Below are 230686 nucleotides of genomic sequence, written 5' to 3' on the forward strand. Positions count from 1 at the left end.
AGCAGCCCCCCAATCGTGGCCAACGATTATCGCCGACTCTTCACCAAGTGCTTGCACCAAACCAACAGCGTCATCCACCAATTGGTGAATGCGATACGCATCGGGATTTGCATATTTAGACGACAGGCCATATCCACGCTGGTCATAGGCTACAACTCGATAACCTGCCTTCGCCAATGCCGGCAACTGGTGCCGCCATGAATAACTAATTTCAGGAAATCCATGAACCAGCAATACTAGTGGCCCCGTACCCTGTTCAAAGTAATGCAGCCGAGTGCCATTCACATATGCAAATTTCGAAGCCAAGCCATCCATATAATTTTCCCATCGTGTTATTAGCGTGCTTTAGATAATTAATATAGGCACGAAATACTACACTATTTCAATTTACAGAAGCGAACTGCAATCTAGCGTGGGACAGGTTTACGGCATGAAGTAAGGCATAAAGCATTAATATACTAGTCATTGACGCAAGCCGTATTAACAGTACGGACGCTCTCTCCCGCCACTTAATACGGCCTACAATAATTATTTATTGCTAAGGTACCCCCGCCACCCGCCAAAATGACTAATGTCTTCAGCACCGGCCAAGCCCGATGCTTCGCAGATAAACCCACTGACCTGACTGCCATCTTGCAGATTGACTTTACCAATCCCTAAGGGCGCGGGGATACCGGCAACAAAGCTACCGAATTCACTTGCAGGCACCGACCACACCTCAAGTTCTATAGCGCAACCTTCCCCCTCTGGCGCAATGACCATACCCGGTCTAAATGGCGGGCCACCCGCTAGGGCGTAGAGCTTATAATCTGCTGAGGACTGGGTTTTAGACAGCAAATAGCCGCCGCGCTCTGTGAGCTGCCAGTTCAAGGGTTGCCCCTGCAAGTGCGCACCGCACACCGCAACGGCAATACGCTGCTGATTTTTAATCGGCGCGGTGCTCAATGCTTGATAAGCAGATTGATCCTTGCCCAGTGGTAATTTAAAAAGTTGCTGTAGGTAATTCGCCACCGACAGCAAACGTCGATCAGTGAAGGCTTCGCCAACCAAGGTTAGGCCAAAAGGAAAACCGCTTTCTGTAAACCCCGTTGGCACCGCCACCCCAGCCAAATCGAATAGGTTCATATAGTTGGTGTAGTAGCCCAAATTACTATTCAAGGTAATCGGATCGTTATTGACTTCGTCTATGGCGTACGGTCGGCCCGCCGTAGGGCTTAGTAAACAATCAACACTTTCCAATACTTTTGCTGCCGCTTTGCGTAGCGCTTTTAATCGATACTGCGCTGTAAAAGCATCAACGGCAGAACCTTTGTCGCCGGCCGAAATGATAGTGCGGGTAACATCCAGTAATGCCTCTGGCCGCTTTTGAATAAGCGGCGACGTTGCGATGTATCGCTCAGCCACCCACGGACCTTCATACAATAAACGTGCAGCTTCAATGAAGGGCGCAAAGTCCACCGCCACTAACTCAACACCACTTTCTGCGATGGTTGTCAAAGACTGCCGATAACACTGCGCATAATCCTCATGACCGAAGAAAGATAATTGCTCTGCGGGCAATACCCCCATTCGCAATGGCCCCTGCCACTGACCATAGTGCCGTGCGCTGTTCGCAAAAGAATTGGTTCGGCTATAGGCATCACTTGCGTCTTCACCCTCGGCGATGGCCAAGATCGCATTAGCGTCGTCGCATTGCAGGGCAAAAATAGTGATGCAATCCAAAGATCGGCAAGCCGGTAGCATGCCGCTGGCAGACAGTAGTCCGATGCTGGGTTTCACACCGACTAAATTATTAAAACAGGCCGGTACACGGCCAGAACCTGCGGTATCAGTGCCCAGTGAAAAGCTCGCCATGCCCAATGCCACCGACACTGCCGAGCCCGCACTGGAACCGCCGCTAATCATGCTCGGGTCAAAACTGTTTTTACACGCTCCCCACGGTGAACGCGTGCCAACCAAGCCCGTCGCAAATTGATCAAGATTGGTTTTACCAACCGGAATCGCGCCCGCATCAATTAAGCGCTGCACAACAAAGGCAGAACGCTCTGGTGTATAGGCAAAAGCTTCACAGGCCGCCGTTGTAGGTACGCCAGCCAAATCAATATTATCTTTTATCGCAAAGGGAATACCGTATAGGGGCAAAGCATCTGCCGAGCTAGATTCCAAGCGCTGTAAATAGGGTTCCAATTCAGCCGCCGTAAGTTGATGAATCCAAATATTATGGTCGTGATATTGCTCACAACGCTCGCTGATAATCGCCATCACTTCGCGCGGTGTCACTTTATTTTCAGCGTAAGCCCCACGTAATTCAGTCAATGAAAGGTTCATACTAAGTCCTCCAGAATAAGCACCGACTGGCCAGCACTTACCCGTGCGCCCTCACGTAATAATTGTTTTTTAACCCGTCCCGCTTGTGGCGCAAAAACAGCAATTTCCATTTTCATGGACTCCAACAACAACAGCGGCTGTCCAATCTCTACCACATCACCCTCTTTAACGAGCAATTGCCACACGCTCCCCGCCACCGAGCTATCCACGGGAATCTCACCCTCTTGCAAGCTCACCACATCGGCGGCGTCATCAATCTCTGGCGCCTCATAATGGAATTGGCCATCGGCATGCCAGCGCGCCAATTCTTCGGCAAAGGCCTGTTCACGCTTTTCAGTGTGAGTAGCAATTTCTGAAGAATTCTCAGCCAGCATTTGTTGATAATCCGCCAGCGAAAATTCGCCCTCTTCAATTCGCAAAGAGTATTTACCCAAGGGAAAATCATTACGGATTTGCAGCAGTTCGTCCTGACTGACTTCGTAAAAACGAATCTGGTCAAAGAAGCGCAGCAAATACGGCTCGGTAAACTCCTTAGTGCGCCGGTAGCGGTTCCACATTTGCAGGGTTCTACCAATAAATTGATAGCCGCCAGGCCCTTCCATGCCATACACACAGAGATAGGAACCGCCAATACCCACCGAGTTTTCCGCCGTCCACGTTCGCGCTGGATTGTATTTTGTGGTCACCAAGCGATGACGCGGATCAACCGGTGTAGCCACCGGCGCGCCCAAATACACATCGCCCAAGCCCATCACCAAATAAGAGGCATCGAACACAATGTCTTTCACGGCCTCGATACTTTCAAGACCGTTGATACGACGAATAAATTCAAGATTACTTGGACACCAAGGCGCATTTTCCCGCACCGACTGCTGGTATTTTAAAATGGCTTGGCGACAAGCTTCGTCGTCCCAACTTAGCGGTAAATACACGGTGCGCGACGGCACATTCAGCTGCTCCAGCTGGGTAGACAGATGCTTCTCCGCCTCTGCTAATACCGCAAGTAAATCTGCCAACGAAATAGTTTGAGAATCATAATGCAATTGCAAAGAGCGAATACCCGGCGTCATTTCACGCACACCGACCACCGGGTTTTGCTGCAAGTGCTGCATTAAGGCGTGGGCCCTAAAGCGCAGGCGAATATCCAATTCCTGCGGGCCATATTCAACCAATAAGAAATGATCTCCCGCAACGCGATATACCACGTCATCGCCCACTTCGTCGGCACTCAGGCGCTGAACAATCGGTGATGGCAATTCACTTAAGACCGCCACTACAGGCACGTCTACTGTCAGATTTTGAATGCTCGCCCGCTGTGCGCGTTCCGCTTCTACCGCATCATCCACCGTCACCGCCACAAAGCGCAGCTTATCTCCGGCGCGTAACTGGCCCAACTTCCAAAGGTCGGCGGTAATTACAGTTGCTGGGCAAACAAAGCCGCCCAAAGATGGACCGTCGGGTCCAAGAATCACCGGCATGTCGCCAGTGAAATCCACCGTGCCAAAAGCGTAGGCATTGTCGTGAATATTCGATGGGTGCATACCCGCTTCGCCGCCGCTGTCCCGCGCCCAAGTGGGCTTAGGGCCGATTAAGCGCACACCGGTGCGGCTGGAGTTATAGTGCACCTCCCAGCTCGCGGAAAAAAACGCCTCAATATCTGCGTTAGTAAAAAAGTCCGGCGCGCCATGCGGGCCGTAAATCACCCGCAGACTCCATTCGTGATTAATTTCAGGCTTTAGCTGATCAGGTAAATTATGCGGCCTAGCAACGGCATCTTTGAGTACCAGCACATCGCCAACTCGCAAAGCACGACCACTGTGACCACCAAACTGGCCAAGTGTGAAGGTCGAGCGCGAACCTAAGTACTCAGGACATTGAATACCACCCGCCACCGCCAAATACGCTCTCGCGCCCGCAGAGATACGGCCAAGTTGCAAAGTCTGCCCCGCCTCAATATGAACAACCTGCCACGGCAAAAGCGTTTTCCCGCCTTGCCCAGCAGAGCCCCCCACCAGTGTTGCCGGCAACGCTGCGCCGCCGATCACTACGTCGGTCGCCTCACTAAATTGCAGGCTTGGGCCTTGTAGGGTTATCTCCAAACCCGCAGCGTCATCATCATTACCCAGCAGACGATTCGCCAAACGAAAAGAGTAGTTATCGAAGGGCCCAGACGGCGGCACACCAACATCCCAATAGCCGCTGCGTCCGGGATAATCTTGTATCGTGGTTTGAGTACCCGCCTGCAACACATCTATGCGGCGTGGCTCCCAGGTAAAATCATTTAGGTAACGGGTAGTGATCAAACCCTCTTTTAATAAGGGATCACTGAGCAAGGCACGCAAATAATCGCGATTACTTACAATGCCGTAAAGCTCGGTTTTATCCAGCGCGGTGGCTACCCCCTTGAGCGCCGCCGCACGCTCCGGCGCATGAAAAATCACCTTCGCCAACATAGGATCAAAATACGGCGACACCTCAATGCCGCTGTCCAACCAGTGATCTATGCGCAAACCCTCGGCCTGTGGAAACGACACCTTGCTGAGCAAACCTGCACAGGGCTGAAACTGTTGATAGGGATCTTCGGCGTAAACCCGCACTTGTACTGCGTGACCTTTTGGAACCAGCTTTTTGCGCAAATCGGCAAGGTCAGGTAAATCACCGCTGGCGAGCATTAGCATCCACGCCACCAGATCAATACCCCACACCGCTTCGGTCACGCCGTGTTCAACTTGCAGGCGGGTGTTGACCTCTAAGAAATAAAATTCGCGGCTGTCTTGATCGTAAATAAATTCAACGGTACCGGCGTTGCGATAATTCACCGCCGCCAATAAATCTTCAGACTGGGTATACAGTAAGTGGCGAACCGAATCGGGTAGGTTTGGTGCGGGGCACTCCTCCACTACCTTTTGATTACGACGCTGAGCAGAGCAATCACGCTCACCGATTGCAACCACTTGGCCGTAGCCATCGCCAAACACCTGCACCTCAATATGCCGAGCGCGGGCGATAAATTTCTCTAAAAATACGCCGTCGTTTGAAAAATTATTGCCGCCTAATTTTTTAACTTTATCAAAACCGCTACGCAGATCTTCCTCGTTGTGACAGACCTGCATACCAATACCGCCACCGCCAGCGGTGCTCTTTAACATCACCGGATAACCAATATTTTTCGCATGACCCACGGCGCTTTCTAGGTCACTTAACAGACCTGTTCCCGGCGGCAGTGGCACACCAACAGATTCAGCAATTTCACGAGCTTTATGCTTTAAGCCAAAGTCCAGCATGTGCTGCGCGGTAGGCCCTATAAAGGCAATACCGTCTGCTTCGCACTGCCGGACAAAATCCGCATTTTCACTAAGAAAACCGTAGCCTGGGTGGATTGCCTCTGCACCGCAGCGCTTGGCAATATCGAGAATTTTCTCAATATTAAGATAGGTATCCGCAGCACCGCCGTCGCCTAAGCTATAAGCTTCGTCAGCATTGCGCACATGTAAGCTGCGAGCGTCGGCTTCGGCGTAGACAGAGACGGCGGTAATATTAAACTGTTTAAGGGTGCGAATAATCCGCGTGGCGATGGCGCCGCGATTGGCAATCAATACTTTCTGGAACATAGTCATCCGGTAACGGGCCGTCCCGCTATGTCATACGACAGTGGCCGTCCACTGAAGATGGTTTATAACAAGTCAGACGTCGGATGTCGGGCGTCTGACGTGGTGCTTAAGCATTCCAAACTAGGTATTCAATTGGCGTTGGGTTATAGGCATTGCAGGGATTGTTTAACTGCGGGCAGTTAGAGATTAAAACGTATACTTCCACCAAGGCCTTTAATTCCACGTATTTTCCCGGCGCCGAAATACCGTCAGCAAAACTTAGGCCGCCTTCGTCGGTAACGGGTACGTTCATGAAAAAATTTATATTGTGGGTGATATCCCGCTTACTTAGGCCGTATTCGGGTTTTTCGGCTATTGCTAACATCCAGCTATCACGACAGGCATGCATACAGCGCTTCTCTAAATCGTAGCGCACGGTATTACTTTCCGTGGCACAGGCTCCGCCGAGGGTATCGTGGCGACCGCAGGTGTCGGCAACGATTTCTAACATGGCGCGATTTTGATTAGTGCGCAGCACCGAGCCGGTAGTTAAATACACATTGTGTTGCTCACGAATGGTGTCCGTCGCACTGTATCGCTCACTCGGATCATCAACACAGAAGAACAAGGTATCGGCGGCTTGATTACCTTCTAAATCAAGAATTCTAAATGTTTGCCCTGCGCTGACCTTACCAAGGTAATAATCCCCCGCCCACACCACTTCGCGGAATACCGCATCGTCTATCGATAAACTACTTTCTCTAATCATGTTACGGCCCTCCTCAGCTGCCTAAATGGTACAGTGCGTTATTTTTAAAACCACGGCGGTTTTCGTCACAGTGATTCAAGCACACATCATCCTCGCTCATCGGCGCTGCCACGCTAAGCTCCACACCAATACGATGACGTGGGTAGTCTTCAGATTTTCGTAAGGGATGCGGACAGGCGTGAATTAAAACTAAAGTATCCATTTCTAATCTCAGGCTAACGCTATTACCTGCCGCGCTCGCATTCGACGCCAGCGTCATATTGCCATCTGCATCGGCAACCACTTTGCTAAACCAATTGATATTGGCCGCCATGTCTGCAGCGCCTAGGCCGTACTTTGCCAGCTCAGTTAAAAAGGCATCGTAACCGTTTTGATGCCAGTCATTGCGGTCATTTTGGTAGTCCCGCGCTCCCCAGCGATCTGCAACTTGGCTAGCATGGATATTGCCGCACACCGTGTCGTGCCAACCCATATCATCAGCGATAACAGAGGCAAAAATGCGCCCCATATCGGAATACAGGCAATGACCCTTGGTTAATTTAAATGTGTGTTGACACTTGAGGGTGTCTGGCGCGTTATAGCGTTCCAACAGATTGCGCGGGTTATAAAACAACATGCCGGCGTTACCGTTACCATCTAAATCACGCAGCGTAATTTGCGTGCCACGCCGCAGCTCAATAGACCAATGTCCACCTGCGGGAATTTCAGTTTGATAGTTTTCCATTCTTAAACTTGCTCCGCCTGATTTTTAGTTGCCAGACTTTCATCAATTTCATCTAGTATTTCCTGCTCGCACACACCCACCGGCAAGTCATAGGTAATGCTAGCGCCATAGGCATTTGGGGCCTGGGCGTCTACCCGCCGCTTGTCGAAGACCCACAGACGCGTGCCCAGGTGAAAGCCTTCTTTTAAGTCGTGAGTAACCATAAATACGGTAAGCTTATGTTTACGCCATAAATCCAAAACCAGCTCATGCATATCGGCGCGAATGCCTGGATCTAATGCACCAAAGGGTTCATCTAATAATAAAATTCTCGGTTTTAAGATGAGCGCCTGAGCGATGGCGAGACGCTGGCGCATACCGCCGGAAAGCTCATCGGGATAGCGATTTTGCATATGCGCTAGACCAACAACATTCAAGAGTTCCGCCGCCTCTGTGCGCGCTGCCTTTTTTTCCGCGCCCAACAAAAATCCCAGCTTCGTTTTTTCAAATTCGCGGGCAATGACCACGTTGTCTAAAACACTTAAATGGGGAAACACTGAATACTGCTGAAACACAACGCCACGCTCCGCATCGGGTTCGGAGGGAATGGGCTTGCCGTCTATCAATATACTGCCCTGAGATGCCGAATCAGTACCTAAAAGCATTTTCAAAAAGGTACTTTTGCCACAGCCAGAGGCGCCTACCAGGGTGACAAATTCGCCTTCTTTTACGGTGGCAGAAATGTTTTCTAAAATGACGTTATCGCCAAAGCGCTTCCAGACATTTTTAATTTCAATCATGACTTACCCTCCTGCTGCGCATGCCAAGGGAAGGCAAAGCGACTCAGCTGAGCAAGCAAATAGTCGATGATAAAAGCCAGTAAGGTTATCCATGCCACATAGGGCAGAATCACATCCATAGAAAGATAGCGGCGAACCAAAAATACGCGATAACCCAAACCATCTGTTGATGCAATTGCCTCGGCGGCTATTAAGAACAACCACGCAGAACCTAAGGAAAGCCGCACAGCGTCAATCAGGCGCGGCATCAACTGGGGAATAAGCACGCGCAAAATAATTTGGCCGCTATTGGCACCCAAGGTCTGCGCCTTCACTATTTGCTCACGGGGAATTTCTAAAGTGCGCTTTTGAATGTCTCTGGCGATAAAAGGCGTTACACCAATCGCAATCAATGCCACCTTGGACACCTCGCCCAAACCAAACACAATAAACAATACCGGCAACAAGGCCATTGGCGGCACTAAAGACACCACTGTAAGTAAAGGTGCAAAGCTGGCGTTTAGCACTGGCAGTGCGCCGGTCATCAGACCAAATAGCATCCCAAGTGAGGCTGCGATCACCATACCCAAGCCCAAGCGACGCAAGCTGCTCAAAGTGTCTTGCCAGAACAAATAGTCACCACTGCGCTTACTGGGCTCGAAGGCAAGGCGCTGAATAGCGTCGCCCATCTGAGTAAAGCTAGGCAATAATTTATCCTGTGGGTTTTCTGCAAGCCGAGCGTCAGACGCAGAAATATAAATCAAAATAATAACCGCGAATGGCAGCAGAGCCAGACCGATTCGCCATATACGCGCAGGTGTAAAATTAATAAGTCGTTTCATAAAGACCTTGTTTTGCTACTACTTTTACGGCGTGTTTCGCAATATCTATTGCTACTTAGCGCCACGCTAGGCCTTTGTATACAGCTTCGCGCGGCGCCACCTCCTTACAATTTTCCGTCTGCAGCCATTTGCATATAACTCGGGTCAAAGCGGAATTTAATGTTGCGGCTGTCTCCATACACACCGGCAGGTGTTTCTATGCCGATAAAGCCTGCATCAGGTGCACCTTCACCCAATAGGCCGTGGGCAAAGGAAAACTCTGCAACGTTTTTCATCGTTGTTTTAAGCGCCGCACTCTTGGTAAATTCCACTGCTTTTTCGGCACTGTAGAACATTTTAGTACTTGCCAATTGCGCCTCATAACCCGCGAGATCAGTGCCCGACGCGCTACCCATTGCGGTACGCGCCGCTATACCGGCCTGTCCAGCATCGCTCATGGTTGCCATAATTTCATACCATGCGCCGGTAAGTGCCTTACCCAAATTTGGGTTGGCTTTTAGTACGTCGGTATTGATTACAAGAAGGTCAATAATCTCGCCGGGGATTTGCGAGGAATCGAATACTTTATTTGCGCCGGGCATGCTTACTATTTCGCTAAGCAGCGGATTCCATGTCGCAACTGAGGTCACCCCTGCCGTTGGAAATACCGCAACCATGTCTGCATCAGATGTATTGACCACGGTCACATCAGACTCGCTCATACCCACACTTTCTAAACCACGCGCAAGCAAGTAATGAGACACGCTGAGCTCAACCAGATTGACTTTCTGACCCTTGATATCTTTAAGATCTTTATAGCCCTTCAATACCACGCCGTCGTTGCCGTTAGAGAAATCGCCAACAATCAGCGCAGTACTATCCACCCCGCCCGCAGCAGGAATAGTAAGCGCATCCATATTAGTCATGGCACAGGCGGCGAACTCGCCAGTGGTGTATTGGTTTATCGATTCGATATAGTCGTTGATTTGTACAACCTCTATGTCGAGGTCATATTTTTTGGCCCACTTATCAACGATCTTTTGCTCGGCGCCGTAGCCCCAAGGCATCCAACCCACGTAGATAGACCAGCAGATTTTGAAGCTGTCGGTAGCGGCAGCAGAGAATGACGAGAATGTCAGGGTAAGAAGTAAAGCGGCTAATCGCTTCATGGGTAAACCTCCAGCGGTTTTACACGGATTCATTGAGCACTCCTGGCGAATATCGCCGATCGTCTCCCGGGCTTTTGTCCCGCCGTGTAACCTTGTGATTTAGCCTGTCTGCTAAATGCGCCGAAGGTCGAAAGCTCTCGGACCAGTCATCTCAAATCGATTTTGAGATCGGAACCCTAGCTTTCCATTTTCAAATTGTAGTCGTCCAATATCACCAAGAGTGCGGACAGTATCACTAATACAGGTTTCGTGCCAAGCCTGCCTAATACCTGCCGCATGGGCTTTTACAAGGGTTATCTGCCAAGATCACAAAACCTCACACCCCACATTTGCACCAATACAGGACATCCGGCGCACCACAAAAAAGCACAAATCTCGTTTTGAAGACGACAAATTATTGTCGTTCTCATTGCCTAAAATCGACGTATTACGAAATAAAAACGGAACTTGTACTCAAAAATTAAAAGTTTAATTTTACAATCTAATTATGTTAGATTAAGTTTATAACGATGATAATTAGCGTCCAAAATAACGGAGTTCAATATGAAAAAGATATCTACCAAACCGCTTCTCGCTGCAGCCGCCATTGCACTTAGCTCGTCACTATCTCAGGCGCAGCTATTAGGCTTGCCAATACCATCAATTGGTAGCATCGCCCCATCCGGTCTTGTTACTTCAATCACAGAAATCGCTGTTGGCGAAGGGCTTCCAATAGTTACGAATTTACTATTTAGCAGCCCCCTGACTCCTCTTATTGTTGGACTTGCACCTCAAGCAGCGCCCCTAACTAGCATTCTGCTCGGCAATCCAGTAGATGAGGTCTTGGCCTTAATCTCGCTCGACGGCAGCAGCCCCTTGGGTGCCCTAGGCACGCTTCCCGGACTGTAAAGCGACACTTTCAAGTGTTTATATGTTTGCCCTGCTTTTGCAGGGCTTTTTTTGAATAAATTTTATGTCCCAACCACGTTGACAAAAAATATTTCCTAGCTGATATCATCATGAGACCTTTGCACGATGTTATTTTGCCCTCAACCTTCGTCGCCTATAGCACCGACTGTTGGCAAAATCGTAGCCAAAGCACTCGCTCCACTGCGCGCAGCCACAAGACATAACGGGCTGGCTTTACTCAATCGGTCATTTATAACGACAAACTCCCTCATTTACCGTAGCCGCTGGTCACTTGCACAAGTGCGTGACCTTCGCTGCGTTTTCCCTTGCTAGTGAACAAAATTTCGGCTTGTGCAAAGCGCTCATCGTATTTTTAAGCACAAAAAAAAGCGCCCCAAAGGGCGCAAAAGTACTCTTGTTAGCCTGACAAAAATTAATATTCCCAGTTCAATCTCAAGCCATACGTTCTAGGTGGCGCCAAGTAATCTGAACGCCCCGCATCAGTATGAAATTGCGAGTAAGTATAGCGGTCATCACTTAAGTTTTTACCAAAGGCGGTTATCCGAATATTTGTGTCGTAATGCAGAAAGCCTAATGCTGCATCCACAACGTAATATTCATCTTCCCACGACACTGGCGAATTTTGCGCTAGATAATAGAAACCTTGGTTGTAATAAACGCTGGTGGAAAACTCCAGCTCGCCAAGGTCAGACACTTCAACAACCTGGTTTAAACCGAAGCTACCGCTGAATTTGGGTGTACGGGTTACTCGGTTGCCGGTAAAGTCGCCCTGACGGCTATTATAAAAGCCATCGCCTTCGTTATAACCGCTGCCATTTTCATAAGAGGTGTATTCAGAGTCTAAGTACGAGCCAGTTAATGCGAGCACAAGGCCCGGATTCATATCTGGCATGGGCACCCATTGGGAGTCGAAATCAATACCGCGAATTCTCGCGCCACCGGCGTTTTCAAGCGATACCGCACCACCGCTCAACAAGGAAATAAACTGAACTTGTAAATCTTCAATTTCATTTTCGAAGATTGCAAAGTTCATTGTTAAACCTTGATCAAAGAATTGGGATTTAAGACCAATCTCCATGGTGGTCACTGTTTCTGGGCGAACATATTCGGGCTCATCGTATACGTTTACGGTATTGAACGTACCACTCTTATAACCTTGGGTATAAGTTGCGTACGCCAATATGTCATCGTTAAAGTTATAGCCCACCGATACTTTGGGTGAGAAGTTATTGGTGTCCGACACTGGGCGACTAAACTGCAGCAAGCTGCTATTGCTGCCATCTAAACCCACTAAGCCCACACTAGATTCGATAACACCACGAGTCTCTTCTTGATATCGACCACCCAAGGTTAGGTATAAATCGTCGGTGAAGTGCAAAGTAGACTGCGCAAAATATGCGGTTGATTTAGTACCGAGCAAGGACACTAATCCAAGCGACACACCGTCTGGCACAGAAATCCCCAAACCACTGGTTAAGCCCGTAACAACGTTAATTAAACCTTGCGGTACGGGGATACCCAGCAATGCGCCGTCACTTAGATCTAAGCCCAGAACTGACAGGCGGTTAAGTGGGAAGCCTGACTCCTGCTCCAAGTGGAAAGCACCAACAATCCACTCTATCCACTCCGGGCCATTTTCGTTCGACAGGAACTGGATCTCTTGGGTTTTTACATCGGCAAACTGACCCTTAGCGTCGAAGGTGATGAAGGGGGTATCGGAGCCGTCAAAGTCATAGACGTTGTCAGTTGCGATATCTTGCTTGCTGGCCAAAATCTTCATATCGAACCAATCGGTGCGCCACTCAAATTGCCCGTAATACACGTCGTTGTCTAAGGAGAAATAACTTGGTAAATCAACATCAACATAATATTCGCGGGTCTCTGCACGAGTCCCCAAAGTTTGTGCCAATACGCTCGGCGCTACATTTGGCATCGCCGTTGAGCTAACACCGTACTGATCGAATTTAATGTAGGCGAGGTTTAAGTCCATATTCTCGGTTGGCGAGAAGCGGATTTTCATCCGATAGCCTTCACTTTCCTCTTTAGGAAATGCTTCGCTACCGCCGTTGCCATCCCCACGTGTACCCTTGTAGTAATTATCTGATTCTGCTTTGGTATACGACACACTCGCCGCCAACCAGTCAGTAACGGGTAAGCTGCCATGTAAACGAAAGTTGGTATTATCAAAACTCTCTTTACTCGCCAAGACCGACACCTCAGGCTCCACGCCTGGCGATTTGGTGATGATGTTAATGGCACCACCGGTAGAGTTCCGACCAAACAAGGTACCCTGCGGCCCTTTTAATACCTCAACCCGCTCGACCGCGCCAAATGCCTGCGACTGTCCGTTTGCAAAGGGGTAGTAAATACCATCAATATAGGTCGCAACACTGGGGTCGGAATCTGGCAAGAATGCATCACTACCCACACCGCGAATATAAATAACCGCGAAGTTTACGGTCTGACCGTAGTACATGCCTGGGGTAAACTGGGCTAAATCTTTGGGGTCATCAATACCCATCGCATCTAGCTTTTGCTCTGAAAACGCTGCAAGAGAAATAGGGACGTCCTGCGCATCTTCGGCGCGTTTCTGCGCCATAACCACAACTTCTTCGATCAGACGGTTTTTACCGCGAGTTTCTGTGCCCGCCTCTTTCTGTGCCCACGCCGGTGAACCAGCAAGAACGACGGCGCCAAGAGAGGCTAGCGAGATCGCTCTTGCCAAACGTAAACGTTTAAACACTGAGGGCTTTTCCTGCAGATTTGCCACGCGTCCTACCGGACTTTCTAAACTGGCCATTTATTGCCTACCTTCCATTTGCTAGTAATTATTGTCGGCGATCGCTAAACAACCGCTTTGTTACAAATATTTATAATACGTATCATTTGATCTGTCAAGATTTAGCTAATCGATTAAATTAATTTTGATCGTGGTGTCACACTATCCACACTACACACACTACACACAAATTAGCCCGCAACAGCCAAACTCGCCACTCACCCCAGTAAGTCCGCGCCGTCAAATTGCTATTTTGCTGAAATATCGATTAACATTTCGACTTTGTGCTCAGCCTCACAATGCGCAGGCCGCCGCCCACACAGGAATCTCGACAAAACCTAAATATGCAAACTCCCTCGAAAAGCATGCAAAAAACAAGAAATACCGCCGAAAATAAGCGGAAAGTGCTTATGGAAGCTGTCACCAGCTGCATTAAGATGTATGGTCTAGAAAAGACCACAATGGAGAATATTGCGGAACAGGCCGGCTTAAGCCGAATCACCATTTACCGCAAGTACAGCAATCGTAACAACCTAATCAGTAATTTTCTGGCCTACCGCGCTGAACAATTCAACGCCAAGATCAAGGCTAAAATTAGCGACTGCAGTAGTATGGAACAAGCTCTGGAAGTGTACTTTATATCAAGTGCAGAGCAGGCGTTTAAAGATGAGAGCGTAAGGGTACTTGTAGAAACCGCTCACGTGTTTAAAACCATATTGAACGGGGAGGAGTCTCCAATAAAAGACGCCATTATGGAGACATGGCAGCCCCTGCTGAAAAAATTGAGCGCTGATGACGCTCAAATTCTCAACATTGACGACTCCGAAATCGTCAACTGGATCATCATCATGCAGCACAATTTCTCGCGCATGGCGATTGAAGCCGAGTGCTCGGCCGAGCAAATTCGGCAATACATTAAAGACTTTGTTATTCCTGCCTTTGTTATTAAAACCTCAGCCTAGGGCGGCGCAAAGCTAGGCGCGATTAAATTCGCGCCAAAAACATCGCCACCCTCTCTGTTGCTAACCCTTCTTCGGCGCGCCAAACTCCCCTGGCCAGCGAGAACCACCTATGGTATCTGCAAACGGCTGGAAGCCCTCTGGGTCTAATGGCCCTTCGAGGGTGATTTGACGATCTAAAAATATCGGCGTCCATAAATGTGCTTCAGGCTCGCTGCGCACGGGCAACTTACTCGCCACTGGGTCCCAAGGGCTGTCGTTAAGGGTCAGTTTTCCGCTTAACTTCTCCACATAAGCTGTGCCGTACTTGCTATACACCCGCACCACATGGGGTGGAAAATCATAATCCGTCGATGTCATATCGACACCGCGCAAACATTTAATCCACCACTCATTGGTTTCAAACTCCGGCGGTATGTCGCCCGGCCCAGTCACTTGGCCGCTGTATTCAAGAAAGGTATAACCGCGATGCGTGACGCTCGCACTAATGTAATCCATTAACCGAAAATACTTGGTCTCGGCATAATATTTTGGCTGCCCCCAGCGCTCATGACTGCCGTAGATGGCCGCCTCCTGATCTATTGCTATGCCTAAGGTATATTCCCCCTCAATGCCATTGTAGACAGCATCCACATTCACCACGCAGCCGTACTCAGGCTCATTTAATACCGGAAAATTATAGATCGTCAGGGTAACCTTCGATGTTTTTGCCGGCGTGATCCCCGGCGGCAATAAATCGGCAATTTTTTCTGGATCGGTAAGGTAACTAATTTTCAACATCGGCCAGTTTAAAATATCACCTGGCTTACCAATGGGTGCAGTGGAATTAGTCATAGTATTTTCCCCATTATTATTAATAATTTAATTCTGATTTATCGACAGCTAAAAGCTGCCCTTACGCGGCGTAAAACTGTTGGAACCATTTACGGTATTTGGCAATTGGCCCATCACCATCACAGAGGGTCGGCTCGTCTAAATACACCTTGTTTTCCCAGATCGGAATGTCTTGCTGAACTTGATGCACAATCTCGTCACGGAAGGCATTGGCATACAATTTATGCTCATCTGATTGCTGCTTTGGCATGCTGAAGCTAAAGCGCATATGCAAACTCTGCTCATCAATAGGCGTTACCGTACCCATCATCACAATTTCGAAAAGTCGCGAAAATTTCTGGTAGGTTTGCCCTGGGCCATAGGACGAGGTCACCAATCGCCCCATATCAAAATTTTCACCACTGCGGTCGATATTGCCAAACTCATCAATCGCCTCGGTTAAGCTATCCATGACCGTACTGCGCTGATAGCCCTCAATCGTTACTTCACCCACTGGCATTTCTGGTGATGCATGAACCGTCACAAAATGCGCGATATCAACCGCATTCTCACCGGTTTCCTGAATAATCGAATTGATTCTCCAGTCGTAAACATCCATCTCTGTCCATTCTTGCGAATGCAATTCAGGATGAGACTCTACCTCCCATAATGGCTCAGCATCCTGTGGGTGATACCAAGCCCAGATCATTTGATTGCACTCTTTTACGGGGTAACGACGCAGTGCTTGCTTGCCGTCAATTTTGGGCGGCATATTCTTGGCATAAGGTACCTTGGTACAAAATCCGTCGCCGTTGTACTCCCAGGCATGGAATGGGCAGCTGATATTCTCGCCCTTAACAATCCCACCGTGGCCCAAATGCGCACCTAAATGCGGGCAGTGGGCGTCGAGCAATGCAGCCTCCCCTGATTCTGTGCGGAACAGCACCAAGTCACGGCCAAAATACCGCAGCGGCTTCACATCACTCGGGGTTAATTCCTTTGTGTATTCAATCGCAAACCAGCCGAACGGAATGGGCTTGTCATAACGCGTACTCATACTTTTCTCCCACACTGGCATGCCGAGTAGCAACGCCGAAAAAGGTAACTATAGTGTAAAAAAAGTATATGGTTTACATTTTAAGGTCAAGCGGAGATTTTAAATATGCACATTAATATTCATTCACCCGGTTCATGAGTTGCATATTTAGGCAGAAGGGATAGATCNCGAATGTGGCATTTCAGACGAAAGAGACGTGAGCCACGTCGAATCACTACCGCCCTTACCACCAGATAAATACGCTGTTTGCGGCTTGTTGATCGAGCGGTGATTTTATTTGGTCTTAATCATCAATAAATTGATGTGAATGCTAAGTGTCTAGAGAGCCATTATACTAATCGTTAAATTTAATCAGGCCGAGCTTTTGAACAACGCATATAAATCCGATCTGCTATTGGTGCTTGTGACTCTATTAGCGTCAATCAGTTGGATGTTCTCAAAAGAGGCTGTATTGCAGATGCCACCTCTGCTTTTTATGTCTATTCGTTTTTTTCTGGCGGGTTTACTTCTTAGCTGTGTGTCTTACAACGCACTGGGAAAACTTGCCGGCTGTGCGTGGCTGCATTCTGTGCGAGTTGGATTAGTATTTGGCTTCGCCATGTGCTTTTGGGTTACAGGGCTGGCCAAAGCAAGTCATGTAGGGGAAGCGGCTTTTTTAGCTAGTCTCGGCGTCGTTATGGTTCCGATCATTGGGCGCGTGTTGTTTAAGGAAGCAATCCCTCCCAGCACGTGGTTCGCGTTGCCGGTAGCACTTATCGGCCTTGGCTTTCTTTCACTTAGCGAACCAATGGACCACGCGTTAAAAGCAGAGACGTCACATATTTTGCTACTGGCATCAGCGGCTTTTTTCGCACTGTATTTCAATATGAATGCGCGAGTCACCAATATTCAATCGTTCGTGCGTGAAAATGGTGAGGGTAGCAAAGCAAGCAAGATTCCAGTGCTAGCCTTAACGACGATAGTGCTAGCAACGACAGGTGTCATAACTGGAATAGCCTCAGCAATACTTGAGCCTTGGCAACCCACGTTCACAAACATTCAAGCTGAACTAGTCGGTTGGATTGTTCTATCTGCGACTATCGGTACCGCCCTACGCTTCTTGGTTCAGACCTATGCACAAAGCCTGACAGCAAATAGCCACAGCGTAGTTATCATGGTTTTAGAACCACTGTGGACGACACTGATAGCAATGGTATGGTTTAGTGAAAGTATGAACGGCAGCCAGTTAGTCGGCTGCCTTCTGATTTTATTATCACTCGTCATCAATCGCTTAAAGGCAATTACCCAGCTTATGCGCATACGATAAGAATTGGTGATATACCCTCAACGCTGGCGGTAAAAAATGGACTAGCAGCTACGCAAAGCCACCGCGTGCAGCCACCCTTCCTTAGCCCCAAACACAGAAAGAAGAGTTACTTTAGCATGCTACTTTTCAAATACCCTTGCAGCGACTGAAACCGCGCCAAGGTATCGTAGTTATCATCATGCAACCAATTCAGTGTAATGATGTTAGTCATACCCACCGTCATTTCTGCACAAAACTGTGGGCTAAGCCCTTCTTTCAATTGCGCCTTACTGTGGCTAAACAAACGCTGGTAGCAGTTGCTCATGAACTGCAGCTGGCTAGCGCCTTGACTCATATTGGTAGACAAAGACCCCACCAAGTAGCCAATGAGCTCGCGCTCTAATTTGCTGGCGGTGCTATTTCGTGTGGCGAGCACACCTAGAACAAATTCTAGCTGCGTAGCCAGATCATCGCTTTGCTCTATGGCTTCGGTGATCAGGTCGTCGGTGCGTTGCAGCAGTTCCGACTGACAAATATCGACTAGCAGGTCGTGCTTTGAGCCGTAGTAGTTGTAAAAGGTTTTTTTAGCGATATCAACGCAATCACAAATGGCGTCTATGGTGATGCCATCCACGCCGTATCGACTGATGAGGAGTAGGGTTTGCTCGCTAATATTTTCACGAACGGCCTTCTTTTTTCGCTCTCTACGCCCTAGCTGTACAACTGGCAAAATATTCACCTCTAAACCCTATTGAAGGATGGGATAGTAACGTAAGCATCAGCGGAGAACCACGCTGGAGCTGTCACCCGACGACAGCTCCCACCTTGCTAGATCACAATATACCCGTCACTACAAAACGTCTGGCACAGTTGGGGTTGTTCTATTTAAGATGCTATCTACCCTTGCCACAAAGCCTGCGCGCGCCTTGTCTGACATTGGCGATATCCAAAAGCTCTCGTCACGAATACCTTGTATCGCAAAGGCCGCGACCTCTTCTGGCTCGGTGGTCTGCAACTGCATATCGTACTGAGCCATAATCGCCTTCATATCTTCTACAGAGTGAATCCCTGAGTCTGGCTTGTCGGGATTGCCCGGTAAAGACTCTGGGCGATTTCGCTCAGAATTAAATATGCCGGTGTTAACAACATGCGGACCGGGGAATAAGGCATTGACCTTAACCGGCGACTGGGTAGCTTGCAGCTGATAATGCAGATTCTCGGTTATCGCTTGCACCGCCGCCTTGCTAGCAGTGTAGATTGGGGTATTGGGCAGCATGAGAAACGCGCCATTACCAGAGCCCGTCACCACAAAATGTGCCTCCTCATTCTGGGCGACCAATTTGGGTAAAAATGCGTTAATGGAATGAATTAAGCCCCAGGTGTTTACCCGAAAGCCCCACTCCCAGTCATTTAGCTCGTAGTCCCACATATTGCCTGCTTCACCAGTGCCAACCCCGGCATTGGCAAACACGAGGTGCATAGCGCCAAAGCGAGCCATCACGGCATCTACCAAGGCATTCATCGAGTTAGCGTCGGTCACATCCGCGCGCTGCCCCATACATTCACAGCCCAGTGCCTCTAGCTCTTTTACCGTGCGATCTAGCGCCGTTGCCTCGATATCAGCCACGACCACCTTGGCACCTTCTTTGGCCAGTAAAAGCGCTATTGCCCGCCCGACACCACTAGCGCCACCGGTAATAACAGCCACTTTATTTGTAAAGTCTTTCATACCTTAAATCTCCAGATGCCAATTTTAATTATTAAGTAACTTGAGAATAAAATTACACTGGAGTATATTTTTTTGCAAGCAGCGATAAATTATCGGCAACAATAACAATCTGCAACGCCCAGCGCGTCACCAGAGAGGACCTACCATGTCAGAAAGTGCCACCCTTGCGCCCATCGAATCCTTATTCGACCCCAACTCACAGTCATACGCTGACAACCCGGCGCCGCAGTGCCTAGCCATGGCCGCGCGCGGCCCCTTGGTGTGGTATGCACCATGGCAGGCGTGGATCATGACCCAAATGCCGGACATCATGGATTGCTGGAAGCGCGAATACCTCTCCTCTGACTTCTACGACTGGGAGTTTGCCCCACCGCGCCCCACCGAGGAAAACTGGAACAAGTTTGAAAAAGCCTTGGTCGGTCACAGCCTGCTAGCGGATCCCGATCATCACCGCTTAGTTCGTCGTATCACCTCACCGGCGTTTTCGCGCAATGTGGTCGAAAACATCCAGCGCCAAATAGAGCCACACGTTAAACGCCTTTTTGACGACATAGGCACGCCAGAGTCCTTTGATTACATTACCGAGGTTGCCCAGCACATCCCCTTTATTTCGATAACCGCAATGGTTGGCGTACCAGAAAAATACTGGCCGGAAATGAAGCGTGTTACCCAAACCTTTACCGAAACATGGAACCCGACCATATCGGACGAACGCCGACTTCGCGCCCAAGAAGACAGCAACAAAGCCATCGATATACTGCAAGTAGTGATTGCCGAGCGCCGCGAAAACCCTCAGGAAGGTGACTTTCTCAGCGCCTTGCTAAAAATTGAAGCGGCAAATGAAAAATTTAACGAATGGGACATCATCACCCTCATCCTCGCCTTGATTGGCGCAGGCGCAGACACCACATTAATAGCCCAGCAATGGTCGGTGTACGCCCTGTTAAAAAGTCCTGACCAAGTGCCTTACGCATTAGAATCTGCCGATGCCTTCTCTAATGCATTCAGTGAAATTATGCGCTGGTCAGGCAACTCTAAAATGGGCTTTGCGCGCTATGCACCAAGCGATATGCAGCTACTGGGTCAAGACGTGAAAAAAGGTCAAATGGTGCTGATGATGCCGCACCTAAAAGACCATGACCCTGCCCACTTCAGTAATCCTGAAAAACTAGACGTAAGACGTAAATTTGAACCCGATGTACTATTTGGCTACGGCCCGCGCTTTTGTATTGGCGCCGCGCTGGCTAAGCGCCAACTGTATTTAACGATGGGGGAAATGTTTAAACGCTTTCCGAACATATCACTCGCCGAAGAACCCGAGCGCGATTTAGAAGACCACAATGCGGTGGTGTTTAAGCGTTTGATTCTGAATACCAATATAAATTGAATATTCGCCAAATAGAAAGCCAATCCGTAGGGGTTTAACCCATAAACCCCAAATAAAAAATCAGCCCCGTGAAGGGGCTGATTCAAAAAGCCAAAAAACCCAACAACTTTATTTAACTTCCAGCATTCCCACTGCAAGCACAATCTGTACTGACTCAGCGCAGCAAGAATTCAGTTTATACCAAAGTTAGTTAAACTAAACTGCCACGAGATAGCGATTAAATTCAATATTCAGAAATAAAATATATAGACAATATACTTTTACCTAGGGCTCTATTAAAGCCCTAAAATCGTTATCCATAATGAGTTAAAGCTAGCCGACCCAGGCATTAACACATCACTAAACATCACGCCCGCTGCAACGCCTTCAGCGACAAGAGTACCAATAGGAAGATCAGTTACTGCCAGGCCAAGAATGGGCGCTGCAGGCACAATTAACTGGCTTACTGGCAATAGCTCTAATAACGGAGCGATACTTTGCGACCCTGCTAACAAGGGAGCGGCGGCATCAGTTAGCCCACCCAGAGGCAAGGCGTCTAAACCAACTGAACCACCGCCTAATATCGGTATTGACGATAGCAAGCCCGCGCCTTGGTTTAAATTCAAGGCGCCTAGAATTTCGCCTTGCGCATAGGCTGGCGATTGGAAAGACATTGCTAATGTGAATACCGCAGTTATTATTTTAATTCTCATATCAAGAACCCTAATTTATTAGATAGCCATAATTTTAAAATAGTCAGCCGCCAATTACCTTCCGTACATCATATATTCGGGTAAAGTAATGAGATTATCTGAAAACATCGCGAATAAATTAAAACCGCCAAAATACACGCCGGTGCACAGCATAGAAAACGCACATGCAGCAAAGAAACGTAGCGGGAATTTAGCGCCGAAACTGAAGCGATCTAAACCTCGCTCGATAATGGTCAAACCATTGGCGTCTCGGTAATGCATCAACATGCTGTACATACTCACGTAGATACCTACCATAAAGGATTCGTATAGCGGGAATTGGAATTGACTTCCTTTCCACACTGTCAGCGCACCAATTGTGTTTGGAAACGAGTACGCGCCGGTTCTAATAATGGTAGATTCCGCCACTAGGTCAAACAAGAACACCACAGGAAAGGAACACAGCAAGGCAACCATAAAACCGCAATTAAACACATTGCGCAGATGCTTCACAACAAACAGCTGAATACTCGCCAGCGCGACACCAAAATACAAGTACATCGGCACGCCCCAAAATAGCGATTCCGCATAGTTTGTTGGCCCAGTGTGACCAGGGAAAAATGCCCCCCATGTTCCCCAGTTAATACCGTGTTTATTCCACGCCATGTAATAGTCAAAATAGTTAATCGACGTATCTAGGACATAACTTACAATTGCACCAAACAACAGTAAGCCTTCCATCGGAATACTCTTCCCTTGCAGCACTGGACGAAGGCAGTAAAATCCAAGCGCAGCAAGAGCAACTAACGACGACAATACTTCTACAATACGTATTCTTAAAATCTGAGCATCGCTAACTTCGTCAGCAGCAGTAATTGGCACAGTAGAGAAATGTATATCAGACAATATCCATTGACCAAAGACACTAGCCGAGAAAACACAGCACACAAGACCGGCCAAAGCCCAATACACAATTGCGTTCGACCGCTCTTCCTCCAAACTATTACTTTGAGCAATACCATCATTAACGAGATAAGACATTATTTACTCTCCAATAAATATTCCTCAGCATCCAAACCAAGGAATATCATTCCGAAATTATTATTTAATTATTGGTACGTCCACTTCAATCTCAGCCCGTACAAACGCACATTATCATTTGCAAGCAATGCCGAACCGAAGTCAGTTACGAAGGAATTATCAACGTAGGTTTTATCTTCAATATTGTTAATGAATGCCGTGACCTCTATGTCCCACGGCGTATAAAAGTAGGACATTCTGGCATTCGCTAGATAAAGCTCATCACGCTTCGACAGTTCCGNCTCCTGTGTTAAGAAGTAAAAACCGCTGCTGTATGACATATCAGCACCGATTTCTAGCGCATGATCCATATTAAAGTCTAAACGCTGACTCACGCCGAGGTTGTATTCAAATTTTGGCACGCGGGGAATGCGCTTACCGCTAAGGTCACGGGCAGGCAAATTAGCACCGCCGTTACCAAAGCCTAGGCCAGTGTCATCATCATAGCCGCGACCATTTTTAAAATCGGTGTAATGCGCATCGATGTAGGCAAATGCACCGGTGATGACAAATCCTGGATTCCACTCTTGGAAAGGTAGCAATAAGAAATCGCCATCGACACCGGTAATACGAGCGCCACCCGCATTCGTGAAGTTAGCAACGCCACCGGATGGGATAGATACGTTACTAGACAGGGGATTTTTTTGCTCGGTATAGAACACTGCTGTATTTAAAGTCAGCATATCGTCGAACAGTTTGGTTTTTACGCCAAGCTCGGTGGTATCTACTCGCTCCGCTTTCAAAGGCACCATGGTGCCAAAAATGTCACCCAGCAGGTTTACTGTATTGTAGGTTGGATTTTTCCACCCGCGAGCCCATGACACATAAAACTGAGTGTCATCATCAAATGGCCGCCATTGCAGTGCCAGCCGAACAGATACTTGCTCCGGCGTAAGCTGCGGTAACTCGCCTTGGGGCAGAGGTAAAACAACTTCACTGCCATCCTCTAAAAGAAAACTAGTATGAGAATCGTCAAGGTCGCGATCCTCCGCCTGATATCGAACACCCGTTGTTAGATCCAATGCATCACTCAAATGAAACGTAGGCTGTGCGTATACAGAAAATGACTCACTCCGTATAAGACCAGAATTAGCCAGCTGAATACCTGTCTGCCCCAAAATTGGAGGCAAATTCAAGCTCGCCAAAATATCGTTCAACGGATTAGTTAAAACATTACCGACGGATGAGGGGAGTAATTCATTGAGAATGTCTGGCGCCACGTTAAAGACAATAGGGTCAAAGCCGCCCTTGGACCTTAGATAAAACAATCCCACTGCCCATTCCATATACTGTGAGTAAGGCGTGTTTTCATTTGACAAAAATTGCAGTTCTGCCGTGTCCTGATTGATAGAATTCCTACTTCCAAACTCAGACTGTGTACCACCATGTGCGTCCGCTACCGGAAGGGCCGTGCCATCGAACGGGCCGTCGACCCGATGTGCGATAGCTCTTTGACGGGCAGTTATCAGCTTACTGGTGAAATATTCCGCCTCCCACTCAAGAGTGCCGCCCCAGATATAACTTTCGTTTTCACACCCAGCATCCCCATCCAAGGTCACCGTGCGATCAAACTTTTCGTCTTTGCCTACGGCCGCATCACCGCCCAGAATTATTGCAGGTTTAACATTCTGAAAGGCCAAGGCACAGTTAGACGTCACGAATTGCTTAGACCCATGCATGGTAAAGGAAAGCTTATCTGTGAAGTCGAAGCGCACTTTCAATCGCTGACCTTTAGATTCTAGGTATGGCGGCAGTCGGCCTGTACTGGCGTTCGTTAAATACTGATCCCGCCGATTGTGAAATACCGCAAGATTAAACGCGATAGCATCGGTAACAGGCACGTTCACAAAGCCTGTGCCACCGTACATATCATAGTTCCCGCCCTCTAGCTTCAGATCACCGTAAAACTCCTGATCTGGGTCAGGAGTGACGATGCTTATGGCACCACCCGTTGCATTGCGACCAAACAAGGTTCCCTGAGGCCCCTTCAATACCTCAATGCGCTCAACACGGCCAAGAGTATCTGAAGTGCCTTGTGCCGCTAGCAGCGGAACGCTATCAACGTAAAATGGCACACTAGAATCAACACCAGGTAAGAAGGCATCAGATCCTACCCCGCGCAGAAAAGTAATGTTAAATCCTGCGGCGTTGGTAACGGTGAAGCCGGGAGTTGCTAGCTGGATATCTTGAATGGACTGAATTCCCATTGCCTCCATTTTTTCCTGACTAAAGGCTTGAATGGAAATAGGCACATCTTGAATTCTTTCTTGACGCTTTTGAGCGGTAACCACAACCTCTTCTAGCATTCGGTTAGCACTCTTTTTAACAACTTCGCCGGTTTCTTGAGAATTAACCACAGTCGAAGTTGCCAGCGCCAATACCGTCACTGGCAACCAATTTCTAAACTTCATCTCTCACCCCTACTTATTTTTATAATTAGATAACTATTTTAGTTGCGACCAACTCTCAGATAAAGTTATCCGGCGTTGGAAATCGCTACAATTTACTACGCGACGTATCACTCCATCTCGTCGTTTACGACGAGATGGAGTGATACGTCGTCACATTCATAAATCATCAAAATGCCACACAAAAAATATTATTCTCCTCCACACAAAACCTATATAAAATTGATTTCGCGCCGTGATAAGTCATTTTCTGACCATCTTAGAAAGGCGCTAAAGACAAAGGAAATAATAGTAATTGATCGACTGGTAACGCCATCAAAACCTGACTAAACGCAGGTACCAACACTTGCGCGGGCTCCGTCTCTAAAAGACTACCCAGCACCGGCACGCCGCCAGCAATGGCATCATTAACTAAACCACTACCCAATATAGTGCCAACCAACGGTAGCTCTCCACCGCCGAATACGTCGGTGAGGGTAATTAATCGAAGCTCACCATTAATTATAGGGGTGAGCAGTGGCAAACCACCTTGACCACCTACGTCCGTAAGTGACGCTAGACCACTACCTAATAACTCATTAACCACGGGTTCAAACTGTATCGTAGTGAGTGCGGGTAGACCGCTAAGTACTAACTCCTGCCCCAAGGGCAGCAATCCACCAACGATGGGTATGTTTTGCGCGTTAACGTTAACAGTAATAAGGAGAGACGCCCCCAATAGCATTTTCTTTAGATTCTTCATTTTTATACCTCTAGCCAACTAGCTCATACGGTTAATAACTAGCTGTGTTATGGATAATTCAAAATTCGTAAATACAATAGATGGCGCTAAAACGTCAGCGCCATCCATAGCCATTAGAAATCCCAGTTCACACGCGCGCCTACAACGCGGGGAGAGTTCAATACTTGGTTACGTCCAAAGTCATCAACAAATACAACTTCGTTGTAAACTTCATCCAAAACATTCTCGCCAAAAACAGTCAGCTGTAAGCCCCATGGGTTGTAAAAGTAGCTCAGACGAGCGTTATACAAATGATAGGATTCACGTGCGTAAAGATCGGAGTTCTGTGGCAAAAAGTAAAAGCCATCGTTGTAATAGGTATCTACGCCAATCTCAATCGCTCCGTCGCCAACAGTAATGCTTTGGTTAACACCAAAGGTGTAAGTTAGCTCGGGGGTTCTTACAATGCGATTACCGCTGAAGTCACGCGCCGGTAACGGGAACGTACCGCCCTCACCAAACGCCAAACCTGTATCCTCATCATAACCACGGCCATCTGGGTAAGAGGTGTATTCAGAGTCTAATACGCTGACCGCACCAAACATCGCTAGGCCAGGGTTCCAATTAGGCATGGGGGTCCACACAAAGTCTGCTTCAGCCCCAGAGATTTCTGAATCGCCCGCATTGTCGTAACTCACCACACCGCCAGAGGCTAATGCCACAAATCCGGTGAGCAGATTTTGCTGTTCGATATAAAATACCGCTGCGTTTAATCGTAAATTGCCATCTAGCAAGTCAGTTTTAATACCCAATTCATACGATTCAACCTGTTCTTCTTCTACGCTTTCAGGTGCATCGAGCAAATTGACAGTGTTATAGGTGGGGCTCTTAAACGCGCGACCCCAAGATGCGTAAATTTGGGTCTCGTCGTCAAAAGGACGCCACTGAAATGCAATTTTTGGTGACAGCTGATGAGATGTTAGTGTTGGTACATCGTCAGAGCGCAGCAGTATCTCGTCGCCATCGCCGTCAACCGTAGCTAAGCGGGATTTTAAGAGATTCCGCTCTTCTTCCTGATAGCGCAAACCAAATGTTAAATCCATTGATTCAGATAAAAAGAAAGTACTTTGCGCATAGACCGAATAAGACTCACTGTCTAACACGCCACCAGACAATAAACGCACACCCTCACTAACGTTAGGCAAACCAACTACATTGAGCAAGCCACCCAATACGCCCGTTAATGAATCTGCCAATGGGATCGGCAATGTTGTTAAGGCATTAGGCGCCACATCAAAGGCAATTGGATCAAAACCGCCGCTAGACGAAAGGTAATATATACCGGCAACCCACTCCATATTCTCACTCAAGAAGCTGTCTTCGTTCGACAAAAATTGCAACTCAAGTGTTTGCTGTTCGGCTAGCTGTACGATGGAGCGAATATTGATAATGGGTAATTCGCTTTTATCAAAGTCTGCCTGTACAAAAGGTGCATCTACTTCTTGGTCAGATCCAATCATTTTTATGTCGACGCCAGGCAGTTGCCAATCGACAATAAATGACACTAGATAGGACTCTGAGGTAGCTCCCGCCAATGAATCAAAGCGCACATGGCGATCTGCTTTAGGGTCTTGTGGAAAAGCGGCGCCTAATACTGGTGCTGTGCGCGTATTCTCAAACGCTAGGCCTGAATTACCACTGCCCTCAGACACGGAACCGGACAAGGTTAGTGCGAGGGTATCTGAAATATCCCAACGAATTTTTGCACGGCCGCCACGTGAATACACATCTATAATAGGACCAACATCATTGGTGTAGTAATTGTCGTGCTCAGTCGAGAATAAAGACACGCTCGCAGCCAAGCCATCAACAATAGGTAGGTTTAAAAATATTAAACCATTCTGCTCACCGTAATCGCCGACCTCTAGCTTCATGCTACCGAAAAACTCATCCGAAGGCGCCGGCGTAATGATATTGACCGCACCGCCCGTTGCGTTACGACCAAACAAGGTGCCCTGTGGCCCCTTCAACACCTCTACGCGCTCAACCTTACCCAAGGTATCTGAGCTACCTTGGGCACCGAGCAACGCAACGCCGTCGAGATAAAATGGCACACTGGGATCGGCACCCGGCAAAAATGCATCGGTACCCACACCACGCAAATAGGCAACATTGAAGCCCACCGCATTGGTTACGGTTAAGCCTGGGGTAATTCGCTCTAAGTCTTGCGCACTTTCAATACCAAAAGCGTCAAGCTTTTCACCACTGAACGCGGTGATGGCAATAGGAACATCCTGAGCGTTCTCTTCTCGCTTCTGGGCGGTAACCACCACCTCTTCGATTAGGCGATTGCTGCGTTTTACTGGCTCGTTGTTCGCGCCTGCCTGAGCAGCCGCTAACGACGACGCTGAGACACCTGCCGCCAAAACAGATACCGTGAACATATTAAGTTTAATCGACATTTAAAAGCCTCTAGCCCTAAATTGAATTTTTATATATGGCATTTACTAACATTTCAGCCCAATCACCCCACTGGGCCCATCATCGAAAAGGCTGATACATCTTTAGCCTCTATGTAACGATCGATATATGATGACGCCAAGTATAGGCTCACCAAAAATAGTCTGATCGTCGGTTCCGACGATTTTTTTCTAATAACAAGGCGCCATCCTGCGATCTGCTTGCAGGGTGTGACGCGATTCTCGTTGCTACATGCTGGCGCAGTACTTGAATTTAACTAATAGCTTAAAAAAACGAATTGACAGTATTGGCTCTAGCTAGATAAACTTCGAAACATTACTATAACGAACGCTATATAGAATTCGACAATTTCTAGCTTTAGACCCAAACCAATGGCTCGAATATGTCTTTTTAGCCTACTGAATAGTTCGCCTACGTCACAACGTGGTTGAAATAATTAACAGCGCACTGAAGCTGAATTGCGAAGAGGAAGTAATTAGATATGCAAGATCAACAGAACCCACCTACAAACTACAAAGATATCGACGTTATCGTCGCTGGCGCCGGCCACAACGGTCTAGTCGCCTCCTGTTATCTCGCTAAAGCCGGCCTAAAAACCTTGGTTTTAGAGGCTCACGAAACCGCCGGCGGCATGACCGCAACCAATCCAATGACGCCAGAAGCACCCGGCCACATGATCAACGAGGCCTCTATTCACGCCTCCCTGTTTCGCCTCTCGCCCATTGCCCAAGAATTAGAGCTGGAAACCAAATACGGTCTGCGCCAACGCCGTATCGACCCCTGCCATGTACAGTTAAGCCAAGATGGCGACGAGTCCATTGGCATGTGGAACGACCCACGCAAGACCGCCGAGGAGATCAAATACTTCTCTAAGAAAGACGCTGCAGCGTGGCTAGACCTATCTAACACCATAGACCGCGCAATGAAAATTGGTCTGCCGCTGATGAACACCAATGCGCATCGCCCCAGCCCTGCGGCGGTATTGCGCACTATGGGCGGCGCCATTCGTCATGCCCGCCACATCCCTGCCATTGTTAAGTTGATGACTAACTCCCACGCCGCGGCGCTGGAAGAAATGTTTGAAAGCGATATGGTGCGCGCCTGCCTACTGACCGGCCTGCCATTTATGGAGTTCCGTTCGGATTTAAGCTCCTTCTGCATGATTTACTTGGCGGCACTGCAAAGCACCGGTATCACCATGTTTGAAGGCGGCACAGGTGCCTTCCCGAAAGCATTGATTCGCTGCCTTGAAGACCATAAAGGCTCTGTGCGGACCAGCGCTAAAATCGAAGAAATTATTATCAAAGATGGTCGCGCGGCCGGGGTAAGACTGGTTGGCGGTGAAGAAATATTTGCCAAGAAAGGCGTCGTCACCGCTTTCAGCCCCAAAATGGTACTTAACCACCTTCTACCAGAAGGCACCCTAGATCACAAAACCGCTGTTACCGCCAAGCACATCCCAACTGCTAGCCGTGGCATCGCCGACTTCAAATTGAATATCGCGCTAAAAGGCCGCATTGAGCCCCGCCGCCATTCAGAGTGGCGTAGAAAACGTGGCTGGGACGCCGACTTGCGACTGCCAACCCTACAGTGGGCAACCTATGAACAAGGTCTAAAGGCATACGACGACTGTATCCGTGGTGAAATTCCAGAAATCATTCCCGGTCTCGGTCAAGTTACCACCGCCTTCGACCCAAGCATGGCGCCAGAAGGCCACGATACTTATTGGTTCTGGTCTGGTCTTGTGCCCTTCAACCCAAACATTGGCTGGGAAAAAGCCCGTGAGCAAATCAGCGACATGATCACCAAAGATTCTGCCAAGTACTACGACGGCATTGAGTCTTTGGAAATTGCTCGCCGCCCGCTCGCACCACCAGATATCGAGAAGCGTTTCCACGCCATCGACGGCAGTGTTTACCACGTCGACCCCTATGTGACCCGCTTTGGGCCAGGTCGTCCTGCGTTTTCCTTAGGCGGTTACAAAACCCCCGTACCAGGCTTGTTCCTAAGCGGATCAGGAACACACCCCAGCGCCGGAATTTGCGGTATGCCTGGGCGCAACTCAGCTATGACAGCAATAAAGAACATGAAGTGAAAACTTCATTTATTCAAAATAAGTACACAAGAGGATTAGGACTATGTCTTTAATGGATAAACTAATGCAGCCAATGATCGGAGGGGCGCTACCCGTGCCCGCCGATTACGCCGCGAACGAACTAGTAGGTAACCTTTTTACTGTGTGGGCCGGTGGTTTTGGTCTCGCTGTTATACCTTGGGCACTTTACTGCTTCTTTAAGAAAGGGAACGATATTCCTTTACTCATGATTTTCGGCGGTCTAGTTTGCTCGCTAATTGAGCCCATGCTCGACCACCTAGGTCACCTTTGGTACCCCACCAATCTGCCTGGGCCAGCTTTTGTTGGTTATGACTTAAACGTGCCGTATTTAATTCCACCCTGTTATGTCTTCTTCATCTCTATGACCGGCTACTGGGCTTACACCCGTATGAAAGCAGGCCTTACCGTGAAGGGCGTATTCATTACTTGGTTCTTGATTGCGATGACTGACGTCATCATGGAGATGCCAGGCACTGCAACACAAGCCTATATTTACTATGGCGATGCCTCGTTCAAAGTATTCGGCTTCCCACTTGCTTGGGGCTGGTTGAACGGAACATCTATGTTGTTAGTTGGCTTCCTGCTGTACTTAGTTGAACCTTATCTGCGTGGCTGGAACCGTCTGTTTATCATTCCGGTTTCCGTTGTTGCAATGGGCGCATCTTACGGCATGACCGCGTGGCCATACTTCATGTCACTTAACCATGACATGCCTTGGATCGCGACTCGCCTTCTCACTCTGCTGTCTTTGGCACTATGCCTAATGATTGTTCGTTTTACCGCGGCAATCGTAGCCAGCGGTCACGAAGCGAAAAATCCAATCGAAAAATTGAACGGCAACCCCGTTCCGGCGTAACACCCTTTAGGCTAGATTCTCCTCATTTTGCTAGCCTGAAATTTCAACCCGTCAATACACATGCGGTATTTGACGGGTCTTTTTAAACTTCACACACTTTAGTTTTATTCAAAATTAGATAACTATAATGTCGACTTACGAAGATAATATACCCACTGTGAAAGATAATAAGGCAGCAGATAAAGCTCAAGAAAAGCACATGCCAGGTGATGAAATGATCTGGTTGTTCTTGCTGGGCGATATGGCGTGTTTCTCGCTATTCTTTTGCATGTTCGCCTACTATCGCCTAGACGAAATCGAACTATTTCGTCAGTCTCAAGCACAGTTAGACGTCAATATCGGGTCTATCAATACCTTATTCTTACTGTGTAGCTCGTGGCTGGTTGTCATGGCCCTTAAAGCTGCACGCAAAGGTTTAGCAAAGTATGCCTCCTTTTCTATGGCAGGAGCTGCACTCTTTGGCACCGGCTTTGTCATTCTTAAAACCATCGAATACCAACACAAAGCAGCGCTAGACATCGATTATCTCAGCAATAATTTCTATGTCTTTTACTACATACTCACCGGCATGCACTATTTCCATGTTGTTATTGGAGTACCGTTGCTCATTTATTACGCCGTTTCTCTTTACCGTAGTAAAAACATAAGTCAAACCGACGTAGACAATTTAGAAAGCGGTGCACTGTATTGGCATATGGTCGACTTACTTTGGATTATTATTTTCCCTCTCGTTTATTTGATTCCTTAAATTATGCGTAACTTAATATTCTCAAAAGAAACTGCAATCTGGATTGTGCTGATGTTGATCAGTATTTTCTCTTGGGTGGTAGGTATCAACCACGGCATGCTTTTTGAAAAAGCCTTTTTAGAGTCTGCCGCTATTTTGATACTCGCCTTCTTCAAAGTCCGCTTAGTCATCATGCATTTTATGGAAGTAGGACACGCACCAACGACCTTAAAGCTGTCCTGCGAAGCGTGGGTCTTTGTAAGCTGTATCGGTTTAATCATTATGACCGGAGGGCAATTTCAGGCATAAACGCGATCACGGGAAAATCGAATAACATCATAAAAAATATTAAGCACACCAACAATACTAATATATAAAGCGCTGCAAATTTCGCAGGCTTAAAAAATCACCTAGGGTCGCGACTATGACAGCCAGCCACGCCAGCAGATTATGCCTACTGCTGGCATCATCACTATTACCCCAATTCTCATTCGCCGCTAACGGCCTGTACTTAACCGCCTATGGCGCCGAACAAACCGGCGTAGGTGGCGCAGATATCGCACACATTAACGACACCGGCTCGCTAATTGCGAACCCTGCCGGGCTAGCCAACATCAAACACTCTCGCGCTGACTACACCGCCACCGGATTTTCTATTGCGCGTGTGGCGCATCGCGATGAATACAATGACGATGTACGTGTTAGTAATGAATGGGGTGGCGTTGTCGGCGGGGCTTACGCACAAAGACTGGACGATACCAATATAGTACTTGGAGGCGGCGTTAACGTTGCCGGCGGACTTGGCTATGTTTACGACAACATCAACACAGCCTTCGGCACGGTCGATGATGTAAGCGCCATGTTTTCCTTATTTCGATTTTCCGGCGGCGCAGCATGGAATATCACTGACAACTTGCGACTTGGTATCGTTATCGCCACAACTTACGCCACTATCGAACAATCGTTATTTGAAGACACCTCGGTTGCGAATGCCAGCCAAACTTTTTTTGGCGTAAAAATTCGAGATCTAAGCGGCTGGGGTGGCGACGCAAAAATTGGTGTGCAATACGATTTAAGCCCGTCACTTACCATTGGCATAAATTACACCAGCGCTTCAAAAATTGACCTCGATGGTGGCAGCATGACCGTCAACTACAGCGCCCTCGGTAACGGCCGAGTGACCTATCGTGACGTTTCAATGGCTGGGCTAGAAACGCCACAAGAATTCGGTGTTGGTGCGCACTGGCAAGCAAAACCAGACTTAGCGATTGCCATTGAAGCCAATTGGTTTGATTGGGCTGGCGCCACTAGGCAACTCAAAATTAATGCCAGCAATCCCGATGCAGCAGCACCAGTAAACACGCTCAGCCAATCCAGCTCCCTCAAAATGCACAGCCGTATTGTTTACAGCCTAGGCATAGAAAAAGCATTAGCGTCGGGTGATGTTGTACGGGCAGGATATTCTTATCACAGCTTAATTATCGACAAAGGCAGCCTATCGCCCACCTTTGCCCTTACGCCACAGCACGACTACGCCTTGGGCTACGGCACCAAACTCAACGCAAACTGGCTAATGAATATTGCATTCGCTTACCAGCCGAGAAAATCCGTACAGTACAACAATACTGAGCTTCCTTTTGGGGACTCCGTCGAAACCAATGAATCCTTCTCTGTGCATTTCACCTTTAGCAAATTGCCCTAGGCATAAATAGGTAACAACGATGAACGAAATTGATCTAGTATATACCCAAGCACCGGCGGGCTTAATTATGCCCGCCATGCCACAATTGGTAACAACCGCTGTCTACGGCTTTGCCGCTTTTATCTTTGTTATTTTCGCGATTCGTCTTGCAATAAAACAGCGAAGCGCCGTCCCACTTTATCTTCTCATCGGCTCAATGCTAACCCTGTACTTAGAACCCGTCGTCGACTTACTCGGCAATGCAGTACACCCGCAAATCGGCCAATTTAATGTGCTCACCACCAATGGCCACCCTGTACCCGTCGCGGTATTAATTGGCTACATCTGGTACTTCGCCGCACTGCCGCTGCTGTGTTATCAAAAGATGTTAGATCAAAGCCTGAGTCAAAATTTTGTATGGAAAAGCTTTGCCGGCGTGATTATAAGCGCCGCACTTGTAGAGCAAATTCCGCTGTATTTCGGGGTATGGGTTTATTACGGCTACCAGCCGTTTAAAATTGGCTTTATGCCTTCATGGTGGTTTTTCGCAAACACCGCCGCCGTTATTATCCCCTTCCTTAGCGTCTATGCCTTAATACCCAAGCTGCGCGGTGCTAAACAAATTATTATTTGCTTTATCATGCCCTGCGCTGCGTTTATGGGTCACGCCGGTGCAGGTTGGCCGATGTATAACGCACTGGGGACCGATACAGAAACCGCGTCTCCCGCGCTAATTCAATTTGCCAGCATTGCCAGCTCACTGTTTGCCATTTTAGTGGTGTGGACGTATATGCAAATCATCAATCTGCCTAAATCTTCAAAAAGCTAGCGAGCACAAAAAAGCCGCGCATCAAATATTATTGATACGCGGCTTTGGTGTATTTTATAACTATAAACCTAGTGCCACCTCTAACTCATTCATCGCCTCGCCACTGTACACGGCAATACGCTGCATTGACGGCAAACTATCTCGGCACGCGGTATAGCCAATATTAATTTCATCGGCGTAACTCGACATAGTGATATTCAAGGCTTGGCCATGAAATAGCACTGATGGCCCGTAGATATGCTCAATCCTCGCGCCATTAAAATACATGCGCTGCCTTGGTCCCATGACATTTGAAATAACCAAATTAGATGCTGGCCTTAAATAGCCACCTAAGCCCAAAATAGTTTCGGTAATATATGGCGCCAATACAATTGAGGTATACGCTTCAATGGCATCCACCGTAAGTGTACTTTGCAATGATTTTGCAGACTCTGTTGACTGACTCACCGCCTGCAGCCGTGCCAAAGGATCATCAAGATCAGTACCCAAGGTTGCATAAACAAAACTCAAAGCATTACCGATAGCGTCATCGCCCGCCGGACGAATACTCACAGGAATCTGGCCGACTAGGGATTTCTTGGGCAATAAATCCTGCTCACTCAAATAGCGACGCAGGGCAGCACCGGTAACAGCCAGAAACACATCGTTAATTTTCACCCCCGCCTTGTCGGCAATACGCTTTAATTGCGCCAACTCAAAACGCTGAGTTGCATAACGGCGATGCGGAGAAATTCTGCCATTTAATACGGATTTCGGCCCCTGATAAGGCGCAAAGAGAGAGGAACTCGAATTTAAATAAGCTTCTTTGCCGAGGGTCGACAGTGCGCGGCGAATATTAGACAACCTCGCCCAACTAGATACTTGGGCGCTAGCTGTTTGTTTCTTTAATTTTGCCGCCGCAATTTTCTCTGGCGACGACGTTAAACCAATCGTCCACGGCGCTTTCATATTACGGGCATCTGGATCTGCACTAAAGCATTTCGCCATCAGCGCCGACGCAGCCATACCATCCATTTGCGCATGGTGCAGCTTTAAATAAATTGCAAAGCGGCCACCACCAATACCTTCAATAACATAGCACTGCCAGAGTGGCTTTTTCCTATCGAGTTTATGCGAGTGCAGCCGCGACACCATTATACCCAACTCGGCCTCACCGCCCGGCGCTGGCAGTGCGCTATGGCGTAAATGGTATTCCATGTCTAATTGGTCATCGGGTGTAATTTCCCAGCGAGGAATTAAGCCCTTGGCCAAGCGATAGTTAAACGGCGGCGCGAACCTTAGGGATTTTCGCCACTCGGCAACCAAACGCTGCACAAAGCCTTCATCACCCTCCGGGCAGCTCATAAAGATTAAGGGGCCAAAATGCGCAGGCGCCTGTTCTTTTTCTACATACAGCCAAGCAGCATCCATTGGGTTAATAGGAACACGTTCCATAATCATATCCTTTTGTTCTTTTTAGCCGTCTTACAGAAGCCAATATTGGCCAGGTTTCCACAAGCTTATAATGTATCAATAATGCTAAATAAGTATCGTCGTATTTGACGATATTCCGCCGCCATCGGTGACTATTCCGCACAATGCCAGAATTGGCGCTGCAGCCCGAACGGCCATCGCTTAGAAGACCAAAAATGGTAACATTTCTACCTAAATCAGCGTCATTTAAGGTAAAATGTCCGCACTCAAAGTTAATAACAGCAGAACGTATTGGCAAGCCCCAATAAGCATTCTTACCGTGCTTATATTGTGCACTCAATACCAGCTAGGAAAACGCTATTGTCTACCCGCAAAACAAACACTAAAAATGCCAGAAACATCATCCTTGAGGTGTCAACGCAGCTCTTTGCTAAACATGGCTTTGATGGTGTAACTATGCGTCAAATCGCGACTGAATCTGGATTTTCAATGCCCTCAATTTACCATCACTTTGGTAACAAAGAGGACCTGTTCAAAGCCGTTGAAGAAGAAATGTATAGCGCGCATGCTGCGAACTTACTACACCAAATTAATGCTGACGCCAGCCCCGAAGATCGTTTAAACAAATTCCTCTTTGCCATGTTTGAACGCTTAGACTCAAATCCCGACTACCTGAAACTGCTGCAGCGAAACCTCGTTGACGGCTGGGAAGAGAACCAAGCCTTCCTCGTCGAAATGTCGCTTCAAAATGTTGTGAACGAGCTTAGATTACTACTAAATCAATACTCACCAGGTAAGGGTGACGGCATTACACCTGTCGCTATTTTCTCGATGATTCTTGGTTTCGTTACCATGACCCCCGTTATCCGACACCTTAAAAATAGCATCCCCGTGAGCCAAGATGACCCCCTTCAACGCAGCATTTTTGTAGCTGCGGTGATGGACTTCATCAAATCCAGTCGGCATTAAACCGGCATAGCAACAGTTATATAAAACGAATTCAACATACAGCTTCCACAAAATCCGCCCCGCAAGAACCCAAATCGTCGCATCCGACGAGACACTATCTCCCTGAATTTCTTATTATCGCGAGTCATATTTTCATACTAAAAATAGCGCATTCAGGAGATATCGATGGCCGGCCAAGTTTTGTTTATCACAGGTGCAGGAAGCGGCATCGGTCAACTCTCTGCAAAACGGGCATTAGCAAGCGGTTGGAAAGTCGCCGCTGTCGACGTCAATCAGCAAGGCCTAGATGCGTTGGGTGAAAACTCACCAACGCTTATAAAAATCCCCTGCGACATTACCGACCCCGCCGCCGTTGAAAACGCAGTAGAACAATGCGAAAACATACTTGGCCCCATCGACAGATTAACCAACGCCGCTGCGATCATGCCTCTGAGTGAAATAATGGATCAGGGCCGCGACATGATCCATCGCATTATGAATATCAACTACGGCGGCATGGTCAATGTCAGCCAAGCGGCGCTGCCGCGTATGCTGGCCCGTGGCCACGGCGAGTTTATCAATTACGCATCTATGGCGGGTCACTGGCCAATTTTGTATATGGGTGCTTATAACGCATCTAAACACGCAGTTGCCGCCTATACCGAAGTACTGTTCCACGAAACCCGCAACAGCGGCGTGCGCATTGTCTGTGTTTGCCCGCCTATCGTTGCAACGCCATTACTGAATCAAGCCAAAAGCTGCTGGCCAAAAATCTTCGACGTCTTTCCCCCTATCACGCCAGAAACAGTGCTGGACGAGATTGAGCGTAAATTGCCGGGTAAATCACTATGGATATTCCCCGGCCCCATGACCCGAATGAGCTGGGTGCTGCGACGCTGGATCCCAAGCACCGTCTGGCGGCTAGTACATCGCATTGAAAAACGCTGAACGCGTTGACCCCGAGTATTGATTCTGCAAAACTCTCATCACTATTATAATGATGAGAGCCTCAAAGCCTCGGCCTTAAACGCTACGCTGCGATCACCAAAATGAGCCTAAAGCAAGCTAATCACGCCTCAGACAAAAAACAATCCACCCCGGCCGAAAGCACCCTAGCGCCGGGTAGCAATAAACTCGAATCCAACAGCCACTCCCGCATCGCCAAAGCCAAAACCATCCCCCCCCGCCGCGCTGCGAACAATTTAGCGCGGCAATGTATCTCCAATTACGAACAAGACTTAGATGCCAGCCGCCTCGTGGTCATTCAGGCACCGGCGGGATTCGGCAAAACCACCGCGATGATGCAGTTGGTTGAAGCAGACCGCCGCATGGGCAACGCAATTGCCTGGCTGACCTTAGACGATAGTGACAACGACGTCTCTCGGTTTTTACGCGGCTTTACACTGGCAATGGCAAATGCCAATCCCGACACCCCATTACCCGGCACCAGCACCTCTCGCAATGCTGAGCTAGCCAATTGGATTATCGACAGCATTGAGTCCGCAGAGAACCCAACCAGTATTTATTTCGATAATTTTGAAGTTCTGCAAAACCCCGTTGTAATCGGTTTAATACTGCGCGGCACCAACTCGCTGCCACCGGGATCGAGAAGCATTATTGGCAGTAGGCGCAGCCCAGATTTAGGCTTAGCCAAATTACGAGCTAAAGGCCAACTTATAGAATTTAATGCCAATGACCTGCGTTTTTCCCAAGAAGAAGCAGCCGCGTATTTGAGTACCCAACGCGGCCTTAATCTCAGCCCCCAACAGCTTAGCCACTTATATAGCAGCACCGAAGGCTGGGCAGTCGCACTGTGGCTAGCATCAATGGCACTTCAAGGTCGCAGCAATACCGATGAATTTATCAATTCATTTTCTGGTTCTAACGCTGCTGTTGCGTCGTATCTCGCTGAAGATGTACTGAGTGCATTACCCAGCGATGTGCAGAAGTTTCTATTACAAATTAGCATTCTCAACGAAATCAAAGAAGATCTGTGTAATGCAGTCTGCCAGCGCGAAGACAGCCTTGCTTTACTACAACAGCTCTATGAACAAAATCTCTTTGTGACACTGGCCGATGAACAAAACCAAGTTTACAGTTTCCATGCGCTGTTCCATGACTTCCTAAGCAACCAACTTCACAAAGACTATCCTCAAGAAGTACTTGCCTTACACGCTCGAGCAACTGATGCCTATCTCGCTAGCGAACGCCCTATTCCAGCAATACGCCATTGTTTAAAGTCAGAACAATACCCCAAATCAATAGACCTCATTCGCAGCAATGCAAGACGCTTTTTTAACGATGGTCGACTGCGTTTAATGGCAGGCTTTCTGGAGCATTTACCGACGAGTGAAATTGAAAACAATCCCGACCTTAAATTAATTAAAGCGTGGAGCGTGGCGTTTACACGCAGCCCGCGAGAAGCCTTAAACATTATCGGTGAGCTCAACCCCAATGCGCTCACCGACGACGACACCGCCAACCTCATGGTATTACGCCCCATGCTGCTTGGCATGATGGACAATATCGACGAAGGCCATCAACTAGGCTTAGACGCACTACCCATCGTAAATAAAGACAATCACTTTGCCCGTGCCATGCTGTCACAAGCGCTCACCCAAACCAGCATTATCGTGGGTGAGCACGATGCCGCACGCGGCTATGTCGACCAAGCCAGAGGCAGCGAATCTGGCGGCGCGGGCACCTTTGGCGCCGTGCTTGCCGAATCAGCCGAAGGCCTCTTAGATTTAATGAAAGGCCATTTAAAGCAGGCCACCCAGCGCATGCGTCACGCGATGGATACCTTTGCAGCATCGCGTAAGGGAGACCGCAGAGGCATAACACTCGCCGCCATTCAATTAGGCGAAGCGCTTTACGAAGCCGACGAACTAGACGAAGCCCGTAAACTCTTCGACGCCTATGCGCCGCTGGTGCAAGACATCGGCCCTGCAGATGCCCTGATTAGCGCACATGTATTCCACGCCAAAATTCTCTTCGAGACCGACACCGATCGCGCCTTAGAACTACTAACCGAACTTGAAAATCGCGGCCATGCCTTACAACTCCCCAGAGTTGTCGCCTCAGCCCGTTTACAGCGTGCTAATTTCTGGCTCAACAATGGCGATGTAGACGGTGCCGACGAACAGCTACGGCTGGCCGAACAAGGCTTTAACTGGCCAGACCTAAACACCAGATGGTATATCGCCAACGATTGCCTAACGCCCGAAATATGCCGACTGCGCTGGACTTTACGCAGCGGTAAAGTCAATCAGGCGCTGCCAAAACTCAGGGATGCCTTAAAAGAAGCGGAACGCACCCAGCACGTGCGGCGGGCCTTGAAACTAAGAATATTACTAGCTGAAGCCCAACACGAAGACGGCCAGCGCAATATGGCACTGCGCACCATGGGGCGCGCCGTGCGCATGGCCAATGAAGAAGGCTTTATTCGCACCTTTTTAGAAGAAGGCCCCAAGGTCACATCACTGCTTCGAGACATGCAACAACAGGGCTCTGAAGCAGATTTTTCGCTGGGAGAAACCCTTGAACAACGCCTTTCTCAAATCACACAAACCAACACTGCTATAGGCAATATGCCCAGCGACCCGCTAACTCCCAAAGAATTACAAGTGTTAGCGCTACTCGCCGAGGGCTTATCCAATATTGCCATGTCAGAACGATTATTTGTTTCTGAATCTACCGCGCGCACACACTTGCGCAGCATCAACCTTAAATTAAATGCTGGCAATCGTACCGAGGCAGTAGTGATTGCGCGCAGAATGGGGTTAATCACCTAAGCACGCAGTGGCGGTTAGAAAAATCTAATACAGTGCGGCTTAAATAAACGTGGGGAATTATTCGCTAAGGCACCACTTATGAAATACGGCATTTGGGAGCAGTGTGAAAGGCTCTAGCGTCACAATAGCGGTCTGTCACTGAAGTTTTTAAATCATAAACTTGGATAGTCAAAAATAGACTTTTATTACTAAAGCTCGATACGCCTAACTCGCCACTAAAGTCATATGATTCCAATTCATCCCCAATATTCGCTATTAACGCGTCGTCAAGGAATGTGGATAATAGCGTTCGCCCTGCGTTAGGTATCAATAAACTTGGAGTAAGTGCGTGCTAGTAGATTCGCAGTTAACCTAGGCAGTGCAGTGCTAGCGAACTTCAAAAGTTTCGCATCTACACCGATTGTCATACTGCGTGTATTGCGTTTTATTCCACGTACAATCTGCTTAGCCGCAGCCTGTGGTGAAATTCCAAAGCGTTGCGCCAAGACCATATTTTTATGTGCTTGCGCCATATCATCTGATTCATCTAACGTAGCCATAATCATATTGGTCTGTATAGCGCCTGGATGAATACAGCTAACGCCAATGCCATCGCCACTGAGCTCTGCGCGTAGTGATTCGCTATAAGCTTGTAGTGCCGCCTTACTACTACTATAAGAACATTGGCTTGGTAAGCCGTGAAACGCTGCCATGCTGGAAAGATTTACGATATGCGCGCTATTTTGTTGGCGTAGAAATGGAAGCAGCGTTTGACACATCGATACCGCAGCCCAAAAATTCAGGCTAAATACCCGCTGCCAATCATCCATGCTGTGACTTTCTACGCTCTTCTGTAAGGTCATTCCGGCGTTATTAATAATGACATCAATCGACGGGTGAACGAGCATTAACTCAGCGGGTAAATTATCTATTTCCGTTTTTTCACACAAATTGACAACATGATAACTAATCCGTAGCGCCGGTGTTTGCAGCTTTTCAGTCAATTCCGTCAACGCTTGCTGATTGATATCGATGAGGGCAAGGTGGCAACCTTCCTTTGCTAAGGCCTTCGCCAATGCACTGCCCAACCCACCTGCGGCACCGGTAATCACTACCGTTTTTCCACATAAGTGTTTCATAATAATACTCAGATAAAATAAGGTGGCCCTCAAGATGGGAGCGATAGGCTACCTAAAAGTAGTAGGAATTTTCTAGAAGGTCTTACGTAACTCAACACCATAGGTACGTGGATCGCCAAGTACGCTAGTGAAGGTGCCAATGCTGTCGCCGGCGGATACGGCGCCAATATCGTAACGCTCATCGGTAAGGTTTTTCACATAGGCTGAAAGAGTTAAGCTTTCGTCATCGCCGGTCCAGCTCACCCGCGCATCATACAAAATGTAAGCATCTGCATAAGCCAGCGACTTGTCCTTTCTTGAGGCTTCCCACGCACCGCGATCAAGGCCGAGATAAATATCACTTTTATAACTAGCATCTAAACGTGGTACAAAGCGGCCGAATTCCGTCTCTAGCGTGTGCTGAATACCTAGCGCCGCTGTTACTTCTGGGGAGACAGCAAATTCCTCATCTGATCGGTCAATTGGCACAAACTCACCACGCAGTGCTAGTGACTTTAGGTCGTTATCCATAAATTCTTCGTAACGATAATTATTGTTGCTGTAAGTCAGATTGACCATCGTGTTCATCGATGGGAACCACATCAATTCCAGCTCTACGCCCTCAATCGCAGAGGCACCAGCATTCTGCGCACCGACCACTAAGGCGTTATTTGAATCCACATTTACGGTGATTAAGTGCATATTCTTAAACGTCATCGAATAGGCCGCAATGTTCACTCGCAGCGAGCGATCGAGAGCATCTATTTTTATTCCAATCTCGCGGTTTTCAAGCTCTTCTGGTTCCACCACGGTAAGGCCATCTAGGCCAAACGGTTCTTGAAAACCAGACTTAAAACCATTACTCCATGTTGCATAAACCATTGCCGAATCTATTAGGCTGTCATACAGCATGTCTTCTGGGATGATGTATGCGGCTGAGGCCATAGGAGTAAACTGGCGAAATGTATCGCTGCGGCGGTCAATGCGAGCTTCACCAAGGGGGGCATGAATCTCACCCGGAAAATGCGCTTTCAAAATATTATTGGCAATAGTGAGGGGATCCTGTGACCACCTTCCCAAGAATGCTAGCGCTGCCATATCTGGGAGTACGGGCACAAAGCGAGGGTCGGCACCGCTTATGATCGAGGTTACCTCAGCGAGGTCGGCACCACGTGTTTCTAAGTATGATGTACGCGTCTCCTCGGTATAGCGCCCACCCAAGGTCAATTCAAAATTATCAGTGATATGCCAAGTAGCTTGTGAGAAGGCAGCGAAGGTTTCACCGTCGATGTCAAAATCTTGAACCGTGGCCAATGGCGCAGCAGCGGCGACAAGCGGTACCGTTCCTCCCGGGACTAAGCTAGTAATACTGCTCAGTAAATCGGTGACCGCGGCAAGATCAAACCCTGCTTGACCTGAAGCCAAACCGAGGAAGGCTATAGGCTCTGCACCCACTAAGGGGTTACTGGTATTAAAACGCTCTGATTTATATTCGTCCTGCCAAAATATCCCTGCCGCATAATCAACGCTGTCGAATAATACTCCGTTAAATTGCAGCTCAAACGTCAGCGATTCTTGAAGGGCATCACCTAAAAGATCTGCGCGTAAAAACTCTGCCGGGCCGCCATCGTCTGCGGTTGTTTGCGGGTTATATTTTGTGGCATCACGATAACCAATAATTGACTTTACGCTGTGATCTTCGTTGAACTGATAATCTAATGTTAGACCAAGCATAAGCTCGTCTTGATCTTTGCTTTGCCGCTGGCTATCGCCCTGATTGGTATGGAGGTCACCTTGCGATTCACGCGAATTAGCTTCGCAGTTATCGCGGTAGGCACTCGGATTATTGGGATCGGTGTCCCCCGGCCAAAGTATGCCTAAGCCATTAACGAATAGAGCGTCATCACTAACGATACGGCAATGGTAGGAAGGGAAATTTTCGCGGGTACGGCCAACAAAGGCAAAGCCATCAACGACTAAGTCATCACTCGCTAGCCATCGGGTTTGGAATATTGCTGACAGCCTATCAATAGACTGATTCTCCCGACCAGTCGCGTCTTTTAAAAATCCATCGCGGCGGCGAGTGTTAAATGAAACTCGCGTTAATAGCTCATCATTGACTGGTAAATCGATGGCTGCTTGTAAACGTTGTTCATTGTAGTTGCCAAGACTGCTTTCGATATAACCGCCATACTCTTCACCAGGCTTAGTAAGAGTAAAAACTAACGCCCCGCCTGTATTGTTTTTGCCAAATAAGGTTCCTTGAGGGCCACGTAATACCTGTACGCTATCAACATCAATAGTGTCCAATAACTGGCCATCGGGGCGCGGAATAAAAATACCATCCAAGTACACACTTACTGAGGGGTCAAAGCGCGCAAAGGGTGCACGCTGACCAATCCCCCTAATAAAAATTTGTGGCGAGGTGCTGTTATTTATTTGCAGGCTTGGCACTGATTTACTCAGCTCCTGCGCACTCAAAATACCTTGTTCACGCAAGGAATCCCCGGTGATAGCAGTGATAGCTACTGGCGTTTCTTGAATGTTTTCAGCGCGCTTACGGGCGGTGACAATCACCTCTTCTATCTGACCTCGTGCCCGTTCTTTTTCAGCACCACTACTGTCCTGTGCGTAGCCAGGATTCACGATTGCGGCAAGTGATAACGGGAGTAGTAGTGTTTTATAGATATTCATTTTTCACCAGTCTATTTTGCGATTTATTATATTTTTGCCAATGCGTAAGGCAGTAGGCGGTTTAAAAGTGGACGTAGCGGCCAGATTCCAATCCGAATAAGGCGCATTTTTTGCGCCATTTCCTGCTCGTAATCTTCAAAAGTGTGATGCTGAAATTCAAGTAGTTCCTGTGCTTCTGTCGAATCCATCCAGTGGGTGTAATAGCGTTCCTTGCTCGTAGCGTTATAAGGTAATGTTAAAGAAAGAGCGGTAAATGCTGTTTTAAGAAAACGGTAATGATTAATCTGACAACCTTTTCCGCCGCCAATTAATAGTGTTCTATGATTTGCTGGCACTGATTTCACGGCGTTACACATAGCTAATGCAACATCTTTAGGGTGAACAAACTCCAGTGGCGACTCTGGATGTATATTGAGAAGTTGCCGCAGTGTCGCTCGATCAGTTTTCAAGGTGCGAGCATCTACAGCGACCCCTACTCGTAAAATTACCCATGACAAGCTTGAACCCTTTAACGTCTGCTCAATTGCTAGTTTGTGGCGGGTGTAGTTATCGCTAGATGAAACGCTATCTGAAAGTGTCTTAACGCTTTCGCCGGGAAAAGATTTACCAAACACCGTTACCGATGATGGGAATACTAATCTGGGTGATTGCGAACAGGCCTCCATGCTCCGAATCAGCGCGCGAGTCGCATCTACGTTAATCGCTTCGGCCAACTCTGCTTGAGTTTCTGATAATGGCGGTAGCAGCGAGGCGTTATGAATAACTGCGTCGATACCTTCTAGTAATTCAGAATGCAGTTGAGTATTGCGGATATCACCAAGAAACACTTCGCAGCGACTGCTATATCGACGTTTTAGTTTTTGATTTTGAGTGCTGTCTAAATCGAAGCAGCGCACTCGGTAGCCCTGTTTTAGCGCGCTGTCGACACACATCTGGCCAAGATTGCCAAACGCACCCGTAATCAAAATATTCACGACTGCGCACCACCAAAAAATACTGGGCAATGGATACCTTGCGGGCTTTCGATGGTACCGACGCATTGATTACAGTGAGTGCAACGACTTTTATAATCCGGTTTTTCAGCGAGTATCTGTGGCAAGTCAGGGTCGGCCAAAAGCGTTCTACCTAACTGGATAAAATCAAATCCAGCGTCTAGTATTTGTGTGAAATTTTCCGCACTGGCTGCCCCGCCAATATAAACCATCTTGCACTTAACGACTTCGCGAATACGTTTAGCTTGCTCCAGCAAATACAGTTCATAGAAAGGCAGAGTTGGGAACATTGCCCGCCCCATTAGTTTTAATATTATTCGCATTAGGCGATTTTTTTCATACCGTAGTAAGGCCGGCAAAATGCTTTCACCGCGAAACATTAGCATCGGGCTCATGGTGCTGGTGCCATTACTAGGGATGATCGCGTCGATGCCAGCCTCATCAAGTGCTTTACAAATTTTGATGGAGTCCTCATAGCGGATGCCCCCACGCGGCCCCTCTGACATGCTTATTTTGCCAAGAATAGGGAAGTCACTGCCGACGGCCTCTCTCACAGCCGCAAGCACTCGAAGTGGGAGACGAAGCCGGTTCGCTAAACTGCCGCCATAATTATCCTTGCGTTTATTGGTAAGTGGACTCAAAAATTGGCACAAGCCGTAGCCGTGCCCAAAATGAATCTCTAACGCGTCGAAGCCCACTGACTTCATGAATGTCGCAGCTTCGCTATATGCATTTACTAAATGATCTATATCGCTCAGCGTCATAGCGTCGCAAAACCACATTCCCTCGGCAAAGCCCAGAATATTCAGCCCGCCACGAGGCCCCTTGGGGCGTCCTTTCAATGTATGGTTTTTGGAAAAGGCGCCGCAATGCCCCATTTGGCCTGATACTTTACAACCTTGATCTTGAATCCCCTGCACAAGAAGACGCAAATCCTCTCGGTAATCCTCATGCATAGTGAGCATATTTGCATTTAAGCGGCCTGCATTTTCTACCGCGCAGTAACCGATTGTCGTCATGGCGATACCACCACGGGCAAATTTCTTGTGGAAATTCAGTAGCTCCGTACCTGGAATACCATTGGGACTCAGGTTTTCAAACGTACCGGCCTTGATGAGCCTATTCTTCAGCGTGAGGCCGTTCAAATTACCTGTGGTCAGCGCGGGATTGCTAATGCTTTGCATAAGCCCTCTGTCATTATTATTGATCTAGGTCTATTGGTTTTCTAGGCCAGCACTAGATTGGGCGCAGCCAAAAACATAAGTATCAATGTTATATAGTAAGATTATATAAGTCAATTACATGGAATGACTTGATACCGATAGGTATACTTAAGAATTGGTTAAAATGAAGTGAGAGTGGCCTTGGGTAACGACGTATCAAGTTCAAAAAAGACAAATGTCCGCACGGCTGTTACTAAGCCAAAACGACAAACTCAAGCAGAACGCCGAGAAACCACTCAAACAAAGGTGCTAGAAAGTGCTTGCCNAATTTTTGGCTCGAAAGGCTATGCAGATACATCTCTCAAGGATATTGCCGAAGACCTCGGGCTTACGATCACACCGATCTATCATTACTTTGGAAATAAGCAGTCGCTCTTTCTGGCGGTTACCGAGGCAATGGAGCTGGAGTTTAGCAAGCAGATTGAAGTAATTGGCTTTAAAGCAGAACAAGTCAATCTCATTGAGATTTGGGACATTTTGATTGAAATCACTCAGCAACCTTATTTTGCACGAATAGTGCTAAGCGATGCGCCCATTATTTTGGGTCGCGCGCGCTGGGAAGATACTAGTGTTGTTAAAGCCGTTTCGAGAATATTTCGTGATCAGCTATCTTTATTTTTTAACAATGGTAACTCAGCTTCTCTATTGTCAGAACATGATGTTGTTCTCTTGCAAAGAATGCTGATGGGATGCTTTACGGAGGCGGCATTAATGCTGGCAGCCAATCCAAATTACGATAGCCGACCATTGATATTGAAGATACTCACAATTCTTAGCCCCGACCAATAGTACCGGGGATACGATAGAATATTTTCCTCGCGGGAATTTAATCAAAAATTACGAGTAATGTTTAAAGTAATTGCACAGATGTCTGGATACTAAGGCGGTGATGTTGCAGAAAAACCTACCAGCCTCCATCTGACTCGGAATTTCTGACCGTCCGCTTTTTACCAGCACCGGCTATTTATGTCGCAGCCTCAGAGCTGCGATACCATAAGGTTATTAGTGCCAATTGCTATACAGCCTCCCGCTCGCTACCTCCCTTCAGCACCGCTGAGCACTGCAGCAAGTAACGGGTTAAGCGGGAAACTGTTTGAGCCGAAGGCGAGTTTTTCCCGCGCCGTTACTTGTGAAGCGCGGAGGGGATCGATGGCGCTTTTTGCCATCGACGGTGATGTAGGGTGCCATTTTTCTTTGCTTACTTTCTTTTTGGGCAGGCAAAAAGAAAGTGAGTCGCCCAGTGAGGGCGAAACCAAGGCTAGCAGTAAGCTGAAAAAATTAGTCCACAATCAGGTATCTAAACAAAGGCATTCGCTACGCTCACCTGGATACCCGATCGGGGTCGGGTATGACGAGGTACTAAAGAATACTACCCTTACGAAATTGGGCATTGTTACCAAAACTATAGCAATCTACACCTCCTTTCAGCGCCGCTGAGCACTGCAGCAAGTAACGGGTTAAGCGGGAAATTGTTTGAGCCGAAGGCGAGTTTTTCCCGCGCCGTTACTTGCGAAGCGCGCAAGACAAAACGGCAGAATAGCCATTTTGAACGCCCGCAGGGGCGGCCTTTAGGCCGAGGGGCAGGACGCCCCGAGTTATATCGATGGCGCTTTTTTGCCATCGACGGTAATGCAGTGTGCCTTTTTTCTTTGCTTACTTTATTTTTGGGCCAAGCAAAAAGACAAAGTTTTCTATTTGATCGCCGCTTTTCGCGACCTGTAGGGTGAGGCACGTAGTGCCGAATAACGTAGTCGCCCAGCGAGGGCGAAACCGAGGCTAGCAGTAAACTGAAAAAACTAGTCCAGAATCAGGTATCCAAACAACGGCAATCGCTCCGCTCACCAAGATACCCGATCGGGGTCGGGTATGACGCAACACTAAAGAATTCCCAGCCTTACGAGCGACATAGTCTTTAGCAAAAGTATCGCAGCTTACGCCAACCTCCCTTCAGCACAGCTCGGCATTTTTCATAATAGTTGTCGCCTCAGATTAATTTTTACCACTATTGCGCCAGCTTGCGATATTCCTCAATCAATAAACGCTTTAGCAATTTGCCATTCGGCTCACGTGGCAGCTCAGCGCGAAAATCAATTACCCGTGGGCACTTGATCGGCGACAATTGCTCGCGGCAATAATCCTTAAGTTCATCTACTAAGGCATCGCTCGGTTCAATACCCGGCTCCAGTTGAACCACCGCTCGAACTTCTTCACCAAAGTCAGGGTGCGGCGTGCCTATTACAGCCACATCGTAAACCTTGGGGTGGCTAATCATTAAGTTTTCGGTTTCTTGCGGGTAAACATTCACGCCGCCAGAAATAATCATATTGCTCTTGCGGTCGGTAAGGTACAAAAAGCCTTCGTCATCTAAGTGACCAATATCACCTACAGTAGACCAGCCTTTCTCGTTGAAGGCTTCGGCGGTTTTTGATGCGTCGTTGTGGTAGCTAAACTTTGTTCCATCAGCAAAATATACCAAGCCATCTGTCCCAGCCGGTACTTCATTACCCTCTTCATCTAGAATATCGGGCACACCTAATAATGGTCGCCCCACGGTACCCGGATGCGCCAACCACGCACTGCTATCGGTAAAGGTCATGCCGATCGCTTCGGTGCAGGAATAATATTCAAAAATAATCGGCCCCCACCAATCAATCATGGCTTGCTTGGTAGCAATAGGACACGGCGCGGCAGCGTGCACGGCTACTTTTTGCGATGACAGGTCATAGCGATCTCTAACTTCTTGCGGCAAACCCAAGATTCTATGGAACATCGTTGGCACCCACTGACTGTGAGTCACGCCGTATTTTTCGATGGCCGCTAATGCGCCTTCGGCATCGAATTTTTCCATAATAATAATTGTTCCGCCCAAGGTTGTTACGCCCTGCCCCCACTTCATAGGCGCAGCGTGGTAATGCGGTGCGGGCGAAAGATATACCGAGTCTTCACCAACCCCAAATCCGCGCTGCATTAAACCTGCGATGGTCGAGGAGCTACCCAGTGGTAGCCCCGTCATCGCAGGCTTAACGCCCTTTGGTTTGCCTGTAGTACCCGACGAGTACAGCATTTCGCTACCTTCAAAGGTGCCTTTAATCGGGCTCGCTTCAAAAGCCGAAATAGCGTCGTCCAGTACCTGCAAACCTGCCACTGGATCGAGGCTGTAAATACGCGGCGGATTTTCTAAACCGCGAATCGCGTCTAACACCGGCCCTACTGTTTTAGCGCTAACAATCACTACTTTTGCTTCGCAGTCGCTAACAATATATGACGCCTCAGCAGGCGTTAAACGCGTGCTAACAAAGGTGTAATACAATCCAGCGTAGTGCGCGCCCCATTGCACGGCGGGGCATTCCAAGCGATTCTCGAGCATATAAGCAACATGTTCGCCGGTCTTTAGACCCAACCACTGATACATTCGACCTAAACGATTAGCAAAAGCATCTAGCTCACCGTAGGTCATGCTTTGACCAGATTCGGCCATGGTCACCGCCGCCTTGTCGGCGAGACGAGGTAATAAACCACCGGGATAAGCCATCGCTGGTGACGGAGTTTGCTGTGTTTGTTGTTGTTTCAAATCGGACCTCCCACAAGACTCTTGTGGCTATTTGACTAAGCGAAATCAGTACGGCAATGCCTTAGTTATTTTTTACTAGACAGGCCAAAATTTAGTTACATTGATTCTTAGCAAAATATGAGACGAAGGAATCGTCGGAAGCGACGATAACAGTAGCAAAGGGGCCGAATACCATAGATCCATGTTCCATAATACGTATGCCTAAGCCCATGATGATAGAAAACTACCGCCCAAGTTGGATGGACGAAGAGCTAGACGCCGTTCAAGATATGACACGTCGCTTTGTTGCCGAGCACATCACCCCAAATCAAGAAAAGTGGTATGAGCAAGGCTATACCGATCGCGAAGTCTGGCTTAAAGCCGGCGAGCTCGGCATTCTGGTACCCGATATTTCTGCTGATTACGGCGGTTCCGGTGGGCATTTTGGCCATGAGGCCGTTATCGGCCACGAGTTATGTGTTGCTGGCGACAGCAGCTGGCGCACCTGCAAACAAATCCACGTTATTGCCGCTCATTACATCGAGCGCTACGGCACCGAAGACCAAAAGCAGCGCTGGTTACCCGGTATTTGCAGCGGCGAACTGATCGCCGGTATGGGCATGACCGAGCCAGACGGCGGTACTGACTTACAAAACATGCGCACCAAGGCCATTCGCGACGGTGACAACTATCGTATAAGCGGTGCAAAAACCTTTATCACTAATGGTTCGACCGCCGATATTTTAATTTTAGCGACTAAAACCGACCCCAGCCAAAGAGCCAAAGGCGTTTCACTTTTTATCTTTGAAACCAAAACCCCGGGGTTTGGCGTAAGCAAACGCTTGAAAAAAATTGGCTTGCACGGCTCCGACACCGCCGAGCTATTCTTCGACAACTGTATTGTACCGGCAGATCGTTTACTCGGTGAAGTCGAGGGCAAGGGCTTCTATCAAATGATGCAAGACCTTACCTATGAGCGCGCACTGACTGGCGTTAACTGTGCCGCCGTTATGGAGCATGCACTTAAAGTTTCTGCAGAATACGCACATGAGCGCAAGATGTTTGGCGGTACCTTAATGGATCTGCAAAACACCCGCTTTGTGCTCGCAGAAGTAAAAACCCAAGCCACTATTGCACGGGTATTTGTCGACTTCACCGTTGACCAAATGATCAAAGGTAATATGACCAGCGACCTCGCATCGATGAGTAAATGGTGGATGAGTGAAACCCACAGTGACGTCATCAACCGCTGTTTACAACTGTTCGGCGGCCACGGTTATATACTTGAATACCCGATTGCGCGTATGTATGTCGATGCGCGCATTGAGGCTATTTATGCCGGCGCCAATGAAGTATTAAAAGATTTAATTGGGCGCAATATTTAAGCGACGGCACTCATCACTATTCGCCGCGCAGCCTTTTTAAACGCGGTGAATAGTATTCAAAAAAATCCCTATTTTTATTTTCCGTCACTAATTTTCTTGGTTGCCGCGTATTTATCGTCGACTTTTCAAGACTCGCCCATCTTCCCAACCACAATGAAAAACGCCACCCGAAGGTGGCGTAAAAGGTCTCGCAATAAATACCTGTTAGAGGAAGCCGCCTACAGGTAATAAATCACCTAGCGGCAAACACTGGCCGCCGATCAGCGGTATTTCGTCGGGGGCGCACAGCCCGCCACTACTTCCACCGCTGCCTGCACTCGTATTACAGGCATCTGCATTATCGTAACTGCCGTCAACCACCTCATTAATCCACTGCGTAACCAGATCAAAAGCCGCGCCGTGAACGGTGCTCCGTGCAATCGGAGGCATCCGCGACGCTAATGTGGTCGCTTCAGGCCCTAGACGGTAAGGCAAAATAGACGCCGCCGCATTGCCCGGTACGATGTCGTATTCGCGACCACCGCGACCTTCGGTTCCACTCGCCGTTGGGCCTTTACATATACCAAAGGTATCGTTTACCGAACGGAATACATCGAGGTAAAAACCGGTGTTCTGAGCCAAACCGCGAGGATTGTGGCAATGCGCACAGTTCACTTCTAGGTATGAGCGCACTCGGGCTTCAACATCTTGATCACTTCCAGCGGTAAAGCCAGAGTCACCAGGCACATTGAAGATGGGATTGCGCTCAACAGATTTCAGATACAGCGTAGCCTGATCCAGCTCAAGATTACTTGGACAGTTTTTCATTAAACCATTCTGACACCAGTAAACCAGCTGATTTTTACCATTCACAGGATGCGAATCCATTCCTGTCACCAGTGGTGATTCACTCGCATAGGGACGATTCAAGTTGCGCGCCTTTGGCCCTATTGGTGCTGCACCGGTTTCAGCATCGTCATTGGCATGACAGCTCTGGCACTGGTTCGCATTCGGAAGGGTATAAGCGTCAGTAGAACCAACATAATGCTCGCCGCTGTTCACGTCATGGTAATTCCAGCTAGCACTAATCACGGCACCCTGCTGTTTCAAGCGCGCAACTTTCTGACCGTTTTCTTCAAACCACTGATACTCCACACCCTCCCAGTAAAGCTGGCCACCACTGGTTTCACGTTTAATAATCAAACGGGTTTCCGCTGCATTTTCGCTTTGACTTGGTTCATCCGTGAAAGAGAACGTCTTGGCTAAAATTGTTCCCACTGGGAATAAAATAGCTGCATTCGAACTGTCATTACCGTCGCGATAAATCGCCTGCTCACCCTCTGGAATATAGGCCACACGATACTTAGTGGAATAGTCAGAAAAGAGCTTGGTATTTAGAACAAAGGGAACACCTTGTCCATTTGGCAAGCTCGTGGGATCTTGCGGATCACTGAATAAATGATACTGATCCAAACGCGGACAATTTACGCGGTAGGCATCTGCATTGATCTCACCGTCAGCCACATCGAGCTCGCAAAGCTGATCAATGAGTGCCTGTGATGGCGCAGGATCAATATTTCCAGACGGAACAAATTCCGGTATTACAATAGGCGGTAACGCTGCCATATTACTACCGTAGGCATCATCACAGAGGTGCGGGGTTATATCGGTATCCACTGGGAAGTTAGGAAGACTAGTAAGGATGTCTAAGATGTCTTCTGGGCCTGACGGTGGTAGATATAACAAGGCCTCTAGACCTTCAGTACCGTGGAAATTAGCGAAGGTAGCGCTATCGCTGTCAAAATTATTACTAGTATCTATACAGGAATACCACCACAGCGGCTTTTTGCGTTCACCAGCCTCATTAAATTTATAGGCATTGTAGCGGCAAGACGGGTTGGGGTACTGATTACCTGAAATGGGTTTACCTTCCGCATCCGCGGGAATAGGGTCACCCTTGCTGTCTGTTGGGTAGGGGCAGTCCGCGCTGTATTCATCTTCATAGCCATCCCATGCGATGTGCGCGCCACGGTATTCGCCGGCGCCAACTAACATTTTCAGACCGATTAACATCGGGAATGCTGACGTGACCTGTTCCCCGCCGGTATCAATAATTGCGGCAAAATCTGGCTGAGGCAGATCGTTACCATTATTTTTAAAGGTGTTATTCCAAATGTGCACACCTTCGCTGTATAAATCCATTCGACGATCACCAGGCACGCCAAATAATTTATAGCTCGTGTGCACAATACCGGCAGTACCATTGTTTTCGAAGGTATTCTCAAATATATCGATTTTGTCGTAACCCATGGTCAACATACCAGTACCGCGAGGTACGTTTGATACGATGCTACCGGGCTCGGCAAAGTTGTAAGTGTTATTATTACGAGACACGTTGCGGTACATGCGTGTGCGGCTGCCGTAACGCGTTAGTCCGTCTAAGTCATAAACCAAGAAGCCGCCGGTATTACACTCCGACAGGTTATCAACGTACTCACCACCGCGAACGTTTTCTATTTCAAAGCCGAATACATTATATGCTGAACGACTATTACGAATAATGGCGTTATCGGTTTGCCCCACATAAATACCGGCGTCAGACGCACCTACCGACTCAGAATACTCAACCAAAATATTCTGTGAGTTTACGGGGTAAACTCCGTAGCGGCCAGACAGCTTACTCACGGTGTAATCTGGTGAGCTTGTGTCCGTTTCTAGTGGATTTGGGTTATCGGGATTATGGCGGGCAGGGTCTGTACAGGCTACATGTAACTTGGTCTTATAGTTAGCTGCGGTAACCGTGTCTTCATTGGGGAGGTTGCGACCACTAGACCAAAATGCGCGAACGCGACGCAGCGTACCGTGATCCACCCCCTGCAACTTAAATGCATCACCAGGCGAATCGAGAACCGTCAAATCTTCAATGGTGATTCCACGCACGGTGGTAGCCAAAAAACCTTCCTGTGAACCACTGTTCTTAAAGGAAAGTACGGTTTTATCCATACCTTGGCCTTTTACCAAAATATCTTCGGTACCCGATATCTGGATACCCGACGTGAGCTCAAAATAGCCTTCGCCAAACTCAATAACATCCTTTGGCTTAACTTCGATCATCGCCAATAACATATCGTTAGATGCATTAGGGCCAGGCTGAATTAAAAAGGTTCGACCTTGTGCAACTTCTCCAGTGTCTGGGTTACCACCAGTGTCTGGATTACCGCCAGTATCTGGATTACCACCAGTGTCTGGGTTACCGCCAGTATCGGGATTACCACCAGTGTCTGGGTTACCGCCAGTATCGGGATTACCGCCAGTATCGGGATTACCGCCAGTGTCTGGATTACCACCAGTGTCTGGATTACCGCCAGTGTCTGGATTACCTCCAGTATCTGGGTTACCTCCAGTATCTGGGTTACCACCAATGTCTGGATTACCACCAGTGTCTGGCGTGCTTGCAGCGGTAGTAGAAATACTATTCGACCCTCCGCAACCCACCAGTGCTAGCACTAACACTACTAGAGTAATTCTTATTAATTCTTTATTTAACTTCTGCATCTAATCCAACCCGTAATGATTGTCTGAACAGAGTAGGCGCTAACCTTATTTTCCGCCACTCTGTTCTGGTGTTCCCCAAACTCCTATGCTAGCAAGTATAAATTTGCGTACAATGGAAATTCGTGTCGACTACAGGTTAATTCGTGACAAAGCACGCACATTCAATAACAACAAGCCTGCCATGGGCACAAATGACTGCCCTAGTCATTGCAGAAGGCTGCAAGGCAGATCGTGAGCACTTGTTTAAAGAGGCCCAGCTAGATGCCAATGTTTGGCAGTCGCTCACGCGAGTCAACCAAGATGATCTGACCGCACTCTGGAAAACAGCCGACCGCTTGGGCGCGCCACCCGATATAGGGCTCGGCGTACTGAAGCATTTCCACTTTCGCACCCTAGGCCCCCTAGCCTTTAAAATGATGGTAGCGCCGACATTCCGCCAATCCATATTGGAAGCACTCCACCAAATTTCGCTAGTTAGCGAGGTCTGGCGTTTTGCGCTTACCGAGCAAAGTGCCCTCGGTGTGATGAAATTTAGACTTTCTGATCCCAATATGGAGATCACCCATCATTCCTACGACGCCTTTATCAGCGCCTGCACACGGATGATGCAAGACTGCTTTCCCGCCGAAATATACAAATTCTCTGAGATCTGGTTCGCGCATTCAGACTTCGGTCTGCGGGAAAAATACGAGCAACTGCTTGGCTGCCACTGCAAATTTAATATGAGCGAATACGCACTATGTGTAGACGCCAGACTACTGGATATTCCATTGGCATCGGCCGACCCAGAGCTGTATGAGTCTTTGGATTATCGCCTAGACCACCAAACCCGCAATCTTAAGAATTTAAGCGAAAATATAGAAAGGGCAATTCTCGCCCTGATCGACCAAGGCATCACCCCATCGCGCAATACTGTTGCGGTGAAACTACGTTTGGGAGAACGTACCCTGCTACGCAGGCTCAAAGACGAGCAATTAACTTATAAAGAGATACATGAGCAGGTATTTGAGAAACTCGCCCTGCACTGGCTACAGCGCGGAGAATCAATGAATACGATTGCGGAGAGACTTGGCTATGCCGACGCGACATCCTTCAGGAAAATGCTCAAGCGCAGAACTGGCTTAAGCATTCGCGAACTCAGAGCATTAAATACCCCCAGCTAATATTTCCACATAACCATGCTATTACTGCGGCCCAGCCACAATTCCCGCGTCGTGAAAACGACCATACTCAGCAGAACTCAAACCCAGCACATCGCACAACACCGACTCGGTATGCGCGCCTAAAATCGGTGCGGGTTTGGCGCTGTCGCGGCCACTGCCGAAATTAAGTGGAATAGCCGGCGACAGAATGGTGCCTATACCCGCCTGTTCTACCTTGCTAAACATGGGGTTTTTTTCAGAGCAAGAATCGTCGCTTTTCACCATCTGGCTTACTGACTGGTAGCGTCCCCAACACACGCCATGGGCGTCGAAGGTTTTAGCAACCTCAGCGAAAGGTCGCGCAGTAATCCACGGGCCAACTAGTGCGGCGATGGCATCGCGGGCTTTAAAACGCTCACCTTCCAAATCTAAATCTACATTCAAGGTTGCTGCTAATTTAGTAATCTGCTCGGTAATGTCGCAGGCTTTCACCAAAGACTGCCACTGCTTTTCTGACAGACCAACTACCATCACCCGCTCTTTATCGGCGGTAACAAAATCGCGCCCGAATGCGCCGAATAAGTCATTACCACAACGTGGCCGCTCTACACCCAACTCCGCTTCGGCGATAAAACCAAGATGCCCCATAACCGCAAGTGCAACATCTTCCAATGGCAATTTAACGTGCTGGCCTTCGCCTTTGCGACTGCGATGGCGCTCCGCTGCCAATAAGCCTACCGCCGCCATTTGCCCTGTGATCAAATCCCAGGCTGGCAGCACATGATTTACCACGCCATCATATCCCTGTGGGCCAGTTAGCATTGGCAGGCCAATAGCGGGGTTTAAGGTGTAATCAACGGCAGAGCCACCATGGCGGTCGCCCTGAATGGTGAGCTGAATTAAATCTTCGCGGCGTTTAACTAGTTCTTCATAGGCCAACCAACCTCTGGCCGGAAAGTTGGTGAGCAACATACCGGCATCGTCGCCGCTGGCTGTGATCAGCGCCTGCGCCAATTCACGCCCTTCGGGCTTAGCGATATCGATTGCCACCGAGCGCTTAGATTTATTTAAGCCCGCCCAAAATAAACTATTATTGTCTTTGGTCACCGGCCAGCGCCGATAATCCAAACCGCCCTGCGGGCGATCTATGCGAATCACATCGGCACCCATTTGCGCCAGCGTCATGCCGCCCAAGGGCGCTGCCACAAAGGCAGACAATTCCACCACGCGCATACCACTGAGAATGCCGCTCTTGATCATGCCGCTTGCTCCTTAAGTGCCGCGTCGAGCAAGCTGCGCGCTATTACTTTTAAGGCTAGGGTTTCTTCAGCGCCTTCAAAAATAGATAAAACCCGCGCGTCCACAAAGTAACGGCTCACCGGCATTTCTTCAGCGTAGCCCATACCACCGTGAATTTGCAGCGCTTCACGCGTGATTATTTCAGCCGAGCGGCAGGCAAATAATTTCACCAAACTGGCTTCCATACGGCCGCCACCCTGATCTAATAATTCAGCAATCGAATAAGCCAAGTGACGGCTGGCGGAATAACGCGCCGCCATTTTGGCGAGCTTTGCCGACGTTAAAGAATAATCAATAAGCGGCGAGCCAAACACTTTGCGCTCTTGCGCGTAGCGTAAACCGGCAAGTAGCGCAGCTCGCATAACACCGCTGGCGCGTGCGGCGGTTTGCATACGCCCACCCATCATGCCGGCCATGGTGTAATAGAAACCATTGCCAAGGCCACCCTCTTCACCAATCACATTGGCGTCGGGCACAAAATAATTTTCAAACGACACATCAAAGGAATGCATGCCGCGATAGCCGATGGTTGGAATCGCACGACCGATAATACGACCACCGCCGTCTTGAACGTGGTCGAATTCATGTCCTTCAAACGAAGGCTTTTCAGCCAGCAATAAACTCAGGCCTTTATAACCTTTACTTTTATCTGGGTCAGTGCGAGTAACCACCATCATCACCCCAGCCTTACCCGCAAAAGTACACCAGGTTTTTGCACCATTGAGTAACCAGCCACCCTCGCAGCGCGTGCCGCGCATCATTAAACTCGCCACGTCTGAACCGTAGTCCGGTTCAGTAATGGCGATACCGCACAGTGGATTGCCCTGCGCGATACGCGGCAGCCAATCTTGCTTTTGTGCCTCGGTGCCGCCGGCCAATAAAGCGCGCGACAGAATTTCTGGTCGAGTAATTAAACTACCTGCCGCAGCTAAAGAGGCTTCTGACAAGGCTTCGGTCACCACCACCATGGTCATATTGTCGTCGCGGTCATCCGGTGCGCTGCCGCCGTATTGTTCAGGAATCGACAAACCAAATACACCCATTTCCCGCAGCGGTTGCAGTAATTCAACTTCGGGTACGATGAGGTCATGGCGATGAATGTCTTCTGCCAATGGCGCAACCGCTTCGCTGGCAAAACGGCTGAACATATCCTGCACCATGGTTAGGTCTTCGTTCAGAGTAATACGCGCAATTTGGCTAGGTTCGCGGGCCAAGGTATGGGCCGTTTCTAAAAGAAAACTATCAGACAAGGCAACGCGGCGCAGGGTGCGATTGTGCTTGTCGCTGTGTATTGCATTCAGCATGTCGTCGGCTAAATCTAAGTCCAGCAAAATAGCATCTAAGCGATCGCGAATTAAAGTCAGTGCTTCGGCAACAAAGGTCATGGCCAAACGCTGCTCTAATTCACTGCTGTTTTCGCTCAGTACCGCAACGGCGCGCTCGGCCGCTAACAACTCGGCATTCGCCCACGCCAGTTCAAAACTAGACACCTGTTGCGCATCTAACTTAGCACTGTTTAATTTACCATTTTCAGCGCAGCGCTGAGCCAGTGCCGCAGTGGCAACATTGAGCACGCTGCGTAGCTTTGCCAATAAACCGGCGGTATTTTCTGCGCTGGGTAAATCTGCCATTGATAGTTGATTCATTGTTTGCAAGCGCCCGCTTCACGCAGGCCGCCTCCTATTGTCATTGGTATCACGTTATTACCGTGTCGCTTAATCTATTAATTAAGCGCTAGGAATTGCGCGCTGCGATAGCATCCGCGCGACGTAAAAGTTCTTCAGCGCGAGCCACCACCGGTGGATCAACCATTTTGCCTTTATAGGCAAACGCGCCACGACCTTCGCGCTCGGCTTCAGCAAACGCCGCCAGTAATCCGGTGGCGTGCTCCAGCTCTTCTGAAGAGGGTGAAAAACCTTCATTGAGCATATGAGCTTGGCTGGGGTGAATGCAAAACGCGCCAACAAAACCAAGTTGACTAGCCAGCTTTACAGTGCGAGCGAAGGCCTGCGCATCGCTATAATCGGCAATCGAGGCGGGAAAACCAAAGGGCAAAATACCCGCTCGGCGGCAGGCAAACGCCACCATTTGATTTGGTGCAAATAGCGTTTCGGGAATCGGCGCCATACATGCGGATGCAGAAAAATCTTCAGAGCCCAAGCTCATTCCAAGCAATCGGGATGACGATACGGCAATCTCATCTAAATTTGGCAAGGCGCGCACGTCTTCTATTTGCGCAATGATATAGGTGTGGCCAACACGCATGCCTAGTTTGGCTTCCAGCGCATCCAAGCGTTCAGCGACTAAGGCTACAATCGCGGCATCATTGACCTTGGGTAACACAATCGCCGCAACGCTAGGGTTCACAACGGCGTCGAGATCGGCAATGAGATTGTTCTCATCATTATTCACCCGCACTAACACACCAATATTATGCGCGGCGATAGTTTGTGCGCCCGCTGCCACCATCGCTCTGGCTTCGGCTTTTTGGCTCAGCGGTACGCTGTCTTCTAAATCTAATATGCAGGCGTCTGCACCACGGGTATGTGCCTTGGCTACAAACTTCTCGACGTGGGCAGGTAGAAACAACATGGAACGCCATACCGGCAAAGACTGACTCATCACACTGCCCTCAATTTGACGCTTGCCGTCATACCGACAAAACCATCATGACTGCAGGTCCACAGCGACAAGGCATCGCCATCGCGTTTGCCACACACCGTAAACTTATCAGTATCAAAACTCGGACGCTGCGCACGAAACGCAAAAGTCTCCATCTGCGCGTCTGGAATATTCTTCGCCACCAGTTCGGCCAACAAGGTCGCTAACAACGGCCCATGTACTACCAGCGCCGGATAAAATTCGGTGTTCACCGCATAGTCGCGGTCGTAATGAATGCGGTGGCCGTTATAGGTAAGCGCAGAATAGCGGAATAGCAGCACAGGGTCTGGCGTGATATCCATACGCCAATCCGTATCTAGCGGAGCCGCTTCACCGGCGGGCAGCGGCGCGGGGCCAGTAGGCATATCGCGATAGACAATATTTTGTTCTTCACTTAAACACAGCTCCCCGTCTTGACGGGTATTGTGTTCAACGGTCACAAAAATCAGTGTGCCGCTCTTACCACTTTTCAAATCTACCGATTTAATTGTGGACGTTTGCTCGGCAGGCTTGCCTAAGATTAAGGGGCGATGTATTTCGAATTTACCCGCAGCCCACATCCGCCTTGGCAACGGCACTGGAGGTAAAAAACCTCCCGTTTTGGGATGGCCATCTACGCCAGTTTCGCTAGCTAAGGGCGTATCAACAAAATACAACCACTGCCACGCTGGCGGCAAATTATCACCCGCTTGCAGACTACTCTGACGATCTAACGCTGTCGCCAAAGCCTGCGCTTTGAATGGGCTAAGATCGTCTTGGCGAATCCGCTCCTTACCAATCCACGTCTTTAAAAAATCGATATCGATGACATTGTTCTCACTCATGCGCGACTCGGCTCCTGTGAACGACTCGCCTCGGGAGTGAGCAAGGACACACCCAAAGTTACTCGACGACTTAGCCACAAACTGGGCCGGTAACGCATATCACCTGTCTGCGCTTGCATCGCATCCAAAATCATTAAAATGCGATCGCCGCCAATTTTCTCACCAATGCTTAGCGGGCCAGCGGGATAACCCAAACCGATGCGCACGGAGTCTTCAATATCATCAACGCTAGCAATACCACGCTGAGCAATATTGGCGGCGATATTGACGATAGTTGCCAAAATACGTTGGCTCACAAAACCCGGGCTGTCATTAATAATGGTGACGTCACCACCTTGTGCTAACAGAGCGTGAGCTGCGTCACGAGCGACCGGCGCCGTGATAGAGGTCATCATCAAGGTGCGATGTTTGTCTAAGCCCGGCAGCGGATCGACTGCGATAGTGTAACGCGCATCTAAATCGTGCTCGGTACAATAAGTAGTGGCATCCCAGCCCCAGGGCTGGATCAATATTAACTCGGCATCTTCAGGCGCGTCGCAAAGTTGCGCGCCGCCCTGCTGAGCCAAGGCAAGCAGCGAGTCATAATCATCAGCGGCAGTATCAATCCACACTTTTAAACCGCTAATTAACTCAGGCACTGCGGCCCGTGGCGCATCTACACGCTGATTGTTTTCATAGCGATACCAGCCCTCACCACTTTTGCGGCCAAATAACCCAGCGGCAATACGCGGCGCAACCAAGGACGAGGGACGAAAGCGCGGCTCTTGCTGAAACTGCTGGTAAATAGACTCCATCACCTTGCCTGACACATCCAAGCCGGTTAGATCTAATAATTCGAAGGGGCCCATTTTAAAGCCAGCGGCTTCGCGCATGAGCGTATCAACGTCCTGTACCGAGGCACATTGATCTTCAATAATTCTAAGACCCTCGGTATACAGCCCGCGGCCAGCATGGTTCACCAAGAAGCCCGGTTGATCTGCTGCGATTACTGCGCGATGACCGGCGCCATCAATGACATTTTTCAGCGCGATGACGGTGTCTTGTGAGGTGCGAACCGCAGCGATAATTTCCGCCACTTTCATTAAGGGCACGGGGTTAAAGAAATGTAGGCCCGCCACGCGCTCGGGATTTTTACACTCTGCCGCGATATCGGCGACCACCAGCGACGAGGTATTGCTGGCGATAATCGCATCACTGGCGAGTACGTCTTCCAGCTGGGCAAACAAACTACGCTTGGCCGAAATTTCTTCAATAATTGCCTCGATCACTAAATCGCACTCTGCTAAGTCTGTAAGCTGATCACAGGGGTGAATTCGACTAATCAGCTCATCAGCTTGCTCGCGACTTTGACGGCCTTTTTCAACCCCGCGCTCAATCAAGCCCGTGACAAAATCCATGGCCTTAGCCACCGCGCCATCCCAGGCGTCAAAGCAATACACTTCATGACCAGCTTGGGCAAACAACTGAACAATGCCGCGCCCCATAGTGCCGACACCGACTACGCCAATTTTCTGTAATTGCTTCATACTAAAACCTTATGTTCGTTATTCGCTGCTTATTTACCGGTAAATACCGCTTTGCGTTTTTCTAAAAACGCCGTCATACCTTCGGTTTTATCTTCGGTATCGAACAATAATAAAAATTCGCGATTTTCTAAATTCAGCGCCGCATCCAACGGTAAATCTGCCCCTGTCGTCAAAGTGCGTTTGATGGCTCGCAAGGCCTTAGGCGGCATTTTTGAGGCCGCTTTAGCTAACTGCTGCGCCCGCGCCAAAGCTTGGCCGTCTTCCGCTAAGTCACTTACCAAACCTAACTGAAAAGCGCGCTCACCCGTAATCGCTTCGCCGCTCATTAACATCATGCTGGCAACCGCTTTACCCACGGCGCGAATTAAGCGCTGGGTGCCACCTGCACCAGGCATAATGCCGACGCGAGACTCTGGCTGACCAAAGCGAGCGGTGGAATCTGCCACAATCATGTCGCACATCATCACCAGCTCGCAGCCGGCGCCCAGCGCAAAACCGCTGACCGCCGCAATAACGGGCTTCTGTGCTTTTACCAAGGGCGCCCAATACTGACCAAGATCAATCTCAGCCACATCCTGCGAGCCTTTATCGGCCAATAAATTTAAATCCGCGCCCGCCGCAAACACCTCATTACCGCCCGTAATCACATAGGCCAGAATCGCTGGGTCTTTTTCAAGTTCCGTTACCGCCGCGGCGATAGCTGCGCGCAAACTTAAATCCAGCGCATTGCGTTTTTCTGGACGGTTTAAGGTTATTGTCGCGACCGCTCCATCGCGGCTTATTACTACAGCTTCGCTCATGATTTACCTTTTTGCTGATTGGCTATTGCGCGAGATTATAATTCGACGAACACCCGCTTGTTGCGCCAGTTGGCTTACGGCGCTCGCGAGTACGCAATGAGTGGTGATCTCGGAGCTGGCTGGGCTCGTTGCTCTTGCACGCAGTGCAAGCCGGGCGGTATCGCCCTGGCAGTCAATCGACACCAGTTCAACCATTGTTGGACTCGCTAGGTTTGCAAAAATCGGGATCACGTTTTTCGCTAAAGGCCGCAAAGCCTTCTTTAAAATCGACGCCCGTTAGCAGTGCCGCTTGGTCATCTTCTTCGCGCTGCCACTCTTCTTCAAAACTGGCAGAGGGATGCATCAAACGCTGCTTAATACGATAAAACGCCTCGGTCGGCAACATGGCCATTTGCGCTGCTTGCGCAACCGCCACGGCCATAATGTCGTCGTCACCGGCGTCGGTATCGGCCAAGCCCATCTGCACCGCTTCTGGTGCTAGAATCATTTTGCCGTTGGTCATAATCCGCTTAGCCGTCGCTACGCCTACCCGCGCTGGTAAAGTGCGTAAGGTGCCCCAGTCAGGCACCAAACCCAAACGCATAAACGGAAACAATATTTTAGTACTTTTACCGACCACAATATGATCGCCCAATAGCGCCAAACCTACCGCGGCACCCGCGCAAAATCCCTCTACCGCCGATACCACCGGCACCCGAGATTCTGCGACTAAACGACACAGGCTGTGAATGTGACTCATGCGAGCGCGGGCACCAGCTTCATCTAAGCCAGCCATACTCGGCACATCGCCGCCGGCAGAGAACACACCCTGTACGCCGCCCAATACAATTGCCCGACAATCTGGATCGGCCTGTACCTGCTGCAGCGCTTCAATCATCGATTGCCGCACATCATAGTCAATCGCGTTACGCTTCTCGGCGCGATTAATTAGCAGACGTTTTACATGTGGTGCTGGCTGGTCAATTTTAATCATTGCTAGCCCCTACTCGCCTTCGCGTCCAACTATCGAAATGGAACACACATTCTGGTTGGGCTGACCACCCAAATTGTGGATCAAACCGGTGCGCGGATTGGCCAACTGGCGATCACCGGCACGGCCCTGCAATTGCAGATACATTTCGTAGAGCATGCGAATCCCGCTGGCGCCAACGGGATGACCAAAGCACTTCAAACCGCCGTCGATCTGACACGGAATTGCGCCGTCAGCGTCGAACTTGCCGTCGAGTACATCGCGCACTGCGCCACCCTCGTCAGAAAGACCTAAATCTTCCATGGTGACAAGCTCAGTGATCGAGAAGCAGTCGTGCACTTCGGTCATGCTAATTTCTTCACGCGGGTTTTTAATGCCCGCTTCGGCATAGGCTTTTCTAGACGCAATACGCGCAGTGTGAACGTAACTGCCATCCCACTCACTACCCGACATTTCCCAGCCGTTAGACACGGCCAATTGCAGCGCCTTAAAGGTCACCAAATCTTTCTTACCCATTTCCCGCGCAATCTCAGGACGGGTCACAATCACTGCCGCGGCGCCATCTGATACGCCACAGCAATCAAACAAACCCAAAGGCTGCGCAATGGTAGGTGCGTTCAAACACTGCTCAATAGTGATTTCTTTGCGCAAATGCGCCTTGGGGTTTTTAGCACCGTTGGCGTGGCTTTTAACCGAAACATGGGAAATAGCACGCTTAAGCGTTGCTGCGTCTACACCATGTTTAGCACGATAAGCCGCCGCCAACTGAGCAAAGTTTGCAGGTGCCACCGCTGCTGGGTACCACTGGGGAATATAGGTTCCGACTGTCGCAACGGGCAGGCCGCCGTAGCCGGTGTCTTTTAATTTTTCAACGCCTAGCGCAATCGCAATATCACAGGCGCCAGAGGCAACCGCGTACACGGCGGCACGCACGGCTTCAGAACCACCGGCGCAAAAATTTTCAACCCGAGTCACACCAATATTCGGCAGACGCAAAGCGATGCCCATTGGAATACCGCCACGACCGGTGCCGACATCTTCCATGTGGGTAGAGAACCACGCAGCATCTAATTGCTCAGGCGTTATGCCCGCGTCGGTCATCGCTTCGTTATAGGCTTCTACCATTAAATCTTCTGGGCTAGCGTCCCAGCGTTCGCCAAAACGACTGCAACCCATGCCTAATATAGCGACTTTGTCTTTGATACCTTGAGGCATTGTCTTACTCCGCTGCAGCAGACGAATCTGCGGTGTTATAGGAAACCGGCTTGGCCTTCCAGAAATAGCGCTTGTAACCGCGCAGCTCGTCTATGTCTTTTACTCGGAACACCATTTCTACTTCGATGCCGCTGTCGATATCACCGGGGCCAACATCGGTGAACTCCATCAGCAAACGACCGCCACCGATAAAATCAACTTGCCCATACTGGTGTGGTGGCGCCATATACGATGAGAGATATTCTGCTGACCAGCTCAGAATCTTGCCGTGCTTATCTGCAAGACAATAAGGCTCTTGGGTGTCTTGCAGAGGCTTGCCCTGGGTATAAGAAATACGTGATGGCGGAAAATGCACGTCGCCGCTTTCTGTGCAGCGCCCAGCGACAAAACCCAATAGCGATTTGTGATGACGGTATGAGGTGCTTAATGCGGTTTTTTTATCTTGCTCACCGCGCATACCGCGCTCCAGCTTCAACTGCCCTTTGTAAGCAAGGAAGCGGGTGTAGCTAGTTTCTTCTTGGCTGGTCGCCAATTGGGCGGCAAAACCGACCGCTGGCTTAAAGGTTTTAATAGCATCAGTCACACGTAAGACCACAGTGTTGCAACCGCTGCCAAACTGACTGACTACAATGATTTGACCAGGCTCAGCGGACTCCAGCACCGACGCCAACATCATCAAACCATGGGCGGTGCCACAGTCGCCCAGCTCCGCAGCGAAATTATCAACCACCGCGCTGTCATCAATACCGCAACGTTTAGCAAGTTGGGCATCTGCTTTTTTAAATACCGAGGGAAAAATAAAGTGATTCACATCGGCGGCTTTAATACCGGCTTTTTCTAAAGCTGCATTAACGGATTTAGGGCCGAGTTTGGCAATGCCTTCATCGCGCACCCAGCGCTCTTCCCAATGGTAGTCAACATCTTCGCCTTGTAGACGGAAGTGATCGACAAAATCCGTGGTCAAACTCGCTGAAGCAAGTACTTCAGCGATCACATTTTCTGTGCCGACAGTAAGCGCGGCAGCGCCATCGGCGTAATCTAATTCTTGAGGGCTTGCCGCACGGCTGCGACGATGACTTGCCGCCACCAGCAGGCTATTTTCAGCGTCGGCCTTAGCCGCGCTCACGGCCTGCGCCAAGCTACTTAAGGCAATGCTTTGCGCGCCGCTTAAATCACTGGCAACCACGTCATCGGCTAATCTCAACGCACCCGCCAAAATGCCCGCGTTTAAACGCTCGGCAAAGGGCAGGTTTTCGGAGGCTAGCATCACCTTCGCAATGGCCTGACGATTTACCGACTCTGGCATCGCGTCACGCGCTGCTGCCACTGCCATAGTAATGGCATCTTCGTCCCAGTTAGCCATGCTGCGATGGCCGCGGCCTTTACCTTTTAAGTTAGGGGCAAACCACGCGTTAGCCTCTACCACAGCCTTACGGCTCAATCTAAGGCGTGGAATATAAACGCCGTATCCTGTAATCCCGATAGTCACTATGCTACTCCGTAGTTCAAACAGACCTCATTGCCTGTTGTGCCATTAAGCCGATACGGGCTTACCGTATCTGGCCGGCGAAATGTGTTTAATCTTTTAAGGCCCACTGGCGCTGTAAAAACTCACCAATTTGAGTAATGGCTTCACGGGCGTCGTCCAGTTCCTCAGCAAATTGCTGGAAGACATGAATCATGTCATCCCACACGCTGCATTCAACTTTCACGCCCTGCTCAGCAGCCACTTTGGCAAAGGAAAGGGTGTCGTCTAAACCGGTTTCGCGATCGCCAATTTGCAATAAGATCGGCGGCAACCCCGATAGACTGCCGAACAACGGCGACGCCAAAGGATTCTTGCGGTCACCGTCTTTGCCAAGATACTGGCTTGCTAGCGCGTCCAGCATAAAACGCTGATGAATGGGGTCGCTTTTGGCGCGGCTTTCGTAGCTCTCACCACTCAGCGTCATATCTAACCATGCAGAGATAAGCACTGCGGCCGCAGGTGTTGGCAGGCTTTCATTGCGCAGTGCCAGCAATGACGCAGCGGCAAGGCCGCCGCCAGCAGAATCACCCGCGACAGCTAATTGATCTGCCGCGAATCCTTTATTTAATAAGGCGCGATAAACAGTTACCGCGTCTTCTACTGGCGCGGGAAAGGGATGTTCAGGGCACATGCGGTAATTAACCCCAAGCACCTGACAATCACTGGCAGCAGAAATCCTAACCATTAAATCGTGGTGCGAAACCACCGAGCCCATTTTGTAGCCGCCGCCATGAAAATACAGCAGAACACGATCGCGACGGGTATTCGGTGCAGAGATCCAGCGAACCGAGACGCCATCTATTTTATCGTCGCGGTAATCACTTGGCTGGCTGTCATTCCAAAACAGTTGATCCCAGTCTTGGCGCATTTTTTCTACAGACGTATCTCGACGCCAAGCACCGTAGACGTTTTGAATACGCGCAATAGCAAGCTCGACCCGGGCTTTTTTGTCCACCATTTTGTCGCTGTCTGACTCGCTCATTAGCAACCCATTCCACCGGAAACACCGATGGTCTCGCCAGTAATAAATCCCGCTTCATCAGACGCTAAAAAGGCGACGGCGGCAGCCACTTCTTCTGGTGTACCAAGGCGACCAACTAAAGTGGACGCTTCCATTGCCTTTAACAGTTTTTCACCACCCTGTTCTACCGAGCTGCGCAGCAAAGGGGTATCCACTGGGCCAGGCGCAATCACATTGGCCGTAATACCTAAGCGGCCATTTTCACGGGCTAAAGATTTGGTAAAGGCAATAACACCACCTTTGGCAGCGGCGTACACTGAGCCGCCACGTGAGCCCTGACGACCGGCTTCTGAGCCAATATTAATAATGCGACCAAAGCCCGCAGCTTGCATGGCAGGCAGTGCAGCATGACTAGTCGCCAATACCGCCTGCAGATTTACATTCAATAAATACTGCCATTCACTGAAGGTGGTTTTAGTAAAAAAAGCGTGCTGGTCGATTCCGGCATTGTTAACCACAACATCGAAGGGGCCGTGCTGACTGACGGTATCGTGGCAAGCCTGAATGTCAGAGACATCCAACTCCACGGCCTTGGCACCGGTCGATTCAACCACTGCCGCGGCGGACGCCATATCACGCGCGGAAAAAACCACATCACAACCTTCCGCGACCAGACGCTTAACTATTGCCGCCCCGATACCCTTGCCACCACCGGTGACAAAAGCACGACGACCTTTAAGAGATGGGTGCTGCATAATTACTCGCCTTTAAACAGGGGCGCGCGACGCTCAATAACAGCGGCAAGGCCTTCTGTTACATCGCTGGTTCTGCATAGATTGGCAACCGTGCGCGCCTCTTCAGGCATCGCCGCATCGATACCCAAACCAATACCAGTCCACAGTAAGCGCTTTGTTGCCGCCAAGGCCATCGGTGCACCTTCGGCCATTTTGCGCGCGTACTTCATTGCCTCTTCTTGCAATTGATCGTCGGCAACTATTTTGTTGATCAAACCTAATGACAGCGCTTCATCCGCACCCATGGTTGGGTTCATCAGCAGCATTTCTGCCGCCTTACGAGCACCCACTAAACGTGGCAAGGTCACCGACAAGCCAGCATCCGGCGCCATCGCTACGCGGGTTGCACCGGCGAGGTATTTACTAGACTGCCCGGCAATAACAATATCGCTGGCGCAGACTAGCCCCATACCACCGCCGCCCGCAGCAAAGCCCTGAACAGCGGCAATGACAGGTGCGTCTAAATGCACCATGGCGGTAATAGCCACTTGCAGATGCAAGGTTGCCTGACGAATATATTCGCGCAGGTCGCTGCCTTTTGAGGCAAAGGTATGCACATCGCCACCGGCGCAGAAGTTCGCGCCCTTGCCGGTAAGCAGCACCACGCGAACGCGGCGTTCGCCGTGACATACCATCAGTGCGGCATACAATGCTTCCAGCGTCGGAATGTCTAAGCCATTGGCTGATTCAGGACGGTTTAATTGCAGATGCGCAACGCCGCCATCAAGCGTCAGCAGTGCCGCGCCCTCTCCGATCAGTACTTCTGGATTGGTCTTGGCTTCGCTCATTGCTAACTCCTTAAACTAGGAAAGAAAGGGTGTAGAGTGGCTTTTCGTTATTCACCAACACCACTTTTTTACGCGCCATACGTAAACCCTCTTCGGTGCGACGCAATAAGAATTCATTGCGGGTCGCCCAAATGGTATCGGCACGTAAATTACATTCAAAAATCATCGCGCTACTGGCGACTTTAATTTCATCACCCGTCACGTCAAGAAGTTCAATATTAGACACCACACGCCCTAGCGCAGACGCAGGCGCCTGAGTGTGGCGCTTACCCGTGTAGAACTGCTTAATACGCAAACCGATGCGCGAGCGGTTGTCATAAATAATCGACATTTGCTCTTCAGGATCGATATCAGCACCGTTGGCAGGTACCCAGTAAATCGCGTCATCTGTCCACAGTGCTTCCCACTCGCTGTACAAATTACTGTCTTGCAAGCGTGCTTCCATATACAAAAACTGCTGAACTTCGGCCAATAAGGCCAGATCTAATTGGCTGCTCATTTCGCCTCCATCAGTTCGCGGTAGTGACGCCAAATACCACGCGACGTCACTTCGTCGGTTGCATCACCCACCATAAATCCGTCTGCGTCGCGACGCTCACGGTGCTTACCGCGACCAAGATAATTCCACTCTGGCATTTTACTTTTTACACCGCGCTGGGTGCGCTCGTACATTTCTGAGTCATCTGCCAGCAAGAAGCCAGCGGGGCCAACCGAGCCCATGGTTTGCTGACGCAGACGACGGTTCAAGTCTGGCGCGCCTTTAAATTGCAGTGCGGTCACGTGCTGAATACTTTCATCAACCGCCAGAGCTTGAATAACAAAGATTTGGATTTCAGCGATAAACAAGTTCGGGAAAATCATGACGTGGGGCGTACCGTCGATCATAATTTCCCGCGCCTTCTCTTCGCCGTAAGCCGCTTTCATTTTTTCAACATAATCTGGCAGGCGCGCTTCATTGGTGCCAAACCAGTTCATGGGCTTGTCGATGCGGCGAAATTCTGGACGCAAATCATTTTCAGTGTGACCGTCGCCTAAATCCCTAGCGACCGCCGTAGAGTCATTGCTGTATAAATCGCCAATACCGCTTTTAGCGATACTAAAAATAGAGGCGTGAACAAACTGGGGGTGATAACCGTCGGTTTCGTTCTCAACAATAAACTTCCAGTTTGCCTTGGCGCGATGCTGTAAGAAGCCAGCGGTAATTTCCACTTCGCCCTCTGGCGAGGTTTGCACCAAACGATCAATGGCGTCGCGGCCACCGGCACCTAAGTGCTCTTCTAAACTTGGGCCTTCGTCAGCAAAGCTGCCAAAGACAAAACCCTTATATTCTGCAACGCGATTAACCTGACCTAGACCAAGCTCACTGCGGTCTGCGGTGTCGTAACCTTCGGGGAAGGGGAATCCGCGCAGCTCGCCACTATTGGAGAATGTCCAACCGTGGTAAGGGCAAGTAAAGGAACCACGATTACCCTTAGCTTGCAGACAAACCTGATTTGCGCGATGCGGACAGCGGTTTAGCAGCAGGCGAATCACGCCGTCGCGGCCACGGGTCATAATCAATGGCTGAGGGCCAATAGATTTAGATACAAAATCATTGGCATTCGGCACTTCACTGGTGTGACCAACATAGACCCAGGTTTTGTACCAAATTTTTTCCAGTTCTAACTGAAAGATCTCTTCGTTGGTATACAAAGAACCATGTACACGGTCACTTTGCACCAGATCTGCAAAATTTGGTGTTGAAGATTGACTTTCCATCACCCTACTCTCGTTAAATTGAGGTTTTTACCGACCAATGGCTAGGCCGGCGCTTAAACAACTAGACATCCACACTACGGCGACTTTTCACAGTAAATACGGTTTTCTCAGCAGAGATCACTTTACGGAGAAGTGTCGCAGCAGAGATCGTCGTTTCCGACGAATAGCAGCAAGATCACTCTTCGATTAGGTCGTAATCTTCTTTGCCAACGCCACAGTCCGGGCACATCCAATCATCGGGAATATCGTCAAACTTGGTACCTGGGGCGATGCCAGTATCTGGGTCACCCAAGCGCTCATCGTATATATGTGAGCAAAAACGGCATTGGTAACGGCGCATAATTCTCTCCTTCTTGGCCGGCGTCGTCGTGAGCCGGCCTTATCGTTTTTTACTATATTTAAGGTTTAGTTTTCTGGCTGACCGAGATATATCGTCGGCCGAATCGCAAAGCCATGCTGTACTGCCAAGTCTTTACGGCGCAGTTGCACCTCTAACAATCGAAACACTTTTTCATTGTTGTAAAAGGGCGTCATCGGATAAAGGTGATGAATCAAGTGGTAGTTCTGGTACTGCAATACCGGATTCATAAACCACTCAAAACCTTCACGAATGGTGGTGGCGCGGGTGTAGTTTTCTTCCTGCGTCACATCGTGTGGCACGTGTGGTAACCAGAAAAAACTGAAACCCAAAAACAATAGAATCAAGCGAGACGGCAGGAACCACAGCATGAAAACTTCTAATGCGTAGCCGTAATAGCTGAACACTGCAATGGCCACAACAACTACCGCTAAGCGACGCAGACAAGCCTTAAGGAATGGCCCAGATACTTTATCGCCGTGGCGCAATGCGTATACAAAGTACACCGCATCAATCGCCATCCAACGGAACGGCAGGGTATACCACGCGCCATTAAAGGCCTTATCCGGATCGCGGTCGCCACTGGCAAAACGGTGGTGCAAAATATGCGCCCAACGGAACATGCGCACATCCACATAGGGCAGCACTAGGTTCAAACCCCATTGACCAACGCCGTCATTCACCTTGGTATTGCTCGATACCGCACGGTGAATGGAGTCGTGAATAACGCTAAATGCGAGATAACCCACCACTGAGTTTAAAATAGTACCGACCCACAGCGGCCACTGCCCACTACCGCTCAGCGCATAAGTCAGCGCATATGACAGGGTCAAGGCCACGGTCATCGCGATAGTTGGCCATGAATATTTCGGCGTACTGGTTAAGCGCTTAAATTCTGCGCGTTGTTCAACACTTAACTCATCTAACGGAACTGCTGCTCTGCTCATTGCTTCCTCCTGCGCAGCCGTGCTGCATCTAATTATCTTGTTTTCTTTGTCGTCAATTCACATCGTCGCAAGCGACGAGACACTAAAAAATCAATCTTCAATCATCGCACTACCCAGCAGACGCTGAATTAAGGGCACGACTATTTCGTCTAACTCCATGCCGTGCACCAACTGGTCTGCAGTGTGCAGGCTTAACAAACCGTGCAAGGCAACCCAAAAATGGTGGGCTATCTCGCGCGCCTGCCCACGCAAAAGCCCTGCATCAATACAGCACTGCAATACCCCCACAACGTGGTCGAATACATCGCGGCGCGCCGCCAACACATCGGGATACAACTCAGGCGACGGCTGCTCCGTCGCAAAAATCAGCATGTAATCCTCGGGATGCTCCCGCGCAAAGGTCAAATATCCCTCAGCAACTGACTGCACCCTGCCCAGCGGGCTGTCTGCGCGGGACTCATATTCGCGAACATAGGCTTCGAAGGTTGCCAAGGCATCTGCCCGCATCCTCGCCAACAGCGCCTCTTTGTTCTCAAAGTAGCGGTACGGCAGGGTATGGCTAATACCCGCCGCTTCGGCGATACGCCTAAAACTCAGTGCCGACAGGCCTTCGCGACGATAAACGTCCAACGCCGTCGCCGACAAGCGACCCCGCATAGACTCCATTTCATCTTCACTTAGCTGTATTCGTGGCATTGCAAACCGCCTTCAAGTTAATAATAAACACTGTTAAATTTACAGTGTTTATTATTACCGGAAAAGAAGGCCTGTGCAAGTTTTAAGCTACACAGACCTACAATTTCTGATTAAATTTTGTACATTGTCACCACGGCTGCCCCACCCAAACCGAGGTTATGCTGCAGAGCCACCCGCGCACCTTCAACCTGGCGATCTTCGGCCATACCGCGTAAATGCCAGCACAATTCAACGCACTGAGCCACGCCAGTGGCGCCAATCGGATGCCCCTTAGACATCAAGCCACCCGATGGATTTACCACCACACGGCCACCGTAGGTATTGTCGCCGTCGTTTATAAGTTTACTGGCCTCACCTTCACCGCAAAGACCTAAACCTTCGTAGGTGATGACTTCATTGGGCGTAAAGCAGTCGTGTAACTCAACCACGTTTACATCCTCAGGCCCCATCCCAGCTTGTTCGTAGGCAACCGCAGCGGCACGACGGGTCATTTGTGCACCCACCAAGTTCATCGCCGAATCCCAGCTATCGCTATGATCCGTTGCCATACCCTGCCCCGCTATTTCTACGCCATGATTAATGCCATGACGCTTCGCGAAGTCTTCGCTACACACAATAGCCGCCGCCGCACCGCAGGTTGGTGGGCAGGCCATAAAGCGGGTTAAATGCGGCTCGTAAATGACCGGTGAGGTCATCACCTCTTCCAAGGTCATTGGCTTAGTAAAAAGAGCATAAGGATTTTTCATGGCGTGATTGCGGGTCTTTACCGCCACTTTGCCGAAAATATCTGGATTAGCATCGTACTTTTTCAAGTAATCCATGCCGCCGGCGCCAAATACGCAGGGCGCGGGACCAGCCTGAGTCACCGGGTAACCAAGCTTATTCATATGGCCGGTAAAATCTTCAAACGGGCTTGGACGATCATCCCACGACGTGCCCAGCGCACCGGGACGCATCTGTTCAAAACCAACAACCAACGCGCACTCAACCATTCCCCCCGCGACCGCTTGGCGAGCGAGAAATAGCGCCGTAGAACCACTCGAACAGTTGTTATTCACATTAATAATGGGAATCGCAGTTTCACCAACGCGATATAAAGCTTTTTGACCGCAGGTGCTATCACCATAGATATAGCTAGCATAAGCTTGCTGCACTTCGCTGTATTCAATACCCGCATCTTTCAATGCTAGGCGAACGGCCTTCTCGGCCATTACATCGTAATCTTCGTTTTGACCAGGCTTGGCAAACTTCACCATACCGACACCGGCAACTATCGCTTTTTCGCTCATTGTATTTACTTACCCGTAGAATGCGTTTTTAAAAGGTCCGCATAAGCTGGATCACGAACCCGATAAAACCAGAATTTGTAAGGTAAATACTCCACTACGGCAGGGTAGATCTCGTCGTCGGATCAGACGATTTTNCCGAAACCGCCCATTTCAATTAGAAGCTCGCCATTACCCCGAGAACAACCGCATTAGAAACCAGTCTTGGCGTACATTGTGCCAGCGGTATACACGCCGTAGGCATGGCCCAGAAACTCCTGTGCGACAATCTTTTTAAACACAGTTCTTTAGTTGCTGGGCGAGGACTTGAGTATATGAGAATGCTATCGCCGATTGTCTCTGGTGACTGCCTAAGGGTCGCATTACACGTCGACGAATCAATACCACATCACTCGAAGCCAGATCGCGGCTGGGTAACATTCACTGGACGGCTTTATCGCCCAAACAACTCAACGGCGATGCAATATAAAACAGAGATTCTGTTCCTAAAATGAGGATGCTAATTCGTATTAAATTACGATCCATTCCTCAATATTTTCGATAAAAATTTACCAAATCGACTTACAACTATCGCGTAATTATAAATAAAAACCCGACTTCAGATGAATCATTTCCACATCAGCCTTCCATTTATTGTTCAGCCCATCCAAACAACCATTCAAAATGTCGCTATAGACGAAAAAAAATCTCGTCCCGCCAGCTAGAATAGGGCTAGACTTAATTTTAATGGAAATTACAATGATCGACAATTACACCCCAAGCTGGATGACTGACGAACTCGCCGAACTACAACGCATGGTTCGACGCTTTGTCGCAGAAGAGGTCACACCAAACCAAGAAAAGTGGCGAGAAATCGGCGCCACTGATCGCAACGTTTGGGAAAAAGCTGGGCAGCTCGGTATTCTTTGCCCAGAAATATCCTCAGAGTATGGCGGATCAGATGGTACGTTTGCCCATGAGGCCATCATCGCTCAAGAACTCTGCCTAACAGGCGATACCAGCTGGCGCGCAGGCAAGCAGATTCATGTTATTGCGGCCCACTATATTGCGCGTTATGGTACTGATGAACAAAAGCGCAAATACCTCCCCGGTTTATGCAGCGGAAAATTGATTGCAGCAATGGGCATGACTGAACCCAGTGGTGGAACGGATCTTCAGAATACTCGCACTAAAGCCATTAAAGATGGTGCCCACTATGTTATTAACGGCGCCAAGACTTTTATTACCAATGGCTCTATTGCAGACATTATTATCTTGGTCACCAAAACCGACCCTACGCAGCGCGCCAAAGGCGTGTCACTCTTTATTTTTGATACCAATACACCAGGTTTTGAGGTTAGTAAACGCTTAAAGAAAATTGGCTTGCACGGTTCTGATACCTGCGAGCTTTTCTTTGGAGATTGCAGAGTTCCAGCCGACAGCCTGCTAGGCGGTATTGAAGGCAAGGGCTTCTATCAAATGATGGAAGACCTTACCTACGAACGCGCCCTTGGCGGCGTTAACTGTGCCGCAGTCATGGAGCATGCACTAACAGTAACAACCGAATACGTGAAAGACCGCGATATATTTGGAAAGAAGCTGTTTGATCTACAAACCACGCGCTTCACACTGGCAGAGGTCAAAACCGTCGCGACCATCGCCAGGGTGTTCTCTGACTTTGTCGTAGGCCAAAAGATTGCTGGCAGCCTCACATCAGATCTCGCATCAATGTCTAAGTGGTGGAACAGTGATCGCCAATGTGAAATAGTCGATCGCTGCCTGCAACTGTTTGGCGGCCACGGCTATATTATGGAGTACCCCATTGCGAGGATGTACGCAGACGCAAGAATAGAACCGATTTATGCCGGCGCCAACGAGACGCTTAAAGATATGATCGGCAAAAATATCTAAGCGGCCTAGGCTGCATCTTGTTCTGGTCAACAAAACCGGACACATTAATTTGCTAATTTCTCATACTTAACCGGCGATAAATCATTATTCGATGAGTGGAGCCGACCTAAGTTACAATACTTAATGTAGGCTCCAATTCCTTCTCGGCGGTAGTCATCAATGACATTAAACAACCGATAGCTGCGGCCGTCGGATAACTGGTCATAAAATCCATCGACCAAACTTGGTCAGGGCGTAAAGGCTACTTCAGTGGCTCCGGCTTACTGCGTTTCAGTCGCCGCCGAGGCTGGATCCGAAGGTTAAGCGTTAGCTCGCAGCATATGCAATAGACCCGCTTATAATTCCATGCAAAGCCTTTTACATTTCTGAGGTAATCAAAGCAAAGGCCAAACCCCCAATCAGAATATAGCTCTGTGAACTGGGTTAGCCAATCCACGACTTCGTCGCTTTCTGATGACAAAATGGGCCGATAACGATAACAGTATTCGCTGACCATAAATGCGATGTAGCCAGCCGAGTACTGATACCTCAACTTGCAACCGCCTGCTGAGCATCTCTTTGCGCCGAGACGGCCTCACCACTTTTTTGCCATGGCTTCCTGAATAATCTCGGCTTTATGGCGCTCTTCAGCGTACATCTTCTTTAGCCGACGATTCTCATCTTCAAGCTCTTTGAGACGGGCGGCCATCGACGCGTCCATACCGCCATATTTGGCTCTCCATTTGTAAAAGCTCGCTGAACTCATGCCGTGTTCCCTGCAGAGTTCGGGGACTGGAGTGTCAGCCTCAGCTTGCTTAAGAATGGCCATAATCTGGCTGTCTGAATAACCGGGTACTTTCATGCAGAATCTCCTTCAAACTATTATGAGAAAATTCTACTTATCGCCCCAGCTATTTATCGGGGGGGGGATTACCGAAACAGCAAACTGATTTGGCACTCGATATTTATCAGGCTGAGGTTAAATTCCACAAAGAAATAGCACCAAAAATCGACATGTAGCTCACGCCTTGCCTCTACTCAAATCTCGATAACGGCGGCTAGTTTACCATTGTGCTTGAAGATTTCAGTGCTATTGCGCGCAGGGTGATGTCCTCGCCGGAGGGACTATCAAGCAAGCCAAGCAGCCATAACTGAGCTAAGAAAATTACAGACACCATTCTGGAATAGTGAGTAGAAACACGTTCTGCGCTAAAAATTGATTGATTAAAATAGCTAATAATACCAATAGTGCCAGAGTTATTCCCTAGCACCATTCAAGTATTAATCAATAGAAATGATAGTCAAACTTAACTCCATAGGTTACTGGTTTTGCAGCAAACCTCACCTCTACATCTTGTGAGGCAACGGCATTGCTCCAATAGTACTCGTCAGTCACATTCCGGCCATAAACACTTACTGACCAAGTGCCATCCATAGAGGATATACCTGCACGTAAATCTAAGACCGTATATTCTGAAATTTCTCCATTTTCTGGCTCACCCATACTAGAATTGGTATTGCTGTTATACGTTGCAGAGCCACCGAGGAAAACCTCTAAATCATCTGTCGCCGCATAACGATACTCCGCATCACCCACAACCTGCCAACTAGGCGTTAAAGGAATAATAGAGCCAGATAAATCCTCAATCACACCTGAATTATTCAGACCAAGATATTCATCCACCTCCGTATCGAGATAGGTTGCTGAAATGTTGAAAGTTAAGCTATCAAAGGGAGCTGCTATAAACTGGACTTCAGCTCCTTGCACATGGGATTCCGGTACATTAACTAATTTTTCTAGGACACCGAAGGGTGGAGCATCGATATTACCACGGACCTGCTTATCAGAATAATCATAGTAGAATATTGCACCATTTAACTGTACAGGCGCAGATTCCATAGTCCACTTAAAACCAGTTTCAACGGCAATGACTTTCTCTTGCGTCGTTGGCTCTAACTGAATGGCCAGCGGAGCCGATAGCAGCGGATAACTACCCGACTTAAACCCCTGCGAAACAGTTGCATAAAGCAGGACTCCTTCAACTCCTTTGTAGTCCAAACCAACACGCCAAGAAACATTATCCTCAGCCAAAGTGCTTTCTACTTTACCTGGCGCAAAACCATTCTCAGAATCCAGCGTCACACACTCACCCGGAGCAATTAAAAATGGATCAGCAAAGCCCGTAGCAATAAGGGATTGAAGCGCAGAAATAGACGCGTCCCCTGTCGTACACCCTTCAAAGTCTTTAGTACTATCAGTATAACGCAGCCCCACAGAGAGAGTTAAGAGGTCAGCAAGCAGATATTCAGTGTTGGCAAAAACAGCGTACTCTTCAATTTCATGGGCCCCATACTGAACCGCATAGTCCCAATTTTGCCCCACCACTGCATTGCTCGGAACTGCAGTATTGGTTGCATCACCAACACCGATAGTGGCTAATTGCTCCGTAGATGCTTTCATGTAGTTAGCGCCCACTACCCACCGAAATTTATCAAAGTCGCCAGACAACCTTATTTCTTGCGTGACATCTTCAATCTCACCATTATTCGAGCGAATATCAATGATATCGAACTCAGTTCCATCACGATCAAGACTGAATCCTTGTGAATATTTGTCGTAAGATGTAATTGACGTTAACTGTAAAACGTCAGACAAATCAATGTCAGCACGCACAGAAACTTGAAAAGCTTCATCATCATGCGCACTACTATTATCTGTTCCCCAATTAGCTGCTTGGGCATCATTTGGTGCTGTAGGCAAAGCTAGCAGAGCTTGCCCCCGATCATATTTTTCTTGTTCTACAGCACTGCCACCATCAACACCTGCGCCCTGTAAACGAACACCTTTAAATTGAGGAATAATAGAATCTGAATTATCGCGCCAACCATTCAGATTAAATGACAATACAGCAGTGTCAGATGCATCCCACTCAACCAGCAGACGAGCCGCCAAGAAATCTTTTTCTCCATGAGATTCAGATCGAGTATAATTTTCCTGCCAATCCCCTCCTTGAGAAGACTCAAGCGCTAACCGTGCCCCCAGATTATGAGTCAGAGGACCACCCACATAACCGGTTAAACGCGACTCATTATAAGAACCATAAGATACGCTTACACCTGCCTCAGGCTCGGAAGTCGGCTTTGCGGCAATGTAGTTGACGGCCCCCCCTGTAGAGTTTTGCCCAAATAGAATACCCTGCGGCCCTTTCAGCACCTCTACCCGCTGCAGATCCAACATTGCTCCACGGGTGAGTTCCATAAATGGGCTTGCAATCTGATCAACATAGACACTTACAGCTGGGCTGGAACCAAGAGTAAAATCGTTAAACCCAATCCCGCGTAGTGTTATCGTTGGCGCGCCCATCAAATTAGATGAAGTTGTCATCCCTGGAGTAATTTTAGAAAGATCACCCACTTCAAAAATACCCGCATTCGCCAACTGCTCACCAGAGGCAGCCGTCATCGACATAGCTACATCATTCATAGACTGCTCTCGCTTCTGGGCTGTCACAACTATTTCTTCAAGCGTAAAAGACCGATTAGATGCCTGTAAATAGCTTGAGCCAAAAGCCAAAATAGCAATTGACAGTGCCGCCGGTATAAAAGGAAACTGGAATGGCTTTATCATTTTTATCCCCATTTTCAAATAAACTCTCTCAATCACTTATTCAGCTTAGCGTGTAAAAAAACGAACCAAAATTTAAGCAGGATATCAGCATATAATAATCGTCTATTCCGACGAAAAATCTTGAAAATTCCATATCGATAAAACAATATTGAAAATAATTATTTTATTCTTCTGCCAACCATATATTATGGACGCCATCGTTATTTTTTTAATTTGAGAGAATGAGACTGCGCCTATACCTAAGGACAGTCTGTAAAGCCACGCTGTTTTCCCAAAATATGAATTCCCACACCCATTAAGCCGCGAAACACAAAATTCCGCGGCTTGTTTTGGCCTGTAAGCAGCATTTTTGCTGCTTACAGGCGCATCGTCCCTAGGAAGGGTGATATTTCTCTGCTCTCAGTAGGTCCGTAAACGCCGACAAGACATAGAGGCGATTCGTATTTTTCGCCAGACCGCGATAGCGCACTTTGCTATACCCGAACTGCTGTTTGATTGTACGGAACGGGTGTTCAACCTTGGCGCGAACACTCGCCTTCATATGCTCTAATAATACTTGTAGACCGTTAGCTAATTTAGCGCGGGTGTTTGGTCGTAAGGTTATACGCCAATCAACGTTGTGTTCTTTAAACTCCTCACGTTTGTGAATACCGGTATAACCCGCATCACCCCAAACACGTTGTTCTTCGCCATGCAATAGTGTCTCCGTAGCGATGATGTCATGGGTATTTGCGGCCGTTGTCGTCACACTATGGATAAGGCCAAGGGTATCGTCCACACCAATGTGCATCTTTATACCGAAGTGCCATTGATTGTCTTTCTTGGTCTGATGCATCTCGGGGTCTCGCTTACNGTCTTGATTTTTCGTTGAGGTCGGCGCGGCAATAATGTTGGCATCCACAATGATGCCTTCTCGCATTAGCAGGCCTTGTTGTTTAAGCTGAGTATTCACCGTGTCGAAAATGACTTGGCCCAGTTTGTAGCGTTCTAAGAAATGACGGAAACGCAGGATCGTGCTTTCATCAGGTAAGCGATCAGATAAACGAAGACCAGCGAAGCGGCCCATGGATTCAATTTCGTATAAGGCATCTTCCATTGCGGGGTCGCTGAGGTTATAGAACAACTGTAGGCAGTGTACGCGAAGCATGATTGGTAGCGGGTAAGGTGGATTCCCGTTCTCGCCTTTTGGATAGTATTTGCGTCGCTTTTTCTCCAGCTTTACCCACGGAATCAGTGCATCCATTTTTTCAAGGAACAGCTGCTGCGGGTTTTGCGCTTTTTATTTTGGTATTTCGCTTCGGCAAAAGGTGAGTTGGCTCATACACTATTCCGAGTAAAATGGATGACGCTGGTATTATCGCAAATTTGGGGGTTATGCAGAGATCCCTTAGCAAGCTTCATTACTGCCCCACAACTTAGAAATAAAAAAGGCTTTTCTCTCAACAAGTTGATACAATAACATTGCGAACAAACCCTGTAATAACAGGGAGAACCAAGCCTTGCCACATCATAAAACGGTCTTTTCACAATTCTTAAAATTGGTCTCGATACATGAATTTGAAGGCCTAGTAAAACAGCACCGCGAGGGCCAAAAATTGCGCAAAATGTCGCAGTGGTCTCAATTTATTTCCTTAAACTTGGCTCAGCTTTCCGGTCGCGCCAGCCTGCTCGATATTGTTAGCAATCTGTCTGCTCAAGCGGCTAAGCCTTACCATCTCGGCAGCAATAATGTTACGCGCAGCTCCTTGTCACGCGTTAACTAAAGCCAGCCTTATACACTATAAAGCCTTGCTTCATAAGTTGTTATCCCGGTGTCGCGCGACAGCACCAAAACACGGGGTTCGCTTCAAGAACAAACTGTATTCTTTAGATTCCACTACGATTGATCTGTACCATTCTGTTTTCCCGTGGGCAAATTTCGTCGTACCAATGGGGCAGCCAAAGTCCATGTCGGTCTTGACCATCAGGGTTTTCTGCCCAGCTTTATCCGTATCACCGACGGCAAACAGCATGATGTCATCGTCGCCCGCGCACTAGCCTTACCCGCAAACAGCATTGTCGTAATGGATCGCGCTTACATAGACTATGCATAGTTTAACAACCGGAATGACGAAGGCATTTTCTTTGTCGCGCGACAAAAGCGCAATGCCACTTATCGTACAACCGAGCGACGGGAAGCCATTAAGGCCAAAGGTTTGACCTGCAATCAAACTATCTACGTTACTGGGAGCAAAACGAAAGATTGTTCAATTCCTTTGCGCCAAATCAGCTTTCAAGACGCAGAGATGGGCAAGCACTACGTGCTCCCGACTAACAATTTTCACCTTGCCGCTAAAACTAGCGCTGACCTTCATAAATCGCATTGGCAGGTCGAATTATTTTTTCAGTGCAATTAAACAAAACCTCAGGATTAAGTCATTTGTCGATACGTCTAAAAATGCCTTCATGACGCAAATCTAGGTTGCGCTGTGCGCCTACTTGCAGCTTTTATGGATAAAGTTTAGCTGCCAAATTGATCGCAGTCTTCAGTAGATGACTCGGTTACTCCAGCTTAATTTGATCCCGATGACACCGCCGAGAGGCACCCACTGGAGTCAGTAGATAAACTAAATCACCCTCAACTTGAACTACTATGAAAAGTTATGGGGCAGCAATGAAATAGAGGATAAGTGGCATTTTCTAATAATCGCCGATAGAGACTAAATCCGTGGACTCAAGTCCAATAAAGTTATTTACTCCAAATCATCGCGAATCGCCAAATCAAAAACCTGCGATTTACAAGTCAGCTTCCACTAGATAACTAGTGGCATCATTGTCCGAAAATGATCACATCAGGTAAATAAACAAATATAATGCATGAGGGAGATTAAGTGACACACTTAAGCGATACGACTGAGCAGATAAGTCAGAATACGCATCTTGGGGAAATAAATACTTAGTACTCCTTGAAAATAACAGAAGTTTATGTCGATATGTAGCGTAAGTTAGCCAGCGAGGATTGTAATGAACAAATCTATGCGAAGCACTCCATACATAACTAGAAGTAAAGTTACCCCACCCCAATTGCCAGCTTATGTAGTCAGTAGGGAGCGCATATTATCTCGCTTTCAATCTGCTCGTCGCGGCCGCTTGGTTAAGCTAAGTGCGCCCGCGGGATATGGCAAGACTCTGACAATGGTTCAATTGGCGGAATATAGTCGAAAGCAAGGGCTTTCGACTATGTGGTTAAGCTGCGATAGCGCTGATAATGATATATCGCGTTTTTTACAGGTGTTTTTGGCGTCTATTAAAGAGATGCCTGAAGGGAAAGCGGCTAGCATTGATACCAGTATAAGTAACGCATCAATTGCCGACGCGATAATGGCCTACTTCGACGCACTTGCTCAGCCAATTGCGGTATTCATGGATGGTTTTGAAGCACTGGAAAATACCGCCGTCGTAGACCTCGTCATCCGCGGTATTGAATCAATGCCACTTGGCTCCGTTGTGGTCTTAGCGACGAGAGTTGAGCCAAAACTAGGCTTATCGGGTTTCCGTGGTAGTGGTCAACTTACTGAAATTGGCGTCAATGAATTGTGCTTTGCGCGTGACGAGGTTTCAGAGCTATTTCGTGATAGGCTTGGGGTGCAGGTAGGTACCGAACATTTGGACACCCTCCACGTACAGACAGAAGGATGGCCGACTGCATTATGGCTCGCTTGGCAGGCAATGAATGACGGCAGAGATGTTTTCAATGTTTTGCAGGATATTACACGCAGAAACAGTACGTTGGCGTGTTTTCTGGCTGATGAAGTAATGGCCTTCGCAACCCCATCGTTGCGTGACTTTCTCTTACGGACAAGTTTAGCAGAGGAAATAAATTATGAAATTGCCGCTGCACTTAGCCCTTCCGCAGATGTTTTATGGTGCCTAGATGAATGCGAACGACTGAATTTAGTGTTCCGCTACTTTGATGATCGCGGAGAAATTTACAGATTCAATACATTACTGAGAGAGTCGCTCTACCATAGTTTTTGTGCAAGCCAACCTTCTGACATTGTTGCCGAAGCCCATTTAAAGGCTTGCGAATACTACATGTCAAATGGACGTACAACACCGGCAATTCGGCAAGCAATAAAAGCACGTCGATTTGATACGGCTATTTCATTATTGAATGTAGAGCTGCACCAGCTTCTCGCTTGGGGGCGAATGCGTTTTCTGGCCGATGTATTTGAACAATTAGCATTAGCTGGCGAGCTGAATAATTCCTTGCATATTGTACTGCGCGCATGGTGTGTCAATTTCACGCGAGGCCCAAGTTATGCGTATTCACTTATTGAAAATCTCAATATATTTGAAATGGAAAGCGAGGCCAGAGACTGCCTATTAGCGCTACGGCCGATGGTATTAGGTATGCTTGATAGAATTAAAGAGGCGCGCGAAGAAGTAGAAAATGCATCTGAGCTCATATCGGGAAAATATCCCTATGCCGTTGCCATGCTTCACCAAATTGACTGCTCAACGAGCATTATCACTGGCAATCACTTGGCCGCACGCAAAGCGATTGACCGAGCGCGAAGGATAGCAAAATCAAGTAGCGGAGCATTTGGAATTTTATTAGCTGAATCTTCTGAAGCCACCCTAGATATAATGGCTGGCAGGCTTCGCCAGGCATCTGCGCGCATTCAGCTTGCGAATAAGGAATTTCGCAATAGCCGCACTCAGCCCGAACATGGCGTTGTAATCTCGTCAATACTTTACGGAGAATCTTTGTACGAGTCGGGTAAATTAGACGAGGCGCGTAATTTACTTGAACGCAACATTTCACTTGTGCGTGATGTTGGGCCGCCCGATGCCCTGATCAGTAGTCACATTATTTTGAGCCGCCTAGCCCTTTCCTCAGGAAATATTGAGGGCGCTTTGGAAATATTAACTCAGTTAGAATCTGACGGTTACCGTTTGAACTTACCTCGGGTGATAGCTAGCGCCAAACTTGAGTATGCTAATTTACGTATCGGTCTTGAAGACTTCAGCGGCGCCAAAGCCATTTTGAATGAAGGATTAAGTATTTTCGATTGGAGTAATGTTCACAGTTATTGGTGGATCGGTAACGACACACTGTATCCCGCTATTGTGTCCGCCCGTTTACATATACGCAGTGGTCAGCCGGCAAAAGCTATGGACGGACTTAAAGAAGAACTAAGGCACGCTGACCGCCAATCTCGGGAACGTCGCGCTTTAAAAATTCGCATTTTAATGGCCGAAGCTCTTTTCCTAACCGGAAGGAAAAAAGCTGCATTACGTTCTATGTTGCGTGTAATTCGCACTGTAAAGATAGAAGGATATGTTAGTACATTGAAGGAAGAGGGAGCTACAGTAGGGTCTTTGCATGTTGAGGCTGGCAGAAGCGCCGAGTCTGGGCCATCAATTAACAGCAACTTAACTGAGTCATCTTTATCGCCGCTAATTGGTCAAACGGGAGATAAACTTTCACCCAAAGAATTCATAGCCTTGCAATATCTGGCTAAAGGCCTTTCTAATTCACAAATTGCTGGGGCGATGTTTGTATCTGAATCTACAGTACGGAGCCATTTGCGAAGCATCAATGTTAAGCTAAATGCCAAAAATCGAACACAAGCTATAATAATTGCAAAAAAAATGCACATTATAAATTGATGTACGTTTACGATTTAATCCTACTTGCGGTAATACCAATCTGGCGACACCCCAAACACATCCAAATTATTATTATCTAAGCGCCGATAATAAACTACCCCGCCGCAAGCAGACGGAGTATTAGTCGGTGCCACCGTCGGAAAAGTACCAACTGATGATCACTATGTAACTTTCTATATTCCTTACCTTGGCCTTGATTTTTCACATAGTTACCAATCATTGATTCATCTCCATGCTTGCCTACCGTGCTCGCAAAATAACCATCAGACCAAAACTCACCGCCCCATAACTGCTTCTTGACATGTGGCCAGCGACGGAACATTTCTCTTGCTGTCAGGCTTCTTATCATGGTAACAAGCTTGGTTACACTATAGGTCGGGACTGACTGAACCAAAAAATGCACATGATCTTTATCTGCCCCTATTTCCAAAAACTTAACCTGGTAACGTTCTTCTATTTCCAAACACACCGCCTTTAGTTCGGCATCTACTTTTTCGTCAATGGCAACACGACGATATTTGGCTGGAAATACTAGGTGATATATCAATACGGTCACATTATGGCTTTTATGGATATACTCACTCATCCGGCCATATTACGCCGCAAGCGGCGGGGAATTGAACTCTCAGAGATTAAAATTAGAATCTGCTATTTCCAGCAAGGGAAATACTATCTAGATCAAATACACTTAACCCTTACTATAGATTCTCTATCCGCTGAATAAGACGTAATAATACTTTAGTGATTTGGCACGTTTCTATGCTTTAAAATTATTACACGAAGAAATCGTTTAAAAAGGGTTGATGCGATTAGTGAATCCGCTCACACAAAAATCTACAACTCCAACCATAAAACAATATTTATCTCAGTCAATCGAAATCCTTAATATAACCTATTTCTAAATAGCTACTACTACCAACTCCAGTATAAATTGTTTGTTCAGCAATTACTGGCGTTTTAACGCTCGCCCAATTTCCCGCAACATTCGGGTGCCTATGGTACTTAGGGTAATCAGAAGAGGAAATATCCAAACGTAATTTCGAGCCTACCTTGACTGTCCACTCAATCGGAAAAGGTTTAATGACCACGTCTACTTTTTCATTTGCTAGGTACGGCCTTTTATCGCTAGCATTGTTGGTCAGTACTATTGTGGTTATTCCGTCACGAATATTTAGTGTTTTACCACTCTCGAATACTTCTACAAGCTTCGCGGAAAATGCGGTGTCAGACGCCGTGCTAGACACTGTTAAGCTAATTTTGAGATCACCCGCAATTCGTAATGGTTCAGTTATTTTTTCCGTCGTGAAGCTAAGAATATCTGAACGATCACAAATATCACCTTGTTCCACGCTTCCCGCAGGAGCGTCATCAAATCCTGGCAGTGCATACGCCAATAAGCTTGCCCCGCCTAGTGTAGGAACAGGGTTGTTTGGATCATAGCGGTAAATCGCTGTATCTGCGACCATAGGTTTGTCGTCTAGGCTGCCACCATCACAATGATACCCTGCGCTAGGATTGTTCAGGTACCAACGCAAAGTCTCTCCTGCAGGCGGCCAATCAGTACGTTCTACCCAGCGATCCTCACCCATGACATAACTTAATACCCCCGGAGGATTTATGAGCGGTTTGCCTTTTAGATGATGGTCAAGCCAGTTTAATTTTTCCTTCCACTGTAAAGCACCCTTACGATTATTCGGTGTATTTAAATCACCAATTTCCTTGCTGTGCGCCCAAGGCCCAATGATAAATCGGCTCGATGATTTTGTTGCCAAATTTCCCCAGTCAACTATTTGTGACCCGATAAAAAGGTCGTGCCAACCGCCAATCATTAACACAGGAATCGAGATATTTTCAGGCGTTTTCTTCATCGCAACATTAGATTCTATTTTCCAAAAATCTGAGTTTGGGGAAGGGCTATTAATCCAAGATTGATACCACGGTATGGCGCCGCCAAAATACAAGGTATCGACTTCATCTTGTTGTCCGTGCCTAATAGCCTTTAAATAATTGCCTCCCTTTTTAAAAGGATTCATTGATGAATGACTAGTATTCATCAATATTCCCCATATCGTATAAATCTCCTGACGAAACATGCCATCTTGATACATGGTTGCTAGCAAGTTCGGGGACGATATTCCGGGGATAATAGTCTTTACCTCTGGAGGCAAACCACCGGCAACCGCCGCCCACTGTGTCAAGCCCAGATACGAATCACCTAACATGGCAATATTTTTGTTTTGAAAGTCCTGATTGACCAACCAGGTCAAGGTGTCTTTAGCGTCATTGATTTCGTTGACTAACGGTGTCCAGATGCCTTCAGACTCTCCTTGTCCTCTAGTATCTTGGTATACACAAGCATAGCCATACCGAACGGGTATTGCACAGTATATTTCTATCCCAACGATTTTTATTGATCCGTAAGGACTTCGAACCAGAACCGTTGGGAAAGGTGGTTCGCCATTTGGCATCACCACCTCTGTGTGCAACTTTACTCCATCACGCACCGCTACCATTTCAGTAAATGAATACGCTATAGAATGCGTAAATGGCGGCAAATCACCGTATACTCTTAAGATGTCTTGCCGGAATTGCCAAGTGACGATTAGCAGGAATGTAACGGCGGTTAATAAATAAAGAGTCACATGAAATATTTTTTTTATTTTCATAAAACCACCACCCGAGTATCAATAAGTTATTTATGCGTTACGTTAACGACAATTTCGTCACCTGTATTAAGACCAACAAAATGATGAATCGAATTTTCACATTTGGTATTTCAAAAGTCATTATTAAAGCGAGTAATGAAATCCTATTTAGTCCAGCTCGCTAATGTCGACAAGGCTAGCCCACAATGCAATCACCCCGTAATTACAACTCAATTTTTAGATTAACCCAGACTGTTACGAAGTTAATAAATGGCTTTTCTGGTAATGCCACCAAAACGCATTGCAGCTACATCAACAGCTGGTATATTTTTAACTACACGCACCTCACCGTCAAAGGGCTCGGACTACCAGATATAAGTCGTTTCTTCCACCAGCCTTGCTATCGAATCAATACTGGCGAGCAGTTAACTGTGGCATAAATACAACGCGCACTACCATTCAGTTCAACTAGTGGTGTCGCAGGCTGCATCATAGAAGGCATATCGCGTACTATTAAATTATTCCAAAATTATATTTATTCATTCATTCATGACACGATGCATCCTAGTATTCCCAATTCAGACGTAGACCAAATATCGCAGGGGGTGCAAGCAGAGTACNTGTTATAAAATCAGTATCGGCATTGAAAACAAAATATTCAGCATTACCTAGGTTAGTGCCGTACGCCGTTACCCGCAGTTGCCATGGAGCAAAGTAATAGCTAGCCCGCGCATTTACAACATTATAGGACTTTTGAATACTGGCCTCGTTGTTCTGCGCCGCAAAAAATACTCCTGAATTATAGTAAACATCACCAGCGACTTCGACCATCCCAGGGCCAAGCTCAAACGTATATGACAATCCAAGAGAACCGCTAAGTTCCGGTGTTCGAACCGTGGTGTTGCCAGTAAAATCACGCCCCGGTAACAGCAGGGCATCAGGGCCAAAAAAAAGGCCGGTAGTTTCATCGTAGCCGGAGCCCTCTTTATAATCGGTGTATTCACCATCAAGATAGCAAGCACCCAAGGACATCACAAAACCCGGTAAGGCTTCAGGAAAGACTTCCCACAGACTATCAAACTCAGCGCCACGTATTCGCGCCGAGCCATTGTTTACAAGACTAGCAACGCCGCCAGACAGAAAGGAGATAATCTGCCCTTGAACATCCTCGCCACGATTTTCAAACACTGCCGCACTGAAACGCATACTTCCGTCGAACAAGGTATCCTTATAGCCGATCTCATAGGATGTTAGTATTTCTGGCTCGACATACCCTGCTGGCGCTAAAACGTTGACAAGATTATAGGTGCCGCTCTTGTAGCCTTTGGCATACAAAAAATACAGCAGCGCGTCCTCACCGAGCTTGAAATCCACAACCACCTTTGGCGAAAAGTTATTGGACTCCGTGCGCTGTGAACCGTAATCCAATAGGCCAATGCTGGTCGGTGGTATTAGATTACCAGCATCGGCATAAATCCCTACTGTAGACTTTACTAACTTACGCACTTCTGTTTGGTAGCGCCCACCAAGGGTCAGCCCCATCCAGTCCATAGGATTGATGGTGGTCTGGAAAAATGCTGAAACCGATTGAGTGCCCATTGCGCCAGCTAAATCCGCACGTATACCCTCGTTTACTGCTGGCAATAAGTTATCAACCAGCGGCAAACCTTGGAGCAAATCGATAATAGGTGAGGTAAGCCCCGTTAATGGCCCAAGGCTTGGGGACTGTGTCAAAAAATCGACTGCGCCCGCCCCCACGCTCATACGTATTGGATCATAAGCCACAATACTATTGATGTAGTATAGTCCGCCAACCCAGTTCATCCAATCTGCACCCCAACTATCATCGTTAGACAAAAACTGCAACTCAGCGGTTTTGGAGTCATAATAAGATGTAGGTGTAGTGATATATATAACGGGGTTTGGTGAAGCATCAAAATCAAGGCTAGTGGCCGTTTCATTGCGTAGATCAGCTAGAATCAACTTGCTATCAAAGCCAGAAGCGAAATGCGACAAGTGCAGGGTGGTTACCTCGGTAAAGGAATCACCGGTACCTGCGTTACCTACACTGGTGGTATAGCCCTTTGTTGGCGTAACTAGTAAAGCCTCCCCCAGCGGACGCACAGCTGAAACGCCTCCTATTCCGGCCAGCCCCGACACCACACTACTGTCTGTATAGCCGAGAATCGCGGTGGTACTATCGCTAGGGTTCCAAGCCAGCTTTAGGGCATAACCGTCGCTGGTCTCGCCCGGCAAGGATTTTAACGGCGACACATCCGATGGACTATAATAATTCTCGGCTTCGGACCACTGCAGACCAACAGAAAACGCAAGCGTATCGCTAATTGGTCCACTGTAATGCCCGTTCAAGCTGGTTTTATCAAATCGCTCACGACTTACACTAAAGGCGGCTTCGACCTCCTGTCCTGGCTGTTTCATAACGATATTGATCGCCCCGCCGGTGGAATTACGACCAAACAAGGTGCCCTGCGGCCCCTTCAATACCTCAATGCGCTCGATTGCACCAAGTTTAGAGTTAGCGCCAAAGGCCATCGGATAGTAAATACCGTTCACATAAGTGGCAACTGTCGCATCGGCAGACGGAAGGAAGGCATCGGTGCCAACGCCGCGGATATAAATTTGCGAATAACCCAGTTGCAGATTGTATTGCATGCCCGGAGTAATTTGTTGTAGTTGCGCCGGTTCTTCCACACCCCGCGCCGCCAGTAGACCAGCACTGAAAGCCTGCACTGAGACCGGAACATCTTGCAGTTGTTCCTCGCGTTTCTGCACAGTAACTATCACTTCTTCCAGCATACGACTGCGTACTGGATTACCCGTTGTAGTTGGTTTAGCACCTGAAACGGATGATTCATTTAGTTGTGCCTGCAGCGGCAATGAACAACAGTACAATGTAGAAAACAGTAATGTGTAGCGCCTGAACATGACATCAACATCCTTAAGATTTAGGTTACAAATTGTAATACACCGCAATTATAATTATTTCGTCTTATTGGACGAATTTAGAACGCATCTGATCAATTAATGTTTCGAAGTAAAACCTCAAAAATTAAAGTTACAATGCTTTATCCTATTGAGGTTAATACTGTAGTTATAAACACAGAAGCGTTTATTCTCCTCGACAAGTTGGCACTACGAAAAGCATAAGCGTTACCTATTCTGTTCTGGCTGAATGAACTAAACACGGTAGTAAGTACCAAATGGCCTCGCGAAGGCCTGTCGATAAACCATCATCGAATTGTAGTGAAAATCATAAGCCAGCAGCATTATTTATATAAAAAAATTCAGTGCTATTTTGTGCGACTCGCTACCCATCGTTCTATCTAAGGCATCCCCCATCACCACAAAGGCCTCGTCAATACTTTTTCCTTTAAGTGAATTTGCTGTGACTTTGGATTCCGATATCGTATCTCTGGGCCGACTAGCAATGGCACGGGCTAACGCACCCGTCTTATCCATAAGCTCGACGTCATCAAATACATGATTAACAAGCCCAATGCGATAAGCCTCATCGGCTGAAATAGGATCTCCCGTTAGAGCAAGCTCCTTTGCTTTTCCCATGCCTACTATGGTGTACAAAGGATATACAAATTGAGATACCCCAATTTTGATCTCTGGTTGCGCAAATATAGCGTTTGGAACACACGTTCGAATATCGCAAAACACTGCCAAATCGAAGCCTCCAGCCACTGCGGCGCCATTAACAGCGGCGATGGTAGCAATAGGTAAGTGATACAGCGTTTCAAACAAGGCGAATGCACTACGCATGTAAGCCACACGTGCACCAGAGTCCAACGTAACTAAGTATTTAAGGTCCAAACCCGCACTAAACGCAGGGCCGTTCCCCGTTAACACAATAGCGTTAATGTCTTGCCGCTGAGCTAATTCAACAAAGGAGCTGTGCAGCGCAGCAATCATTATTGGGTGGAGTGCATTCCGCGACTGAGGTCTATTCATGGTGATTATTGCAACGCCCTGTGCCACCTCGACAACAACGACTTCATCACTTATCACGCTGAAACTCCTTATACTCACACGCTAGCTGACCTACCGTGCGAGACGTAACTCCATCTCGCAACATCCAATTTTCAAACTCACTGCTATCGTGAAAATCGACCTTTGACCGCCCTTCAATTTCTCCTAGGTACATCGCATAGGCGTCGTGTACCCGCAACCGTTCATCGGCATCTTGATAACGCAATGAATACGCGACAAAAGGCTCATAAACATCCAATCCAGAATAATGAAAAACACCGGCATGTAAGTGCCATAAAATAACGCGCAGATCACCAAGAACCCCATTTGGCTGAACCATCTCCGGCAAACATCCGGTAGTGATACTTAGACTAGCACTGCGCCCTTTGAGCCCGCCGTTTTCCCAACGTAAACCAGCACCATAGACAGCGCCATTTACAAATACGCGATCAATCCAACCTTTCATAATTGCAGGGACCGAAAACCACCATAATGGAAACTGAAGAATCAGGTGGTCACACCAGAACAATTTATCCAACTCTTCCTGAATGTCACTACTAAACCCGCCCTCGCCTTTGGCTGCGTATTTTTGCTCGCGGTCATATTGTAACTGCTCGGGAAACCGGCGCTCTTGAAAGTCGGAAGCGGTCGCCACGGGGTTAAAGCCCATTCGGTACAGATCAGAAACCTGGACTTCATGGCCATCCAAGCGGAGCTGTTCAATACTTCGTTGAAGTAATGACGCTCCGAAAGAGTTCTCTTCGGGATGGGCAAATACAATAAATATTTTCATGGATTCGCCTTCTCGTTCATGGCGGTAGCGTTAATTAAAGCGATAATTTCGTCCTGATGCTGCCCCGGCGTCGCTCGTAAGCCCGGTGTTCCGGTAGGGGTGTCTGAAAACTTCGGTGCGGGCGCGGGTTGCCTTAAACCTTCAAGCTCTATAAACGCATTACGTGCGATATTGTGAGGATGTTTATGGGCCTCCCAGAATGGAATCACTGGTGCGACACACGCATCTGTGCCATCAAAAATCTCCGCCCATTCACGCTGATCTTTGGCGAGGAAACGCGCTGCAATAGTCTCGCGCAACGCTGGCCACAGGGTTTGGTTTCTGTGTCCTTCAAGGATCGACTCGGGCAATTCAGCCAACTGCAAAAACAACCTCATAAACTTGGGTTCAATTGCCCCTAGGGACATGTATTTGCCATCCCTTGTTTCATAAACTCGATAGTAAGGCGCACCACCATCAAGGAAATTACTCTCTCGCTTTGTACCCCAGATTCCGGTGTCTTGAGCCGAAAAAAATAAACCCATCATCGCGTTTACGCTGTCGCTCATAGCGGTATCGACAACCTGCCCTCGACCACTAAGACGCGACTGAAAGACAGCACTCATCAAACCAAAGGCCATAAACATCGCGCCAGCATAGTCACCTAACAAATTCAGGGGTGGTGAGGGTGGCCGGTCGGCGTAACCCATTGCATGGAGCGCACCGACAATAGAAATATAATTAATATCATGGCCCGCACTCTGGGCCAACGGCCCCGTTTGTCCCCAACCCGTCATACGACCGTAGACAAGCGCAGGATTGCGCGCCATACAGTCCTCGGGGCCAACACCCAACTTTTCCATCACACCGGGTCGATTTCCTTCGAATATCACATCGGAAATGGCACAGAGTTTTAAAAGCGTCTTACGATCTTTTTCAGATTTTAAATTCAGTAATATGGATTTTTTACCGCGTCGATGAATATCCCGCGTTAACTGTGGCGCTTCGCCATCGCTAGCGCGATCAATCAAAATCACTTCAGCCCCCATGTCGGCTAACATCATTCCGACAAAAGGTCCGGGACCCAAGCCAAGTAATTCTATCACTCGTAATCCAGCTAACGGCCCTATCGCATTTACCTCTAAATGACTGTTCATTTCAGATATTAAGCAACTGCTCACGCAATACTGTCTTCAGTATTTTTCCCGCTGGAGACAATGGCATTGCGTCAATCACGCTTATAGACTTTGGACATTTATAGAGCGACAAGCTAGATTGGCAGAAACGAGTTATCTCTGTAGTATCAATGCTAGTGGAACACACAAGCACCGCGTGAACACGCTCTCCCCACTTTTCATCGGGCAGTCCGATAACCGCACACTGTGAAACCCCAGGATGACGAGACAGGACATTTTCTACCTCGGTAGAAAATACGTTCTCGCCACCGGTAATGATCATGTCTTTAAGTCGATCGACTATATAAACAAAGCCGTCCTCATCCCTATACGCCAAATCGCCGGTACACATCCAACCGTCTTTCTTAACCTCCGCGGTTTTCTCTGGCGCGTTCCAGTAACCCAACATGACCGAGGGACCGCCTATTTGAATCTCGCCAACTTCACCTGTAGCTAACTCACAACCATCTGCATCTGCAATACGGATCTCACTCAAGGCCATTTCAAGGCCAGCCGAGCTAAGGCGCTTACGCGCATTGGGATCATCAGAAAGCCGATGGTATTTCGCCGGCAACATAGTTGCTAGGCAGGTTTCTGTCATGCCATAGCCCTGAATAAGTTCGCAATTCGGCAAGGCTAATATCACTTTATCCAACAAGGCTGCTGGCATTGGTGCAGCGCCATAAAATATAGTCTGCAAACGATCAAGATTAGTACTGGCGAAATCAGGATGTGAAAGCAACGCGTGAATCATGGTAGGGACGAGCAATACATCACTGACGCCATCGTTAGCTAAGCAACGCAATACTTCACCAGGTTCAAAGCGCGGAACAAAGCTGTGACAACCACCAGAGAGAAGATGGTTCACCATCAACTGCACGTCTGCCATATGAAACAGCGGCGCCGCATGGAGATAGGTATTCCCGCGAGTACCGCAACCAATCGCAGCCTGACTCACACTGGCAGAAACGAGGTTTCCGTGACTTAACATAACACCCTTAGAGCGCCCAGTTGTTCCACCGGTAAATAACAGCAGCGCTAGATCATCACCACCACGATGAGCATCTTCTACTGGCTCAGAAGCGGCAATGAATGTCTCCCAACTGGAGTCAGCTTGCTGACTATGCATTAAAAAGCGATGTTGCAAACTAGGTAAAATCTCACCAGACAAATCAGCGGCGAGATCGTCAAAATATTCGTCGTAAACAAAAACGCGGGCGCTAGAATCCTCTATCGCAGCTTTAATTTCACTACTAGACCAACGGGTGTTTAATGGCGCTACAACACCGCCAGCCCACAATGTAGCGAGTAATAACTCAAAATAATTGTCGGAATTATTGGCGAGTATAGCAACGCGCTCACCCGCTTCGACGCCGACTGAGCGCAATCCACCTGCCAATTTCGCGACGCGGTGTACTAGCGTCTCAAAGGTCTTTTTACGGCCTGAAAAACTACAGGCTATTTCCCCACCCCTAAGTCTCGCCGCCTTGTGCAAAGATTGAGTAATTCTCAATGTATTCTCCTTTCGCCTATTATTTTTTTCTCGTTAAAAATGCTGCCATAGCGGCTTTTGTTTCACTGCTTTCTGAGCAAATTTGCTGTAACTCAGCCTCCATCGAAATAGCATCGGCTAAATCCAAGTCGGTGGCCTTACGAACCGCAGCTTTTGCAAACCTTAGTGACAGCGGTGCCACGGTCGCTATCTGCTCCGCCCATTCACACGCCGCTACTAACAAGCTTTCACCCTGATAAACTTTATTCGCAATACCTAACTGCAAAGCTTGCTGAGCACTAATAGCCTTAGACTCAGCGAGTATTTGAAAAGCGCGTTTTGCGCCCAAGAGGTTCACCAAGTGCCAGCTCGCACCCCCGTCGGGGGCGAGTCCAAACTTTGAGAACGAAAAGGAAAGTTCAGCGTTTTCATCCATTATAAGTAGGTCGCAGGCTAGGGCTAGCGATGCACTCATACCTACGCAAAGCCCATTCACTGCGGCGATAACCGGCTTTGGGGAATTATGTATTTTTAGTAGCAGGGGTTTGTAATGCACATTAATTAAATCCGCTGCAAGTATATTAAAATCCTCAACCGCAGCAAAATCCTGACCCGCGCCAAACACCGTTCCGTTGGCGGCCAATACCACGCATCTTACGCTGTCATTGGTCAACGCAGCGTCAAATGCGTCAGACAATCCCTGTCGTAGAACGGGGTTCAAGACATTCCGCCTGTCAGCCACATTCATTTTAATAGTCGCTACGGCTCCGTCAACGTCAACAAGCACTGCTGGAGATGTATTCATGTTTGCTTACCTAATGCTGATACAAGAATGAGTAATGACATACTAATCTTCTTATTGAAGATATTGCTCTGCGATATAATATACACCCTTCCCCAACGCCCATTATCTGCAGTGCGTTATGTCAATCCAAGGCCTGAGACAACCTAGGTAAAACGACAATAAGCGGCAGGTCTAATCCACATATGAATGAAATAAACCTACCGATTAACACTCACAAATAAACGATCTACGCTAAATATTCCACAACATGAGCGGATACATTCTTTGCGCTAACGGCACAGGCTTGGGTACCACCATCACCGTAATCTTTAACAGCGTCGCCAACATTCCACAAATTTGCTATCGGTGTTTCTTGCGGCATGTCATAACCAGAACAAGAGCGCTGGGCCGGCCAATCACCCTTCATGACGCGCACAGAAAGCATTTTTGCATCAACAAAAGCTGGGAATTCATCACGTAGATCTTGCATCGCCAACTCAATTTCTGACGCCTCATCGAAGTCTCCCATTGCTGGGCGTGGCACGGCATAAGCAACGTACATATACCAGCCATCTGGCGCCAATTCTGGACAGGTATACGTCAGCTCGCCCATATTACAAAGTCGGCGTGTGTTGCCAAAGGTGATAAGGCCGGGAATATCAATGAGACGCTCCCGCGTCGCAAAGTTAATAACAATATTCGCGGTAGGTCGAACCGTTCTCTTCAGCTTTTCAACATACTCGGCACCAAAGAGATCTTCTCCCGCCAGCGCTACAGTTGCCGTAGGCCCCATATTACTGACCACGGTTTTGGCCGCAATGAAGGTATCTTTACCGTCTAGCGACACTGTGACACCGGTGACTTTGCCATCTGCGCTTTCAATGCGCTTTACTGGCGTATTCAGCACGACAGTTCCGCCCTTATGCTCAATACCTGCCGCTAAATCTTGCCATACACCAATGGTGCCACGGGGACAGAAGCCAAACTGTTTGAACGCGCCTTTGGTGGCAAAGTAAATTAAAAACGCACGAGCAGGTAACTCATCCGCATTCACCGCAAATATCGCAGCACATAGGTTACGAAACAGGGCGTGTACTGTTTTGTTTTTGGTGTAACCTTCTAACCATTGCTGGGTAGAGATATTTTCTTCCGGCAGATCGCCCTTGCGGGCATCGGCAAACTTAGCACCAATCTTAGCAGCCGACTTGGTAATACCGCCGAGCAACAGCCCCCAGCCGCCCTTAGCTGGATTGATAATCTTCCCATCGATACGAAACACTGTTGCTGGCGTAGGTTCTCGAACATCTAATGGCGCATCAACTAGCTTCATTGTCTCTTCAAAGGTACTGCCTATTTCAATTGCAATGGCGCCAATATTAACGCGAAAACCGTCAATATCCTCGCTCGACGCTCTGCCACCCACGCGGTCTTTTGCTTCAAGCAATAATACTTTTTTTCCTGCGGCCACTAGCCTTGCCGCGGCGGCTAAACCTCCGGCACCGGCACCAATAACAATCGAGTCATAGCTATGTTCAGTGGAAATATTCATACCTTCTCCAAATTATATTTTTTTTGATATCGCAATATTACTTCTAAGTCTTTCACTAAATTTAACTAGCTAGATCTTTGCAACACGAACGCTTAACTACATTTTCTTTGCTAATTCCAACAACATCACTTCGGTAGCACCGCCGCCAATCGGCAATAGGCGGGCATCTCGTGAGATTCGTTCCACAGCGGTTTCGCGCATATAGCCCATACCACCGTGAAACTGCACGCATTTATACAAAATGCGGTTCATCAATTCAGGAAGGTGCGACTTAACCATGCACGCTGACATAGAGGCATCTTTGCCCTGCGCGTCTAAATGCGCGGTGTGGTAGGCGAGCTGCTTCGCTGCGGCCAGCTCAGCAACCAAAGCCGCCATATCCAGCTTGATATTCTGCATATCCCAAAGTGTCTTGCCGAAGGCTTTACGGCTTTTTAACCATTCCATCGTTAGCTCAATCGCTTTTTCACTCTGACCGACACATTGACCACCAATACAAATTCGTTCAAGTTCAAAACCTTCCATGATGTAGTAGAAGCCCTTGTTCTCTTCACCAATCAAATTCTCGACGGGCACCTTTACATCATCTAAGTAAAGCAATGCTGTATCAGAAGAAAGCCATCCTGTCTTTTTCAGCGTTTTACCAACGGTAAAACCTGGCATCCCTTTCTCAAGCACAAATAACGAAATACCACGACTGCCCTTAGCGGATGAATCGGTTCGCGCGGCCAGCATGTATAGATCACCGTAGACACCATTAGTGATAAACATTTTGGAGCCGTTGAGAACGTAGTGATCACCCTCGCGTCGTGCGGTGGTTTTCATTCCGGCAACGTCTGAGCCGGCATCAGGTTCTGTCACCGCTACTGCGCAGACTTTTTCTCCGGCGACTATTTCAGGTAGATATTTCGCCTTCATCGCGTCACTGCCATGACGCACAATATGCGAGGCCGACATATCGGTGTGAACTGTGATGCCCGCCATAACTCCGCCAAAAGTCGAGCGCGCCAATTCCTCAGAAAGAATTAGCGAAGCGAGCGGCCCCATATTGGTACCGCCAAATTCTTCGGGGAAAGACATGCCGAGAATACCGAGCTCACCCATTTTTCGCCAAACCTCACGGGGCATGGTTCCGAGCTCTTCCCATGCTTCACCGTTCGGTACAATTTCGGCTTCTACAAAGCGCCGGATAACCCAGCGCATTTGCTGCAGTTCTTCCGACAGATAAAGCTCATCCAAATCTACAAACATAGTCCCAACTCCGCGCGAGCTTATATAAATTACGCATCAAATTAATTTAACTTAGCTTTAATTTCAGATAACGGTGCTGGAAGCGCAAAGCGACTACCATATTTCGCAGTAAGCTCAGCGGCACGCGTCTCGAAGGCGTCATCGCCACCAAACCATTCGATAAAGTGGTAAGCACCACCGGTATGCGTTGGGAAGCCCCAGCCAAACAGCGAACCAATATTCGCGTCGCGGCTAGACATCAAGACACCACGGTCAATACAGCCCAAGGTTTCGACCACTTGCCTAAACATAATGCGATCGCGAATATCATCAACCGGCATCTCAGTGTTGCCACCAAACATGTCTGCAAGACCAGCCCACAAGGATTTGCTTCCATCCTCAAAATAATCGTAAAAACCTTTGCCGCTAACTCGACCACTACGGCCAAGCTCACACATGCGCACGGACATATCCTGCAACTGCGAATGCACCGCATGGAAGTCTTCGCCCTGCTGTTTATCTAGTTCCAGATTGGTCACGCCAACCTTGCGCATCAATTCAATTTCGACTTCATCCAATACCGAAAGTGGGCCAACCGGCATACCGGCACCTTTTGCAATATTTTCGATCATGGCAGGATTAACGCCTTCACTCAGCAGATGTAAACCTTCATCGCAGAAGCAGCCGAACACCCGAGAGGTATAGAATCCACGCCCATCATTGACTACAATCGGCGACTTGCGAATCTGCTGCACATAGTCGTAAATAAAGGCCAAAGCACTCTCTCCGGTTTTTTCACCACAGATCACTTCAACTAAAGGCATTTTGTCGACTGGAGAGAAAAAGTGAACGCCAATAAACCGACTAGGATCACTAAATGCGTCGGCCAGCAGAGTGATCGGTAACGTGGAGGTATTACTCCCCCAGATGCACGCTGGTTTTAAAAAGGGCTCAATTTCTTTTGTAAGCTTGTGCTTTAATGTGAGATCTTCAAATACCGCTTCAATTATTAGATCGCAATCGGACAGGTCTTCGTTGCGCTCTGAAGGCTGAATTCTAGCCAGAATCTGATCAACTTGGTCTTGGGTCTTTTTACCCCGCGCAAGCTGCTTATCAAGCAGCTTGCGCGAGTAATCCTTGCCCTTTTCTGCGTTCTCAATAGAGATATCTTTGAGCACCACATCCATACCAGACAGCGCGGAAGAATAAGCAATACCACGGCCCATCATGCCTGCGCCCAGCACACCGACCTTGGCGACTTTTTTCTTGTCGATATGCTGGGGACGGCTAGCGCCAGCAGCAATCTCATTCATTTGAAAATACATTGTAGAGATGAGTGATGTTGACTCAGGGCTACGCAACAATTCAGAAAAGTAGCGCGACTCAATCATCATCGCTGCTTGATAACCGACACGGCTACTCTCGGCCATAACCGAAAGAATCGCCGCTGGAGCAGGTAACAGGCTGCGGGTCTTTTGATGTAACATCGCTGGCGCACCCGCCAACATCATGGCATTGCTCGGCGTATATGCCTCGCCGCCTGGGATTTTATACTTCTTATCAAACCACGGCTGTTGCGCCGTAGGATTAGCTACTATCCACGCCTTAGCGCGCTGCATCATATCCGCTGCGTCAGTTGCCAACTCATGGATCAAGCCGGCTTTTTGAGCCTCTGGTGCAGAAAAACGTTTACCTTCAATCAACAAAGGAAACGCGTTTTGAATACCCAATAAACGCACGCTGCGAACAACACCACCCGCAGCAGGCAGAAGACCCAAACTCACCTCTGGCAGTCCGACAGCGACATTTCGATCGTCTATGGCAATGCGGTAATGGCAGGCAAGACAAATTTCAAAGCCGCCGCCCATTGCCGCGCCATTAATGGCAGCAACCACCGGCACACCAATAGATTCAAGCTCGTTAAGCTGTCGCTTCAACCGCATATTCAACTCAAAAGCGCGTTCCCAAGCCTGCTCCTTTTTGTCCTGCATGATTTTATTAATATCACCGCCTGCAAAAAAGGTCTTCTTAGCAGACGCGATGACGATGCCCTTGAGCTGCCCAAGATCTGCTTTTATTTGCGCCAGTGATTCGTCCATATAATCGCAGTAGGCATCGTTCATTGTATTGACCGATTGACCTGGCATATCCATGGTCACAACCGCAATGCCGTCGCTGTCCAGTTCGTATTTAAATCCGCTATTCGTAGTCATGACGTTACAACTCCAATTCGATCAAATTCGTTCAATGATAGTGGCGATGCCCATACCAGCGCCGATACACAGAGAACACAATCCGTAGCGTCCACCGCGGCGTTCCAATTCATCCAGCACCGTGCCGACCAACATGCCACCGGTCGCTCCCAGCGGATGGCCAAAAGCAATAGCACCACCATTAACATTGACCTTATCTGCCGGCGCACCGGTGTCTTTCATGAAGCGCATAACGACAGAAGCAAATGCCTCATTGATTTCAAATAAGTCGATATCGCTTATTGTGAGACCGGCCTTCGCCAGCGCTTTCATCGCCGCTGGAGCTGGCCCAGTAAGCATAATCATCGGTTCGGTAGAGACATTCGCCATCGCGACAATTCGGCCCCTCGGTTTCATGCCTAGCTCTTTGCCAATGGCTTCGCTACCAATCAAAACGGCGCTTGCGCCATCCACGATGCCTGAAGAGTTACCTGGGGTGTGGACATGGTTAATTTTTTCGACTTGCGTATAGCGATTAAGGGCAATGCTGTCGAAACCCATTTCGCCCATTTGCGCGAATGACGGCTTTAACGCCCCTAAAATTTCCATGGAACTTGCCGGCTTAATAAAATCGTCTTTGTCGAGAATGACCCGCCCGTGCATATCCAGCACAGGAACAACACTTTTAAAGTAAGCTTCACGCTGCGCCGTCGCCGCACGCTGCTGAGATTGGAGGGCAAATGCATCGACATCCGCACGGCTGTAACCGTCGAGCGTGGCTATCAAGTCAGCGCCGATGCCTTGGGGAAGATAATGTGTCTTTATACTGATGGCCGGATCAGATACCCAAGCGCTGCCACCGCTGCCGATGGGCTCTTGAGACATAGACTCGACACCGCCACCAATCACAAGATCTTCAACACCGGCGATGACCTTCATTGCGCCAATATTGACGGCTTCTAATCCCGACCCGCAGTAGCGATCCAATTGCATGCCTGACACAGAATCCGGCCAGCCCGCATTCATCGCAGCCGTCTTGCCAATGGCGCCACCTTGGCTGCGCAGGGGGTCTGCACAACCCAATATCACGTCACCCACAAGCGCAGGATCGAAATCCACTCGGCGCTGTAATTGCTTAAGAACACCCGAAGCCAAATCCACTGGCTTCACTTCATTCAAGGTGCCATCAAGTTTTCCCTTAGATCGCGGGGTTCGAATTGCGTCGTAAATAAATGCGTTAGTCGCCATGTTTCCACCGTATAAATAAAATACCTAAGGCACTGATAAAGATGCGCCCGACACTCAATAACTTTTAGATGCAGCAGGCTAACATTTACCCGCAATAAGGAATTCGTCGCATTCGACGAATATTGCAGGTACGTTTTAAGCACACAATAGCAACTCGTTATCGGTAGCCAATACAGTAAATACAGTCCTTTCCGGCGTCTGATTAAAAGTGGAACAATAAAACGTAAATTGAACTTAGGCCGCTCTTAAGCAACAAGGCTGCCCAAATAATAGAGAGGGACAAACATGATTGAGAATCTAACGGGGCGATTTTTCCCCGGCGGGCACATCCAAGAATCGGCGACCAAACCCGCCGTCATAATGGCTGAATCCGGCGTCATGATGAGCTACCAAGAACTCGACACCTTTGCCAGCCAATTAGCTCGTTTTTTTGCGCAGCAGGGTTTAAAGCCCGGCGATCACGTTGCCTACTGTGTCGAAAATCGTCTCGAATGCTTGGCTTTACAGTGGGGGGCCCACTACGCGGGTCTGTACTACACATTTATAAGCACTCGACTCACGGGCAACGAGGCGGCGTATATCGTCGAAAACTGCGACGCCAAAATTCTAGTTGTCACCGCTCAAAGTGCGCCTAACATCATGGCAAGCGTGATGTCTTTGGCTATACCGCCAAACATCATCAGCTTGGACCCAATTAGCAACTGCGATCTACTTAGCAGTCGCATGGCATCCATCGACAGCAGCCCACTTAGAGGCACTCTCGAAGGCAGCGAGATGCTCTATTCCTCTGGAACCACCGGTAAACCCAAAGGCGTCAAACCAGAGCTCAGCGGACAAACACTGGGAAACACCTCTATTATCGCGGGTATGCTAGTCCGAGGATTCAACGCCTCAGCGCAGTCAGTGTACTTATCTCCCGCCCCGTACTACCACGCGGCACCAATGAAGTGGTGCCAAGGTATCACCGCCCTCGGCGGCACCGTCGTACTCATGGAAAAATTTGACCCAGTGGGCACACTATATTCAATAGAAAAGTACAAAGTGACTCACAGCCAATGGGTGCCAACCATGTTCCACCGCTTACTGGCGCTATCAGATTCGGAAAAAAATCAATACGACATCTCCAGCCAACAAGTTGCCGTTCACGCCGCCGCACCATGTCCGATCCCTACCAAACAAGCCATGATCGAATGGTGGGGGCCAATTATCTTTGAATATTATTCCTGCACTGAAGCCATCGGTATGACTTTTACTAATAGCGCAGCTTGGCTCGCCCATCCTGGTACCGTCGGCCAAGCATTATTAGGTACACCCCATATCCTCGACGAGGACGGAAATGAACAGCCTGCGAATAGCGATGGTGTAGTCTATTTTTCAGATGGCCCACGATTTACTTATCACAAGGATGAAAGCAAAACCGATGATGCATACAACCACCAAGGCTGGGCCACCGTCGGTGATATCGGGCACCTAGACGAAGATGGGTTTCTTTACTTGACCGACAGAAAAAGCAATATGATTATTTCTGGTGGCGTAAACGTCTACCCACAAGAAACCGAAAATATACTCGCTGTGCACCCGGCAGTACATGATGTTGCCGTTATTGGTATCCCCCACGAAGATTTCGGCGAACAAGTTTGCGCCTTTGTCCAGCTTGAAAAACACGTGACTGCCGACGACAATATGCGTTCAGAATTGAGTGCTTACTGCCGAGAAAACCTCTCCGCCATCAAATGCCCGCGCCACATTGAGTTTCGGGATTCCCTACCCAGAGAGCCCAACGGCAAATTATTAAAACGTCTATTAAAAGCTTGAAAATTTAAGGCAAGGTTACCTCACGCGCACGGCCAATCTAGTCGCTCGTGCGCGCCCAAACTACGAGATCGCACTATGAATCAAAATCCACCCACTGACGACTTTCGACGCATCGACGGCCAAGGCGGCCTCAGCAACAACCTGTTCCCTATTTACTTTTCTAAAACTAAAAACCAATACGGCATGCGAGTCGACCAAAACCACATCAATACGTTGGGTATAATGCACGGTGGTGTAACCGCCTGTTTCTGCGATATTGTGCTGGGAAATACATCAAAGTTGAACACCGACAAGGCGACGGTAACCCTAAACCTTGCCATTGATTATCTTAATGCCGCCAAGCTTGGCGACTGGATCATTGCCGACGTGCGATTAAGCAAAAAATCCACTCGCATACTATTCTGTGACTTAATCATCTCTAGCAACGAGCTCTTACTCGCTAGGGCAAACGCTACGTTTTTGATCACATCGCAAGCCCAGCCAAAGTGAATGCTATACACATACCAATCCCTGATACCGCAACATTCAGAAAGATCACCTGAACAAGTAACGACGCACAAGCCACCAATTCAACATTTAGTCGGCGCAATCGTCGGAACCGACGAGAATAAACCAAGCCCCCCGCCCTAGAATGACCCAAAGTCTGACAAAAGTCAGCGAAGCAACACCGAATTACAGCCTAGCGAATATACTGAGTTTTTCAGACATAGCAGGAAAAAAATAATGCAACTCAATACCAACTCGCAGTTAGTCTGCGTTAACAGCGCGATGATACTGATCTTCTTTATGATCATATCCTTCGTTGCTATTGCCGGCTGGATGCCGCCACTATCACCTGAGCTCAATGCAGATCAAGTTGCCGAAGTATTTCGCAACAATACCAATCGTATTCGCCTTGCTGGCCTAGTCATGACTATTGGCGCTGTTTTCCTATGGCCCTTTGGCGTCGCAATTAGCGAGCAAATGAAGCGTATCGAGGGGCAATTACACCACCCACTTGCCAATCTCCAGCTAGCCACGGTTACCTTAACTGTGGGTGCCATCTTCCTTGCCGGCATGCTGTGGATGCTCTGCGCATTTCGGCCAGAGCGCGCACCAGAAATCACCCAAATAATGAGCGACCTAAGCTGGTTTTTCTTTATTGGCGCTATTCCACCCGCGGTAATACAAGTTTTAGCCATCGGTTACTGTGTATTAATAGACCACCGTAAAACGCCCGTCATGCCACGCTGGTTTGGCTTCTGCAATCTTTGGATCGCCACCGGATTTTTAGTAGGCGAAGGCGTCTTCTTTTTCAAAACCGGCCCTTTCGCATGGGATGGTTTGGCTGCATTTTGGATGGCAGCGTTTTTCTTCTTCGGCTGGATCATCGTAACTTGGTATGTGGTTAGACAAGCCATTCTTCACGAAGCTGCCGAAGCCAAGAGCCTATCAGCACAGGGAGTGGCGTAATGAATACTGCATCAAAAAAACTCGCTCCGCATATTAGCGGCGAAGCCAGTATGTGGATTTTACTACTCGGCGATATGGTGATTTACGCGCTGTTGTTCTTTATGTATGGCTACGATCACCGCCAAGAGGCCGCGCTGTTTAGAGAGTCCCAGACCACACTCAACGCCGGATTTGGCTTTGCAAATACCTTAATTCTGCTTACCAGTTCTTGGCTGGTGGTGATGGGTTTAAAATCAGCCAAAACCAACCAACGCGCCTCCGCCGCAAATTTCTTTAAATACGCCATGCTCTGTGGCGCAGCCTTTGGTGTGAGTAAATTCATCGAATACGGGCTAAAAATAAATTCCGGTATCGAGCTTACCGACAATAGCTTTTACATGTATTACTTTTTACTTACCGGATTTCATTTTATTCACGTCATTATTGGCATGACGACGCTGTTCTTTATGCGCCGCCATGTGCTTGGTGAGAACTTCTCTGCAAGCTCCGATAATAGCATTTCCGGCCTTGAAAGCGGCGCTAATTTCTGGCATCTCGTCGACTTGCTATGGATTCTTATTTTTCCACTACTTTATTTAATTGGCTGAGAATTATGCAAAATTTATTAAACGATAAAGCCACTCATATTTGGCTGCTATTAATGGGCCTCAGCCTCAGTAGCTGGATATTAAGCATGCAATCCTCCCGCGCAACTGGCTTTGTGAGCATTGCAATTATATTGGTCATTTCTTTATTTAAAGCGCGGCTTGTACTTCGCAATTTCATGGACGTTGCCGAAGCGCCCGCTTGGCTACGCTACAGCGTAGATGCGTGGGTACTCACCGTATTTATCGGCCTACTGGCATTTTTCTCGTAAAAAATTAGACGTTTTTCCGTAACACGTAGACGCAGTATTCAATTAGGATGGCAAGGATTTAACATGAGCAACTCTCTTTATTCAGGCAATTTTTTACGCATAGACCAACTGGATAATGGCATTGTTGAACTTTGCCTCGACAACTGTAATGCCCCAGTAAACACACTAAGCGTAGAATTTCGTGAAGAATTGCGCGACGCGCTATCCGCGCTGACAAACGACGGCATTAAAGGCTTATTACTTAGCAGCGCGAAACCTGGTTTCTTAGCCGGCGCCAATATCGACGAACTCGAAACACTGCTTGCGAAATCCTCGGCTGAGCAAATTGAGTTTTGTGAAAACACCGCTGCAGTACTTTGCCGATTAGAAGATCTACCCTTCCCAAGTGTATGCGCGATAAACGGCTTTGCCTTGGGCGGCGGTTTAGAAGTTGCTTTGTGCACCGACTACCGCGTAGCAACAGACAGCGCCTTACTCGGATTCCCGGAAGTGGGCCTAGGTGTGTTACCCGGTGTCGGCGGCACCGTAAAAGCACCGCGCTTAGCGGGTTTTGAAACTGGACTGGAATGGTTGAGCAGCGGCCGGCAATATAGTGGCAAGCTTGCACTCAGCGCCGGTATGATTGACGAAACTTCCGATGAAAGCTCGCTACGCGCACGATCACTAGCGCTTTTAGATGAGGCCATCAACGGCAAACTCGACTGGCAGCAACGCCGCGTACAACGCAAGGGCAGTGTCGAGCTAAATACAGAAGCACTGGATAGCAGCTTTGCTAAATTTAAACGCGGCGCCAAACACTATCCCGCTGCCAATACTATTTGCGAACTACTTCAGCGCTGCGCACCACTTGATCGCGACGCCGCCTTAAGCAAAGAAGCTGCGTGCTTCTCACAATTGGCGCAAAGTACCACGGCCAAAGCCTTAGTCGCGGTGTATCAGGCGCAGCAATCTCTGAAAAAGAAAAACAAGGGTTACGCCAACAAGGAGCTTATTTCTAAAGCTGGCGTACTCGGCGCAGGCATCATGGGAGGCGGTATTGCCTACACCACGGCGCTACGTGGTACGCCGGTCATCATGAAAGACATTCAGCAAAGTGCTGTCGATTTAGGCCTGAACGAAGCCCGTAAATTACTCGGTAAGCAGGTTAGCCAACAACGCATTAGCCAAGATAAAGCTGACACAATTCTGTCGTCAATTTTAGGCCAACTCGATTTTTCTGACTTCAACAGCCTCGATATTATTGCCGAAGCCGTCGTTGAAAAACTTGAAATCAAACAGGCGGTACTTTCAGAGACTGCCAAGCACAGTAGGCCCGACACGGTATTAGCATCAAACACCTCATCACTGCGTATTAGTGATATCGCCGCAGGTTTAGAAAACCCAGCTCAACTCGTAGGTATGCACTTCTTTAATCCAGTACACATGATGCCCTTGGTAGAAGTTGTCAAAGGGCCGCAGAGTAGCGATCAGGCGGTTGCCAAAACCATCGCCTATGCCCTGCAAATGGGTAAGACACCTTTACTCGTTAAAGACTGCTCAGGCTTTCTGATCAACCGTATTCTTGGCGCCTACTTCGCGGCGTTTTCTTTACTGATCCGCGAGGGTGTCGACTTCCAGCACATCGACAATATTATGACGGCCTGGGGCCTACCTATGGGGCCAGCCTATCTACTCGATGTAGCAGGCCTAGACACCCTCGATAAAGCCATGCGAATTTTGGGCGAGGCTTATCCAGACGTCATGGCGGCGAACTTCGAAACCGCGATAAACACTCTCGCCAAAGAGGGCCGCTACGGCCAAAAAACCGGCGCAGGATTTTATCAATACCAGGCAGATGACAAAGGCCGTCCACAGCGTAGCGACGACCCACAAACTGCTGAACTACTCGCAGCGAATCAAATCGCCAGCGGCAACACCATTAGCGATCAAGATATTGAAGATAGATTGGTACTCGCTATGCTACTTGAAGCTAGTCGCTGCTTGAACGAAGGCATTTGCGAGTCTGCGGAAGATATCGATACCGGCATGCGCTTGGGTACGGGCTTCCCCGCACACTTCTGCGGCCCGCTATGGTATGCAGACAATAAGGGCTTGGATTGGGTAATGAATGGCTGCGAACGATTCGCAAGCCTTGGCGGCCTGTACACCCCCGACAGTGGATTGATTGAGCGTGNGAAAAATAAAAGTTCGTTCTACTCGTGGCATTAACAATTTGTAAGGCAAATTCAGCTACGCCCTTGAAACAAATACACTTATCTACACTCTGAATATCTCTGCCTTCACCCAGACACGCCCCACACTGCGTGTTTGGACTCTCTCCAGAAGCGGCAGATTTTTTGCGCCCCGCCATGGGGCGCTTTTTTCATTCACAGCCGTCAATTTATATAAAAAACTAAATGGTCTTTATTTACCGCCAGCTAAGAACGCACTAGTAATATCACGCGGCACTCACCAAGCATTTATCGCACAAGCACTGTAACTCTAATTGTGAATTAAGAAGTTTGTAACCGGCGTCGGCAACTTGCAGATCCAGCTCGTCAATAATGCGCTTAGAGATAGCAATTTCTNTGACGTTTTGGCATTTACTGCAAATCAAAAATTGCGGGACTTCGTGTGCATGACTACAAGCAATATGCGAACAAGCGACATATTTATTCGTCGAACTAAGCTTGTGTACCAATAGCTCAGACTCCAAATAATCCAAAATTCGGTAAACTGACATTGTCGGCATTGATGCTTCAGCATGTTTATTATAGGCATCTGCCACTTCATAAGCCGACAGAGGGGTGTTTGATACTAGCAGGAGTTCCAAAATGCGCTTTCGCTTTTCGGTTAAGCGACCACCTGAGTAGGCACAAATATCCTGTGCTTTGCCCATAATGGTGTTTAGTCGCTGCTGTTTCAAAGCTGTATCTCCAAATAACGCTTGAGTTATTGTGAGCATAACTCACTGATGCAGCTATATTCTCTCAAAATCGGCGCAAAGACTAAACATATGCGCTTAAATTACTTTGGCGCCCCTCATCATCATAATAGCTCTCAACTGCTCTAGATTTTTACTAAACATAAAAAAGCGGAAGCTAGGCTTCCGCAAATATCTGACAGAGACTAAATATGATCGCGCTTAATGATCATGTTCTTCTGCAATACCCAGCCACGTAATCATGCTCGGCGCATAATCCAGTTCAATCTCACCCGTAACCTCAAAGGTGTCTAAATCCACAATCACAATATGTTGAGAAATGGGATCTGCAACATAGAGAGTATGGCCATTTTGCGAGAACGTCATTGAGAAGTTAGCGCCCTCCGGCATCGCGTTAAGATCAGCACCGGTGATTTCTAAACGCCCGCTGTACTCCCAGTGGGTGTAATCCCCTTCTTGGTGAGGTGTTATTTGTGTGAGATAGCCTTGATCATCCAAAATAACAAATTGCTCAGCCTCATAGGCAAAACCACGCGCCACGGGCTTGGCATTTTCAAGTGGCTCCCAGTCTACTAACTCAAGCTCCCCTAAAACCGGATCGATAACAAAAAATTGGCTGACATCACCCGACGAAGCTAAGCCGATAAATTGTCCACTATCCGTATGCCCCCAAATACTACCGATACGCGCACCCTCAATAAGAGTGTCTGGGTTGTCTAGCTTTTGTGCGCTGTAATCGCCAGCTTCACCTTCTAACGCAAGCAATACGCCATCGCTACAACCGAAAATTACATGGGTTTCGTTCTGAGCCGCACCGTGTAAATCCGGGCAAGCTACGTCGAGTGTTTGCTCTAGCTCATAACTGCCATTGTGAAAGTGGTACACACCAACCTGATCAGGAAGGACAAAATTATTAGATGTACTGTCTGCATCGTCTCGACGAATAGTCGATAGTAACTGCTCGCCTCTAGGCTCCGCTACACCGTGCATTGGCATATCAAAATTTATCTGAGCCGGTATGCCAGCCCCTGCGATTAACTCATCGGTAATAACCTGAACCGAGGCATTAGTATCGGCAGCCGCATCACCATCATAAAAAATGGCCACTTCGCCATCATGTGCAACAAAGTGCGTTGGCCGACTGCCAGCAAGGCTGTAATTAATAAGTTTTGGCGTAGAGGAATACAAATCAAAATGATCATCATGGGGCTCCTGCCACAAGCCGCCATCAACAAAGCTTACTTTGTTGGCATTGCGCTCGATCAATGCTGCATAACGATAAGCGCCCGAGGCGTAAACCGAACTCGGTATAGCATCTAGTGCAATTGATGTAATTAAATCATTATCATCTAAATCAAAAACCTCGGCCTGCAGCTCGCCGGAGTTAAGTACAAATAGCCGCCCACCTGCTTCACCACCATGATTGTGATCATCATGGTCGTCGTCATCGGTAACGATAGGCTCTCTTTCAACGATTCTAGTATCGCCACCGCCACACGCGGTAAGCGCCAGCACCGCACTCATTGCCATAACAAGAGCCTGCAGCTTAAAGATTGTATTCTGTTGTTTCATTTTTCATCCTTAAAATGTAAATGTGAATTAATGGGGTTACCGAATTCCTAGCACTAAAATTCGCCGCGAATACCGACGGTAAAATTGCGCCCTGGTCGCGGAGCGATATCTTTAATAAAGGAGGTGTGAACAAAGGCCTCAGTATCACCGAGGTTTTCCGCTTTCAAAAATAGCGTTACGTCTTTAGAACCCATTGGCAGCCGGTAGCTTACGGTTGCATCAACCATGTCGTAGCCGTCAGTGGTCGTTTCCAAAGCTGCCACATCGCTCTGCTTGGCATACCGCGTCCAACTTAGCATTGCGCTAGTGCGCTCACCGCTATACTCCAAGTCCGCACCAAAACGTAGTGGCGGAGTTCGCGGCAGCGCTGTGCCGTCACTCAGCTCTGCGTGAACATAGTCGGAAAACACAGCAGTTTGCCAATGCTGATTTAGTTTCCAGATTCCCTGTGCTTCGAAGCCATAGAATTCCGCGTCTGCATGACTAAACAGATACACAGGTAATTCATCTTCGTGCTCATCTTCGCCGCCGTGATCATGATCATGCCCGCTCTCGGCGAATAGGCCTGTTGCACCTTGGTAATAGTAGTTATCAATTTGGTTATAAAATAAATTTAAAATAATTCCGACATCACCTTCGTGCTTACGAAAAGTTAGGTCGATATTATTCGAGGTTTCCAGCTCAAAATCAGAACCACTTAAAGCAAAATGCTGTTCGCCACCCTCTTCATGCAGTGCAAATAATGCCCCCACTTCATAGGATCCCGTACCGATATGAGGCCCAAAAGATAATAACTCTGACGCTGACGGCGCGCGCTGAGATCGTGAAACCGAAATACCTAGGTTATAGCCGGGTATAAAATCCCACACGGCACCCAGAGACACACTAAATGGACTGAAATCATGATCTACTGCAAATACACGGCTTACTTCATCGCTGTGGCCGTGGTGCTCCTCCTCCACATCGTGCCCGTGTACCTCAATACTCGGCAACAACACCCTATCTGCACTTACGGTAACATGCTCTATCCGCGCACCCATTTGCACTAACACATCGCCAAAGTGCCGCTCTTCCATTAACGCCAGTGCGAAGGTTTCGGATTCTGACGGCGGTGTAAATGCTTCTTCACCCTCAGCCTCAACTTCACTATTTTTATAATGTAAATTTAATGCGCCCTTCCAATGGGCCCATTCTTGGTGAAATAAATCGACTCGCAACTCTGAGCTTTGATTAAAAAACTGCGTGCCTACCACGCCACCCTCAATTTCAGAATGGGTATAATCAGTGTAGGAGGCTCGGGTGTGAATGGCGTTTAGCCATGGTGAATCTAGGTTTATTTCACTTATTAACTGGTATCGGTCCTGCTCTAAATCAGCGTATACACCCTCTTCTTCGCCCTCATCACCTCCGTGACTATGGCCAGGGATTCCGTATTCTCTGTCTAAACGACCTACTGAAATACCAACATAGCCATTGTCCAATAAATAGCTGCTGCCCAAGGTATAACCACTCGATTCCTCATCGCTATTGGCAACAGTCTTTTCCCCATCCAGCGCAACTGGCACATCATAGTCATCTGATTCTCGGCTGAAACCATCTACATAAAATGCAAAATTGTCAGTACCACTGCTGGCATTAAAAGACGCCAGATTTTGCTTATCGACGGATTCTCGGCTCAATAAAACTTCACCACGGGTTTCAGAGCTAATGGGCACGCGTCTATCCACCACATTCACAACACCGCCGATCGCGCCACTGCCGTAGAACAAAGTTGCAGGGCCGCGTAATACTTCCAACTGCTGGGCGGTTGACACCTCGGATGCCACCGAATGATCTGGCCCCACCCGCGACACATCACTCACATCCAAATTATTCTGGGTGATTAAAACCCGTGGCCCGCTTAGGCCACGAATTACCGGCGTGCTCGCAACCGAGCCATGAAAATTAGTGTTTACACCGGGCTGGCGACCCAAACTATCGCCCAAGGTCGCTGCCTGCTGTCTGCGCAAGGCGTCACCACTCAACACCGTAACCGGTACAGACGATTCAATAACAGAGGCGTGAACCGGCAAGCCGACGACATCGACTTGCTCAATAACGGTATTCGATAGGGTGACCACAATAGCCCCACCTTCTTGCTCATGCAGATGTAGCATACGGTGGCTATACCCCGCCGCCATTACATGAATTTCATTGCTATCACCCTGCAAAAAAAATCGACCTTGCTCGTCAGTGACAACTGTCTGAGCAGAACTAAGCCCTTTAACTATGGCCCCCGCAACCGGCGCTCCCCTATCATTCACAACAACGCCCTCTACGGCATGAGCCTTTATAGAGGCCAGCGCAAGGATGCCAAGCAATAGCTTGTATTTCATTTTTCTCTCCAATAATGCGATTGCAAACATTCGCCAAATTTAGGCCCAGTCTGCCTCGTAAAATATTCCTATAGATCCAAGCGTCACCCGCCAACATTTGAGATATGATATACCATATCATTAATAAGTCAAAGACACCTCTTAGAAATATCCCGCCGTAAGCCGCGTACTCAATTTTAAAAATGACGCCGCCAACGGAAATTAATTACCTTTCATGTAATTTCGTCTTTATCGACGAGAACACCACGATCAGTAGCCCTCATGATATAGCGTACCCATCTATACCAATTTCAGACGGCAATTAATTCGGATCTACTATGGAAAACCCGCGCAGTACCAACACCCAAACTAATCAGCACCCGAGCGAGCTTGGCTGCTTAACGCCAGAACTAAACTCGCGAATTCAGCAGATATTTTCTGGGCAGGCAAAAGCCGCTATCGCGCTTAGAAAATCCAGTGCCGACGAGCGAATCGCCAAACTAAAACGCCTGCGCAGCGTGATCATGGATCACCAGCAAGCGATCATCGATGCGGCACAAAAGGATTTTGGACGCAGCCCCGCCGAAGTCGAGTTCACCGAATTAATGCCGGTGATTATGGAAATTTCTGACCACTGCAAGCATCTTAAAAAGTGGTTAAAACCTCGTCGCGCAAAAATGTCGGCCATGATGTTTGGCAGCAGCTCTTACACCCAATACGAAGCCCGTGGTCGTTGCCTGATTATTGCGCCGTGGAATTACCCCATCACCCTTTGCCTTGGCCCACTGGTGCCGGCTATTGCCTGCGGCAATACCGTTATAATTAAAACTTCGGAAATGGCACCCAATTTCTCAAAGGTATTGGTGAGTATTGTCACCAGCTGTTTTGACGAAAACGAAGTCGCCATCGTTGAAGGCGACGTTAGTGTGGCATCAGCTTTACTAGACCTACCCTTCGATCATATGTTTTTTACCGGTGCCCCCAATATCGGCAAAATCGTAATGAGCGCGGCGGCGAAACACCTCAGCAGTGTCACCTTGGAACTGGGCGGGAAATCGCCGATTATTATTGACGAGACAGCGGATATAGAATTAGCCGCTCGCACCATTGCATGGGCCAAGTACATCAACAATGGTCAAACCTGCATCGCACCCGATCACATTTACGTTCACCAGTCGGTAATGCAAGACTTCACCCATGCAATCACCAATGCCATGAACGAATGGTATGGCGAAGGCATGGCAGCTAAGACCAGCCAGCTCGCCCGTATTATTAACCGTCGCCACACCGAGCGCGTAAATGGCTTGCTACAGGATGCAAAAGACCAAGGTGCCAACGTGGTTTACGGTGGCGCAGTTGATTTAGACACCAACTTTATTTCACCCACCCTGCTAAGCGACATTCCAGACCATGCCCGCATTATGCAGGAAGAGATTTTCGGCCCACTAATGCCACTAATATCTTATAACTCTGTTGATGAAGTGCTTAACAAAATCAACAGCCAGCCCAAGCCATTGGCGCTGTATATATGGAGCAGAAGTAAACAGAATGCCGACAAGATCATTGCCGAAACAAGCGCCGGCGGAACCTGTGTAAACCATATTGCGGCACATTTCTTAGATCAAAATCTGCCCTTCGGCGGCGTCAATAATTCGGGAATCGGTAGCTACCATGGCGAATGGGGTATTCGTGCCTTCGCTCATGAGCGCGCCATTGTGCGCTCGCACTATATGACCGCGAAGATGTTCTTCCCCCCCTACACGCCGCGTATCCGCAAAATACTCGGTCTGGTTTTAAAATACATTTAATTCCAGCAATGACTGCTAAGGCCTATCTACTTCTGGCCTTAGCAGGTACACCACTTCCTCAGCCTTAACCTGCCCTTTTAAGCCACCCGCCACAGTAATACGCTCCACGTACGCAATGCTGTAGTGTTCTTCGTAATGCTCACGCAACTCTTTTTCAGTTACAGAAAAAGGTGGGCCATCATGCACACTCTGATCATACTCAAAGCAAATCACCAACTGCTGCGCGTGGTGTGAAATATCCTTAAGGAGCTGGGTATATTTACATCGCATTGCAAATGGCAGGGCCACTAAGGCAGCGCGATCATATATAGCGTCAATCGGCTGAAGTATCTCCGCGTTCAATTCAAAAATATCGCCAAGATAAATATCTATATTGCTAGCAGAATAATGCAGCAATTTACCTACTGGCTTGACCTGCGCAGTCACCCCCAGCTCAGCAAACAATTCTTTTACCGCTATTTCACTTAGCTCTGCACCAACAACGCGATAATTATTTGCCAACAACCACGCAATGTCCTTGGTCTTGCCACATAGCGGAATAAACACACGATCACCCGCCGACAAGGCAAGTTGGCTGAAATGCGCTTTTAATAAGGGATTACCCTGCTCTTGGTGGAAACCAATCTCTCTAGCATCCCATCTGCTATGCCAAAATTCAGCATCCATATACGCCCCCTAAACTATTCATCCCATCAATAAACTTGCTTGTGAATAGCAAGTACGAAAGATAGCATACAAGCTCAAGTCGACTTTAAGTCAAGAGGAAAACCGTGGATATTGGCGAAGTGGCAAAAGCCACGGGGCTAGCCCCATCTACTCTCAGGTATTACGAGGAAATCGGACTAATCCAGTCTAATGGTCGCAAGGGCTTAAGACGTCTATTCCAGCCCAAAATATTAGAGGAGTTAGCGCTAATCTCTTTAGGCAGAAAGGCTGGCTTCTCCTTAGATGATATACGCGGAATGTTTACTCCGCGCGGACCAGAAATTGATCGCGGCCAATTGCTAGAGAAAGCGAATGAGCTAGATAACAAAATCGCTGAGCTAAGCGCCATCCGCGACGGGCTGCGCCACGCTGCAGCATGTAAAGCAGCGAATCATTTAGAATGCCCAAGCTTGCTCCGTATTGCGGGTAAAAACCGAAATAGAGCTACGCTTAGTAAAAGCCCTGCAAAATCTAGTCGCAGCTAATATCCGTAAACTGGGCTATTCACGCATATACATGCGCCACCGATATCTAGATTAAGACCATAACTTATGAAAATTTTTCTTATATTTACAGCCATACTATTTATTCTCGGCTGCTCTACGCTGGCCTTTAATAAATCTGCCGACTACCGAAAAATTGAAAATGTGGTCTATAAAAAAATTGATGGCCAATCATTAGCTGGCGATATGTATATTCCCAATATAGCCGGCAATAAGCCCGCCGTTCTTGTCGTACACGGCGGCGGATGGACAAACCGCAGCGGCAAAATGGAAGGCATTAGCACCAAGCTCGCCCGCGCCGGATTTGTGGTATACAACATAACTTACCGACTCGCACCGGAAAGTCGTCACCCAGCGCAAGTGAATGACGTATCAGATGCCCTCGCATGGCTATATCAACATGCAGACAAATATGGCATTGATAACCGCAATATCAGTGGCTGGGGTTACTCTGCGGGAGCCCATTTAATACTGATGGCAGGATTAGACCGCCAAGATGCGCCGACGCTTCGGAGCATCGTCGCCGGCGGCACCCCCGCCGACCTGACTCGCTGGCCCAATTCGCCACTGGTTCTAAAGCTAATTGGCGAGCCGATGGCGAAAGCCAAAGCGGAATGGCAAGACGCTTCCCCCGTCAACCATGTTACTAAAAACTCACCACCGGTATTTTTATACCACGGGCAATGGGACACCCTAGTCGAACCTGAGCAAATGGCATTAATGGCAGATGCCCTAAAGCAAAAGGGTATTCCCGTTGAAACTTACACTGTGAATTTTCTAGGGCACATATTGACCTATGCAATGGCGGGCAGCGCCGAGCGCAGCGGTATGGCATTTTTACGAACTTACAGAGTGAGTAAATAAATTAACAATATTCAAACATTATTGGATTTTGGTAATAGGTATATATGCCGCCTGCGATTCTACTCGGCTAAACCACCGCTTGATATGTTTATAGGATGACAGATCGTACTCACCCTCTTCAGCCACGTGTGTGTAAGCATATAAGGCAATATCCGCCACGCTATATGCGTCGCCAGCAAAAAAATCGCGATGTTTTAAATGGGATTCCATGACATTAAGCGCAGCGTACCCCAAGGGCATGCGCTGTTCTATTTGACTTAAATTAGCCTGCCTGTCCTTTAATAGGGAGATCCAAAACCGCAGCGTCGCAATATAGGGTTCATGGCTATATTGTTCAAAGAACATCCACTGCAAAGCCTGAGCGCGCTCAAAGCGATCCGAGGGTATAAATTTAGATCCCTCAGCCAAATACCAAATTGCCGCATTTGATTCGGGCAAATACTTTTCACCCACTTGCAGAACTGGCACCCGACCATTTGGATTAATGTTAAGAAAATCTTCGGTTCTAGACTCACGCCTCAAAATATCTACTTCTATCGACTCATACGGAATACCGAGCTGATGCATAAGAAGCCGAATTTTGTAACAATTTCCTGAGCTTTGAAAATTATAGAGTTTATACATTTTAACTCCATACTCGCGAGAAAAATTAAGACTCGGCACCTAGACAAGCGAAGTAAAACAGCCGTGAGCAAATATTATTGCGCATATCGCGTAATTTTCTTGATATTAAAACCTTCTTCAGATGCAGGAGCCATAAAATACTTTGTGACCTGCTCAAACATCTCTGCGGTATCAGTCGCGGCTCTCTCAGGCTGCTCTTTACGTCGCTGTTCAATCTGTTCTAAGCAAAGCTCATTAGGCAGATCGATATATACCAGTTTATGCGGCGCATTAATTTCCGAGAAAATTTCTCGAAACCAATTTCGCTGAGAAAGCGTATTCGCCGGAAAGTCCATCACAACATCGCTTCCCGCACACAATATAGATTGAACAAGCTTCTTAATCGGCGGCTTCAACAGATTTGAATATTCAATATAGTCATTTAGTGATGCAATTTTGCGCGGGTAAAGTGAGGCAAGCCATTCATCTTCAGACAGCAACACCGCCTTGCTTTGCTGCGCCAATCCAATAGCTTCGGTAGATTTCCCTGCACCCATTTTTCCGCAAAAAAAAGTTAATAGTCCTTTCTTCATGGTCGCTCTCTACTCTGATTTAATTCTCCGCCTATTACTTTAAGCAAAACTGGCTAGCCAATTTTATGCGCCGGCACTCCAATAGCTTTGCTCAGTATGACAGTATCATATGCCAATACTCACTCTGAAGAACAACTCGAGCTTCTATTCCAGTTCCTCAGCGTCAGTTTCGGCCTTGAAACTCACCGACTGCACCACTGGGTCATTCAGATCCCAGCCGCCGCCAATCACGGCGGCTAGTTGCAAAGCCGCTTGCAGGCGGTCTGCTGCGGTATTCAATCTGGTACGCCGTGTATTAAGAGTTTGATTTTGCGCGGTAGCCACTTCTAGAAAACTCACCAAGCCCGACTTATAACGGTTGTTAACGATGCGTTCATTTTCTTCCGCCAGTTTTAATAATATATCCTGCTGTTCAGCTTTTTCTTTTAACAAACTAATTGTCGCTAGTGCATTTTCCACTTCAGCTAAGCCGTCTAATACGGTTTGTCGGTAGGCGCCAAGTTGTTCGTCGTATTGGGCAACTGCAATATCTTTGCTTGCGCGACGAGCGCCGCCATCGAATAAGGTTTGCAGCAGTGACGGCCCAACAGACCATATGGCTTGCGGTGCGTCGAATAGATCACTAAATCTTCCAGCACTCACGCCGTAACCCGCGCTAATACTAAAGCTTGGCAGCCATGCCGCTTGCGCCACACCGATTTGGGCGCTGGCGGCGGCCAGTTGGCGCTCAGCGGATACCACATCAGGGCGCCTAGAAATAAGTGTTGATGGCAGCGACGCCGGCAGTGCCGGTAACTCAGGTAATACTTGTGCGGGCGCTAGTGAGTAATTCACCGGCGCTTTACCAAGCAGTACCGCAATGCTGTTTTCTTCAATGGCGCGCTGATTTTTTAAATCGATAAGATCAGTTTTTAATGACTGGCGCTGGGTTTCTGCCTGAATCACATCTGAGCGCGGCACAATGCCCGCTTTATATTGGTTGGTTGTGAGCGTTGTTGAGCGCTCGTAGGCCTCCATGGTTTGCTCAAGAATTAGGCGCTGTAAATCCAAGGCGCGCAGACGAATATAACTCTGAGCGACGGCGAGCTGAATATTCAAACGCGCAGCGACTAAGTTCGCGGCGCTACTTTGCATACCGGCTTTACTGGCTTCTACACTGCGACGAACGCGACCCCACAAATCTGGTGCCCAGCTTGCGTTTAAACGAGCGGAATAACTTTCGCTCACGCTTACATCGTCACCGCCGCTGCGGCTACCGTTCAAAGAGGCGTCAAACTGCGGGCTGTAATCCCCACGTGCCAATCGCCATTGCCCTTTCGCGGCTCGGTAGCGCGCCTCGGCCTGCGCCAATGTTTGATTCGCCTTATTAGCCTGATTAATAAGTAGGTTTAACTGTGGATCGTTAAAGGCTGTCCACCAATCACCCTGCGCAGCCCAGCTCTGAGGTGACATAGTTTGCCAACCCGAGTCGTATTTAAATTCTGCCGGCACCAAGGATTCTGGCTGCTGATAATCTGGCCCCACGGTACACGCTACCAAACTTAGTAGCAGTGCTAGTGCTGGCAAATATTTTGTGTTGGATAATTTCATAAATGTCATTTCACTTTTTTTCAACAGCAGGCACAGCGTGATTTTTAGCGGAGGATTTATCCCTCAGTACAAATTGACGCAAGCGCTCTAAATACAGATAAATAATAGGCGTGGTATACAGGGTTAATAGCTGACTTACCGCCAAGCCACCGATAATGGTAATACCGAGTGGGCGGCGCAATTCTGCGCCCTCGCCAAAGCCAATCGCCAAGGGAACAGCACCAAGTAGGCCCGCGAGATTGGTCATGAGTATTGCCCGCAGCCGCAAACGAGCTGCTTCGCGAATTGCCTGCTCTGGCTGCATGCCGTCGCGGCGCTGAGCTTGCAGGGCAAAGTCGATCATCAATATCGCATTTTTCATCACAATACCGATCAACAAAAACAAGCCGAGCAAGGCGATCAAACTCAGCTGGGTTTGGCTAGATTTTAATGCCAACAATGCCCCAATGCCCGCCGAAGGCAAGGTGGATAAAATGGTCAGCGGATGCAAGGTACTTTCGTATAACACGCCCAATACCAAATACACCGCCAACAGCACCCAAAGAATTAACCAGGGCTGACTCAAGTCGGCGCCAAAATCAGGCCGCCCGCCATCGGGCGCAACGTGTACTGCAGTTGGCAGCATAATACTGTCCAGTGCCCGAGCAATCGCCTCTTCTGCCTCTTGCGCAGTCACGTCCGGCGCTAAACCGTAGCCTATGCCCTCGGAGGCAAATTGACCTTCATGGCGAATGCGATCTTCGCCCATGCCGTAATCCCAGGTCGCAAAGGTAGACAGTGGCACACGAGCGCCATCACTAGTTAAGACATTTAATTGGCTCAGCACCGCAGGCTGTGAGGTATAACCTGGTGAGAGCTCCATCACCACGCGATACTGGTTCATATCATCGTACAAGGTCGCGACCTGACGCTGGGAAAACGCGTTGTTTAGCATCGATGCGACGGTGCTCATATCAACGCCATACTGTTTAGCCAACTCGCGATTTATATTCAAAGTAACCTGCCGAGCGTCTTCATTCCCCACCGAATCCACGTCAACCAATTCAGGCAAATCCTGCATGGCCTGCGAGGCAATGCGGCTCCACTTATCCAAGGCTTCTAGGGAATCTGAACGAAGAATTAATTCGTATTCGCTGCGACTAAAGGGCGAGCTTAGGCGAATGTCTTGATCCACCATCATGTGTAACATCGCCCCCGGCACCTTCGGCGCGTTTGCCCGCAGCCGATCTACCACCGCCTGCGCAGACACACCGCGCTCTGACAAAGGCTTTAAATTTAGGGTGAGCTGGGCATTGGTTAAACCGCCACTGCCACCGCTGGTGCCGGTTACATCGGCCACCGCAGGGTCACTTAAAATATACTGCCGAAAGACTTCAATTTTTGGCTGCATTAACTGAAATGAAAAGCCGTCGTCACCGCGCACAAAACCCCGCACCTGCCCAGTGTCCTGTTGGGGTAAAGTGGTTTTTGGCAATGAGACATATAAATACACATTGCAGCCAATCACCCCAACCAGAACTAACATTACAACAATGCCGTGACGAAGAGCCCAATCTAAACTGCGCGCATAGCCGTTTTTAAGTGATTCAAACATCTCATGGCTATACGCCGCCATGCGATTTTCAAATCCCGCGCTTAGGTTTTCACCATCGGAAGAATTAATTTCTCGGCGTGGGCGCAACCAGCGGGCGCATAAGCTCGGCGTTAAAGTAAGCGACACCACCAAAGAAATTAACATTGCCGCAGCGAGGGTGATGGAGAATTCACGAAACAAGCGCTCCACCACACCACCCATAAAGAGTATCGATACAAACACCACCACTAGTGCCAAGTTCATTGCCAGTAGTGTAAAGCCCACTTCTTTTGCACCAACCAAGGAAGCGCGCAATGGCGATAAGCCCGCCTCAATGTGACGCTCTATATTCTCAAGCACCACGATGGCGTCATCGACCACCAAACCACAGGCCACAACCAAGGCCATAAGCGACAAATTATTTAGAGAAAATCCATAAAAATACATGACAACGAAGGCGCCAATCAGTGACACCGGAATCGCAATCGAGGGAATTAAAGCAGTGCGTAAACTTCCTAAAAACAGCCAAACTACCAACATGACCAAGGCGACTGATATTAGCAAACTCAGTTGCGCTTCGCTTAGCGTCGCGCGAATAACCGGCGAGCGATCCATAATCACTGATAACTCACTGTCTGCCGGCATTAAGGCCCGCAGCCGTGGCAGCTCGTCATAAATAGCGTCGATGGTTTCAACAATATTAGCACCGCTTTGGCGACTTATCATAAGCATTACGGCGGGGCGATCATTGTGAAAACCGCTGCTGTATCTGTTTTCTACCGACTCAGACACCTCAGCCACATCGCCCAAACGCACCACGGCACCGTCGTTATGACGAATAACCAAATCACGATACTCGCTCGCCTTGCGCAAGGGATCATTGGTACTCACCCGCCAGCGATGACTGCTGTCTTCAATAACACCGAGTGGCCGCAGGGCATTCGCCTGACTAATAGCATTGCGCACTTCGTCTAAGGCAATGCCACGATGTAATAACGCACCGGGATCGAGTTGCACCCGCACCGCGGGTAAAGAAGCACCACTAACGCCAACTTCGCCCACGCCGACAATTTGCGCTAAGCGCTGTGAAAGAATCGTCGAGGCGGCATCGTATAATTCACTGGGAGACAAGTTGGGCGAGCTTAGCGCCAAACCCATTATCGGCGCCTGTGACGGATCTATTTTACGAAACTCAGGGTTCCCCGGCATACCCGCCGGCAATTCACCGCGCACCACATTGATCGCTGCCTGTACGTCTCGTGCGGCTTCATCTAAATTGCGATCAAGATCAAAGGTCAACACCACTTGGGTAGAACCTTGATTACTCGACGACGAGATTGCAGAAATACCGCTTATACTGCCTAGCGCGCGCTCCAAGGGCGTCGCCACCGTACTAGCCATGCTTTCTGGACTAGCGCCTGGCAGGCTGGCGGTCACACTAATTACCGGAAAATCGACCTGCGGAAGCGGCGCCACTGGCAGCAGCCGCCACGCTAGCAAACCGACCAAAACCAGTGCCAAGGACAATAAGCCCGTGGCGACTGGACGATAAATAAATGGCCGAGAGAGATTCATCCCTTGTTACTCGGCAAATCAATGTCGTCGTTCAAACTAAGATCTGAATCGGTGTATTCTGCGCCACTAAAACGATCAAAAAACAAATACACCACCGGCGTAGTAAACAGTGTTAAGACCTGACTCACCAGCAAACCACCGACCATAACTAAACCCAAGGGTTGGCGTAATTCTGCACCAGAGCCGCCCGCTAACATTAGCGGCAAGGCGCCAAACAAGGCCGCCAAGGTCGTCATTAAAATGGGTCGGAATCTTAATAGTGCAGCGCGGTGAATTGCTTCCCGTGGGCTCATGCCATGATTACGTTGAGCGTCGAGTGCAAAGTCCACCATCATAATGCCATTTTTCTTTACCAAGCCAATTAGCAAGACCACCCCAATGACCGCGATCATGTCTAAAGATCGGCCCGTGATAAGCAGTGCTAGTAAAGCACCAACCGTCGCCGACGGCAGCGTAGACAAAATCGTAATCGGGTGAATCGTGCTTTCATACAAGACTCCCAGCACCACATACATGGTCGCCACCGCCGCCAAGACCAGCCACAACGTATTAGAGAGCGACGCCCTAAACGCTTCCGCCGCGCCTTGGAAACGGCTTTCAATACCCAGCGGTAAACCAATCTCTAACTCTGTCTCTTGTATTGCCGCTACTGCCTCACCAAGCGACGCACCCTCGGCCAAATTGAAAGACAAGGTCGCAGCGGGAAACTGCCCCTGATGATTAATCACTAATGCCGCGGGCCGTTGCTCTACCGTCGCTACACTGCTCAGGGGCGCGGGCACACCAGAAGCAGTTGGCACATACAAACTCTTTAGTGCCGCCAAACCGCTGCTCTGCACTGGGTCGACTTCTAAAACCACGCGGTATTGATTCGACTGGGTAAACAGCGTTGCGATTTGGCGCTGGCCATAAGCATTCTGCAATGTATCTGCGATAGACGATACGCTAACGCCAAGCCGCGCCGCCGCGTCGCGGTCGATATTGATATACGCCTGCTCGCCCTGCTGCTGTAGGTCGCTAGCAACATCGACAAGCTCTGATCGCTGCTGTAGTGCTGACATAAGTTTAGGCACCCACTCCGCAAGTTCAGCGGTGCTGGCTGCGGTTAAGGTGAAACGATATTGAGTGCGACTAATTTGATCTTCTATGCTGAGTTCTTGTACTGGTTGAAACCACGCTTCAATTCCCGGTACATCTTCAGCGCGTTCTCGCAGGCGCTCCATCACCTCAAATACTGATTCGCTGCGTAAATGATGGGCGGGTAAATTGATAAACATACGCCCGCTATTCAGGGTGGTATTACTGCCATCGACACCAATAAAAGACGACAAACTCGACACGCCTGGATCTTCTAGTAAGGCCGCAGCCAAGGCTTGTTGACGACGCGACATAGCCGCAAAAGACGAGTTCTGCGGCGCCTCGGTCACGACCTGAATCACGCCACTGTCTTGTATTGGAAAAAAGTCTTTATCGACGGCGAAATATAATAAAACCGTAAGTAAAATCGTCGCCAACATCGCCAGCATAGCGGCGGGTTGACGAGCCAATACCCAGTCCAGCATCTCACCGTAGCGCGCAATAAATTTATCCATTGCACCCAGTTCTTGATGTTCAGTTTGCAGTGGCTCGCGCAACATACGCGCACACATCATCGGCGTGAGTGTGAGCGACACCAGCAGCGAAATACCGATAGCCACCGCCAAGGTAACGGCAAACTCGTGGAACATACGGCCAACCACATCCGCCATAAATAGCAGCGGAATAAGTACGGCGATTAAAGACAGCGTTAAAGATATTAAGGTAAAGCCGATTTCCTTAGCGCCTTTTAAGGCCGCCGCCAATGGGGTTTCGCCGTTCTCGCGATGACGGGCAATATTTTCCAACATCACTATGGCGTCATCGACCACAAAGCCGGTGGCGATGGTTAAAGCCATTAGACTTAAATTATTAATTGAGAATTCTGCCAAATACATAAAGGCAAAGGTACCGACCAATGACAAAGGCACGGCAATACTGGGAATAATCGTGGCGGGCACACTGCGTAAAAACGCGAAGGTCACCAATACCACCAAGCCAATCGCAAATAATAATTCTTTTTGCACGTCTTTCACTGACGCACGAATGCTATTGGTGCGGTCGGTCAACACCGTCACATCCACCGCCGTGGGCATAGTCGCAGAAAGCTGCGGCAATAGCGCCCGCACGCGATCGGCAACTTCAATAACGTTGGCGCCAGGTTGTTTTTGAATATTCAATAACACCGCCGCCTGGCTATTTGCCCATGCTGCTAAGAATCGGTCTTCAGCGCCGTCACTAATTTTAGCCACATCGCCAAGACGCAGCGGCGCGCCGTCTTGATAGGCGATGATGAGTTTTTCATAATCTTTAACCGAACGAATTTGGTCGTTGGCGTCGAGCAAGGTCGTGCGATTTGGGCCGTCGAAACTGCCCTTGGGTTGGTTCACATTGGTGGCGGCAATCACCGAGCGAATTTCATTTAGACTCAGACCATAGGCGGCAACCGCAGTGGGATTAACCTGTATACGCAGCGCCGGACGCTGTCCGCCCGCCAAACTCACCAAGCCCACGCCCTGCAACTGCGCCAGCTTTTGCGCCATGCGAGTGTCCACAAGATCGTGAACTTCTGGCAGGGCTAAACTTTCGGAGCTGATCGCCAAGGTCATGATCGGCGCATCCGCCGGATTCACCTTGCGGTAGATTGGCGGCGTTGGTAAATCATTCGGCAATAAACTATCTGCCGCATTGAGCGCGGCCTGCACCTCTTGTTCAGCCACACCTAAATCGACTTCCAGCGCGAACTGCAGAGTAATTACCGACGCGCCGCCAGAGCTGGTAGACGCCATTTGCTTAAGGCCGGGGATTTGCCCCAGTCGTCTTTCCAGCGGTGCGGTAATTGTCCGCGCGGTGACATCTGGGCCAGCGCCTGGGTGAAAGGTGAATACCTGAATAATTGGATACTCAACCTGCGGCAAGGCAGACACCGGCAATAAACGCCATGCCAAAATACCCGCCGCCAATAGCGCAAGCATCAGCAGCGAAGTGGCAACCGGCCGTAAAATAAAGGGGCGTGAGATGCTATTCATCGTCGCGCCTAATTATTACGTGGAGTGGGAGTACTAGCGTCGCGATTCGAACGCTGGCCACCGGCACCATCTTGGCCCTTGCCTGCGCCGTCGCGCATTGGCATACCCTGCCGCTGACCGCCTTCACCGCGCTCCGCATTTTTTCCTTCACGGGGCCGCTGCCCCTGTGCTGAGTCAGCACCTACTATCGGCACATCGCCTTCGACAATGACCTGACGACCATCGCGTAAACGATCTAAGCCTTCTAGTACCACTCGGTCACCGGGCTTCAAGCCCTCAGTAATAGCAACTCGATCACTGTCGACAATACCCGTCGTCACCTGACGAATAAACGCCTTACTGTCTTCCACCACATAAACATAGCTGCCTTGAGAACCATGCTGAACTGCATCGGCGGGAACCGTTAATACATCGTCAATACTATTTAAGCGAAGACGCACATTCACAAATTGATTCGGAAATAATTCATTGTCCGTATTGTCAAACACCGCCCGCACTCGCAAGGTGCCCGTGGTGGTATCAATCTGATTATCTAAAGTCGCGAGTTTGCCGGTGGCAATTACAGTTTGCTCATTGCGATTTAAGGCCTCGACCCGCAACGATTTGTCACCGTTAAAGGCTTTTACCAATGCGGGGACTTCGACCTCAGGCACGGTGAACATCACCGCGATAGGCTTGGTTTGAGTAATGGTCACAATGCCGTCACTATCGTTGGCAGCGATTAAATTACCGGCATCTACACGGCGCAAACCTAAACGACCGGAGATCGGCGCTTCAATACGTGTCCAAGACAGCTGCAAGCGCGCGTCGTCAACTTGGGCCTGCTGACTTTTATTGGCACCCTTTAATTCCCGCACTAGCGCCGCCTGACTGTCTAACTGTTGACGAGCAATAGAGTCTTCAGCGTAAAGCCCTTGATACAGATTTAAATCAACTTCCGCATTGGCAAGCTGCGCTTGGTTCTGCTGTAGCTGACCTTGTGCTTGTTCTAGCTGTGCCCGGTAGGGAGCAGGATCAACCTCTGCCAACAAATCGCCCTTGTTAACCTCTGTCCCTTCTGTGAAGGTGATTTTATTAAGCACACCCCCTACCCGACTGCGGACAATAACGGTATTCAGCGGCGTAACCGTACCAATAGAACGAACCTGCACATCAAGGCCACCCATTTCAACAGGAACCACCTTCACCGAGGAGGTTTGACCACCCCAGCCACGCCGCATCATTGGTTCTGGTGCTGGCGGCGTGCGGCCCAACAAATACCAAATACCGACAACAAAGAGCAGCAATATCACAACCCAAATGACAGCCTTGCGAGAACTACTTAAACGCGGGGAATTATTCATTTATAAAAAACCATTGCGGGCGCTTCAGCGCAAAATCGACATTCATCGCTGAGCAGTGAAAAAAGTATTACTGATTAAACACAGCAAGGGGAAAAACCCCTCGTTTTAAACGCAAAAAATTATGCTGAGTATACCCTCAAACCACCCTACGGGTATTTCAGCCAACATATTTGGGGGGCAGTGTAAAAACTCAGATTGGAACGCTCGGTACTCGAATGTATGCAAAGAACCGATATTCACACTGGCCTCTACGTAAGGAGTTTTTACACTGACCCAAAATATTAGTATACGTCGCGGCGGTATAGGCCAGCGTCGCTTAAGGCGTCAACAAGGCTGTCGCCCAATATGGCGCGAAGTTGCTGGTCTACTGCGCTCGCCATGCCTTCGCGACTTCCGCAGACGTATATTGCAGCCCCTGTCGCCACCCATGCTTTTATTGATTCGGCATTTACCAAAATGGCATCTTGTACATAGGCGGGCTGATTGGGGTCCCGCGAGAAGGTCAAATCAATACGCGGCAAATATCCGCTATTTTGCCAGTCCGCAATTTCTTCTTTAAATAGGCGATCCGCGTCGGGGCTGCGTTCGCCAAACAGCAGCCAGTTGTCATGACGGGCATTCAAGTTACGGGCCTGCATATGCCCACGCAATCCGGCAAATCCCGATCCATTGCCAATTAAAATCATTGGTATATTCGACGCCGGCGCATGAAATAGTGGATTGCTGCGCAAGCGCAGCATAACGGTGTCGGCAATTGCGAGGTGCACACCCAGCCAGTTCGACGCCACACCCGGCACGCCATCAGTGCACTGCACTCTTACCAGTAAATCAAGGCATCCACTTTGCGGTATCGACGCAATTGAATATTCTCGCTTGGCCAATAAAGGAAATTCATTAAGCCACGCAGTAATAGCTTTTACGTTATTGCCATCTGGCGCCGCAATGTTTTTAGCTGTTAAATCCCTGCGAGCAAGTTCTTCGAGTAGGCTACGAGATTCACCTTCTATCGATAACACCACGCTGCCATCGAGTTGATGCTGGGCGGCAAACTCCGCACAACGCTTTGCGCTGTTGCGCGGAATAATTTCTGCGATATCCCCCGCTTGCCACTGATCATTTTCTTGCAAAGAAGAAAATCGTAAATGAAGCAATGGCTCACCTAAGCTGCCCTGATTAAGCACTTGACGAGATTCCAAACGCCAAGCTTGATAGTCAGCCTCGACAGCCCTCGGCATTTGCGAAGGAATATCTGCACCGAAAGTTTGCAGCTGTCGATACCAGCGCTGCATGACGTCTGCCTTTGCAGTGTCGTCGTTTCCGTCAAGCTCTAAAGGTGCAAACGCCGGCTCAGCACCATGGCCAGACAAACCCGCATGCAGCTTGTGACCAAAAGCGCAAAAATGTTGGTAGGCGCTGTCACCCAGCGCCAATACCGCAAATTTTAAATGAGAAAACTGCGAAGAATCGCTATTTAGGTAGCGCCTTGCAAAGCGATTGCCATTATCCGGTGGCTCACCCTCACCATAGGTACTGGCAATAAAAAACGCGTGCTTTGTACTCGCCAAGACCTCGTCGTTCACTCGGTCTAGCGGCAGCACCCGCACCGGCCCAGCGGCCTGTAATGCGTTTGCGCTTTGTTGGGCCAAGCCGAGGGCAATGCCGCTTTGGCTGGCATAAGCCACCAGCACAGAGGCCGCGGACTGGTTTTCTGCATTGGCAGGAAATTGCACACCGCCACTATTGCGGCGGCGAAATTGCCATAGGCAATACACCCATAGCAATGCGTACAAACTTGACACCGCCACAACCAGCAGTGATCGCTCCCAAAGGGCCACGATAAACTAGCGCGCAGTTAAAACTTACTGTGGCAACACTTCCAATGTTGCTGAATAACTACCTTGACGTGTTGTCGCTGGCTTCGCGGCCTTATCGTCTTGGTATTCAGCTTCTAGCCAGTAGCGTCCCGCTGATGGCCACTCAACGCTGACCACACCTTTCTTGTCGCTAACAACTTTAATTTCATTTGGGCTGTTGCGGTAACGCGAGCCGTCGGGAATAACCGTAACTTCAACACCGACTGCAGGCTTGCCATCGATCATAAAACGGAATTGGGCTTTTTCACCGGAGAACAAATCATTGGGGTGAGTAATGGGCTGCATTTCCAAGCCTTCGTTCTGCAATTCAAATACCGTTTTACTAGGCTGACCGGCAGTAACGAAGGTTTCCATACGACGCGATGACTGACTTACCTGCAATTTTTTTGCATTTTTGGGTACAGCTTTTTCAAACTCACCGGGTGCTGGTGTTTCACCACGGCCAGGCCAAAAGCCGCGTTTGCCATCTTCCGTTTCCCAGCGCGCGCGAAGCCCACTGCTGGCACTGAATACTTTATATGTACCTTCTTTACTCAACTCTAAATCAAAGCTGCTACGGTATTTTCCGGTATGCTGGTTTTGCATTTCTACTTCTTTACCATCTGGGCCAATAGCCTTCATGCCGTTCAAACGCATAGGAGCATGGTCGGTGTAAAAAATATCGTTAGACACAGCAGCGTCAAAGGTTACCCAGGCATTCTCGCCAGACAATACTGTGGCGGCGGGTAAAACCCATGCACGGTGAGCATTGGCCACTAGGGGCAGCGACATAGCTAATAAAGCAATAAGTGGTAATTTCGTTTTCATCATTTTCATTCCCAATCATGTTTCGTGTATGTGAATACGCAGCAAGCGTTGCAATAAAAATCTGCGAATACTTACGGAGTCAGCTGTAGTGCAATTTTTCCTAACTCGGTTTTGCCTTGAACTTCCAAGAGCTGACTAGATTTAGCCGGCCACTCAAATGGGATTTGCAATAATTCGCGACCACCAACTTCACGGGCGGCCTCAACATATAATTTGTAACTACCCGCTGCTAAATTCTTCAGATTTTTTGTATCTACGATGTGCACACCCGGTTGCTGAGTCGCACCGGTAATACCATCCACCGGCATATCTAAGCTCCGGCCGCTGCGGCGCCACCACTGGCGCATATCTTTCAGCCACTGTTCACCTTTCTCACCGCTCTTATCAAGCTGATACCATACGACCAAATTAGTAACGTCGCCGCTATCCTTGTTCTGAACCCACATTGCAACATAGGGACGGTGATACTCAGCCACATCAATACGCGGTAACTCTACAGAAAGCGCCAAGTCCCCTGCCTGTGCAGCGCCAATACACGCAAAGCCCAGCAAGGTCATCGCCGTCATTTTCTTGATCATCAAATTTCCCTTCCTTTTTAAGGCCTAATGTCAGCGAAATGTTTAATAAGTTTCACCCCGAGAAGACAGTTAATGGACAAATAAAATAATTAATATCAGCGGTATCACTAAGCCCAAACCAACCATTGGCCAGGTGCTAGGCCGACTGCCGGCATGACGCTGCAATAGCAGTAAGCCAGACACGCAAAACACCACACAGGCAATTGCAAATACATCGATGAACCAGCTCCAAGCCGTACCGGTATCACGCCCTTTATGAAGGTCGTTTAAATACGCAATCCAGCCCCGTGTCGTGCGCTCATATAAAATATCGCCACCGGCTAAATCAATACTCAGCCATGCATCACCACCCGGCCTTGGCAGCGCGACATACACTTCCTCGTCGCTCCACTCGCCCCGTGCCGAGGCGGGAATATAAATACTCAACTCGTGCTCTAACCATGCCCGCAATTCTTTACTCAACTGGGCTTTCTCGCTGTCGGGCACAATCACCGCATCTAACACAGACGGCGGTAAAACACTTTCTATTGAGGTCACTACCGGCGTGGCTGGAATTATTGCAGCGTGATTAAGGGTAATACCTGTGGCCGCAAACATGAGCATTCCCACTAGGCAAACCGCCGAGCTGATCCAATGCCATTGACGCAGGGAGCCAAGATGCCAGTGCGCAGGAATAATTTTTAGCGCCATAAATTAGGCTTCCAATACGTCACTCTAATTCCGCAATCGCGAATCATCACTGGGCTTAATTCTCTGGCTCGGTAACAAAGCCGAGTTTTAAAATTCCCGATCGTTGCACTGCCGCCATCACTTTTAATACATGCTCGTAGCTGGCACTGCGGTCACCGCGAATATGCACTTCTGGCTGAACTGGGCTCGCCGCCGCGGCGATTAAACGCTGTTCCAGCGCCTCCATTGTCATTTCAGTTTTATCCCAATGAATTATTCCCTCGGCGGTAATCGACAGAGTTACCGCATCAGGTTTGATATCGTTGGGAGTATTGTCAGCGCGGGGCAAATCCACTTTTACCGAGTTGGTTATGACGGGCACGGTAATAATAAAAATAATCAGCAATACCAACATAACGTCTACCAGCGGCGTCATATTGATCTCGCTCATTACCTCGCTGCTGTCATCGTCCAAGCCGCCACCAAATGCCATATCACACTCCCTCGCGCTTTTGCTGCGCCTTGGCTAAGCTGCTAACAACATCGCCGCTGCGATTTGCGGGCGCCGCGCCGGTAATGAGGTAGGCGTGTAGCTGGTGCGCAAAACGATTTAACTTACTGATGATGGCCTTATTGCCACGGGCCAAGGTGTTGTATGCCAATACCGCAGGAATCGCGACCGCCAAACCAAAGGCGGTCATGATTAAGGCCTCGCCAACTGGCCCCGCCACTTTATCGATACCCGCTTGGCCAGACACACCAATGTTTACCAAGGCGTGGTAAATACCCCACACGGTGCCAAATAAGCCTATGAATGGTGCGGTTGAGCCAACCGATGCCAACACCGCGAGTCCACGCTGAAGATTTTCTGAGCTTTCGTCGATTGAGCCTTTTAAGCAGGCGGTTAGCCATTCGGCCAAAGGCAAATGCCCATGCAGATCGGCTTTGTGATTTACATGGTGATCCAAGCCAGACTGCCCTTCTTCGGCAAGGTTGCGGAAAGGGTTGTTTTGCTGATTGCCCAGCATGTGCAGGCCCTCAGCAAAACTTTGCGCATGCCAAAAATCAATCAAGGCGCGTACAGGTTTACGCAGGCGATACAAGCGCCATGAACGAATCACAATCACGTACCAAGATGCGATGGACATCGCCAGTAGCATTACCGCCACAACCTTGATGACCATATCGCCCTGTGTCCACAAGGCCTCTACGCCATAGGGGTTTTCCATAAAACTACATCCTCAAATTCAGTTGTGCCGACTGCAACCGCAGCGTCGTAAAAAATAAAGATCTAACATTCTCGCCACTATTGGTTCAATGAGAATTCCAGCGGTTGTAAATACCAGTATGGAATGGGCTCATCTCCGCGTTTAGCAGGTAAATAGCGCCAGCGTTTCACCGCCTTCATCGCCGTCTTATCCAATCGCTCAAAGCCGCTGGACTGTTTAATTCTCACCTCACCCACTGTGCCATTCGGCAAAATGAGTAATTCCAATACCACGATGCCCTCTTCCTTTAAGCGCCGAGAAATACTCGGATACGCAGGCGCCGGATTGTTTAAGGGGTTGGCGTCATGACGCGGCGGCGTAATCGGCGCACCCAAGGTCTTGTTGTCATTTTCCGAAACCCGTGCCTGCTTCTGCGCGGGAGGCGGCGGTGCCGGTTGCTCTTCTGCCTGCTCTTCGCGGCTAATCGCCTTTTCCGATGGTGGCGCTTTAGGTGGCGGCGGCAGTTTCGGTTTCGGCTTGGGCTTAGGTTTTGGCAGCGGCTTGGGTTTGGGCTTTGGTTTAGGCGGCTCCGGCGTTTTTTCTGGCGGAGGCGTTTTTCTCTCACTCGGTAATTGCACCGCCTCGGCCGGTGGCGCGGGGATCAGCACCCCCTGAATACTGGGCATTACCACCTGCTTGTGCTCCGGCGATGGGATATACACCACCGCTGCGATAGCGCCACCATGTATGGCGAGCACTAATAAAAGCCCCCACCAAGAGTCGTATGCCGACTTCACTGCGCGACTCTCTCGATAATCCAGCCGCCATTTTTCAGACAACCGTGTTTGCTGCCAGCATTTCCTACTCGCACTGTCGCCGAACCGTAGCTCTCCGCGTTGTATCGCGTTACCGCAGCCTTCATTTTGTCGCTTAAATTCCGTGATATGTGTTTAAGATCACCACCCTAGTCCATCAACCCGGTGAGCCAGCACTGTGTCCTGCCTATTTGCTTAGCGCAGCTTTCTTAAGCGCGCAGGAATTAACTAGCAATATACAGCCGCGCAAGAATACTATTAATGAGAATGATTATCAAAGGTAAAGTGAGAATATATTTAGTTACTATTTCTAGTTGGGTGAGAAATACCCACGCATTTGTTTGGGCAACGTTAGCGCTCGCCCCCGATACCGGCTGCGCCAAAACCACCTACCGTCGCAAGTTTCTATAAATCCCCGATTTCGATTTCAAAGGTGAACGGGAACAATCGCACAAGTCCACCGCCCCCTTTCCACCGATGTCGGCCCGTCACGCACCACTGTCATCATTTCGTCTAAAAACTTCTATATAAACGCAATCAAACTGTAAACCTTTCGCCCTAGTCTCTTAACCACTCATTGGTATTAGAGCCCTGCTCAATACCACCGCTCACAGCTACAGCCATGCCATACCGACAAAAGGAAATTTCAAATTTCCAGACTAGGAGCCTTCACATGCGTATAAGAACCGCCATTTTGTCAGGGGTATTGCCCATCGCAATTGCGTCGCACGCCGCCGCTGTGGTAATGCCCGCACATCAGACCAGCAACCCCTGGTATACCGACGCCGCCACTAGCACAAACGCTAAAGCCGCTGCGACCACACCCAATAAAGCAAAAAACGTCATCCTCTTTGTAGGTGACGGCATGGGGGTGTCTACGTTAACCGCCGCACGCATCCTCCAAGGTCAGCAAAAGGGTAATCAAGGCGAGGAAGGTCTTTTAAGCTTTGAAACCTTTCCTCATACCGCCTTAGTAAAAACCTATAATGTGGACGCGCAAACACCTGATTCAGCCGGTACCATGATCGCGATGATGTCTGGAGTAAAAAGTGATGCCGGCGTGCTTGGCGTCTCAGAAAACATCGAGCGCGGTGATTGCAGTACGGTTAGCGGCAATGAATTAATCACCGCCATTGAGCTTGCCGAATTAAAAGGCATGTCGACGGGGATAATTTCTACCGCACGTATCACCCACGCTACCCCGGCGGCAGCCTATGCAAAATCCGCTGACCGCGACTGGGAAGACGATGGCGACTTGCCAGACGATGCCAAAGCCGCAGGCTGCGAAGATATTGCATCGCAACTAATCAATTTTGAACCCAACCTAGAAGCCCGCATTGAAGGCGCAGACGTCGATGGCTTAGACGTAGTAATGGGTGGCGGTCGTCGCAGCTTTTTGCCCAAAGATGCCGCGTTTAACAGCGACGACGCGGTAAGTAGTGTTGAGGGCGATCGCACTGACAACCGCGATCTCACCGCGGAGTGGAAAGCACGCTACCCAAACGGCGACTATGTGTTTGATCAAAGTAGTTTTGACGGCGTAAATGCCAACACCGCCACCAAACTATTTGGCCTGTTTAACGAGTCACATATGCAGTACGAGGCTGACCGTGGCAATGACGTTGCCGGCGAGCCATCGCTGACTGAAATGACCACAAAGGCCATCGACATTTTAGACAACAATAGCAAAGGCTATATATTAGTTGTGGAGTCGGGTCGTATCGATCACGGTCATCACGCCGGTAGTGCTTACAGCGCACTCACCGATGCGATTGAATTGTCTAATGCAGTAAAAGCCGCCGCCGACGCCACCAGCGCAGACGACACCTTAATTCTGGTCACCGCCGATCACAGCCATGTATTCACCATTGCCGGTTACCCTAAACGCGGTAATCCGATTCTGGGTAAGGTGGTTAACGTAGGTGAAACAACGCCAACTACCGCCGCCGATGGCATGCCTTACACCACTGTCGGCTACACCAATGGCCTTGGCTTTCACGACCTTGGCAACGCCACCGATGGCGACGCGGTATATTCTGAAGGCGTTCAAGCAGGACGAGCGGATCTTGCCAGTGTCGACACAGAATCATCAGGCTTTCACCAAGAAGCATTAGTACCACTGGATTCTGAAACCCATGCCGGCGAAGATATCAGCCTTCACGCCCGCGGCCCTGGCTCACAATTTGTGCGCGGCGTTGTCGAGCAGAACCTAGTTTTCCACTTGATCAATCAAGCACTTGATCTGCTGGCCAGCGAATAAGGAGAGTGACCATGAAATATTTTAAAGTAGCAATTTTAAGCGCGGCCGTAGCAGGCCTCGCAGCCTGCGGCGGCGACAATGACAAAAAGAGCAGCTCAAACAACAATAGTAACGCTGCCATTATTGAAAATACCCGCAGCAATGCGTGGTATAGCGACGCAGAAGCAAAAATAGCCGCCACCACCCAAGCCAACCTCAATCGCGGCGCGGCAAAAAACGTCATCCTTTTTGTCGGTGACGGCATGGGTATTTCTACCGTGACCGCCGCCCGTATTCTTGCTGGCCAGCTTAAGGGGCAATCAGGCGAAGAAAACAATCTAAGCTTCGACCTTTTCCCCTACACCGGCTTAGCAAAAACCTATAACGTCGATGCGCAAACGCCAGATTCAGCCGGCACTATGACGGCACTCATCTCCGGCGTAAAAACCGACGTTGGTGTGATTGGCGTGAATGAAAATATTGTTCGCGGCGACTGCACAACCGTTGCAGGCAATGAATTAGTTACCGCCCTTGAACTCGCAGAAATTGCCGGCAAGTCCACCGGCATACTGTCTACCGCCCGCATCACCCACGCCACCCCCGCAGCGACTTATGCAAAATCTGCTGACCGCGACTGGGAAGACGATGGCGACATGCCCGCCGCAGCAATAAGCGCTGGCTGTGAAGACATCGCATCGCAGCTCATTAACTTTGAGCCTAATTTAGAAGCCCGCATTAATGGCGTCGATGTAGATGGTATCGAAGTCGTCATGGGCGGCGGTCGTCGCAGCTTTTTACCTAAAGACGTGGCATTTAACAGCCCAGACGCCGTCAGCAGCGTTGAAGGTGATCGCACCGACAGTCGCGACCTAACCGCTGAGTGGAAAACACGCTACCCCAGTGGCAATTACATTTTTGACCAAACTAGTTTTGACGCCATCGATACCGAAAGCACAAGCAAGGTACTCGGCTTATTCAATGAATCACATATGCAATACGAAGCCGACCGTGGCAACGACGTTGCCGGCGAACCCTCGCTAAGTGAGATGACGGAAAAAGCAATCAAGATCTTAGACAATAACGACAATGGCTATTTCTTGATGGTTGAATCTGGCCGTATTGACCACGCTCATCACGCTGGCAACGCCTACAATGCGCTAAACGACGCAGTAGAATTATCGGAAGCTGTCGCCAAGGCCGTTGAACTTAGCAATAGCGATGACACGCTCATTATCGTCACCGCCGACCACAGCCATGTTTTCACTATTGCTGGCTATCCTAAACGCGGCAACCCCATCCTCGGCAAAGTCGTCGGTATTGGCTCTAACAGCCCATCGCTGGCCGCCGATGGCACACCCTATACGACATTGGGCTACACCAACGGCTTGGGCTTCCGCGATCTTGGCAATGAAACCGACGCTGACGAAGCCTACAACCAAGCAATTGACGCTGGCCGCAAAGACCTGTCGCAAATTAATACTCAAGCTCCGGGCTTCCATCAAGAGGCATTAATTCCTCTCGGTTCAGAAACCCATGCGGGCGAAGACGTTGGCGTATATGCATCCGGCCCTGGCGCCGCATTGGTTAGCGGCACTAACGAGCAAAACATGGTCTTTCACGTAATGAATTACGCAGCAGACCTTGTGAACAAAGCCAATAGCAAGCAAGTGGCCCCTTGATTAAATAATAAAAACTTTTAGACCATCATGACGCTGGTTCACGCCAGCGTCTTTATTTTAAAAAGTGACAAACTGACATTCGCAAGGATTTCCCCGTGACGTTCGCAACACGCTTTAAGCCTATTCTTAATCGTCCCAAAGCAGCGATGCTTTTCATTGGCGCCTTGATCATCGCACTGCCCACACACGCTGAAGAGTGCAACCCCAACACCCCTATCAGCGCCCACTACCAAGTCACCAGTCGCAATACTGCACAGACAGAAAAAACCACCACTAAACAACTGATATTATGGCGCCAGAAAAACAGTGTGGCCGAGCAATTTCCAGCCAAGGGAATTACAGAAATATGGGAACGCAACCACAGCAATAGCATAAAACTGAATCGCTATTTCGACGCCTATCAACGCGGCATAGAATATTCACCAAGCGAAGTGAAAGATGTAAACGGCGACGATGACTGGAGCATGAAAACCCAACTTGTCGCCGATTCGCTGTTACAGAAAATGAGTTTAAGCAATCGCGAAGGCAGCGGCTGTGAACGCGAAGAAAGCTATTTATTAGCCGAAAAAAATTACACTGCCACCCTAGTTTGGCTGCCTGCTTATCGCCTAGTAAAGTCCTATCACATGCAAAGTGGATCGCGGGAACAAGAGTGGACACTAAACAAAAAGACGACGGACAAGAACAGCATTAATCATTTTTTTAAACAATATTCAGATTATAAAACTACTGACTACGCCGACATTGGCGACAGCGAATCAGATCCCTTTTTACGAAAAATGATCCGACTAGGATTTATTGAACACGGCAGCTCAGGCATGTATGACACCCAGGGCAATGATATTGGTGGCTCGCATCAACACTAAGCAAACGGTTCAAAACTTTAGCATAACGTCACGAACGGCAAAAACCAGCGCAAAATCAAATAGCACCAAGGATGGCGCGTATTAGGGGGCAATACAGGGACAGTAGCTATGCCGAGGCCTAGGATCCTTAGTTAAGCCGAAAATAATGCAGTACTTGCCCCTTAAACTCTTCCGTCAAAAAGCCGCTAGTTTCGGGCTTATGCTGACTATGGGAGTAACCCAAGGTCACCATCTTTTTACTAAACGCTGCATGATTTAATCTACCGGGATCAACCAATATCACCTCGCATTGCGGTTTAGCGTGGCGTTCAATAAATTCTGACAACAAGGCAATATGCTCACGCTCATATAAAATATCGGAGCCAATAATGACGTCAAACTCGCCTAGCCCATCACTAAGATCATTCCACCCTGTACGCAAAAACGGAATTTTCATCCCACTATTCAAACGCACATTTTCTATCAAAAAATTACCCGCTTCAGGATGAATATCGGTGGCAGTAATATCAGCATGTCGTGCATTAAGTAATAAACTGGTCAGCGCCAAACCGCAGCCGACTTCTAAAATACGCTTCCCCTCAACGGCAAAAGTCGCCATTTCATTTGCCAGTACCGCGCTAGAATCCCACACCACGCCAAACAGCGACCATTGCGCAGAGGAAATCCCCAACGCCTCGGCCTCACCCAAAGTATCTGAAAACTGCTGATTATCGCGAAGACTACGGACGTGAATATCAAACCCTTGAACATCAATGGTTTGGTAACGAAGACGAACAGCTTCCACAACATACTCCCAAACGGCTGACGTAAGCCGCGAACTAAGGTAGTTCGCAACACGCACACCTGCACTATAGACGTATACACACGCCACGTCGCGCCAATGCCGATACTGGGGGTTTATCATTAATGAAAGAGCTAGGAAATTTGGCACACAAGGATGTAACAATCCGGTCAAAAACACCTACTCATGGCAGTAAGCCCTAGCAAGTCATATGTGGTTTTCGCCAAAGCTATAAATTGAGAGCCTAAAAAAACCCAACCCTATGTTTGCACACAGCGGCCGGGTTGTTTTATTCGCAGGTCCGCTTAAACGGGGGCTTTAGCGCGCGATTTATACTCGCCAGTGCGGGTGTCAATTTCTATCCAATCGTCAATTTCACAGAAATCGGCAACTTTGATTTCAGTGCCGTTGCTCAATTTGGCTGGCTTCATGACTTTACCCGAGGTGTCGCCGCGAGCCGAGCCTTCGGTATAAGTGATCTGACGAACAACCATGGTCGGTAGATCGACAGAAATTACTTTGCCCTCAAAGAATACGGCTTCGCAAATATCACTCATGCCATCAACAATGTAAGGTAATACGCTTTCGATATCTTCTTCGTTTAGTTCGTACTGATTGTATTCTTCGTCCATGAATACATATATAGACTCAGCAACGTACGAGTAGGTTACCGCAATGCGTTCAAGGATAACGGGTTCTACTTTATCGTCGGTTTTATACACGGTTTCCGTCGTAGAACCACTCAATAGGTTCTTCAACTTCATTTTAACAATGGCACTGTTACGGCCAGATTTCGTAAATTCTGCTTTCTGAACCATCCAAGGCTGGCCGTCGATCAGAATCACACTATTGGGCTTCATTTCTTGTGCTGTTTTCATAGGTTTATCCGAATGGAGATTGATATAAGCCAGCAATTTTTTTGGCTGCGTATCATACCCAATTCTGGTAAAACTGCACTAGCGATTCTGCAAGATTATTTTGCCCCTCTAAATACGCAGCCCAATCCTCTGAGTGCCCCACCAGATCGGCCCCTCCGACGAATAGCCGATCTTTCATATCTGCCGGCAATACACCCGTATTCCAGGCCAGCCACGAGCTAATCGTGGCGGTCTTTGCGCCTGCACTTAAACCTTCGTTGTAGCAACGCAAAAATGCATCTAACTTAACAAAGTGGGCACCTTCTTGCTGAGGATAGATATGCCATAAAAATGGACGCGCTGCCCACTGAGCGCGAACGAAGGAGTCTTCCCCCCTAACCACATTAAAATCGCAGCTCCACAACAATAAATCGTAGTCCGGCTGGCTCAAAAAAGGGATGAACTGTATGCACACACTACCCCGTTGATAACGCTCGCCCAGCTCAAACGCCTCCCGCCCCAGCCATCGACAAACATCTCCGACAACCCTCCCCACTGGCACCAAAAAATGATAACGTCGCTGACCTTCGCATATCGCATCAAGCCATTGCGTCAGAGCGGGGTTTTCATAACAAAACAAAGAAACCAAGGTGCTGTCAGCAATCTCATCCACACCAATCGTACTGAGAAACTGTGCTTTAGCACGGTCATTTTGCTGGAACGCACTCCGTCGCTGCAACAAGTTCGTTTCGCGAAGCAATCCGCCGGTGTTAGTGCTAAAACCAGGGAAGAAAAAATACTTCTGCAGTCCATTTTGCTGTAGCGACGGCAGGCCATGACAGCCCGCCACCCAATCTTCGGCACTTAAATATTCTAAGTTTAGCCACAGAGGAGGGACTGATCGCGCAGCCATTGCTGCAAGATACTTTAGAGGCAGCTGACAGCCAAAGGCCTCGACCACCACGTCGGCGGGTACAACCTCCCGCCACTCCGGCGACCAATAATGAACCCAAACGCGGCCAATCTGCCGCGGGGCGTAACTGGAAATTCCAGTTGGGGATATCCCACTCAGGCGCGCCAAGGTTTCAGGGTCGTCGACCCAAAGCCGCACCTCAGCGTCATACTCTTCTGCCAATTGCCGCGCCAAGCGCCAACACACGCCCGCATCGCCATAATTATCAATAACATGGCAAAATATGTCCCAACTTGTACGCATGAATGCCCGCAATGAATAAAAACACGGTTGAATGAAATAGTTGAATTACGCAGTGTAAGCGGCCGCCGGCTTTCGCAGAGCGACTAATACTAACGCTAGAAGATGGATATTAAAAAGTGGGATTTGGTGATCCCACTTTTTACGGCTGGCTGCTGCTCTTATCTTGCAAGGTTTACACGGGGAAGTACGGGCTCCCGCTTTTCTAAAAATGCCGCCAAGGCTTCGCGGTGTTCTTCACTATTGCGACAGCGTTGGAAGTTTTTAATTTCCTCTGCGATATAGCTCTCGCAACTCATTTCCTCGGCGTTTTTCAAATTGCTTTTAATACATCCCAGCGCATTTGTCGGCCCATCGGCTAAGCGCGTTGCCAAGCTCTCCACTTCGCCACACAGGGCATCCACCTCACAGACTTTACTTAACAAGCCATTTTTAAAGGCTTCATCTGCGCTATAAGTTGGACAAAGCAAACAGAATTCCCGCGCTTTACCCGCGCCCATCCATTTACTTAGAAAATACGCGGCGGCGAAATCACCAGACAGGCCTATTTTAGTATGGGCGTATCCTAGGGTGGCCGTCGTGTCAGCTAGACGAAAATCGCAGGCCAAGGCCAAGGACAAGCCGCCACCAACAGCGGGGCCACGGATCATCGCAATGGTCGGTTTGGGCATCTCATGTAATAACATGGCGGCCTCGGCCCCCACTCGTAATAAGACTTCGGTAGAATATTTACGGGTGTGCTCGAGACCTAGCGCCAAATTTTTGATATCTGCGCCCGAACAAAATGCGTCCCCAGCACCCTCTATCACCACCGCCCCGACCGAGTCATCTTGCGCGGCGTCTCGTATGTAGTGGTATAAAGAGGTCACCATCTCTTCATTTATCGCGTTCTTTGAGGCGGGGCGACTTAAAATAACGTGCAATATTCTACCCTGACGACGGGTGTGAACAGGGCCAATCTCATTAATCATTATTTTTATCCTATTAACTGCTAAAGAAGGCGCATCCTTGCTTTGTGCAAAGCACCTTGTTCCTAGCTTTTCTGCCAGTCATGCCTACAAAATACGGGACAATATCGCGAAAAACAATCGATAAAACACGAGCTTTTGAGGTAAGGGCCACACTAAACAATAAAGTGTCGGCTCACGACCTTAAAGCACCAAAAATGAGCTCACATTCCTTCCATACCACTTCTTTACCAGCAAAAAATGCCCACCAACTGTGCTCCTTTAGGTAAGCACCAAATAAAACACTAATCTAAATACAAACTATTTGTATTTGATATTCATTCTCATTACTATATGTCCGACTTCAGGCTTCACCTAAATTATATATCCGCAGCCGCACAAAAAGTGGCCGCACTAGAGACTTATCCAGGAGATACTTAACGTGACCGACCTACACCAAGTAAACCGACCGCAACGTAAATTACTCGCGCAAGCGATTGGCTTTGCAATAGCTAGTACTGCATTGCCAGCGCTAGCGGCAGAAGAAGCACAGCAAACTCTACCTGCAGTAAAAGTTGAATCTACCGTCATCTCTCCTTATAAAGCAGAAAAAGCCTCATCCCCCCAGTACACCCAAAAGCTGGCCGACACGCCAAAAACCATCACCGTTGTACCTGAGCAAATACTGCGCGACCAAGCCGTGACCAGCCTTCGCGATGCACTGCGTAATGTTTCTGGTATCACCATGCAAGCAGGTGAAGGCGGCGCAGCAGCTGGTGACAACCTGAGTATTCGCGGCTTTGACGCGACCAACGACCTCTATGTAGACGGTGTTCGTGATATTGGCGCGTACAGCCGCGACACCTTCAACCTTGAGCAATTAGAAGTTACCAAAGGCCCATCATCAACTGTTAGCGGCCGTGGTTCAGCGGGTGGTTCGGTTAACTTAGTAAGCAAGACTGCAAAATTTGAAGAGTTTAAACGCGGCACCATCATGGTCGGCAACGAAGACCAACTGCGCGCCACAGCAGATATCAATGCGACATTGACGAGCAACTTAGCCGGCCGCATCAACCTCATGACACAAGACAGTGGCGTACCTGGCCGTGACGTGACTAAAAACAAAGGCAGCGCCTTTGCCGGCGCCTTAACCTACTTATTGTCAGATAAAACAACTTTGTCCGGTGGCATTACCTATCTAGACCAAGACAACACCCCCGACGGCGGCGTGCCATTACTCACTAACGCCAACGGCCAGCGCTACCTAGACGAATCTACCGCAGAAAATTACTACGGTGTTGAAAACCGCGATTTCGACGAAAACGAAATCACCACATTCAAATTTGCCGTTGAACACAACTTTAGCGAGACCTTAAGCCTGCGCAACCAGACGTTTATCGGCACCACCGAAACCTCTGCCGCCTTCACCCGTCCCAGCTTTGACTCAGCTACCGGTGAAGTCCGCCGCGGCGGTGTAAAAAGTCGCGACGAAGACCGTGACATTCTCTCTAATCAGACAAGCCTGCGCAGCGACTTTACCAGCGGTGGAATTCAACACAATCTCGTCACAGGCTTTGATGTCACCCAAGAGGAATACACCTACTACGAGTTGCTGAACACCGACGACAACCCAGCCAATGTTGACCTATACAACCCCGTAACTAACGATCCTTACAACGGCTCTATTACCCGCACGGGCGGAAAGCGCAAAGGGACCTACGACGCACTTTCTTTCTTTGTAAGTGACACCCTTACCTTTACACCTCAGTGGTTGCTCACTGTAGGTATGCGTGTTGAAGATTACGATCAAGATTACACACAGGATTATTCATCCACCAACCGCGACGGCAGCATCACCTCACCGTACACCTATAAATCTAGCGACACCTTAGTAAGCTGGAACGCCGCCATTACCTATAAACCCGTTGAAAACGGCAGTATTTATTTTGGTATCGGCAATGCGCAAACGCCTCTGGGCAGCAACCTAACACTGTCATCGGATGAACAAAACCTAGATGCTGAAGAAGATCAAATCTTAGAACTCGGCACCAAGTGGGAACTGTTCGATGCCAAGGTTCTTGCCAATGCAGCACTATTCCGCTCGGTTAAAACCAACGCAGCGACCAACGACGTCGACAACGACGACGCGCTAGTACTCGACGGTGAGCAAGTAGTACAAGGCATAGAACTAGGCATTAACGGCACCATCACATCAAAGTGGGCGATCATCGCCAACTACACCTATACCGATAGCGAAATCAAAGATTCTGGCGATCCAGCAGAAGTTGGCGTGGTTATTTTCAATACGCCTGACCACAGCGCCAGCCTATGGACTACCTACCAAATTGATCGCGCATGGCAAGTGGGTGGTGGTCTGCAGTACATTGGCGAATACGAGAATGGTGACACGACTGAGCTAGATGCAACCACCTTACTTAACGCGACCGCGTCGTTCCAAGCGACTGATAACGTTAAGCTTCAGCTAAATGCCAACAACTTAACTGATGAAAAATATCTGTTAAAACCCCGTGGTAGCCGTGGCGTGCCCGGACCTGGTACCGGCGTTACACTTACCGCAAGTCTGGAGTTCTAATTCCTAACACGCAATAATGTAAGTGTCAGGGAAAAATCACCGCCCCGCCTATGCGGGGCGTTTTCGTTAAAGGTTTAAAAACATGCTCGTTAAAATACCCGCTCTTCTCAGTAAAACAGAGGTCGCGCACTGCCGCAGTATTATGGAAGCCGCAGAATGGGTAGATGGCAAGGTGACCGCGGGATACCAATCAGCAAAGAATAAAAACAATATTCAGTTAGCAGAAAATTCCAATGCGGCAAACCAGCTTGGCGACATTATTTTAGCCGCGCTCGCCAAAAACAATTTATTCATGTCTGCTGCACTACCGCTAAAAATCTTTCCCCCCTTGTTTAATTGCTACCAAGGCGGCCATTCCTTTGGCGTACACGTCGACAATGCTATTCGGCAGGTAAAGGGTACGGCGGTTAAAGTACGAACCGATCTATCGATGACACTGTTTTTCTCAGAGCCAGAAGAATACGACGGCGGAGAATTGGTGATTGAAGATACCTACGGCACACAGAGCATCAAACTCGCTGCGGGCGATATGATTTTATACCCGTCAACCAGCTTACACCGAGTCACACCCGTTACCGAAGGCAGGCGTCTAGCCTCCTTTTTTTGGCTGCAAAGTATGGTCGCCAGCGACGAAAAACGCAGCTTGTTATACGACATGGATATGAGCATTCAGAATCTAAGCCAGGGCAATGAAGACCACCCTGCGATTATTCAGCTCACTGGGGTTTACCACAATTTATTACGGCAGTGGGCGCAAACCTAATTAGCTTATGCACCCACCCAGAGTAATACTAAGATTCGTCGTCGCTAGTATTGCGATATTTTAACTGTAAACCCTTTAAAAAATTTCGCAAAATCTGATCTTTACAGTCTCGATAATGCTTGTGATCTGGCTTGCGAAAGAAAGCGCTTAACTCGTGCTTACTAATTTTAAAGTCAGCCAATTCTAAAATAGCCATGACATCTTCAGCCTTAAGACTTAATGCGATTTTTAATTTCATAAAAATCATATTATTCGTCAATCGTTTTTCAACTGCGGGCTTCGGGCCATCTTTGGCGCCACGCATATCGACAATTAGACCGTTCAAAAATGCCGCCAGCAGCAAATCACTGCAATCTTCGTAGCCCTCATCACCTTCTTTCTTTAACCACGCACTCACTTCTTCTCTAGAAACATGGTGATCTGCCAAACCGTAAATCGCCATCATTTTTGCATCATTAAAATCAAAGATGTAACGCACTCGGCGCAACACATCGTTATTTACCATTGTTGATTCCTATTACGGTTTTATATCAATCGTCAGAGCGGCGAGAGCCTTCTTTAAAACGACGTTTACGCGCCTGATTCTCTTCTTCTTTCTTAGCTTTAGCTTCAGCAACCGCGAGATTTTCTCGCTCAATCATCGCCGGTGTTTCAAGACTAATACGGCCCAATGTACCAGCACGTAATTCATTAATTAATACTTCGCAAATTTTATGAAGGTTTATACGCCCTCCCGCACTTAAGGCTCCGCGACGCAGCGCGGCAGCCTCTAAAAATGCCAATTCAGTGTTTGGAATACTATCGAGTTGGTAGCGCGCTTGCAGTAATTCAGGGTAGGCCTTAATTAAATAATCGGCGGCGTAAAAGCCAACATCGTCATATTCCATGGCAGTATTTTTAATCGCGCCAGTTACTGCAAGGCGGTAGCTACTGTTGGGGTTTTCAATTTTGGGCCACAAAATACCAGGGGTGTCGAACAACACAATGCCGCTACCCAAATTAATACGCTGCTGACTTTTTGTAACTGCCGGTTCATTGCCGGTCTTGGCGATAATACGATCCGCCAAAATATTAATTAAGGTCGATTTTCCCACATTAGGAATACCGACAATCATGGTATTAATGGTTTTTAAACTGGCGTCTTTGGCGGGAAACATTTTGCGGCACAGCTCAATGAGCTGTTTGATTTTAGTCGGGTCGTCAGTGGTGGTGGTAAATGACTTAACGCCGCGATCTCTTTCTAGGTATTGCTGCCACTCTGCAGTCACTTTAGGGTCGGCCAAATCAGCCTTGCTCAGCACCTTGATACAGGGCTTATCGCCACGCAATTTTGCGATGGCAGGATTCTCACTGGAGTTGGGAATACGTGCGTCCAAGACCTCAATCAGCAGATCAACCTGAGGTAAGACCTCGGCTATCGCCTTTTGGGCTTTGTGCATATGCCCTGGATACCACTGAATCGCCATCAACTACGCCTTATCGATCAAAGGCGCTATTGTACGTTAAGCAGACCGACTTTGGGTAAACTCAGCTCGATTCACTCAGAAATCGACTCGCTATGAACACATACGCTAATAATACGACGCAGATGAAAGCGTCATCTTAAATTAGCCCAAGGGTAGGTATACGTCGGTCAACATATCTTTCTCTGCAATATGGGGACCCACATTTAGGTAATGAAAAAATATGGGGAAGTTCCCGAGCTGCTCGCCGCTGCGTGGTAACCAATGCTGATATAAATACGCCGCAGCCTCAACATTGTCACGGGAGCCAATATGACGCGCCACCGCACATCGGCAGGCCGGAATACACTTATTAATTACGCCATAGGTATTCGGTAGTACATCGTCTAATACCGAAACAGCTAAATCCACTCGATACGCCGACGCGGTTACCGCTCGCGGATCATTGTAATGCACGCCATAGCTGCGATGCTCTGGTGACGGTGCTAAGCCATTTTCTTTTCGCCATGCAACGAGTTTAGCAATGGCCTGCCCCTCCGCTTCTGGCGCCCCCACATGCTCAATCACTGCAATTTTGGTCTCAGGAAAATCAATAATATTAACCTGCAATGAGATCCTCCTTCCTTCAATCCGAAACACTATGCCTTACAACAACTCAGTTTTAGATCGGTCGCCCTCAGAAAACACCGCCACCAATGAATAGCGCATAAACCCGCTGCAGGTACTCAAATAATCACGTATTTCGTGTTTAACAATATCCGCAAAACCCTCGTCTTTAAATTTCCAATGTGTAGACTCATCGAGATATGGCTGCAGTGAAGCCATATCACAAACCACCCGATACGGCGATTCCTGTAGTTTGCTGTCATCTGCCACAACAACGTTTAAGACAAAGCTCTCATCAAATTCAAATATTAGGTAAAGGGAATCATCTTGAATACTGCTATGCAATTCACCAACCGCTTTATTGACGCAGGCTGCCAGCAAAGGCGCAAAATCGGCCTCGAGCTGCGCTACACTATTTATAAGATACTTCGCTTTAACCCCACTTTCCGCCGGAGATGACAACACCTCCCACTCAATATTCATCGCTGTAAGACCCTTAATTTTATGAACGTCAATTCTTAGATTAGCGGTGTGATGTAGCCAGCTAATTAGTGTTGGATACAAAAATTACCGCAAAAAAAACAAAAGGCCCTTCTGCTGCCAGAAAGGCCTTTAATCTTTGTGTCGCTAACTAAGCTAACGAATACTTGCTGTCGTTCTCGCGGCGAGATGCTCCGACACTTTCTTTTTCTGATATACCTGTGCGGCGGTAGCAACACTGCCGCCCTTGCCAGTTTCAAGCCAACGCTTTATGCGGCCGGCGTCGCCAATTGGGCTAGTTTTACCAAAGGAGTCCAACATCACAAACAGTAAATTTTTGCCGTCGACATTCGCTTTCATCACAAGGCAGCGACCAGCTTCATTGAGATAACCCGTTTTGCTCATTGCCACGTCCCAACGCTGATAGCGTACCAGCGAATTAGTATTCACATAAGCAAGGCGATACCCAGGGCTGCGAAAATTTGCGGTGTGGGTTGTGGTAGTCGAATACTCAGCAATCACTGGATATTTCGCTGCAGCTGCAATTAATTTGGCCATGTCCGCGGCGGTCGACACATTGTGGTGAGACAGGCCACTAGTATCTACGTAGTGAGTATTTTTCATGCCTAAGGCACGGGCTTTAGCATTCATTTTAGCGACAAATGCGCTTGTGCCACCTGGATAATTTCTGCCCAGTGCCGCCGCCGCTAAATTTTCCGAGGACATAAGCGCCAAACGCAATGCTTCGCCACGGGGCAACTCAGAATCTACGCGAATACGAGAGTAATAATTGTTAATCGCTTTGCGGTCCGCTTGAGAAAAGCGAATGCTCTCACGCAGCGACTGTTTAGAGTCTAGCACCACCATTGCCGTCATAACCTTGGTTAAAGACGCTATTGGCTTCACTATGTCGGCATATTTTTGATAGACGACTTCGCCAGTATCGGCATCAACCACCATCGCACTGACCGATGCCAGTTGTAAATTTGCGGGATTAGATCCCTTTGTCGGCACACTGTTCGCCGCCATAGCAGGTAAAGCTAACAGCGATAAAAATAGCGATATCATTATTTTAATCATTATGTCACTTCTAACCAATTAGTTAAGCGGAAGGTAGCATAGCCATCTTGGCCAAACTGCCAACCTGTTCAATATTTCTACAAAATCCCTTTATTCGTCGCTTTTTAGGCGCAGCGTATCTAAAATTTGATCTACCGCAGCGCGATCCATATCTCGGTCGTCTTCAGCGCAAGCGTAGCTCACAAGTAGCAAATGACCACCGCCGTATAAGAACCATTCGCGAATATAGTCTCCTTCTTCAACAGTTTCAAACTCCCAGCCACGATAATCGTCACCAATTTTGCAAGATTTGCCGCTACTGACCGATATACCGACTTCATTCATCAATGCCAAAAGATCTTTTTCAGTCGCCGCTTTGCCGTGCTTGGCCTGTAAACTACTCAAGCTAATGCAGCCTAATTCGTCCTGATCAAAGATCAGAATACTGTCTTCATCCTGCTCGGTGCGCCACTCTTCAGGCAAACCAATGAACCACCAATCAGACTCAACTTCTTGCATAATTTCTATCTCGATAATTTCGCTAAGCGTGTGGATTTATATCATTTACAGCAACGGCAAATCGGCCGACATCAATACCGCGTCTTCATGCCCGTCGCCAAGTGGATAATATTTTTTGCGGATGCCGTCTTCAGCAAACCCCAGCTTACTATACAAGGCCCGCGCTACGGTATTGGATACCCGCACCTCAAGCAAGCAGCGTTGGCCGCCGAATTGTTGCATCCACTCAAGCCCTTCGGTCAGTAAATGCCGCCCTACACCACTGCCACGGCTATCGGTGTCGACCACAATATTCAGCAGGCTAACTTCATCTAAAACCAAGGTATACGCACTGATCGCCAACAACTCATTGTCTTGCCAATAACCAAGACAATGGTCATCGCGAAGGCTGCGCAACCAATTTACCCGCCCCCAAGGATGCGGGTCTGAGCGGGTTTCTATTAATAAGCAGTGCTCAAGGTGGTGAATACCAAGCATAGCGACACGAGGCATGATGTTATTCGGCACCTTGGCTTATAAACGAATGGCTGCGCAACTGCTGCCAAAGTGAGGCTTTTAAACCGCCATCCTCCAGCATTGCTGCGGGCGCGGCGCTAAATATCGCGGCCAAACCGGCCGACAACAAGATGGTCTGATCGAAATACGCTTTTATTTCATCGCCAAACACAATCACGCATTGCGCATTTTGACGCTCCGCATGGGCCATTACATTACCTAGCAAGGCATCTTTAGCCGCATTTTCACCCTGCGCAAACCCCGAGGTTTTAAGCACTGGCCACTGAAATTTAGCGCTAGAAAACGTCGGCGCTGTATCGAGTTTACGGTGGGTTTTAATGGCAAGCGCAATATTCGCCAGTAAGCGCTTTTCAGCCGGATTAAGCGGTTTGGCGCTGGTGTCCGCAACAAATAGCACCCCGATACCGGTGCCAACCAAATCGACATTAAAGGCCGGATTAGCTTGCGCCCCGTTTGCCACGGCATCTGGATCATCTTTTCTTAACGGTGCGGGTCGCGCCTGCGACTTACCATCTAAGTTTAAACCTTCGAGCTCAGACGCAATACGCGACCGACTCTGGCCCTTTTCCAGCGCTAGTCGCGCAGCAGCGTTTTGACTGTCTCGCTGCCCGCTTAGACTTTGGTATTCACTTTCAATATCGTAGGTTTCATTCCCGTCGCTATCGCTGTCATAGCGCTCTGCCGTGCCCGATTCGGCTTCGTCGTACTCCGCTGACAAAAACTCCATCTCGCACAGTGGCGACGCGGCCGCACCGTCTAGTACAAAACGAGGCACGTAGCTGTCTACGCCCATCGCCTGCAAATAATCTAAGCGCAGTGCTTCGTTCACTTACACGCCCCGCTGCGGATGCGCTTTTAACACGCCGGCTTCTAACAGATTCAATGCATCAAGATAGGCCTTAACCGAGGCCACAATAATGTCGGTATCAGCGCCGTTGCCATTCACAATGGTGCCGTTTTTTTCTAGACGCACCTGAACTTCGCCTTGGGAATCCGTGCCGCTGGTAATGGCATTTACAGAATACAGCTGAAGATTCGCTCCGCTGCTCACAAGGCTTTCCACAGCCTTAAACGCCGCGTCTACGGGGCCATCGCCGTCAGCAGACGCCTGTTGCGTTTCGCCATCGATAACGAGCTCTATATTGGCGTGGGGCTTAGAACCAGTGCGTGATATCGCTTCTAAACCAGCAAAGCTATATCGCAACTCCCGCTCAGCAGGCTGCACCTCACTCATTAACGCTTGTAAATCTTCATCAAAGATTTCGTGTTTTTTATCTGCCAGCTCTTTAAAACGGGTAAATGCCAAATTCAAGGCTGCCTGGTTATCTAAGGTAATACCCAGCTCCCCAAGCCTCGCTTTGAATGCAGCACGACCAGAATGCTTACCCAACACCAATTTGTTCGCATTCCAGCCTACATCTTCGGCGCGCATAATTTCGTAAGTTTCGCGGTGCTTTAAAACACCGTCCTGATGAATACCCGATTCATGTGCAAAAGCATTCGCCCCCACAATGGCCTTATTAGGCTGAACTGGGAATCCAGTAATCGACGATACTAGGCGTGAGGTGGGAACAATTTGCGTAGCATCTACACTGACTTCAACTGGGAATATATCTGCGCGGGTGCGCACCGCCATCACCAGCTCTTCGAGCGAAGCATTACCCGCACGCTCGCCCAAGCCGTTAATGGTACATTCCACTTGTCGCGCACCGTGCATAACCGCCGACAGCGAGTTCGCCACGGCAAGCCCTAAATCATTATGGCAATGCACCGAGAAGATGGCTTTGTCCGCGTTCGGAATTGAATTCATCAAACGCGCAACCATCGCACCGTATTCACCAGGTTCACCGTAACCGACGGTATCGGGCAGGTTAATAGTGCGCGCGCCGGCGTCGATAACCTGCTCAATGATGCGGCATAGGAAGTCGTATTCAGAGCGCGACGCGTCTTCGCAGGAAAACTCAACATCGCCAATTAAATTACGTGCGTGCTTTACCGCCGCCACTGCGCGCTCAACCACATTGTCAGGGGCCATCCGCAATTTGTATTCCATGTGAATCGGCGACGTAGCTATAAAGGTATGAATACGACCGGATTCCGCTGGGCGCAAAGCCTCTGCTGCGCGGTCGATATCTTCTGCACCGGTACGCGCTAGGCTGCAAATTGTGCTGCCCCTAACCGCCTCAGCCACCGCTTTTACCGACTCAAAATCACCAACGCTGGCTATCGCAAACCCCGCCTCAATGACGTCTACACCCATTTTTTCGAGCATTTTTGCTATCCGCACTTTCTCGTCACGGGTCATCGAGGCGCCAGGGCTCTGCTCGCCGTCACGAAGGGTGGTATCAAAAATAATCAGCCGATCTTTAGCCATGAAAAACTCCCGCAATCATCATTATTCGTCGCCAGCTAACCGCAGCCGCGCAATCTATGCGGCAATTATAGTCGGACATGAGCCAGACTTCTTGGCTCTTTTCACCATCCAGACGGGATTTTTCTCCGTAATACAGTCCAAACTCGGTAAAAATGCCAAGCCTAGTAAATGAACTTAGGCCATTGTTAACGTCAAACTCCGGGAGGGCCACAACAAGGGAATTGAAGCAAAGCGCAATTTACAGACGTTTCTATTGGCGATTTTGTATACAATTTAACCCACAGCTGTGACCTGATGGATATGACAGGTAACAACAAACCAGCAAGCCAACGGCTTGCTCACCACAATTAACGGAGTAATCCGCTGTATCATGCGAAGCATCTTTATTTTTTGCATAGCACTCGTCCTTCCACTGCTAACTCAACTCGCAGTGGCGAACGAACAATCGCCAAAAACACTCGACGAGTCCCGCGAACTGAACTCCACCACTGTCAGTGAATTGACGAAGGAGGAAGGGACCACCTTTACCTCAAATAAACGCAGAAACACCTCTTTAAACAGTGACTTTGATAAAAGCGCAGAAAACCAAGCCTCGCCAGAAGTCGCCTTCACCTTGTTAGGACAAGATATTTTACGGGGCAGCTTTGAACGCCTGTATTGGACCGCGGGCCAAGCTATCGCCGGCTTAGCCATGCCGACCCCTATTCTGGTTGCGGCGGGTAATAATCCTGGCCCAACTCTGTGTTTAACTGCAGCCGTGCACGGTGACGAGCTCAACGGCGTAGAAGCCATACGCCGCGTAATGTTCAGTTTAGAGAGCGACAAACTCAATGGCGTGGTCATTGGTGTACCCATCGTTAATATGCACGGCTTTCGTCGCACCTCGCGGTATCTGCCAGACCGTCGCGACCTCAATCGCTATTTTCCTGGCGACCCTAAGGGCAGCTCCGCCGGCCGTATCGCCCACAGTTTTTTTAATGAAATCATCACCCATTGTGACCGCTTGATCGACATCCACACCGGCTCATTTCACCGTACCAACCTTACCCAGTTACGTGGCAACCTCGGCAAAGAAAGCGTAATGCAGTTCAGTAAAATGTTTCATGACGTTACCGTGTTAGACGGTGCTGGCGCACCAGGCACATTGCGCCGCGCCGCTGTAGACGCCGGAATTCCAGCGGTAACGCTGGAAGCAGGTGAGCCACTACGACTGCAACTTAAAGAAGTCGTACAAAGCGTCAACGGCATTAAAGCGGTGATGTACCACATGAATATGATCGGCCAAAAGCCCAGCCGCGCGCCCAAGCAAAACGTGTTTTACAAATCGACATGGCTGCGCGCCGATCAAAGCGGTGTTTTTCTTACCGAAGCGAAGCTTGGCCAAAACGTAAAAAAAGGCGACATTCTGGGCACCGTCACCGACCCCATCACCAACCGCAGCTCGGTCATCAGAACCAATGTAGACGGTCAAATAATTGGCCTCGCATTAAACCAAATGGTTATGCCGGGCTTTGCCGCCTATCATGTTGGTATTGCTGCTGATGAGAAGAAAGTCGCCGCTGACAAAGTTGCAGACAGCGTGGTTGCAGAAGCCCTAGAGCCCGTAGCCGAGAACATGAAGGAAGTTGCGCGAGAGGCTGCACAAACCGCTGCCAAAACCAGCAACGACCCCGCCGAGGTTAGCGCCGCTGCTCGTAAGGCGGTACAAGACGCTGCCCGCAATGCATCGCAATTGGTAGACCAGCCTAAATCTGACAAAGATAAAGACAGTTCTCCCAACGAAATAGACAAAGTAATCGACCCTGAGTCTATTAGCTCTCCACGCCCCAATGACGAGCTTGAGGAGCATCCCGAGTAAGCCGAGCTTACTCGGCTAACTCCAGATTCTAGCTATACACGGGTACTGCGGTCATGGTGAACCGCAGTACCCCAGCGATTAAGTAATGTTAAACAATTTTCATATTGATATTTATACTCGCTAAAGCCCCGCCCCCCCTAGATTTGCTCTAAATATGTACAGCCCCAGCCTAAAAGCGCATTTATTTATTGCTTTTCAGGCTGCCACATACCATTCAGTATGTGCTAGCTTATGCTTAGAAAATAATATGGTGCTCAAAATCCAGCCCTAAACGATTCCACACCCAATATCGAATAAATACTCGTAAATAGGAATGATGCGTGAACAAGAGTGTTAAAGAAAAACATATACCTGGAGAGACAGGTATATGGGTATTTGTACTTGGCGATATGTTTATCTTTGGCTTGTTTTTTGTCACCTTTGCCTACTATCGCAGCTTAGATCTCGCCCTGTTCCAACAGTCTCAGCTTAAACTCAATCAGAATTGGGGAGCCCTAAATACCGTTTTACTGCTGACCAGTTCGTGGTTTGTTGTTATTGGTATGAGTGCTGTTCGCAAGAACCTTAGGTCGATGTCTCGGGCCTGCTTATCTTTAGCATGGCTCTGTGGCTTCGGTTTTGGGGTCGTCAAGTTCTTTGAATACGGTGAAAAAATAAATCATGGCATTACATTAACCACCAATGATTTCTTCATGTACTACTACATTTTCACAGGCATTCATTTCCTGCATTTAATTATTGGTCTGTGCGTATTGGCATACTTGATTGTGCGCTTAGGTAAAAATAAGCCTTTATCTGAAGATCTACCTTTACTAGAAGGCGGCGCAACATACTGGCATATGGTTGATCTATTGTGGATCGTTCTGTTTTCAATTCTCTATCTAATTAAATAATATGAAATCAATATTCTTACAAACCAACACTGCTATTTGGGCGCTGTTAGCATTAGCGACAACATTGTCGTGGTATATGGGCAGCGACGCCGCACTCAATATTCCGGCGGCAATGCTATTAATCGCGTTTTTCAAAACCCGCCTTGTGATTATGCACTTTATGGAAGTGAATCACGCCCCCGTGGGTCTGCGCCTTATATGTGAGGCTTGGGGAATAGTGTGCTGCGCCGCGTTAATAGTCTTGTATCTTCCGAGCTAGCACGACCATTAGTATTGTAGGCAGGGCAAGTCACAGACTGCGAATGCTATACAGCGTTGATTTAAATACCTAGTTTCAGAAAATCTAAATCTCTAATTTTATTTACATAAAGTTGATTTCATTCAATACCAACCATAACAGTTCGTAAGCAAAAACAAGCCATCGCCGGGTCTCGGCTCAATTAGCTTGGTAGGCGTCGAGCATGCTCGCCATGTCGTCGGCAAGGGCTGCAATCTGTTCGCTGGGTACATTGCGCTCGGCAAATGCCCGCAAGCCAATAATCTGCGTTTGTAGCAAGCGGGCCAACCTCGCGCACTCAACATCCCCACGTAACTCCCCCGCCGCCTTGGCCTGCTCCAGCGCTTCGCAGAGTTTGTGTTCTATGGTCGCGAGTATTACGTCGACCTGAGACCGTAATGCAGCGTCTTCGGCATTAACCTCCAGCAAGGTCTTAATCAGCATGCAGGCTTGTGCAGGTGCTTGCGCGGCGTCACTACAGGGCTGGGCAAATGAACGTAGATATCGCTTCAAACCGTCAATTACGCTCGGCGATCCTTCGGCTATCCGATCAAAGTCTTCGCCAGCCCGGGCGGCGTACGCATCCAGTGCTTCAGAAAATAGGCCGCTTTTGCTACCAAAGGTGGCATAAAGGCTCCCAGGACGCATGTCTAAAGCATTTTCAATATGCTTCATCGAAGTGGCGTAATAACCTCTGGACCAGAACAGTTCAACGGCACTATCAAGGGCAATTTGGCGATTAAAGCTAGCAGTGCGAGCCATCGGCGTATCTCTGATAAAGGCCGCTGTGCAGTCGACCGCTTTTGATTTTGAATGATCGTTCAATTTTATCTTGACTGCGACCCATGGTGCAACTACGATTAAACACAAACTTGAACGATCACTCAAAAAAGGATTCCATCAATGAGCACATTTACTCTACATGACAGAAATAGCGCACCTGACGCAGCCAAACCTCTATTAGAAGGCTCGCAGAAATCATTTGGTATGATTCCGGGATTACATGCAGTGATGGCCGAAGCGCCAGGCTTACTTGAGGGCTACCAAGTCTTGCATAGCCTGTTTCTTAACAGCAGCTTTAACGCCGATGAAAAAACCGTAGTATGGCAAGCAATCAACGTTGAGCATGACTGCCATTACTGCGTACCGGCACATACCGGCATCGCCAAGTCTATGAAGGTTTCAGACGAGATCAGCAATGCGCTTCGTGATGAAACACCACTGCCTACCGCTAAACTTGAGGCCTTACGCGACTTTACCCTAGCTATGGTGCGCCAGCGTGGCGAGCTTGAAGAAAAGCAACTACAAGACTTTTATGATGCAGGTTATACCCAGCAAAACGTACTAGACGTTATATTGGGGCTAAGCCAAAAAGTCATGAGTAACTATACCAATCACGCTGCCAAAACGCCTGTCGATAAAGCCTTTAAGCCCTTCGCATGGGAAAAGAAATAATCTCCAACACCAGCGCCTTTAGATAATCCTTTACCTAAAGGCACTGGCTCATAATGTGAACGTACTTTTAACACACTGCCTGTAAACAAAATCACTGTGCCACGGGTAATAACTTAGATATCGGCCTGTCTACCATTCAATCATTTATGCGAAAGCAGAAGTATTGCCGCAATACTCGAATGAAGATTTAAACGGGGTCTACATAGAATGAACAAAATCAGCGACATCGATGTACTTCTTTTCGACGTAAATGAGACGCTAGTCGATATTACAATCCTCGAACCTTTTTTCCTGCGTGTTTTCAAAAACCCATTGGTGCTAAGAAGCTGGTTTGCCGAGCTTGTTCTGTATTCGCAAACAATGACCGCCTCGGGCCTATATGAACCGTTTGGAAACTTAGCCGTTGGCGTCCTGCGTATGGTCGGAAGCAATCACAATATTACGATCAACGACGACGATGTCTCAGAGTTTAAATCTCTACTCGGCAATATGCCGGCGCACCCTGATGTGATACCGGCGCTAACACGCTTGCAGACTGCTGGATTTCGTTTGGCAACGTTAACAAACTCTGCGCCCACGCAATCGCCGACGCTATTAGAAAAAGCAGGGATCAGCGAATTTTTTGAGCAGCAGTTGAGCGTCGATGCAGTGCATGCGTTCAAGCCGCATCCGGCAACGTATCGTCATGCCGCACAGGAATTGGCAGTGGAGCTAGATCGGATATGTCTTGTGGCATGCCACTTATGGGATACCATCGGCGCACAAGCCGCAGGTAGTTATGGTGCGTTCATCACTCGCCCCAACAACAATATTCTTATCGCTGAAAACGTACCTCAGCCAGACTTTGTTGCCCGCGACCTTATCGACCTCGCGGACCAGCTTGTGGGGCGCTCGTGATGCCATCAGCAAATTAAATCCAATACCAAACACCAAATTCACGATTCCAAGCACACTCTTAGTTTCAACATAAGGAGAAGACCATGACCACCCCTCAAAACAAACTGCGGATAGACATCGTGTCAGACGTGGTCTGCCCTTGGTGCGTCATCGGCTACCGGCAGCTAGCAACAGCGCTCGAGGCAAGCGGCACCCCACACGAAATTCACTGGCACCCCTTTGAGCTAAACCCCAACATGCCGGCAGAGGGCCAAAACCTGCAAGACCATGTAGCAGAGAAATACGGTACGACCAAGGCGCAATCAGCGGACAGCCGAGTAAGAATGACCGAGGTGGGCGCCGAGGTAAACTTCAAGTTTCACTTTGCCGACGACATGCGTATGCACAACACCTTTAATGTGCATCAGCTTTTACATTGGGCCAGTCAGCAAGAGCGCACGCACGATCTGAAGCAGGCACTCTTTGCAGCCCACTTCACCCATGGCCGCAATCTGTCTGACGACAGCGTACTAGCGGATGTGGCTGCTGAAATCGGGCTGGACCGGAGCGAGGCTCTGGCGGTACTGGAAGATCAGCGCTTTGCCGCAGACGTGCGCGCCGCCGAAAAAGTTTGGCTAGACGAAGGGATTCAAGGTGTACCGGCCATGATCTTCAATAACCGCCACCTCATAACCGGAGCCCAAGGAGTCGAGAATTACAGCCGCGTTTTGCAAGAGTTGGCCAAAGAAAATAGCTAAGCGTTCAGGCAACACTCGAAGAGACGAAGAAGCGGCTTGAGAATCAGACTCGATTTTCTCGCCGCTCCAGATAAGAGCTGAACTGGAACTGCCGCTAAAGACACAGTTCAGTAACAAAATCACGCCGGCAATGAAAAACCAAGCTCGCGCTCCAGCTGCGCAGCCAGACTAAACAAGGTCTCTTCATCATTCATGCGTCCGGTAAATTGCATGCCAATTGGCAGACCGTCGCTACTACTGTGCAGAGGCACCGACATCCCCGGTAGGCCGGTTATATTACCCATCATCGTGAATGCCATTTTCTCTAATATCGGCGAAGCCATTTGCTCAACAAGACCTGAGCGCAGCAATAATCTCCCGATATTTAAGCGGTGAGAGGCAAGCATCAGCAGCTCTTCAATTTTGCTATTGGGTAATTGACCATGCGGAACGGCTGGCGTCGGAATGGTCGGACAAAGCATCAGGTCGTGATGCTCCAACAAACGCCCCATCGCCAATTGAATATCGTGCCACCCTTTTTTTGCACTAACAAAATCTGCAGCGCTGAGTGAGCGGCCTATCATCGCCATATTTTTAGTGGCCGGTTCAAACTGCTTTACACACGCAGCCCCATATAAAGCCTTGTATCCAGCAACCATGGCGGCAACTTCGCCGCACACCACTACAAAAAAGTCGCGCCAAAATCGCTCGATATTGATCTGCGGCTCAAACTCAACCACCTCATGGCCAATTTCACGCAACTGCTGCGCCGTTTTGTTTAATGCGATTTCTACGTCAGGATGTATTTCGGTATTTACCAGCGGTCGCCTGCTCAGGGCGATACGCAGCGGCTTTGGTTCACGCTGGGTAGCAGACAAAAACGAGCCACTTGGTAAAACAATATTATAGGGTGCACCGATCTCATGACCGCTAGTGCAATCGAGCATCGCTGCACTGTCACGCACACTGCGCGTTAAGACGTGTTCCGCGACAGCGCCCTGCCAGTCTTCACCTTGATCGGGCCCGAGGGGATTGCGTCCTCTAGAGGGCTTCAAGCCAAACACACCACACCAAGACGCGGGAAAGCGAATTGAGCCGCCACCATCGCCACCGTGAGCCATCGGAACAATGCCCGCCGCCACTGCCGCTGCGCTGCCACCCGATGAACCACCGGTACTGTAACCAAGCTTATGGGGGTTATGACTAACGCCATGGGCCTTGGGTTCGGTGGTGATAATTAAGCCAAACTCTGGGGTATTGGTTTTGGCAAAGATATTCACACCGCTCGCCTTGTAACGACGCACTAGCTCACTGTCGTAATTTGGCACCGCCGTCATACCGCGACTCCCCATTGTCAGCGGCTCACCGGCAAAAGCCGCCAATAAATCCTTTAATACAAAGGGCACACCCGTGAATGGGCCGTCGGGCAAACCGTCGTTAATATGTCGATAAGCCCGGTCTTCAAAACGATGAATGAGCGCATTAATACTTGGGTTAATCTCATTAGCACGCGCAATCGCGGCCTCTAGCAACTCAGACGGCGTCACCTCTCCCGCCTTTATCAAGCCCGCCAAACCCAGCCCGTCGTACTCGCGGTATTCTGTAAACATCGTGGCCTCCCCTTATTATTCTTATGATAGTAGCAAGTAATGCATGGCCTGTTGCAATGGACAAAATGTAGCCGCTAAGTAAATAATCAAAATGCCTTTGGCTGAATACCCATTTCGCGCTACAGTATTCGGGCTGGGCAAACGGATACGTAAGCACCCAGAATTTACAACAAACATTCAAATGCTCTTCGCAACACCTTTTAATCCATAACAATACAAGGTTGTAGCTATGCCTCTACCCAAAGACATTCTTGACGAAATACGTGTACTCACCCAATTCAACCCCGCCTCCGCATTAGAAGGCATTAAGGTACATCACACCGCAGAATCGGGCACTATCGCCGCCACCCAACGCCTTTACGATAAAGACCTTATTACCCTACCCGACGGTGGCTATCTAACAAGCAGCGGCCAAGAAGTCATCCGTCATCTAGACAGCCTACTTACCGTTTTACAATGTAAAGAAGCGGTTCCCAGCTAATATCATCACCTCAAATAGGGTCGGTAATTAGAGCCCAAATGCTCCAGTGCCGACCATGTACGCGCCCCCACTTTACGTGATTCCCATACTCAATTTCAGATACACTCTCTGCTCTCACCCAATGCAGAGCTGTTAATGGATCCTCTTACCCAAGGCTTACTCGGCGCAGTCGCTGTTCGCAATTCCGGCAGTAAAGTAGCAAAGCGCGGTGGCGTGGTGCTGCTCGGCTTTTTAGCGGGCATGGCCGCTGATTTAGACGTGATCATTCGCTCTACTAGCGACCCCTTGTTATTTTTAGAGTATCACCGCCAATTCACCCACTCGCTTATTTTTATTCCCTTGGGCGGACTCATCTGCGGCTTGGTTTTACATAAACTGATAGGCCAGCGGAACGCCCTTAGCTGGCAACAAAGTGTGCTGTTTTGCACGCTGGGTTACGCCACCCACGCCCTGCTCGATGCCTGCACCACCTACGGCACCCAGCTTTACTGGCCGTTTAGCAATGAGCGAGTCGCGTGGAATATCATGTCGATTATCGACCCCCTATACACCCTACCCATTGCGGGATTGCTCATTCTAAGCCTGCGTAAGCACTGGCGCTGGGCTGCCCCCTTCGCGCTATTTTGGATGTTTGCCTACCCCACCCTCGGCTGGTGGCAGCGCGATCGCGCCGAAGCCGCGGGCCACGAACTCGCCGCTAGCCGCGGGCACCTTGTTCGCAGCTTGGAAGCAAAGCCGTCTTTCGGAAATATCCTGCTGTGGAAAATTGTCTACCGCACAGATACTGCGTATTACATAGACGCAGTGCGAGTTGGTCGCGAGCCCAAGATTTTCCCCGGTGATAGCATCCCTCTACTCATACTCAGCGACATACCGTGGCTGCTAGCGGATAGCCGCCAAGCAACCGACCTAGAGCGCTTTCGTTGGTTCTCAAAGGGTTATATTGCCCTTGATCCAAACAACCCCCAACGCATTATTGATATTCGTTATTCCCTGCTGCCGAATGAGCTGGATGCGCTATGGAGTATTGAATTATCGCCAGACACCCCCAATAAACCAGTCATCTACCAAACCCATAGAAGCGATGGCAAAGAGAAGCTTCGTCAATTATGGCAAATGCTAACGCAATAATTTGTTAGCCGTCTCGCGACCAAATACGGATGACTCATGGCTAAATTATCAGTGCTAGACCTTTCCCCCATTACCGCCGATGGTGATGCGGGCACGTCCCTACAGAACAGCCTATCACTGGCACAGCACGCTGAAAAATGGGGATTTAATCGCTATTGGCTGGCGGAACACCACAATATGCAGGGCATTGCCAGTGCCGCTACCGCTGTTGTGATCGGTCACATTGCTGGGGGTACCAAGACTATCCGTGTTGGAGCCGGCGGCGTTATGCTACCCAATCACGCGCCCCTCATTATCGCCGAACAGTTTGGCACCCTAGAGGCCCTATACCCGAATCGCATCGATCTTGGACTTGGTCGCGCACCCGGCACAGATCAAGCCACCGCCTACGCCATGCGCCGCAACATGGATTCCGACGTCGATCAGTTCCCACGCGATGTGGTAGAACTAATGGGTTACTTTGGTGAACCGCATCCCGATCAAAAGATTCATGCCGTACCCGGAAGCGGCCTTAATATTCCGTTTTGGATTCTAGGCTCCAGCTTATTCGGCGCCCAGTTAGCTGCGTCACTTGGCTTGCCCTACGCCTTTGCATCGCATTTTGCACCAGAGCAAATGCTGCCTGCGATTGCCCTGTACCGCGAACGCTTCCGCCCTTCCGCGCAGCTAGATAAGCCTTATGTGATGTTGGGTTTTAACGTGTTTGCCGCCGACACCGACGCCCAAGCTCACTATATAGCGAGTTCGATGCAGCGTGCTTTCGTCAATTTGCGACGCGGGCAGCCGGGGAAACTGCAGCCCCCCGCGGATAACTATCTAGCGCAACTATCAGGCGGCGAGCAAATGCTGCTTCGTCAAATCATGTCCTGCTCAGCGATTGGCACCGCCGATAAAGTACAAGAAGACATGCAAAAATTTATCGATAAAACCCAAGCCGATGAACTGATGATCACCTCGCAAATTTACACCCACGAGGCACGCCTACGGTCTTACGAAATTGTGTCATCGCTTAAGCTATAACACGAGAACACCTGTATAAAAGCAGGCTAACTAAGCGAATCTGGCTATAAATAACAGCCAGATTCGGGAAAATTGAGTAGTAGCTTTACTTCCCCATGCTCTCGTTGAGCACCCGCACCTCGCGCTGAGGGAAGGGGATTTGGAAGCCGTTGTCACGCATAGCTTCAAAAATCATCAGGAGCAAATCGCCACCGACACGGTTTTTACCGTCATCGATACCCATCATCCAAAACTCGACGAACATATTCACGCCAGAATCACCAAAACTGTCAATTTCGCAATCGGGTCGTTCTTCAAACGGAATACTCTCGCCGCTAAGAACCTGCGCATGCGAGGCCACGGTTTCTTTGATAATTTCGACTAACTGACGGATATCAGAATCGTAAGCTACCGAAAAATCGACGCGGTAACGTTGCTTTTTATTTTTGTGAGTCCAGTTAGTAAAACTCTCCGTTACGAACTTTTCATTTGGCACCATGATGTCTTTGCCATCATAGGTTTCCAAGGTGGTCGATCTAAGAGTCAGCTCCCGAACAAATCCGGTGCGGCCATCTTCAAGCTCAATGTAGTCATCTAGGGAAATGGATCGGTCGAGTAAAATAATAATGCCAGAGATAAAGTTGGATGCTATCGCCTGCAAACCAAAACCAAGCCCCACACCCAAGGCACCACCAAACACCGCCAAAGCAGTGAGATTAACCCCCATGACTTGCAACAGTAGCAAGAAAATCAAAACAAAAATGGCCACTTCAAACAATTTTGCGGCCACTTCCCTGGTTCTAAAATCGAGCTTTTCCTGACGTCGAATAATCTCCTGGCCCGTGCTATTCGACACTCGCCCCAACCAAAATAGCAGCGAGCCAAACAAGGCCACGCGAACAACGCCATAAGCTGAAATATCTATATTACCCACAGAGATTTTCATGTCTTCGAGTATGGCAATAATCGGCTCAAGCACATTCAGTAAATGCAAGAACAGCAATGGCTGGCCAATCCAGCGAAACACAAACGCGATGAAATCATTTTTTACATAATCACGAATTAGCGACCTAAAAACCAACATCATGGCGACAAATAACGCCGTTCTCACCAGCCAGAACGCCCCTATGAACTGCGCACTCAATTCAACAGAAAAACTCAAAACCAAAATGGTAAGCAAGGGGAATATCAGCACTCCCAGCTTGCCGGTAAGCCTACGCAGCGGTTTAAGCGGCGCATTCGCTGGCGCATCGGCAAAGAGAGGAACAAACTTACGAATGTAGGTGGTAATAAAAAAGGTTATACCAAAAACGACTAATACCAACGCTAGCTGGGCGTAGGTCTGAGTTTGCAAGAAAACCGCAAGTATCTGCTCCGCAAGGTCTATAGAAGCCTGTTTGTAATTTTCAAAATCCATACTATACGCCCATGTTATTCATTCCAATCTTATGAAATTCAACTCTTCTATTTGATCCAACTCTCACTGGCACCGCCACATGACTTCACTAAAAACTAAGTATCAGGAAATACAATACTGTGAAAACCCAAGCTTTCGATACAACCCGACCATCTACGATCAGCAACTTCGCTACTATCCTCTCATATGCCGGCGCTATCTGCGATGAAGGCGGTTGGGCTCCTACAATCATTTCCTCGCTAGTATTTCAGGCATTAATATCTTCGCGTTGCTTAAGGTATCCTCAACCCTATAGCTAAGCGAATTACAGAACGTCAATACTCTTCTACTAAAACTGCGACACTAAATACTCAATTGAGGCCCACCAATATCACTAGGACTATCCTCAATGTGTCACATTAATATTTCCCCAAAGCACCGGCCTTCATATACCAATTAAACCGCTGAATAGTAAACGGCGACATTGTCGACTTCTCCGACAAAGAGAATTTCAAGCTGCATCTTGCCGTTTCTAGAAAACATCGTTATGTGAGGCGGCCAAGTAGAGTTAGACTACACAATAACCACAAAACGATAACCGCCACTCTACCACTTTCTCTTAATAATCTTATTACTTCCTCTAAACCGGCTTCTCAGATTAGCAACAGCCATCATCAGCCGCCATACAATTATCTATACTTTATTAAAGTCGCGTACTACTTTCCGTGCCCCCAAAAAGTGATGTAGATCTCGCTTTTAAAGTCATCACAGCTAAATGCGTACTAATACGAATACGAGAATTTATGTAACTCCGACATAGTCTATCCACACGGGGGATGTATATCCCAATAACTAGTTTGCTGCTGACAAGACATTAATCGAACAAGCTATCTGTTTCGTTTAAAAACTCTGTTTAGCAACACACGGTGCACATAGTCTAGCGAACGAAAGTCATGAAACGAATTGCGTGTATAAGCACGATCACACAACATCCTGATGAGGGAGACGCTTCCACACAACTCATGGAGCTCTATAACTCAACGCGGGTTTACAACAGAGAAAACGATATCACCGGCGTATTTCTTGTTTCAGGTAGCAGCTGCCTGCAAATTATGGAAGGCAACGCAGAATCCCTCGCAAGTGCCATTTACCGTATGGGGCGCGATTCTCGTCTTAGTGACTTCAGCGTTGTAATGAATTGCAACAACGATATCGCCGAATTTTCAGGCTGGAAAATCCGTATCATTAGCTCTGGAGCTAACGCACATTTGGATTTTATCGCAAGACTTAAAGAAACCCTAGCAGACAAAATTCAAGCAAAAAACAATCACGACAACGCACGCTTAGACAGCTTCTTTGGCAAACCAGAGCTTAGCGCTAACGTTCAACCGCCAACGTTAGCCGCTCCGACGGACGTCAATAGCACTAGCAAAAAAACATACGATAATTGTGTAATTTCCGTTTCTGCATGGCCACGACCAACACAAATACGGATGACACCAGAGCTAATTCGTATCTGTTCCAATCTCACGAAAAGACCCGCACATTTCGAACGTATTTTAGCCTTGAATCTTTGCTCCTCTACTGAAAAATTAACTCATTACTTATCTGCGTTAGAAAGCTTAGGTTTGCTAAAAACGCACTCTAGCGTCGGAACCCCAAATTTGAGAGTTGTTAACAACCCACCCAAAGCAACCAATGCGGCAACACAAACAGTCAGCAGTACCGCCGACAGATTCAGCCGTGTTCTAAAACGCTTTATCGCATCAGCTAAAGCTTAGGAAGTCGCTAATAATGGATCAGATATATAATAAATTGGCGATAGTGGGTGAAGTAGGTGCAGGTAAAACTCAGCTCATTAACACTATTAGTGAAATCTCCCCGTTTGCTACCGAAGCGAGATCTTCGGTCGATATTGGCAAAGAATACACAACCGTTGGCATTGACTATGGTCGCTTGAGCCTCGATGCCGATATAGCACTGGGACTTTTCGGCTTACCAGGTCAAAAACGATTTTCGTTGCTATGGGATATGGTGAACACCTCATTGTGGGGGCTCGTCATTCTAGTCAAATACGGTGATGGCGTTAATATCGACGCAATCGACGATATCCTTACCCACTTCCAGCCACTTAAAGATAACGTCCCGGTCATAGTCGGTGTCAGCCATTCCGAAAACGCGACTGCCGACGAGTTAGACGTACTTTTGGAATTTTTAGAACACGTTTTACAAGGGCACGGGCTATCGGCCCCGATCATGCCCGTTGATCCGCGAGATATTGAGTCCTCTCTCATGCTGCTCCAGATGATCGATGCAATAAATAACACAGACGAGTATGAAGGAGCACAACTAAATGTCGTTTAATAATATGTTGAGTGAACGACTTATCGACTTATTCGATGATTATTCGAACAACGATAATGCGATAGAAATTATTTCACTGGCGACAACTGACGGGTTTCCCGTCCATCATTTTTCGCGCCTACATGAAGGATTTGATGTCGAAACCATGGCCGCTGCTGCAAGTACGCTTTACTCAGTAAGCAATGCTGTCACTAAGCAGATTTTATCAAAAAGCTTCAAAATTACGTTTATTGAATCTGAGCAAGGCAATGTCGCTTTTGTCGCCCTACAATTGAACGACAAGGATTTCGTACTATCCATGTCGGCCAAAAGCAATATGAACATCGCTAATTTGCGTTTATTAATTAACAGATTAGCAAATGAAATTGGAGATATTGATCTAGCCGATGTCGCATAAACCTTAAAGCATTCAAACCTTGACATATACGTCGTAAAACGTAATTAGAAAACAAACTACACCATTAACAATTTAATAATAGCTATACGAATTTAATCAGGAGAGTAAAAAGTATGAGTAATTTAAATGACGCGGTAAAAAACTTAATGGAAATCGACGGTGCGATAGGTTGTGCCGTTGTCGACTACACCTCCGGAATGCTATTAGGTTCCGCCGGCTCTGGGGTTGACTTAGAAATGGCTGCAGCTGGAAACAGTGAAGTAGTCAAGGCGAAGTTGAAAACAATGAAATCGCTTGGAATCACCGGCAATATAGAGGATATTTTGATCACACTTGACACACAGCTGCATATTATTCGTCCAAGCACAACCAATGAAGGCCTTTTTATCTATCTCGTACTTGATAAAAAGAACTCAAATCTAGCGCTTGCCCGCCGCAAAACGGCGGATATCGAGAGTGCACTGCAGCGAGTTTAATTAACCGTAAAATCGGATCCAACACGTTTCAATTGTATTTGGCTCCGTATAGCATAATAAAAACGCCCTCTTTTTGGAGGGCGTTTTTATTTCAAAAAATATAATCTCAAAAAGTTGAGCGCAGCCGAAAAAGACTGCGCACAGATTATTTGATGAATAACATTTCAGAATATTTCGGCAGTGGCCACAAATCATCTGCAACCAAAGTTTCCAAGGTGTCAGCGTGGCCACGAACTTCAACCATCAAACTACGCAAGGTGCTTGCAGCGTACTGCATATGCGCTTCAGTAGAATCAAAGTCATGCACTTCTAATGCAGCGCTGAGTTTTGATACCGCTGCCATCATCGCGTTGGCTTCACCGGCAACAGCGGCAGCAATGCCGCTGTCTAAAGTAATATTCAATGCCGCCATTGACGACGCGGTCGTTGCGATTTGCGATAGGTACTCGACCGCCGCTGGGTAAATCATAGTAGTCGCCATATCGACAACCAACTTAGCTTCGACCTCAATAGACAGCAAGTATTGCTCTGAATAAACCTCAAAGCGGCTTTCTAGCTCGACGGGGGTTAATACGCCAGTGCTAGAGAACAACTTAACAACAGACTCTTCGCGGAAAGCTGGCAATGCGTCTGCAGAAGTCGGCAAATTTTTAAGACCGCGATCCTCAACAGCCATGCGGTGCCATTCAGCTGAGTAGCCGTCGCCACCAAAAATTACGCTGCTGTGACCTTCCATCAATTCCTTCAAAACTTTAACTGCAGCAACCGGCTTGCTGGTGCCAGTGGCTAACTCAGTTTCAAGCTTGTCAGCAATCCAGTTCAAAGAATCAGCCAACATGGTATTCATCGCTACCAGTGGGCCAGACACTGAGGCTGAAGAACCTACCGCACGGAATTCAAAACGGTTGCCAGTGAAGGCAAACGGTGACGTGCGGTTACGGTCGCCAGGATCACGTTCAAATTTAAGGATTTGGCTCAAGCCTGAATCCATAAAGCCACCCACTTCAGAGGTCAGTAGCTTACCTTCTTTAATGTCGTTAAATACGCGCTCTAACTGGTCGCCCAGATAAACAGACAAAATAGCTGGAGGCGCTTCGTTAGCACCTAAACGGTGATCATTTGACGCTGACGCGATAACAGCACGCAAAAGAGGCCCAAAAAGGTGCACGCCACGAATTACTGCACCACAAAAGAGCATAAAGTTAATATTTTCATGGGGTGTGCTACCTGGGTCCAGTAAATTACCCTGAGTTGCGTTACCCACCGACCAGTTCACGTGTTTTCCTGAGCCATTCACGCCTGCAAAAGGTTTTTCGTGCAATAAACATACAAAGCCATGACGCTTTGCAGTCAGCTTTAGCAGGGTCATCAGTAGCTGCTGGTGATCAGATGCGATATTCGCTGCCTCATAATAGGGCGCGATTTCAAACTGACCTGGTGCTACTTCGTTGTGATGGGTCTTAGCTGGAATACCTAAACGGTACAATTTGTCTTCTAAATCTTGCATGAAGACCTGAACACGCTCCGGAATAGCAGCAAAGTAATGGTCGTCAAACTGCTGACCTTTCGCTGGCGGGGCGCCAAACAAAGTACGCCCCGCTAGCAGTAAATCTGGACGACTATTGGCGAAGTTCGAGTCAATCAGGAAATATTCCTGCTCAGCACCGCAGCTAGAGTTCAGCGCAGCAATGTCAGTTTCGCCCATTAAAGACAGAACACGCTGCCCGGCTTTATTCATTGCAGAGTTAGAGCGCAGCAGTGGAATTTTCTTATCCAGCGCTTCACCGGTCCAACTCATGAAAACGCTAGGAATCATCAGCGTTGAACCGTTATCGGTGTGCATAATGTAAGCAGGGCTGGTTGGGTCCCATGCGGTATAACCACGCGCAGCGTTGGTCATACGCAGGCTGCCGTTAGGGAAAGAAGAGCCGTCTGGCTCACCTTTAATTAACAAGCTACCGGTGAATTCAGTAATCGCATTACCGTCTGAATTGGTAATGATAAAGCCGTCGTGCTTCTCAGCAGTGGCGTTGGTCATTGGGTAGAAAATATGCGAGAAAAACTTAACGCCTTTACCTAGCGCCCAATCTTTCATAGCCGCAGCAACAACGTCAGCCGTAGCTGAATCAAGCGGAGCACCAGTCTGTACGGTAGTTTTCACTGCCTTAAATGCATTTTTAGACAGCGCCTCCTCCATCTTCGCAAGATTGAATACATCACTTGCCCAGATTTTACTGAGAGGTTCAGGCATCGTAACGTCTATCGACTTACGATTAACAATTTGAGAAACAGCTTGAACACGCGCTTGATTGCGACTCATTAAGGAAACCTCGCCTTATAGAATGATTAAGTAATGGGTATCACTTGAGGTTACTGAGAATCAGGAACTGAAATGATTGTCAAAATACTAGCAAAATTTGCACCAGTCTGACGCAAACACTGCCAATTCAGAAAAATATTTCTATTTTATTACCATGCCCGCGGCAGTATAGCGCCACGCCAAACAAATACTAGAGTTTGCCAAACCGAGCAGGCGGGCCACATACAAGGCAATAGGTTTTGCCGGTATACTGCGCGTCCTTTTACCTCAATCAGCCCACCGCAGCGAAACACCGACCGTGCCGACTAGCCTTAATAAATACGACGTGATCATTCTTGGTGCAGGCGCATCTGGCCTGATGTGCGCACTCACCGCGGCCCAACGCGGCCGTCGCGTGCTAGTGCTAGAAAAAGCCAACAAAGTGGGTAAGAAAATTCTCATGTCTGGCGGCGGACGCTGTAATTTCACCAATCACTTTGTAGAAGCCGACAATTTCATCTCAAACAACCCCCACTTCAGCAAAGCCGCGCTGACCCGCTACACCCAGTGGGATTTCATCGGCATGGTAGAGCGCCACCAGATTCCCTACGAAGAACGCCGTCACAGCCAATTGTTTTGCCTGAATTCGGCAAAAGACATACTCAATATGCTGTTGGACGAATGCGCCAAAGCCGGCGCAGAAATCCGCACCCACGCAGAATTAGTCTCTATCACAGAAGTCCAGCAAAGCGAGGACTCCGCTCGCTACCAACTTGTCGTAAACCAGCAAGGCAGCCATCTTGAGCTGCGTTGCCACTCTTTTGTTGTTGCCTCCGGTGCGCTATCCATTCCCACCCTCGGCGGCAGTGGTATTGGCTACGATATTGCTCGGCAATTTGGACTGACACTTACCAAGCGTCACGCTGGCTTGGTGCCGTTTATGTTCAGCGATGCGATGAAGCAGCTCTGCGAGAAACTCGCTGGTTTAGCGCTAGAAGTCGAGCTGAGCGCAAACAAAATCAGCTTCACTGAGAACATTCTCTTTACCCACCGCGGTATCTCCGGCCCCGCCGCGCTGCAAGTCTCGAATTACTGGAATCCCGGCGACAGCATCACCGTTAACTTACTTCCGAACGTCGACGCCGGCGATTGGTTGCTAAATGCTAAAAAAGAGCAGGCAAAAAGCCTATTAAGAACGGTGCTAAGTCACAAATTATCTAAAGGCTTAGTCGCAGAACTGCAATGGCTGTGGTGGCATGATCAAGCCGAAAAACCGATGTCTGAATTTTCCGACAAACAACTTATTAGCATTGGCGAAAAACTCAATAACTGGTTATTAAGACCCTCCGGTACTGAGGGCTACCGCACCGCAGAAGTCACCCGTGGTGGTGTCGACACCGCCGGCATTAGCTCCAAAACAATGGAAGCAAAAAACCAAGCTGGATTGTATTTTATTGGCGAAGTCGTCGATGTTACGGGCTGGCTCGGTGGCTTTAATTTCCAATGGGCGTGGTCATCGGGTTACAGCGCGGGATTAGTAGCGTGAGTTCAGGCATCAGTATTCGCCCCTATCGTGTAACTGAATTAAACGCAGTGGTAACGCTATTTCAACGCAGTATCCGCGAGCTCGGCGCAAAACATTATAGCGACGCTCAACACGCGGCATGGGCACCAGACAAAATAGATCACGGGGCATGGCAGCAAAACCTAGCTAACGCACACACATTAATTGCAGAAGTAAATCACCACATCGCCGGCTTCATATCCTTCTACACCAAAGAAGACGCCACCGGCTACATCGATCTACTTTACTGCTGCCCTCACCATTCACGGCAAGGCATTGCCAGTGCCCTCTACACACAGGCGGAAGCGATACTCTACCGCGAAGGTACAAACACCCTCCGTACACATGCAAGTTTAAGTGCCCATGCATTCTTTACTCGGCAGGGCTTCGTTGTTGAACAATTAGAAACCGTTAGCCGCCGCAATATTGAACTGCCCCGTTATGCAATGCGCAAAACACACCCAAAATCACCGCTGTAACTTTTCAACCCCACAACGCAATCATGCTAAAATCCACTGCTTGATTGCCATTTCTGCTGGAAGCCATCACACCCATGATCAGACTGACCGACCTCAAACTGCCGCTAAACCATAGCGACGCTGAATTACGCAGCGCGATTCTCGGAAAACTATCACTGGCCGACACCGAATTACTCGACTTCTCAATATTTAAACGCAGCTACGACGCCCGTAAAAAAGACAATATTCTACTGATTTATATGCTGGATTTAAGCCTCACCACGGAGGCAGAACAGCGCTTACTCGCTGACAAAAAATTACAGGCCATCGTTCGCCCAAGCCCAGATACCAGTTACAAATTCCTTGCCCAAGCCGCCAGCGATTTTCCCACCGCAGAACAACAGCGCCCCGTCATTATCGGCTTTGGCCCCTGCGGTATTTTAGCAGCCTTAGTGCTGGCGCAAATGGGCCTAAAGCCCATAGTGTTAGAGCGCGGCCAAGACGTGCGACAACGCACCAAAGACACCTGGGGGCTGTGGCGAGAACGCAAACTCAACACTGAATCTAATGTGCAATATGGAGAAGGCGGCGCAGGCACCTTCTCCGACGGCAAGCTCTACAGCCAAGTGAAAGACCGGCGTTTTCTAGGCCGTAAAGTCATGACCGAATTCGTCAAAGCGGGTGCGCCAGAAGAAATTCTAATGGTCAGCAAACCGCATATCGGCACCTTTAAGCTGGTAAAAATGGTAGAAAATATCCGCGCCGAGATTACCCGCTTGGGCGGCGAAATACGCTTTAACACCAAGGTCGATACCGTTCACCGCGAACCAGCAGATAACGATCAAGGCCAAGTTACCGGCCTCACCCTAAGCACCGGCGAGCACTTACCAACCCGCCACGTGGTGCTGGCTATCGGCCACAGCGCCCGCGACACGTTTGAAATGCTGTTAAACCAAGGCGTTTATATTGAACCAAAACCGTTTTCCATCGGTTTTAGAATTGAGCACCCACAGTCTGTTATCGATAAAGCACGATTTGGCGAGTACGCCGGCCACCCAATATTAGGCGCCGCCGACTATAAATTGGTTCACCACTGTAAAAATGGCCGCAGCGTTTACAGCTTCTGCATGTGTCCTGGAGGCACCGTAGTTGCCGCCACATCGGAAAAAGGTCGCGTTGTGACCAATGGTATGTCGCAATACTCTCGTAATGAACGCAATGCCAATGCCGCCATTGTCGTGGGCATAGAGCCAGAAAAAGACTACCCAGAACACACGCTAGCGGGCATAGACTTACAGCGCAAATTAGAAACACTGGCCTACCAGCTTGGCGGTGAAAACTATGACGCCCCCGCGCAGCTAGTCGGCGACTACTTACGCAACACCCCCTCTACCGAGCTCGCCAGCGTAACGCCTTCATATAAACCCGGCGTGTCTCTGGGCGATCTCTCAAAAGCTCTACCCGACTTCGCCAATGAAGCCATTCGCGAAGCCATTCCTGCCTTCGACAAACAGATCAAAGGCTTTGCCATGAACGATGCCATTCTCACCGGCATCGAAACCCGCACATCATCACCCATCTGTATTAAACGTGGTAAAGACTATCAAAACTTAAATACCCGTGGCCTTTATCCAGCAGGTGAAGGAGCAGGTTATGCTGGCGGTATACTCTCGGCCGGTATTGACGGCATTAAAGTTGCCGAGGCAGTAGCCATTGATTTGCTGGGATTGGATATTCCAATACCGGATGGGCGCTAAGTTCCTGTACTAGAATTCGTACGAATCGACATTGACCACAATAAGCCCAAGCCCCACAGGCGCTAATAGCTTAGAATAGAACCCACTTAACTCATTAAACGCATATAGAGGTTATTGCATGGCATCTCTGCAAGAGCAGCTTCTTAAAGCCGGCATGGTCGACAAGAAAAAGGCCAAGCAAATCGGCCACGAAAAACGTAAACAAGCCAAGCAGGCGAAAGGCACTGGCACGGTGATTGTTGATGAGGGTAAAGAAGCGGCAAAGCGCGCACTGGCCGAGAAAGCCGAACGCGACCGTGAAATGAATCGCCAACGTCAGGCCGAGGCCGACAAAAAAGCGATTCAAGCCCAGATCATTCAGCTGATTACGCTCAACAAAATCAATCGCAAAAATGGCGAGATTGCCTATCAGTTCACCGATGGCAAAAAAATCAAAAAGCTCTACGTTGACGCACTATTGCAAACCCAATTAATCAAAGGCGTTATTGCCCTGGTTAAATTGAAGGACGGCTATGAACTCGTTCCCGCAGCGATTGCCGACAAGATCAAGCAGCGCGACGAATCGGTAATACTCGTTCACAATACCAAGCCCGCTAACGACGTTGTAGAAGAAGACGATCCTTACGCAGCCTATGAAATCCCAGACGACTTAATGTGGTAACGCGCTATCTTACACACTGACACCAGCAACACCGAAGACGCCGCTCTACACATTCTGCAAACCATCTACGGTTACGATGCCTTTCGTAACCAACAAGCAGACATCGTAAACCACGTCGTTAACGGCGGCGACGCCCTAGTGCTCATGCCAACGGGCGGCGGTAAATCGCTGTGTTTTCAGGTGCCAGCGCTGGTGCGCAGCGGCACCGCCATTGTCGTATCGCCGCTGATTGCACTGATGCAAGATCAGGTTATGGCCCTGCGCCAAAACGGGATTAAAGCGGCGTTTTTGAATTCCAGTCAAAGCGCCATGGAAGTCAACGGTGTAGAAACCGCGCTCATGAATGGCGAGCTAGATCTGCTTTACGTCGCCCCAGAACGATTAATGATGCCGCGCATGCTCGACTTACTGAGCCGAGCGCCACTGGCCTTATTCGCCATCGACGAAGCCCATTGCGTGTCACAGTGGGGCCATGACTTTCGGCCCGAGTACATCAAGCTTTCCATTCTGCACGAACGCTTTCCCGATATTCCCCGCATTGCGCTCACCGCCACGGCGGATGGCCCAACCCAGCGTGAGATCATCGAGCGGCTATCGCTGCAAGAGGCCCGCGTTTTTAACGACGGCTTCGACCGGCCCAATATTCGCTACCGCATCAGCGAAAATCAGGGCAATGCCCGTGAACAATTACTGCGTTTTATTCTGAACGAGCACGAAGGCGAAGCCGGCATTGTGTACTGCCTATCACGCAAACGGGTAGATGAAGTCGCGCAATGGCTAAGCACCAAAGGCATGACCGCGCTGCCCTACCACGCAGGTTTAGGCAACGAAGTACGCCAACAACATCAGGAGCGATTCCTGCGCGAAGACGGCGTGATTATCATTGCCACCATTGCCTTCGGCATGGGCATAGACAAACCCGATGTACGCTTTGTCGCCCACTTAAACCTGCCCAAAAGTATTGAAGCCTATTATCAAGAAACCGGCCGCGCTGGCCGCGACGGTTTAGCCGCCGACGCCTGGATGGCCTACGGCCTGCAAGACGTGATCACCCTTCGTCAAATGCAGGGCAACTCCACCGCAGAAGAAGGCCGCAAACGGCTAGAGCAACATAAATTAGATGCCATGCTCGGCCTGTGCGAACTCACCACCTGTCGCCGCCAAGCCTTGCTGCGTTATTTTGACGACAACTTAGATCATCCCTGTGGCAACTGCGACAACTGCCTCACACCACCAGAAACTTGGGACGCCACCCTCGCCGCACAAAAAGCCCTGTCCTGTGTATACCGCACCGGCCAGCGTTTTGGCGTGAGCTATTTAGTCGATGTGTTACTCGGTAAAGAACACGAACGCATCAGCCAATTTGGCCACGATAAAATTTCCACCTACGGCATTGGCACCGAACTCAACGCCACCGAATGGCGCACCTTGTATCGGCAAATAATTGCACGGGGCTTATTAAGAGTAGACGTAGAAGGCTATGGCAGCGTGCAACTCACCGATACCGCACGCCCAATATTGAAAGGTGAAGAACAACTCACTTTAAGGAAAATGGTTAAAGTGAGTAAAAAAAGCAAGGAACGCAAAACCCGCTCATTTTCTGGCGCCGCAAACAACACCCTATGGGATGCTCTGCGCGAACATCGCAAAACACTGGCCACCGAACAAAGCATTCCGGCTTACATGATTTTCCACGACGCCACCCTCGCCGAAATGACCGAACGCCAACCCCAAACCCTAGAACAATTGGGCCGCATATCTGGTATTGGCGAGCGCAAATTAGAAGCCTACGGCCAAGGGTTTTTAGACGTCATTCTGGCCAACGCTGGCACCGACAATGAGCAAAATGACGGTATCAACGACACCGCCGCCAATAGTATTTTACTATTAAAACGAGGTAACTCAGCCGAGGATATCGCTACCCAGCGTAAACTTTCACTCAACACCATCTACACCCATCTTTGCCAAGGCATCGCCAATAGCGAACTGAGCCTTAGCGACGTGATCAATTTAGATGAAGCGCAGATCAAAGAAATTCGATTCGCCTTTGAGCTGAGTGAAGACGGCAAAATGAAAACCGTGTTTGAGTCTTTGGACGGGGAGTATGACTACACTATTTTGAAGTGTGTGAAGGCGTCGTTGAGTAGTTAAGCCATTATTCAAAACTTAGCGATGTTTCAGAAAAATTTAAGCATGCGAGGCCATTTCAGCCCCGCATTTTTATAAGCCGATCACCCCTTTAATTAAGCGATACGGTATTTCGGATTTGAGCCGTAGCGATTATCGCCGTCATCACTGTCTTGAACAGAGAAGATGATCAAAGCAATCCAGCCTATGATGGGAATCAGAGCCAACAACAAAAACCAGCCAGAACGGTTGGTATCATGTAAGCGACGAACGCAGACCGCAATGCTAGGCAAAATCACAGCGAGGGAATAAATCGCACCTAAAACACCCACGCCTACGTCTGGATCCATGAGCCCAAACATTCCATCAACAAAGCCCAAAGCCATACTCGCAAGCATATTAAACAGAGTAAAAAACCAGTACTCTTTTCGCCGGGCGCGACCTTCAAATGTCACGTATTTTTTCAGTACAGCGGTGTAATAAGACACCGCAGCTTGTTCGACAATAACGCCAGAAACACCGCCAGCCTCCGCTACTGCCGTTAATATTGAACCGCAGTGCTTACACTTGATCGCGCCTTCCTGAATATCTTCTTTACAAAATTGGCATTGCATAGGGTATCTCCATATATCGTTTTTAACTTCTTACCACGTCCATTTACTGTCGCTGAAGTGTAGCGTTTTCATCGGACTACGCCACCCCACACCAAGGAATCATCCATAACAATTAATAATTTGATCATTCGCGGTAAATTATGGTGCAGAGCTCACTAAATCAGCAACCAAAGCCGGTACCACTTCCCCCGCCATGCCATAACGGTGCTCGGCAAACGCCGATTCCACCGCTGACGGTTCTAGGTTTATTTCCATTGTATGCGAGCCCGACATAGCCGCTTGGCGTACAAAGCCTGCGGCGGGATAGACATTGCCTGAGGTGCCTATCGCAACGAATAAATCGCATGCTTCTATGGCGTCGTAGATCTCGTCCATTTGCAACGGCATTTCTCCGAACCAGACGATATGTGGCCTGAGCGCACCGCGCATGCCGCAGCATTCGCAGCGGTCATCGACGCTGATATCGCCCGCTATTGGATAAATCACATCGGTGTAGGCGCAGCGCATTTTGAGTAATTCGCCGTGCATATGAATGACGTTTTTAGAACCTGCCCGTTCATGGAGATTGTCGATATTTTGGGTCACGACAAGTAATCTGTCGCCAAACTCTTGCTCAAGCTTTGCAAGGGCGACGTGGGCGGCGTTAGGCTTTACTACGTCGCTTAATAATTGCGTGCGGCGACCATTGTAAAATCGTTGAACTAAGACCGGATCAGCCGCAAAGCCTTCTGGTGTTGCCACGTCTTCTACACGGTGCTCTTCCCAAAGACCGTCTTCGGCGCGAAAGGTTTTTATACCCGACTCAGCAGAAATCCCTGCGCCGGTGAGAACAACAATACGCTTATAAGACATTGCTAATCTTTAGCTCCTAAAATGATTTTTCCATGCCCAAATGACAGTGCCAATTGCAATAAGAATAACGGCGGGCCAAAAGGTGAATACAGCGAGAATACCCACGCCCACAGGGTCGGAATTTTGATCTGGCCAAAGGCCTAGTGTCACTAATAGCTTAAAGATTATTAGCGGGCCTGATCCAAGCGTTAACAGACCCCACGCTATTTTATTTATCAGCAGGTCGAAATATTTTGGATTTGTCATAACGCTCGACAAATATCGTTAGGCACTGGCCCTATCAAAACCAAGGGCGCTGGCCAATCACATAGGTCTGATCAAAATCGTCGTCAGATTTGGTGATGTAGAGAATAAATTCGATAAAGGCAATGATGCCAATCGCAATGGAAGGAAGGCCCAGCAGGATAAAGCCAAACAAGAAGGTCAGCAGCATAATCACGCCCTGCTTATTGTATCCAAGGTAAAACTTGTGAACACCAAAGGCGCCAAAGAAGAAGGCCAATAGCGCAGCAGCAATTTTCTTAGATGACGCAGTCGCGATGGCTTTATCTATATAAAGCTGGGTAGCATTTTCGCCAGCGGCCACAAAATCGACGGTTAGCCCTGCACCCGCATTGCCTTCACTTTTCCATTCGCTGCCGGTGAAGTTATAGCGTTTGCCATCTTCTCCAGCGATCACGCCCTGCGATGTTGCGGTATTGAAATCGAGAACCTTGCCCTTCATATATACCTTCCCTAGTGCGGAGTTAATTACAATCAAGCATAGCGCGGCACCTTGTCGATAACCACACGTTAAAGCCCTAAAATCGAGTATAAAAGCCTAATGCTCAGAGAAGTCTTTTTGCCAAAATAGCGCCTGCCCCTGCTGCGGGTCTAGCTCATAGGCCGCAAATCCGCAGCGCTGATAAACCGCCTGCGCTACCGTATTGCCCTGCAATACTTCGAGGGTTAATTTACAGCAACCGCGCTGCCTGGCTAGCTTTTCGACCTCCAGCATTAAGCGCTGAGCCAGCCCCCGGCCACGGTATTCCGGCAATACAATCACATCGTGAATATTTAGCAACGGCTTACATTTAAATGTTGAGAAACCCTGTAATACCGTTGCCAAAGCGACTGGGGCTTCACCCTCGAATATTAAGATTGTGGCCGCGTTTGCCACTCCTGCTAAGGCATCACATAGACCAGACAAAACCTCATCTGGGAGTGCTTCGCCGCCACCCATGGGATCTAGTGCGTAGTTTGCCATCAGCATTTCTATGGCAGCGCGATCTTTTGGCGCCCTGTAGTCGGCTAGCTTTACCTGCATAAAACATCCATATTGAGACCTTTGCACGATAGTTATTTTGCCCTCTGCCGGCGTCGAAATCGTACTCAATCGGTCATTTATGAGTATAAACTCCCTCATTCCGTGCGATTTTTCCTCGCCAGAAAACAAAATTCCGGCTCGTGCAAAGGTCTCATATTATTTCTCCAATTTATTAGCACTAGGCGATCAAAAATCAACGTCTTCGGCGCCCGGCCCTAGGGGTTGGCCAAAACTGAATTCAACAAAGTTACCGTCGGGATCGCGAACGCCGCAGTAATATCCCACTGGATATTCTTCCTCGCGGGTTTCCCACTCTAAAATGCCATCGGCACGAGCGCGGTCGGCAATGTCGTCCACCGCTTTACGGCTTTCCATCGCAAAACCTAAATGAGAAAAGTCGCGATCATCTTGCTGTTTATTTTTCCCACCGGGGATAAGAACCACAATAAAGTCTTTCTCTTTACCTCGTTCCGCCAACCACATGACCTTGCCATGCTTATGCGGTCGTTCATGAACAATATTCATATCTGCATAGCGGCGATAAAAATCGACGCAAGCGTCTAGATCTTGAACGTGCATGGCAATATGTGTCAAAGCAGCGGGCATTGAACTCTCCCTATAATGTTGTCGGCCATTTCGAGTATCAGACGATAACAAGACACGTCAGCAAGGTCGAACGCCGCCTAGACCGAATACTCAATCAAGCCGTCTGCCACATGTTGAACCATGTTTCTAAACCAACGATGCGCCGAATCATTCTGCAGGCCATTGGCCCACATCATCCAAATGGGAATGGGCGCAATTTCAACCGGAAAATGAAACCACTGTATCTCGAAGGCCTTTGCATATAAGTGATATAAGCGCGCCGGCATGACCGCGAGATAATCCGTCGCCGCCACCACCGGCAACATACTGGAGAAGTTCTGTACTTGCGCGGCGCGTTTACGTGGAAATTCTTGGCCACCCAAAGCTAATTCCAACTGACTGCGCTCGCGGCTGCGCAATGGCAAGAAAACATGCTCCTCTGCAAGATATTGCTCCAAAGACAAGGTATGACTCAAGGGCCCTGCAACACGCGGATGACCCTGACGGGCAATGACAACCAGCTTTTCTGCACCTATCTGCTGCGCCTGTATGGTATCTGACTCTGGCCGAACATAGTCCACTACCAAGTCGACATCCATACGCTGCAAACGTGTTAGGGAGTCATGCTCTAGCCCGCTGGTTTCTAGCGACAAGCCCTTACCGGCCCGCTGCAATTGCGCCATTAATGGGCCGAGGGCAACGGATTCAAAATAATTGTCTGCCGCCACCGTGAAATTATGCTGAGCTTGCGCGGGGTCAAATTCATCGCCCTGCACCAACGTGCCCCTGATTAGCGACAACGCCTCTCGTATCGGCGGATATATGGCGATGGCGCGGGGGGTTGGGATCATGCCTTGGCGTGTACGAACAAAAAGCTCATCGTGAAAGGTTAGCCGCAGCCTTTGCAGCGCCGCGCTCATTGCCGGTTGGCTCAGGCCGATATGATCGGATGCGCGGGTCAAATTACCCTCCATCATCAGCGCATCAAAACTAGCAAGCAGGTTTAGGTCTACTGAACGCAGATTTATCATAATTATCACCAAAATGGATAATAGGTATATTAAATATCTAATATACAAATAATTCTAGTGCGCTAATCTGTAACTACAAAATAACAAGCACGGTATTTTCATCATGGACAAATACGTAAGTCTTTCAGTTATCGCCTTTATTGCCATAGCGTCGCTGTGGGAGTTTTTAGCCGGTCGCAATAGCAACGGCAAAAAGAGCAAAGAAGATTGGGGCATCGCAGTGCTCGCCTCAGTATCGCTCGCTGCAGTTCAGCGTCCCGCGCTGGTATTTGCCACCGCATGGCTTGGTAGCCTACTGGTGCCGCAATTTGAAGGCGGGCTTGCCTGGCTCCAGGAAGCCTATTTCTGGCCGGTGCTAATAGCCTACATCTGCCTAGAAGAGCTTATTCACGGCGGAGCACATTGGTTCTCCCACGCTCGCCGTATGCGCTGGAAGCCCCTGCTTTATCTGCAGCAGTTCTTCAAAATCGGCCATAGACCACACCATTTTTCAGGCACCAATGACGGCAAGGGCGAAATTACTGTTACCCAGACCTTTGTTGAGCACTGGCTGTTCTGGTTCATCATGCCAAACTTCTGGTTCCAGTTTATTTGCCTCTACCTTGGCCTGACCGAAGTATTCTTGTTCGGCACCGCATTTAAAGGCCTGTGGGCGGCGCACAACCACGTGAATTGGAATTACGATTTGTATTTTTTGAATCACCGCTGGGCATGGGTTCGCAAAACCATGTACGCCCTATGCCATGTGCTGACCTTTCCAACCCAGCACCACCATCACCACGCTCGGGGTAAAAACTCAGCAAAAAATATGTGTAATCTACTGTCGATTTACGACTGGCTACTGTTCGGCACATTGGCGATTGAAACCAGCCGCCCCACTCAATACGGCTGGAAACAATCACCACAGGAAGAACACAGTATTTGGCACCGCTACTTTGCGATTGATGTAAACAAACTCGGCTAAACCGCCCCGCTATCTTCGCGCGCCACGTTTTGGCGCGCGACCTCAAAACATTCTTACTAAGTGCGACAGCTCACGAAACCAAAAGAATTAATGCGCGTGCCATTAATATTCTCACTGAAAACATTATACTGAGCCCTCTGAATTTGCGTATATCGTAGAAACATCGGTTTTATGCCGATGAATGCCTGCCGTACGACACTATAACAACGAGGCAACCTCATGCTCCCCAGCTTCCGCCCACTAACTCAATTCGCCATATTCCTTCTTGCAGCCACGCTCACCGCCTGCGGTGGCAGCTCTAGCTCGTCATCTGGCAACAGCCCTAGCGGTAATCCGGGCGGAGGCAACACAGGCCAAGCAGAGAGCAAAAGCCATTTTGACCAAACCTTAACGGGATTTGACGACGAAACCGTCGCATTTACCGTCTACGTGCCGGAAAACCCCCAGGGCAAACGAGTACCATTAATTCTTCACAGCCACGGCTTTGGCTTGTCTAGAGCGAAGAATTTTGAGGCCCCAGACCCGCTGGAATCCTTTCTGACCAATGATGTTTCCGGCGATGTCGCCCGTCGCGCATGGTTAGAAAAAGGCTTTTATGTGATCAGCTTCGATCAGCGCGGCTTTGGTGAAACCACCGGCAATATCACCGTAATGGACCCCGACGTTGACTGCCGCAACGTCTCGCAAATCATCGACTGGGCCGAAGAAAATCTCGTTAACCTCAGTTTTGAGGGCGACGACCCAATGATCGGCTCGGTTGGCCTGTCTTACGGCGGCGGCTTTCAAACCGTGTGTTCAAGTGTAGATAAACGCTTTGACGCGATTGTGCCCTTAGCAACATGGAGCAATCTGCCCTATAGCCTGTACGCCAACAGCACGCCCAAAAACATCTGGTTAGATATTTTGTCTGTCGCGTCGATGGGCAAGCTCGAACCCTATCTTTTTGAGGCGATTATCGCCGCCACTACAACAGGTGAAATAGCCCCCGAGACCGTAGCGCGCTTAGGCAGCTACAGCCCACGGTCATTTTGCCAAGGCGGACGCAGCGACGGCAGAACCCTGTCGACCGCCGACGCCCTATTCATTCAAGGCAGCAACGATGTGCTCTTTAACATGAATGAAGCGGTAGAAAACTACGAATGCTGGAAGGGACAAGGCAACGAGGCGCATTTATTTATTCAACGCGACGGCCACATTTTACCCGCACTACAAGAGGCCGGCCGGCAGATTTTGTTCGGCACCGAAGGCACGCTTTATTGCGACGACCAAACCTATGCCACCGACGATTTAGCATTAAATTTTCTAGTCTCTAAATTGCAAGGTACAAGCGCTGCCGCCATACCCGATGTGTGCTTTAGCCTGACCGAACAACAGTCTGGCGTTACCGTCAGCGACGTCAAACGCGGTGGTTCACTGAACAACTTTGGCGAAACCCAAATCATTCCCGGCGGCCTGAGCAATATTGTAGACCTGTTCATATCGCTACCGCTACCCACCGTTCTCGCTACCTTAACGTCACTACCCTTAGAGGCCATAAGCACTTTAACGGCGGTATTAACGGCCAGCGCCGACCCTACATCGCTGGTGAATTATTTAGACGATATTGTTAATTTATTGCCCAGTGAATTATTGAGTCAGCTAGTCGCCAAAGGAACATTTATTCCCCTGCAAACCATGACCGAAGATGGCGTACTAGCCGGTATCCCATTGGCCATGCTCAACGTCAGTGGCGGTAACGGCGACGGCAATCTTTTGTATATCGGCTTAGGAAAACTGCCCACTGCTGGCGGCGACTTTACACTGATAAACGATCAAGTGTTACCGATACGCGGCAGCGGCCTTGTCGCGCAGGAGATGATTGGTGTTTCTGACGCGGTAGCAGCGGGCGATACTATCGGCTTGATGGTCTACGGCTTCCACCCCTACTTTACTCATGTGGCAAGTATTGCGCAGCCACCGCTTCCCGCCGTCATTAGCGGCACAGTGGATTTGCCGTTCATCCCAGCAAACGGTGAATAAATCATTCTTTAAACTCTGTCGCTGGCGGTATTATTTCAATGCCGCCAGTGGCACCCGCTCCTGCTGAACGACCTTTCCTTGTTTATCTCTTATCTGCAACGCCAGCACCGTGCCCGAAGACTTGCGCTCTATTTTGACGGTGCCGAAATTATCGACCAGAATATTATGTTTGCGAATTCGTAAGCTATTCACCTCTTGGGCAGCCGGACTCTGCTCACCCAAAGCGGAATTAAGTCCGCTGCTGGTTATCTCATAAAGCGGATACATATCATTAGTTTGCAGCCGAGAAATCTCTGCCAAGTGCCGATCACCACTGAGCAATATCAAACCATTAGCTCCACTACTTTTTAGCAATGCGAGTAAACGTTCACGCTCACGGGGAAAGTTCGCCCACTTTTCAAAACAATGTTCACTTGGCAATACCTGAATACTCGATACTAGTAAACGAACATCTGCGGGCTTCTGTAACTCACCCGCCAACCACTGCCACTGCGCCTCACCCAACACCGTAGCTTGCTCATTATTGTTTGCAACAATGCCCGTTGGCGCACACACGCTGCGATCATCATCGCGCAGCAAAGCACTGCGATAGCTGCGGGTATCTAGCAGAATCATCTGCACACGTAATCCCGCCGCTTTAATGTAAGCCGTGTGATACACGCCAGTTTGCGCAGAGTCGCCAATATCGGCTGGGTTTAATTGAAAAAACTCACTGAAATACTGCTTAGATTGAGACTTAAACGGATACTCTTCGCCGCCGTCATTGACGCCGTAATCATGGTCGTCCCACGTTGCATAAACGCCTGTTCCTGATTTTTCGGCGCTATCTAAAAATACGCCAAACTCCACACCCAACGCTAAATCGCGATACGCCTGCTGAATACGCTGCGGTACACGCTGTTTTAAATACGGGCCAACATCGGTATACACATTGTCACCGGCAAAAATAAACGCTTCAGATTGCTGCGCGGCTATTGCCTGCCAAATAGGTTGATCCGCCCACTGCCGCAGGCAGGAGCCAAAACTAATAACTGCAGATTGATTAGGCGAGTAATTGACTTGTGCTGGAGCCGACACCGGCTGGATGGAACACGCGCTTAATAACGTGGTAATCGCAAGTGCAAAAAATGAAGTTCTCAACATACATCGCCTCCGTTAAACATAAATCCACTACGGAAGATGTTTTAACAGCGGGCGATGACATTTTGAGGTCAAGGCCAATAAAACAGGTTCAAATAATTTCTGACGATTTAAATTCGCCTCTGAGTAAGTATAGTTAGTAGATTGCGTCTTGCAAAAAAACGCCTACGTTTTTATCACTGATAATTAGCGTTAAAAACCAGTAATAAAAATTTTAACAAGCTATACAAACACTTACAGCTTTGACTTCATCTCGATAAATGATTCCTCAATGCACTCCATAAAAAACTCAATATCCGGCAAAATGCTGGCCGTTGAAATCACATTGAAATATAACTTGCCATTGTAGCTAGGCGTGGCGATAAACAGCCCCATACCCTCACCCAATGGTGGCAGGCCCGCCAGACTTTCCAAACGGTGCCCCGCTAGACTAATGGGCTGAGCAGGCCCCGGCACATTAGAAACAAATAAATTACAGGTCGAGCTTGCCGCAGACGTTGCATTAATGGCACGCGCAAATAAATACTGCTCGGTTGCGGGCAGATTCTTCGTAACATTCAACAACAAGCCCGTCGCCGACTTTCCGGTTTTACCATTTTGTGTTGCCGCCACGATTTTTGCTAAACGCGCTGCGGGATCGGCGATATTTGAATATATCGGTGCGGTGAACGCACTTAGATTATTACCGGTATCGCTACCTCCGCCTGAACTTCGCGCATTGACCGGCACCCATGCAACCAGTGAATGCGAATTAAGTTCATGATGTTTTTCAAGATACCGCCGCAGTGCACCGGCACAAATAGCAAGAATCACATCATTCATGGTCGCGCCAGCATGAAGACCACGCAAAGCGCTAAGGACTTTTAGATCAACTCCAACAACATCAAATATTTTGTCGCCACCAACACCGGCGTTAAATCGGCAGGGGTAGACCCGCGGTCTTTCAGAAGGTTTGGTTCGTAAAAAACGCCGCGCGGAATCGCTTACATAAGCGGTGCTATTTAACAGAGTACGACCTAAGTCAATCGAATGACCCAGCCTATTTTTTACCGCTCGCCCCGCAACATTAGGCCATGAAAACTCCGCTACGCCACTTTCCTCTACTGATGCAGATTCACCAACATCGCGAATTGGACTCGCAAAGCTGGCCAACAGCTTCACCATTCCAACTCCGTCGATAGCCACGTGATGTAGCCGAATGACAATCGTAAATCCATTCTTATGACTGCCGTTGCAATTCACGCCGGTAAATATCGTGACATCCCAAAGTGGACGACGCATATCCATAGGCTGAGAGTGCAAGTAACACACCTCTTCACGCAGAGCCTTCCAATCACCGGGCACAGTAAGCGGCAATACAGTGAAATGCGCGTCGGGCTCAAACTCTTCGTCATACACCCAATATGGGTAATCCAGCTCGGCTGGCAGCCGAAGCAAACGCTGAGAATAAATTGGATGGGGCTTTAGCTTTAATTGTAAAAATTTTATTAATGCGCCGTAGTCTACCTCTTTCTTTTGCCCTTCTGCAGGACCGTCAAAATTCAGTAGAAGCGTTATATGATTAAAATTATCAGCGGTTTCGGTATAAAGAAACTGCGCATCTTGGGGTTTAATCTGATCCATTCTATTTCTCACTGTATTCTATAAGTAACGGTTTTACACCCTATGTATAAAGCTATCGCTTAGGCGGCCGTAGTCGATTTATCTAAGGCCTTTTTATACAGCGCTTCAATTTTTGCTACTTGTTTATCTAAATTTTCTACTGTCCAGCCGTTGGTATTAATCGGCGCCAGAATCTCTACCTCAACGGTGCCCGGGTAATACAGGCTATCGCCCTTTGGAGATACATCCATTGCGTTATGAATAACAATAGGAACAATCGGCACCCCCGCCTGCATGGCAATATGAAATGCACCCTTCTTAAAGGGCTTAGGCTTTTTAGAATGGGTTCGGGTGCCCTCTGGCGCCATCACCACTGAAATTTGATCTTGTTTAATTCTATCAACCAAAGGCTCTAGCGCGGCAATTGCGCTTTTGCTATTCGTACGATCAATAAGTACCACGCCGGCCATTTCCATCGCCGCGCCAACGAGTGGCATTTGTTTAATTTCGGCTTTGCCAACTCCGGTGAAATTGCGGCGCAAAAGTTTGGAGCAAATCAGAACATCAATGTCACTTTGATGATTAAAAATAAATACCGCTGGGCGCTCGACCCACAGGTGCTTTTCGCCACTAATGTCTAATTTAAGACCCGCAACAGCACCGGCAACATCCGCAAATAACGACGTAGCAAAGTTCCTCGCCTCCTGTCGCGATCCCGTCAAGGCCCAAATGGGCAAGCCTGCCAAGGCAGATCCAACTAAACTCAATTTGGTAGCAACATTGCGGGTAAACCCAAGGGCATTGCTGCCTGCTCGGCGTTTAAAGGTTTGTACCGGCCAGCCGCGTGCTTCTGCAATATCACGTAATTTTTGACTTGGGTTCAGTGGCCGAGGATTACCGATGTACTCCAACAATTCGATGTCATCAGTGCTGTCTGAATAAAAATAGCTATTTGCTAGATCGAGATCTTTGGTCTTGGCTAAATCAAGAGCAGCGTCTACCTTACCCACACCAAAACATAGCGGACCACCAAGCTCACCGGTGAAGATGCCGTCCTTCACTTCCATCGTGCTGCACGCAATATGCTCAATACCTAAATACTTAGCGCAGGGCCCAACTTGATATGGCGTAGCAGATGAAATGATCGCAACCGTATGGCCCTTGCGCATATGGGCCTCGATTAATGCGCGGGTTTCCGGATAGATTTTTTTCGCTAAATCCCGCTCAAAAATTTTCTCAGCTACATCAAGATAATCGTCTTCCTTCAACCCCCTCATACTCTGCGCCGAAAGCGACATCAATGCCGCAAAATCCGCCCGGCCTAGCCCAAACCGTCCAATCGCCTCAACGGTAGCGACTATTTCAGAGGGCGCCAAATCTCCTCGACGCACCTGCTCCCGAAGAAAACTAAACACCGAATAACCAGCGATGATAGTGCCGTCGAAATCAAACAACGCGGCAATTTGTGGCCCTGCAGCCGCTTTATTTATTTCTGCAGTAATTTCAGTATATGGAGACATGCTGGTGTAGCTCCTCATTTTTGTAAGAGGCGAATTTAGTTTATTTGACAACGCTGCAACTATTCAGTCCAATACTATTTTTCCTACACTATTCGGAAAACGTATACCTTGAACAGCAGCAAATTGCGCTACATTGTAGCGGTTGATCGTTTCGGTTCGATGACGGCTGCAGCCACAGCCATTCACGTGTCACAGCCCAGCCTAACGCGAACAGTGGCCGAGGTCGAAAAAGAATTGGGCATCGCCCTATTTGAGCGTCGCGCGCGAGGCATGGTCGCCACTGCACAGGGGCGCAGCATCATTGATCGCGCAGCACGGATTCTTGCCGACATCGAGCGACTCGACATGGACGCCAAAGAGTTCAGAGCATACCGAGAATCTCATTTACGGCTTTGTATTTCACCACCGCCGCTAATCACCCTGATGAACCCCGCCTTGCCACAATTGCTGAGCCACCACCCACAGCTAAAAGTAGATATAAAATCGCTAGCGACAGACAACGCTATCAGCCTACTACGAGCGGGTGACTGTGATCTTATTATCGGCCCAACACAGGCACTCGAAGAAAAACGTGAGTTTAAAATTATTCCCCTAAAGCCATTTGACGCCTACTTCTTTACGCGACGCTCGCACCCCCTCACCAAAAAGCGCGCGGTATCAAAACAACACATATTAAATTATCCCCTAGTGCTCCCTGAGCGCGATGGTGCCTCACCAGAAATCACCAGCCGCTTATTTGGCGACACCGAGATACCCGCAGATCACCCCATCCACATTATTGGCCATTTCCCACTAGCTTGCGAAGTCGTCGCCGCCACCGACGCCGTTGCAACGGTGGGACAAACTTACTTAAACAATAAGGAGTTTCTAAAACGCTTCACTATTCTCGACTTTACTTCGGCAGACAAGTTAAGCGTGTGCTGCGCCCACCGACAAGAATTTGAATTATCTGCCCCCGCGACTGCGCTAGTTAAATTACTCGCGCAATAAGACGCTGATCTATCCACTAGCTAATCGAGTTAGTCCATTTACTACCTGACTGCCTGGGGCGGCAAAAACGATGGCCAGAGCTGCTAAAAAAGAGGACGGTCAAAAAAACGAAACTGATGGAAGTTGGTAGGTTTTTTACAGCCTCAACGTTCAAAGCAGCGACGCGGTTACACATCCGACTGCCTTTGTTTGTATGTCTAATGTCGAGGCCTTCTAAGTCATTTAGCAGAACAGCGCTCTTGCTCTACAAATACCCAACGAATCGCCCTCAATGCCTTGGTTTATTTATATAAGCGGTTCATGGGGCTAGATATTGGTGATCTTGCGTTTAAATCTACCCAAGGCGCTAGGCGCATTCCTGTAGTCTATAGCCGTGAAGAAATCTCAGCGATTCTTTCTCATCTTCGGGGTGCTCACCGTTTACAAGTTGAGCTGATGTACGGCTCTGGCTAAAGAAGGCACAGTCCTTTAAGTTATCGCTGCGCAGCCACCTACCTTCAATAGAACGCCGCACCGCAAACGGCGAACACCACTATAATGGCCATAATCGGCACACGCTTGCTGCGCAGTGCAATGAAGCCCGCCACCGCCAATAGAAGGGCAAACCAATCGTGGGGGCACTACTCGCCACGGGGTTTATCCACGCCGCCGCCAGCATGCCAACGGCAACGGCATTAACACCGGCAATGGCCGCAACGATACGGGGTCGAGTTGATAATTGCTGCCAAATTCCCCTAACTCCAGAAAGAAGTAAAAAGCCCGGAGCGAACACTGCCAGCGTAGCGATAAATGCATATAGCAGGGCCGCGTCTGAACGTATAGCCGCGCCAAGGTAGGCGCTGAGGGAAAACATGGGGCCCGGCACTGCCTGCGCGGCAGCGTAACCCAATAAAAATTGGTCTTTGCTCAAGGCCTCGCCAACTAAAGGCTCTAACAGCGGCAAGACCACATGACCGCCACCAAACACCAAGCTACCTGCTTTATAAAACGTCGCGAAGATACCGTCAGGAAAAACAAGACACACTACGAATAGCAGCACGAAAACTGTAAGACAAGCCAGCAAGGTACGGTCTGTTTTAATACCAACAAGGTTCTGCGCGGGCTCGGCTCGCCACGCCATAACAGCTGCGGCTAGCGCCATTAATGAGAACTGCCACAGTGGTGTCATGGCCCACGTCAACGTCGCAGTACTTATTACTGCCAATGCGATAGTTGGCGGTTGCCGACAAAACTGATTTGCCATGCCCCACACTGCATCGGCCACCACCGCCACCGCTAACAGCTTTAAGCCGCTAACAATACCGAATTGCAGAGTGCCTTCAGTAATGTTTAATTGCCAAACCGCGAGGCCATACATAAGAAGGAATGAAGGTAAGGTAAATCCGAGGAATGCCACGATGCCCGCGGGAATACCGCCACGCCGACAGGCAATAGCGTAGCCTAACTGACTAGAAGAGGGGCCAGGAAGAAATTGACAGAGGGCAAGATCAGCAGCAAATTCTTGTTCACTTAGCCAAGCCTTTTGCTCTACAAATACTTTTCGGAAGTAACCGATATGTGCAGCAGGACCGCCAAAACTCACACAGCCCAAATAGAGAAATTGCAGAAAAACACGCCAGACCACGTTTACACTCTCAGCTCAAATAAGCATGAAGAGTGTAAACGAAGCATATTACGGTTTATAGCTTACCGCGTTTTTCTCTGGGAGCAGCGGGCTTAGCTGATTTAGCTTTCACCTTGGTAACCGGCTTGCGGCCACCTTTTTCGCCAGTTTTGCTGACACGTGGTTTACGCGGGCGCTCACGTTCAATTGGCATGTCTCCGCCTTCATGCACAGAGATATTCAAAGCCTGCCCAGCAACACGGGTAGTTTTCAAACACTCAAATGCGCCTTCGGGCAAATCTGTAGGCAAGTCGACGGTGCTGAACTCTGGGTAGATAGAAATACGCCCAATATTCGCGCTATCGATATTGGCTTCATTGGCGATAGCACCCACAATATTACCCGCGCTCACACCGTGCTGACGACCAACTTCTAAACGATAGCGTTGCAAACTTGATTCTGGCACACGCTTGCCGCTACTCGCTCTCTCACCCTTTTCACGGGTGCGCGCTTCGGTCATCAACTTAGGTGCATCTTTTACTAATAAGGGCTTGTCGCCCTGCAACTGGCTGGCCAAGGCCGCCGCAACATCAATGTCAGAGACATCATGTTTGGCCACGTATTCCTGCAACATCTTGCGGAAGAAGCTGAGATCAGTGCCAGCAAGGGTATCGGTGATCTTTTGCAAAAAACGATCGACGCGCAAGGCATTGATATTCTCTGCGGTCGGCAAGCCCATCTCTTCGATGGACTGACGAGTAGCGCGCTCAATCGCCTGCAACATACGCTTTTCACGAGGTGCTACAAACAGAATTGCGTCACCGGTACGACCCGCACGACCAGTACGGCCAATACGGTGAACATAAGCTTCGGTGTCGTGGGGAATATCGTAGTTAATGACGTGGCTGATACGCTCAACATCCAAACCACGGGCGGCAACATCAGTGGCGATAACGATATCAAGGCGACCATTTTTAAGATGATCAACCGTGCGCTCGCGCTGTGCTTGAGCAATGTCGCCATTTAGTGCCGCTGCGGCATAACCGCGGGCCTGTAGTTTTTCGGCAAGTTCAGTGGTAACCAATTTGGTACGCACGAAAATAATCATGCCATCAAAAGGTTCAGCCTCAAGAATACGGGTTAAGGCATCCAGCTTATTCAAGCCACGGGCCATCCAATAACGCTGACGAATAGTCACCGCCGTTGAAGTTTTTGATTGAATGGTGACTTGTTCAGGGTTATTTAGATACGTTGTTGCAATGCGGCGAATCGCCGACGGCATGGTCGCTGAGAAAAGCGCGATTTGACGCTTTTCTGGCATTTGCGACATAACCCATTCAACATCGTCGATGAATCCCATGCGCAGCATTTCGTCTGCTTCGTCCAATACCAAATGTGTTAAATCATCTAGTTTTAAGGTGCCACGACGCATGTGGTCCATTACTCGACCTGGCGTGCCGACAACAACTTGCACGCCACGCTTTAAGGCTGCTAATTGACCGCGGTAGTCCTGACCACCGTAGATGGGTAACACATTAAAGCCCGGCATATGCGACGCGTAACTCTGCAAAGCTTCAGCTACCTGAATTGCTAGCTCACGGGTTGGCGCCAAAATTAAAGCTTGGGTGCGACGGCTGTTTACGTCGAGACGCGACAATAGCGGCAAAGCAAATGCGGCGGTTTTACCGGTACCGGTTTGAGCCTGACCAACAAGGTCTCTGCCAGCTAGAATGAAAGGAATGGTCGCCGCCTGAATTGGCGAAGGTGTTTCGTAACCAACCGCTTTTACAGCGGCAAGTACCATGGGCGATAAGCCCAAATCATCAAAAGTCATAGTTTCCGCTGCCGCGGCCGTATCAGAGGGCATAATCGCTACCGTAAAAAATGCATGAGTCGCCGCAACATTAGACCTCACACTCGGCCGAACGCAGATATGGCGTTGAGGCCGCATTATACCGGCATGACGCGACAAATACCCTGAAACCTTTGGCCTTTTTTGGCATTAGCGACGTAAGAGCAGCGTATAGGTCTTGATTAACTGAGTTTTTCTAAGCCGACACGCTGCACTGCGGTAATTTCCTGTTTACGCTGCGCGACGAAATCAAAATAAATCATCACCGCACTGCCTTTCGCCACCAACTCACCACGCTGCCACGCCTCGTGTTCGCAAATAAACGAGGTGCTACCAATGTGAGCAATGCGAGTTCTAATCTCAACAGAATGACCGTGATATATCTGAGCAATAAAATCGACGTCCATCTTGCGCAGAATTACATTCCACTTTGTCAAATCCTGACCTGGATTAAACAACTCAAATACCGGTGCCCTTGCAGTCTCAAACCACATGGGCACAACGGTATTATTTATATGACCCAAGGCATCTGTTTCGCAGAAACGAGGCTCCATCGTACATCGCAACATATTATTCCTCTGAATCTACTAGACGTTATTACTGTGCAAGCCAGCGCAGGGCCATACACAGCCATAACACATAACTCATTATTGATGCCGGAAACGCTTTATGACCCAAATCACTGCCACGCATTTTTTCCTTGGTTGCATAAACAATTGCCGCACTCACCAACACATGAAAAATCATCAGTGATGGCGCCTGCGCCCAACCATAGCTAAGCCCCTTAACCGTCAGCGGCGTAACGACTGCAACAGTAAGCAACAGACAATTTAGCAGCCCAAAGCCCATCACTACACGAAATAAAATCAAAAATTTAAGCCTCCGCAACCCAACACCATTCAGGCAACATAATAATAAATTGTAAAGAAATGGCACACACTGCCAGCCAGAACAAACAAATGCCAAATTCCGTGAAAGTGGATAACTTTCTTATCAAACACGTAAAAAATGATACCCGCCGTATAGGCAACACCACCCATCAATAACAAGGTAAAACCGCCCTCAGGCAGTGCCGCGCTCAAGGGTTTAATTAAAAATAGCGCCAGCCAGCCCATCAACAAATACACGCCAATAGACCATGCTCGCCGTCCAGCCTTAGGAACCATTTCTAACGCCATACCAATGGCGGCCAAAGACCATATAATCGCAAACATCCACCAGCCACCGCTTTCCCGCAGCGTCACAACTAAAAACGGGGTGTAAGTACCGGCGATAAGTAGGTAAATGGCCAGATGATCTAACTGCCTATAAAGGGCTTTATGTGGCCCCGTAGTGCTGTGATAAAGGGTAGAAAACACATACAGAGCCAATAGCGACACGCTATATACCGAAAAGCCAAGTAGCTTCCACCCTTCGCCACTTTGCAACACAGGCCAAATCAGCGCGGCGCTACCTATCACTGCCGCCAGTACGCCGGCCAAATGAGAAAAACTGTTAAAACGCTCGCCTTTATACACGATACCGTCACCGCCCTAAGGTCATTGATGCCTACTTGGTATAAAACAAAAAACGAAAACATCCGCCAAAACAACTAACTTTGCAGACATATTTCTTATTTTTGCGTCAATTTAACAGAAACTTAGATTTAGAGCCCGCTCGCAGCCAGCAATTTATCATTACTGAAGATTATATAATTCAGAAGACCGGCAAACATGGCTTGATGGAGGCAAAGACAAGACGAACAACGCCATGGGACGATAAAACGAATAAGCCAGCAGCCCAAGGCAATTAGGCGAATCCAGCGCGGTATAGAAAATAAGATGGGGGCTGCTGGGCCGGACTGACCTTGGTCTAGCAGAAAAGCTGCGCGCGACGTAAATTAAGCGGCTCCCGCCTCTACATCCAGCTTACCAAGGCCTTCAAACAGCAGCTCGACATGTAGAGAACCGTTGGTATTGACCACCTTGCGAATGCGAATCTCACCCAAGCGCCCATCCCGCAAGCGGATACGATAATCGGTTCCGTGTAAACGTTCGCTAATCTGCTTATTCAAATGCAGGCAACCGCCCCACTTTACATAATCGCTGCTTGCAGAAATATACATGGGAACATCAGATAACAATTCCCGATCCCCTAGCAGCACACTGCCATGCGTCAAATCCATTGACCTACTCCGTGCTATATTCAAAATCAAATACGTACTTCAACCTATAGCATCCTTGCCAATGTTGCAGTTATAACACAATAACGAAGGGGATTCCCGCCTGCAGGCTAGACCAAAAAATATCAAAAATCAGTGATTTTCATAACCAAAAAGCATTAAAAACCCCTCTTTATGGCGTAATCCCTAACAGGCTGGCCGCATTGCCACGCATCATTTGAAAGATCTCTCGCTCTGAAAACCCGCTCATTTCCTCTGTCATTTCAGAAGGCCACAGCAAGCCTTCGGGGTGGGGATAATCTGATCCATTAACGATAGTCTCTACACCGACACTTTTCGCGATATGGCTAAAGTCATCTTCATGAAAGGGCACAATCTTAAAATGCCGCTTAAACACCTCACTAGGCAGCTCCGGCTTACCATAAGCCCAGCGACTTTTGTGGTCGCCAAGGCGATAAATTTTGTCCATCGTTTTCAATAAATGCGGCAGCCACGCAGCGCCAAATTCAACAATTAAAAACTGCAGGCGAGGAAACCGGCCAAGCAAATTTTGAAATATTGTTGCCGCAATTTGGTCAACCACCGTGCGCTCTCCCATGCCCACATAGGTATTAAATGCGGTAAAACGATGTGACGGCGGATTAGCAGGCTCTCCCCATGGCGCGGCATATAACTCAGTAAAGGGGCCGCTGCCTATGTGATACGTAACAATCAACCCCGCCTCCTGCACCCGCGCCCAAAAGGGATCAAAATGCGGATCTGCCGGCGAACGTCCCTCGATCGGGCCGGTATTCACATACACCAAGCGACAACCTTCTTTAAGAATACGTTCGAGCTCGACTAAGGATTGATCAATATCTATTAGGCTCATCATAGCGGTGGCGTATATTCGGCCATCGCCACCCCAACCCCAGTCCTCTGCTACCCAGCGATTAAAGGCGCGAATACTTGGATAGGCGATATCGCGATGCATGGGTCTGCGAAGCTGGTATTCCACACCGCAGCCCAAGGTCGGAATCATCACGCAGGCCTCTACACCCTGCTCATCCATCCGCGCTAAGCGCGCCTTTTTATTGATAAATTCAGGGCAATCGATAGCGCGAATGGCATTGGCATTTACCGCGCCGCCGGTCTCGACATCGCCTTTAAAAAAGGCCTTCATCGCACCAGGAGGGCCAACATAGTCGCCCACACCAACACTAAAGAAATTAAGGCGTTCGTCACCTAACTTCATAATACCGAAGCCGTCGTCACGCTCGCGCTCAACCCACACAGTACGATCCCGAAAGCGGGACTCTATATGCCGGCTAAAGCAATCGTCAGGCTCGTAATAATGGTTATCGCAATCGATTAAAGAGTAGGGTAGCGGATTCATAGCAAGGTGCCTTATCACTGATATAGCACCTACTCTACGCGGGCTTTTACACGAACACAGTAGCCACAGCTATCACCCGACGGTGACAAAAAAGCTCACCGCCAGTCGATTAAACTAAAGGCATTAAGAGGGAAAATAGCGACTAATGGTATCTGCCACGCAAGCGGGCCTATCATTGCCTTCAATTTCGACGGTAACCCTGACTATCGACTGCACACCACCTTTTATTTCTTCAACAGACACCAATTCACCAACACCCCGCACCCGCGAGCCAACCGGCACCGGCGCCGGAAAACGAATACGATCACAGCCGACGTTCACCCCCATAGCGACTCCCTGCACTTCGACAATCTGGGGCAAAAACAAATTAACCAAAGACAGCGTTAAATATCCGTGAGCTATACACTTACCAAACGGCCCGTCTTTTGCGCGCTCTGGGTCAACGTGTATCCACTGATGGTCGCCCGTTGCGTCGGCAAATAAATTAATACGCTCCTGATCTATCTCCAGCCAGTCGCTGGCGCCCAGCACAGTGCCTACGGCGGTGATAAGATCCTGTGGTTGTTTAAAGACCTTGGTCATAGTAGCTCCGGTATCTGGCCGACATCTTGTATATTCCCATTTTACTGCGGGCTTAATTGTGAATGATATGGCGCAAACTTTATCACTCAGTCGGATTCACCTGAAATAGTCTATCAGGACGACAACGTCGTCGTTCAAGCAGCGAACGAGGGGCTAGCTTATCCGCTACAATGGGGATGACCGCACAACTTATCAGCCAAGATATGTTCTAAGTAGTCATACAAGGAGCGCAGCAACAATTAGATAAGGATTCTATAAGGTATGAGCAACTATTCGCCACCAGAATTATGGAGCTGGTTAACAGACAATCTCGCCGGTATTGGCGCCTTATTAACGGCGATCTTTCTTGTGCTTGGCGTATTGTCGGCGCTAGAGGCCATATTAAAAACCCGAACCGCCCAAGGCGCGGTGGCGTGGGCAATTGTGCTGATTGGCTTTCCCCCTGTATTTGTACCTTTATATTGGATATTCGGCCGCCGCAAATTTCGCGGCTATGCCTTGGCCAAACGAACTAACCACCTGCAAATCGACGAAGTTGCCCACGACCTTCTCAAACACTTTCCCGCCTTTGGGGCAGAACAAAGTAGTAGTGATCCACGCCTAATCGCGCTAGAACAGCTGTCGACCCTCCCCTTTTGCAGCGGAAATCATTGCGACTTACTGATCAACGGCAAGCGTGCTTATAGCGAAATTTTCAGCCGCATAGAGGCGGCAAAAAGCTATATTCTGTTGGAATTTTACATCATTCGCGACGACCAAATTGGCCGCCAACTAGCCGAACTACTGATTAAAAAAGTCCAGCAGGGGCTTACCGTTTACTGTGTTTATGACGAAATTGGCTGCCTTAAGCTATCTAATAATTATCTGCAAAAACTACTCAGCAACGGCGTTAACATTCGCCCCTTCAACAGCACCAAAGGTTTAGGAAATCGCCTGCAACTCAACTTTCGCAACCACCGCAAAATAGTGGTGTGTGATGGCGACTACGCCTTTATCGGCGGTATGAATATTGGCGATGAATACCGTGACATGCACCCCGTACTCACACCTTGGCGCGATACCGGCATAGCCATACAAGGCCCCGCCGTGCAGGCAGTGCAATTAGCCTTTGCCGAAGATTGGTTTTGGGCCAACGAGTCCCTACCAAAGCTCAATTGGCAACCCAGCGCCGTCAGCGGCCCACTTAACACCTTGGTTTTAGCGACCGGGCCCGCCGACAATACCGATAGCTGCGCGCTGTATTTTTTAAACATGATTCACCAAGCTCGTGAACGCTTATGGATCGTCAGCCCCTATTTTGTACCAGATGCACCGGTTATCTGCGCCCTGCAACTAGCCGCAATGCGCGGTGTAGACGTGCGAATCATGCTGCCCGCCAAACCTGACAAATTATTAATTCAACTTTCGTCCTATACCGCCATCAAAGAAACCCTCGCTAGAGGCGTACAGTTTTATTACTACCAAGACGGTTTCTTGCATCAGAAAGTGATGTTAGTGGATGATGATATTAACGTGGTGGGAACGGCCAATATGGATAACCGCTCCTTCCGACTTAATTTTGAACTCTGTGTGATAAATCACAGCAAAGAGTTTGCCCAGACGATGGAAAATATGCTCAAGGACGATTTTCAAAAATGCACCCAACTGCTCCCGCGAGAAGTGGCGCAATGGTCGTTTAAGCGCCGCATGCTAAGCCGCTGCGCCTATCTTTTCGCCCCGCTGCAATAAGTGAACTCATGGCAGAACCCAGTCATATTCCACATGAATTTACAGCCTGCCCAGATTGCGATTTGCTACTGCAAACCGCGCAGTCTGATCACACCTTAGAGGGCCGCTGCCCGCGCTGTAAGGCAGTGCTGTGGCACGCTGCAAAACACACCGACACCGTTAGCTTTGCCGCCGCCATTAGCGGCCTGATACTGTTCTATCCGGCGATGACACTACCCATCCTCAAGCTAAAAATGGTCGGTCAGCACGGTAGCAACTCTCTGCTTGGCGGCATCTATCGCATGTGGCTGGAACAAGAACAAATTCTTGCCGTATTAATCATGCTGTGCTCTTTGCTGGCGCCGCTTCTGCATTTATTACTCACCGCCGTGGTGTGTTTCAGTGTTAGATTCAATCACTACCCGCGCCACTTTCCGCTATGGATCAAATACAAATGTTTGATGCAAAACTGGAATATGCTCGAAGTCTACGCAATGGGCGTTATCGTTGCCTATGTGAAAATGATGCACGACGGCGAAGTCACGGTATCCGCTGGCACCTACTGTTTGAGCGCACTATTACTCTGTGTCATTTTATGTAGCCAATATTTTCACGAAGAACAAGCATGGCAACACTGGGAGAAAAATAAACCCGCATGAGTATCAGCGCCCAACAACGCGGTATTGCTCGCTGCACCGAATGCGGCAAACTCAGCCACTTACCGGAGCTCGGCCACGACGCCACCGCCGCTTGCCCGCGCTGTAACACCGCACTGAATTTTCGCAAACCGCAAAGTTTACAGCGCAGCTGGGCCTATACCATTGCCGCTACCGCGTTAATGATTCCAGCCAATATTTTACCGATCCTGACCGTCATCAGCTTTGGCCAAGGTGACCCAGACACGATTATGTCTGGCGTCGTTAAATTATGGGTAGCAGACTTACAGGCCATTGCCGTCATCGTCTTTATTGCCAGTATTGCAGTGCCGGTTTTGAAGCTGGTTATTTTGGTTATATTAATGCTGGTCGTACAATGTCAGCTGCCCTTAAGCCGGCAACAATGCACAATACTCTATCGATTTATTCATTTCATTGGCCGCTGGTCGATGCTCGATTTATTCATGATTTCTATCTTGGTGACGCTAGTGCACCTCGGCAATATCGCCACCGTTGAAAGCGGCCCCGCAGCAACAGCCTTCGCTGCCGTAGTAGTACTTACACTCTTTGCCGCTAATAGTTTTGACCCGCGCTTAATATGGGACCTAGACAATGACTGACCGCAACATTTCGTCCGCCGTACTCGCACCCAAGCGCGGCCTTTCCGCCATCTGGTTGCTGCCTATTATCGCCCTCGGCATTGCGGTATGGCTGATGTATAAAAGCCTTAGCGACACAGGGCTAAGCGTTACCGTTGCCTTCGACAATGGCAGCGGCATAAATATTGGGAAAACCCCCGTCATCTACCAAGGCATCAATGTCGGCCATGTGCAAAGCTTGCAGCTTGACGACGATCTTGAAGGCGTTACCGCCACCCTTGAACTCTCTCGTCAGATCGAGCCTTTGATCAAGAAAAACACCGAATTTTGGCTAGTAAAACCGCAAATCTCCCTATCTGGCGTGTCTGGCTTAGACACCTTGGTTGCGGGCAATTACATCAGTTTCAACCCTGGCGATGGCGAAGCGGCCCAGCACTTCACTGCATTGAATACACCTCCGCCACAAACCAATAATCTGCCGGGACTGCGCTTGGTATTAAATGCCGAGGAGCTTGGGTCACTCACCGTGGGCGCGCCGGTGCTCTATCAGCAAATAGACGTTGGTGACATTGAGGGCTACCAACTCAAGGACGACAATATCGACGTCAATATTCGCATCGATCCCCAATACAGCCATCTGGTCAATAGCAGCTCACGCTTTTGGGTTCAGAGCGGTGTAAAAATTAATGCTGGCCTGCAAGGTATTGATATTGAAACTGGCTCGATGGCAAGTATTTTAGCGGGGGGCATCACCTTCGACACGCCTATTAAAAGCGACTCTGACGTTGAAAATAACACGCATTTTAAATTATTCCAGAATCAGGATCGGGCCAAAGGCAGCAAAATTATCAGCGTGTATTTTCGCAATCCCGACGGCTTAAATGTCGGCAGCAATGTACGCCTAATGGGCATGGACATCGGCAAGGTCGAGTCACTAAAGTTCATTGATGACAACCCCAACCTCGGCGCCAATGTACGCGTCGCCATACACTCACCGCATCACCGCTATTTAAATGAAATGACGCATTTTTGGCTGGTTAAACCAGAAGTTTCCAGCAGCGGCGTGAGCGGCTTAGATGCTTTAATTGGCGGCCCATATATTAATCTAAAGGTAGAGGGCAAAGGCGGTACCATTCCCGAGCAATACACCGCCCTAGTAAAAGCCCCTGAAAGCCGCGTTCAGCAACCGGGCCTGCGACTCACGCTGCGCAGTGACGAACTCAGCTCAGTCAGTATCGGCAGTAAAATTTACTACCGAAAAATTGCCGTCGGACAAGTTGAATCCGTTGATCTTGACAAAGACGGCGTCAATATCGGCATCTTTATTCATGAGCAATACGCGAATTTAGTGCATCGCGAATCCCAGTTTTGGAATGCCAGCGGCCTTAGTATTACGGGCGGCCTTAGCGGACTAGATATTCACGCTGACTCACTGGCCACCATCGTCGCCGGCGGCATTGCGTTTCACACCCCAGAAGTCAGCAAGCCACAATTGGCGTGGGAAGGTTTGCGTTACACCTTATACCCCGACTTCCAAAGCACCTACGCGGAAAAAGGCCGCGATATTAGTCTGTACTTTGCAACCGGCAGCAATATTAACAAGGGCACCGAAATCAAATACCAAGGCATAAAAGTCGGGGAAGTGGTCGCCGTAGAATTAGACAGCAATATGGAACGTGTAAAAGTAAGCGCCCGCCTCGCCCCCTCTGCCAAAGCTCTTGCCCGCACGGGGAGCCAATTTTGGGTCGTGCGCCCACAGCTCGGTTTAATCGGCACACGCAACTTAGAAACACTAGTAACCGGCAGTTATATTAGCGTTCGTCCCGGCTACGGCAGCAGCACCACTAAATTCGTGGCATTAGACAAGCCACCGCCGCTTAGCAAACCGAGCAACGGTTTAAATTTGATCGTTACTGCCGCTCAACGCGGCTCGATCAAAGAGGGCGTAAAGGTCTTTTACCGCGACATTCCGGTCGGCGAAGTTTTTGGCTATGAATTAGCCGAGGATGCAAGCCAAACACTAATCCACATTAATATTGAACCGCGCTACGCGGGCCTGGTAAGAGAAAATAGTAAATTCTGGAACTCCAGCGGTATTGCCGTGAAATTCGGCTTATTCAGTGGTGCAACGATTCGCAGCAAATCGATTGAATCGCTATTAGAAGGCGGCATTGCCTTCGCCACCCCGGGTGGCGAACAACTCGCCCCCTCCGTGAATGACGGTAAAACCTTCCCGCTGCACCAATCTGTTGATCAACAATGGCTAGAATGGGCACCACACATTTCTCTGCCTAAAGAAGTAGATACCGGAGAAAACTGGATACGCGCGGATTAACAAGTTTTCACAACATCGCCATACAGTTAAAGATACAATAAGCCACTTTGACACCCTGTGCTCACTACTTTGTGAGCACATGTCGTTTCAAGCTGCGACGAAAAACCATTGGGTGCCATCACGCAATTAGAGAACATCAGTGTGTTAAAACCGTCAAAACAAGTTCTGCAATCCGCCGCCGTCATTATAGTCGCCCTTGTTATCGCCGGAGTCTTTTTCGCCTTAAAGCCACCACCAGAAACCGTCACAATTGAACCTCCGACACTGACCATAGATGTAGCAATTGCAGAAAAACAAACCTTGTCTATTGCTGTTAGCTCCCAAGGCACCGTGCAACCACGAACAGAAACAATATTAATCACTGAAGTAAGCGGAAAAATAATTGAGCTCTCACCGCAGTTTCAAAGCGGCGGCTTAATCGAAAAAGACGAGATTTTGCTCAGCATTGATCCGCGCAATTACGAAGTTGAGGTTAAACGCGCCGAAGCCAATGTCGCCACAGCATTCAGTAATTTGGTGCAAGAAAAAGGCCGCGCCGCAGTCGCAAGACAAGACCTGAAAAATTATCCACGAAAATACGCAAGCAAAGAAGCCCACTACCTCGCCCTACGATTACCACAGTTAAAAGAAGCTCAAGCACGCTTAGATTCGGCCAAGGCCGACCTTGAACACGCAAACAACAATTTAGATCGCACCAAAATTCGCGCGCCTTACCGCGGCATTATAAAAGCTCGCAGTGTTGATCTGGGTCAGTTTGTTGGTTCTGGCACTCAGCTTGGTCAGGTTTTCGCCGTCGATTTTGCCGAAGTCAGACTCCCCATCCCCGCTGNCCGCCTAAATTACTTAGACCTGCCTGACAGCCACAACAAAGAAAGCGCGCCCAGCGTTATCGTCGAAAACGAATTGGGCACTAAATGGCAGGGCACTATTGTGCGTACCGAAGGGGTTCTTGATGAGCGCAGCAGAGTGTTATTTGCGGTCGCCAAAGTAGATGACCCTTACGGTGTCGAAAGTGGCGCCAACGCGTTAATGATGGGGAGCTTTGTTAAAGCACAAATAAGCGGTAAGGAAATTGAAAATTTAATCGCCATTCCACGCTATATTTTACGTACTGGCAACAAAGTATGGGTACTAGATGATCAGCAGCGCATCCGCAATCGCGATGTAAAAATACTTCATACCGAAGGAAAACTGGTCTATGTGTATGAAGGTTTAAATGATGGCGACCGCATCTGCCTCTCTACCATTCCCAATGCCGTAGCTGGCACCAAGGTAAACGTTAACGCTACTACCAATACCAGCACATTAGTCAATGCCAACGCTGACCATATCGCAGACGCCAGCCCAGAGACAAACAAACTATGAGCTCGTTGCCAGAGTTTGATACCAACAAGGGTATTATCCCGTGGTTTGCTCGCAATTCAGTCGCTGCCAATTTGTTAATGATCGTTATTATCGCCGTTGGACTTGGCACCGCGTTTAACATTCAGCGCACCATACAACCCGATTTTGAAATAAATATTGTACAAATTACCGTCCCCTACCCTGGCGCCACGCCGGACGAAGTAGAGCGCGGCGTTGTATTAAAAATTGAAGAAGCACTCAAAGATATCGAATCGATTGAGAGCTTGGAATCAACTGCTAGCGAATCAATAGCCATACTGACGGCGGAAGTCTACGAAGGCTACGACACCCTAGCAGTGATGGACGAAATTAAAAGCGCCGTCGACGGCATTGTAAGTTTTCCTGAGCAAGCAGAACGCCCCATCATCAAACGGGTCGAATTTCAAAACCACGCTCTCAACGTACAACTCTACGGTGACATCGACGAACGCGGGCTAAAAGAACTCGCTGAACAAGTCAAACTAGAACTTACCCTCGACGAAAATATCGCCTTTGTGCAAATCAATGGCGCACGGGATTTTGAAATCAGCATCGAGGTGTCAGAAAACACCTTGCTCCAATACGGGCTAACACTCTCCGAAGTCGCAGACGCTATTCGCCGCTCCTCGCTAGATCTACCAGGTGGATCAATCAAAACCGCCAACGGCGACATATTGCTGCGCACCCGAGGCCAAGCACGTAGCCAGCATGAGTTTGAGCGAGTTGTACTCATTACTTACCCAGACGGCACCCGCCTCACCCTTGGCGATATCGCAACGATTAACGACGGCTTTGTCGAGCAAGACGGCTTTTCATTTTTTGACAGCCAAAACAGCATCGGCCTGCAAGTATTTGCCGTTGGCAATCAAGATCTAATCAAAGTTGCTACCGCGGCCAAGCAATATGTAGAGAAAAAACGTGGCAATCTTCCCGAGGGCGTAAACATCGCCACCTGGGCGGATATTACGTTTTATCTTGAAGGCCGCATGACGATGATGATGGAAAATCTCGGCATGGGTGCCCTGCTAGTATTTATTGTGCTGGGCATGTTCCTCAATATAAAACTCGCCTTCTGGGTAATGGTCGGCCTGCCCATTTGCTTTCTTGGCGCCTTAGTTATGATGCCTTTTGCCGGCATTAGTCTAAACATGCTGAGCCTTTTTGGATTTATTTTAGTCTTGGGTATTGTGGTTGATGACGCCATTATTATTGGTGAAAGCGCCTATGCCGAGGCAGAAAACAAAGGCCACTCCATTGATTCCGTAATCACTGGCGCGCTGCGGGTCGCCACCCCCGCCACCTTTGGCGTGCTCACCACCATTATGGCTTTTTCACCTACGCTATTTACCGAAGGTGCATTCTCCCCCTTCCCAGAAGCAGTCGGCTGGGTGGTTATTTTGTGCTTAAGCTTCTCGCTAATAGAATCGAAGTGGATACTACCTGCACACCTTGCCCACAGCACCCCGGGTACCACCGGCATCTGGCTAAAGATAGATAAAATTCCGCAGTTTTTTAACGGCAAACTCAATCATTTTGTCACTGAGTATTATCGTCCTTTTATCCACAAAGCGATCGAAAATCGCTACCTAACCGGCTCAATCTTTAGTGCGATGTTAATCATCACAATTGGCTTAATCGCGGGCGGAATTGTTCGCTTTGTGATGATCCCTGAAGTACCGTCGGACTTCATTAAAGCCAATCTTGAAATGATTGAAGGTACCCCCGAGGCCCAAACGCGACAGGCTTTTGAGTACATGGATAAGGCGCTAACAAAGGTAGACCTCGACTATCAGCGCGAGCACCTAAACTCGTCTAACAAACGTTTAATTAGTCATGTGCAAGCCTTTGCCACATCGGGAAGAACCGTCAGCTTTATGGTGGAGCTAACCAAAAATGAACTGCGTGATATTGACGGCAACGAAATTGCGCGGCGCTGGCGTGAGGAAATAGGCGACATTCCTGGCTCTAAAATCTTGGCAATCAGCAGCGCTGACCAAACCTCTGGGCCAGCAATATCACTTAAACTTAGCAGTAGTTCAAACACCGAACTCGATGCCGCTGCCAAAGAAATTGAAGAAGCCTTGAGTCATTACAAAGGCGTATTCGATATCCGCAACGGCGCCAGCGCAATTCAGGATGAAATTGTATTAGACATAAAGCCCAGCGCTGAAGTGCTAGGTATTTCCTCCGCATCCCTAGGGCGTCAACTGAGAGATGCATTCTACGGCGCTGAAGCTCAACGTATTCAGCGGGGCAATGACGAAGTGAAAGTTATGGTGCGCTACCCAAGCGAAGCTCGCACTGCCATATCTGATTTGCAAAATATGTATATTCGCTCTGCAGACAGTGCTTATGTGCCTTTAAGCAGTGTTGCAAGCATGAGCATTGAACCGGGCTTTAGTGAACGCAAGCGAGTAGATGGCGAGCGCTCTGTCACGGTTACCGCCCAAGTAGACAAAACCTATACGGCCCCTGATAAAGTCACATCAACCATTATGAACACTTTGGTAAAAGACATTTTCCCTGAAAAGTATCCTTCGGTCATTGTGCAGCTCAGCGGCGAAAGTGAGGAAAGCCGCGTACTCATGAAAAGCCTCGCCATTGGTTTTGTGCTCGCCCTATTCGGCATATATGCGCTGCTCGCTATTCCCCTGCGCTCCTACCTGCAACCCCTCATTATTATGGGTGTTATTCCCTTTGGCATCATCGGCGCGGTGGTAGGTCACATTGTGCTTAATATGTCCTTCAGCATGATGTCTTTTTTTGGGGTCATCGCGCTATCTGGTGTGGTTGTAAACGACAGCCTCATCATGGTTGATTTTATAAACTCAGCCATTGCCCGTGGCGACCGCCTAATTGATGCTGTGGTAGATTCCGGCTGCCTGCGCTTCCGCGCTATTTTGCTCACCTCATTAACCACATTCTTTGGGCTGCTGCCAATGCTGCTAGAAAGCAGCCTGCAAGCCCAGTTCGTCATTCCGATGGCGGTATCGCTGGGATTCGGCATTATCTTCGCCACTGTCATTACTCTGATTCTTATTCCCTGCTTATACATCGTCTTAGATGACGTTAAAGCATTCTTCGGCTCATCTAAAGCGCTGGCAAACAGCAGCCACTAAAAGGGCCAAAACGCCCACAGCGCAACAATGACTGAAAACGCCGCCGCAATTAATACTGCGGCAGCGGCCACATCCTTAGCCTTTGCGACCAGCTCGTGGGTCTCGGGCACCGCCGCATCGGCCAATGACTCCAAGGCAGTGTTCACTGCCTCAGCCATCCACACCAGGCATATTGCCAGTATCACCATCATCCATTCTATCGATTCCAAACCGGTTAATAGACCGAGCGCTAGGACGGCAAGTGTGACTACCAAATGGATACGGGCGTTGTGCTGCTCGAATATCATGGTGATCAAACCGTCAAAGGCGTAACGAAAACTATCAAGACGCGCCCGCAGCGAAAACCGCTGATTGCGGCGACGGCGTTCTGTTTTATGCTTCATCGCGGTACCATAAGCCCTTTAGTCTGCACAGATAGGTATATCATGCCTGAGTTTAAACATATCTCACCACAAGACGCCCACGCAATGATCGAAGCGGGATGTCAGCTAGCGGATATTCGCGACGAGCAATCCTACGCGATGGCACATATCCCCAAGGCCAATCACTTAGACAATCACAGCTTGCAGCAATTTATTGAACAAGCCGATCCTGATCAAGCACTTATTATTTATTGTTATCACGGCAATAGCAGTCAAAGTGCTGCGCAATATTTTGTCGAGAAAGACTTTACCGAGGTCTACAGCATGGACGGCGGTTTTGAAATGTGGCGCCAGCTATACCCGCAAAATACAGTAGCTAGCTAAATTTTCAACAACAAAAGTGATTCTTTTCATCCACCTGCGGGAAGATAAAAACTATCACTCTATAAGAGACCTTTGCACGAGCCGGTAGTTTGTTTTCTGGCGAGGAAAAAACGCACGGAAAGAGGGCGTTTATATGCCATAAATGACCGATTGAGTACGTTTTTGCCAAAAGTAGGCGCTCTTAGGCGACGCTGCCAGAGGGCAAAATAACTATCGTGCAAAGGTCTCTATAACTCATTCAGAACACAATTAATTGCCTAGGCTTTTCGTCAATGACTTTTTCTCACATACAACACCAGTGTGTGATCAACTAACTCAACATTATGCTGCTGCGCGATTTCCTGTTGGCGGCGTTCGATTATATGGTCCCTAAATTCAATAATTTCACTAGAGTCCAAACACACTATATGATCGTGATGATCTTCGCTTGCCAACTCGAACACAGATCGCCCTTTAATTAAATGACGACGCACAATTAAACCTGCCGATTCGAACTGTGTCAGCACCCTGTACACCGTGGGCAAACCGATGCTTTCACCACGCTTTAGAAAATGGTGGTAAACATCCTCTGCGCTGACATGCTGATGTTGCAAACTCATGGCTTCTAAGAGCTTAAATATCTTTATTCTAGGCAAGGTGATCTTTAATCCGACCTTACGCAGCTCGAGATTTTCTGATGTCATATATACGCCCTTGCCATAACAATGGTTGTACTTGGCGGTGAATAGGGAATCACATTAGAGGCTTTCACTTGAGAAGCAGGGGCAGAAACTGCCCCTGCTTCTCAAGTATTAGTTAGAACGTCACGTTTACGCTCAGCCAGAAGTTTCGCGATTTATCTTTATTGTTATAGTCATCGCTAAATTCCACTTCGCCATCAGCGTCTGCATCATAAATACCATCGCCGTTCACGTCGTTAAATCGCGTGGTGTAGCTGGTGAAATCCTGATCTAGCAAATTATTAATACGAGCATTTACGGTCACAGATTCATTAATTTTAAATGCAGCACCTAGGTGAAATACTTCGTAGTCATCGTAATATAAATGTTCACCCAAAGTGCCCACGCCACGGTAGCGATCAGAGCGCGCTTCTAAGGTAAGAAAAACATTCATACGATCATTGTATTGCCAATCCAAGGTCGCATTGGCCATATTCTCAGCGGTATTAGTTAGAGGCTGGCCTTTATTAGCCCCGCTGGTTTGCTCGCTATCGGTGTAGGTATAGTTAGCACGCAGCACCAATGCAGGCGAAATATAATAGCGGCCAGCCTTGGATTTCAGCCTTATCAATATTAATGTTTTGCGCATAGCTGGTGTAATTCAATTGCTCATACGCACCTAGATTTGCACAAGGGCGCACGCCACCGGTCTGGGAGCAGGACAAGTTTGTTTCACCACGGGTAATCTTGTCCTTAAACTCATTTTGAAAGAAGGTGATATTAAAATTATGACCACCTATTGGCGCCTCCCAATATGCAGCAATCTCTGTGTTAATACTGGTTTCGGGTTTCAAGTCTGGGTTGCCCACAAAAGGACTCGTGCCCTGTCCACCGAAACCTGTAATACCGTCAAATAAATCAGTGGTTTTAGGCGTTTTATAGCCCGTGCTTACGCCGCCCTTTAGAGTCCAGCTGTCGTTCAATAAATACACGCTATACAGTCTTGGGCTGGTGTTACTACCAAATAGTTTATGATCGTCGTAGCGAATACCAGCGGTGACAGTGAGCGGGTCTATGAACGTCCAGTTATCTTCAACAAACAAAGAATACATAGTGAAATCTGATACCACGCCGGCACCCGCGCCACCGCTTTCCATACCAAACACACCGTCGTCCAGCTCACCGTCAATATATTGGGTACCAACAACTAATAAATGATCACCGGCCATATCAGTAATGGGGATGTCTAATTTCGCATCGAAGGTATATTGGCGACTTTCCATTTCCCGCTTGGGCCGTGGTAAGAATTCCGCCGCCATAATGTCACGCCGCTCGCTTTCACTCAGACCGGCGTACGCGCCAGTGCCCTCAAAAATTTCCTTCTGTAAAAGGCGCTCGCTTGCCGTTAGTGGCAGTGTTCGGCCTTTATTAGCCGTTTCAATATAAGCAAGAGACACCGCGCTGCTACCAAAGCTCCAATCACCATCGTGACTTATTGACCATTGGTCGCGGGTAAATTCCTGATCCTTTGCGTAACCAGCGCGAGGGCGACTAGAAAACAATTGATCGACACTGTCTACCGTTCCCAATGGGAAGCTGCCGTCTGCTGATGGCGTGTTATCGTAAACCTGCTCAGATACATCGTAATCAAACACCACCGATTGTTTGTCGTCTGGCGTCCAGCTCAATCTAAAGCCCAGGCTTTTATTGGTATTGTCTACCGTCTTGCCACCGCCGCCAAAGCCCAGCGAGCGAGTTTGTAAATTACCGGCGGGATCACGCACCGAAGCATATTCAGGATTAGATGCATCGCGGTCATACACGCTGCCACGAACAGCAAGACCGAGGGTATTTGGAATTAGCGGCCCCTGCACATTAAAATCGAGGGTTGAATCTTCACCAAACTCATCACCTTCCTGAAAGCTTCGGCTAAAGCTAATAGCGCCACCCCAGGTGTCGGTGATTTTTTTAGTGATCACATTAATCACACCACCCAGCGCATCGGCGCCGTACAACGTTGAGGCTGGGCCACGAATAACCTCTACTCGCTCAATCGCGGCCAATGGCGGAATATGATTAAACTGATTACCACCAAAGTTATTGGGGTAAATATCGCCGTGGTTATTCTGACGACGACCATCAATGAGGATCAGAGTGTAGTCTGCTCCCATCCCCCGCATGCTGATGGTGCCTTGCCCGGTTTTATCGCGTGTTTCGCCAATATCGACCCCCTCAAGATCACGCACAACATCTAGCAATGTCGTATAAGGGCGAGACTCAATTTCTTCGCGGTTCACCACCGAAATACTGGCTGGTGCATCAGTAATTTTTTGTTCGAAGCCCGCGGCAGACACCACAACCTTCTTTAAAGTAATCAGTTCATTCTGAGGTGCCGCCTCAGCTTGCGGCGCTGACTGAATTAGAAAGCTGCCATTTGGCTGGGCCTCTGCCTCTAAACCAGTGCCAGCCAACAAAATCATGAGCGCTTGAGGAACAGTAAAGTCACCCTGCACCCCAAAACTACTTTTACCACGGGTTAAACTCGCCGCAGCACTAAGGTGGATGCCCGCCTGCTGCGCGAAGTCAGTCAACGACTGCGACAAATCACCTTTAGGAACATTGTACTGAGCCATAGCTTGGCTCTGTGGGCTAGGGGATTGAGCCGCAGCAAGAGGCGAGGCGACTAACGCTGAGGCAAAAACCAGCGGTATTGCGCTGCGGGCAAGGTCAAAGTTCATCAAACATGTGCTCCTATTTAGATGGCTTATATGGGTCTACTTCCTATCTACCGAACAAGCCAACCAAAAAGGGAACCAATTACGAAAAGTAATGATAATAATTTCTATTTATTTTTAGATCGAATATGAACCCACCAAGGAGTGGGCTTATCGATGCTGATATCCAAACTAGCAGCCAGCATTTCTAGCGCGACATCAGGCTCATCTAGCGGGAAAGAACCCATCACCCGCATTTGCGCCACCTCTGATTCAACATAAATATAACCAAATCGATAGCGCTCCAACTGGCTTATCAAATCAACTAAAGGAATATCGTTGGCTAGCAAAACATGATTCACCCACGCCTGCCGCGCCGGATCAGCGCCGCGCAAGACACCCCACTTCCCTTTTGAGAATGCAATTTGCTCACCTGTCTCGATAATACGACTCAGCCCTTGACCAATATCTATCTCGACTCGCCCTTCAAAAACAGCTAGCACACTATGACCACGTTCCTTTGCTACCGAGAAACGAGTACCCAATGCTCGCAAGCGGCCATGCGATGTTTCTACAATTAATGGGCGATTCGAATCCGCTGCAGTATCGATAAATATATCGCCACTTAGTAAATGGATTAATCGCTGCTCAGTGGTGTAGTGCACATCCATATGACTGGAGGTATTCAACCACGCCTTGCTACCATCACTTAAGGCGAGTTCTTTTATTTCGCCTTTGGCGCTAGCGTAGTCAGCAATTTGCAAATACGGCGACTCAGGCAGTGTGAGCCAAGCACCACTGCCGATGCCAACAAGCACCAACATGGTTTTCAATGTACGCCGCCTTGTTACGCGCCGCTCTTGCAAACTATGAAGTGTTTCACTGGCTGGGGCACGACTCCCTGTGTCGTCATTGCGTAATTGATCAAAGCGCTTTGCGACCGATTCAATGCGCGCCCATGCTTCGCCGTGAGCAGAACTAGCTGAAATCCAGCTCTGCCATTGCTGTTTAATATCCGAAGCAAGCGCCTCATCGGCAAGCGCAGCATACCAATCTGCAGCTTCCTTTAAGTGCTGCTTGCTGACTGCAGCCTGACAATGCCCCTTATCAACGTCATTCATTTTATTAATTCGTCAGCCGAAGCAAGCTCGAAGACCGCGCATTCATACATAGCTCGAGCCATATACTTTTTTACCATACGCTCAGATACGTCAAGACGTACCGCGATTTCCCTATACGTCAAACCATCGAGCTGAGAAAAAATAAATGCCTTCGCAACCTTTTGCGGTAAACAGCGCAGCATATGATTCACGTCAGACAGCGTTTCGAGAACAATCACCGTGTGCTCAGGAGACGGCGCAAACATCTCTGGCTTGGCGGCAATTGCGTCTAACCACGCCTGCTCAACCTCGCGCCGACGCCACAGGTCAATACATAATCCCTTGGCTACCGTCGTCAAATACGCCCGAGCCCCACCAGAGTTATCAAACTCCTTAGGACGAAGTAATAAACGTATGAAGGCATCCTGCGCCAAATCAGCAGCGTCTTCCGCACAGCCTAATCGCCGCTTCAATAAGGTAAACAGCCAACCATGATGATGGCTATATAAGGTATGAAGTTGCTCGCCGTGGGCGGAGCTAGGTGTGGTCATCGCTCCTCCCTGTCTGAGCACATTAAGTTGGGCTTATTAAATTTCGCAAATAACAACGATTCTCATTATAGTTAGCAATCACACATATGTACAAGCACTGAATAAAACAGACGGCCCGCAGCAACATCAGCACAAGGAGGTAAATAAAAGAAGGGGCTTAATCCACGGCGCTTAAGACGCCTCGAGTATGCGTTTAAGCGTTTGTAAGTCCGTCTCAACGGCGGCTTTATCTGCGGCGTATTCTTGATCGGACATGGCCCCGCGCCGAAACAGGGTAAAGACCAACTCGCTGCCGTCACCATTACTCACAACCCGCATGGGGTTATTCACAACCGTGCCCGACTCAAGCTCAACATCGTGATCCATTACCCCAAAGGGGTTTTGCGCAGCGAAACGTATTGCCACTCGCCCAAAGGGCGCTTCAGCAACCCATACGTCGCCGTCTCGAGTAAGCTCAGTACTTGTTAATCCAGCGGCCCAGCGCGGTAAGTTCTCAGGATTAGATGCAAACTGGTAAACCTTGCTTGGACTACACGCGATATAAATACTGATATATTGCACATCAAGCATAAAACCGTTCCTAGCAAATTACAGATACACCAGACAGTAAAGCCAACCAGGCCGAGCTACGCGCGATAAGGCATAAGCTCGAGCCTGATATAGGATTTATCAGGGCGCCACGCACATCAGACAATATGCGTATACGCCGCGACTATCTTTAAGCGCTAACACATCCCGCCATGCCGGTAGCACGCTGTTTAATACTGACACCAATGGCGATGATGCACTCAGCGCAGTCTTCACAAAGCCAGACCCCAAGAGCATACGCATCAATTCTTCTTCTGGGCTAAGCGGTAAAGATAATAAGCGGGTATCTGCAGGGTCTAGCCCCACCAAACTCGCGGCAGAGTTAACGGCTTGCTGCAGACCACCCAACTTATCTACCAAGCCGAGCTGCTGGGCATCAACGCCACTCCAGACTCGCCCTTCGGCAATGGGCTCAACCTGCTCCACTAATTTATTTCTGCCATTAGCAACAATATTAATAAAGCGACGGTAGCCATATTCAACACCAGATTGAATTGCGCTGGCCAAAATAGGATCTAAGGGTAAATCTGGACGAAGCTTGCCCGCCACCGCGGTTGTACCTACGCCGTCTGTGCTAACGCCCAAATCCTGCAACATATTATCTACCGTCGGAAAGGCACCAAAAATACCAATTGAACCCGTTAAGGTTGCTGGGGTTGCCCACACTTCATCGGCTCCCGCCGCAATCCAATATCCACCGGAGGCCGCCATGCTGCCCATCGACACCACCAAGGGCTTGCCGGCTTCTTGAAGTTTTTGCAATTCAGCGCGAATCACCTCTGAAGCAAAAGCGGAGCCACCGCCACTGTCGATTCGCAACACCACCGCTTTTATATCTTGGTCAAGACGGGCTTTACGGATCAGCCTCGCTAAACTATCACCACCGATGCTGCCCTCTGGTCGCTCACCATCAACGATATTACCGCTGGCAACAATAATCCCAACCGACTCTTTCACTTCGATTAACAAACTGCGATTCAATGCGAGGTAATCTCGGAAATAACTTTGCTGAAAGCTACCTTCGTCATTTTCGCCAACGCGCTCAATTAACATTTCTCTCAGCACAGGGCGACTGACAATACCATCTACCAAGCCATAATCTAGGGCTGCTTGCGCAGCATCGCCACCCACCTCAGTCATAACGTGGTCAATACGGTTCACATACTCATCAAACTTGCCGATACTTATTCCGCGACGCTCAACGACGGTGTCACGGTACAAGCTCCACAATTGATTCAGCCATGCTCTGTTCGCCTCTTTAGCGGCATCGGACATATCATTGCGCAACAAAGGCTCTACTGCAGATTTAAAATTGCCGACTTTAAAAACGTGGAAACGAATTTTTAATTTATCTATCGCTTCGCGAAAATAATTGCGAATAACCGCAAAGCCTTCTATGCCCACACCGCCCATATTGTGAACAAATATTTGGTCAGCAAAACTCGCTAACAAATACTGATCTTGGTTGTAGTGATTTGCCGTTGCGACAATTGTTTTGCCATTTTCGCGAAAGCCCTGAATAGCCTCAGATAATTCCAAGGTTTTGCTCATACCAATATGATCTAGGTCATCTAGCTTTAAGAGTAGAACTTCGATACGTGAGTCGTCACTCGCCAAATTAACTGCTTCAATCAAATCCGCCAGCAGCGTTTCCTGTGGTAGACCTTGAGCACTGAGCTGAGTAAAGGCGTCTACTGCAGATAGCTGATCAACAACAACACCCTCTGGCGCAAGCACTAATACCGCACGATCTGGCACCGAGACTTCTTTCACCGAGCTGAAGATTGCCATGGCTATACCGCCAACAATCACCAGAAAAATAATATTTAAAGTCCAGCGTCTAGCTGCGTCGATAAAGCCGCCGAGCTTAGAAAAAAAACCGCGTTTTTTATTATCACTCATACTGTTTCATTCCTCTGCGCTGTCACTTCACGCCATAATGCCGCCTGCCAGCGAATAAACACTGTGGCACTGCAAAATAAGATAACGACCATTGCCAATTCAACATAGTTAAACCAAATTGCCAGCGACGATAATGCCTCTGTCACGGCCATAACGAAGTACAGCAAACTTGCAAAACACATCCACGCAATCCCTCGCAGCTGTGATTTAAATACCGCGTGAGCAAACATTAACATGGGCACTACACGAATTATCCAGATGGTCATGCTGGGCTGACGCCCTTCTTGCACCCACACCCATGTACCTAAGGTCAAGGTCATTAAAAAGCCGATGTAGCTTAACTTCATCATCGTGGCTGCAAATGCGGTGCGTTTTTCTAATGAGTTCATATGCTTCTCAGTTCTGCAATTTTTTGCTTAAGGTCGCGACGCGCTTTCCGAGTGCAGCGGCAAGATCAAGCTCGGTGTCATCAACGGCTCGATTGCTCTGCCCCGCAACATGGGAAGCGCCATAGGGCGTACCGCCCGTTTGCGTCGTAGTTAGCGCGGCTTCGCTGTAGGGAATGCCTGTTATCAACATGCCATGATGTAATAACGGCATCATCATGGTCAGCAGCGTACTTTCCTGCCCGCCGTGTAAGCTGGCGCTAGAGGTAAATACCGCCGCCGGCTTGCCAATTAAGGCGCCGCTCATCCACAGACCTGAGGTGCCGTCCAGAAAGTATTTTAACGGCGCCGCCATATTGCCAAACCGCGTTGGGCTCCCCATCACTAAACCCGCGCAATGACGAAGATCGTCTTCACTGGCATAAAGTGGGCCGTTTTCTGGAATATCATCCGCCGTCGCCTCACAGACTGCCGACACCGCTGGCACGGTGCGCAAACGCGCTTCTAGGCCCGCTTGTTCAACGCCTCTGGCAATATACTGGGCCAACTTTTCAGTTGCGCCGTGACGACTGTAATACAACACCAATACGTAAGTTTGACTCACAGAATGTATCCTTCACACGATTATTTAGAAAGTAAGGCCAGTACATTCTCGGGTGGGCGACCTAACACGGCTTGCTCGGCTTTTACCACGATCGGGCGCTCTATCAATTTAGGCTCAGCGATCATTGCCGCAATAAGCTGCGCCTCCGTCAGCGCCGTATCGGCCAAGCCTGCGTCTTTATATGCGGCCTCACCTTTGCGCAGCAGCTCGCGGGCGCCAATCCCAAGTTTGTTCAAAAGTTGTTTAAGCTGTGTGGGGCTTGGCGGGGTTTCAAGGTACAAAACGATCTCTGGCTCAACACCATTGTCGGTCAAAAGTTGTAAGGTTTGTCTGGACTTTGAACAACGCGGATTGTGGTAAATGGTATACTCAGGCATATCACTCTCTGTCTAACACGGTTATTACACATTACTTTGCGAGCATTATACACGCCCGCTGCCGCGTCTGACCCGCAATTGAGCAATCGAATGAATAGATCAATCCAGCGCTTTATTCTATGCCTATTTATAGCCAGCCTAGGCGCCTGCAGTAAACCCGATTTCGGCACCGTATCTGGCGATGGCGGTAATTTTTCGCAAGGAAAATGGCTACTAGTCAATTACTGGGCGACGTGGTGCGGCCCCTGCCGCGAAGAAATTCCGGCACTCAACACCTTCGCTACCAATCGCAGCGACGTAGAAATCTACGGTGTGAATTACGACAATTTAAACGGCCAAGCTCTGCATGACGCCATCGCAGAGATGGGAATCGAATTCGATTCGATGCTCGCCGATCCAGCACCGCAATTAGGTATTCCACGCCCAAGAGTTCTGCCCACTACCCTGCTCATCGGTCCCGATGGCAGCGTAAAAGCAACCCTCACCGGCCCGCAAACAGCGGAAACCTTAAGCGCCGCCATCACTCAAGTGTCTGCGCCATAAAAACCCGCTCACCTTTATACCCATCATTTCGTCATTGAACACCAGCTCCGCTGCGGAGCGGTGTTCTGCGAGCCCGAAGCAAACCTTTAAAAACTAAATACTATTCTCTGAAATAGTTAAATGCGCCGACAGCAATTCATGAATGCACAGGCTTCAATAGTGAGTCCAGCTCAGGTGATGGGAGGCCAGCGCTGCCTGCCAATGCCCTGCCATCTGGTCGCTAAATGCCACTAAAATAATTTTCTCAAGGGTGTTTTGGCTAGATTCTAAGCCATCTAATAGCGCGGCAATAGCAAGCTTCGTCGCGGCGTCGTTGGGGTAGCCGTACACGCCGCAGCTAATAGCAGGAAAAGCCAAAGTTTTAAGTTCATATTGGCAGGCAATTTCAAGGCTGCGCTTATAGCAAGATGCCAACAACGCGGCTTCGCCCTCAGCACCGCCGCGCCAAATTGGGCCAACGGTGTGAATGACATATTGTGCCGGCAGTAAGTATCCCAGACTGATTTTGGCATCGCCGGTGTCGCAGCCGTTTAAGGTCCGGCAATAATTTAATAGCTCTGGCCCCGCAGCACGATGAATCGCGCCGTCTACGCCACCACCGCCAAGCAGAGTGGTATTCGCAGCATTCACAATGGCGTCCACTGGCAGAGTACAAATATCGCCTTGGAAAAGACTAAAGCTCGTCACCGCTCACCTAAGTCGTTTGCATCATTTGACCAGTCAGTAGATATACACATCAAATAGCAAGCTAAACGCCAATGCTGGCGAGCTTCACCATAATATCCTTCAAAATACCCGCAACTGTTGGATGCTCTAATTCAAAGCTGGAAACCAATTCGTCTAGCCGATCCTGTAAATTGGTATCTTCAAGTACAAACTGAGGGCCAACGCCTAGTTCACGGTCGATATCATCGACCAAGGCGTGTAATTTCGCTCTATTTCCATCGTCAACGGTTAGCGCATCTATTTCGATCTGAAGCTGTTTTAATTGTTCATGCAAGTGTTTTGGATCCATTGCTGCTCTCCACTATGTTCATCTTGAGCATAGCAAGTCTAGCCCAATACGCACAGCCGCAACTTCCAAACACACATTAATGGTAGCTGTGTTTTAGCAATCGCATACTTTCTTGATAACAGGCTTGCAGCATCTCTTCTTCGCCAGCGGCCTCATAGTGTCGAGACAACATCTGCAGAGAAATCTCGACATTACGCTGCAGTGATAAACCGCGACCTTGCGGGCTGCGCAACACCTTCAACAAGTGATGATGCACCGCCAGTAGGCAGTGACGCTGCAAGCAGCGATCATGACAGCGCCCAAAACACTCTGCCAAAAAATGGCCCGACACCATATAACGATCGACATTACTAAGGGTAGGTAGTGCCTCGCTATTCAGGAGCATTTCGCTCAATTCAAAACTACAGCCCAAATATTTCAGTGCCGCCTGCCAATCGCGCTGTGCAAAGGCTTCGCGCCCCGCCTCCATCCATTCATCCCAGCGGTTCTCCGCCACAACCCTGCTACGCTTTAACTGCTGCCGATGGGTAGAACATAAAAACTGCATCGCCATATTGACCTCCTCATCTATCTTTATGCTGGAGATATTAAATGATAATCATTATCATTAAAAGACTTTATGTCTATAAATTCCTCCATCTGGGACGAACACCTAAAACGTCACCGCAAAGACCGATTTAGTCATTGACCGCGGCAGCACCCCTAGCGAGACTAAAAATCAAAATAACTACATGCCTTTACCGCTAGGACAAACCCATGAATATTCAGCAATTATTTTTACTCAACGACGAAGTTGCAATAGTCAGTGGCGCTGGACGTGGCATTGGCCGTGCCATCGCCATCGCCTTTGCAGAAGCCGGCGCGTCGGTTATTTGCGCCGCCAGAACCCAAGCCGACATCGATGAAAGTGCGGCTCTCTGCAATGCCGCTCTGCGCGAACACCACCCAAATAGTGCCGCAAATGCTATTGCCTTTGCCTGTGACGTCAGCGATGAAAACGCCCTTGAAACGCTAGTAAATAAAAGCATCGAAACCTTTGGCAAAATCAGCATATTGGTCAACAATGCCGGTGGCGCTTATCCCAATGATCCACTTAAGACCTCTGCCAAAACCTTTAATCGCGATTTTAATTTTAATGTCACCAGCGCCTTTAACCTTACCCGCCTCTGCCATCCATATTTAACTCAACACAAGGGCAAGGTAATCAATATTATTTCTGCCTCGTCGCGCTACTCACAGGCTGGATTCAGTAGCTACGGCACAGCAAAAGCCGCCCTTGAGCAGCTCACCAAATTGCTTGCGGCAGACTTCGCCCCCAGCATTCGCGTAAACGGCATTTCCCCCGGCACCATACTTACAGAGGCTTTAGGTCAGTATCTTAATGACGAGATTCAAGAAAAAATGACGGCACTCACCCCCATGAAAGCACTAGGGGAACCACAGGATATCGCCGCTGCAGCACTGTACTTAGCGTCACCTGCGGCACGCTGGGTGACCGGTAAAATCATCGAAGTTGACGGCGGCGCAGAATCGACAACGTGGCCTTTCTAATTATCTTCCACACGCCCCTGCTTACTATAACCTCGTCTGCCACGCAGGCCATTTAGGCCTGCTGCCATTGTGGTTGGCGCCTGCTCCGTGTTTATAATTGTCTCTGAATTCATCCGCTGATCGTCAAATTTCGTAGCAAACATCACATTCACCCCACACACGCCATCAGGGTAGATATTTATGGACTCCAAAGCAGTACAAGAATTAATCGCACAATATGCCCCAGATGCTACCGCCATCGGACTCCGCGCAGCCACTGCGCTAACAATGTTATTGGTCGGCTACTGGGTCGCTAAATTTGCCTCTGGGCTTGTCCGTAAAGCCATGGCAAGACGCGCCATTGATGCCACCCTCACTAACTTTATTGTCAAACTGGTGTTCTGCATACTCTTCGCCTTAGTCGCTATACCAGCGCTAGGCCACGCTGGTATTCAAACCGCCTCCGTCATTGCTGCCTTGGGTGCCGCCGGTTTAGCCGTTGGTTTAGCACTGCAGGGGTCTTTAGCAAACTTTGCCGCAGGCGTACTACTGATTGCCTTTCGTCCCTGCCGCGTTGGCGACTGGGTTGATGCAGGCGGCTGCTCTGGCACAGTAGAAAGCATCAGTCTGTTTTCTACTATTTTGCTGACAGGCGATTACAAACGCATTGTTATTCCTAACTCACAAGTCATGTCAGATGCCATTACTAATTACAGCGTGATGCCCCGCCGCCGCATTGATTTAATCGTTGGCATTTCTTATGACGCAGATATGCGTATTGCCAAAGACATTCTAAAAAAATTGGTTGATGCCGATGAGCGTATTCTTAAAGACCCTGCACCAACTATCGCAGTGTCGGAATTAGGTGACTCTTCCGTGAACTTAATTTGCCGCCCATGGGTCGCAACTGCAGACTATTGGGCAACACGATGGAAGCTAACCGAAGACATTAAAAATGAATTTGACGCAGCCGGCGTAGGCATACCCTACCCACAAATGGATGTGCACTTTCACAGAGAAGACACTGATCAGCAGTAATCAATTTGAGAGTGCACGATGCCGTGCACTCTCAACAAAAACCTAATTTTTATATTAATTTCCAAGTAAGGGACACAATGAATTATCTTAATAACACTCTGGTAGCTGTCGCTGCCACCGTGGCAGCCAACGGTGCATTTGCACAGGACGCAGCAAACAAGCTCTGGAAAGGTGACATTGAATTCGGCTATTACCAACAAGAAGGTAATACCGAGGAGTCTAGCGTTATCGGCAAAGCAAATGCCAAACGCAGCAATGGCCAATGGACTTACGACATCGCAGCCGAAGCTCAAAATAGCGAAACTACCGGTGTAAGGTCTGCAGAACGCTATTTTATAAGCAATCGCCTCGCCTATGATTTCAGCGAGTTCAACTATACCTTCGGCTATGCTTCTGGCGACAAAGATCGCTTTAGCGGCTTTGTCTATCAAGCCACCGTGGCTGGCGGTTACGGTCGACGCTTATTAAAAAATGACCGATTCACTTGGGATGCAGAAGTCGGCCCCGGTGTTCGCGTCAGCGAATTTGAAACCGCCAGCGATGCCGGCGACGGTCAAATCACTGAAGCAATTCTGCGCATGTCGACCGACTTCGCATGGGCACTATCTGAAACTGCAACCTTCGAACAAAAACTGACCGTAGAGAACGGCGACGAAAACACCGTATCAAAGTCGATTACGTCCCTGAAAACAAAGATTGTTGGCGGCCTAGGTTTAAAGATTAGCTACACCATGGAATACAATGAAATTGTGCCGAACGACACCGTGCATATGGATCGAGAAACGGCGGTTACCGTGGTCTATAGTTTCTAAACCAATGCTCACCACTCAACAATGCCCATACCAAAGGCATTAAAAAGAGTAAAAAAGTGTAGAGGGCGTGCCAATACATGGCGCCCCTCTACACATCTAATGCTAGCCGGCTATACAAGAATCACTCTTTCCCGCGCTCAACATCAACTAGCATCACATGCTGCAAAATAACTAAATTTCTCTGAACTTAGCATCTCGTCCATTGACGGCAAGTCCCTCACATCTGGGTCGAGGTTATTAGCCTTAAACCACGTTCGCTCCCTCGTACACTGAATATGATTGTAATCAAGAACGCTATTGAGCATCACGACTTTAAACTCAGCGCTACCATCCTTATATGCGGCAGCAATCAGTTTATCAACGGCAGCACCTAGACTTTTAGTCAGGTCGTTAACCGTATTAACCGTAAGAGGAAGTATCTCTGGCAGCGAAGCTAGCAGTGCGCCTATTTGTGCTGCAGCGCCTTTACTTTCAGTACCACCCATCGTTAGCTGCTGGAGCCTAGTTGCCAGCGCGAGCATATTATCGAATGAGCCTTTCTCATACAAATAGGCAAAATCCCATTGCTGATCAAGCATTTTTAGATGACCGAGCATCAGTGCAGCTTGCTCGGCGGCAAAACTATTGTCGGTAGGAATCGCCGGCATAATTACCGTTTCCAATGCCTTGCTGAGATTATTAATTCTGTTTGAAATATCAGGCAACATTTGGCAACTCCTCTCTGATTAACATTTCAATCTGATCTAAGAATACTGCGCCAGCTGAGCCCAACCAGGTGATAAGCAAGTCTTGGTGATTGTTTGCGCGCTGGCCGGCAATAATGGCGCTGGATAAATTCATGATCGCGCACTTCCAAGCATTAAGTACTTCGTAGTAACGCAAAACATCGGGCTTAATTTCACGGCCAGACAGACGCTGATATTCCGAAATAAATTTTTCTCTTTCCATTAAACCACACACTAAAAACTTGCCTTGCGCATTCCATGTGCCAAAGAGCTTTTGCAGTATCCACGCGAGATCTTCATGAAAGTCGCCAAAGTGTGCTAACTCCCAATCGAGAATGGTGGTGATTTGACCAGAAGGCTCCTCGAACATGAAGTTGCCAACACGATAGTCGCAATGAACTAGGCAAGGCTCTTCACAAACAGGGGCGTTCTCGCGAAGCCAGTGCTGAGTTAAAGTGATCATTGGCACCGGCTCAACGCAGTCTTGCCGCCATGTTTGAGCCCATAAATTAACTTGGTATAGCGCTGCTTCTGTGCTGTTTCTTTTGGGAATAACGTAGTTTGGTAGCGAGGCACCGGTCCAGCCCTGCCAAGCGTGAAGCCTTACCAAAATATCCAAAAATTGTGGAGCAATAAGCTCTGCGTAATGACCGTAGCTAGAGCCTATGCCAGAAACACTCTGACTTTCTTGGCTCGTCGGCTTGGTTACGCCAGACACAAAACCAGTGATTAAACCGGGGCTACCCAGCAAGCCGCCTTCGGCGTCAACCGTTAAGATCTCTGGCACCGGAAAGCTGCCAGCTAGCGCCTGAAGTAGCTCGGCTTCTCGTAAGCGGCAGGTTTCTACAATACCCTCAAGGGGGTCCATACGTAGCACATAGCCTTGGGGGGCCGCGAGACCGCTGTGCTGTAGCTGGAAAAGAAACTGTTCTTTAGACGCGCCACCAGTCATACGCTTAACACCGCTAATGGCGATCTCGCTCATGCCTTCGGCTTCAAATAACTGTTTTAAACTTTGCTCAATTTCCGCCGCCGTTTTAGGTTTGTAGGGGCCCAATTTACTGCGGCGCAGTTTACGCTCCAGAATATAGGCCATGCGCGGCTCAATGAGCGTATTACTAATTTCTGATATTTTCATATCCATTATCTACCTGCCTGAGGTACTTAGACCTGATTTCACCGCTGTATTAGTTGCCATTTCCCTGCCAAGGAAAGCTAAATCCACCCTCCCCCATACCATAGCCTTTGGTGCCATCAGCCATGGTGTACTCCATCATCTGCTCAACAAACATGAAAGAGTCGTAGGGAAACTGCCAACGGAATAAGGGAACACCAGTAAATTCGTAGAGCTTGCCGCTTTCATCCCAAACCTTCCAATGCACGTGTTTGAAGCCGATATCGTCGTCTTCATAGGTAATGGTTTCTTCGACTTTCTCTAAGGTCAACCAGCGTTCACCGTCATGTAATATTTTTTGATAGCTGTCACCGTGGGTGGTAATTCCGTGTACTGCCACGCAGCTAATACCATTATCGAAAATAGGCCAAGCGAGTCGATAATGAATCAAACCCGTCCAATTTCGTGGGCCAACACTCAGGTCACGAAAACCTTTATCGTTAATATGAATAGTTTCGCCAGTACGAAGATGGATGTCGCCAACCACTCGACAAAATCCTTCGGGATGAACATAGGTTAGCTCCTTGGCAATGGCATCGTCCTCACCGCACTTACTAAGGGCAATGCTGTCACCCATAGGGTGAATTAAATCCCACTCCAATTCTGCATTAAAATCATCAGCTTCTATTTTAACGATTGCGGTTTGTTGCGATTTCGTTGCACGCATAGTAATACCGGCGACGGTAATACCAGGATCTAAACGTTCTGCCGTATACGGCAGATTCATATTGATTCGAGTAAACAGGGGCTTGCCGTCTTTAAAAAATATGGCGAAGCAATTTATCTCACCAACATTTTCCAGAATACCGATACGAAAAAATCCGCCGGTTTTTTGTTCTCTGTCGTAAAAATTGAAATAGTAACTTTGATTCCATTTGTAAATATCTGGGTTTGGAATATACCGTTCTATATTTTCGCTAAGATATTCTGTTGTGTAATCGGTCATTATTCGTCTCCTCGCTAAGCGTATATAAGGAAGCCGTTAAAAAGGGCGGCACTCGAACTATTTGAGCACCGCCAGTGGGAGGCCTTCTGGGTCTAAACTTAAGTTGGTATCAATATGAGTAACCGACCGTTAGTCCAATGGTTCTAGACCGACCGGTAAGACGAGCTGAGGTATCTGAAGAGGCTATGACGTTAGTCGTGTAGTACTCATCAAGGATATTCTTGCCCCATAGCGTCACACGCCATGTGCCATCGTCAGAACGGTAGCCCATGCGCGCATTAACAACACTGTAAGCGTCCATCTCATTAAATTTATCTTTGATTGCTCTAGCGCCGCCCGCTTGTTGCGAAGATGTATAACTCAAGCGATTACCACCAAACGCGGCATCGGACTCCGACTGACCGTTGAGATTTACGCCAGCGTAAACTTCTGCGCCACCGCTGAGCGCCATCGTATACTCAGCATCGAGCATGTACGTTAGCTCTGGCGTAAACGGGATGGGATCTCCAGAGAAATCTTCTTCTCCCGTTGCCAACACCAAGGCACCACTGCCGTCTCTAATTGCTTCGCTTGTAAAGCTAACGCCTTTGTAATCCTTAACCTCTGACTGCAAATAGGTAAGCGCGGCCGTTAAGCGAAGACCTTCTGTTACCTGCGCGGTTATATCTGTCTCAAAACCGTAAATTTCAGTTTTTGGAACATTGTCCAGAGTGTCAAGGAAGCCAAAAATAGGGTCTAAGATTTTGGTTCTTAACTGCTTGTCTTTGTAGTCATAGTAAAAAGCAGCACCATTGAGCTGAACCCTATTGTCCATCAAAGAGCTTTTAACACCCACTTCGTAGGCCTGAACAGATTCCTGAGTTACCGGATCTAACTGAAAAAAGTTTGCTGCTGCGAGTGCGGGATAACTTCCGGACTTATAGCCCTTAGATATATTGACGTAAACCAATGTGTCGTCACTAAGACCATAATCTGCACCTAGGCGCCAAGAGACATTATCTTCGCTTAACCCATCGACGTAAGGATCGCCAGGAACACCATTATCATTAAGCGTATAGCAGCCATTAATACCAATCGGCGTGAACGGTACCGTCCCCAGCGCATTACCAAGACTATTAAATAAAGTTGCAGTGTTTGCGCCGTCACCCGCGTCAATAGCGCCTGTCATATTTGGCGCCGCGTAGTTACAGCTATTCACCTTAATGCTTGAGTCTGTATATCGTGCACCGACCTTGAGCGTAAGCTGATCTGTTAGACTGTAATCAAGATTGCCGAACATCGCATACGTTGAAATGTCCTGCGCCAAGGAAATACCACTGGTATTTATATAGGCGTTTTGATCGGTGTAGTTGGTAGAGTCAATATACCTAAGGGTTTGATCTTCGGCGGTATTGCTTTCCTCGATATTGGCACCGACAACCCACTTAGTGGTCGCATTAACCGAGGACAAACGAATTTCACTAATCCAAGTGTCAATTTCGCCATAGCTGTCCGCTAAATCGAATAAAACCAAGGGTAAGCCATCACCATCAGTATCCTGCGTTTGTTCAAATTCCTGATAGGTAGTCAACGCCGTTAGCGTCATCTCATCGCTAAGATCCCAGTCGCCACGTGCGACCAGCTGATAAAAGTCTCGCGCAGAAGAAGGGGGCGTCTCGGCAGACCAATCAGCGGCTTCGGTATCTTCAGCACTAAATTTCTGCGCATTAATTGCCGCCAATGTACCCGGCGGATTACCTGTTGCGCCATCTACCGTGATCGCTGGGTTATACGCTATATATTGCTGCGCTTGCGGGTCACTATCATCCTGCCAAGCGTTTATATTAAACATATAGGCAGAACGGTCAGTGGGGTTAAATTCAACAATCAAGCGACCGGCAAAGTAATCCTGCGCACCATTCTTATCATTTCTAGAAGAACTCTTTTGCCACTCGTCCGCCTGTAAAGATGTCATCGACAGTCTCGCGCCAACGGTATCGCTTAACGGCCCACTAACAAATCCATTGAGTTCTTTTCTAGCATAGTTACCTATTGAAACGTCACCGCCCGCCTCAAACTCTTGTCCGGGTTTGGCAGAGATAAAGTTTATAGCACCGCCAGTAGAGTTTTGCCCAAACAGAATTCCCTGCGGGCCTTTCAACACCTCCACACGCTCCAAATCATACGCAGCATGACTGGCCAGAACGGGAAACGGCATCGGCGCTTCATCTATATATAAACTTGTCGCTGGGTATGCCCCCAAACTCTGCTCATTAAACCCAATGCCACGCAACGTAAAGATAGGCGTATTTGAGGTGCTGGACGAAAATACTAAGCCTGGCACCACCGACGAGATTTCTTCCAGTGAGCTGAGCTTTTGCTCAGACATTTGATCACCACTGACGGCAGAAATAGATAAACCAACATCATTGATGTTTTCGGCGCGCTTATTGGCCGTGACAATGACCTCTTCGAGCACCGGCGCAGCGTAACTACTTGCAGCAAACATTGCCGCACTGGCAATGCCTATGGCAATAGGACGTTTAGTAAAATACTTATTCATGTACTACCCTCAGATTAATGCAGTTTGACCCTGTAGAAATCACACGAGATGCCCGTGTCGTACAGAACTGCTAAGATTATTCGCTCGCGATGCATTAGAGTTATTTCGCCAAATATTAGGGTTTCAGACGCCATGGGCTTATATTGATTGGCAGACATTCACACTTATCAGGACTGTGTTCAAGGTAGCAATAGGCACAGAGAACGTATATAGACGGAAATCCGTCATATTTTTTCGAACGGATTAGGAGCAAAATAGTGGTCATTATCGGATCAATCCGACAACCGTAATGACATTTTCAAATGTAGCCATAAGTACGTATTGACGCGTAATCTAAGGCGATTAACCTTAGGTAAATAAAAAGGTATTACGCAATGAATAATAATAATTTTGAAATGAGTAACCACAGCCACGCTCAAAGAGTGCTCAATCGCTCAAAGGCCGATGGCATATCACTTTTTATTTTTGACAAGCGCCAGAATGACGACAAGGCGATTAGTTTTTTATACCAACGCCACACCAAAGTTGAAGCCATGGATGACTACCGGCTTCGCCTATATAAAGTCGACTCCTTTCTACAAAAAATGGCAGAGCCTCAGACTCTAGATGCCACCGCCGTGAAAGTAAAAATAAAGGAAAATGATATAAAGCATAATCTTCCCGCCAAATCAGACCCTAGCGATATATATTGGCGAGGGCTTGGCTATTACGGTTACCGACAAACAGCATGCATGATTCACCGGCTAAGCAAAAACCTACACTTAATCATTGGCATGCAGATGCTACAGGAACGAAAAAATCTTTGCGTAGAGCAATCCTTGTCTGCCATGGAGGACTGGATGTCCGATAGTAGCGACTATATATTAGAAAGCTCTATCAATGCCTTACGTACAGAATGTATTACAGAATCGTCATTGCATAACATGGAAGACATCGCGCCGGATATAAGCCCACGGGAACAACAAGTGGTTTTTGAAATCGTGCAAGGCAAAAGTAACAAGCAAATTGCGAGCACCCTATCGCTATCCAACTACACGATAGAAAACCATCTTAGACGAATTTACCAGAAATTTGGCGTTAGAAGCCGAACAGAATTAATTGCGACATTAAACGGAGGACGAATAAAATCTCTATTGCACCCAGAGGATCAGTAATTTTTAAAAACCAGTATTAGCCAGCCTACACACTCATATCTAGCTGCTCGCAATGGCACAGAAAAATCCGGTCTGGTTACCCGCTATGGGTCTATTTTCAAGTGAAATCAGAATAGGCATGGCCATTAAAACCCCAGCTAACGTCGCCGTTAACGACGGCAATATAACCATGGCACCATTTATTCTGTTTTCTTAGATCTGCGAGTAAGCCTATAAGACACTCGCAGTAAATACCGCTAGGCAACCGCCATTTTTAAACTTCTTACATTATAAGTTTGAGCCACCACGTTTTTCTTTATTGTGGTTGATGAGGTGCGGGGATTATAAAGCACTTGTTTGATCTGCTTACCGGCTGATTTCAAATACGACTCTACTGCGAGATTATGGGGTTTATTTCCCCAGTCTTCGCCAATCACGAAAATATCTGCATTCACCTCTTTGCAGCCCGACACATACTCAAGCTCATCGTAGAACCGCACAATATCCACGCAGCTCAATGCCCTAAGCATTTCCATCCTTTGTTCTAAAGGAATAACAGGTACGTTAGGTTTATATGAATTCACCACACGATCTGACGCAACACCAACAGCTAACACACCACCCAAGGATTTACAGTACTGCAGTAAAGCAAGATGTCCCACGTGTAACAAATCAAACGTTCCTACGGTATATACAATCATATGTTATTTAATTCCTCATAAAATAAATATTAGCGCCGTTTTAACGGCAGTTTTTGCGAATCTACATACTCACGACAAAATCTTCCAAGTGTAAATTGCCGTTATTCCTAGCGTGTAGCATGCAAGCAGAACAACATTTCTCGGATTACCAGAAAGCTTAGGGGTTTTAATTTCAGACACATTCAACGCAGCGAGTCCCAATGCGCTGGCATAAAGCACAACTGAGAATATTCCAATAGGCAGAATACTTTCTAAAAGAAATATCGAAACCAGAATAATATTGTTGTTATCTAGGGCCAGTCCTGTGTACTTCGACTCATCAGACAAGCCAAAAGTGCTGAAGTAGCTCAAACGTATTGCGCTGGCAGCAAGCACGATAAAGGCTACCGGCAGAAATATCGGATCAAAAACACCGAAGCTAAGCAGCAAAACCGCAGGCGTTACACCATAGCTCACTATGTCGATAACTAGGTCGAGTTGACCACCGAAAATGCGGTCGCTCCCCGTGCGCCCCTTCATCCTTCGCGCCACCAAGCCATCGGCCCAATCAAACGCAACGGCCCATATCATGCCAATCATCGCAGCATAGAAAACGCCAAGAATGCTGAAATAAATTGCTAGAATCGTGCATGCCAAGCCGGCAAGAGAACACACATTAGGGAGATCTTTTACAAAAGAAATAATACTAGGCTGTACGTATTGAGGTTCTTCGTTATTGCTAATCATGGCGTTCCTAGAAATAAGTACAAACTAAGGAAGCACCTACATCACGCTAAAAAAAAACGCGCAGCATCTCGCTGCTAATAAAAACAGAGTTACGCCAAAAATCTGAGTTATTCGCATAAAGATCGAAAAGCGAAAACAGCAGGTGCTATGAATCGACCCTATTCGCGTGTCAACAAACAGAATCGTAATATGGAGGATAAAGATGTGAGCCGTGTCGAATTAACACATGGGAACGGCAACTACCCACTATACGCTCTATTTAGACTGTCGCACAGGAGTTTAATAGTTTATTTATATGGCGACGCCAAATGGAATAGTTTTTTCAAAAAAATACAATTCTTCTGTAATCCCCAGGCCCCACAATAACTAAAGCCGACTACTCCCTTACGCCTGCTCCAACTCACGCTGCAATGCCACTTCATCCATAACGCGCAATTGCCCATAGGCAAGCTGGATAATCCCCTCTGACTCAAACCGCTTTAGCTCGCGACTGATGGCCTGCCGAGAAACCCCTAGCATTTTTGCTAAGTCTTCTTGGGGAAGATGCACATCAATCAACATACCGGGCTTATCATCGTTCACGCCATAGAAGGCCAACAACTCCAAAATACGCTGAGCCAAGCGCGCAGGTAAGGGGAATAACGCCACTCCTTCTACGTAACTCAAGGCCAAGCGCAATTTGCGACACAGCATGGGGATAAAATATTGATATAGCTCGGGCTTGGCTTTTAATAGGGCATCGAATCGTGTTCGGGGTAAAAATAATACCGCGCAGTCCCCCATGGCGAAAGCATCAAGACTGCGCGGCAAACCGTCTAGCAGCGACACTTCGCCGATCCAGTCACCGGGTTCAACCAGCATCACTAACAGCTCTTTGCCCTCGCGACTGCTATTACTAAGCCGAATACGACCTTGTACCACACCAAACAAGCCGTCGCCATCATCACCCTGCGCATAAACACACTCGCCATCGGCAAGTTGTTTTACTACGCTCACGGCCATTAATTCTTCAACCACGTCGGCAGGTAGACCTGACAACAGCGGGTTGGTGGCTAAGATTTCGCGCTTATCGATCACCATGTACTTCCGTATTACTAGACACTTTTAATTTTATTCGCGGCCATTCACGCCAACACTGTAACTTTATTGACAGTTTTTA

General features: G+C 48.6%; 196 protein-coding genes, 4 pseudogenes and 1 riboswitch (1 of these 201 cut by a window edge). Of the genes and pseudogenes, 70 read left to right on the forward strand and 130 right to left on the reverse strand.

Annotation, left to right across the window (positions count from 1 at the left end):
* From GVJ32_RS07885 to GVJ32_RS07920, 8 genes are all read right to left on the reverse strand, one after another.
* Positions 1 to 315, reverse strand: the 5' portion of a protein-coding gene (locus GVJ32_RS07885; RefSeq protein ID WP_159239514.1) for an alpha/beta fold hydrolase. It extends 720 nt beyond the left edge of the window; only the first 315 of its 1035 coding nucleotides appear in the window; it begins with the start codon at positions 313 to 315; the stop codon falls past the left edge of the window.
* Positions 316 to 528: 213 nt separating this feature from the next.
* Positions 529 to 2328: an allophanate hydrolase gene (gene atzF, locus GVJ32_RS07890; RefSeq protein WP_159239515.1), complete on the reverse strand. Its 1800-nt coding sequence runs from the start codon at positions 2326 to 2328 to the stop codon at positions 529 to 531.
* Complete coding sequence (gene uca, locus GVJ32_RS07895; RefSeq protein WP_159239516.1) at positions 2325 to 5939, reverse strand: urea carboxylase; 3615 nt, start codon at positions 5937 to 5939, stop codon at positions 2325 to 2327. The genes atzF and uca overlap by 4 nt, the downstream gene beginning before the upstream one ends.
* Before the next feature lie 106 nt (positions 5940 to 6045).
* Positions 6046 to 6687 (reverse strand): urea amidolyase associated protein UAAP2, encoded by a 642-nt coding sequence (locus GVJ32_RS07900; RefSeq protein WP_159239517.1) that lies wholly within the window; start codon positions 6685 to 6687, stop codon positions 6046 to 6048.
* A gap of 13 nt (positions 6688 to 6700) precedes the next feature.
* Positions 6701 to 7411: an urea amidolyase associated protein UAAP1 gene (locus GVJ32_RS07905; protein ID WP_159239518.1), complete on the reverse strand. Its 711-nt coding sequence runs from the start codon at positions 7409 to 7411 to the stop codon at positions 6701 to 6703.
* 2 nt (positions 7412 to 7413) lie between these two features.
* On the reverse strand, positions 7414 to 8190 hold the full coding sequence (locus GVJ32_RS07910; protein WP_159239519.1) for an ABC transporter ATP-binding protein: 777 nt from the start codon (positions 8188 to 8190) through the stop codon (positions 7414 to 7416).
* Positions 8187 to 9011 carry an ABC transporter permease gene (locus GVJ32_RS07915; RefSeq protein ID WP_159239520.1) on the reverse strand — a complete coding sequence of 275 codons (825 nt, stop codon included), beginning with the start codon at positions 9009 to 9011 and terminating at the stop codon, positions 8187 to 8189. Before GVJ32_RS07915 ends, GVJ32_RS07910 begins: the two co-directional genes overlap by 4 nt.
* Before the next feature lie 104 nt (positions 9012 to 9115).
* Positions 9116 to 10159 carry a putative urea ABC transporter substrate-binding protein gene (locus GVJ32_RS07920; protein WP_159239832.1) on the reverse strand — a complete coding sequence of 348 codons (1044 nt, stop codon included), beginning with the start codon at positions 10157 to 10159 and terminating at the stop codon, positions 9116 to 9118.
* A gap of 61 nt (positions 10160 to 10220) precedes the next feature.
* Positions 10221 to 10350, reverse strand: a riboswitch (guanidine-I (ykkC/yxkD leader).
* Positions 10351 to 10702: 352 nt separating this feature from the next.
* On the opposite strand from GVJ32_RS07920, the gene GVJ32_RS07925 reads away from it, so the two are divergent.
* A complete protein-coding gene (locus tag GVJ32_RS07925; protein ID WP_159239521.1) occupies positions 10703 to 11047 on the forward strand; it encodes a hypothetical protein in 345 nt (114 codons plus the stop codon).
* Between the two features lie 433 nt (positions 11048 to 11480).
* Here GVJ32_RS07925 and GVJ32_RS07930 read toward each other — a convergent pair whose 3' ends face one another.
* Positions 11481 to 13868, reverse strand: a complete 2388-nt coding sequence (locus tag GVJ32_RS07930; RefSeq protein WP_159239522.1) for a TonB-dependent receptor — start codon at positions 13866 to 13868, stop codon at positions 11481 to 11483.
* A 389-nt stretch (positions 13869 to 14257) separates the two neighbouring features.
* Here GVJ32_RS07930 and GVJ32_RS07935 point away from each other — a divergent pair, with 389 nt between their 5' ends.
* A complete protein-coding gene (locus tag GVJ32_RS07935; RefSeq protein WP_159239523.1) occupies positions 14258 to 14809 on the forward strand; it encodes a TetR/AcrR family transcriptional regulator in 552 nt (183 codons plus the stop codon).
* Positions 14810 to 14869: 60 nt separating this feature from the next.
* Here GVJ32_RS07935 and GVJ32_RS07940 read toward each other — a convergent pair whose 3' ends face one another.
* Both GVJ32_RS07940 and GVJ32_RS07945 read right to left on the reverse strand, forming a co-directional pair.
* Positions 14870 to 15640, reverse strand: a complete 771-nt coding sequence (locus GVJ32_RS07940) for an acetoacetate decarboxylase family protein (RefSeq protein WP_159239524.1) — start codon at positions 15638 to 15640, stop codon at positions 14870 to 14872.
* Between the two features lie 61 nt (positions 15641 to 15701).
* Complete coding sequence (locus GVJ32_RS07945; RefSeq protein ID WP_159239525.1) at positions 15702 to 16676, reverse strand: Rieske 2Fe-2S domain-containing protein; 975 nt, start codon at positions 16674 to 16676, stop codon at positions 15702 to 15704.
* A gap of 364 nt (positions 16677 to 17040) precedes the next feature.
* Between GVJ32_RS07945 and GVJ32_RS07950 the strand changes: the two genes are divergently transcribed.
* Positions 17041 to 17982 (forward strand): DMT family transporter, encoded by a 942-nt coding sequence (locus GVJ32_RS07950; RefSeq protein ID WP_159239526.1) that lies wholly within the window; start codon positions 17041 to 17043, stop codon positions 17980 to 17982.
* A gap of 106 nt (positions 17983 to 18088) precedes the next feature.
* Here GVJ32_RS07950 and GVJ32_RS07955 read toward each other — a convergent pair whose 3' ends face one another.
* Both GVJ32_RS07955 and GVJ32_RS07960 read right to left on the reverse strand, forming a co-directional pair.
* Positions 18089 to 18691: a TetR/AcrR family transcriptional regulator gene (locus GVJ32_RS07955; RefSeq protein ID WP_159239527.1), complete on the reverse strand. Its 603-nt coding sequence runs from the start codon at positions 18689 to 18691 to the stop codon at positions 18089 to 18091.
* A 120-nt stretch (positions 18692 to 18811) separates the two neighbouring features.
* Positions 18812 to 19690 (reverse strand): SDR family NAD(P)-dependent oxidoreductase, encoded by an 879-nt coding sequence (locus GVJ32_RS07960; RefSeq protein WP_159239528.1) that lies wholly within the window; start codon positions 19688 to 19690, stop codon positions 18812 to 18814.
* A 145-nt stretch (positions 19691 to 19835) separates the two neighbouring features.
* Here GVJ32_RS07960 and GVJ32_RS07965 point away from each other — a divergent pair, with 145 nt between their 5' ends.
* Positions 19836 to 21077, forward strand: coding sequence for a cytochrome P450 (locus GVJ32_RS07965; RefSeq protein WP_159239529.1), 1242 nt, complete (start codon positions 19836 to 19838; stop codon positions 21075 to 21077).
* Positions 21078 to 21352: 275 nt separating this feature from the next.
* Here the strand turns inward: GVJ32_RS07965 and GVJ32_RS07970 are convergent, their stop codons facing one another.
* From GVJ32_RS07970 to GVJ32_RS07990, 5 genes are all read right to left on the reverse strand, one after another.
* Positions 21353 to 21769, reverse strand: a complete 417-nt coding sequence (locus GVJ32_RS07970; RefSeq protein WP_159239530.1) for a hypothetical protein — start codon at positions 21767 to 21769, stop codon at positions 21353 to 21355.
* A 54-nt stretch (positions 21770 to 21823) separates the two neighbouring features.
* Entirely contained in the window at positions 21824 to 22789 is a 966-nt protein-coding gene (locus GVJ32_RS07975) for a spirocyclase AveC family protein (protein ID WP_159239531.1), read from the reverse strand.
* Between the two features lie 68 nt (positions 22790 to 22857).
* Positions 22858 to 25239 (reverse strand): TonB-dependent receptor, encoded by a 2382-nt coding sequence (locus tag GVJ32_RS07980; protein ID WP_159239532.1) that lies wholly within the window; start codon positions 25237 to 25239, stop codon positions 22858 to 22860.
* 256 nt (positions 25240 to 25495) lie between these two features.
* Positions 25496 to 25978, reverse strand: a complete 483-nt coding sequence (locus GVJ32_RS07985; RefSeq protein ID WP_159239533.1) for a hypothetical protein — start codon at positions 25976 to 25978, stop codon at positions 25496 to 25498.
* A 113-nt stretch (positions 25979 to 26091) separates the two neighbouring features.
* Positions 26092 to 28419 (reverse strand): TonB-dependent receptor, encoded by a 2328-nt coding sequence (locus GVJ32_RS07990; RefSeq protein WP_159239534.1) that lies wholly within the window; start codon positions 28417 to 28419, stop codon positions 26092 to 26094.
* A 500-nt stretch (positions 28420 to 28919) separates the two neighbouring features.
* Here GVJ32_RS07990 and GVJ32_RS07995 point away from each other — a divergent pair, with 500 nt between their 5' ends.
* From GVJ32_RS07995 to GVJ32_RS08020, 6 genes are all read left to right on the forward strand, one after another.
* Positions 28920 to 30533 carry a phytoene desaturase family protein gene (locus GVJ32_RS07995; protein WP_159239535.1) on the forward strand — a complete coding sequence of 538 codons (1614 nt, stop codon included), beginning with the start codon at positions 28920 to 28922 and terminating at the stop codon, positions 30531 to 30533.
* 43 nt (positions 30534 to 30576) lie between these two features.
* Positions 30577 to 31410, forward strand: a complete 834-nt coding sequence (locus GVJ32_RS08000; protein WP_159239536.1) for a hypothetical protein — start codon at positions 30577 to 30579, stop codon at positions 31408 to 31410.
* 127 nt (positions 31411 to 31537) lie between these two features.
* Positions 31538 to 32158 carry a cytochrome c oxidase subunit 3 gene (locus tag GVJ32_RS08005; protein WP_159239537.1) on the forward strand — a complete coding sequence of 207 codons (621 nt, stop codon included), beginning with the start codon at positions 31538 to 31540 and terminating at the stop codon, positions 32156 to 32158.
* 3 nt (positions 32159 to 32161) lie between these two features.
* A complete protein-coding gene (locus GVJ32_RS08010) occupies positions 32162 to 32446 on the forward strand; it encodes a cytochrome C oxidase subunit IV family protein (protein ID WP_159239538.1) in 285 nt (94 codons plus the stop codon).
* Between the two features lie 115 nt (positions 32447 to 32561).
* Complete coding sequence (locus GVJ32_RS08015; protein WP_159239539.1) at positions 32562 to 33839, forward strand: OmpP1/FadL family transporter; 1278 nt, start codon at positions 32562 to 32564, stop codon at positions 33837 to 33839.
* A gap of 19 nt (positions 33840 to 33858) precedes the next feature.
* Entirely contained in the window at positions 33859 to 34647 is a 789-nt protein-coding gene (locus tag GVJ32_RS08020; protein ID WP_159239540.1) for a hypothetical protein, read from the forward strand.
* Positions 34648 to 34707: 60 nt separating this feature from the next.
* On the opposite strand, the gene GVJ32_RS08025 is transcribed toward GVJ32_RS08020, so the two are convergent.
* A complete protein-coding gene (locus tag GVJ32_RS08025; RefSeq protein ID WP_159239541.1) occupies positions 34708 to 36081 on the reverse strand; it encodes a WS/DGAT/MGAT family O-acyltransferase in 1374 nt (457 codons plus the stop codon).
* Positions 36082 to 36420: 339 nt separating this feature from the next.
* Between GVJ32_RS08025 and GVJ32_RS08030 the strand changes: the two genes are divergently transcribed.
* From GVJ32_RS08030 to GVJ32_RS08040, 3 genes are all read left to right on the forward strand, one after another.
* Complete coding sequence (locus GVJ32_RS08030; protein WP_159239542.1) at positions 36421 to 37029, forward strand: TetR/AcrR family transcriptional regulator; 609 nt, start codon at positions 36421 to 36423, stop codon at positions 37027 to 37029.
* Between the two features lie 165 nt (positions 37030 to 37194).
* Positions 37195 to 37956 carry an SDR family NAD(P)-dependent oxidoreductase gene (locus GVJ32_RS08035; RefSeq protein ID WP_159239543.1) on the forward strand — a complete coding sequence of 254 codons (762 nt, stop codon included), beginning with the start codon at positions 37195 to 37197 and terminating at the stop codon, positions 37954 to 37956.
* Between the two features lie 101 nt (positions 37957 to 38057).
* On the forward strand, positions 38058 to 40802 hold the full coding sequence (locus GVJ32_RS08040) for a LuxR C-terminal-related transcriptional regulator (RefSeq protein ID WP_159239544.1): 2745 nt from the start codon (positions 38058 to 38060) through the stop codon (positions 40800 to 40802).
* A gap of 299 nt (positions 40803 to 41101) precedes the next feature.
* Here the strand turns inward: GVJ32_RS08040 and GVJ32_RS08045 are convergent, their stop codons facing one another.
* The 4 genes from GVJ32_RS08045 to GVJ32_RS08060 all read right to left on the reverse strand — a co-directional run bounded on the left by GVJ32_RS08045 (position 41102) and on the right by GVJ32_RS08060 (position 46769).
* Positions 41102 to 41920, reverse strand: coding sequence for an SDR family NAD(P)-dependent oxidoreductase (locus GVJ32_RS08045; protein ID WP_159239545.1), 819 nt, complete (start codon positions 41918 to 41920; stop codon positions 41102 to 41104).
* A gap of 72 nt (positions 41921 to 41992) precedes the next feature.
* The gene (locus GVJ32_RS08050) at positions 41993 to 44593 is read right to left on the reverse strand and encodes a TonB-dependent receptor (protein ID WP_159239546.1); all 2601 of its coding nucleotides are present in this window, start codon (positions 44591 to 44593) and stop codon (positions 41993 to 41995) included.
* 26 nt (positions 44594 to 44619) lie between these two features.
* The gene (locus tag GVJ32_RS08055; RefSeq protein WP_159239547.1) at positions 44620 to 45567 is read right to left on the reverse strand and encodes an NAD-dependent epimerase/dehydratase family protein; all 948 of its coding nucleotides are present in this window, start codon (positions 45565 to 45567) and stop codon (positions 44620 to 44622) included.
* The gene (locus GVJ32_RS08060; protein ID WP_159239548.1) at positions 45564 to 46769 is read right to left on the reverse strand and encodes an NADH:flavin oxidoreductase; all 1206 of its coding nucleotides are present in this window, start codon (positions 46767 to 46769) and stop codon (positions 45564 to 45566) included. Before GVJ32_RS08060 ends, GVJ32_RS08055 begins: the two co-directional genes overlap by 4 nt.
* 285 nt (positions 46770 to 47054) lie before the next feature.
* Here GVJ32_RS08060 and GVJ32_RS08065 point away from each other — a divergent pair, with 285 nt between their 5' ends.
* Positions 47055 to 47597: a TetR/AcrR family transcriptional regulator gene (locus GVJ32_RS08065; RefSeq protein ID WP_435808074.1), complete on the forward strand. Its 543-nt coding sequence runs from the start codon at positions 47055 to 47057 to the stop codon at positions 47595 to 47597.
* A gap of 1213 nt (positions 47598 to 48810) precedes the next feature.
* Here the strand turns inward: GVJ32_RS08065 and GVJ32_RS08070 are convergent.
* Entirely contained in the window at positions 48811 to 50379 is a 1569-nt protein-coding gene (locus GVJ32_RS08070) for an acyl-CoA synthetase (RefSeq protein ID WP_235035085.1), read from the reverse strand.
* Between the two features lie 209 nt (positions 50380 to 50588).
* On the opposite strand from GVJ32_RS08070, the gene GVJ32_RS08075 reads away from it, so the two are divergent.
* Positions 50589 to 51743 (forward strand): acyl-CoA dehydrogenase family protein, encoded by a 1155-nt coding sequence (locus GVJ32_RS08075; RefSeq protein ID WP_200841372.1) that lies wholly within the window; start codon positions 50589 to 50591, stop codon positions 51741 to 51743.
* 204 nt (positions 51744 to 51947) lie between these two features.
* On the opposite strand, the gene GVJ32_RS08080 is transcribed toward GVJ32_RS08075, so the two are convergent.
* Entirely contained in the window at positions 51948 to 55277 is a 3330-nt protein-coding gene (locus GVJ32_RS08080) for a parallel beta-helix domain-containing protein (RefSeq protein WP_286187605.1), read from the reverse strand.
* Positions 55278 to 55468: 191 nt separating this feature from the next.
* On the opposite strand from GVJ32_RS08080, the gene GVJ32_RS08085 reads away from it, so the two are divergent.
* On the forward strand, positions 55469 to 56440 hold the full coding sequence (locus tag GVJ32_RS08085; RefSeq protein ID WP_159239550.1) for an AraC family transcriptional regulator: 972 nt from the start codon (positions 55469 to 55471) through the stop codon (positions 56438 to 56440).
* A 21-nt stretch (positions 56441 to 56461) separates the two neighbouring features.
* On the opposite strand, the gene GVJ32_RS08090 is transcribed toward GVJ32_RS08085, so the two are convergent.
* From GVJ32_RS08090 to GVJ32_RS08175, 18 genes and pseudogenes are all read right to left on the reverse strand, one after another.
* Positions 56462 to 57679: a CoA transferase gene (locus GVJ32_RS08090; protein WP_159239551.1), complete on the reverse strand. Its 1218-nt coding sequence runs from the start codon at positions 57677 to 57679 to the stop codon at positions 56462 to 56464.
* Positions 57676 to 59364, reverse strand: a complete 1689-nt coding sequence (locus GVJ32_RS08095) for an acyl-CoA dehydrogenase family protein (RefSeq protein WP_200841373.1) — start codon at positions 59362 to 59364, stop codon at positions 57676 to 57678. The genes GVJ32_RS08090 and GVJ32_RS08095 overlap by 4 nt, the downstream gene beginning before the upstream one ends.
* A gap of 88 nt (positions 59365 to 59452) precedes the next feature.
* Complete coding sequence (locus tag GVJ32_RS08100) at positions 59453 to 60340, reverse strand: HpcH/HpaI aldolase/citrate lyase family protein (protein WP_235035086.1); 888 nt, start codon at positions 60338 to 60340, stop codon at positions 59453 to 59455.
* On the reverse strand, positions 60340 to 61203 hold the full coding sequence (locus GVJ32_RS08105; protein WP_159239552.1) for an FAS1-like dehydratase domain-containing protein: 864 nt from the start codon (positions 61201 to 61203) through the stop codon (positions 60340 to 60342). The genes GVJ32_RS08100 and GVJ32_RS08105 overlap by 1 nt, the downstream gene beginning before the upstream one ends.
* Positions 61200 to 62729 carry a 3-hydroxyacyl-CoA dehydrogenase gene (locus tag GVJ32_RS08110; protein ID WP_159239553.1) on the reverse strand — a complete coding sequence of 510 codons (1530 nt, stop codon included), beginning with the start codon at positions 62727 to 62729 and terminating at the stop codon, positions 61200 to 61202. The genes GVJ32_RS08105 and GVJ32_RS08110 overlap by 4 nt, the downstream gene beginning before the upstream one ends.
* Before the next feature lie 29 nt (positions 62730 to 62758).
* Positions 62759 to 63529 carry an enoyl-CoA hydratase-related protein gene (locus tag GVJ32_RS08115; protein ID WP_159239554.1) on the reverse strand — a complete coding sequence of 257 codons (771 nt, stop codon included), beginning with the start codon at positions 63527 to 63529 and terminating at the stop codon, positions 62759 to 62761.
* Positions 63530 to 63716: 187 nt separating this feature from the next.
* Positions 63717 to 64502: an enoyl-CoA hydratase/isomerase family protein gene (locus tag GVJ32_RS08120; protein ID WP_159239555.1), complete on the reverse strand. Its 786-nt coding sequence runs from the start codon at positions 64500 to 64502 to the stop codon at positions 63717 to 63719.
* A 9-nt stretch (positions 64503 to 64511) separates the two neighbouring features.
* Positions 64512 to 65714 (reverse strand): acetyl-CoA acetyltransferase, encoded by a 1203-nt coding sequence (locus GVJ32_RS08125; RefSeq protein WP_159239556.1) that lies wholly within the window; start codon positions 65712 to 65714, stop codon positions 64512 to 64514.
* Positions 65715 to 65718: 4 nt separating this feature from the next.
* Positions 65719 to 67203, reverse strand: a complete 1485-nt coding sequence (locus tag GVJ32_RS08130) for a hydroxymethylglutaryl-CoA synthase family protein (RefSeq protein ID WP_159239557.1) — start codon at positions 67201 to 67203, stop codon at positions 65719 to 65721.
* Positions 67204 to 67291: 88 nt separating this feature from the next.
* Entirely contained in the window at positions 67292 to 68224 is a 933-nt protein-coding gene (locus GVJ32_RS08135) for an alpha/beta hydrolase (protein WP_200841374.1), read from the reverse strand.
* A complete protein-coding gene (locus GVJ32_RS08140) occupies positions 68224 to 68958 on the reverse strand; it encodes an SDR family NAD(P)-dependent oxidoreductase (RefSeq protein WP_159239558.1) in 735 nt (244 codons plus the stop codon). The genes GVJ32_RS08135 and GVJ32_RS08140 overlap by 1 nt, the downstream gene beginning before the upstream one ends.
* 2 nt (positions 68959 to 68960) lie before the next feature.
* Positions 68961 to 69785, reverse strand: coding sequence for an enoyl-CoA hydratase/isomerase family protein (locus tag GVJ32_RS08145; protein WP_159239559.1), 825 nt, complete (start codon positions 69783 to 69785; stop codon positions 68961 to 68963).
* A gap of 10 nt (positions 69786 to 69795) precedes the next feature.
* A complete protein-coding gene (locus tag GVJ32_RS08150) occupies positions 69796 to 70284 on the reverse strand; it encodes an aromatic-ring-hydroxylating dioxygenase subunit beta (RefSeq protein WP_159239560.1) in 489 nt (162 codons plus the stop codon).
* Positions 70281 to 71543: an aromatic ring-hydroxylating oxygenase subunit alpha gene (locus tag GVJ32_RS08155; RefSeq protein WP_159239561.1), complete on the reverse strand. Its 1263-nt coding sequence runs from the start codon at positions 71541 to 71543 to the stop codon at positions 70281 to 70283. Before GVJ32_RS08155 ends, GVJ32_RS08150 begins: the two co-directional genes overlap by 4 nt.
* A gap of 181 nt (positions 71544 to 71724) precedes the next feature.
* Positions 71725 to 71883: pseudogene (locus tag GVJ32_RS08160) on the reverse strand (rubredoxin); the annotation flags it as partial.
* Positions 71884 to 71948: 65 nt separating this feature from the next.
* Positions 71949 to 72848: a fatty acid desaturase gene (locus GVJ32_RS08165; protein ID WP_159239563.1), complete on the reverse strand. Its 900-nt coding sequence runs from the start codon at positions 72846 to 72848 to the stop codon at positions 71949 to 71951.
* A 90-nt stretch (positions 72849 to 72938) separates the two neighbouring features.
* Positions 72939 to 73544, reverse strand: a complete 606-nt coding sequence (locus tag GVJ32_RS08170; RefSeq protein WP_159239564.1) for a TetR/AcrR family transcriptional regulator — start codon at positions 73542 to 73544, stop codon at positions 72939 to 72941.
* A gap of 110 nt (positions 73545 to 73654) precedes the next feature.
* Positions 73655 to 74833, reverse strand: coding sequence for a lipid-transfer protein (locus GVJ32_RS08175; protein WP_159239565.1), 1179 nt, complete (start codon positions 74831 to 74833; stop codon positions 73655 to 73657).
* Between the two features lie 735 nt (positions 74834 to 75568).
* Here GVJ32_RS08175 and GVJ32_RS08180 point away from each other — a divergent pair.
* The gene (locus tag GVJ32_RS08180; RefSeq protein WP_200841375.1) at positions 75569 to 76720 is read left to right on the forward strand and encodes an acyl-CoA dehydrogenase family protein; all 1152 of its coding nucleotides are present in this window, start codon (positions 75569 to 75571) and stop codon (positions 76718 to 76720) included.
* Between the two features lie 134 nt (positions 76721 to 76854).
* Here GVJ32_RS08180 and GVJ32_RS18350 read toward each other — a convergent pair.
* From GVJ32_RS18350 to GVJ32_RS08195, 3 genes and pseudogenes are all read right to left on the reverse strand, one after another.
* Positions 76855 to 77561: pseudogene (locus GVJ32_RS18350) on the reverse strand (transposase); the annotation flags it as partial.
* A gap of 423 nt (positions 77562 to 77984) precedes the next feature.
* On the reverse strand, positions 77985 to 80327 hold the full coding sequence (locus GVJ32_RS08190) for a TonB-dependent receptor (RefSeq protein ID WP_159239567.1): 2343 nt from the start codon (positions 80325 to 80327) through the stop codon (positions 77985 to 77987).
* 373 nt (positions 80328 to 80700) lie between these two features.
* Positions 80701 to 81632: pseudogene (locus GVJ32_RS08195) on the reverse strand (IS5 family transposase); the annotation flags it as partial.
* Between the two features lie 194 nt (positions 81633 to 81826).
* Here GVJ32_RS08195 and GVJ32_RS08200 point away from each other — a divergent pair.
* The 4 genes from GVJ32_RS08200 (at position 81827) to GVJ32_RS08210 (ending at position 85982) form a co-directional block, all read left to right on the forward strand.
* Positions 81827 to 82090 (forward strand): DUF4372 domain-containing protein, encoded by a 264-nt coding sequence (locus GVJ32_RS08200; protein ID WP_159239568.1) that lies wholly within the window; start codon positions 81827 to 81829, stop codon positions 82088 to 82090.
* Between the two features lie 144 nt (positions 82091 to 82234).
* On the forward strand, positions 82235 to 82420 hold the full coding sequence (locus GVJ32_RS08205) for a hypothetical protein (protein WP_159239569.1): 186 nt from the start codon (positions 82235 to 82237) through the stop codon (positions 82418 to 82420).
* Between the two features lie 24 nt (positions 82421 to 82444).
* Positions 82445 to 82723, forward strand: a complete 279-nt coding sequence (locus GVJ32_RS18470; protein ID WP_353652901.1) for a hypothetical protein — start codon at positions 82445 to 82447, stop codon at positions 82721 to 82723.
* An 823-nt stretch (positions 82724 to 83546) separates the two neighbouring features.
* Positions 83547 to 85982 carry a LuxR C-terminal-related transcriptional regulator gene (locus GVJ32_RS08210; RefSeq protein ID WP_159239570.1) on the forward strand — a complete coding sequence of 812 codons (2436 nt, stop codon included), beginning with the start codon at positions 83547 to 83549 and terminating at the stop codon, positions 85980 to 85982.
* 94 nt (positions 85983 to 86076) lie between these two features.
* Here GVJ32_RS08210 and tnpA read toward each other — a convergent pair whose 3' ends face one another.
* The 12 genes from tnpA to GVJ32_RS08270 form a co-directional block, all read right to left on the reverse strand.
* Positions 86077 to 86568, reverse strand: coding sequence for an IS200/IS605 family transposase (gene tnpA / locus GVJ32_RS08215; protein WP_159239571.1), 492 nt, complete (start codon positions 86566 to 86568; stop codon positions 86077 to 86079).
* Positions 86569 to 86851: 283 nt separating this feature from the next.
* Positions 86852 to 88648: a CocE/NonD family hydrolase gene (locus tag GVJ32_RS08220; protein ID WP_159239572.1), complete on the reverse strand. Its 1797-nt coding sequence runs from the start codon at positions 88646 to 88648 to the stop codon at positions 86852 to 86854.
* Positions 88649 to 89191: 543 nt separating this feature from the next.
* Entirely contained in the window at positions 89192 to 91573 is a 2382-nt protein-coding gene (locus GVJ32_RS08225; protein ID WP_159239573.1) for a TonB-dependent receptor, read from the reverse strand.
* Between the two features lie 345 nt (positions 91574 to 91918).
* Complete coding sequence (locus GVJ32_RS08230) at positions 91919 to 92662, reverse strand: enoyl-CoA hydratase/isomerase family protein (protein ID WP_159239574.1); 744 nt, start codon at positions 92660 to 92662, stop codon at positions 91919 to 91921.
* Positions 92652 to 93416, reverse strand: a complete 765-nt coding sequence (locus GVJ32_RS08235; RefSeq protein ID WP_159239575.1) for an NAD(P)H-dependent oxidoreductase — start codon at positions 93414 to 93416, stop codon at positions 92652 to 92654. The genes GVJ32_RS08230 and GVJ32_RS08235 overlap by 11 nt, the downstream gene beginning before the upstream one ends.
* Positions 93413 to 94552 carry a CaiB/BaiF CoA transferase family protein gene (locus GVJ32_RS08240; RefSeq protein ID WP_286187610.1) on the reverse strand — a complete coding sequence of 380 codons (1140 nt, stop codon included), beginning with the start codon at positions 94550 to 94552 and terminating at the stop codon, positions 93413 to 93415. Before GVJ32_RS08240 ends, GVJ32_RS08235 begins: the two co-directional genes overlap by 4 nt.
* A 1-nt stretch (position 94553) precedes the next feature.
* Entirely contained in the window at positions 94554 to 96083 is a 1530-nt protein-coding gene (locus GVJ32_RS08245) for an AMP-binding protein (RefSeq protein ID WP_159239577.1), read from the reverse strand.
* Between the two features lie 19 nt (positions 96084 to 96102).
* A complete protein-coding gene (locus GVJ32_RS08250) occupies positions 96103 to 96867 on the reverse strand; it encodes an enoyl-CoA hydratase/isomerase family protein (protein WP_159239578.1) in 765 nt (254 codons plus the stop codon).
* Between the two features lie 226 nt (positions 96868 to 97093).
* The gene (locus GVJ32_RS08255) at positions 97094 to 98395 is read right to left on the reverse strand and encodes a phytoene desaturase family protein (protein ID WP_159239579.1); all 1302 of its coding nucleotides are present in this window, start codon (positions 98393 to 98395) and stop codon (positions 97094 to 97096) included.
* Positions 98396 to 98491: 96 nt separating this feature from the next.
* Positions 98492 to 99646 carry an acyl-CoA dehydrogenase family protein gene (locus GVJ32_RS08260; RefSeq protein WP_159239580.1) on the reverse strand — a complete coding sequence of 385 codons (1155 nt, stop codon included), beginning with the start codon at positions 99644 to 99646 and terminating at the stop codon, positions 98492 to 98494.
* 41 nt (positions 99647 to 99687) lie between these two features.
* On the reverse strand, positions 99688 to 101838 hold the full coding sequence (locus GVJ32_RS08265) for a 3-hydroxyacyl-CoA dehydrogenase NAD-binding domain-containing protein (protein WP_159239581.1): 2151 nt from the start codon (positions 101836 to 101838) through the stop codon (positions 99688 to 99690).
* A 21-nt stretch (positions 101839 to 101859) separates the two neighbouring features.
* Entirely contained in the window at positions 101860 to 103065 is a 1206-nt protein-coding gene (locus GVJ32_RS08270) for an acetyl-CoA C-acetyltransferase (protein WP_159239582.1), read from the reverse strand.
* Between the two features lie 285 nt (positions 103066 to 103350).
* Here GVJ32_RS08270 and GVJ32_RS08275 point away from each other — a divergent pair, with 285 nt between their 5' ends.
* From GVJ32_RS08275 to GVJ32_RS08300, 6 genes are all read left to right on the forward strand, one after another.
* Positions 103351 to 104880 carry an AMP-binding protein gene (locus tag GVJ32_RS08275; RefSeq protein ID WP_159239583.1) on the forward strand — a complete coding sequence of 510 codons (1530 nt, stop codon included), beginning with the start codon at positions 103351 to 103353 and terminating at the stop codon, positions 104878 to 104880.
* Positions 104881 to 104955: 75 nt separating this feature from the next.
* Positions 104956 to 105369 (forward strand): PaaI family thioesterase, encoded by a 414-nt coding sequence (locus GVJ32_RS08280; protein WP_159239584.1) that lies wholly within the window; start codon positions 104956 to 104958, stop codon positions 105367 to 105369.
* Positions 105370 to 105603: 234 nt separating this feature from the next.
* On the forward strand, positions 105604 to 106332 hold the full coding sequence (locus GVJ32_RS08285; protein WP_159239585.1) for a hypothetical protein: 729 nt from the start codon (positions 105604 to 105606) through the stop codon (positions 106330 to 106332).
* Positions 106332 to 106919, forward strand: a complete 588-nt coding sequence (locus GVJ32_RS08290; RefSeq protein WP_159239586.1) for a cytochrome c oxidase subunit 3 — start codon at positions 106332 to 106334, stop codon at positions 106917 to 106919. Before GVJ32_RS08285 ends, GVJ32_RS08290 begins: the two co-directional genes overlap by 1 nt.
* A gap of 5 nt (positions 106920 to 106924) precedes the next feature.
* Complete coding sequence (locus GVJ32_RS08295; RefSeq protein ID WP_159239587.1) at positions 106925 to 107188, forward strand: cytochrome C oxidase subunit IV family protein; 264 nt, start codon at positions 106925 to 106927, stop codon at positions 107186 to 107188.
* Positions 107189 to 107251: 63 nt separating this feature from the next.
* Entirely contained in the window at positions 107252 to 109396 is a 2145-nt protein-coding gene (locus GVJ32_RS08300; RefSeq protein ID WP_159239588.1) for a 3-hydroxyacyl-CoA dehydrogenase NAD-binding domain-containing protein, read from the forward strand.
* A gap of 229 nt (positions 109397 to 109625) precedes the next feature.
* On the opposite strand, the gene GVJ32_RS08305 is transcribed toward GVJ32_RS08300, so the two are convergent.
* The 3 genes from GVJ32_RS08305 to GVJ32_RS08315 all read right to left on the reverse strand — a co-directional run bounded on the left by GVJ32_RS08305 (position 109626) and on the right by GVJ32_RS08315 (position 114058).
* On the reverse strand, positions 109626 to 110066 hold the full coding sequence (locus tag GVJ32_RS08305) for a Fur family transcriptional regulator (protein WP_435808075.1): 441 nt from the start codon (positions 110064 to 110066) through the stop codon (positions 109626 to 109628).
* Between the two features lie 246 nt (positions 110067 to 110312).
* The gene (locus tag GVJ32_RS08310) at positions 110313 to 111683 is read right to left on the reverse strand and encodes a 5-methyltetrahydrofolate--homocysteine methyltransferase (protein WP_159239590.1); all 1371 of its coding nucleotides are present in this window, start codon (positions 111681 to 111683) and stop codon (positions 110313 to 110315) included.
* 53 nt (positions 111684 to 111736) lie between these two features.
* Entirely contained in the window at positions 111737 to 114058 is a 2322-nt protein-coding gene (locus GVJ32_RS08315; RefSeq protein WP_159239591.1) for a TonB-dependent receptor, read from the reverse strand.
* Positions 114059 to 114375: 317 nt separating this feature from the next.
* Between GVJ32_RS08315 and GVJ32_RS08320 the strand changes: the two genes are divergently transcribed.
* A complete protein-coding gene (locus tag GVJ32_RS08320) occupies positions 114376 to 115845 on the forward strand; it encodes an aldehyde dehydrogenase family protein (protein WP_159239592.1) in 1470 nt (489 codons plus the stop codon).
* A 15-nt stretch (positions 115846 to 115860) separates the two neighbouring features.
* On the opposite strand, the gene tmpT is transcribed toward GVJ32_RS08320, so the two are convergent.
* Positions 115861 to 116511: a thiopurine S-methyltransferase gene (gene tmpT / locus GVJ32_RS08325; RefSeq protein ID WP_159239593.1), complete on the reverse strand. Its 651-nt coding sequence runs from the start codon at positions 116509 to 116511 to the stop codon at positions 115861 to 115863.
* Positions 116512 to 116615: 104 nt separating this feature from the next.
* On the opposite strand from tmpT, the gene GVJ32_RS08330 reads away from it, so the two are divergent.
* Together GVJ32_RS08330 and GVJ32_RS08335 are read left to right on the forward strand one after the other, a co-directional pair.
* On the forward strand, positions 116616 to 117035 hold the full coding sequence (locus GVJ32_RS08330; RefSeq protein WP_159239594.1) for a helix-turn-helix domain-containing protein: 420 nt from the start codon (positions 116616 to 116618) through the stop codon (positions 117033 to 117035).
* A 66-nt stretch (positions 117036 to 117101) separates the two neighbouring features.
* A complete protein-coding gene (locus GVJ32_RS08335) occupies positions 117102 to 117917 on the forward strand; it encodes an alpha/beta hydrolase (RefSeq protein WP_159239595.1) in 816 nt (271 codons plus the stop codon).
* 18 nt (positions 117918 to 117935) lie between these two features.
* Here GVJ32_RS08335 and GVJ32_RS08340 read toward each other — a convergent pair whose 3' ends face one another.
* From GVJ32_RS08340 to GVJ32_RS08400, 13 genes are all read right to left on the reverse strand, one after another.
* Complete coding sequence (locus GVJ32_RS08340; protein WP_159239596.1) at positions 117936 to 118541, reverse strand: glutathione S-transferase family protein; 606 nt, start codon at positions 118539 to 118541, stop codon at positions 117936 to 117938.
* A 74-nt stretch (positions 118542 to 118615) separates the two neighbouring features.
* Complete coding sequence (locus GVJ32_RS08345) at positions 118616 to 119113, reverse strand: AAA family ATPase (RefSeq protein WP_159239597.1); 498 nt, start codon at positions 119111 to 119113, stop codon at positions 118616 to 118618.
* Positions 119114 to 119257: 144 nt separating this feature from the next.
* Positions 119258 to 120703 carry an efflux transporter outer membrane subunit gene (locus GVJ32_RS08350; protein ID WP_159239598.1) on the reverse strand — a complete coding sequence of 482 codons (1446 nt, stop codon included), beginning with the start codon at positions 120701 to 120703 and terminating at the stop codon, positions 119258 to 119260.
* A gap of 10 nt (positions 120704 to 120713) precedes the next feature.
* A complete protein-coding gene (locus tag GVJ32_RS08355; RefSeq protein ID WP_159239599.1) occupies positions 120714 to 123851 on the reverse strand; it encodes an efflux RND transporter permease subunit in 3138 nt (1045 codons plus the stop codon).
* Complete coding sequence (locus GVJ32_RS08360; RefSeq protein WP_159239600.1) at positions 123848 to 126955, reverse strand: multidrug efflux RND transporter permease subunit; 3108 nt, start codon at positions 126953 to 126955, stop codon at positions 123848 to 123850. The genes GVJ32_RS08355 and GVJ32_RS08360 overlap by 4 nt, the downstream gene beginning before the upstream one ends.
* Positions 126956 to 126963: 8 nt before the next feature.
* Positions 126964 to 128298: an efflux RND transporter periplasmic adaptor subunit gene (locus GVJ32_RS08365; protein WP_159239601.1), complete on the reverse strand. Its 1335-nt coding sequence runs from the start codon at positions 128296 to 128298 to the stop codon at positions 126964 to 126966.
* 281 nt (positions 128299 to 128579) lie between these two features.
* The gene (locus GVJ32_RS08370) at positions 128580 to 130097 is read right to left on the reverse strand and encodes a flavodoxin domain-containing protein (protein ID WP_159239602.1); all 1518 of its coding nucleotides are present in this window, start codon (positions 130095 to 130097) and stop codon (positions 128580 to 128582) included.
* 60 nt (positions 130098 to 130157) lie between these two features.
* Positions 130158 to 130982, reverse strand: a complete 825-nt coding sequence (locus tag GVJ32_RS08375; protein WP_235035088.1) for a DUF4198 domain-containing protein — start codon at positions 130980 to 130982, stop codon at positions 130158 to 130160.
* Positions 130983 to 131050: 68 nt separating this feature from the next.
* Positions 131051 to 131557, reverse strand: a complete 507-nt coding sequence (locus GVJ32_RS08380) for a DUF2271 domain-containing protein (protein ID WP_159239603.1) — start codon at positions 131555 to 131557, stop codon at positions 131051 to 131053.
* Positions 131558 to 131626: 69 nt separating this feature from the next.
* Positions 131627 to 132247 (reverse strand): PepSY-associated TM helix domain-containing protein, encoded by a 621-nt coding sequence (locus GVJ32_RS08385; RefSeq protein WP_159239604.1) that lies wholly within the window; start codon positions 132245 to 132247, stop codon positions 131627 to 131629.
* Between the two features lie 55 nt (positions 132248 to 132302).
* A complete protein-coding gene (locus tag GVJ32_RS08390) occupies positions 132303 to 132719 on the reverse strand; it encodes an ExbD/TolR family protein (protein ID WP_159239605.1) in 417 nt (138 codons plus the stop codon).
* A gap of 1 nt (position 132720) precedes the next feature.
* Complete coding sequence (locus tag GVJ32_RS08395; protein WP_159239606.1) at positions 132721 to 133455, reverse strand: MotA/TolQ/ExbB proton channel family protein; 735 nt, start codon at positions 133453 to 133455, stop codon at positions 132721 to 132723.
* Positions 133456 to 133532: 77 nt separating this feature from the next.
* Positions 133533 to 134231, reverse strand: a complete 699-nt coding sequence (locus GVJ32_RS08400) for an energy transducer TonB (protein WP_235035089.1) — start codon at positions 134229 to 134231, stop codon at positions 133533 to 133535.
* A 691-nt stretch (positions 134232 to 134922) separates the two neighbouring features.
* Between GVJ32_RS08400 and GVJ32_RS08405 the strand changes: the two genes are divergently transcribed.
* The 3 genes from GVJ32_RS08405 (at position 134923) to GVJ32_RS08415 (ending at position 139033) form a co-directional block, all read left to right on the forward strand.
* Entirely contained in the window at positions 134923 to 136509 is a 1587-nt protein-coding gene (locus GVJ32_RS08405) for an alkaline phosphatase (protein ID WP_159239607.1), read from the forward strand.
* A gap of 11 nt (positions 136510 to 136520) precedes the next feature.
* Entirely contained in the window at positions 136521 to 138167 is a 1647-nt protein-coding gene (locus GVJ32_RS08410) for an alkaline phosphatase (RefSeq protein ID WP_159239608.1), read from the forward strand.
* A gap of 95 nt (positions 138168 to 138262) precedes the next feature.
* Positions 138263 to 139033 (forward strand): hypothetical protein, encoded by a 771-nt coding sequence (locus GVJ32_RS08415; RefSeq protein WP_159239609.1) that lies wholly within the window; start codon positions 138263 to 138265, stop codon positions 139031 to 139033.
* Positions 139034 to 139160: 127 nt separating this feature from the next.
* Here GVJ32_RS08415 and GVJ32_RS08420 read toward each other — a convergent pair whose 3' ends face one another.
* The 4 genes from GVJ32_RS08420 to GVJ32_RS08435 all read right to left on the reverse strand — a co-directional run bounded on the left by GVJ32_RS08420 (position 139161) and on the right by GVJ32_RS08435 (position 142855).
* Entirely contained in the window at positions 139161 to 139817 is a 657-nt protein-coding gene (locus tag GVJ32_RS08420) for a class I SAM-dependent methyltransferase (protein ID WP_159239610.1), read from the reverse strand.
* Between the two features lie 302 nt (positions 139818 to 140119).
* On the reverse strand, positions 140120 to 140692 hold the full coding sequence (gene efp, locus GVJ32_RS08425) for an elongation factor P (protein ID WP_159239611.1): 573 nt from the start codon (positions 140690 to 140692) through the stop codon (positions 140120 to 140122).
* A 52-nt stretch (positions 140693 to 140744) separates the two neighbouring features.
* Entirely contained in the window at positions 140745 to 141887 is a 1143-nt protein-coding gene (gene earP / locus GVJ32_RS08430; RefSeq protein ID WP_159239612.1) for an elongation factor P maturation arginine rhamnosyltransferase EarP, read from the reverse strand.
* A gap of 158 nt (positions 141888 to 142045) precedes the next feature.
* Complete coding sequence (locus tag GVJ32_RS08435) at positions 142046 to 142855, reverse strand: enoyl-CoA hydratase/isomerase family protein (RefSeq protein ID WP_159239613.1); 810 nt, start codon at positions 142853 to 142855, stop codon at positions 142046 to 142048.
* A 418-nt stretch (positions 142856 to 143273) separates the two neighbouring features.
* Here GVJ32_RS08435 and GVJ32_RS08440 point away from each other — a divergent pair, with 418 nt between their 5' ends.
* Both GVJ32_RS08440 and GVJ32_RS08445 read left to right on the forward strand, forming a co-directional pair.
* Positions 143274 to 145424 (forward strand): TonB-dependent receptor, encoded by a 2151-nt coding sequence (locus GVJ32_RS08440; protein ID WP_159239614.1) that lies wholly within the window; start codon positions 143274 to 143276, stop codon positions 145422 to 145424.
* Between the two features lie 82 nt (positions 145425 to 145506).
* Complete coding sequence (locus tag GVJ32_RS08445) at positions 145507 to 146187, forward strand: Fe2+-dependent dioxygenase (protein ID WP_159239615.1); 681 nt, start codon at positions 145507 to 145509, stop codon at positions 146185 to 146187.
* A 28-nt stretch (positions 146188 to 146215) separates the two neighbouring features.
* On the opposite strand, the gene GVJ32_RS08450 is transcribed toward GVJ32_RS08445, so the two are convergent.
* The 9 genes from GVJ32_RS08450 to GVJ32_RS08490 form a co-directional block, all read right to left on the reverse strand.
* Positions 146216 to 146692 (reverse strand): DUF1456 family protein, encoded by a 477-nt coding sequence (locus GVJ32_RS08450; protein WP_159239616.1) that lies wholly within the window; start codon positions 146690 to 146692, stop codon positions 146216 to 146218.
* Between the two features lie 25 nt (positions 146693 to 146717).
* A complete protein-coding gene (ylqF, locus tag GVJ32_RS08455; RefSeq protein ID WP_159239617.1) occupies positions 146718 to 147653 on the reverse strand; it encodes a ribosome biogenesis GTPase YlqF in 936 nt (311 codons plus the stop codon).
* Positions 147654 to 147794: 141 nt separating this feature from the next.
* Positions 147795 to 148259 (reverse strand): AraC family transcriptional regulator, encoded by a 465-nt coding sequence (locus tag GVJ32_RS08460; RefSeq protein WP_159239618.1) that lies wholly within the window; start codon positions 148257 to 148259, stop codon positions 147795 to 147797.
* Positions 148260 to 148295: 36 nt separating this feature from the next.
* Positions 148296 to 148739, reverse strand: coding sequence for a hypothetical protein (locus GVJ32_RS08465; RefSeq protein ID WP_159239619.1), 444 nt, complete (start codon positions 148737 to 148739; stop codon positions 148296 to 148298).
* 153 nt (positions 148740 to 148892) lie between these two features.
* On the reverse strand, positions 148893 to 149816 hold the full coding sequence (pbpG, locus tag GVJ32_RS08470) for a D-alanyl-D-alanine endopeptidase (RefSeq protein ID WP_235035091.1): 924 nt from the start codon (positions 149814 to 149816) through the stop codon (positions 148893 to 148895).
* A gap of 90 nt (positions 149817 to 149906) precedes the next feature.
* Positions 149907 to 150314 (reverse strand): hypothetical protein, encoded by a 408-nt coding sequence (locus GVJ32_RS08475; RefSeq protein ID WP_159239620.1) that lies wholly within the window; start codon positions 150312 to 150314, stop codon positions 149907 to 149909.
* A 45-nt stretch (positions 150315 to 150359) separates the two neighbouring features.
* Positions 150360 to 150806 (reverse strand): ribosomal protein S18-alanine N-acetyltransferase, encoded by a 447-nt coding sequence (rimI, locus tag GVJ32_RS08480; protein ID WP_159239621.1) that lies wholly within the window; start codon positions 150804 to 150806, stop codon positions 150360 to 150362.
* 4 nt (positions 150807 to 150810) lie between these two features.
* Positions 150811 to 151659, reverse strand: coding sequence for a hypothetical protein (locus tag GVJ32_RS08485; protein ID WP_159239622.1), 849 nt, complete (start codon positions 151657 to 151659; stop codon positions 150811 to 150813).
* Positions 151660 to 153204, reverse strand: a complete 1545-nt coding sequence (locus GVJ32_RS08490) for a 2-isopropylmalate synthase (protein WP_159239623.1) — start codon at positions 153202 to 153204, stop codon at positions 151660 to 151662.
* A 430-nt stretch (positions 153205 to 153634) separates the two neighbouring features.
* Here GVJ32_RS08490 and GVJ32_RS08495 point away from each other — a divergent pair, with 430 nt between their 5' ends.
* The 3 genes from GVJ32_RS08495 to GVJ32_RS08505 all read left to right on the forward strand — a co-directional run bounded on the left by GVJ32_RS08495 (position 153635) and on the right by GVJ32_RS08505 (position 156214).
* Complete coding sequence (locus tag GVJ32_RS08495; protein ID WP_235035093.1) at positions 153635 to 155062, forward strand: succinylglutamate desuccinylase/aspartoacylase family protein; 1428 nt, start codon at positions 153635 to 153637, stop codon at positions 155060 to 155062.
* 320 nt (positions 155063 to 155382) lie between these two features.
* A complete protein-coding gene (locus GVJ32_RS08500) occupies positions 155383 to 155955 on the forward strand; it encodes a cytochrome c oxidase subunit 3 family protein (protein WP_200841376.1) in 573 nt (190 codons plus the stop codon).
* Position 155956: 1 nt separating this feature from the next.
* Positions 155957 to 156214, forward strand: coding sequence for a cytochrome C oxidase subunit IV family protein (locus tag GVJ32_RS08505; RefSeq protein ID WP_159239625.1), 258 nt, complete (start codon positions 155957 to 155959; stop codon positions 156212 to 156214).
* Between the two features lie 177 nt (positions 156215 to 156391).
* Here GVJ32_RS08505 and GVJ32_RS08510 read toward each other — a convergent pair whose 3' ends face one another.
* A complete protein-coding gene (locus GVJ32_RS08510) occupies positions 156392 to 157120 on the reverse strand; it encodes a TetR/AcrR family transcriptional regulator (RefSeq protein WP_235035094.1) in 729 nt (242 codons plus the stop codon).
* Between the two features lie 15 nt (positions 157121 to 157135).
* Here GVJ32_RS08510 and GVJ32_RS08515 point away from each other — a divergent pair, with 15 nt between their 5' ends.
* The 3 genes from GVJ32_RS08515 to GVJ32_RS08525 all read left to right on the forward strand — a co-directional run bounded on the left by GVJ32_RS08515 (position 157136) and on the right by GVJ32_RS08525 (position 159321).
* A complete protein-coding gene (locus GVJ32_RS08515; protein ID WP_159239627.1) occupies positions 157136 to 157687 on the forward strand; it encodes a carboxymuconolactone decarboxylase family protein in 552 nt (183 codons plus the stop codon).
* 207 nt (positions 157688 to 157894) lie between these two features.
* Complete coding sequence (locus GVJ32_RS08520) at positions 157895 to 158584, forward strand: haloacid dehalogenase type II (RefSeq protein ID WP_159239628.1); 690 nt, start codon at positions 157895 to 157897, stop codon at positions 158582 to 158584.
* A gap of 83 nt (positions 158585 to 158667) precedes the next feature.
* Complete coding sequence (locus GVJ32_RS08525; RefSeq protein ID WP_159239629.1) at positions 158668 to 159321, forward strand: DsbA family oxidoreductase; 654 nt, start codon at positions 158668 to 158670, stop codon at positions 159319 to 159321.
* Between the two features lie 119 nt (positions 159322 to 159440).
* On the opposite strand, the gene GVJ32_RS08530 is transcribed toward GVJ32_RS08525, so the two are convergent.
* On the reverse strand, positions 159441 to 160910 hold the full coding sequence (locus GVJ32_RS08530; protein WP_159239630.1) for an amidase: 1470 nt from the start codon (positions 160908 to 160910) through the stop codon (positions 159441 to 159443).
* A gap of 229 nt (positions 160911 to 161139) precedes the next feature.
* On the opposite strand from GVJ32_RS08530, the gene GVJ32_RS08535 reads away from it, so the two are divergent.
* The 3 genes from GVJ32_RS08535 to GVJ32_RS08545 all read left to right on the forward strand — a co-directional run bounded on the left by GVJ32_RS08535 (position 161140) and on the right by GVJ32_RS08545 (position 163542).
* The gene (locus tag GVJ32_RS08535; protein WP_159239631.1) at positions 161140 to 161391 is read left to right on the forward strand and encodes a TIGR02647 family protein; all 252 of its coding nucleotides are present in this window, start codon (positions 161140 to 161142) and stop codon (positions 161389 to 161391) included.
* Between the two features lie 135 nt (positions 161392 to 161526).
* Positions 161527 to 162522, forward strand: a complete 996-nt coding sequence (locus GVJ32_RS08540) for a metal-dependent hydrolase (RefSeq protein ID WP_159239632.1) — start codon at positions 161527 to 161529, stop codon at positions 162520 to 162522.
* A gap of 36 nt (positions 162523 to 162558) precedes the next feature.
* Positions 162559 to 163542: an LLM class flavin-dependent oxidoreductase gene (locus GVJ32_RS08545; protein ID WP_159239633.1), complete on the forward strand. Its 984-nt coding sequence runs from the start codon at positions 162559 to 162561 to the stop codon at positions 163540 to 163542.
* 85 nt (positions 163543 to 163627) lie between these two features.
* On the opposite strand, the gene GVJ32_RS08550 is transcribed toward GVJ32_RS08545, so the two are convergent.
* Positions 163628 to 164938, reverse strand: a complete 1311-nt coding sequence (locus GVJ32_RS08550; protein ID WP_159239634.1) for a mechanosensitive ion channel family protein — start codon at positions 164936 to 164938, stop codon at positions 163628 to 163630.
* A 932-nt stretch (positions 164939 to 165870) separates the two neighbouring features.
* Here GVJ32_RS08550 and GVJ32_RS08555 point away from each other — a divergent pair.
* From GVJ32_RS08555 to GVJ32_RS08570, 4 genes are all read left to right on the forward strand, one after another.
* Positions 165871 to 166698 carry a BLUF domain-containing protein gene (locus tag GVJ32_RS08555; RefSeq protein ID WP_159239635.1) on the forward strand — a complete coding sequence of 276 codons (828 nt, stop codon included), beginning with the start codon at positions 165871 to 165873 and terminating at the stop codon, positions 166696 to 166698.
* A gap of 13 nt (positions 166699 to 166711) precedes the next feature.
* Positions 166712 to 167281 (forward strand): GTP-binding protein, encoded by a 570-nt coding sequence (locus GVJ32_RS08560; protein ID WP_159239636.1) that lies wholly within the window; start codon positions 166712 to 166714, stop codon positions 167279 to 167281.
* On the forward strand, positions 167271 to 167678 hold the full coding sequence (locus tag GVJ32_RS08565) for a roadblock/LC7 domain-containing protein (RefSeq protein WP_159239637.1): 408 nt from the start codon (positions 167271 to 167273) through the stop codon (positions 167676 to 167678). Before GVJ32_RS08560 ends, GVJ32_RS08565 begins: the two co-directional genes overlap by 11 nt.
* A 113-nt stretch (positions 167679 to 167791) precedes the next feature.
* Complete coding sequence (locus GVJ32_RS08570; protein ID WP_159239638.1) at positions 167792 to 168154, forward strand: hypothetical protein; 363 nt, start codon at positions 167792 to 167794, stop codon at positions 168152 to 168154.
* Positions 168155 to 168299: 145 nt separating this feature from the next.
* On the opposite strand, the gene GVJ32_RS08575 is transcribed toward GVJ32_RS08570, so the two are convergent.
* Entirely contained in the window at positions 168300 to 170474 is a 2175-nt protein-coding gene (locus GVJ32_RS08575) for a glutamine synthetase III family protein (protein WP_159239639.1), read from the reverse strand.
* A 358-nt stretch (positions 170475 to 170832) separates the two neighbouring features.
* On the opposite strand from GVJ32_RS08575, the gene GVJ32_RS08580 reads away from it, so the two are divergent.
* From GVJ32_RS08580 to recQ, 5 genes are all read left to right on the forward strand, one after another.
* Entirely contained in the window at positions 170833 to 171999 is a 1167-nt protein-coding gene (locus GVJ32_RS08580; RefSeq protein WP_159239844.1) for an NAD(P)/FAD-dependent oxidoreductase, read from the forward strand.
* Complete coding sequence (locus tag GVJ32_RS08585; protein WP_159239640.1) at positions 171996 to 172496, forward strand: GNAT family N-acetyltransferase; 501 nt, start codon at positions 171996 to 171998, stop codon at positions 172494 to 172496. The genes GVJ32_RS08580 and GVJ32_RS08585 overlap by 4 nt, the downstream gene beginning before the upstream one ends.
* A gap of 74 nt (positions 172497 to 172570) precedes the next feature.
* Positions 172571 to 174232 carry an NAD(P)/FAD-dependent oxidoreductase gene (locus GVJ32_RS08590; RefSeq protein ID WP_159239641.1) on the forward strand — a complete coding sequence of 554 codons (1662 nt, stop codon included), beginning with the start codon at positions 172571 to 172573 and terminating at the stop codon, positions 174230 to 174232.
* Positions 174233 to 174350: 118 nt separating this feature from the next.
* Complete coding sequence (locus tag GVJ32_RS08595; RefSeq protein ID WP_159239642.1) at positions 174351 to 174893, forward strand: DUF2058 domain-containing protein; 543 nt, start codon at positions 174351 to 174353, stop codon at positions 174891 to 174893.
* 6 nt (positions 174894 to 174899) lie between these two features.
* Positions 174900 to 177044, forward strand: a complete 2145-nt coding sequence (gene recQ, locus GVJ32_RS08600) for a DNA helicase RecQ (protein ID WP_159239845.1) — start codon at positions 174900 to 174902, stop codon at positions 177042 to 177044.
* 92 nt (positions 177045 to 177136) lie between these two features.
* On the opposite strand, the gene GVJ32_RS08605 is transcribed toward recQ, so the two are convergent.
* The 6 genes from GVJ32_RS08605 to GVJ32_RS08630 form a co-directional block, all read right to left on the reverse strand.
* Entirely contained in the window at positions 177137 to 177634 is a 498-nt protein-coding gene (locus tag GVJ32_RS08605; protein WP_286187607.1) for a DUF805 domain-containing protein, read from the reverse strand.
* 138 nt (positions 177635 to 177772) lie between these two features.
* The gene (gene cobB / locus GVJ32_RS08610) at positions 177773 to 178486 is read right to left on the reverse strand and encodes a Sir2 family NAD+-dependent deacetylase (RefSeq protein WP_159239643.1); all 714 of its coding nucleotides are present in this window, start codon (positions 178484 to 178486) and stop codon (positions 177773 to 177775) included.
* Between the two features lie 280 nt (positions 178487 to 178766).
* On the reverse strand, positions 178767 to 179210 hold the full coding sequence (locus tag GVJ32_RS08615) for a TM2 domain-containing protein (RefSeq protein ID WP_159239644.1): 444 nt from the start codon (positions 179208 to 179210) through the stop codon (positions 178767 to 178769).
* A 96-nt stretch (positions 179211 to 179306) separates the two neighbouring features.
* The gene (locus GVJ32_RS08620) at positions 179307 to 179792 is read right to left on the reverse strand and encodes a GNAT family N-acetyltransferase (RefSeq protein ID WP_159239645.1); all 486 of its coding nucleotides are present in this window, start codon (positions 179790 to 179792) and stop codon (positions 179307 to 179309) included.
* A gap of 186 nt (positions 179793 to 179978) precedes the next feature.
* On the reverse strand, positions 179979 to 180398 hold the full coding sequence (locus GVJ32_RS08625; RefSeq protein ID WP_159239646.1) for a VOC family protein: 420 nt from the start codon (positions 180396 to 180398) through the stop codon (positions 179979 to 179981).
* Between the two features lie 77 nt (positions 180399 to 180475).
* Positions 180476 to 181408, reverse strand: coding sequence for a LysR substrate-binding domain-containing protein (locus tag GVJ32_RS08630; RefSeq protein WP_159239647.1), 933 nt, complete (start codon positions 181406 to 181408; stop codon positions 180476 to 180478).
* Between the two features lie 103 nt (positions 181409 to 181511).
* On the opposite strand from GVJ32_RS08630, the gene GVJ32_RS08635 reads away from it, so the two are divergent.
* Both GVJ32_RS08635 and GVJ32_RS08640 read left to right on the forward strand, forming a co-directional pair.
* Positions 181512 to 182372 carry a sterol desaturase family protein gene (locus tag GVJ32_RS08635; protein WP_159239648.1) on the forward strand — a complete coding sequence of 287 codons (861 nt, stop codon included), beginning with the start codon at positions 181512 to 181514 and terminating at the stop codon, positions 182370 to 182372.
* Between the two features lie 219 nt (positions 182373 to 182591).
* Complete coding sequence (locus GVJ32_RS08640) at positions 182592 to 184391, forward strand: CocE/NonD family hydrolase (protein WP_159239649.1); 1800 nt, start codon at positions 182592 to 182594, stop codon at positions 184389 to 184391.
* Positions 184392 to 184421: 30 nt separating this feature from the next.
* Here the strand turns inward: GVJ32_RS08640 and GVJ32_RS08645 are convergent, their stop codons facing one another.
* The 3 genes from GVJ32_RS08645 to GVJ32_RS08655 all read right to left on the reverse strand — a co-directional run bounded on the left by GVJ32_RS08645 (position 184422) and on the right by GVJ32_RS08655 (position 188653).
* On the reverse strand, positions 184422 to 185534 hold the full coding sequence (locus GVJ32_RS08645; RefSeq protein ID WP_159239650.1) for an alkaline phosphatase D family protein: 1113 nt from the start codon (positions 185532 to 185534) through the stop codon (positions 184422 to 184424).
* Positions 185535 to 185765: 231 nt separating this feature from the next.
* The gene (locus GVJ32_RS08650) at positions 185766 to 187154 is read right to left on the reverse strand and encodes a wax ester/triacylglycerol synthase domain-containing protein (RefSeq protein WP_159239651.1); all 1389 of its coding nucleotides are present in this window, start codon (positions 187152 to 187154) and stop codon (positions 185766 to 185768) included.
* A gap of 59 nt (positions 187155 to 187213) precedes the next feature.
* Entirely contained in the window at positions 187214 to 188653 is a 1440-nt protein-coding gene (locus GVJ32_RS08655) for an HAD-IB family hydrolase (protein ID WP_159239652.1), read from the reverse strand.
* A gap of 108 nt (positions 188654 to 188761) precedes the next feature.
* Here GVJ32_RS08655 and GVJ32_RS08660 point away from each other — a divergent pair, with 108 nt between their 5' ends.
* Positions 188762 to 189643 (forward strand): LysR family transcriptional regulator, encoded by an 882-nt coding sequence (locus tag GVJ32_RS08660; protein WP_159239653.1) that lies wholly within the window; start codon positions 188762 to 188764, stop codon positions 189641 to 189643.
* A 225-nt stretch (positions 189644 to 189868) separates the two neighbouring features.
* Positions 189869 to 190096 (forward strand): annotated as a pseudogene (locus GVJ32_RS08665) (recombinase XerD); the annotation flags it as partial.
* Positions 190097 to 190175: 79 nt separating this feature from the next.
* On the opposite strand, the gene chrA reads toward GVJ32_RS08665, so the two are convergent.
* The 8 genes from chrA to GVJ32_RS08705 all read right to left on the reverse strand — a co-directional run bounded on the left by chrA (position 190176) and on the right by GVJ32_RS08705 (position 197216).
* Positions 190176 to 191267 carry a chromate efflux transporter gene (gene chrA / locus GVJ32_RS08670; RefSeq protein ID WP_159239655.1) on the reverse strand — a complete coding sequence of 364 codons (1092 nt, stop codon included), beginning with the start codon at positions 191265 to 191267 and terminating at the stop codon, positions 190176 to 190178.
* 55 nt (positions 191268 to 191322) lie between these two features.
* Entirely contained in the window at positions 191323 to 193113 is a 1791-nt protein-coding gene (locus tag GVJ32_RS08675) for a DEAD/DEAH box helicase (protein ID WP_235035095.1), read from the reverse strand.
* A 167-nt stretch (positions 193114 to 193280) separates the two neighbouring features.
* Positions 193281 to 193667, reverse strand: coding sequence for an acyl-CoA thioesterase (locus GVJ32_RS08680; protein ID WP_159239657.1), 387 nt, complete (start codon positions 193665 to 193667; stop codon positions 193281 to 193283).
* Between the two features lie 28 nt (positions 193668 to 193695).
* The gene (locus tag GVJ32_RS08685) at positions 193696 to 193968 is read right to left on the reverse strand and encodes a hypothetical protein (RefSeq protein WP_159239658.1); all 273 of its coding nucleotides are present in this window, start codon (positions 193966 to 193968) and stop codon (positions 193696 to 193698) included.
* Between the two features lie 29 nt (positions 193969 to 193997).
* On the reverse strand, positions 193998 to 194615 hold the full coding sequence (trhA, locus tag GVJ32_RS08690; protein ID WP_159239659.1) for a PAQR family membrane homeostasis protein TrhA: 618 nt from the start codon (positions 194613 to 194615) through the stop codon (positions 193998 to 194000).
* A gap of 362 nt (positions 194616 to 194977) precedes the next feature.
* Positions 194978 to 195262, reverse strand: coding sequence for a hypothetical protein (locus tag GVJ32_RS08695; RefSeq protein WP_159239660.1), 285 nt, complete (start codon positions 195260 to 195262; stop codon positions 194978 to 194980).
* Between the two features lie 169 nt (positions 195263 to 195431).
* Complete coding sequence (locus GVJ32_RS08700; RefSeq protein WP_159239661.1) at positions 195432 to 196634, reverse strand: amidohydrolase family protein; 1203 nt, start codon at positions 196632 to 196634, stop codon at positions 195432 to 195434.
* Between the two features lie 123 nt (positions 196635 to 196757).
* Positions 196758 to 197216, reverse strand: coding sequence for a MaoC family dehydratase (locus GVJ32_RS08705; RefSeq protein ID WP_159239662.1), 459 nt, complete (start codon positions 197214 to 197216; stop codon positions 196758 to 196760).
* Positions 197217 to 197477: 261 nt separating this feature from the next.
* Here GVJ32_RS08705 and cls point away from each other — a divergent pair, with 261 nt between their 5' ends.
* From cls to GVJ32_RS08735, 6 genes are all read left to right on the forward strand, one after another.
* On the forward strand, positions 197478 to 198944 hold the full coding sequence (gene cls / locus GVJ32_RS08710) for a cardiolipin synthase (protein ID WP_159239663.1): 1467 nt from the start codon (positions 197478 to 197480) through the stop codon (positions 198942 to 198944).
* 8 nt (positions 198945 to 198952) lie between these two features.
* Entirely contained in the window at positions 198953 to 199582 is a 630-nt protein-coding gene (locus tag GVJ32_RS08715; RefSeq protein ID WP_159239664.1) for a paraquat-inducible protein A, read from the forward strand.
* Complete coding sequence (locus GVJ32_RS08720) at positions 199579 to 200199, forward strand: paraquat-inducible protein A (RefSeq protein WP_159239665.1); 621 nt, start codon at positions 199579 to 199581, stop codon at positions 200197 to 200199. Before GVJ32_RS08715 ends, GVJ32_RS08720 begins: the two co-directional genes overlap by 4 nt.
* Positions 200192 to 202513, forward strand: coding sequence for a PqiB family protein (locus GVJ32_RS08725; protein ID WP_159239666.1), 2322 nt, complete (start codon positions 200192 to 200194; stop codon positions 202511 to 202513). Before GVJ32_RS08720 ends, GVJ32_RS08725 begins: the two co-directional genes overlap by 8 nt.
* Positions 202514 to 202654: 141 nt before the next feature.
* The gene (locus GVJ32_RS08730; RefSeq protein WP_159239667.1) at positions 202655 to 203878 is read left to right on the forward strand and encodes an efflux RND transporter periplasmic adaptor subunit; all 1224 of its coding nucleotides are present in this window, start codon (positions 202655 to 202657) and stop codon (positions 203876 to 203878) included.
* A complete protein-coding gene (locus GVJ32_RS08735) occupies positions 203875 to 207015 on the forward strand; it encodes an efflux RND transporter permease subunit (protein ID WP_159239668.1) in 3141 nt (1046 codons plus the stop codon). Before GVJ32_RS08730 ends, GVJ32_RS08735 begins: the two co-directional genes overlap by 4 nt.
* Here GVJ32_RS08735 and GVJ32_RS08740 read toward each other — a convergent pair.
* Positions 207012 to 207398, reverse strand: coding sequence for a diacylglycerol kinase family protein (locus GVJ32_RS08740; protein ID WP_123181950.1), 387 nt, complete (start codon positions 207396 to 207398; stop codon positions 207012 to 207014). The two genes, GVJ32_RS08735 and GVJ32_RS08740, sit on opposite strands and share 4 nt — an antisense overlap.
* 42 nt (positions 207399 to 207440) lie before the next feature.
* Here GVJ32_RS08740 and glpE point away from each other — a divergent pair, with 42 nt between their 5' ends.
* Positions 207441 to 207761 (forward strand): thiosulfate sulfurtransferase GlpE, encoded by a 321-nt coding sequence (glpE, locus tag GVJ32_RS08745; RefSeq protein WP_103684864.1) that lies wholly within the window; start codon positions 207441 to 207443, stop codon positions 207759 to 207761.
* Positions 207762 to 208030: 269 nt separating this feature from the next.
* On the opposite strand, the gene fur is transcribed toward glpE, so the two are convergent.
* The 10 genes from fur to arsC all read right to left on the reverse strand — a co-directional run bounded on the left by fur (position 208031) and on the right by arsC (position 216642).
* Positions 208031 to 208444: a ferric iron uptake transcriptional regulator gene (fur, locus tag GVJ32_RS08750; protein ID WP_159239669.1), complete on the reverse strand. Its 414-nt coding sequence runs from the start codon at positions 208442 to 208444 to the stop codon at positions 208031 to 208033.
* 112 nt (positions 208445 to 208556) lie between these two features.
* A complete protein-coding gene (locus tag GVJ32_RS18405) occupies positions 208557 to 209000 on the reverse strand; it encodes a TonB-dependent receptor domain-containing protein (RefSeq protein ID WP_286187608.1) in 444 nt (147 codons plus the stop codon).
* Positions 208987 to 211158: a TonB-dependent receptor gene (locus GVJ32_RS08755; RefSeq protein ID WP_286187609.1), complete on the reverse strand. Its 2172-nt coding sequence runs from the start codon at positions 211156 to 211158 to the stop codon at positions 208987 to 208989. The genes GVJ32_RS18405 and GVJ32_RS08755 overlap by 14 nt, the downstream gene beginning before the upstream one ends.
* Positions 211159 to 211262: 104 nt before the next feature.
* Positions 211263 to 212255: a FecR domain-containing protein gene (locus GVJ32_RS08760; RefSeq protein ID WP_159239670.1), complete on the reverse strand. Its 993-nt coding sequence runs from the start codon at positions 212253 to 212255 to the stop codon at positions 211263 to 211265.
* Positions 212252 to 212785: a sigma-70 family RNA polymerase sigma factor gene (locus GVJ32_RS08765; protein WP_159239671.1), complete on the reverse strand. Its 534-nt coding sequence runs from the start codon at positions 212783 to 212785 to the stop codon at positions 212252 to 212254. The genes GVJ32_RS08760 and GVJ32_RS08765 overlap by 4 nt, the downstream gene beginning before the upstream one ends.
* A gap of 171 nt (positions 212786 to 212956) precedes the next feature.
* Positions 212957 to 213355: an SRPBCC family protein gene (locus GVJ32_RS08770; RefSeq protein WP_159239672.1), complete on the reverse strand. Its 399-nt coding sequence runs from the start codon at positions 213353 to 213355 to the stop codon at positions 212957 to 212959.
* Between the two features lie 99 nt (positions 213356 to 213454).
* Entirely contained in the window at positions 213455 to 215275 is a 1821-nt protein-coding gene (sppA, locus tag GVJ32_RS08775; RefSeq protein WP_159239673.1) for a signal peptide peptidase SppA, read from the reverse strand.
* Positions 215272 to 215664: a DUF2069 domain-containing protein gene (locus GVJ32_RS08780; protein ID WP_159239674.1), complete on the reverse strand. Its 393-nt coding sequence runs from the start codon at positions 215662 to 215664 to the stop codon at positions 215272 to 215274. The genes sppA and GVJ32_RS08780 overlap by 4 nt, the downstream gene beginning before the upstream one ends.
* Before the next feature lie 7 nt (positions 215665 to 215671).
* Positions 215672 to 216265, reverse strand: coding sequence for an NAD(P)H:quinone oxidoreductase (wrbA, locus tag GVJ32_RS08785; protein WP_159239675.1), 594 nt, complete (start codon positions 216263 to 216265; stop codon positions 215672 to 215674).
* A gap of 20 nt (positions 216266 to 216285) precedes the next feature.
* A complete protein-coding gene (arsC, locus tag GVJ32_RS08790; RefSeq protein ID WP_159239676.1) occupies positions 216286 to 216642 on the reverse strand; it encodes an arsenate reductase (glutaredoxin) in 357 nt (118 codons plus the stop codon).
* A gap of 90 nt (positions 216643 to 216732) precedes the next feature.
* Here arsC and GVJ32_RS08795 point away from each other — a divergent pair, with 90 nt between their 5' ends.
* Positions 216733 to 217185 carry a TlpA family protein disulfide reductase gene (locus tag GVJ32_RS08795; RefSeq protein ID WP_159239677.1) on the forward strand — a complete coding sequence of 151 codons (453 nt, stop codon included), beginning with the start codon at positions 216733 to 216735 and terminating at the stop codon, positions 217183 to 217185.
* A 153-nt stretch (positions 217186 to 217338) separates the two neighbouring features.
* Here the strand turns inward: GVJ32_RS08795 and GVJ32_RS08800 are convergent, their stop codons facing one another.
* The 3 genes from GVJ32_RS08800 to GVJ32_RS08810 all read right to left on the reverse strand — a co-directional run bounded on the left by GVJ32_RS08800 (position 217339) and on the right by GVJ32_RS08810 (position 218753).
* The gene (locus GVJ32_RS08800; protein ID WP_159239678.1) at positions 217339 to 217872 is read right to left on the reverse strand and encodes an O-acetyl-ADP-ribose deacetylase; all 534 of its coding nucleotides are present in this window, start codon (positions 217870 to 217872) and stop codon (positions 217339 to 217341) included.
* 61 nt (positions 217873 to 217933) lie between these two features.
* Entirely contained in the window at positions 217934 to 218200 is a 267-nt protein-coding gene (locus GVJ32_RS08805) for a DUF4404 family protein (RefSeq protein WP_159239679.1), read from the reverse strand.
* Positions 218201 to 218276: 76 nt separating this feature from the next.
* Positions 218277 to 218753: a hypothetical protein gene (locus tag GVJ32_RS08810; protein ID WP_103683913.1), complete on the reverse strand. Its 477-nt coding sequence runs from the start codon at positions 218751 to 218753 to the stop codon at positions 218277 to 218279.
* 203 nt (positions 218754 to 218956) lie between these two features.
* Here GVJ32_RS08810 and GVJ32_RS08815 point away from each other — a divergent pair, with 203 nt between their 5' ends.
* The 3 genes from GVJ32_RS08815 (at position 218957) to GVJ32_RS08825 (ending at position 221580) form a co-directional block, all read left to right on the forward strand.
* The gene (locus tag GVJ32_RS08815; protein ID WP_159239680.1) at positions 218957 to 219751 is read left to right on the forward strand and encodes a glucose 1-dehydrogenase; all 795 of its coding nucleotides are present in this window, start codon (positions 218957 to 218959) and stop codon (positions 219749 to 219751) included.
* 180 nt (positions 219752 to 219931) lie between these two features.
* Entirely contained in the window at positions 219932 to 220768 is an 837-nt protein-coding gene (locus GVJ32_RS08820; protein ID WP_159239681.1) for a mechanosensitive ion channel family protein, read from the forward strand.
* Positions 220769 to 220845: 77 nt separating this feature from the next.
* Positions 220846 to 221580: a DUF481 domain-containing protein gene (locus GVJ32_RS08825; protein ID WP_159239682.1), complete on the forward strand. Its 735-nt coding sequence runs from the start codon at positions 220846 to 220848 to the stop codon at positions 221578 to 221580.
* Between the two features lie 143 nt (positions 221581 to 221723).
* Here GVJ32_RS08825 and GVJ32_RS08830 read toward each other — a convergent pair whose 3' ends face one another.
* The 4 genes from GVJ32_RS08830 to GVJ32_RS08845 all read right to left on the reverse strand — a co-directional run bounded on the left by GVJ32_RS08830 (position 221724) and on the right by GVJ32_RS08845 (position 226967).
* Positions 221724 to 222287, reverse strand: a complete 564-nt coding sequence (locus GVJ32_RS08830) for a hypothetical protein (protein ID WP_159239683.1) — start codon at positions 222285 to 222287, stop codon at positions 221724 to 221726.
* The gene (locus GVJ32_RS08835; protein WP_235035096.1) at positions 222277 to 223443 is read right to left on the reverse strand and encodes a phosphotransferase family protein; all 1167 of its coding nucleotides are present in this window, start codon (positions 223441 to 223443) and stop codon (positions 222277 to 222279) included. Before GVJ32_RS08835 ends, GVJ32_RS08830 begins: the two co-directional genes overlap by 11 nt.
* A gap of 49 nt (positions 223444 to 223492) precedes the next feature.
* Positions 223493 to 224425: a DUF7064 domain-containing protein gene (locus tag GVJ32_RS08840; RefSeq protein WP_159239685.1), complete on the reverse strand. Its 933-nt coding sequence runs from the start codon at positions 224423 to 224425 to the stop codon at positions 223493 to 223495.
* A gap of 109 nt (positions 224426 to 224534) precedes the next feature.
* Complete coding sequence (locus tag GVJ32_RS08845) at positions 224535 to 226967, reverse strand: TonB-dependent receptor (protein WP_159239686.1); 2433 nt, start codon at positions 226965 to 226967, stop codon at positions 224535 to 224537.
* A 374-nt stretch (positions 226968 to 227341) separates the two neighbouring features.
* Between GVJ32_RS08845 and GVJ32_RS08850 the strand changes: the two genes are divergently transcribed.
* Positions 227342 to 228121, forward strand: coding sequence for a response regulator transcription factor (locus GVJ32_RS08850; RefSeq protein ID WP_159239687.1), 780 nt, complete (start codon positions 227342 to 227344; stop codon positions 228119 to 228121).
* 52 nt (positions 228122 to 228173) lie between these two features.
* On the forward strand, positions 228174 to 228317 hold the full coding sequence (locus GVJ32_RS08855) for a hypothetical protein (RefSeq protein WP_159239688.1): 144 nt from the start codon (positions 228174 to 228176) through the stop codon (positions 228315 to 228317).
* Positions 228318 to 228357: 40 nt separating this feature from the next.
* Here the strand turns inward: GVJ32_RS08855 and GVJ32_RS08860 are convergent, their stop codons facing one another.
* The 3 genes from GVJ32_RS08860 to GVJ32_RS08870 form a co-directional block, all read right to left on the reverse strand.
* On the reverse strand, positions 228358 to 228801 hold the full coding sequence (locus tag GVJ32_RS08860) for an adenylyltransferase/cytidyltransferase family protein (protein WP_159239689.1): 444 nt from the start codon (positions 228799 to 228801) through the stop codon (positions 228358 to 228360).
* Between the two features lie 69 nt (positions 228802 to 228870).
* Positions 228871 to 229527: a CDP-alcohol phosphatidyltransferase family protein gene (locus GVJ32_RS08865; protein WP_159239690.1), complete on the reverse strand. Its 657-nt coding sequence runs from the start codon at positions 229525 to 229527 to the stop codon at positions 228871 to 228873.
* A gap of 384 nt (positions 229528 to 229911) precedes the next feature.
* The gene (locus GVJ32_RS08870) at positions 229912 to 230604 is read right to left on the reverse strand and encodes a Crp/Fnr family transcriptional regulator (protein ID WP_159239691.1); all 693 of its coding nucleotides are present in this window, start codon (positions 230602 to 230604) and stop codon (positions 229912 to 229914) included.
* Positions 230605 to 230686 lie beyond the last annotated feature (82 nt).

Origin of the sequence: Zhongshania aliphaticivorans, from assembly GCF_902705855.1 — a bacterium.
In the GTDB taxonomy this organism is placed as follows: Bacteria; Pseudomonadota; Gammaproteobacteria; order Pseudomonadales; family Spongiibacteraceae; genus Spongiibacter; species Spongiibacter aliphaticivorans_B.

Excerpts from the sequence above, each read along its gene's own strand:
- atzF (WP_159239515.1), bottom strand. The coding sequence starts at position 2,328 with ATGAACCTTTCATTGACTGAATTACGTGGGGCTTACGCTGAAAATAAA.
- uca (WP_159239516.1), bottom strand. The coding sequence starts at position 5,939 with ATGTTCCAGAAAGTATTGATTGCCAATCGCGGCGCCATCGCCACGCGG.
- GVJ32_RS07900 (WP_159239517.1), bottom strand. The coding sequence starts at position 6,687 with ATGATTAGAGAAAGTAGTTTATCGATAGACGATGCGGTATTCCGCGAA.
- GVJ32_RS07905 (WP_159239518.1), bottom strand. The coding sequence starts at position 7,411 with ATGGAAAACTATCAAACTGAAATTCCCGCAGGTGGACATTGGTCTATT.
- GVJ32_RS07910 (WP_159239519.1), bottom strand. The coding sequence starts at position 8,190 with ATGATTGAAATTAAAAATGTCTGGAAGCGCTTTGGCGATAACGTCATT.
- GVJ32_RS07915 (WP_159239520.1), bottom strand. The coding sequence starts at position 9,011 with ATGAAACGACTTATTAATTTTACACCTGCGCGTATATGGCGAATCGGT.
- GVJ32_RS07920 (WP_159239832.1), bottom strand. The coding sequence starts at position 10,159 with ATGAAGCGATTAGCCGCTTTACTTCTTACCCTGACATTCTCGTCATTC.
- GVJ32_RS07925 (WP_159239521.1), top strand. The coding sequence starts at position 10,703 with ATGAAAAAGATATCTACCAAACCGCTTCTCGCTGCAGCCGCCATTGCA.
- GVJ32_RS07930 (WP_159239522.1), bottom strand. The coding sequence starts at position 13,868 with ATGGCCAGTTTAGAAAGTCCGGTAGGACGCGTGGCAAATCTGCAGGAA.
- GVJ32_RS07935 (WP_159239523.1), top strand. The coding sequence starts at position 14,258 with ATGGAAGCTGTCACCAGCTGCATTAAGATGTATGGTCTAGAAAAGACC.
- GVJ32_RS07940 (WP_159239524.1), bottom strand. The coding sequence starts at position 15,640 with ATGACTAATTCCACTGCACCCATTGGTAAGCCAGGTGATATTTTAAAC.
- GVJ32_RS07945 (WP_159239525.1), bottom strand. The coding sequence starts at position 16,676 with ATGAGTACGCGTTATGACAAGCCCATTCCGTTCGGCTGGTTTGCGATT.
- GVJ32_RS07960 (WP_159239528.1), bottom strand. The coding sequence starts at position 19,690 with ATGAAAGACTTTACAAATAAAGTGGCTGTTATTACCGGTGGCGCTAGT.
- GVJ32_RS07965 (WP_159239529.1), top strand. The coding sequence starts at position 19,836 with ATGTCAGAAAGTGCCACCCTTGCGCCCATCGAATCCTTATTCGACCCC.
- GVJ32_RS07970 (WP_159239530.1), bottom strand. The coding sequence starts at position 21,769 with ATGAGAATTAAAATAATAACTGCGGTATTCACATTAGCAATGTCTTTC.
- GVJ32_RS07975 (WP_159239531.1), bottom strand. The coding sequence starts at position 22,789 with ATGTCTTATCTCGTTAATGATGGTATTGCTCAAAGTAATAGTTTGGAG.
- GVJ32_RS07985 (WP_159239533.1), bottom strand. The coding sequence starts at position 25,978 with ATGAAGAATCTAAAGAAAATGCTATTGGGGGCGTCTCTCCTTATTACT.
- GVJ32_RS07990 (WP_159239534.1), bottom strand. The coding sequence starts at position 28,419 with ATGTCGATTAAACTTAATATGTTCACGGTATCTGTTTTGGCGGCAGGT.
- GVJ32_RS07995 (WP_159239535.1), top strand. The coding sequence starts at position 28,920 with ATGCAAGATCAACAGAACCCACCTACAAACTACAAAGATATCGACGTT.
- GVJ32_RS08000 (WP_159239536.1), top strand. The coding sequence starts at position 30,577 with ATGTCTTTAATGGATAAACTAATGCAGCCAATGATCGGAGGGGCGCTA.
- GVJ32_RS08005 (WP_159239537.1), top strand. The coding sequence starts at position 31,538 with ATGTCGACTTACGAAGATAATATACCCACTGTGAAAGATAATAAGGCA.
- GVJ32_RS08010 (WP_159239538.1), top strand. The coding sequence starts at position 32,162 with ATGCGTAACTTAATATTCTCAAAAGAAACTGCAATCTGGATTGTGCTG.
- GVJ32_RS08015 (WP_159239539.1), top strand. The coding sequence starts at position 32,562 with ATGACAGCCAGCCACGCCAGCAGATTATGCCTACTGCTGGCATCATCA.
- GVJ32_RS08020 (WP_159239540.1), top strand. The coding sequence starts at position 33,859 with ATGAACGAAATTGATCTAGTATATACCCAAGCACCGGCGGGCTTAATT.
- GVJ32_RS08025 (WP_159239541.1), bottom strand. The coding sequence starts at position 36,081 with ATGGAACGTGTTCCTATTAACCCAATGGATGCTGCTTGGCTGTATGTA.
- GVJ32_RS08035 (WP_159239543.1), top strand. The coding sequence starts at position 37,195 with ATGGCCGGCCAAGTTTTGTTTATCACAGGTGCAGGAAGCGGCATCGGT.
- GVJ32_RS08040 (WP_159239544.1), top strand. The coding sequence starts at position 38,058 with ATGAGCCTAAAGCAAGCTAATCACGCCTCAGACAAAAAACAATCCACC.
- GVJ32_RS08045 (WP_159239545.1), bottom strand. The coding sequence starts at position 41,920 with ATGAAACACTTATGTGGAAAAACGGTAGTGATTACCGGTGCCGCAGGT.
- GVJ32_RS08050 (WP_159239546.1), bottom strand. The coding sequence starts at position 44,593 with ATGAATATCTATAAAACACTACTACTCCCGTTATCACTTGCCGCAATC.
- GVJ32_RS08060 (WP_159239548.1), bottom strand. The coding sequence starts at position 46,769 with ATGCAAAGCATTAGCAATCCCGCGCTGACCACAGGTAATTTGAACGGC.
- GVJ32_RS08075 (WP_200841372.1), top strand. The coding sequence starts at position 50,589 with ATGATGATAGAAAACTACCGCCCAAGTTGGATGGACGAAGAGCTAGAC.
- GVJ32_RS08080 (WP_286187605.1), bottom strand. The coding sequence starts at position 55,277 with ATGCAGAAGTTAAATAAAGAATTAATAAGAATTACTCTAGTAGTGTTA.
- GVJ32_RS08085 (WP_159239550.1), top strand. The coding sequence starts at position 55,469 with ATGACTGCCCTAGTCATTGCAGAAGGCTGCAAGGCAGATCGTGAGCAC.
- GVJ32_RS08090 (WP_159239551.1), bottom strand. The coding sequence starts at position 57,679 with ATGATCAAGAGCGGCATTCTCAGTGGTATGCGCGTGGTGGAATTGTCT.
- GVJ32_RS08095 (WP_200841373.1), bottom strand. The coding sequence starts at position 59,364 with ATGAATCAACTATCAATGGCAGATTTACCCAGCGCAGAAAATACCGCC.
- GVJ32_RS08100 (WP_235035086.1), bottom strand. The coding sequence starts at position 60,340 with ATGAGTCAGTCTTTGCCGGTATGGCGTTCCATGTTGTTTCTACCTGCC.
- GVJ32_RS08105 (WP_159239552.1), bottom strand. The coding sequence starts at position 61,203 with ATGAGTGAGAACAATGTCATCGATATCGATTTTTTAAAGACGTGGATT.
- GVJ32_RS08110 (WP_159239553.1), bottom strand. The coding sequence starts at position 62,729 with ATGAAGCAATTACAGAAAATTGGCGTAGTCGGTGTCGGCACTATGGGG.
- GVJ32_RS08115 (WP_159239554.1), bottom strand. The coding sequence starts at position 63,529 with ATGAGCGAAGCTGTAGTAATAAGCCGCGATGGAGCGGTCGCGACAATA.
- GVJ32_RS08120 (WP_159239555.1), bottom strand. The coding sequence starts at position 64,502 with ATGATTAAAATTGACCAGCCAGCACCACATGTAAAACGTCTGCTAATT.
- GVJ32_RS08125 (WP_159239556.1), bottom strand. The coding sequence starts at position 65,714 with ATGCCTCAAGGTATCAAAGACAAAGTCGCTATATTAGGCATGGGTTGC.
- GVJ32_RS08135 (WP_200841374.1), bottom strand. The coding sequence starts at position 68,224 with ATGAGCGAGTCAGACAGCGACAAAATGGTGGACAAAAAAGCCCGGGTC.
- GVJ32_RS08140 (WP_159239558.1), bottom strand. The coding sequence starts at position 68,958 with ATGCAGCACCCATCTCTTAAAGGTCGTCGTGCTTTTGTCACCGGTGGT.
- GVJ32_RS08145 (WP_159239559.1), bottom strand. The coding sequence starts at position 69,785 with ATGAGCGAAGCCAAGACCAATCCAGAAGTACTGATCGGAGAGGGCGCG.
- GVJ32_RS08150 (WP_159239560.1), bottom strand. The coding sequence starts at position 70,284 with ATGAGCAGCCAATTAGATCTGGCCTTATTGGCCGAAGTTCAGCAGTTT.
- GVJ32_RS08155 (WP_159239561.1), bottom strand. The coding sequence starts at position 71,543 with ATGGAAAGTCAATCTTCAACACCAAATTTTGCAGATCTGGTGCAAAGT.
- GVJ32_RS08165 (WP_159239563.1), bottom strand. The coding sequence starts at position 72,848 with ATGAGCAGAGCAGCAGTTCCGTTAGATGAGTTAAGTGTTGAACAACGC.
- GVJ32_RS08170 (WP_159239564.1), bottom strand. The coding sequence starts at position 73,544 with ATGCCACGAATACAGCTAAGTGAAGATGAAATGGAGTCTATGCGGGGT.
- GVJ32_RS08175 (WP_159239565.1), bottom strand. The coding sequence starts at position 74,833 with ATGAGCGAAAAAGCGATAGTTGCCGGTGTCGGTATGGTGAAGTTTGCC.
- GVJ32_RS08180 (WP_200841375.1), top strand. The coding sequence starts at position 75,569 with ATGATCGACAATTACACCCCAAGCTGGATGACTGACGAACTCGCCGAA.
- GVJ32_RS08190 (WP_159239567.1), bottom strand. The coding sequence starts at position 80,327 with ATGATAAAGCCATTCCAGTTTCCTTTTATACCGGCGGCACTGTCAATT.
- GVJ32_RS08210 (WP_159239570.1), top strand. The coding sequence starts at position 83,547 with ATGTGGTTAAGCTGCGATAGCGCTGATAATGATATATCGCGTTTTTTA.
- tnpA (WP_159239571.1), bottom strand. The coding sequence starts at position 86,568 with ATGAGTGAGTATATCCATAAAAGCCATAATGTGACCGTATTGATATAT.
- GVJ32_RS08220 (WP_159239572.1), bottom strand. The coding sequence starts at position 88,648 with ATGAAAATAAAAAAAATATTTCATGTGACTCTTTATTTATTAACCGCC.
- GVJ32_RS08235 (WP_159239575.1), bottom strand. The coding sequence starts at position 93,416 with ATGAAAATATTTATTGTATTTGCCCATCCCGAAGAGAACTCTTTCGGA.
- GVJ32_RS08240 (WP_286187610.1), bottom strand. The coding sequence starts at position 94,552 with ATGAACAGTCATTTAGAGGTAAATGCGATAGGGCCGTTAGCTGGATTA.
- GVJ32_RS08250 (WP_159239578.1), bottom strand. The coding sequence starts at position 96,867 with ATGAATACATCTCCAGCAGTGCTTGTTGACGTTGACGGAGCCGTAGCG.
- GVJ32_RS08255 (WP_159239579.1), bottom strand. The coding sequence starts at position 98,395 with ATGAATATTTCCACTGAACATAGCTATGACTCGATTGTTATTGGTGCC.
- GVJ32_RS08260 (WP_159239580.1), bottom strand. The coding sequence starts at position 99,646 with ATGTTTGTAGATTTGGATGAGCTTTATCTGTCGGAAGAACTGCAGCAA.
- GVJ32_RS08265 (WP_159239581.1), bottom strand. The coding sequence starts at position 101,838 with ATGACTACGAATAGCGGATTTAAATACGAACTGGACAGCGACGGCATT.
- GVJ32_RS08270 (WP_159239582.1), bottom strand. The coding sequence starts at position 103,065 with ATGGCGACTAACGCATTTATTTACGACGCAATTCGAACCCCGCGATCT.
- GVJ32_RS08275 (WP_159239583.1), top strand. The coding sequence starts at position 103,351 with ATGATTGAGAATCTAACGGGGCGATTTTTCCCCGGCGGGCACATCCAA.
- GVJ32_RS08280 (WP_159239584.1), top strand. The coding sequence starts at position 104,956 with ATGAATCAAAATCCACCCACTGACGACTTTCGACGCATCGACGGCCAA.
- GVJ32_RS08285 (WP_159239585.1), top strand. The coding sequence starts at position 105,604 with ATGCAACTCAATACCAACTCGCAGTTAGTCTGCGTTAACAGCGCGATG.
- GVJ32_RS08290 (WP_159239586.1), top strand. The coding sequence starts at position 106,332 with ATGAATACTGCATCAAAAAAACTCGCTCCGCATATTAGCGGCGAAGCC.
- GVJ32_RS08295 (WP_159239587.1), top strand. The coding sequence starts at position 106,925 with ATGCAAAATTTATTAAACGATAAAGCCACTCATATTTGGCTGCTATTA.
- GVJ32_RS08310 (WP_159239590.1), bottom strand. The coding sequence starts at position 111,683 with ATGAAACAACAGAATACAATCTTTAAGCTGCAGGCTCTTGTTATGGCA.
- GVJ32_RS08315 (WP_159239591.1), bottom strand. The coding sequence starts at position 114,058 with ATGAAATACAAGCTATTGCTTGGCATCCTTGCGCTGGCCTCTATAAAG.
- GVJ32_RS08320 (WP_159239592.1), top strand. The coding sequence starts at position 114,376 with ATGGAAAACCCGCGCAGTACCAACACCCAAACTAATCAGCACCCGAGC.
- tmpT (WP_159239593.1), bottom strand. The coding sequence starts at position 116,511 with ATGGATGCTGAATTTTGGCATAGCAGATGGGATGCTAGAGAGATTGGT.
- GVJ32_RS08335 (WP_159239595.1), top strand. The coding sequence starts at position 117,102 with ATGAAAATTTTTCTTATATTTACAGCCATACTATTTATTCTCGGCTGC.
- GVJ32_RS08340 (WP_159239596.1), bottom strand. The coding sequence starts at position 118,541 with ATGTATAAACTCTATAATTTTCAAAGCTCAGGAAATTGTTACAAAATT.
- GVJ32_RS08345 (WP_159239597.1), bottom strand. The coding sequence starts at position 119,113 with ATGAAGAAAGGACTATTAACTTTTTTTTGCGGAAAAATGGGTGCAGGG.
- GVJ32_RS08350 (WP_159239598.1), bottom strand. The coding sequence starts at position 120,703 with ATGAAATTATCCAACACAAAATATTTGCCAGCACTAGCACTGCTACTA.
- GVJ32_RS08355 (WP_159239599.1), bottom strand. The coding sequence starts at position 123,851 with ATGAATCTCTCTCGGCCATTTATTTATCGTCCAGTCGCCACGGGCTTA.
- GVJ32_RS08360 (WP_159239600.1), bottom strand. The coding sequence starts at position 126,955 with ATGAATAGCATCTCACGCCCCTTTATTTTACGGCCGGTTGCCACTTCG.
- GVJ32_RS08365 (WP_159239601.1), bottom strand. The coding sequence starts at position 128,298 with ATGAATAATTCCCCGCGTTTAAGTAGTTCTCGCAAGGCTGTCATTTGG.
- GVJ32_RS08375 (WP_235035088.1), bottom strand. The coding sequence starts at position 130,982 with ATGATGAAAACGAAATTACCACTTATTGCTTTATTAGCTATGTCGCTG.
- GVJ32_RS08380 (WP_159239603.1), bottom strand. The coding sequence starts at position 131,557 with ATGATCAAGAAAATGACGGCGATGACCTTGCTGGGCTTTGCGTGTATT.
- GVJ32_RS08385 (WP_159239604.1), bottom strand. The coding sequence starts at position 132,247 with ATGGCGCTAAAAATTATTCCTGCGCACTGGCATCTTGGCTCCCTGCGT.
- GVJ32_RS08390 (WP_159239605.1), bottom strand. The coding sequence starts at position 132,719 with ATGGCATTTGGTGGCGGCTTGGACGATGACAGCAGCGAGGTAATGAGC.
- GVJ32_RS08395 (WP_159239606.1), bottom strand. The coding sequence starts at position 133,455 with ATGGAAAACCCCTATGGCGTAGAGGCCTTGTGGACACAGGGCGATATG.
- GVJ32_RS08405 (WP_159239607.1), top strand. The coding sequence starts at position 134,923 with ATGCGTATAAGAACCGCCATTTTGTCAGGGGTATTGCCCATCGCAATT.
- GVJ32_RS08410 (WP_159239608.1), top strand. The coding sequence starts at position 136,521 with ATGAAATATTTTAAAGTAGCAATTTTAAGCGCGGCCGTAGCAGGCCTC.
- efp (WP_159239611.1), bottom strand. The coding sequence starts at position 140,692 with ATGAAAACAGCACAAGAAATGAAGCCCAATAGTGTGATTCTGATCGAC.
- earP (WP_159239612.1), bottom strand. The coding sequence starts at position 141,887 with ATGCGTACAAGTTGGGACATATTTTGCCATGTTATTGATAATTATGGC.
- GVJ32_RS08435 (WP_159239613.1), bottom strand. The coding sequence starts at position 142,855 with ATGATTAATGAGATTGGCCCTGTTCACACCCGTCGTCAGGGTAGAATA.
- GVJ32_RS08445 (WP_159239615.1), top strand. The coding sequence starts at position 145,507 with ATGCTCGTTAAAATACCCGCTCTTCTCAGTAAAACAGAGGTCGCGCAC.
- GVJ32_RS08450 (WP_159239616.1), bottom strand. The coding sequence starts at position 146,692 with ATGGTAAATAACGATGTGTTGCGCCGAGTGCGTTACATCTTTGATTTT.
- ylqF (WP_159239617.1), bottom strand. The coding sequence starts at position 147,653 with ATGGCGATTCAGTGGTATCCAGGGCATATGCACAAAGCCCAAAAGGCG.
- GVJ32_RS08465 (WP_159239619.1), bottom strand. The coding sequence starts at position 148,739 with ATGAATATTGAGTGGGAGGTGTTGTCATCTCCGGCGGAAAGTGGGGTT.
- pbpG (WP_235035091.1), bottom strand. The coding sequence starts at position 149,816 with ATGATTAAAATAATGATATCGCTATTTTTATCGCTGTTAGCTTTACCT.
- GVJ32_RS08475 (WP_159239620.1), bottom strand. The coding sequence starts at position 150,314 with ATGCAAGAAGTTGAGTCTGATTGGTGGTTCATTGGTTTGCCTGAAGAG.
- rimI (WP_159239621.1), bottom strand. The coding sequence starts at position 150,806 with ATGCCTCGTGTCGCTATGCTTGGTATTCACCACCTTGAGCACTGCTTA.
- GVJ32_RS08490 (WP_159239623.1), bottom strand. The coding sequence starts at position 153,204 with ATGGCTAAAGATCGGCTGATTATTTTTGATACCACCCTTCGTGACGGC.
- GVJ32_RS08505 (WP_159239625.1), top strand. The coding sequence starts at position 155,957 with ATGAAATCAATATTCTTACAAACCAACACTGCTATTTGGGCGCTGTTA.
- GVJ32_RS08515 (WP_159239627.1), top strand. The coding sequence starts at position 157,136 with ATGAGCACATTTACTCTACATGACAGAAATAGCGCACCTGACGCAGCC.
- GVJ32_RS08520 (WP_159239628.1), top strand. The coding sequence starts at position 157,895 with ATGAACAAAATCAGCGACATCGATGTACTTCTTTTCGACGTAAATGAG.
- GVJ32_RS08525 (WP_159239629.1), top strand. The coding sequence starts at position 158,668 with ATGACCACCCCTCAAAACAAACTGCGGATAGACATCGTGTCAGACGTG.
- GVJ32_RS08530 (WP_159239630.1), bottom strand. The coding sequence starts at position 160,910 with ATGTTTACAGAATACCGCGAGTACGACGGGCTGGGTTTGGCGGGCTTG.
- GVJ32_RS08535 (WP_159239631.1), top strand. The coding sequence starts at position 161,140 with ATGCCTCTACCCAAAGACATTCTTGACGAAATACGTGTACTCACCCAA.
- GVJ32_RS08540 (WP_159239632.1), top strand. The coding sequence starts at position 161,527 with ATGGATCCTCTTACCCAAGGCTTACTCGGCGCAGTCGCTGTTCGCAAT.
- GVJ32_RS08545 (WP_159239633.1), top strand. The coding sequence starts at position 162,559 with ATGGCTAAATTATCAGTGCTAGACCTTTCCCCCATTACCGCCGATGGT.
- GVJ32_RS08550 (WP_159239634.1), bottom strand. The coding sequence starts at position 164,938 with ATGGATTTTGAAAATTACAAACAGGCTTCTATAGACCTTGCGGAGCAG.
- GVJ32_RS08555 (WP_159239635.1), top strand. The coding sequence starts at position 165,871 with ATGAAACGAATTGCGTGTATAAGCACGATCACACAACATCCTGATGAG.
- GVJ32_RS08560 (WP_159239636.1), top strand. The coding sequence starts at position 166,712 with ATGGATCAGATATATAATAAATTGGCGATAGTGGGTGAAGTAGGTGCA.
- GVJ32_RS08565 (WP_159239637.1), top strand. The coding sequence starts at position 167,271 with ATGTCGTTTAATAATATGTTGAGTGAACGACTTATCGACTTATTCGAT.
- GVJ32_RS08570 (WP_159239638.1), top strand. The coding sequence starts at position 167,792 with ATGAGTAATTTAAATGACGCGGTAAAAAACTTAATGGAAATCGACGGT.
- GVJ32_RS08575 (WP_159239639.1), bottom strand. The coding sequence starts at position 170,474 with ATGAGTCGCAATCAAGCGCGTGTTCAAGCTGTTTCTCAAATTGTTAAT.
- GVJ32_RS08580 (WP_159239844.1), top strand. The coding sequence starts at position 170,833 with ATGTGCGCACTCACCGCGGCCCAACGCGGCCGTCGCGTGCTAGTGCTA.
- GVJ32_RS08590 (WP_159239641.1), top strand. The coding sequence starts at position 172,571 with ATGATCAGACTGACCGACCTCAAACTGCCGCTAAACCATAGCGACGCT.
- GVJ32_RS08595 (WP_159239642.1), top strand. The coding sequence starts at position 174,351 with ATGGCATCTCTGCAAGAGCAGCTTCTTAAAGCCGGCATGGTCGACAAG.
- GVJ32_RS08605 (WP_286187607.1), bottom strand. The coding sequence starts at position 177,634 with ATGCAATGCCAATTTTGTAAAGAAGATATTCAGGAAGGCGCGATCAAG.
- cobB (WP_159239643.1), bottom strand. The coding sequence starts at position 178,486 with ATGTCTTATAAGCGTATTGTTGTTCTCACCGGCGCAGGGATTTCTGCT.
- GVJ32_RS08615 (WP_159239644.1), bottom strand. The coding sequence starts at position 179,210 with ATGAAGGGCAAGGTTCTCGATTTCAATACCGCAACATCGCAGGGCGTG.
- GVJ32_RS08620 (WP_159239645.1), bottom strand. The coding sequence starts at position 179,792 with ATGCAGGTAAAGCTAGCCGACTACAGGGCGCCAAAAGATCGCGCTGCC.
- GVJ32_RS08625 (WP_159239646.1), bottom strand. The coding sequence starts at position 180,398 with ATGCCCGCTGCTTTGACACATATTGCCATGCACGTTCAAGATCTAGAC.
- GVJ32_RS08630 (WP_159239647.1), bottom strand. The coding sequence starts at position 181,408 with ATGATAAATCTGCGTTCAGTAGACCTAAACCTGCTTGCTAGTTTTGAT.
- GVJ32_RS08635 (WP_159239648.1), top strand. The coding sequence starts at position 181,512 with ATGGACAAATACGTAAGTCTTTCAGTTATCGCCTTTATTGCCATAGCG.
- GVJ32_RS08640 (WP_159239649.1), top strand. The coding sequence starts at position 182,592 with ATGCTCCCCAGCTTCCGCCCACTAACTCAATTCGCCATATTCCTTCTT.
- GVJ32_RS08645 (WP_159239650.1), bottom strand. The coding sequence starts at position 185,534 with ATGTTGAGAACTTCATTTTTTGCACTTGCGATTACCACGTTATTAAGC.
- GVJ32_RS08650 (WP_159239651.1), bottom strand. The coding sequence starts at position 187,154 with ATGGATCAGATTAAACCCCAAGATGCGCAGTTTCTTTATACCGAAACC.
- GVJ32_RS08655 (WP_159239652.1), bottom strand. The coding sequence starts at position 188,653 with ATGTCTCCATATACTGAAATTACTGCAGAAATAAATAAAGCGGCTGCA.
- GVJ32_RS08675 (WP_235035095.1), bottom strand. The coding sequence starts at position 193,113 with ATGCCCTCTGATACGGCCGCGGCAGCGGAAACTATGACTTTTGATGAT.
- GVJ32_RS08680 (WP_159239657.1), bottom strand. The coding sequence starts at position 193,667 with ATGTTGCGATGTACGATGGAGCCTCGTTTCTGCGAAACAGATGCCTTG.
- GVJ32_RS08695 (WP_159239660.1), bottom strand. The coding sequence starts at position 195,262 with ATGGATTTGACGCATGGCAGTGTGCTGCTAGGGGATCGGGAATTGTTA.
- GVJ32_RS08700 (WP_159239661.1), bottom strand. The coding sequence starts at position 196,634 with ATGAATCCGCTACCCTACTCTTTAATCGATTGCGATAACCATTATTAC.
- GVJ32_RS08705 (WP_159239662.1), bottom strand. The coding sequence starts at position 197,216 with ATGACCAAGGTCTTTAAACAACCACAGGATCTTATCACCGCCGTAGGC.
- cls (WP_159239663.1), top strand. The coding sequence starts at position 197,478 with ATGAGCAACTATTCGCCACCAGAATTATGGAGCTGGTTAACAGACAAT.
- GVJ32_RS08715 (WP_159239664.1), top strand. The coding sequence starts at position 198,953 with ATGGCAGAACCCAGTCATATTCCACATGAATTTACAGCCTGCCCAGAT.
- GVJ32_RS08720 (WP_159239665.1), top strand. The coding sequence starts at position 199,579 with ATGAGTATCAGCGCCCAACAACGCGGTATTGCTCGCTGCACCGAATGC.
- GVJ32_RS08725 (WP_159239666.1), top strand. The coding sequence starts at position 200,192 with ATGACTGACCGCAACATTTCGTCCGCCGTACTCGCACCCAAGCGCGGC.
- GVJ32_RS08735 (WP_159239668.1), top strand. The coding sequence starts at position 203,875 with ATGAGCTCGTTGCCAGAGTTTGATACCAACAAGGGTATTATCCCGTGG.
- GVJ32_RS08740 (WP_123181950.1), bottom strand. The coding sequence starts at position 207,398 with ATGAAGCATAAAACAGAACGCCGTCGCCGCAATCAGCGGTTTTCGCTG.
- glpE (WP_103684864.1), top strand. The coding sequence starts at position 207,441 with ATGCCTGAGTTTAAACATATCTCACCACAAGACGCCCACGCAATGATC.
- fur (WP_159239669.1), bottom strand. The coding sequence starts at position 208,444 with ATGACATCAGAAAATCTCGAGCTGCGTAAGGTCGGATTAAAGATCACC.
- GVJ32_RS08755 (WP_286187609.1), bottom strand. The coding sequence starts at position 211,158 with ATGAACTTTGACCTTGCCCGCAGCGCAATACCGCTGGTTTTTGCCTCA.
- GVJ32_RS08760 (WP_159239670.1), bottom strand. The coding sequence starts at position 212,255 with ATGAATGACGTTGATAAGGGGCATTGTCAGGCTGCAGTCAGCAAGCAG.
- GVJ32_RS08765 (WP_159239671.1), bottom strand. The coding sequence starts at position 212,785 with ATGACCACACCTAGCTCCGCCCACGGCGAGCAACTTCATACCTTATAT.
- GVJ32_RS08770 (WP_159239672.1), bottom strand. The coding sequence starts at position 213,355 with ATGCTTGATGTGCAATATATCAGTATTTATATCGCGTGTAGTCCAAGC.
- sppA (WP_159239673.1), bottom strand. The coding sequence starts at position 215,275 with ATGAGTGATAATAAAAAACGCGGTTTTTTTTCTAAGCTCGGCGGCTTT.
- GVJ32_RS08780 (WP_159239674.1), bottom strand. The coding sequence starts at position 215,664 with ATGAACTCATTAGAAAAACGCACCGCATTTGCAGCCACGATGATGAAG.
- arsC (WP_159239676.1), bottom strand. The coding sequence starts at position 216,642 with ATGCCTGAGTATACCATTTACCACAATCCGCGTTGTTCAAAGTCCAGA.
- GVJ32_RS08795 (WP_159239677.1), top strand. The coding sequence starts at position 216,733 with ATGAATAGATCAATCCAGCGCTTTATTCTATGCCTATTTATAGCCAGC.
- GVJ32_RS08805 (WP_159239679.1), bottom strand. The coding sequence starts at position 218,200 with ATGGATCCAAAACACTTGCATGAACAATTAAAACAGCTTCAGATCGAA.
- GVJ32_RS08810 (WP_103683913.1), bottom strand. The coding sequence starts at position 218,753 with ATGGCGATGCAGTTTTTATGTTCTACCCATCGGCAGCAGTTAAAGCGT.
- GVJ32_RS08815 (WP_159239680.1), top strand. The coding sequence starts at position 218,957 with ATGAATATTCAGCAATTATTTTTACTCAACGACGAAGTTGCAATAGTC.
- GVJ32_RS08820 (WP_159239681.1), top strand. The coding sequence starts at position 219,932 with ATGGACTCCAAAGCAGTACAAGAATTAATCGCACAATATGCCCCAGAT.
- GVJ32_RS08825 (WP_159239682.1), top strand. The coding sequence starts at position 220,846 with ATGAATTATCTTAATAACACTCTGGTAGCTGTCGCTGCCACCGTGGCA.
- GVJ32_RS08830 (WP_159239683.1), bottom strand. The coding sequence starts at position 222,287 with ATGTTGCCTGATATTTCAAACAGAATTAATAATCTCAGCAAGGCATTG.
- GVJ32_RS08835 (WP_235035096.1), bottom strand. The coding sequence starts at position 223,443 with ATGAAAATATCAGAAATTAGTAATACGCTCATTGAGCCGCGCATGGCC.
- GVJ32_RS08840 (WP_159239685.1), bottom strand. The coding sequence starts at position 224,425 with ATGACCGATTACACAACAGAATATCTTAGCGAAAATATAGAACGGTAT.
- GVJ32_RS08845 (WP_159239686.1), bottom strand. The coding sequence starts at position 226,967 with ATGAATAAGTATTTTACTAAACGTCCTATTGCCATAGGCATTGCCAGT.
- GVJ32_RS08850 (WP_159239687.1), top strand. The coding sequence starts at position 227,342 with ATGAATAATAATAATTTTGAAATGAGTAACCACAGCCACGCTCAAAGA.
- GVJ32_RS08855 (WP_159239688.1), top strand. The coding sequence starts at position 228,174 with ATGGCACAGAAAAATCCGGTCTGGTTACCCGCTATGGGTCTATTTTCA.
- GVJ32_RS08860 (WP_159239689.1), bottom strand. The coding sequence starts at position 228,801 with ATGATTGTATATACCGTAGGAACGTTTGATTTGTTACACGTGGGACAT.
- GVJ32_RS08865 (WP_159239690.1), bottom strand. The coding sequence starts at position 229,527 with ATGATTAGCAATAACGAAGAACCTCAATACGTACAGCCTAGTATTATT.